Origin of the sequence: Microbacterium pullorum, from assembly GCF_014836535.1 — a bacterium.
In the GTDB taxonomy this organism is placed as follows: Bacteria; Actinomycetota; Actinomycetes; order Actinomycetales; family Microbacteriaceae; genus Microbacterium; species Microbacterium pullorum.
The window spans coordinates 112,302-337,333 of the sequence record NZ_JACSQP010000002.1 but is presented as its reverse complement, the minus strand read 5'-3'; the positions used below and the strand labels follow the sequence as shown (position 1 = coordinate 337,333).

At 70.3% G+C, this 225,032-nt stretch carries 221 protein-coding genes, 5 tRNA genes, 1 other RNA gene, 3 pseudogenes and 1 riboswitch (2 of these 231 cut by a window edge); of the genes and pseudogenes, 141 read left to right on the top strand and 89 right to left on the bottom strand.

Going from position 1 to position 225,032, the window contains the following annotated elements; all coding sequences use genetic code 11:
• Positions 1-339, top strand: partial view of a histidine phosphatase family protein gene (locus H9651_RS04260; RefSeq protein WP_191717847.1) — the 3' portion only. Its footprint begins 222 nt before the window's first position; 339 of the gene's 561 nt are visible here — the last part of the coding sequence; its start codon lies off the left edge, out of view; its stop codon occupies positions 337-339.
• Positions 340-407: 68 nt separating this feature from the next.
• Here the strand turns inward: H9651_RS04260 and H9651_RS15085 are convergent, their stop codons facing one another.
• On the bottom strand, positions 408-824 hold the full coding sequence (locus tag H9651_RS15085) for a DUF5956 family protein (RefSeq protein WP_404802991.1): 417 nt from the start codon (positions 822-824) through the stop codon (positions 408-410).
• Between the two features lie 195 nt (positions 825-1,019).
• Positions 1,020-1,328, bottom strand: coding sequence for a hypothetical protein (locus H9651_RS04255; RefSeq protein ID WP_191717846.1), 309 nt, complete (start codon positions 1,326-1,328; stop codon positions 1,020-1,022).
• Positions 1,329-1,480: 152 nt separating this feature from the next.
• On the opposite strand from H9651_RS04255, the gene H9651_RS04250 reads away from it, so the two are divergent.
• A complete protein-coding gene (locus H9651_RS04250) occupies positions 1,481-1,909 on the top strand; it encodes a hypothetical protein (RefSeq protein WP_191717845.1) in 429 nt (142 codons plus the stop codon).
• Positions 1,910-2,052: 143 nt separating this feature from the next.
• On the top strand, positions 2,053-2,187 hold the full coding sequence (locus H9651_RS15115; RefSeq protein ID WP_225216325.1) for a recombinase family protein: 135 nt from the start codon (positions 2,053-2,055) through the stop codon (positions 2,185-2,187).
• Here H9651_RS15115 and H9651_RS15110 read toward each other — a convergent pair.
• The 5 genes from H9651_RS15110 to H9651_RS04225 all read right to left on the bottom strand — a co-directional run bounded on the left by H9651_RS15110 (position 2,140) and on the right by H9651_RS04225 (position 5,887).
• Positions 2,140-2,544, bottom strand: a complete 405-nt coding sequence (locus H9651_RS15110) for a hypothetical protein (protein WP_449843647.1) — start codon at positions 2,542-2,544, stop codon at positions 2,140-2,142. The two genes, H9651_RS15115 and H9651_RS15110, sit on opposite strands and share 48 nt — an antisense overlap.
• A gap of 23 nt (positions 2,545-2,567) precedes the next feature.
• Positions 2,568-3,035, bottom strand: a complete 468-nt coding sequence (locus H9651_RS04240) for a DUF1294 domain-containing protein (RefSeq protein WP_191717844.1) — start codon at positions 3,033-3,035, stop codon at positions 2,568-2,570.
• Positions 3,032-3,973, bottom strand: coding sequence for an oxygenase MpaB family protein (locus H9651_RS04235; RefSeq protein ID WP_318244752.1), 942 nt, complete (start codon positions 3,971-3,973; stop codon positions 3,032-3,034). The genes H9651_RS04240 and H9651_RS04235 overlap by 4 nt, the downstream gene beginning before the upstream one ends.
• A gap of 158 nt (positions 3,974-4,131) precedes the next feature.
• Positions 4,132-4,761 (bottom strand): isochorismatase family protein, encoded by a 630-nt coding sequence (locus tag H9651_RS04230; protein WP_191717843.1) that lies wholly within the window; start codon positions 4,759-4,761, stop codon positions 4,132-4,134.
• 58 nt (positions 4,762-4,819) lie between these two features.
• Positions 4,820-5,887 carry an LLM class flavin-dependent oxidoreductase gene (locus H9651_RS04225; protein WP_191717842.1) on the bottom strand — a complete coding sequence of 356 codons (1,068 nt, stop codon included), beginning with the start codon at positions 5,885-5,887 and terminating at the stop codon, positions 4,820-4,822.
• 93 nt (positions 5,888-5,980) lie between these two features.
• On the opposite strand from H9651_RS04225, the gene H9651_RS04220 reads away from it, so the two are divergent.
• Complete coding sequence (locus H9651_RS04220; protein WP_191717841.1) at positions 5,981-6,577, top strand: CGNR zinc finger domain-containing protein; 597 nt, start codon at positions 5,981-5,983, stop codon at positions 6,575-6,577.
• Between the two features lie 43 nt (positions 6,578-6,620).
• Here H9651_RS04220 and H9651_RS04215 read toward each other — a convergent pair whose 3' ends face one another.
• Entirely contained in the window at positions 6,621-7,997 is a 1,377-nt protein-coding gene (locus tag H9651_RS04215; protein ID WP_191717840.1) for a glutamate decarboxylase, read from the bottom strand.
• A 198-nt stretch (positions 7,998-8,195) separates the two neighbouring features.
• Between H9651_RS04215 and H9651_RS04210 the strand changes: the two genes are divergently transcribed.
• From H9651_RS04210 to H9651_RS04200, 3 genes are read left to right on the top strand one after another with little or no spacing between them, the layout of a single operon-like run.
• On the top strand, positions 8,196-8,753 hold the full coding sequence (locus H9651_RS04210; protein WP_191717839.1) for a dihydrofolate reductase family protein: 558 nt from the start codon (positions 8,196-8,198) through the stop codon (positions 8,751-8,753).
• A 34-nt stretch (positions 8,754-8,787) separates the two neighbouring features.
• Positions 8,788-8,985, top strand: coding sequence for an amidohydrolase family protein (locus H9651_RS04205; RefSeq protein ID WP_318244762.1), 198 nt, complete (start codon positions 8,788-8,790; stop codon positions 8,983-8,985).
• Complete coding sequence (locus tag H9651_RS04200) at positions 8,982-9,533, top strand: pyridoxine/pyridoxamine 5'-phosphate oxidase (RefSeq protein ID WP_191717837.1); 552 nt, start codon at positions 8,982-8,984, stop codon at positions 9,531-9,533. The genes H9651_RS04205 and H9651_RS04200 overlap by 4 nt, the downstream gene beginning before the upstream one ends.
• Positions 9,534-9,601: 68 nt before the next feature.
• On the opposite strand, the gene H9651_RS04195 is transcribed toward H9651_RS04200, so the two are convergent.
• Complete coding sequence (locus H9651_RS04195) at positions 9,602-9,949, bottom strand: cupin domain-containing protein (RefSeq protein WP_191717836.1); 348 nt, start codon at positions 9,947-9,949, stop codon at positions 9,602-9,604.
• 88 nt (positions 9,950-10,037) lie between these two features.
• Between H9651_RS04195 and H9651_RS04190 the strand changes: the two genes are divergently transcribed.
• The 4 genes from H9651_RS04190 (at position 10,038) to H9651_RS04175 (ending at position 12,291) form a co-directional block, all read left to right on the top strand.
• Positions 10,038-10,727 (top strand): SDR family oxidoreductase, encoded by a 690-nt coding sequence (locus tag H9651_RS04190; RefSeq protein WP_191717835.1) that lies wholly within the window; start codon positions 10,038-10,040, stop codon positions 10,725-10,727.
• A 12-nt stretch (positions 10,728-10,739) separates the two neighbouring features.
• Positions 10,740-11,330, top strand: a complete 591-nt coding sequence (locus H9651_RS04185; protein WP_191717834.1) for an IMPACT family protein — start codon at positions 10,740-10,742, stop codon at positions 11,328-11,330.
• 77 nt (positions 11,331-11,407) lie between these two features.
• Positions 11,408-11,638: a PLDc N-terminal domain-containing protein gene (locus H9651_RS04180; RefSeq protein ID WP_191717833.1), complete on the top strand. Its 231-nt coding sequence runs from the start codon at positions 11,408-11,410 to the stop codon at positions 11,636-11,638.
• Positions 11,639-11,682: 44 nt separating this feature from the next.
• On the top strand, positions 11,683-12,291 hold the full coding sequence (locus H9651_RS04175) for a hypothetical protein (RefSeq protein WP_191717832.1): 609 nt from the start codon (positions 11,683-11,685) through the stop codon (positions 12,289-12,291).
• A 21-nt stretch (positions 12,292-12,312) separates the two neighbouring features.
• Here the strand turns inward: H9651_RS04175 and H9651_RS04170 are convergent, their stop codons facing one another.
• The 4 genes from H9651_RS04170 to H9651_RS04155 all read right to left on the bottom strand — a co-directional run bounded on the left by H9651_RS04170 (position 12,313) and on the right by H9651_RS04155 (position 15,696).
• Positions 12,313-13,281, bottom strand: a complete 969-nt coding sequence (locus H9651_RS04170) for a squalene cyclase (protein WP_191717831.1) — start codon at positions 13,279-13,281, stop codon at positions 12,313-12,315.
• 104 nt (positions 13,282-13,385) lie between these two features.
• On the bottom strand, positions 13,386-13,808 hold the full coding sequence (locus H9651_RS04165; protein ID WP_191717830.1) for a GIY-YIG nuclease family protein: 423 nt from the start codon (positions 13,806-13,808) through the stop codon (positions 13,386-13,388).
• A gap of 80 nt (positions 13,809-13,888) precedes the next feature.
• The gene (locus tag H9651_RS04160) at positions 13,889-15,256 is read right to left on the bottom strand and encodes an APC family permease (RefSeq protein WP_191717829.1); all 1,368 of its coding nucleotides are present in this window, start codon (positions 15,254-15,256) and stop codon (positions 13,889-13,891) included.
• Positions 15,257-15,318: 62 nt separating this feature from the next.
• Positions 15,319-15,696, bottom strand: a complete 378-nt coding sequence (locus tag H9651_RS04155) for a hypothetical protein (RefSeq protein WP_191717828.1) — start codon at positions 15,694-15,696, stop codon at positions 15,319-15,321.
• Positions 15,697-16,101: 405 nt separating this feature from the next.
• Between H9651_RS04155 and H9651_RS04150 the strand changes: the two genes are divergently transcribed.
• Positions 16,102-17,766, top strand: coding sequence for an ABC-F family ATP-binding cassette domain-containing protein (locus tag H9651_RS04150; protein WP_191717827.1), 1,665 nt, complete (start codon positions 16,102-16,104; stop codon positions 17,764-17,766).
• A 21-nt stretch (positions 17,767-17,787) separates the two neighbouring features.
• Here the strand turns inward: H9651_RS04150 and H9651_RS04145 are convergent, their stop codons facing one another.
• Complete coding sequence (locus H9651_RS04145) at positions 17,788-18,135, bottom strand: LysR family transcriptional regulator (protein WP_191717826.1); 348 nt, start codon at positions 18,133-18,135, stop codon at positions 17,788-17,790.
• Between the two features lie 126 nt (positions 18,136-18,261).
• Positions 18,262-19,956 carry an aa3-type cytochrome oxidase subunit I gene (gene ctaD / locus H9651_RS04140; protein WP_225216323.1) on the bottom strand — a complete coding sequence of 565 codons (1,695 nt, stop codon included), beginning with the start codon at positions 19,954-19,956 and terminating at the stop codon, positions 18,262-18,264.
• A 241-nt stretch (positions 19,957-20,197) separates the two neighbouring features.
• On the opposite strand from ctaD, the gene H9651_RS04135 reads away from it, so the two are divergent.
• The 4 genes from H9651_RS04135 to H9651_RS04120 all read left to right on the top strand — a co-directional run bounded on the left by H9651_RS04135 (position 20,198) and on the right by H9651_RS04120 (position 24,963).
• On the top strand, positions 20,198-21,907 hold the full coding sequence (locus H9651_RS04135; protein WP_191717824.1) for a long-chain-fatty-acid--CoA ligase: 1,710 nt from the start codon (positions 20,198-20,200) through the stop codon (positions 21,905-21,907).
• 212 nt (positions 21,908-22,119) lie between these two features.
• Complete coding sequence (locus H9651_RS04130; protein WP_191717823.1) at positions 22,120-22,329, top strand: heavy-metal-associated domain-containing protein; 210 nt, start codon at positions 22,120-22,122, stop codon at positions 22,327-22,329.
• A gap of 13 nt (positions 22,330-22,342) precedes the next feature.
• On the top strand, positions 22,343-24,637 hold the full coding sequence (locus tag H9651_RS04125; protein ID WP_191717822.1) for a heavy metal translocating P-type ATPase: 2,295 nt from the start codon (positions 22,343-22,345) through the stop codon (positions 24,635-24,637).
• Positions 24,634-24,963, top strand: coding sequence for a metal-sensitive transcriptional regulator (locus H9651_RS04120; RefSeq protein ID WP_191717821.1), 330 nt, complete (start codon positions 24,634-24,636; stop codon positions 24,961-24,963). The genes H9651_RS04125 and H9651_RS04120 overlap by 4 nt, the downstream gene beginning before the upstream one ends.
• 6 nt (positions 24,964-24,969) lie before the next feature.
• Here the strand turns inward: H9651_RS04120 and H9651_RS04115 are convergent, their stop codons facing one another.
• The gene (locus tag H9651_RS04115; protein ID WP_191717820.1) at positions 24,970-25,455 is read right to left on the bottom strand and encodes an Lrp/AsnC family transcriptional regulator; all 486 of its coding nucleotides are present in this window, start codon (positions 25,453-25,455) and stop codon (positions 24,970-24,972) included.
• A 112-nt stretch (positions 25,456-25,567) separates the two neighbouring features.
• On the opposite strand from H9651_RS04115, the gene H9651_RS04110 reads away from it, so the two are divergent.
• Positions 25,568-26,785 (top strand): trans-sulfuration enzyme family protein, encoded by a 1,218-nt coding sequence (locus H9651_RS04110; RefSeq protein ID WP_191717819.1) that lies wholly within the window; start codon positions 25,568-25,570, stop codon positions 26,783-26,785.
• Positions 26,786-26,826: 41 nt separating this feature from the next.
• Here the strand turns inward: H9651_RS04110 and adhP are convergent, their stop codons facing one another.
• The 4 genes from adhP to H9651_RS04090 all read right to left on the bottom strand — a co-directional run bounded on the left by adhP (position 26,827) and on the right by H9651_RS04090 (position 30,553).
• Positions 26,827-27,846 (bottom strand): alcohol dehydrogenase AdhP, encoded by a 1,020-nt coding sequence (adhP, locus tag H9651_RS04105; RefSeq protein ID WP_191717981.1) that lies wholly within the window; start codon positions 27,844-27,846, stop codon positions 26,827-26,829.
• Positions 27,847-28,039: 193 nt separating this feature from the next.
• Positions 28,040-28,588: a type 1 glutamine amidotransferase domain-containing protein gene (locus tag H9651_RS04100; RefSeq protein ID WP_191717818.1), complete on the bottom strand. Its 549-nt coding sequence runs from the start codon at positions 28,586-28,588 to the stop codon at positions 28,040-28,042.
• A 251-nt stretch (positions 28,589-28,839) separates the two neighbouring features.
• Positions 28,840-30,333 carry an MDR family MFS transporter gene (locus H9651_RS04095; RefSeq protein WP_191717817.1) on the bottom strand — a complete coding sequence of 498 codons (1,494 nt, stop codon included), beginning with the start codon at positions 30,331-30,333 and terminating at the stop codon, positions 28,840-28,842.
• A 37-nt stretch (positions 30,334-30,370) separates the two neighbouring features.
• The gene (locus tag H9651_RS04090) at positions 30,371-30,553 is read right to left on the bottom strand and encodes a hypothetical protein (RefSeq protein ID WP_191717816.1); all 183 of its coding nucleotides are present in this window, start codon (positions 30,551-30,553) and stop codon (positions 30,371-30,373) included.
• 48 nt (positions 30,554-30,601) lie between these two features.
• On the opposite strand from H9651_RS04090, the gene H9651_RS04085 reads away from it, so the two are divergent.
• Positions 30,602-32,539, top strand: coding sequence for an ABC transporter ATP-binding protein (locus H9651_RS04085; RefSeq protein ID WP_191717980.1), 1,938 nt, complete (start codon positions 30,602-30,604; stop codon positions 32,537-32,539).
• Here the strand turns inward: H9651_RS04085 and H9651_RS04080 are convergent.
• The 6 genes from H9651_RS04080 to H9651_RS04055 are packed head-to-tail and all read right to left on the bottom strand — an operon-like array spanning position 32,504 to position 39,079.
• Complete coding sequence (locus tag H9651_RS04080) at positions 32,504-33,460, bottom strand: glycosyltransferase family 2 protein (protein ID WP_191717815.1); 957 nt, start codon at positions 33,458-33,460, stop codon at positions 32,504-32,506. The two genes, H9651_RS04085 and H9651_RS04080, sit on opposite strands and share 36 nt — an antisense overlap.
• Entirely contained in the window at positions 33,457-34,599 is a 1,143-nt protein-coding gene (locus H9651_RS04075) for a cysteine desulfurase family protein (RefSeq protein WP_191717979.1), read from the bottom strand. The genes H9651_RS04080 and H9651_RS04075 overlap by 4 nt, the downstream gene beginning before the upstream one ends.
• 7 nt (positions 34,600-34,606) lie before the next feature.
• Entirely contained in the window at positions 34,607-35,461 is an 855-nt protein-coding gene (gene nadC, locus H9651_RS04070; RefSeq protein WP_191717814.1) for a carboxylating nicotinate-nucleotide diphosphorylase, read from the bottom strand.
• The gene (gene nadB / locus H9651_RS04065; RefSeq protein ID WP_191717813.1) at positions 35,461-37,053 is read right to left on the bottom strand and encodes an L-aspartate oxidase; all 1,593 of its coding nucleotides are present in this window, start codon (positions 37,051-37,053) and stop codon (positions 35,461-35,463) included. Before nadB ends, nadC begins: the two co-directional genes overlap by 1 nt.
• The gene (gene nadA, locus H9651_RS04060) at positions 37,050-38,390 is read right to left on the bottom strand and encodes a quinolinate synthase NadA (RefSeq protein ID WP_191717812.1); all 1,341 of its coding nucleotides are present in this window, start codon (positions 38,388-38,390) and stop codon (positions 37,050-37,052) included. Before nadA ends, nadB begins: the two co-directional genes overlap by 4 nt.
• Positions 38,391-38,401: 11 nt before the next feature.
• On the bottom strand, positions 38,402-39,079 hold the full coding sequence (locus tag H9651_RS04055; protein WP_191717811.1) for an NUDIX hydrolase: 678 nt from the start codon (positions 39,077-39,079) through the stop codon (positions 38,402-38,404).
• A gap of 120 nt (positions 39,080-39,199) precedes the next feature.
• Here H9651_RS04055 and H9651_RS04050 point away from each other — a divergent pair, with 120 nt between their 5' ends.
• From H9651_RS04050 to gcvP, 4 genes are all read left to right on the top strand, one after another.
• Positions 39,200-40,393, top strand: a complete 1,194-nt coding sequence (locus H9651_RS04050; protein ID WP_191717810.1) for a MarP family serine protease — start codon at positions 39,200-39,202, stop codon at positions 40,391-40,393.
• Between the two features lie 39 nt (positions 40,394-40,432).
• Positions 40,433-40,529, top strand: a riboswitch (glycine riboswitch).
• Positions 40,530-40,693: 164 nt separating this feature from the next.
• Positions 40,694-41,803 (top strand): glycine cleavage system aminomethyltransferase GcvT, encoded by a 1,110-nt coding sequence (gcvT, locus tag H9651_RS04045; RefSeq protein WP_191717809.1) that lies wholly within the window; start codon positions 40,694-40,696, stop codon positions 41,801-41,803.
• Positions 41,804-41,827: 24 nt separating this feature from the next.
• A complete protein-coding gene (gene gcvH / locus H9651_RS04040) occupies positions 41,828-42,211 on the top strand; it encodes a glycine cleavage system protein GcvH (RefSeq protein WP_191717808.1) in 384 nt (127 codons plus the stop codon).
• Positions 42,212-42,264: 53 nt separating this feature from the next.
• Entirely contained in the window at positions 42,265-45,078 is a 2,814-nt protein-coding gene (gcvP, locus tag H9651_RS04035) for an aminomethyl-transferring glycine dehydrogenase (protein ID WP_225216386.1), read from the top strand.
• Positions 45,079-45,160: 82 nt separating this feature from the next.
• On the opposite strand, the gene H9651_RS04030 is transcribed toward gcvP, so the two are convergent.
• On the bottom strand, positions 45,161-46,165 hold the full coding sequence (locus H9651_RS04030) for a type IV toxin-antitoxin system AbiEi family antitoxin domain-containing protein (RefSeq protein WP_191717806.1): 1,005 nt from the start codon (positions 46,163-46,165) through the stop codon (positions 45,161-45,163).
• Between the two features lie 230 nt (positions 46,166-46,395).
• Positions 46,396-47,193 (bottom strand): CPBP family intramembrane glutamic endopeptidase, encoded by a 798-nt coding sequence (locus H9651_RS04025; protein WP_404802988.1) that lies wholly within the window; start codon positions 47,191-47,193, stop codon positions 46,396-46,398.
• A gap of 164 nt (positions 47,194-47,357) precedes the next feature.
• On the opposite strand from H9651_RS04025, the gene H9651_RS04020 reads away from it, so the two are divergent.
• The 17 genes from H9651_RS04020 to H9651_RS03940 all read left to right on the top strand — a co-directional run bounded on the left by H9651_RS04020 (position 47,358) and on the right by H9651_RS03940 (position 67,392).
• Positions 47,358-48,986: a peptide ABC transporter substrate-binding protein gene (locus H9651_RS04020; RefSeq protein WP_191717804.1), complete on the top strand. Its 1,629-nt coding sequence runs from the start codon at positions 47,358-47,360 to the stop codon at positions 48,984-48,986.
• 159 nt (positions 48,987-49,145) lie between these two features.
• Complete coding sequence (locus tag H9651_RS04015; RefSeq protein WP_191717803.1) at positions 49,146-50,075, top strand: ABC transporter permease; 930 nt, start codon at positions 49,146-49,148, stop codon at positions 50,073-50,075.
• Positions 50,065-51,012 (top strand): ABC transporter permease, encoded by a 948-nt coding sequence (locus H9651_RS04010; protein ID WP_191717802.1) that lies wholly within the window; start codon positions 50,065-50,067, stop codon positions 51,010-51,012. Before H9651_RS04015 ends, H9651_RS04010 begins: the two co-directional genes overlap by 11 nt.
• Positions 51,009-52,694: a dipeptide ABC transporter ATP-binding protein gene (locus H9651_RS04005; RefSeq protein WP_191717801.1), complete on the top strand. Its 1,686-nt coding sequence runs from the start codon at positions 51,009-51,011 to the stop codon at positions 52,692-52,694. The genes H9651_RS04010 and H9651_RS04005 overlap by 4 nt, the downstream gene beginning before the upstream one ends.
• An 11-nt stretch (positions 52,695-52,705) precedes the next feature.
• Positions 52,706-53,263 (top strand): PH domain-containing protein, encoded by a 558-nt coding sequence (locus tag H9651_RS04000; protein WP_191717800.1) that lies wholly within the window; start codon positions 52,706-52,708, stop codon positions 53,261-53,263.
• 225 nt (positions 53,264-53,488) lie between these two features.
• Entirely contained in the window at positions 53,489-54,472 is a 984-nt protein-coding gene (locus H9651_RS03995) for an ABC transporter permease (RefSeq protein ID WP_191717799.1), read from the top strand.
• 2 nt (positions 54,473-54,474) lie between these two features.
• Positions 54,475-55,407, top strand: coding sequence for an ABC transporter permease (locus tag H9651_RS03990; protein ID WP_225216322.1), 933 nt, complete (start codon positions 54,475-54,477; stop codon positions 55,405-55,407).
• Positions 55,370-57,532: an ABC transporter ATP-binding protein gene (locus H9651_RS03985; RefSeq protein WP_191717798.1), complete on the top strand. Its 2,163-nt coding sequence runs from the start codon at positions 55,370-55,372 to the stop codon at positions 57,530-57,532. The genes H9651_RS03990 and H9651_RS03985 overlap by 38 nt, the downstream gene beginning before the upstream one ends.
• A 70-nt stretch (positions 57,533-57,602) precedes the next feature.
• Entirely contained in the window at positions 57,603-59,276 is a 1,674-nt protein-coding gene (locus H9651_RS03980; RefSeq protein WP_191717797.1) for an ABC transporter family substrate-binding protein, read from the top strand.
• Between the two features lie 151 nt (positions 59,277-59,427).
• Positions 59,428-61,338, top strand: coding sequence for a translational GTPase TypA (typA, locus tag H9651_RS03975; protein WP_191717796.1), 1,911 nt, complete (start codon positions 59,428-59,430; stop codon positions 61,336-61,338).
• Positions 61,339-61,354: 16 nt separating this feature from the next.
• On the top strand, positions 61,355-62,122 hold the full coding sequence (locus H9651_RS03970; RefSeq protein WP_191717795.1) for an AzlC family ABC transporter permease: 768 nt from the start codon (positions 61,355-61,357) through the stop codon (positions 62,120-62,122).
• Positions 62,119-62,433 (top strand): AzlD domain-containing protein, encoded by a 315-nt coding sequence (locus H9651_RS03965; protein WP_191717794.1) that lies wholly within the window; start codon positions 62,119-62,121, stop codon positions 62,431-62,433. Before H9651_RS03970 ends, H9651_RS03965 begins: the two co-directional genes overlap by 4 nt.
• 21 nt (positions 62,434-62,454) lie before the next feature.
• Positions 62,455-62,856, top strand: a complete 402-nt coding sequence (locus tag H9651_RS03960) for a histidinol dehydrogenase (protein WP_191717793.1) — start codon at positions 62,455-62,457, stop codon at positions 62,854-62,856.
• Positions 62,853-63,170 (top strand): ferredoxin, encoded by a 318-nt coding sequence (gene fdxA, locus H9651_RS03955; RefSeq protein ID WP_191717792.1) that lies wholly within the window; start codon positions 62,853-62,855, stop codon positions 63,168-63,170. Before H9651_RS03960 ends, fdxA begins: the two co-directional genes overlap by 4 nt.
• Position 63,171: 1 nt before the next feature.
• Complete coding sequence (dapC, locus tag H9651_RS03950; RefSeq protein ID WP_191717791.1) at positions 63,172-64,278, top strand: succinyldiaminopimelate transaminase; 1,107 nt, start codon at positions 63,172-63,174, stop codon at positions 64,276-64,278.
• Positions 64,279-64,379: 101 nt separating this feature from the next.
• Positions 64,380-65,687 (top strand): citrate synthase, encoded by a 1,308-nt coding sequence (locus H9651_RS03945; RefSeq protein ID WP_191717790.1) that lies wholly within the window; start codon positions 64,380-64,382, stop codon positions 65,685-65,687.
• A 100-nt stretch (positions 65,688-65,787) separates the two neighbouring features.
• Positions 65,788-67,392 carry an L-lactate permease gene (locus tag H9651_RS03940; protein WP_191717789.1) on the top strand — a complete coding sequence of 535 codons (1,605 nt, stop codon included), beginning with the start codon at positions 65,788-65,790 and terminating at the stop codon, positions 67,390-67,392.
• 3 nt (positions 67,393-67,395) lie between these two features.
• Here the strand turns inward: H9651_RS03940 and dapD are convergent, their stop codons facing one another.
• A complete protein-coding gene (gene dapD, locus H9651_RS03935) occupies positions 67,396-68,343 on the bottom strand; it encodes a 2,3,4,5-tetrahydropyridine-2,6-dicarboxylate N-succinyltransferase (RefSeq protein ID WP_191717788.1) in 948 nt (315 codons plus the stop codon).
• A 43-nt stretch (positions 68,344-68,386) separates the two neighbouring features.
• Here dapD and dapE point away from each other — a divergent pair, with 43 nt between their 5' ends.
• The 3 genes from dapE to H9651_RS03920 all read left to right on the top strand — a co-directional run bounded on the left by dapE (position 68,387) and on the right by H9651_RS03920 (position 70,928).
• The gene (gene dapE / locus H9651_RS03930; protein ID WP_191717787.1) at positions 68,387-69,463 is read left to right on the top strand and encodes a succinyl-diaminopimelate desuccinylase; all 1,077 of its coding nucleotides are present in this window, start codon (positions 68,387-68,389) and stop codon (positions 69,461-69,463) included.
• Positions 69,445-70,668, top strand: coding sequence for a mannosyltransferase family protein (locus H9651_RS03925; protein WP_318244751.1), 1,224 nt, complete (start codon positions 69,445-69,447; stop codon positions 70,666-70,668). Before dapE ends, H9651_RS03925 begins: the two co-directional genes overlap by 19 nt.
• Positions 70,669-70,754: 86 nt before the next feature.
• Positions 70,755-70,928: a DUF3117 domain-containing protein gene (locus tag H9651_RS03920; RefSeq protein ID WP_191717786.1), complete on the top strand. Its 174-nt coding sequence runs from the start codon at positions 70,755-70,757 to the stop codon at positions 70,926-70,928.
• Positions 70,929-70,985: 57 nt separating this feature from the next.
• On the opposite strand, the gene H9651_RS03915 is transcribed toward H9651_RS03920, so the two are convergent.
• Positions 70,986-71,621 (bottom strand): O-methyltransferase, encoded by a 636-nt coding sequence (locus H9651_RS03915; protein ID WP_191717785.1) that lies wholly within the window; start codon positions 71,619-71,621, stop codon positions 70,986-70,988.
• Between the two features lie 71 nt (positions 71,622-71,692).
• On the opposite strand from H9651_RS03915, the gene H9651_RS03910 reads away from it, so the two are divergent.
• Positions 71,693-72,073, top strand: a complete 381-nt coding sequence (locus H9651_RS03910) for a Sec-independent protein translocase family protein (RefSeq protein ID WP_191717784.1) — start codon at positions 71,693-71,695, stop codon at positions 72,071-72,073.
• Between the two features lie 3 nt (positions 72,074-72,076).
• Here H9651_RS03910 and H9651_RS03905 read toward each other — a convergent pair whose 3' ends face one another.
• The 3 genes from H9651_RS03905 to H9651_RS03895 are packed head-to-tail and all read right to left on the bottom strand — an operon-like array spanning position 72,077 to position 75,095.
• Complete coding sequence (locus tag H9651_RS03905; RefSeq protein WP_191717783.1) at positions 72,077-73,222, bottom strand: Mrp/NBP35 family ATP-binding protein; 1,146 nt, start codon at positions 73,220-73,222, stop codon at positions 72,077-72,079.
• The gene (locus tag H9651_RS03900; RefSeq protein ID WP_191717782.1) at positions 73,219-73,806 is read right to left on the bottom strand and encodes a DUF1003 domain-containing protein; all 588 of its coding nucleotides are present in this window, start codon (positions 73,804-73,806) and stop codon (positions 73,219-73,221) included. The genes H9651_RS03905 and H9651_RS03900 overlap by 4 nt, the downstream gene beginning before the upstream one ends.
• Positions 73,806-75,095 carry a magnesium transporter MgtE N-terminal domain-containing protein gene (locus H9651_RS03895; RefSeq protein ID WP_191717781.1) on the bottom strand — a complete coding sequence of 430 codons (1,290 nt, stop codon included), beginning with the start codon at positions 75,093-75,095 and terminating at the stop codon, positions 73,806-73,808. Before H9651_RS03895 ends, H9651_RS03900 begins: the two co-directional genes overlap by 1 nt.
• A gap of 73 nt (positions 75,096-75,168) precedes the next feature.
• On the opposite strand from H9651_RS03895, the gene H9651_RS03890 reads away from it, so the two are divergent.
• The gene (locus H9651_RS03890; RefSeq protein ID WP_191717780.1) at positions 75,169-75,876 is read left to right on the top strand and encodes a general stress protein; all 708 of its coding nucleotides are present in this window, start codon (positions 75,169-75,171) and stop codon (positions 75,874-75,876) included.
• Entirely contained in the window at positions 75,873-76,538 is a 666-nt protein-coding gene (locus H9651_RS03885) for an alpha/beta hydrolase family protein (protein WP_191717779.1), read from the top strand. The genes H9651_RS03890 and H9651_RS03885 overlap by 4 nt, the downstream gene beginning before the upstream one ends.
• A gap of 78 nt (positions 76,539-76,616) precedes the next feature.
• Here H9651_RS03885 and H9651_RS03880 read toward each other — a convergent pair whose 3' ends face one another.
• The 3 genes from H9651_RS03880 to H9651_RS03870 are packed head-to-tail and all read right to left on the bottom strand — an operon-like array spanning position 76,617 to position 80,906.
• Positions 76,617-78,410 carry a gamma-glutamyltransferase family protein gene (locus tag H9651_RS03880; RefSeq protein ID WP_318244750.1) on the bottom strand — a complete coding sequence of 598 codons (1,794 nt, stop codon included), beginning with the start codon at positions 78,408-78,410 and terminating at the stop codon, positions 76,617-76,619.
• A 16-nt stretch (positions 78,411-78,426) separates the two neighbouring features.
• Positions 78,427-79,854, bottom strand: coding sequence for an aminopeptidase P family protein (locus H9651_RS03875; protein ID WP_191717778.1), 1,428 nt, complete (start codon positions 79,852-79,854; stop codon positions 78,427-78,429).
• A 35-nt stretch (positions 79,855-79,889) separates the two neighbouring features.
• Complete coding sequence (locus H9651_RS03870) at positions 79,890-80,906, bottom strand: endonuclease/exonuclease/phosphatase family protein (protein ID WP_191717777.1); 1,017 nt, start codon at positions 80,904-80,906, stop codon at positions 79,890-79,892.
• A gap of 100 nt (positions 80,907-81,006) precedes the next feature.
• Between H9651_RS03870 and H9651_RS03865 the strand changes: the two genes are divergently transcribed.
• Together H9651_RS03865 and H9651_RS03860 are read left to right on the top strand one after the other, a co-directional pair.
• Positions 81,007-81,861, top strand: coding sequence for a PHP domain-containing protein (locus H9651_RS03865; protein ID WP_191717975.1), 855 nt, complete (start codon positions 81,007-81,009; stop codon positions 81,859-81,861).
• Positions 81,862-81,872: 11 nt separating this feature from the next.
• A complete protein-coding gene (locus tag H9651_RS03860) occupies positions 81,873-82,781 on the top strand; it encodes a carbohydrate kinase family protein (protein WP_191717776.1) in 909 nt (302 codons plus the stop codon).
• An 18-nt stretch (positions 82,782-82,799) separates the two neighbouring features.
• Here the strand turns inward: H9651_RS03860 and H9651_RS03855 are convergent, their stop codons facing one another.
• Both H9651_RS03855 and H9651_RS03850 read right to left on the bottom strand, forming a co-directional pair.
• Complete coding sequence (locus tag H9651_RS03855; protein WP_191717974.1) at positions 82,800-83,219, bottom strand: SHOCT domain-containing protein; 420 nt, start codon at positions 83,217-83,219, stop codon at positions 82,800-82,802.
• A 117-nt stretch (positions 83,220-83,336) separates the two neighbouring features.
• A complete protein-coding gene (locus H9651_RS03850; RefSeq protein WP_191717775.1) occupies positions 83,337-84,806 on the bottom strand; it encodes a DEAD/DEAH box helicase in 1,470 nt (489 codons plus the stop codon).
• A gap of 153 nt (positions 84,807-84,959) precedes the next feature.
• Between H9651_RS03850 and H9651_RS03845 the strand changes: the two genes are divergently transcribed.
• Positions 84,960-85,676 (top strand): ferritin-like fold-containing protein, encoded by a 717-nt coding sequence (locus H9651_RS03845; RefSeq protein ID WP_191717774.1) that lies wholly within the window; start codon positions 84,960-84,962, stop codon positions 85,674-85,676.
• A 24-nt stretch (positions 85,677-85,700) separates the two neighbouring features.
• Here the strand turns inward: H9651_RS03845 and H9651_RS03840 are convergent, their stop codons facing one another.
• Complete coding sequence (locus tag H9651_RS03840; RefSeq protein WP_191717773.1) at positions 85,701-85,991, bottom strand: hypothetical protein; 291 nt, start codon at positions 85,989-85,991, stop codon at positions 85,701-85,703.
• A gap of 4 nt (positions 85,992-85,995) precedes the next feature.
• Positions 85,996-86,220: a DUF3107 domain-containing protein gene (locus H9651_RS03835; RefSeq protein WP_191717772.1), complete on the bottom strand. Its 225-nt coding sequence runs from the start codon at positions 86,218-86,220 to the stop codon at positions 85,996-85,998.
• 135 nt (positions 86,221-86,355) lie between these two features.
• Between H9651_RS03835 and H9651_RS03830 the strand changes: the two genes are divergently transcribed.
• Positions 86,356-89,502 carry an ATP-dependent helicase gene (locus H9651_RS03830; protein WP_191717771.1) on the top strand — a complete coding sequence of 1,049 codons (3,147 nt, stop codon included), beginning with the start codon at positions 86,356-86,358 and terminating at the stop codon, positions 89,500-89,502.
• On the top strand, positions 89,499-92,786 hold the full coding sequence (locus H9651_RS03825) for an ATP-dependent DNA helicase (RefSeq protein ID WP_191717770.1): 3,288 nt from the start codon (positions 89,499-89,501) through the stop codon (positions 92,784-92,786). The genes H9651_RS03830 and H9651_RS03825 overlap by 4 nt, the downstream gene beginning before the upstream one ends.
• Before the next feature lie 9 nt (positions 92,787-92,795).
• On the opposite strand, the gene H9651_RS03820 is transcribed toward H9651_RS03825, so the two are convergent.
• Positions 92,796-94,103, bottom strand: coding sequence for a phosphotransferase (locus H9651_RS03820; protein ID WP_191717769.1), 1,308 nt, complete (start codon positions 94,101-94,103; stop codon positions 92,796-92,798).
• 65 nt (positions 94,104-94,168) lie between these two features.
• Between H9651_RS03820 and nudC the strand changes: the two genes are divergently transcribed.
• Together nudC and H9651_RS03810 are read left to right on the top strand one after the other, a co-directional pair.
• Positions 94,169-95,080: an NAD(+) diphosphatase gene (nudC, locus tag H9651_RS03815; protein WP_191717768.1), complete on the top strand. Its 912-nt coding sequence runs from the start codon at positions 94,169-94,171 to the stop codon at positions 95,078-95,080.
• Complete coding sequence (locus H9651_RS03810) at positions 95,077-96,834, top strand: ATP-dependent helicase (RefSeq protein ID WP_191717767.1); 1,758 nt, start codon at positions 95,077-95,079, stop codon at positions 96,832-96,834. The genes nudC and H9651_RS03810 overlap by 4 nt, the downstream gene beginning before the upstream one ends.
• Before the next feature lie 770 nt (positions 96,835-97,604).
• On the opposite strand, the gene H9651_RS03805 is transcribed toward H9651_RS03810, so the two are convergent.
• Positions 97,605-99,053, bottom strand: a complete 1,449-nt coding sequence (locus tag H9651_RS03805) for a zinc-dependent metalloprotease (RefSeq protein ID WP_191717766.1) — start codon at positions 99,051-99,053, stop codon at positions 97,605-97,607.
• 117 nt (positions 99,054-99,170) lie between these two features.
• Between H9651_RS03805 and H9651_RS03800 the strand changes: the two genes are divergently transcribed.
• Complete coding sequence (locus tag H9651_RS03800) at positions 99,171-100,292, top strand: YlbL family protein (protein WP_191717765.1); 1,122 nt, start codon at positions 99,171-99,173, stop codon at positions 100,290-100,292.
• A 67-nt stretch (positions 100,293-100,359) separates the two neighbouring features.
• Complete coding sequence (locus H9651_RS03795) at positions 100,360-103,290, top strand: UPF0182 family membrane protein (RefSeq protein ID WP_191717764.1); 2,931 nt, start codon at positions 100,360-100,362, stop codon at positions 103,288-103,290.
• 76 nt (positions 103,291-103,366) lie between these two features.
• On the opposite strand, the gene H9651_RS03790 is transcribed toward H9651_RS03795, so the two are convergent.
• The 7 genes from H9651_RS03790 to idi are packed head-to-tail and all read right to left on the bottom strand — an operon-like array spanning position 103,367 to position 108,898.
• Positions 103,367-104,233: a prenyltransferase gene (locus H9651_RS03790; protein ID WP_191717763.1), complete on the bottom strand. Its 867-nt coding sequence runs from the start codon at positions 104,231-104,233 to the stop codon at positions 103,367-103,369.
• Positions 104,230-104,535, bottom strand: a complete 306-nt coding sequence (locus tag H9651_RS03785) for a lycopene cyclase domain-containing protein (RefSeq protein ID WP_191717762.1) — start codon at positions 104,533-104,535, stop codon at positions 104,230-104,232. Before H9651_RS03785 ends, H9651_RS03790 begins: the two co-directional genes overlap by 4 nt.
• On the bottom strand, positions 104,532-104,867 hold the full coding sequence (locus tag H9651_RS03780) for a lycopene cyclase domain-containing protein (protein WP_191717761.1): 336 nt from the start codon (positions 104,865-104,867) through the stop codon (positions 104,532-104,534). The genes H9651_RS03785 and H9651_RS03780 overlap by 4 nt, the downstream gene beginning before the upstream one ends.
• Entirely contained in the window at positions 104,867-106,426 is a 1,560-nt protein-coding gene (crtI, locus tag H9651_RS03775) for a phytoene desaturase family protein (protein ID WP_191717760.1), read from the bottom strand. Before crtI ends, H9651_RS03780 begins: the two co-directional genes overlap by 1 nt.
• Entirely contained in the window at positions 106,423-107,289 is an 867-nt protein-coding gene (locus H9651_RS03770) for a phytoene/squalene synthase family protein (protein WP_191717759.1), read from the bottom strand. Before H9651_RS03770 ends, crtI begins: the two co-directional genes overlap by 4 nt.
• Positions 107,286-108,347 (bottom strand): polyprenyl synthetase family protein, encoded by a 1,062-nt coding sequence (locus H9651_RS03765; RefSeq protein WP_318244749.1) that lies wholly within the window; start codon positions 108,345-108,347, stop codon positions 107,286-107,288. The genes H9651_RS03770 and H9651_RS03765 overlap by 4 nt, the downstream gene beginning before the upstream one ends.
• Positions 108,344-108,898: an isopentenyl-diphosphate Delta-isomerase gene (gene idi, locus H9651_RS03760; protein ID WP_191717758.1), complete on the bottom strand. Its 555-nt coding sequence runs from the start codon at positions 108,896-108,898 to the stop codon at positions 108,344-108,346. The genes H9651_RS03765 and idi overlap by 4 nt, the downstream gene beginning before the upstream one ends.
• A 112-nt stretch (positions 108,899-109,010) precedes the next feature.
• Here idi and H9651_RS03755 point away from each other — a divergent pair, with 112 nt between their 5' ends.
• Complete coding sequence (locus H9651_RS03755) at positions 109,011-109,439, top strand: MarR family winged helix-turn-helix transcriptional regulator (protein WP_318244748.1); 429 nt, start codon at positions 109,011-109,013, stop codon at positions 109,437-109,439.
• A 72-nt stretch (positions 109,440-109,511) separates the two neighbouring features.
• Here the strand turns inward: H9651_RS03755 and H9651_RS03750 are convergent.
• Positions 109,512-109,588: transfer RNA gene (locus H9651_RS03750), tRNA-Met, on the bottom strand.
• A 102-nt stretch (positions 109,589-109,690) separates the two neighbouring features.
• Between H9651_RS03750 and H9651_RS03745 the strand changes: the two genes are divergently transcribed.
• Both H9651_RS03745 and H9651_RS03740 read left to right on the top strand, forming a co-directional pair.
• The gene (locus H9651_RS03745) at positions 109,691-110,203 is read left to right on the top strand and encodes a DUF6328 family protein (RefSeq protein ID WP_191717757.1); all 513 of its coding nucleotides are present in this window, start codon (positions 109,691-109,693) and stop codon (positions 110,201-110,203) included.
• Positions 110,200-111,009 (top strand): carbon-nitrogen hydrolase family protein, encoded by an 810-nt coding sequence (locus H9651_RS03740; protein WP_191717756.1) that lies wholly within the window; start codon positions 110,200-110,202, stop codon positions 111,007-111,009. Before H9651_RS03745 ends, H9651_RS03740 begins: the two co-directional genes overlap by 4 nt.
• A 7-nt stretch (positions 111,010-111,016) precedes the next feature.
• Here H9651_RS03740 and H9651_RS03735 read toward each other — a convergent pair whose 3' ends face one another.
• Positions 111,017-112,219: a pyridoxal phosphate-dependent aminotransferase gene (locus H9651_RS03735; RefSeq protein WP_191717755.1), complete on the bottom strand. Its 1,203-nt coding sequence runs from the start codon at positions 112,217-112,219 to the stop codon at positions 111,017-111,019.
• Between the two features lie 98 nt (positions 112,220-112,317).
• On the opposite strand from H9651_RS03735, the gene H9651_RS03730 reads away from it, so the two are divergent.
• Genes H9651_RS03730 through H9651_RS03720 form a run of 3 tightly spaced genes read left to right on the top strand, consistent with a single transcriptional unit; the run spans position 112,318 to position 116,618 of the window.
• Positions 112,318-113,862, top strand: coding sequence for a S1C family serine protease (locus tag H9651_RS03730; protein WP_191717754.1), 1,545 nt, complete (start codon positions 112,318-112,320; stop codon positions 113,860-113,862).
• A 48-nt stretch (positions 113,863-113,910) separates the two neighbouring features.
• Positions 113,911-115,170 (top strand): CDP-glycerol glycerophosphotransferase family protein, encoded by a 1,260-nt coding sequence (locus tag H9651_RS03725; protein WP_191717753.1) that lies wholly within the window; start codon positions 113,911-113,913, stop codon positions 115,168-115,170.
• Positions 115,167-116,618 (top strand): CDP-glycerol glycerophosphotransferase family protein, encoded by a 1,452-nt coding sequence (locus tag H9651_RS03720; protein WP_191717752.1) that lies wholly within the window; start codon positions 115,167-115,169, stop codon positions 116,616-116,618. Before H9651_RS03725 ends, H9651_RS03720 begins: the two co-directional genes overlap by 4 nt.
• Positions 116,619-116,627: 9 nt before the next feature.
• On the opposite strand, the gene H9651_RS03715 is transcribed toward H9651_RS03720, so the two are convergent.
• Positions 116,628-117,728 carry a glycosyltransferase family 2 protein gene (locus H9651_RS03715; RefSeq protein ID WP_191717751.1) on the bottom strand — a complete coding sequence of 367 codons (1,101 nt, stop codon included), beginning with the start codon at positions 117,726-117,728 and terminating at the stop codon, positions 116,628-116,630.
• Positions 117,729-117,769: 41 nt separating this feature from the next.
• Here H9651_RS03715 and H9651_RS03710 point away from each other — a divergent pair, with 41 nt between their 5' ends.
• On the top strand, positions 117,770-119,047 hold the full coding sequence (locus tag H9651_RS03710) for a CDP-glycerol glycerophosphotransferase family protein (protein ID WP_191717750.1): 1,278 nt from the start codon (positions 117,770-117,772) through the stop codon (positions 119,045-119,047).
• 4 nt (positions 119,048-119,051) lie between these two features.
• Here the strand turns inward: H9651_RS03710 and H9651_RS14970 are convergent, their stop codons facing one another.
• From H9651_RS14970 to H9651_RS03690, 4 genes are read right to left on the bottom strand one after another with little or no spacing between them, the layout of a single operon-like run.
• Entirely contained in the window at positions 119,052-119,495 is a 444-nt protein-coding gene (locus tag H9651_RS14970) for a maltokinase N-terminal cap-like domain-containing protein (protein ID WP_191717749.1), read from the bottom strand.
• 55 nt (positions 119,496-119,550) lie between these two features.
• The gene (locus H9651_RS03700; protein WP_191717748.1) at positions 119,551-119,772 is read right to left on the bottom strand and encodes a hypothetical protein; all 222 of its coding nucleotides are present in this window, start codon (positions 119,770-119,772) and stop codon (positions 119,551-119,553) included.
• A 44-nt stretch (positions 119,773-119,816) separates the two neighbouring features.
• Positions 119,817-120,779, bottom strand: coding sequence for a hypothetical protein (locus H9651_RS03695; protein ID WP_225216319.1), 963 nt, complete (start codon positions 120,777-120,779; stop codon positions 119,817-119,819).
• Between the two features lie 49 nt (positions 120,780-120,828).
• On the bottom strand, positions 120,829-121,521 hold the full coding sequence (locus H9651_RS03690; RefSeq protein WP_191717747.1) for a phosphocholine cytidylyltransferase family protein: 693 nt from the start codon (positions 121,519-121,521) through the stop codon (positions 120,829-120,831).
• A gap of 494 nt (positions 121,522-122,015) precedes the next feature.
• On the opposite strand from H9651_RS03690, the gene H9651_RS03685 reads away from it, so the two are divergent.
• The 3 genes from H9651_RS03685 to H9651_RS03675 are packed head-to-tail and all read left to right on the top strand — an operon-like array spanning position 122,016 to position 124,960.
• On the top strand, positions 122,016-123,119 hold the full coding sequence (locus H9651_RS03685; protein ID WP_191717746.1) for an ABC transporter ATP-binding protein: 1,104 nt from the start codon (positions 122,016-122,018) through the stop codon (positions 123,117-123,119).
• A complete protein-coding gene (locus tag H9651_RS03680) occupies positions 123,095-124,654 on the top strand; it encodes a hypothetical protein (protein WP_191717745.1) in 1,560 nt (519 codons plus the stop codon). The genes H9651_RS03685 and H9651_RS03680 overlap by 25 nt, the downstream gene beginning before the upstream one ends.
• Before the next feature lie 39 nt (positions 124,655-124,693).
• Complete coding sequence (locus tag H9651_RS03675; RefSeq protein WP_191717744.1) at positions 124,694-124,960, top strand: DUF3039 domain-containing protein; 267 nt, start codon at positions 124,694-124,696, stop codon at positions 124,958-124,960.
• 15 nt (positions 124,961-124,975) lie between these two features.
• On the opposite strand, the gene H9651_RS03670 is transcribed toward H9651_RS03675, so the two are convergent.
• On the bottom strand, positions 124,976-126,328 hold the full coding sequence (locus H9651_RS03670; RefSeq protein WP_191717743.1) for a nicotinate phosphoribosyltransferase: 1,353 nt from the start codon (positions 126,326-126,328) through the stop codon (positions 124,976-124,978).
• A 39-nt stretch (positions 126,329-126,367) separates the two neighbouring features.
• Between H9651_RS03670 and murI the strand changes: the two genes are divergently transcribed.
• The 4 genes from murI to H9651_RS03650 all read left to right on the top strand — a co-directional run bounded on the left by murI (position 126,368) and on the right by H9651_RS03650 (position 129,571).
• Positions 126,368-127,186 (top strand): glutamate racemase, encoded by an 819-nt coding sequence (gene murI / locus H9651_RS03665; RefSeq protein ID WP_191717742.1) that lies wholly within the window; start codon positions 126,368-126,370, stop codon positions 127,184-127,186.
• 14 nt (positions 127,187-127,200) lie between these two features.
• Positions 127,201-127,947: a ribonuclease PH gene (gene rph / locus H9651_RS03660; RefSeq protein WP_191717741.1), complete on the top strand. Its 747-nt coding sequence runs from the start codon at positions 127,201-127,203 to the stop codon at positions 127,945-127,947.
• 11 nt (positions 127,948-127,958) lie between these two features.
• Positions 127,959-128,582 carry an RdgB/HAM1 family non-canonical purine NTP pyrophosphatase gene (gene rdgB / locus H9651_RS03655; protein ID WP_318244747.1) on the top strand — a complete coding sequence of 208 codons (624 nt, stop codon included), beginning with the start codon at positions 127,959-127,961 and terminating at the stop codon, positions 128,580-128,582.
• A 74-nt stretch (positions 128,583-128,656) separates the two neighbouring features.
• A complete protein-coding gene (locus H9651_RS03650; protein ID WP_191717740.1) occupies positions 128,657-129,571 on the top strand; it encodes a cation diffusion facilitator family transporter in 915 nt (304 codons plus the stop codon).
• A gap of 28 nt (positions 129,572-129,599) precedes the next feature.
• Here the strand turns inward: H9651_RS03650 and ligD are convergent, their stop codons facing one another.
• Entirely contained in the window at positions 129,600-132,320 is a 2,721-nt protein-coding gene (gene ligD / locus H9651_RS14635) for a non-homologous end-joining DNA ligase (RefSeq protein WP_225216318.1), read from the bottom strand.
• 60 nt (positions 132,321-132,380) lie between these two features.
• On the opposite strand from ligD, the gene ku reads away from it, so the two are divergent.
• Positions 132,381-133,316: a non-homologous end joining protein Ku gene (gene ku, locus H9651_RS03635; RefSeq protein WP_191717739.1), complete on the top strand. Its 936-nt coding sequence runs from the start codon at positions 132,381-132,383 to the stop codon at positions 133,314-133,316.
• Here ku and H9651_RS03630 read toward each other — a convergent pair.
• From H9651_RS03630 to H9651_RS03620, 3 genes are all read right to left on the bottom strand, one after another.
• Complete coding sequence (locus H9651_RS03630) at positions 133,313-134,092, bottom strand: DedA family protein (RefSeq protein WP_191717738.1); 780 nt, start codon at positions 134,090-134,092, stop codon at positions 133,313-133,315. The genes ku and H9651_RS03630 overlap by 4 nt on opposite strands.
• A 79-nt stretch (positions 134,093-134,171) precedes the next feature.
• A tRNA-Leu gene (locus H9651_RS03625) sits at positions 134,172-134,253 on the bottom strand.
• A 13-nt stretch (positions 134,254-134,266) separates the two neighbouring features.
• Positions 134,267-135,109 carry a formate/nitrite transporter family protein gene (locus H9651_RS03620; RefSeq protein WP_191717737.1) on the bottom strand — a complete coding sequence of 281 codons (843 nt, stop codon included), beginning with the start codon at positions 135,107-135,109 and terminating at the stop codon, positions 134,267-134,269.
• A gap of 165 nt (positions 135,110-135,274) precedes the next feature.
• On the opposite strand from H9651_RS03620, the gene H9651_RS03615 reads away from it, so the two are divergent.
• The 14 genes and pseudogenes from H9651_RS03615 (at position 135,275) to H9651_RS15075 (ending at position 142,976) form a co-directional block, all read left to right on the top strand.
• Positions 135,275-136,441 carry a CpaF family protein gene (locus H9651_RS03615; RefSeq protein WP_191717736.1) on the top strand — a complete coding sequence of 389 codons (1,167 nt, stop codon included), beginning with the start codon at positions 135,275-135,277 and terminating at the stop codon, positions 136,439-136,441.
• Complete coding sequence (locus H9651_RS03610) at positions 136,438-137,295, top strand: type II secretion system F family protein (RefSeq protein WP_191717735.1); 858 nt, start codon at positions 136,438-136,440, stop codon at positions 137,293-137,295. The genes H9651_RS03615 and H9651_RS03610 overlap by 4 nt, the downstream gene beginning before the upstream one ends.
• Positions 137,292-138,215 (top strand): type II secretion system F family protein, encoded by a 924-nt coding sequence (locus H9651_RS03605; RefSeq protein WP_191717734.1) that lies wholly within the window; start codon positions 137,292-137,294, stop codon positions 138,213-138,215. The genes H9651_RS03610 and H9651_RS03605 overlap by 4 nt, the downstream gene beginning before the upstream one ends.
• A gap of 26 nt (positions 138,216-138,241) precedes the next feature.
• Entirely contained in the window at positions 138,242-138,445 is a 204-nt protein-coding gene (locus H9651_RS14630; protein WP_225216317.1) for a hypothetical protein, read from the top strand.
• Positions 138,376-138,825: a TadE/TadG family type IV pilus assembly protein gene (locus H9651_RS03600; RefSeq protein WP_225216365.1), complete on the top strand. Its 450-nt coding sequence runs from the start codon at positions 138,376-138,378 to the stop codon at positions 138,823-138,825. Before H9651_RS14630 ends, H9651_RS03600 begins: the two co-directional genes overlap by 70 nt.
• Positions 138,800-139,270, top strand: a complete 471-nt coding sequence (locus H9651_RS03595; protein ID WP_191717732.1) for a TadE family protein — start codon at positions 138,800-138,802, stop codon at positions 139,268-139,270. Before H9651_RS03600 ends, H9651_RS03595 begins: the two co-directional genes overlap by 26 nt.
• The gene (locus H9651_RS03590; protein ID WP_191717731.1) at positions 139,267-139,707 is read left to right on the top strand and encodes a pilus assembly protein TadG-related protein; all 441 of its coding nucleotides are present in this window, start codon (positions 139,267-139,269) and stop codon (positions 139,705-139,707) included. The genes H9651_RS03595 and H9651_RS03590 overlap by 4 nt, the downstream gene beginning before the upstream one ends.
• A gap of 83 nt (positions 139,708-139,790) precedes the next feature.
• Positions 139,791-140,346: pseudogene (locus H9651_RS03585) on the top strand (ClpP family protease); the annotation flags it as partial.
• Positions 140,292-140,564, top strand: a pseudogene (locus H9651_RS14875) (ClpP family protease); the annotation flags it as partial. The pseudogenes H9651_RS03585 and H9651_RS14875, both read left to right, overlap by 55 nt.
• Before the next feature lie 115 nt (positions 140,565-140,679).
• Positions 140,680-140,814, top strand: coding sequence for an ATP-dependent Clp protease proteolytic subunit (locus H9651_RS14870; protein ID WP_263598638.1), 135 nt, complete (start codon positions 140,680-140,682; stop codon positions 140,812-140,814).
• A gap of 316 nt (positions 140,815-141,130) precedes the next feature.
• Complete coding sequence (locus H9651_RS03575) at positions 141,131-142,006, top strand: hypothetical protein (protein WP_191717730.1); 876 nt, start codon at positions 141,131-141,133, stop codon at positions 142,004-142,006.
• An 11-nt stretch (positions 142,007-142,017) separates the two neighbouring features.
• A complete protein-coding gene (locus H9651_RS03570) occupies positions 142,018-142,497 on the top strand; it encodes a hypothetical protein (RefSeq protein ID WP_191717729.1) in 480 nt (159 codons plus the stop codon).
• A gap of 115 nt (positions 142,498-142,612) precedes the next feature.
• Positions 142,613-142,726: pseudogene (locus H9651_RS15080) on the top strand (ATP-dependent Clp protease proteolytic subunit); the annotation flags it as partial.
• A gap of 94 nt (positions 142,727-142,820) precedes the next feature.
• The gene (locus tag H9651_RS15075) at positions 142,821-142,976 is read left to right on the top strand and encodes an ATP-dependent Clp protease proteolytic subunit (RefSeq protein ID WP_404802987.1); all 156 of its coding nucleotides are present in this window, start codon (positions 142,821-142,823) and stop codon (positions 142,974-142,976) included.
• A gap of 38 nt (positions 142,977-143,014) precedes the next feature.
• Here the strand turns inward: H9651_RS15075 and H9651_RS03560 are convergent, their stop codons facing one another.
• The 5 genes from H9651_RS03560 to H9651_RS03540 all read right to left on the bottom strand — a co-directional run bounded on the left by H9651_RS03560 (position 143,015) and on the right by H9651_RS03540 (position 148,305).
• Positions 143,015-143,263: a helix-turn-helix domain-containing protein gene (locus H9651_RS03560; RefSeq protein WP_225216364.1), complete on the bottom strand. Its 249-nt coding sequence runs from the start codon at positions 143,261-143,263 to the stop codon at positions 143,015-143,017.
• A gap of 56 nt (positions 143,264-143,319) precedes the next feature.
• Positions 143,320-144,129, bottom strand: coding sequence for a nucleotidyltransferase domain-containing protein (locus tag H9651_RS03555; protein ID WP_318244746.1), 810 nt, complete (start codon positions 144,127-144,129; stop codon positions 143,320-143,322).
• A gap of 34 nt (positions 144,130-144,163) precedes the next feature.
• Positions 144,164-145,831, bottom strand: coding sequence for an alpha-amylase family protein (locus tag H9651_RS03550; protein ID WP_191717728.1), 1,668 nt, complete (start codon positions 145,829-145,831; stop codon positions 144,164-144,166).
• The gene (locus tag H9651_RS03545; protein ID WP_191717727.1) at positions 145,828-146,793 is read right to left on the bottom strand and encodes a TIGR03885 family FMN-dependent LLM class oxidoreductase; all 966 of its coding nucleotides are present in this window, start codon (positions 146,791-146,793) and stop codon (positions 145,828-145,830) included. The genes H9651_RS03550 and H9651_RS03545 overlap by 4 nt, the downstream gene beginning before the upstream one ends.
• Before the next feature lie 114 nt (positions 146,794-146,907).
• A complete protein-coding gene (locus H9651_RS03540) occupies positions 146,908-148,305 on the bottom strand; it encodes an HNH endonuclease signature motif containing protein (RefSeq protein ID WP_191717726.1) in 1,398 nt (465 codons plus the stop codon).
• Between the two features lie 279 nt (positions 148,306-148,584).
• Here H9651_RS03540 and H9651_RS03535 point away from each other — a divergent pair, with 279 nt between their 5' ends.
• Positions 148,585-148,917, top strand: a complete 333-nt coding sequence (locus tag H9651_RS03535; RefSeq protein WP_191717725.1) for a putative quinol monooxygenase — start codon at positions 148,585-148,587, stop codon at positions 148,915-148,917.
• Positions 148,918-148,942: 25 nt separating this feature from the next.
• On the opposite strand, the gene H9651_RS03530 is transcribed toward H9651_RS03535, so the two are convergent.
• Positions 148,943-150,217, bottom strand: a complete 1,275-nt coding sequence (locus H9651_RS03530) for an MFS transporter (RefSeq protein ID WP_191717967.1) — start codon at positions 150,215-150,217, stop codon at positions 148,943-148,945.
• Positions 150,218-150,243: 26 nt separating this feature from the next.
• Here H9651_RS03530 and prfB point away from each other — a divergent pair, with 26 nt between their 5' ends.
• The 8 genes from prfB (at position 150,244) to smpB (ending at position 157,015) form a co-directional block, all read left to right on the top strand.
• Complete coding sequence (gene prfB, locus H9651_RS03525; protein ID WP_191717724.1) at positions 150,244-151,353, top strand: peptide chain release factor 2; 1,110 nt, start codon at positions 150,244-150,246, stop codon at positions 151,351-151,353.
• Positions 151,354-151,462: 109 nt separating this feature from the next.
• The gene (locus tag H9651_RS03520) at positions 151,463-152,284 is read left to right on the top strand and encodes a DUF4397 domain-containing protein (RefSeq protein WP_191717723.1); all 822 of its coding nucleotides are present in this window, start codon (positions 151,463-151,465) and stop codon (positions 152,282-152,284) included.
• A 1-nt stretch (position 152,285) separates the two neighbouring features.
• Positions 152,286-152,927 carry a class F sortase gene (locus tag H9651_RS03515; RefSeq protein WP_191717722.1) on the top strand — a complete coding sequence of 214 codons (642 nt, stop codon included), beginning with the start codon at positions 152,286-152,288 and terminating at the stop codon, positions 152,925-152,927.
• Positions 152,924-153,517: a sigma-70 family RNA polymerase sigma factor gene (locus H9651_RS03510; protein WP_191717721.1), complete on the top strand. Its 594-nt coding sequence runs from the start codon at positions 152,924-152,926 to the stop codon at positions 153,515-153,517. Before H9651_RS03515 ends, H9651_RS03510 begins: the two co-directional genes overlap by 4 nt.
• Positions 153,504-154,301 carry an anti-sigma factor gene (locus H9651_RS03505; RefSeq protein ID WP_191717720.1) on the top strand — a complete coding sequence of 266 codons (798 nt, stop codon included), beginning with the start codon at positions 153,504-153,506 and terminating at the stop codon, positions 154,299-154,301. Before H9651_RS03510 ends, H9651_RS03505 begins: the two co-directional genes overlap by 14 nt.
• A gap of 80 nt (positions 154,302-154,381) precedes the next feature.
• The gene (gene ftsE / locus H9651_RS03500; protein WP_191717719.1) at positions 154,382-155,545 is read left to right on the top strand and encodes a cell division ATP-binding protein FtsE; all 1,164 of its coding nucleotides are present in this window, start codon (positions 154,382-154,384) and stop codon (positions 155,543-155,545) included.
• The gene (gene ftsX, locus H9651_RS03495; RefSeq protein WP_191717718.1) at positions 155,542-156,456 is read left to right on the top strand and encodes a permease-like cell division protein FtsX; all 915 of its coding nucleotides are present in this window, start codon (positions 155,542-155,544) and stop codon (positions 156,454-156,456) included. The genes ftsE and ftsX overlap by 4 nt, the downstream gene beginning before the upstream one ends.
• Before the next feature lie 82 nt (positions 156,457-156,538).
• A complete protein-coding gene (gene smpB / locus H9651_RS03490; RefSeq protein WP_191717717.1) occupies positions 156,539-157,015 on the top strand; it encodes an SsrA-binding protein SmpB in 477 nt (158 codons plus the stop codon).
• 3 nt (positions 157,016-157,018) lie between these two features.
• Here the strand turns inward: smpB and H9651_RS03485 are convergent, their stop codons facing one another.
• Complete coding sequence (locus H9651_RS03485; RefSeq protein ID WP_191717716.1) at positions 157,019-157,672, bottom strand: SIMPL domain-containing protein; 654 nt, start codon at positions 157,670-157,672, stop codon at positions 157,019-157,021.
• 152 nt (positions 157,673-157,824) lie between these two features.
• Between H9651_RS03485 and ssrA the strand changes: the two genes are divergently transcribed.
• Positions 157,825-158,195: a transfer-messenger RNA gene (ssrA, locus tag H9651_RS03480) on the top strand.
• 97 nt (positions 158,196-158,292) lie between these two features.
• Here the strand turns inward: ssrA and H9651_RS03475 are convergent.
• Positions 158,293-158,577 (bottom strand): winged helix-turn-helix transcriptional regulator, encoded by a 285-nt coding sequence (locus H9651_RS03475; protein ID WP_191717715.1) that lies wholly within the window; start codon positions 158,575-158,577, stop codon positions 158,293-158,295.
• Positions 158,574-158,978 carry a VOC family protein gene (locus tag H9651_RS03470; RefSeq protein WP_191717714.1) on the bottom strand — a complete coding sequence of 135 codons (405 nt, stop codon included), beginning with the start codon at positions 158,976-158,978 and terminating at the stop codon, positions 158,574-158,576. The genes H9651_RS03475 and H9651_RS03470 overlap by 4 nt, the downstream gene beginning before the upstream one ends.
• Positions 158,979-159,082: 104 nt before the next feature.
• Here H9651_RS03470 and H9651_RS03465 point away from each other — a divergent pair, with 104 nt between their 5' ends.
• Positions 159,083-159,310 (top strand): RNA-binding S4 domain-containing protein, encoded by a 228-nt coding sequence (locus H9651_RS03465; protein ID WP_191717713.1) that lies wholly within the window; start codon positions 159,083-159,085, stop codon positions 159,308-159,310.
• Between the two features lie 184 nt (positions 159,311-159,494).
• Positions 159,495-160,259 (top strand): HNH endonuclease family protein, encoded by a 765-nt coding sequence (locus tag H9651_RS03460; protein WP_318244745.1) that lies wholly within the window; start codon positions 159,495-159,497, stop codon positions 160,257-160,259.
• A gap of 14 nt (positions 160,260-160,273) precedes the next feature.
• Here H9651_RS03460 and H9651_RS03455 read toward each other — a convergent pair whose 3' ends face one another.
• Entirely contained in the window at positions 160,274-161,035 is a 762-nt protein-coding gene (locus tag H9651_RS03455; protein ID WP_225216316.1) for a DUF427 domain-containing protein, read from the bottom strand.
• A 281-nt stretch (positions 161,036-161,316) separates the two neighbouring features.
• Here H9651_RS03455 and H9651_RS03450 point away from each other — a divergent pair, with 281 nt between their 5' ends.
• The 3 genes from H9651_RS03450 to H9651_RS03440 all read left to right on the top strand — a co-directional run bounded on the left by H9651_RS03450 (position 161,317) and on the right by H9651_RS03440 (position 165,181).
• The gene (locus H9651_RS03450) at positions 161,317-161,844 is read left to right on the top strand and encodes a pyridoxamine 5'-phosphate oxidase family protein (protein ID WP_191717711.1); all 528 of its coding nucleotides are present in this window, start codon (positions 161,317-161,319) and stop codon (positions 161,842-161,844) included.
• Between the two features lie 129 nt (positions 161,845-161,973).
• Positions 161,974-164,352 carry a phosphoenolpyruvate synthase gene (gene ppsA / locus H9651_RS03445; RefSeq protein ID WP_318244744.1) on the top strand — a complete coding sequence of 793 codons (2,379 nt, stop codon included), beginning with the start codon at positions 161,974-161,976 and terminating at the stop codon, positions 164,350-164,352.
• Positions 164,353-164,428: 76 nt separating this feature from the next.
• Entirely contained in the window at positions 164,429-165,181 is a 753-nt protein-coding gene (locus tag H9651_RS03440) for a universal stress protein (RefSeq protein WP_191717709.1), read from the top strand.
• A 59-nt stretch (positions 165,182-165,240) separates the two neighbouring features.
• On the opposite strand, the gene H9651_RS03435 is transcribed toward H9651_RS03440, so the two are convergent.
• The 5 genes from H9651_RS03435 to H9651_RS03415 all read right to left on the bottom strand — a co-directional run bounded on the left by H9651_RS03435 (position 165,241) and on the right by H9651_RS03415 (position 170,976).
• Complete coding sequence (locus H9651_RS03435) at positions 165,241-165,897, bottom strand: response regulator (RefSeq protein ID WP_191717708.1); 657 nt, start codon at positions 165,895-165,897, stop codon at positions 165,241-165,243.
• Entirely contained in the window at positions 165,894-167,477 is a 1,584-nt protein-coding gene (locus H9651_RS03430) for a sensor histidine kinase (protein ID WP_318244743.1), read from the bottom strand. The genes H9651_RS03435 and H9651_RS03430 overlap by 4 nt, the downstream gene beginning before the upstream one ends.
• A 204-nt stretch (positions 167,478-167,681) precedes the next feature.
• Positions 167,682-170,225, bottom strand: a complete 2,544-nt coding sequence (locus tag H9651_RS03425; protein ID WP_191717706.1) for a cation-translocating P-type ATPase — start codon at positions 170,223-170,225, stop codon at positions 167,682-167,684.
• Positions 170,226-170,296: 71 nt separating this feature from the next.
• Entirely contained in the window at positions 170,297-170,743 is a 447-nt protein-coding gene (locus H9651_RS03420) for a pyridoxamine 5'-phosphate oxidase family protein (protein WP_191717705.1), read from the bottom strand.
• 50 nt (positions 170,744-170,793) lie between these two features.
• A complete protein-coding gene (locus H9651_RS03415) occupies positions 170,794-170,976 on the bottom strand; it encodes a hypothetical protein (protein WP_225216417.1) in 183 nt (60 codons plus the stop codon).
• Between the two features lie 166 nt (positions 170,977-171,142).
• On the opposite strand from H9651_RS03415, the gene H9651_RS03410 reads away from it, so the two are divergent.
• Positions 171,143-172,306 carry a polymer-forming cytoskeletal protein gene (locus tag H9651_RS03410; protein ID WP_191717703.1) on the top strand — a complete coding sequence of 388 codons (1,164 nt, stop codon included), beginning with the start codon at positions 171,143-171,145 and terminating at the stop codon, positions 172,304-172,306.
• 50 nt (positions 172,307-172,356) lie between these two features.
• Positions 172,357-173,574: a wax ester/triacylglycerol synthase domain-containing protein gene (locus tag H9651_RS03405; protein WP_191717702.1), complete on the top strand. Its 1,218-nt coding sequence runs from the start codon at positions 172,357-172,359 to the stop codon at positions 173,572-173,574.
• Positions 173,575-173,688: 114 nt separating this feature from the next.
• On the opposite strand, the gene H9651_RS03400 is transcribed toward H9651_RS03405, so the two are convergent.
• The 3 genes from H9651_RS03400 to H9651_RS03390 all read right to left on the bottom strand — a co-directional run bounded on the left by H9651_RS03400 (position 173,689) and on the right by H9651_RS03390 (position 175,394).
• Positions 173,689-173,856, bottom strand: coding sequence for a hypothetical protein (locus tag H9651_RS03400; protein ID WP_191717701.1), 168 nt, complete (start codon positions 173,854-173,856; stop codon positions 173,689-173,691).
• A gap of 94 nt (positions 173,857-173,950) precedes the next feature.
• Entirely contained in the window at positions 173,951-174,541 is a 591-nt protein-coding gene (locus tag H9651_RS03395) for a hypothetical protein (protein WP_191717700.1), read from the bottom strand.
• A gap of 25 nt (positions 174,542-174,566) precedes the next feature.
• Positions 174,567-175,394 (bottom strand): inositol monophosphatase family protein, encoded by an 828-nt coding sequence (locus H9651_RS03390; protein ID WP_318244742.1) that lies wholly within the window; start codon positions 175,392-175,394, stop codon positions 174,567-174,569.
• A 93-nt stretch (positions 175,395-175,487) separates the two neighbouring features.
• Here H9651_RS03390 and H9651_RS03385 point away from each other — a divergent pair.
• A tRNA-Lys gene (locus H9651_RS03385) sits at positions 175,488-175,560 on the top strand.
• A 57-nt stretch (positions 175,561-175,617) separates the two neighbouring features.
• On the opposite strand, the gene H9651_RS03380 is transcribed toward H9651_RS03385, so the two are convergent.
• Positions 175,618-176,409: an IclR family transcriptional regulator gene (locus H9651_RS03380; protein WP_191717698.1), complete on the bottom strand. Its 792-nt coding sequence runs from the start codon at positions 176,407-176,409 to the stop codon at positions 175,618-175,620.
• A 105-nt stretch (positions 176,410-176,514) separates the two neighbouring features.
• On the opposite strand from H9651_RS03380, the gene H9651_RS03375 reads away from it, so the two are divergent.
• From H9651_RS03375 to H9651_RS03365, 3 genes are read left to right on the top strand one after another with little or no spacing between them, the layout of a single operon-like run.
• Entirely contained in the window at positions 176,515-177,291 is a 777-nt protein-coding gene (locus tag H9651_RS03375; protein ID WP_191717697.1) for a CoA transferase subunit A, read from the top strand.
• Between the two features lie 4 nt (positions 177,292-177,295).
• Positions 177,296-177,949, top strand: a complete 654-nt coding sequence (locus H9651_RS03370) for a CoA transferase subunit B (protein WP_318244741.1) — start codon at positions 177,296-177,298, stop codon at positions 177,947-177,949.
• On the top strand, positions 177,946-179,130 hold the full coding sequence (locus tag H9651_RS03365) for an acetyl-CoA C-acetyltransferase (RefSeq protein WP_191717696.1): 1,185 nt from the start codon (positions 177,946-177,948) through the stop codon (positions 179,128-179,130). Before H9651_RS03370 ends, H9651_RS03365 begins: the two co-directional genes overlap by 4 nt.
• Positions 179,131-179,132: 2 nt before the next feature.
• On the opposite strand, the gene H9651_RS03360 is transcribed toward H9651_RS03365, so the two are convergent.
• Positions 179,133-179,396 carry a hypothetical protein gene (locus tag H9651_RS03360; RefSeq protein WP_191717695.1) on the bottom strand — a complete coding sequence of 88 codons (264 nt, stop codon included), beginning with the start codon at positions 179,394-179,396 and terminating at the stop codon, positions 179,133-179,135.
• Between the two features lie 131 nt (positions 179,397-179,527).
• Between H9651_RS03360 and otsA the strand changes: the two genes are divergently transcribed.
• From otsA to serA, 10 genes are all read left to right on the top strand, one after another.
• Positions 179,528-180,943 (top strand): alpha,alpha-trehalose-phosphate synthase (UDP-forming), encoded by a 1,416-nt coding sequence (gene otsA, locus H9651_RS03355; protein ID WP_191717694.1) that lies wholly within the window; start codon positions 179,528-179,530, stop codon positions 180,941-180,943.
• A complete protein-coding gene (gene otsB, locus H9651_RS03350) occupies positions 180,940-181,722 on the top strand; it encodes a trehalose-phosphatase (RefSeq protein ID WP_191717693.1) in 783 nt (260 codons plus the stop codon). The genes otsA and otsB overlap by 4 nt, the downstream gene beginning before the upstream one ends.
• Before the next feature lie 57 nt (positions 181,723-181,779).
• Positions 181,780-183,486, top strand: coding sequence for a dihydroxy-acid dehydratase (gene ilvD, locus H9651_RS03345; protein ID WP_191717692.1), 1,707 nt, complete (start codon positions 181,780-181,782; stop codon positions 183,484-183,486).
• Between the two features lie 35 nt (positions 183,487-183,521).
• A complete protein-coding gene (locus H9651_RS03340; protein ID WP_191717691.1) occupies positions 183,522-185,327 on the top strand; it encodes an acetolactate synthase large subunit in 1,806 nt (601 codons plus the stop codon).
• 2 nt (positions 185,328-185,329) lie between these two features.
• On the top strand, positions 185,330-185,839 hold the full coding sequence (gene ilvN, locus H9651_RS03335; protein ID WP_191717690.1) for an acetolactate synthase small subunit: 510 nt from the start codon (positions 185,330-185,332) through the stop codon (positions 185,837-185,839).
• A gap of 33 nt (positions 185,840-185,872) precedes the next feature.
• The gene (gene ilvC, locus H9651_RS03330) at positions 185,873-186,898 is read left to right on the top strand and encodes a ketol-acid reductoisomerase (RefSeq protein WP_191717689.1); all 1,026 of its coding nucleotides are present in this window, start codon (positions 185,873-185,875) and stop codon (positions 186,896-186,898) included.
• A gap of 165 nt (positions 186,899-187,063) precedes the next feature.
• Positions 187,064-189,805 carry a bifunctional acetaldehyde-CoA/alcohol dehydrogenase gene (adhE, locus tag H9651_RS03325; RefSeq protein WP_191717688.1) on the top strand — a complete coding sequence of 914 codons (2,742 nt, stop codon included), beginning with the start codon at positions 187,064-187,066 and terminating at the stop codon, positions 189,803-189,805.
• 58 nt (positions 189,806-189,863) lie between these two features.
• On the top strand, positions 189,864-190,349 hold the full coding sequence (locus H9651_RS03320; protein ID WP_191717687.1) for a DNA polymerase III subunit gamma/tau: 486 nt from the start codon (positions 189,864-189,866) through the stop codon (positions 190,347-190,349).
• Positions 190,346-190,693 (top strand): bacitracin resistance protein, encoded by a 348-nt coding sequence (locus tag H9651_RS03315; protein WP_191717686.1) that lies wholly within the window; start codon positions 190,346-190,348, stop codon positions 190,691-190,693. Before H9651_RS03320 ends, H9651_RS03315 begins: the two co-directional genes overlap by 4 nt.
• A 144-nt stretch (positions 190,694-190,837) precedes the next feature.
• A complete protein-coding gene (gene serA, locus H9651_RS03310; protein ID WP_191717685.1) occupies positions 190,838-192,442 on the top strand; it encodes a phosphoglycerate dehydrogenase in 1,605 nt (534 codons plus the stop codon).
• Here serA and H9651_RS03305 read toward each other — a convergent pair.
• Complete coding sequence (locus tag H9651_RS03305; RefSeq protein ID WP_191717684.1) at positions 192,429-192,980, bottom strand: TetR/AcrR family transcriptional regulator; 552 nt, start codon at positions 192,978-192,980, stop codon at positions 192,429-192,431. The two genes, serA and H9651_RS03305, sit on opposite strands and share 14 nt — an antisense overlap.
• 71 nt (positions 192,981-193,051) lie before the next feature.
• On the opposite strand from H9651_RS03305, the gene H9651_RS03300 reads away from it, so the two are divergent.
• From H9651_RS03300 to H9651_RS03250, 11 genes are all read left to right on the top strand, one after another.
• Complete coding sequence (locus H9651_RS03300) at positions 193,052-194,605, top strand: MFS transporter (protein WP_404802986.1); 1,554 nt, start codon at positions 193,052-193,054, stop codon at positions 194,603-194,605.
• Between the two features lie 29 nt (positions 194,606-194,634).
• Positions 194,635-195,684, top strand: coding sequence for a 3-isopropylmalate dehydrogenase (locus tag H9651_RS03295; protein ID WP_191717682.1), 1,050 nt, complete (start codon positions 194,635-194,637; stop codon positions 195,682-195,684).
• 55 nt (positions 195,685-195,739) lie between these two features.
• Entirely contained in the window at positions 195,740-196,840 is a 1,101-nt protein-coding gene (locus H9651_RS03290) for a branched-chain amino acid aminotransferase (RefSeq protein WP_191717681.1), read from the top strand.
• A gap of 44 nt (positions 196,841-196,884) precedes the next feature.
• Positions 196,885-197,652 carry a fumarylacetoacetate hydrolase family protein gene (locus H9651_RS03285; protein ID WP_191717680.1) on the top strand — a complete coding sequence of 256 codons (768 nt, stop codon included), beginning with the start codon at positions 196,885-196,887 and terminating at the stop codon, positions 197,650-197,652.
• A complete protein-coding gene (locus tag H9651_RS03280; RefSeq protein WP_191717679.1) occupies positions 197,645-198,868 on the top strand; it encodes an MFS transporter in 1,224 nt (407 codons plus the stop codon). Before H9651_RS03285 ends, H9651_RS03280 begins: the two co-directional genes overlap by 8 nt.
• A gap of 42 nt (positions 198,869-198,910) precedes the next feature.
• A complete protein-coding gene (gltX, locus tag H9651_RS03275; RefSeq protein WP_191717678.1) occupies positions 198,911-200,425 on the top strand; it encodes a glutamate--tRNA ligase in 1,515 nt (504 codons plus the stop codon).
• A 94-nt stretch (positions 200,426-200,519) separates the two neighbouring features.
• Positions 200,520-200,591 (top strand) — tRNA-Gln (locus H9651_RS03270).
• A gap of 184 nt (positions 200,592-200,775) precedes the next feature.
• A complete protein-coding gene (locus H9651_RS03265) occupies positions 200,776-201,561 on the top strand; it encodes a DeoR/GlpR family DNA-binding transcription regulator (protein WP_191717964.1) in 786 nt (261 codons plus the stop codon).
• Positions 201,558-202,511, top strand: coding sequence for a 1-phosphofructokinase (gene pfkB / locus H9651_RS03260; RefSeq protein ID WP_191717677.1), 954 nt, complete (start codon positions 201,558-201,560; stop codon positions 202,509-202,511). The genes H9651_RS03265 and pfkB overlap by 4 nt, the downstream gene beginning before the upstream one ends.
• A 27-nt stretch (positions 202,512-202,538) precedes the next feature.
• Positions 202,539-204,626 (top strand): PTS fructose transporter subunit IIABC, encoded by a 2,088-nt coding sequence (locus H9651_RS03255; RefSeq protein WP_191717676.1) that lies wholly within the window; start codon positions 202,539-202,541, stop codon positions 204,624-204,626.
• An 18-nt stretch (positions 204,627-204,644) separates the two neighbouring features.
• Positions 204,645-204,914 carry an HPr family phosphocarrier protein gene (locus tag H9651_RS03250; RefSeq protein ID WP_191717675.1) on the top strand — a complete coding sequence of 90 codons (270 nt, stop codon included), beginning with the start codon at positions 204,645-204,647 and terminating at the stop codon, positions 204,912-204,914.
• Positions 204,915-204,985: 71 nt separating this feature from the next.
• Here the strand turns inward: H9651_RS03250 and H9651_RS03245 are convergent, their stop codons facing one another.
• Positions 204,986-205,624, bottom strand: a complete 639-nt coding sequence (locus H9651_RS03245) for an MBL fold metallo-hydrolase (RefSeq protein ID WP_191717674.1) — start codon at positions 205,622-205,624, stop codon at positions 204,986-204,988.
• A gap of 98 nt (positions 205,625-205,722) precedes the next feature.
• Between H9651_RS03245 and H9651_RS03240 the strand changes: the two genes are divergently transcribed.
• A tRNA-Glu gene (locus H9651_RS03240) sits at positions 205,723-205,795 on the top strand.
• A gap of 174 nt (positions 205,796-205,969) precedes the next feature.
• On the opposite strand, the gene H9651_RS03235 is transcribed toward H9651_RS03240, so the two are convergent.
• Entirely contained in the window at positions 205,970-207,130 is a 1,161-nt protein-coding gene (locus H9651_RS03235; protein WP_191717673.1) for a DUF4349 domain-containing protein, read from the bottom strand.
• Entirely contained in the window at positions 207,127-207,690 is a 564-nt protein-coding gene (locus H9651_RS03230) for an RNA polymerase sigma factor (RefSeq protein ID WP_191717672.1), read from the bottom strand. Before H9651_RS03230 ends, H9651_RS03235 begins: the two co-directional genes overlap by 4 nt.
• A gap of 222 nt (positions 207,691-207,912) precedes the next feature.
• Between H9651_RS03230 and H9651_RS03225 the strand changes: the two genes are divergently transcribed.
• From H9651_RS03225 to H9651_RS03195, 7 genes are all read left to right on the top strand, one after another.
• Positions 207,913-209,025, top strand: coding sequence for a TerC/Alx family metal homeostasis membrane protein (locus H9651_RS03225; protein ID WP_191717671.1), 1,113 nt, complete (start codon positions 207,913-207,915; stop codon positions 209,023-209,025).
• A 154-nt stretch (positions 209,026-209,179) separates the two neighbouring features.
• On the top strand, positions 209,180-210,634 hold the full coding sequence (gene leuC, locus H9651_RS03220; RefSeq protein ID WP_191717670.1) for a 3-isopropylmalate dehydratase large subunit: 1,455 nt from the start codon (positions 209,180-209,182) through the stop codon (positions 210,632-210,634).
• Between the two features lies 1 nt (position 210,635).
• Positions 210,636-211,232: a 3-isopropylmalate dehydratase small subunit gene (gene leuD / locus H9651_RS03215; RefSeq protein ID WP_191717669.1), complete on the top strand. Its 597-nt coding sequence runs from the start codon at positions 210,636-210,638 to the stop codon at positions 211,230-211,232.
• A 21-nt stretch (positions 211,233-211,253) separates the two neighbouring features.
• Complete coding sequence (gene murA, locus H9651_RS03210) at positions 211,254-212,636, top strand: UDP-N-acetylglucosamine 1-carboxyvinyltransferase (protein WP_191717668.1); 1,383 nt, start codon at positions 211,254-211,256, stop codon at positions 212,634-212,636.
• Positions 212,637-212,638: 2 nt separating this feature from the next.
• Entirely contained in the window at positions 212,639-213,406 is a 768-nt protein-coding gene (locus tag H9651_RS03205; protein ID WP_404802985.1) for a lysophospholipid acyltransferase family protein, read from the top strand.
• Positions 213,396-214,532, top strand: coding sequence for an NAD(P)H-dependent glycerol-3-phosphate dehydrogenase (locus H9651_RS03200; protein ID WP_191717667.1), 1,137 nt, complete (start codon positions 213,396-213,398; stop codon positions 214,530-214,532). Before H9651_RS03205 ends, H9651_RS03200 begins: the two co-directional genes overlap by 11 nt.
• A complete protein-coding gene (locus tag H9651_RS03195; RefSeq protein ID WP_191717666.1) occupies positions 214,432-215,514 on the top strand; it encodes a D-alanine--D-alanine ligase family protein in 1,083 nt (360 codons plus the stop codon). Before H9651_RS03200 ends, H9651_RS03195 begins: the two co-directional genes overlap by 101 nt.
• Before the next feature lie 3 nt (positions 215,515-215,517).
• On the opposite strand, the gene H9651_RS03190 is transcribed toward H9651_RS03195, so the two are convergent.
• Entirely contained in the window at positions 215,518-215,994 is a 477-nt protein-coding gene (locus tag H9651_RS03190; protein ID WP_318244740.1) for a DUF3515 family protein, read from the bottom strand.
• Positions 215,995-216,052: 58 nt separating this feature from the next.
• On the opposite strand from H9651_RS03190, the gene thiL reads away from it, so the two are divergent.
• On the top strand, positions 216,053-217,048 hold the full coding sequence (gene thiL, locus H9651_RS03185) for a thiamine-phosphate kinase (protein ID WP_191717665.1): 996 nt from the start codon (positions 216,053-216,055) through the stop codon (positions 217,046-217,048).
• A 1-nt stretch (position 217,049) separates the two neighbouring features.
• Here thiL and rsmD read toward each other — a convergent pair whose 3' ends face one another.
• Positions 217,050-217,619 (bottom strand): 16S rRNA (guanine(966)-N(2))-methyltransferase RsmD, encoded by a 570-nt coding sequence (rsmD, locus tag H9651_RS03180; RefSeq protein WP_191717664.1) that lies wholly within the window; start codon positions 217,617-217,619, stop codon positions 217,050-217,052.
• Between the two features lie 100 nt (positions 217,620-217,719).
• On the opposite strand from rsmD, the gene H9651_RS03175 reads away from it, so the two are divergent.
• Genes H9651_RS03175 through mutM form a run of 6 tightly spaced genes read left to right on the top strand, consistent with a single transcriptional unit; the run spans position 217,720 to position 222,861 of the window.
• Positions 217,720-219,882: an ATP-dependent DNA helicase RecG gene (locus H9651_RS03175; protein ID WP_191717663.1), complete on the top strand. Its 2,163-nt coding sequence runs from the start codon at positions 217,720-217,722 to the stop codon at positions 219,880-219,882.
• A 49-nt stretch (positions 219,883-219,931) separates the two neighbouring features.
• Positions 219,932-220,429, top strand: a complete 498-nt coding sequence (gene coaD / locus H9651_RS03170) for a pantetheine-phosphate adenylyltransferase (protein ID WP_191717662.1) — start codon at positions 219,932-219,934, stop codon at positions 220,427-220,429.
• Between the two features lie 31 nt (positions 220,430-220,460).
• Positions 220,461-221,036, top strand: coding sequence for a YceD family protein (locus H9651_RS03165; RefSeq protein WP_225216314.1), 576 nt, complete (start codon positions 220,461-220,463; stop codon positions 221,034-221,036).
• Between the two features lie 2 nt (positions 221,037-221,038).
• Positions 221,039-221,248 carry a 50S ribosomal protein L32 gene (rpmF, locus tag H9651_RS03160; protein ID WP_191717661.1) on the top strand — a complete coding sequence of 70 codons (210 nt, stop codon included), beginning with the start codon at positions 221,039-221,041 and terminating at the stop codon, positions 221,246-221,248.
• A 22-nt stretch (positions 221,249-221,270) separates the two neighbouring features.
• Entirely contained in the window at positions 221,271-221,963 is a 693-nt protein-coding gene (gene rnc, locus H9651_RS03155; protein ID WP_191717660.1) for a ribonuclease III, read from the top strand.
• Positions 221,956-222,861, top strand: coding sequence for a bifunctional DNA-formamidopyrimidine glycosylase/DNA-(apurinic or apyrimidinic site) lyase (mutM, locus tag H9651_RS03150; RefSeq protein WP_191717659.1), 906 nt, complete (start codon positions 221,956-221,958; stop codon positions 222,859-222,861). The genes rnc and mutM overlap by 8 nt, the downstream gene beginning before the upstream one ends.
• 18 nt (positions 222,862-222,879) lie before the next feature.
• On the opposite strand, the gene H9651_RS03145 is transcribed toward mutM, so the two are convergent.
• Together H9651_RS03145 and H9651_RS03140 are read right to left on the bottom strand one after the other, a co-directional pair.
• Positions 222,880-223,965, bottom strand: coding sequence for a GNAT family N-acetyltransferase (locus tag H9651_RS03145; RefSeq protein WP_191717658.1), 1,086 nt, complete (start codon positions 223,963-223,965; stop codon positions 222,880-222,882).
• An 83-nt stretch (positions 223,966-224,048) separates the two neighbouring features.
• Positions 224,049-224,297, bottom strand: a complete 249-nt coding sequence (locus H9651_RS03140) for a hypothetical protein (protein ID WP_191717657.1) — start codon at positions 224,295-224,297, stop codon at positions 224,049-224,051.
• A gap of 404 nt (positions 224,298-224,701) precedes the next feature.
• Here H9651_RS03140 and smc point away from each other — a divergent pair, with 404 nt between their 5' ends.
• Positions 224,702-225,032, top strand: partial view of a chromosome segregation protein SMC gene (gene smc, locus H9651_RS03135; protein WP_191717656.1) — the beginning only. 3,158 nt of this gene lie beyond the right edge of the window; the window shows 331 of its 3,489 coding nt (coding positions 1-331); it begins with the start codon at positions 224,702-224,704; its stop codon lies beyond the right edge, outside the window.

Sequence of the window (225,032 nt, the reverse complement as noted above, 5' to 3'; positions counted from 1 at the left end):
TCAGAACTGCTGAACGACCGGACGCCGGTGCCATCCGACGAGAGGCGAGAGGGATACACAGACCTCCTGTTGCAGTGGCTGGAACAAGTGCCCGAAGCTGAACGAGATCCGGACGGGGTCGCGATCGAGGCGGCGCTCCGCGACCTGACGCAGATCGCGCGAAGGCGCGGAGCGATCATCGCCGTGACTCACAATTTCGTCATCGGCGCCATGGTTCAGCGCGTACTCCAATGCCCGCAGCCGCTGTGGACCAGGCTCAACTCTGACAACGCCGGGGTGACCCGGATCGACTGCTCGAAGCAGATTGTGCTTCGCTCATTCAACGGGCGGGGGCCATGAACGACTCACAGCGTAGGCGGCGACGCGGTGGAGTTCTGCTTCAGCGCCCACGATCCGGCGCGGAGGGCTCACTCCAATGGCCCGAGGGCTCGCGCAAGCTGGACGCGCAGATCCGCGCGGACTTCTGGGGCGCTCGCTTCTGACTTATGACGGACTTCTGGGCCGTTGACTGCTGCGCAGATGTCGCTCTCAGATACTCCGGGTGGCAGGTACAGCCGCCACTCGTCGCCCGCTGGGGGCGCGAGGATATCGAACTCAGCCAGGAAGCTCGCGAGGCTCTCCTGCATCTCGGCTATCTCGGTTTCGTTTGGACGCCGAGTGACCGGCGGCTCATTGTCGACCCATTCGACGACGTCTTGGAACTGGCGGGCACTCGCTGCACATGCTGAGGGCCGGCGATGTAGGCGATCAGAGAGTCTGGCAGGCGTGGGCCGAGCTCCATCGGAGTGCCCTCCCGGGGAGGGGTGCTCGGCATCTCTTCCCAGCGGCTGCCGTTCAGTGGATCGTGTTGACGATCCTTGTTCGTTTCATGATTCACGATCTTTGCCCTCTTCTTCACGTGGTGAACGCCATCGTTCTCCTGCTCGACCAGTCCGACAGGCTCGCATCTGCCTGAGCGTGATCATCCTGCGCACGTCGTCTCATCCAGATGCGCGATAGCGGATCGCACTGGCAGGCCGTCAGTCGTCGGCGAGGGCGTCAATGAACGTCCGCAACTCGAAAGTGAGTGCTTCCGTCGACTTGCCTGTGGGGACTCGAAGACGCTGCATTAGCCACTGAACCGCTACTCCCGACGCCAGCAGAAGGCGCGTGAAATCAAGCGTTAGCTCGCCGTCCTCCTCCATCGTCGCGATCAGCGCATCGCCCTCGTTCAGCGTCGCCAGTGAAGTCTCGAAGGCGGCACGTTGCTCCGCCTCGTCGTCGCTCGCCGCGAAGCCGGCGTAGAAGTCGATCAGGGTCTGGGCAGTTTGTCGAGTCGCAGCATCCATGTGCTCATCATCGTGTGCCGTGTACCACGTTGCGCGCTTTGCCCCGCTCGCGGGCGTTGCCCCTCTGCGCACGGCACGTCCCCTCAAAGCGGTCGGCAATGGCGCGCCGATGACAGTTCATCAATGTCGGTGCGCCCGTGGATGCTAAGGAGATGTCAAAATCGCAATCACAGTTGGTCTCATCGGCGGTGCCCTATGTGAACGATCGAGTGCTGTACGAGGCGAAACAGTACCTACCTCACGGGCCCGACGAAATGTTGACCGTTGACCGCATTGCCGCATTCGTCGAAGGCACCAAGGGATCTCCGAATGTGCGCCTCGCCGTACTCGGCACCCTCCGCGCACACAGCTTGAACGGTGCCGAGACCCCATCTGCTGTCGTCGCGGTGCTCCTCGCCGCGGTCGCAATTCTCGTCAGCTCCGTGACCACCCTGTCGGAGTTCGGAGTTGCGATCGCCTGGGCCTTCGCCATCGGCAGTGTCATCCTCGGAGGCTGGTTCGCGAAGCTCGCCTTCGCCGCTCACGCTCGCCGCATGACCTGTGGCGTGTGGCTGGCCGCGTATGAGGACGCGTTGCGCTAGCAACACAGAGGCCCGTGCAACACCGTTAGAACGGCGCAGGATCGTGTCGCGCGGCTTCGTTCTCAACCGTTCGTCGCCCGCTAGAAGAGCCAACCCGAGCGCGTGGGTCTGGTTCGATTGGGACGCTCGGCTGGATGAATTGAATGCAGATTGGCTACGCCAGAGTGTCCACCGCGGATCAAGGCCTCACATCGCAGCGGGATGCGCTGCTGCGACTGGGAGTCCTCGCTTCACACATCTGCGTCGATCACGGCCTCACCGGCACGAACCGGGCGTGACCCGGATTGCGCGAGGCGCTCGCCGCCGTCAGAGAACGCGACACCCTCGTCGTGGCGAAACTCTGCCGGCTTACCCAGCCAGTGCGGGGGGGGCGCGACATTGCCTAGGAATCGACGAAGAAAGGCGCCGCCCTCAGTCTCGGCGGGAGCAGAAGCTACCCAGCCGACCCTGTGGGTCGGCTGCGCTTTAACGTGCTCGCGCTGGTCGCGGGATTCGAGCGTGACCGGATCAGCATGCGCGCGAAAAAAGGGATGGCAGTCCGCCGCGCGAGGGCCACGTGGAGGGTAAGCAGCCGAAGCGATCGATGACGCAGCGAACTCGAGTTGCAGCGTCGCCGCGGGCTCGGCCAGCCGCATGACACATCGGTCGCTGGCGCGGGTCAGCCAACCAACTGCGACCACAGGGTCCCGAGCTGGAGCTCGAGGCTGACGTCGTTGAGTGTGGCATAGGTGACAAGTCCCGCGAGCGCGGCGACATTGATCACGACTGAGCCCCAGAACGCGCGGCGGAAGGAGCGTTTGCGGGTCTTGTGTCGGAACACCTGCTGCGCGATGAGTGCGCCCGGCCAGCCGCCGAAGAGCCCGAGCATGACCAGCGTCTGCTCCGAGATTCGTTGCCGGTTACGTCGCGCCGCAGCCCTATCGATCCCGTAGCACGCGAACGCGACGATGCTCAGGACGCTGTACAGCACCGGCATCCACATGGGGAGGTCGAGCACGACGAACGCGACCGAGAACACGACCACGAATGCGCACAACACAGTCCAGCTCACCGCCGACGGCAGAGGTCGCGAGAGATCGCGCGGGCGACCGTCGGCGGGGCGGGATGGATGGTATCCGGTGGTCACTCGCCGATCCTAGATGCCGACCCGTCGGCTGGAAGTCGAGGGCCATCGGCAATCCCGGTGTCCTGTAAGCGCTGGTGTCGTTGTCGGGCGAAGTCGTGGGCTCGTGGACCCGATCCGAGGGCCTTGGACGAGATGGCGAGCACGATCCGCGTTGCGGTGATGACGGGCAGCGGGGTTCGTCTCAGACCGAGCATCTTGCGGTACTGCCGGGGGAGGCTCGCGACGGCGGCGGCGAACAGCACGCGATAGGCGAGCCGCATTGATCCGGTGAAGGGGACGTCACGGAGGAACTGAACCACTTCCGCGACACGCTCATCGTGGACGAGCTCACCGCGCTCGATGTACGCGTCCATCCGCGACCTCAGGTCGGCCTCGGTCTCGGGGGGATCGGGGACGCGCATCAGCCGACCGGCCTGCGCCCATTCGCGCACGTAGGCGTCGGCTCCGCCCGGGATCGGGCCGCCCCACAGTTGGTGGGCGCCGAGGAATGCCTCGGTGAAGGCGAGATGCACCCACTCCACCAGCGAGGCGTCCGACGCCGAATACGTGCGGGGTCCGGCATCCGTCTTGTAGGTGCCGGAGACCCTTTGATGAAGACGACCCACGCGCGCCGTTTCGGCCTGCGCCTGCTCGGTCGAGCCGTAGGTCACGCAGATGATCCAGCGCACCGTGCCCGTGAGGCGTCCGATGGGATCCTCCCGATAGCGCGAGAAGTCATGGACACCGGCCATCGCGCCCGGGTGCAGTGCCTGGATGAGCAGAGCGCGGATGCCGGCGACGAACGTCGCCGTGCCGGCGTGCACCGTCCAGGCTGCGCCGCCGTCGGCGAAATAGCCGCGATCGTCGCCGTCAGCCAGAGCCCGCACCCAGGAGGGCGTGCCATCCGGATCGCCCGCCAGCGCCGAAAGGAGCCGCGCGCGCAAGGGAAGTCGAGTCACGGTTCCAGCGTGGCACGGCTCAGCGAGGGCAGGGCGCACGCCGTTGAAGGTCGCCTGAACGGCAGCGGCGCTCCGGCCTGCCGCAATGCGCGTGTCACGGCCGAAGGTGCCCGCCCGAATTCGGGACGGGCACCTTCGGTCGCTGGGCAAGCCTCGGGTCAGGCGCTCGCGCGTCCCTGTGCCGCGGAGGAGACCAGGTCGCTCTGGGGGAGCGCTTCACCGGACTGCAGAGCGGCCGTCCAGGTGGCGGTGTCGGCGACCGCGGCCCAGTTCGAGTGGAGCAGGGCCATGACGGTCTCGTGCACGTTACGAGCAGCGGCGCTGCCGGCCTCGTTCGCCAGGTCGATTGCTCCGGTGGCGTCGGAGAGGACCTCGACAGCGAAGCCGCGCGGCTCGGCGTCGGCGGCGGACGCGAGGATGCAGTTGTTGGTCATGTACCCGGCGAGGGTGACCGTGTCGATGCCCTGCTCTCGCAGCCAGGCATCGAGCTCCGTTCCTGCGAAGACGCTCGCGAACTGCTTGCCCACCAGCTTGGCTGCACGAGCCTCGCGGTCCGCGACCGCCGGGTGGTTCTGGTGGGTGGCGGATCCGACGGCGAAGACCGGCGCCTCGGCGGGCAGTTCGTGCTGAACCACCACGAGCGGGATGCCTGCTGCTTCGGCCGCGTCCATCGCGGTACGGATGCGTGCGATGGACTGCTCGCGGTCGGGGTACTGGATCGGCAGGAGTCCATCGAAGTACTCCTGCTGGGCGTCGATGATGATCAGGGCTCTGCGCGGTGCGGACATGGTGTGTCTCCGTTTCGGGGATGGGGATTCAGGGATTGGTGGGGGATATGCGAAAGCGTCAGGCCTGCGCCATGTCGTAGTGATCGGCGATGAGCTCGATGCCCCGCTCGTCGAGAGCCGAGGAGTGGCCCCCGACGACGAGCATCACCTCGTCGACGCCCGTGCGGGCGTGGAGGAGTTCGAGCCGGTCGGCGACGGTGGCGGCGGTGCCGTGGAAGTTGCGGTCGGTGTAGGAGTCGAGTATCTGCCGCTCCTGCATCGTGGCTGGGTAGGCGGCCACCTCGTCCGGTGGCAGCAGCTGATAGCCCTCGCGCTTGAACATCCGCAGCATCGCCATCGACATGGTCGACGCCTGGCGTCGCGCCTCAGCCGGATCATCGGCGATCGCCGCGGGCACGCTGACCAGCGTGTGGGGCTCGGCCAGCACGTCCGAAGGTTGGAAATTCTCTCGGTAGATGCGCAGGGCGGTGTCGACGTCGGCGTCGCCGAACTGCAACGCGAACGCGTACGGCCTGCCGAGGTGCGCGGCCAGCTGCGCAGAGTACGGCGATGAGCCCAGGATCCAGATCTCGGGTCCGGCCGATTGTGTGGTCACACGGTTCTGACCGGACTGCCAGGGCCCGGGGACGGCGTGGACATCGTGGTAGCGGTGTCCGGCAGGGAAGTCATCGTTGAGGAAGCCGAGCAGCTCGAGCACCTGTCGATGGAATCCGTCGTTGGCGTCCGCGCCGCGGCGCAGTGCGGCTGCCGTCTCGCCGTCGGTGCCCGGAGCGCGCCCCAGGCCCAGATCGATCCGCTGCGGGGCCATCGCCTCGAGCATCCCGAACTGCTCCGCAATGATGAGCGGCGCGTGATTGGGCAGCATCACGCCGCCGGCTCCGAGGTGGATGCGCGATGTCTCGGCGATGAGGCGGGCCACCATCAGCTGCGGCGAGGCCACCGAGGTTGCCGGCATCGCGTGGTGCTCCGACATCCAGAACCGACGGAATCCGTGGCGGTCCGCCGTGCGTGCTAGCGAGATCGTGCTCGCCAAGCCGTCCGCGGCGCTCACCCCGACACCGGTGCTCCCAGAGGCGAGAACGGACAGGGAGAAGGGTGCTGTACCCGAAGGTGCGTCAAACTGCATGTGATTCCTTCATGTCATGGCAAAAATGGACGTATGCCATGACTGACCGTAACAGGCGTCTCATGGAAAACGCGAACTGATAGCGTGAGGTGCATGACCATGACGATCCACAGCCCGGCACCGGGGGACGCCGAGCACCCCAGTCTCGCCCTGGCGAACAGTGCGGGAGCATCGTCCGGTGGGCGGCGCTTCGATGAGCTTGCGACACCTGAATCCGCGACCGGCTGGATCGTCGCGCACGACCTGGCCGCGCCCGACGTGCACCTGCGCGGTCAATGCCAGGGGAGGCTCACTGAGCTGCGCGATGCCGTGCGCGACATCATGACGGCGCACCTCGAGGGGGTCGAGCCGACGGGCGAGTCGGTGCGGGTCCTGAACGACGCGCTCACCAGCGCGCCCGGTGCGATGCGCCTGCACTTCCAGCCCGGCATCGGATTCATCCGCGTTCCGGAGCATCCGGCGACGCAGGTGGTCGAGCATGTCATGGCCGTGATCGCCGAGGACGCGGCTGCCCTCATGACGGGCGACGAAGCAGCCACGCTCGCCGTCTGCGAAGCGGATTCGTGCGACCGGTTCTTCCTTCGTGCGCACGCGCGCAGACGCTGGTGCTCAACGCGATGCGGTGACCGTGTGCGGGCAGCGCGGGCCCACGCGCGCAAGCGCGCTGCGCTCAGCGGTCAACCGGCCTGACCACCTACACCGACGCCCACAGCATCCGCTTGCAGCACGACTCCTAGTGATGGAACGCGGGATGCTGCGCCTCGACCGGCATGGGCGATTCGAGTCCGTCGAGATAGGCGGTCTCTGTCTCGATGTCGGCGAGGAGCTCGGCGGCCAGATCCCTGCTCAGCCCGTTGCGCACCACGATGCGCTGCACGGTGAGATCCGTCAGGTCGTCCGGCATGGGGTAGGCCGGCACGAGCCATCCCTTCATGCGCAGCCGATCCTGCAGGTGGTACAGGTTCCAGTTCTGGGTGTGACCGGCCTTGAGCCGCCACGCGAACACCGGAATGTCGCTTCCGTCGTTCCAGAGGTCGAAGGCACCGATCTTCGCGATGCCGCCGGACAGGAAGAGCGCGGTGTCCTGCGCTTCCTGCTGCACGGTCCGGAAGCCATCGAAACCGAGGCGCAGGAAGACGTAGTACTGCAGCAGCACCTGCGCGCCGGGGCGTGAGAAGTTGAGTGCGAACGTCGGCATCGATCCGCCGAGGTAGCTCACCTGGAAGACGAGGTCATCGGGCAACCACTTCTTGTCGCGCCACACGACCCAGCCCAGCCCCGGGTACACGAGCCCGTACTTGTGTCCGGACGTGCTGATGGAATGCACCCGTTCGAGGCGGAAGTCCCACTCGAGGTCGGGCTGCAAGAACGGCGCGATCATCGCACCGGATGCTCCATCGACGTGGATCGGAATGTCCAGCCCCGTCGCGGTCTGGATGTCGTCGAGCGCCTTCGCGATCTGCGCGACCGGCTCGTACATGCCGGTGTAGGTCACGCCCATGATGGCGACCACGCCGATCGTGTTCTCGTCGACGTAGCGCTGCAGGTCGTGACCGTCGAGAGTCTTGTGGTCCTCCGAGATCGGCACGAGTCGCGGCTCGACGTCGAAGTAGTTGCAGAACTTCTCCCAGCACACCTGCACCGCCGACGACATGACGAGGTTCGGCTTCGAGACGTCCTTGCCCTCGGCCCTGCGGGCGTGCTGCCAGCGCCGCTTGAAAGCGAGACCGGCCAGCATGCAGGCTTCCGACGACCCGATGGTCGACGTTCCGATCGACGCCTCCGCATCGGGGGCGTTCCAGAGATCCGCGAGCATGTGCCAGCATCTGTCCTCGATGGCGGCGGTCTGCGGGTACTCGTCCTTGTCGATCATGTTCTTGTCGAAGGCGGCCTCGTACACCTGGCGGGCCTGATCGTCCATCCAGGTGCCGACGAAGGTGGCGAGGTTCAGCCGCGAGTTGCCGTCGAGCATCGTCTCGTCATCGACGATCTGCTTGGCGGTTTCCGGCAGTGACTCGTGCTGCGGGAGCTTCGTCCTCGGCGCGACTGTCGCCTCTCCTGGCCGCGCGAACTCCGGCTCTCGATCGTCCTGAATCTCCTGTGCGCTCATGGTGCCCTCCGCTTGGGTCAACGATCTGGCGACAGCCGCTGCGATGCCGGTGATCGGCCGCGCAGCGTGCTCCGGGAAACATAAGCCATCGGGCCGGATTGCGGTAGATGGGTCGAGTCCCGCGGGAGCCTGCACCCGCGCGGACGCCGAGTGAGTAGGGGCATTGCACAGTGGCCCGATGCCCCCGAGAATCCCGGTGTGGGCACTCTGACTTTCAGCATCAACGTCACGCTCGACGGATGCGTCGATCACCTGGAGGGCATCGCCGACGAGGAGACGCACGCGTACTTCACCACCCTGCTGGATGAGGCCGGTGCCATGCTCTGGGGGCGCACCACGTACGAAATGATGGAGAGCGCCTGGCCGGCGGTCGCCCGCGGCGATGTCGATGCGTCGCCCGCGTTGCGTGAGTGGGCCACCACGCTCGAGGCCAAACCCAAGTACGTCGTGTCCTCGACACGGAGCGACTTCCCGTGGAACAACAGCCACCGTCTCGACGGTGACCTGCGCACCGTCGTGCAGGAGCTGAAGGACCGCACCCCGGACGGGGTGCTCGTCGGCAGCGGCAGACTGGCGGCCGGGCTTGACCGGCTGGACCTCATCGACGACTACAAGTTCCTCGTCCACCCGAGAATCGCGGGGCACGGCCCCACCCTGTTCCACGGTCTCATCGACCGCACGCGGCGTCTCGCACTGATCTCGGCGGTGCCGATGCGCAACGGTGTGCTCTGCGTGCACTACCGGCGAGCTGACTAGGGGACACCGCATGTGGCCGGGCGGGTTGATCGACGTGATCGGCATGTCCCAACTCGTCTTCGGCAGCGACTATCCCTACTCGGTGGGCATGGCGCCCAGTGCAGCGTGCGCCATTACCTCGGCCGGCTGTCTCTCCACCGAAGATCGGGATGCCATCGGCTGGGCGAACGCGCACCGACTGCTGCCGCGGCTGGCGGGCATGCACGGTCACGACGAGGCGGGCCCTGGATGACCGAGGCGACACGGTCGCTTCTGCGGTCGCTCCCTTCGCTGGCGGGGCGGGCGCCGTTGTCGGACTTCGGCGATCTGCCGTCAGACCCGGTGACGCTCTTCCTCGAATGGCTCGACCTGGCGCGAGCCTCCGACGTCGCGGAACCGCACGCGATGACGCTGTCGACGGTCGATGCGAGCGGCGTCCCCGATGCGCGGATCCTGCTGCTGAAAGACGTGGATGCCCGGGGCTGGGCGTTCGCGAGCACGCGGAACAGCGCCAAGGGCGCACAGCTCGAGAGTCAGCCGCACGCGGCGCTCACTTTCTGGTGGCAGCCACTCGCGCGTTCGGTGCGGGTGCGCGGCTCGGTGGTCGAGGCATCTCGGGAGGAGAGTCTGGCCGACCTGCGCGCCCGCAGCGCGGCGGCACAGGAGGGCGTCGCCCCCGATGACTGGACCCTCTGGCGCGTGGAGCCCACGCGTGTGGAGTTCTGGCAGGGCGCACCCGACCGGCATCACGTGCGGATCGTCTACCTGCGTGACGGTGACGGGTGGCGCATCGAGGACTGACGGCCGGCGGCCCAATACTGCCACGGCAGCGAGGTCATTCCGCCCGACGGGGGCGTGCGCTCGCGTGTCTAGCCGATGTCGGGGCCGACGGCGTGCGTGTCCACGACTCCGGCGCCTGGTCCCTTGAGCTCGACGAAGATCGTGTGTGTCGGAGTGCTCCCCGTGTTCTCTCCCGCGTGACGCTGCGCGGGAACCCACAGTGCCTGGTTCGCAGCCAGTTGCACGTCGCGGTCTCCATCGGCCATGGTCAACCGTCGGTGAAAGTCGGTGAGGGTGATCATGACGCTGTTGGGATGCCTGTGGGGAGTGGTCTTGTCGCCCGGGGAGTCGAGGTAGCTCAGCACGCGGACGTGTTCGTTCTCGAAGATCGTGCGGTAGTGCTCCGGGTTGGTCGTCACCGGGTCTTCGTCGACCATGGCCAGAGTGTACGCGCGCGCCGGCGCCCGGGGCAGGGGTCGACCGGTCGGGAGCGGCTCGTCGAGCCTGCCGTGGGACGATATCGGTATGGCTCTGCACATGCTCACCGGCGCCGGATCCGGCATCGGCGCCGCCCTCGCCGCCCGTCTGCAGGCGCGTGGCGACGACCTCATCCTGCTCGCGCGTAGCGACGCACGCGCGACGGAACTGCGCGAGCGCTTCCCGGGCGCACAGACCGTCGTGGCCGACCTCGCGGCGCCCGGCGATCTGGCCGCGGCGCTCGCCGCTCAGGCGCTTCCCGCTCGCCTCGACTCGCTGCTGCACGTCGCGGGCGTCGTGGACCTCGGCCCCGTGGCTGAGCTCCCGGTCGCGAAGTGGACGTCGCAGCTCGACGTGAACCTCGTCGCGCCGGCCGAGCTGACGCGCCTGCTTCTTCCCGCCCTGCGCGCGGCGAGGGGCCAGGTGCTGTTCGTCAACTCGGGGGCGGGCCTGCGTGCGGCACCTGAGTGGTCCGCCTATGCGGCATCCAAGCACGGGCTCAAAGCGCTCGCCGAGAGCCTGCGCGCCGAGGAGGCTCCCCACGGCGTGCGGGTGTCGTCGGTGTACCCCGGCCGCACGGCGACGGCGATGCAGGAGCGCGTGCACGAACAGGAGGGGCGGGCCTACGAGCCTGCGGACTTCATCGATCCCGCCTCGGTGGTCACGAGCATCCTCACCGTGCTGGATCTGCCCCGCGATGCGCAGATTCCCGACCTCACGATCCGACCGGGCGTCTGACCCCCCGCCGCGATGCCCTTCACCCTCGCCGCTCCCGTGCACAGCGAGCTCGTCATCAAGAAGAGTCGCTTCCTGGGGTGCGTCGAGCCGGTCGCGGGGCGCGAGGAGGCCGTCGCCCGCGTGCAGGAACTGTGGGCGCAGCATCCCGATGCCCGTCACATCTGCTGGGCACTGATGGCCGGCGGCCACTCTGCGGCCAACGACGACGGCGAGCCGAGCGGTACCGCAGGCAGGCCCATGCTCGACGTGCTGCGGCATCAGGAGCTCGAGGGCGTGCTCGCCACCGTCGTGCGGTACTTCGGCGGCATCAAACTGGGAGCGGGCGGACTCGTGCGCGCCTACACGGATTCGGTGGCGCAGGCGCTGCTCGGCGTCGAGCGCGTCCCGCTCATCCGCGTGCAGACGCTGCACGTGACCGTTCCGTATGCCTACGAAGGGATCGTGCGCCGTGAGTTCGACGCGCTCGGTGCCGAGCTGGGGGAGGTGCGGCACGGGGCCGACGTGGAGATGACGCTGCAGGTGGCCGAGGACCGGGTCGCGGCGCTCGTGCCGCGCATCGACGACGCCACGCAGGGTCGGGCGGTGTGGATGCCGGGTGCATGACGGTCTCGACGCCGCTGCGCCCAGCGGGCTAGCGTGGGATCGCCGACGCCGGCGCGAACACCGATGGGGGAATCGACATGACCAAAACGGACATCCGCCTGCCCGTGCAGGCTCCCGTAGCCGCCAAGATCGCGCTGGGGCTGCTGACCGTGGTGCAGGTGGCCTTCGCCTTCCTCGCCTTCTGGGATCTCGCGTGGCGCGACAAGGACGACGTGCGCGGACCCAAGCCGGTGTGGATCCCGGTGATCCTCATCAACTGGATCGGCCCGGCCTCTTACTTCCTCGCCGGCATCCGGCACAAGCCCTGAGTGCACATACGCCACGGATCGACGGCTCCCGGTAGCGTCGAACGATGACTCCCGACGAGCACCGCTTCAACGCGCTGATCCTGATGTTCGCCAACCTGCAGCGGCTGATGGTCTTCCACAACTCCCTCGCCATGCGCGATGGGCGCGAGATGGACCCGGCCCTGCGCGAGTCGCTCACTTCGCGGCTCGACGCCGTCGGACAGGTGATCGCGCGCGCCAATGATGCCAAGGCCGTGACCGAGGCCGATGCCGCTTCGGTGCTCCCGGTCGTGGCCTACCTGCAGCGCGAGGTGCGCGCCCTGCTGGACACCCCGCTCGACGCCGACGTCGCCACGCAGGCCGCCCTGGGCGCGGCGGAGGTCTACGCGTCGATGTGGATCGATGAGGGCACGATCCAGATGGGGACGGTGTTCGACCGCCCGCAGTGGGTCGACCGCTCGATGCAGAACAAGCCGATGTTCATCTCCCTGCGCAACCAGGCGAACGCCGCGGTGGTCGCCGCGTCGAAGGGCGAACTCTCCGACGAGGTGCGCGCCGACATCGCCCACTTCTCGCAAGCGGCGCGGGACAACCGCGCGCAGGCGCTCGCGCAGATCGATGGTCTGCCGATCATGCTCGACGGACGGGATGCACGCGACACCGCCCGCGCCTGAACGTCGCTGCAGCCCGGCTGATCAGGCGGCGGCATCCCACCAGTCGAGAACCCGCGTGCCGGTGAGGGTGAGCCATTTCGACGGCTCGCCCTCACCGGCATCCACGTCGAACCAGGTGCGACCGCGCAGCGGCGCGCCCTGCAGCCACGTGCCGTCAGGCCGGCGCGCATGCCGCACCACGGCCACCGCGTCGGCCAGACGCGGATCGGGCGCGCGACCCTCGTGCACGGCGACGTCGCGGAAGTGGTCCAGAGCGGTGAGGGCGCTGTAGCGATGGCGGGTCGGGGCGACGAAGCTGGTCGCGAATCCTCCCACCAGTTCGCCCGTGCTGAGCCGGTAGAGCAGACGCCGCTGGAGCAGGTACTCCTCGCCGCCGTGTCGGGCGTCGCGCGGCGAATCGTCGCCGGTGAGCATCTCGTAGGCGAGCAGCCCGCGGACGGCGTTGAGAGTGGAGTGGAACGAGGAGCGCACCGAGTCGCCCTCCTCGGCCTCGCAGTTCCACCCGCCGTCGGTCAGCCGGTGATCGACGAACCAGCGCGCGAGCGGTGTCACGTCCACGCCGAGCCACGCGCCGGATGCCAGCGTGTACGCGTTGATGCAGACGTCGACCTCGCCGCCCCAGTAGGGCAGGTCGTCGTACTCCCAGCGGCTGTTCGCCGCGAGGCGCTCGGCGGTGTCGCCGAGGTGGGCGGCATCGACGCCCCATTCGCGCAGGTCCTTCAGTGACCAGGTCGTCGCCGTCCACGGCTGGCCTGGCGCGTGCGCCTCGTCGCTGTCGAAGAACCCTGCGGGGAAGTAGGCGCCACCGGCCCACTGGCCGTCGGCATCCTGGTGCGACAGCAGTCGCGCCCCGAAGCCTTCGACGGGCACGCGGGCGCGTGTGCGCTGCCACACCTCGGGCGGCGCACCGACGAGGTCGCGTTCGACCTGCCATCGCAGGGCCGGGTCCGAGTCGAGCAGCCAGTCGAGCACGCCGGTGTCGGTAGCCATGAGGGCACGATAGACCCGCAGCGGATCCGCCGACACCGCCGGGCTGCACGAGGCCGCACGACGGTGCGCACGTGCCGGGCTGCGGTGTGGCGAGCTGCCGAGGCTCATCGCCGGAGTGCCTCGCTGAGCCACCGGGCGTACTGGGTCCACGGGTCCGTGGCGGAGCGCGTTGCTGCGATGTGCTCGGCGAGCGAGGGGTGAAGGGTGAACCACTCGCCGCCTTCGCGGATGCCGGCGAACTGTCGGTGCCGCTGCTGCTCGAGCGGTCGTCCGCCGCGCTCGAACGCGAGCAGCTCATCGTGCCGGATCGCGGCCAGTCGCTGCCGTGGGCGCCACGTCGTGCCGATCTTCACGCGCTCGCGATAGCGCAGGTAATAGACGACGTCGATGCGGGGGAGCGGCAGGTCGGGGTCGGGCGCGTCGCCGTACCGCCAGCCGCAGGCGGCGCAGCTCCAGGCGCCCGCCACGCGCACGCCCGCGCGACCCCCGCACAGTGCGCACGGCCCCGGCAGCGCGTCTTCGTCCACGCCGGCCACGCTAGACGCACCCGCCGACACCGGCAGCCGCTCTGCCGCCGTGCCGCGCGGCATCCATCAGCCCGGGATACTCAGGCGCGAGGCGCGGGTTTCTCGGCCTGCGCCCGCAGCTTCTTGTCGCCGCGCTTGCGGCCGTATCGGGCCACGAAGAACAGCACCGACCCCACGGCGACGTAGGCCGCGGCGCTGATCCAGACCGTCCACGACTGCTGAGCGAGCAGCACGATGCACGCGAGGATGCCGAGGACCGGGACGAAGCGGGGGACGCTGAAGTGAGAGTGGTCGACCTTGTCCTTCTTCAGCACGAGCACGCTGACGTTGGCGGAGAGGAACACCAGCAGCAGCAGCAACACGGTCGTCTCTGCCAGGGTCGCGATGTCGCCGACGATGGTGAGGCAGATCGTGATGCCGGCGATGACGACGATCGACACCCACGGCGTGCGGCGGTTGGGCAGCACCCGCGCGAACGCGTGGGGGAGGAGACCCGCTTCGGCGAGGCCATAGCCGACGCGGCTGGCCATGACCATGAACAGCAGCGCACCGTTCGCGATCGCGACGAGGGCGATGAGGCCGAACAGCCACGACGGGATGCCGACGCCGCTGGCGTCGACGACCTCGAGCAGCGGTCCGGTGGATTCGGCCAGCTCCGCCGGCGGCAGCACGATGACGGCGCCGATCGCGATCAGCAGGTAGACGACGGCCGCCGTGAAGATCGCGCCGAACAAGGCCCGCGGGTACGCCTTGGACGGGTTCTTCACCTCTTCGGCCATGTTCGCCGCGGCCTCGAAGCCGAGGAAGGAGAAGAAGGCGATGATCGATGCCGCGAACGCTCCCTGGAGTGGGGGCACATCGGGCGCGAACTCGAAGATGCGGGACGGATCGCCGCCGCCGCTGCCGAAGACGATCGCGCAGACGACGATCACGATCACCAGGCCCGTCACCTCGATGACCGAGGCGACGAGGTTGGCGGTGAGGGATTCGCGGACGCCGCGCAGGTTGATGAGGGTCAGCACCGCGATGAACACGATCGCCGTGGGGACGGGCGGCACGTCGATGAGGGCGGTCAGATAGTCGCCGGCGAACGCATTGGCCAGGGCGGCGGCGGTCGTGATGCCGGAGGCCATCATCAAGAACCCGACGAGGAACGACACGTACGGGATGCCGAAGGCGCGGTCGACGTATCGGGCGGCACCGCCGGCATGAGGGTATTTCGTGATGAGCTCGGCGTAGGTGCCGGCGGTGAGGAGCGCGACGACCAGCGCGAGCAGCAGTGGCAGCCAGATGACGCCGCCGACATCGTTGGCCATCGTGCCGACGAGGGTGTAGATGCCGGCGCCGAGAGTGTCGCCCACGATGAACGCGAACAGCAGCGGCGTGCCGACCGCGCGCTTCAGCCCGATCGGGGCGGTCGGCGTGATCGCCGCCATTTCTCTGCTCATCGCCCCACTTCAGCGCACGATGAGGCGCACGAACACCGGCTGTCGCGGCGGGCTCCGGTGATCTATTCTGTTGGCGGCGTGCCGCCGGCGGCGCTGTGATCGGGTGCCGTCATCGCCGCGCCGATGCGCATTTTTCCGCGTCCGAACGGCAGGACCGGTGCCCGGTACTCCAGAGCGGGAGCGTCGCCCGGGGCGAGGGTGTACCGCGCCTCACCGAATCGCCAGACCCGGTTGAACAGGAAGACACCGATGACGACGGCGCGGTCGGCGGGCACCTGCCATGTGCCGACGCCCCACTGCGTGGGCTGACCGCGCTCGCCGATGACGAGCGTCGGGCGGATGCGCGCATACAGCGCGAACCGCGGTTTACGGAAGGTCAACTCGATGCGGCGGGTGGCTGCTTCGGCGGCGAGCGGGTCGGCAGGTCGCGTTTCGGGCATCTGTCGACCGTAGCGCGGTGCGGGCGTCGCGGCCGACCCGCCCGGCGGCATCCGTCGCCCCGCCCGGGGCCTCGGGCTGTTGCGGCGCCCGGGCCCGCGCTGCGCCGCGCTCGCTCGTGGTGTGTGCCCGCGTGCCCGCGGTCACGCGCTGCTCCGGTGTCGCTCGTGGCGGGTGCGGGGGCCGCCGCACTGTGCGGTTGTGACACCCGAGCCGCGCCTGGCGCCGCGGGCGCGCGGCTCCGGGCTGCTCCGCGCGGCTCCGGTGTCGCGTTTGGCGGGTTGTCGGGGCGGGACACCGTGCGGAAGTGACACTCGAACGGCTCGGGATGCCGCGGGCGCGCGGGTCGGCGGGCACGCGGGCACGCGGCGGCGGGGACCGGCATCGGGCGGTGACAGGATTGAGGGATGACCGCTTCGCTCGTCGCCCGCAACCTCGCGGGCGGGTACGGCCACCGCACGCTGTTCGACGGGCTCGACCTCACCGTCGCGCCCGGCGACGTGATCGGCGTCGTCGGCGCGAACGGCGCCGGCAAATCCACGCTGCTGCGCCTGCTCGCCGGCATCGACCAGCCGCAGGCCGGCACCATCACCGTCTCGCCGTCCGACGCCTTCGTCGGCTGGCTGCCGCAGGAGCACGAGCGCGTCGAGGGTGAGACCGTCGCCGCCTACATCGCCCGCCGCACCGGGTGTGCCGCCGCCACGAGAGACATGGATGCCGCAGCGGCCGCGCTCGCAGACCCGACGCCGCCCGCGGGCACCGGTGTCGATCCCGCCGACGCGTACTCGACGGCGCTGGACCGCTGGCTCGCCAGCGGCGCCGCCGACCTCGACGAGCGGCTCCCGGTCGTGCTCGCCGACCTCGGCCTCGACCTCGGCGACGCCCCCGAAGACGCACTCATGACGGCGCTGTCGGGCGGGCAAGCCGCCCGCGTGGGGCTGGCGGCGCTGCTGCTGTCCCGCTTCGACATCGTGCTGCTCGACGAACCCACCAACGACCTCGACCTCGACGGGCTCGAGCGCCTCGAGGCATTCGTGCGGGGCCTGCGGGGCGGCGTCGTGCTCGTCAGCCACGACCGCGAGTTCCTGGCGCGGTGCGTCACCCGCGTGCTCGAACTCGACATCGCGCAGGGGACGAACCAGGTGTTCGGCGGCGGCTACGAGGCCTACCTCGAAGAGCGCGCGACGCTGCGCCGGCACCAGCGGGAGAAGTACGACGAGTTCGCCGACAAGAAGGCCGACCTCGTCGCCCGCGCCCGCACGCAGCGGGAGTGGTCGAGCCAGGGCGTGCGCAACGCCATGCGCAAGGCGCCCGACAACGACAAGATCCGCCGCAAGGCCGCCAGTGAGTCCAGCGAGAAGCAGGCGCAGAAGGTGCGGCAGATGGAGAGTCGCATCGCGCGGCTCGACGAGGTGGAGGAGCCGCGCAAGGAATGGCAGCTGCAGTTCACGATCGGGTCGGCACCACGGTCGAGCTCCGTCGTCTCGACCCTGAGTGGTGCGGTCATCCGTCAAGGGTCCTTCACGCTCGGTCCGGTGTCGCTGCAGGTGAACGCGGGGGAGCGCATCGGCATCACCGGTCCTAACGGTGCCGGCAAGACGACGCTGCTGCGTGCGCTGCTCGGCCGCCGGCAGCCCGACGAGGGCACCGCGAGCCTGGGTGCGAGCGTGCAGATCGGCGAGATCGACCAGGCGCGGTCCCTGCTGACCGGATCACAGGCGCTCGCCGACGCGTTCGAGGCACTCGTGCCCGAGATGGCATCCGGTGAGGTGCGCACGCTGCTGGCGAAGTTCGGGCTCAAAGCCGACCACGTCAGCCGCCCCGTCGACGAGCTCTCGCCGGGCGAGCGCACCCGCGCGGGCCTCGCGCTGCTGCAGGCCCGCGGGGTCAACCTGCTCGTGCTCGACGAGCCGACCAACCACCTCGACCTGCCCGCCATCGAGCAGCTCGAGGACGCGCTGGAGAGCTACGAGGGAACGCTGCTGCTGGTCACCCACGACCGCCGCATGCTCGACACCGTGGAGACCGACCGCCGCTGGCGGGTCGAGGCGGGACAGGTCACCGAGCTGTAGTCGGAAAAGGTCGGGCGCCGCTCAGCGACCCTGGCGCTTCTTGTACGGCTTCGGCTGACCCTTGACCACGGGCGCGCGGCCCTTGCCCTTGGACGCCTTCGCCTTGCCTCCCGCCGGAACGGTGGGCTTGGCGGCGGGTGCGGGGGCGGTGGCGATGCGTTCGCGCGCCTCGGCCAGCAGCAGCTCACCGGGCGGGGTCAGCCGGGTGCCGTTGCTGTCGCGGGCGAACAGGGCATGGCCCACCTCGGCCTCGAGCTTGTCGATCGTGGTGTACAGCGAGGCCAGCGGGATGCCGAGCGTCTCGGCTGCGCGAGGGAAATGCAGCTGCTCGGCCACCGCGACGAAGCGCTCGAGCTGGGTGATGTTCACGGGGAGCCTTTCACGGCGACGTCGGAAGTCCCCGTCCATTGTCGCAGGCGCCCCACAGCGCTCGGGACGACCGAAATCATCGCCGGCGTCCTGGTGCTCGCGGGCTTCGCGATCCAGGTGCCCCGCTCAGTCGGTCTTGACTTCGCCGGTCCCCACATCGACGACGGGAGCGTCGGGTGCATCCGTCGCGGGCCCGACCCCCACCGGGATGCCCACCTCGGGGTGGTTCAGGTCGAACGCGGGGCGCTCACTGCGGATGCGGGGGATGGTGGTGAAGTTGTGGCGAGGCGGCGGGCAGCTGGTCGCCCACTCCAGCGAGCCGCCGTACCCCCAGGGATCGTTGACGGTGATCGTCGGCGCACTCCGCGCGGTGATCCACACGTTGAACAGGAAGGGCAGCATGGACGCCCCGAGCAGCATGGCGCCCGCGGTGGAGATCTGGTTCTGCCACGTGAAGCCGTCGAGCGCCGAGTACTCCGCGTAGCGGCGAGGCATGCCCTCCACGCCCAGCCAGTGCTGCACGAGGAAGGTCATGTGGAACCCGATGAACAGCATCCAGAAGTGCACGTAGCCCAGGCGCTCGTTCAGCATCCGCCCGGTCCACTTGGGCCACCAGAAGTAGAACCCGGCGAACATCGCGAACACCACGGTGCCGAACACGACGTAGTGGAAGTGCGCGACCACGAAATAGGTGTCGGAGATCTGGAAGTCCAGCGGCGGCGAGGCGAGGATCACGCCCGTCAGTCCGCCGAAGACGAAGGTCACGAGAAAGCCGAGCGCCCACACCATGGGCGTTTCGAAGGTGATCGACCCGCGCCACATCGTGCCGATCCAGTTGAAGATCTTCACTCCCGTCGGCACTGCGATGAGCATCGTCATCAAGGCGAAGAAGGGCAGCAGCACGGCACCGGTGACGTACATGTGGTGCGCCCAGACGGCCACCGAGAGCGCCGCGATCGCGATGGTGGCGTAGACCAGTGTCTTGTAACCGAAGATCGGCTTGCGGCTGAACGCCGGGATGATCTCGGAGATGATGCCGAAGAACGGCAGCGCGATGATGTACACCTCGGGGTGGCCGAAGAACCAGAACAGGTGCTGCCACAGCAGCACGCCGCCGTTCTGCGGATCGAAGATGTGCGCCCCGAGGATCCGGTCGGCGCCGGCCGAGAACAGGGCGGCGGCCAGCACGGGGAACGCCATGATCACGAGGATGCTCGTGACGAGCGTGTTCCACGAGAAGATCGGCATGCGCCACATCGTCATTCCGGGCGCGCGCATCGTGATGATGGTGGTGATGAAGTTGACCGAGCCGAGGATCGTGCCGAAACCGCTCATGCCGAGGCCCAGCATCCAGAGATTCCCGCCCACGCCCGGCGAGAACGTCGCGCCGGCCAAGGGCTGATACGCGGTCCAGCCGAACGCGGCCGCACCCTGCGGGGTAAGAAAACCCGACAGCGCGATCAGCGACCCGAAGAGGAAGAGCCAGAAGGACAGGGCGTTCAGCCTGGGGAACGCGACATCGGGGGCACCGATCTGCAGCGGCATGATCGCATTGGCGAACCCCGCGAACAGCGGGGTCGCGAACAACAGCAGCATGATCGTGCCGTGCATCGTGAACAGCTGGTTGTACTGCTCCTTCGTCGGCACCACCTGCATGCCGGGCTCGAACAGCTCGGCGCGGATGACCAGCGCCATCACCCCGCCCAGGAGAAAGAACAGCATGGAGGCGATGATGTACATGTAGCCGATGGTCTTGTGGTCGGTGGAGGTCAGCCACCGCACCAGCAGATTGCCCTTCGCCTGCACGCGCGTCTGCGACATCAGCGCCGCCTGGCGCGGCGGAAGTTCGTTCGGCGGCCGGTTCCCGGTGACCGTGGAGGGAGCGGATTGCGACACCGTCATTCCTTCCCAGAAGCGACACTGCTCACGGTGCGAGAACCGTAGGCCAGGTTCGCCGTATCACAACACCCGATTGCATCGATGCGGATGCCGGAGTATAACCGGGGGTTTACCTGGCTGTCAGCCGAGCGTTCCGGCGGCACCTCGGGGGCAAGATAGACGTATGTCGACCAACCCCTTCCAGTCGCGCCCGTGGCTAGCCGCCTATGCGGAGGGGGTGCCCGCCGAGATCGAGTCGCCCACCCAGACGCTGCCCGAGATGATCACCGCGACCGTGAAGGCGTTCGGCCGCCGACCCGCGCTGGAATTCTTCGGCGCCACGACCACATACGCGCAGCTCGGCGACCAGATCCAACGCGCCGCCGAGGGACTGCGCCGACTCGGCGTCAGCAAGGGCGACCGAGTGGCGATCGTGCTGCCCAACTGCCCACAGCACGTCGTGGCGTTCTACGCGGTGCTGCGGCTCGGGGCGATCGTCATCGAGCACAATCCCCTCTACACCGCCCGTGAGCTGCGGCATCAGTTCGAGGACCATGGCGCGCAGGTCGCGATCGTGTGGGACAAGATGGTCGACACCGTCGCCGACTTCCCCTCCGACGTGCGCCCCGCGCGCATCATCAGCGTGGACATGACCGAGGCGCTGCCCACCGCGAAGCGCCTGGCGTTGCGCCTGCCCATTGCGAAGGCACGCGAATCGCGGGCAGCGCTCACCGGCACGCCGAAGCTGCGGCATCCCCTCGCGTGGCGGAAGCTGCTGGACCGCGGCCGACTCTCCTCGCGGGTGCCCGGGCCGACGCTGGAGGACATCGCGGTGCTGCAGTACACCAGCGGCACCACCGGCAGCCCCAAGGGCGCGATGCTGAGCCACAGCAATCTGCAGGCCAACGCGATGCAGGGCGCCGCGTGGGTGCCGGGCCTCGTCGAGGGCGAGGAGACCTTCTACGGGATCCTGCCGTTGTTCCACGCCTACGGGATGACGCTGTGCCTCACCACGGCGATGAGCCTGGGGGCGAAGCTCGTGCTGTTCCCGAAGTTCGACGTGGGCCTCGCGGCCGAGGCCGCCCGCAAGAGCCCGCCCACCTTCCTGCCGGCGGTGCCGCCGATCTACGAGCAGCTCGCCCGCGCCGCCGCCCGCAAGACGATGGATCTGTCGAAGGTGCGCTTCTCGATCTCCGGCGCCATGAGCCTGCCGGTAGGGACGGTGCGCCGGTGGGAGGAAGCGACGGGCGGACTGCTCGTCGAGGGCTACGGCATGACCGAAAGCTCCCCGATCGCCATCGGCAACCCCATGGGGCCGTCGCGGCGCCCGGGGACCGTGGGCGTCCCGTTCCCGAGCACCGAAATCCGGGTCGTCGACCCTGCCGACCCCACGGTCGACCGGCCGCTGGGGGAGACCGGCGAACTGCTCGTGCGCGGCCCGCAGGTCTTCCAGGGGTACTGGCGGCGACCGGCGGAGACGGCCGAGACGTTGCTCGCCGACGGCTGGCTGCGCACAGGTGACATCGCCTCGGTCTCACCCGACGGGTTCGTGACGATCGTCGACCGGCTGAAGGAGCTCATCATCACCGGCGGCTTCAACGTGTCGCCCACCGAAGTCGAGGACACCCTGCGCTCGCACCCCGACATCGACGATGCCGCCGTCGTCGCGCTGCCGCGCTCGCACGGCGGTGAGGACGTCGCCGCTGCCGTCGTGCTGCGCTCGGGCGCGACCCTCGAACCCGAGGGGCTGCGCGACTACTGCCGCAGCCGGCTCGCCGCGTACAAGGTGCCCAAGCGCATCGTGCAGATGGACGATCTGCCCCGCTCGCTCATCGGTAAGGTGATGCGCCGCGAGGTGCGCGAACAGATTCTCGCGACCACGTCGACGAAGTGAAGCCGGGAGGCGACGACGACCCGAACGTCGTCGCCTCAACCGGGGCCTTTTCACATCTGATTCCACCCTACGCAGGTGGTTTTCCGTCGAAAGAGCATTGACCGTACGGTCTCGTTCTGGTAGGTCCAGGAATACCCTGGGGTGGTATCCCGTTGCTACGATGAGTGTACCCCTCGGGGGTATTCGGGACAACGAAGAGCGAGGACATTCTCATGATGACGAATGAGTACCAGGTCACCGGCATGTCGTGCGGCCACTGCGAGGCCGCCGTGCGAGGCGAGGTGTCGAAGATCGCCGGGGTGGAGGGCGTGGAGGTCAGCGCCGCGGAAGGTCGCCTCGTCGTGACCTCGGCCGCGCCGCTGGCCGATGACGACGTCATCGCAGCCGTCGACGAGGCCGGCTACACCGCCGCCCGCGTCTGAATCGGGGAGAGCCATGAGCAGCATCGGCGCAGACCAGGCGCGCTTCGAATTCGAGATCGGCGGCATGACGTGCTCGTCGTGCGCCGCGCGCATCGAGAAGAAGCTCAATCGCATGGACGGCGTCTCGGCGACGGTGAACTACGCCACCGAGAAGGCGCAGGTCACCGTGCCCCGCGATCTCGACGCCGCCGCCGTCATCGCCGAGATCGAGGCGACCGGATACACCGCCGCGCTGCCCGTCCTGCCCGACGCCGAGTCGTCCGCGACGGACTCCGACGCCGAAGCCGACGACCCGGAGCTGCGTTCGCTGCGTCAGCGCCTGATCGGCTCCATCGTGCTGTCGGTGCCGGTGATCCTGATGTCGATGATCCCGGCGCTGCAGTTCCCGAACTGGCAGTGGCTCTCTCTCGCACTCGCCGCGCCCGTCGTGGTGTGGGGTGCGTGGCCGTTCCACCGCGCGGCGGCCATCAACCTGCGCCACGGCGCGGCCACGATGGACACCCTGGTGAGCATGGGCACCGGGGCGGCGCTGCTGTGGTCGTTGTATGCGTTGTTCTTCGGCACCGCCGGGATGACCGGCATGACCCACCCGTTCTCGTTCACGATCGGCACCGCCGACGCCAGTGGCCAGATCTACCTCGAGGTCGCGGCGGGCGTGACGATGTTCGTGCTTGCCGGCCGCTACGTCGAGAAGCGCGCCAAGCGGCGCGCGGGCGCGGCGCTGCGTGCGCTGCTGCACCTCGGCGCCAAGGACGTCGTCGTGCTGCGCGAGGGCATCGAGACCCGCGTGCCGGTCGCGGAACTTCGGGTGGGGGACGAGTTCGTCGTGCGCCCGGGCGAGAAGATCGCCACGGACGGCGTCGTGGTCTCCGGCGCCTCGGCGGTGGACGAGTCGCTGCTGACCGGTGAGTCGCTGCCGGTCGAGGTTGCGCCGGGGGATGCCGTCACGGGCGCGACCGTCAACGCCGGTGGCCGGCTCGTGGTGCGCGCCACCCGGGTGGGCGCCGACACCCAGCTCGCGCAGATGGCCAGGCTGGTCGAGCAGGCGCAGTCCGGCAAGGCCGAGGTGCAGCGTCTCGCCGACCGTATCTCCGGCGTCTTCGTCCCCATCGTCATCGTCATCGCGCTCGGCACGCTCGCCGGCTGGATCATCGCCGGAGCACCGCTGAGCGCGGCGTTCACCGCCACCGTCGCGGTGCTGATCATCGCCTGCCCGTGCGCGCTCGGGCTCGCCACGCCCACGGCGCTGCTGGTGGGCACCGGCCGCGGAGCGCAGCTGGGTGTGCTCATCAAAGGACCCGAGGTGCTCGAGTCCACGCGCCGCGTCGACACGATCGTGCTCGACAAGACCGGTACCGTCACGACCGGTCGTATGAGCGTGGTCGGCGTCTCCGCCGCCGAGGGTGAGGACCCCGACCGGGTGCTGCGGCTGGCAGGTGCGGTCGAGCACGCCAGCGAGCATCCGATCGGCACCGCGATCGCCCAGGCCGCCGTCGACCGCACCGGCCCGCTCGCGGCGGTCGCCGATTTCCGCAGCACTGCGGGCAAGGGCGTGAGCGGTGTCGTCGACGGGCACGCGGTGATCGTCGGCCGCGCCGCACATCTCGCCGACTGGGCGCTGCACCCGGACGAGGGTGTGCAGACGGCTCTGGAGGCCGCGGCGCAGCGCGGGCAGACCGCGGTGCTCGTGGCCTGGGATGGCAAGGCCCGCGGCGCGATCGTCGTGGCCGACCGCCCCAAGCCCACCAGCGTCGCCGCCGTCGCGCAGCTGCGCCGCCTCGGGCTCACGCCGGTGCTGCTCACCGGCGACAGCCAGGCCGTCGCCGCGCACATCGCCGCCGAGGTCGGCATCGACCAGGTGTTCGCCGAGGTCATGCCCGCCGACAAGGTCGCCGTCGTGGCCCGGCTGCAGTCCGAGGGCAGGGTCGTCGCGATGGTCGGCGACGGCGTCAACGACGCCGCGGCGCTGGCGCAGGCAGACCTCGGCATGGCGATGGGCACCGGCACGGATGCCGCGATCGAGGCGGCCGACATCACTCTCGTCCGCGGCGACCTGCGTGCCGCCGCCGACGCGGTGCGGCTGTCGCGCAAGACGCTGCGCACGATCAAGACGAACCTGTTCTGGGCCTTCGCCTACAATGTGGCTGCCATCCCGCTCGCAGCATTGGGTCTGCTGAACCCCATGATCGCCGGCGCCGCGATGGCCTTCTCGAGTGTCTTCGTCGTGGGCAACAGCCTGCGGCTGCGCCGCTTCCAACCTCTCGTGGCCACCACGAGCACCTCGCACCGAAGGGACCGGGTGTCATGACGACCGCAGACGACGCGCACGACGCGCACGACGCGCACGGACACACGCACGGCTACATCACCGACAAGGACAAGTACCTCAACCGTCTCAAGCGCATCGAGGGGCAGGCCAGGGGCGTGCACAAGATGATCGACGACGAGAAGTACTGCATCGACATCCTCACGCAGATCAGTGCGCTCACCAGCGCGCTGAACTCGGTGGCGGTGGGGCTCCTCGACGATCACCTGAAGCACTGCGTCGTGGACGCGGCGCGCCTCGGGGGCGACGAAGCGGATATCAAGATCGCCGAGGCCACGGCAGCCATCGCGCGTCTCGTGCGTTCCTGACGCGGGTCAGCCCGCAGGCAGCACCCCGACACCGTCGCGCCGGTCGAAGACGAGGTGCGTCTCGGTGGAGCGCACACTCGGGTGCACGGTGATGTGCTCGAGCACGAGGTCGCGCAGGGCATGAGCATCGGCGGCAGCCACGTGCAGCACGAAGTCGTCCTCGCCGGCCACGTGGAAGACCTCGATCACCCCGGGGATCTGGGTGAGCGCCTGGAACAGCTGCGTCACCCCGGCCTTGGTGTGGCTGCCCAGGCGCACGTTCACCACCGCGCGCAGCGGAAAGCCGAGGGCGGCGATGTCCACCCGGGCCCGCGTGTCGATGATGAGGCCGCGCCGGCGCAGCACCCGTACGCGGTGCGCGCACGTGGACTCCGCGAGGTGCAGTCGCTCGGCCAGCGCCTTGTTGGTGATGTCCGCGCGCGCGGTCAGCACCGCGAGGATCGCGAGATCGACGTCGTCGACCTCACCGACATCGGGTTGTGATCTGGCCAAGACAGTGCCTCCGAGAGGGGTGGATGCCGCACGAAACACGGCATCCAGGGCTGTGGTCAGCGTAGCGTGCGGACATCAGCCCAGAAGCCTGCGATTCGCGCATCATGGGGCCATGAACTCTGAGAACTGGCATCCCGATACGGTGGCGGTCCACGCCGGACGTGAGGACTTCGCCGCCCTGGGCGTGCATGCAGCCCCGATCGACCTGTCGACGACCAACCCCCTGCCCGACGTCGAGCGTGGCGGCGACAGCTACGAGACCCTCGCCACCGGCGGGCGCCCGACCGACGACGGCAGCATGGTCTACGCGCGACTGTGGAACCCGACCGTCGCGCGGTTCGAAGCGGCGCTCGCGCTGCTGGAAGGCGCCGAGGCGGCGGTCGCCTTCGCGTCGGGCATGGCCGCGACCACGGCGGCGATCCTCGCGCACACACAAGCGGTCGGCCGGCCCCACATCGTCGCGGTGCGTCCGCTGTACGGCGGCACCGACCACCTGCTGGCGAGCGGCCTGCTGGGCAACGAGGTGACGTTCTGCTCAGAGGCCGAGGTGGCGGGGTCGCTGCGCCCCGACACCGGCCTGGTCGTGCTCGAGACCCCCGCCAATCCCACCCTCGAACTCGTCGACATCGCGGCGGTCGTCGCAGACTCCGCCGGTGTGCCCGTGCTCGTGGACAACACCTTCGCCACGCCCGTGCTGCAGCGGCCGCTGGCGCTGGGTGCGGCGATGTCGCTGCACAGCGGCACGAAGTATCTGGGCGGACACGGCGATGCGATGGCCGGCGTCATCGCGTGCTCGGAGGAGACCGCCGAGGCGCTGCGGCGCGTGCGCGCCATCACCGGCGCGCTGCTGCATCCGCTCGGCGCCTACCTCATGCACCGGGGTCTCGCCACGCTGCCGGTGCGCATGCGCGCCCAGCAGCAGACGGCGGAGAAGCTGGCGGCGTGGCTCGACACGCATCCCGCGGTCTCGCGGATGCACTACCCGGGCCTGCACGGCGACCCGCGCGGGCTGCTGACGCGTCAGCTGAGCGGCGGCGGCGCGATGATCGCCGTCGAACTGCGCGGGGGCTATGCCGCGGCATCGGCCGTCGCGGGCGCGGTGCGGCTGTTCACGCACGCCGTGTCGCTCGGGGGCGTGGATTCGCTCATCCAGCATCCCGCCGCCCTCACCCACCGGCCGGTGGCGGCGCAGGCGCGGCCGTCCGCCGCGCTGCTGCGGCTGTCGGTGGGACTCGAGGATATCGATGACCTGCGGGCCGATCTCGATGCCGCGCTGTCTGCTGTCGTGGCCTCGAACCCTGAGACGCGTGAGATGCGACTGCCGGTGTGAGCGAGGCCCACACCGGCAGTCGGCGATGCTGATTCAGTTGATCAGGGCTGCGGGTAGCGCATGACGATGCGCCCCTCGATCTTGCCCTGCTCCATGCGCTCGAAGATGTCGTTGATGTCTTCGAGTCGCTCGACCGACACCGTCGGGTGGATCTCGCCGCGGGCGAAGAAGTCCAGCGCCTCGACCATGTCCTGACGGGTTCCGACGATCGAGCCGCGGATCGTGATGGCCCGCAGCACGGTGTCGAAGATGTCGGCGGGGAACTTCCCCGGGGGGAGGCCGACGAACACCACGGTGCCGCCGCGGCGGCTCATGCCGGTGCCCTGGGCGAACGCCTGCGGGTGCACGGCCGTGACCAGCACACCGTGCGCACCGCCGATGCGCTCCTGGATCTCGGCGATGGGGTCGGTCTTGGCCGCGTTGACGGTGATCTCGGCGCCGTGACGGCGGGCAAGGAACAGCTTGTCGTCGTCGATGTCGACGGCGGCGACGCGCATGCCCATGGCGCGGGCGTACTGCACGGCCACGTGGCCGAGCCCGCCGATGCCGGAGATGACGACCCACTCGCCCGGCTTCACCTCGGTCATCTTCAGGCCCTTGTAGACCGTGACGCCGGCGCACAGGATCGGCGCGACCTCATCGGGGTCCACCCCGTCGGGGATGCGGGCGGCGAACCGCTCGTCGACGAGCATGTACTCGCCGAAGCTGCCGTCGACCGAGTAGCCGCCGTTGTGCTGTTCGGGGCACAGGGTCTCCCAGCCGGTGCGGCAGAACTCGCACACGCCGCACGCGCTCCACAGCCACGCGTTGCCGACCTTGTCGCCGACGGCGAGCGTCGTGACGCCTTCGCCGAGGGCGACGACCTCACCGTAGCCCTCGTGGCCGGGGATGAGGTCGGACTTCGGGGGGACCGGCCAGTCGCCGCGGGCAGCGTGCAGGTCGGTGTGGCAGACGCCACTGGTGATCACCCGCACCAGGGCCTGACCAGGCCCGGGGGTGGGGATCGGGACTTCCTTCACCGCCAGCGGCTGGTCGGGGGCGGTGACGACGGCGGCGCGCATGACGCCGCCCGGGACGAGTCCGCGGTCCGTCTCGGCCGCGTTCGCCATCGTGTTCATGACAGGTCACTTCCTTGCGGACGGACGGGCGCCGTCCCTCGGAAGCCATGTTAGCGACGTGGTCAGACCACAGCAAGAGGCGCAACGACACCAGGCGACGCCCGCTCGGGTCGCCGCCTGGTGTCGTTGCCGGTGGTCACACCGTCTGGTCGGCGTGCGCCCCCTCGGCGATCTCCTCGACCACCTTCGCGTTGAATGCGGGCAGGTCGTCGGGCGTGCGGCTCGACACGAGGCCCGCATCGACCACGACCTCCTCGTCGACCCAGTTCGCTCCGGCGTTGCGCAGATCGGTCTTCAGGCTCGGGTAGCTCGTGATCGTGCGGTCATTGAGCACATCGGCGTCGGCGAGGATCCACGCGCCGTGGCAGATCACGCCCACGGGCTTGTGCTGCGCGAAGAAATCACGCGCGAACGACACCGCGGTGTCGTCCATGCGCAGGTTGTCGGCGTTCACGACGCCGCCGGGAAGGACCAGCGCGTCGAACTGAGAGGCGTCGGCCGAGGCAACGGCCAGGTCGACCGTCTGCTCGTGACCGTTCTTGCCGCTCACGCTCCCGTCCACGGGGGAGACCAGCACCGCCGTGGCGCCGGCGTCGGTCACCGCCTGCCAGGGGGAAGTCAGCTCGCTGTCTTCGAAACCGTCGGTCAGCAGGAACGCCACGCGCTTGCCGGTGATGTCGGTCATCTCGTCGTCCTCTCGTCGGTGGGGTCCGGGGGTGGCCCGGGTATGACCACGGTAGACAATCGCCGCGTGGGGCGGCGGGGGGTTGCGCGTCGCGGCCCGCTGACCTAACGCGCGGCTAGCATGGAGCCATGACCACCTCGAACCCGTCCGTCACCCAGCCCCTCCAGCCCGTCGGCGACGACAAGAACCTGCTCGCCGCCCCGCAGGACAACGCCTGCGCCTGTGGTGGCTGCGGCTGCAACTGACCTGACTCAGTGCCCCGCCGGCAGCTCCGCGGGAGCGTCGGCGGGTTTGCGGATCAGTGCCGCACCCACCAGCAGCGGCAGCGAGATGATCGCCGCCACGAGGAACGCCGCGCGTGTGCCTGCGGCGCCCGCAGCGGCCGCCCCCGCACCGGCATCCACCGCCGCCGTCGATGCCGACGACAGCGTCGTGATGAGAACGGCGATGCCCGCGGCCCCCGACACCTGCTGAATCGTCGTCACCACCGCGCTGCCGTGCGAGTACAGCCGCGGCGGGAGCGAGCCCAGTGACGAGGTGAGCAGCGGGGTGAACGACATCGCCAGTCCGAGCGAGAGCGCCGTCTGGGCGATGACCAGCAGCCACACCGGTGTGCTCTCGGTGAGGCCGGTGAACAGCCACAGGATGGCCACCACCAGGGTGCTGCCGGGGATGAGCAGCACCCGCGTGCCCCATCTGTCGTAGACGCGCCCGATGAGGGGGCCGGCCAGACCCATCGCGAGGGCCCCGGGCAGCACCACGAGGCCCGACTGCAGTGCGGTGAGGCCGAGCACACCCTGGGTGTACAGCGGCAGCACGGTGAGGGTGCCGAAGAAGGCCATCGACATGAAGGTGAGGTGGCCCACCGACAGCGAGAAGTTGCGGAAGCGGAAGACCCGCAGGTCCAACAGGGCGTCGTCGACGCGCTGCAGGCGCAGCTGCCGCCAGACGAAGAGGCCGAGCGAGACCGCGCCGATGCTGAGGGACACCACCAGCGTCGTGGTCGACAGCGCGGCCGCGGCGTCGCCGCCGTGGCCGCCACCGAGCTGACTGAGCCCGAACACCACGCCGCCGAACCCGAGGGCCGAGAGCACCACCGACAGCACGTCGAGCGGCGCGTGCCGTGGCTCGCCGAGATTGTGGATCCAGCGTGCCCCGACACCGAGGGCGATCAGCGCGATGGGCAGCACGATGGCGAAGATCCAGCGCCACGAGAGGGTGTCGAGGAGGAACCCCGACATGGTGGGTCCGATGGCGGGCGCGAGCGAGATCACGACCGACACGCGCCCCATCATGCGTCCCCGGTGCGCGGCGGGAACCACGGTCATCAGGGTCGTCATCAGCAGCGGCATCATGATGGCGGTGCCGGATGCCTGGATGACCCGGCCCGCCAGCAGCACCGGGAAGCCCGGTGCGACGAGGGCGACGGCGGTGCCGGCGGAGAACAGCCCCATCGCCGTGATGAACACCGCCCGCGTGGTGAGACGCTGCAGCAGGAAGCCCGTGGTGGGGATGACGACGGCCATGGTCAGCATGAACGCGGTCGTCAGCCATTGCGCAGCGACGGCGGTGATGCCGAGATCGACGATGAGGTGCGGGATCGCCACACCCATCGTGGTCTCGTTGAGGATGGCGACGAATGCGGCGGCGAGCAGCAGCCAGATGACACGCTCGGCCTCGGCGGAGACCCCGGAGGCACGCCGTGCGACCCGGCCGGTCCCGGTCGATGTGTGCGTTGCGGCCATGGTCACCTCGTTGCGGTTACGGCCGCCGGGTGGGCGGCTACTCGGTGTCGTTCCAGTCCTCGGAGCCGGGGGCGTCGGTGGGGGTCGGCTCGGGAGCGTCTTCGTCGAGCTGGGAAGGAGAGGGGTTCACGAGTTCCTCTTCGGGGATCTTCTGCAGCGCATCGATCTCCGCGCGCAGGTCGTCGAGGGCGGCCCGGTCGTCATCGGGGGTGCTGGTCATGCCGACACCCTAGTCCTCGCGCACGGGTCGTAGGCTGAAACGATGAGCATGGGCGGGGGAGGCGGCGGCGGTCCGCGCGGCGGCTTCCGTGGCGTCGACGAGACCGCCCAGCGCAAGCTCAACGCCCAGGCGCCGCGCATCCCCGGGCTCGGCCGCCGCGTCACGGCGCTGTTCCGTCCGTACCGCGCACGCATCGCCGTCACAGGGCTGCTCGTCATCGTCGGCGCGGCGCTCGGCGTCGTGCCGCCGCTGCTGGTGCAGCGGATCTTCGACGATGCCCTGTTCCCGCCCGGCGGTGCCCCCGACCTTGCGCTGCTGCTGCGGCTCGTGGCGCTCATGATCGGCCTGTTCCTCGCCTCCGCCGGCGTAGGTGTGGTGCAGACATGGCTCACGGCGACGGTGGGGAACAGGGTGACCGGCGACCTGCGGGTGCGGCTGTTCGACCATCTGCAGGCGATGGAACTGGCGTTCTTCACGCGCACCAAGACCGGTGTCATCCAGTCGCGCCTGCAGAACGACGTGGGTGGGGTCGCGGGGGTGCTCACCAACACCGTCACGAGCATCCTCGGCAATGCGGTCACCGTCGTCGCCTCGCTCGTGGCGATGATCATCATCGACTGGCGGCTCACGATCATCGCCGTCGTGCTCATGCCGGCGCTCGTTCTCGTGCAGCGCAGGATCGGCCAGCTGCGCGCCCGCATCGCCGCGGAGACCCAGGAGTCGCTCTCGGAACTCACCGCCATCACGCAGGAGACCCTGAGCGTGTCCGGCGTCCTGCTGTCGAAGTCGTTCAATCGGCAGCGCACCGAGTCCTCCCGCTACCGCGCCGAGAATGCCAACCAGGTCGTGCTGCAGGTGCGCCGCGCGATGAGCGGGCAGGGCTTCTTCGCCGTCGTGCAGGTGCTGATGGCGAGCGTCCCGGCCGTCATCTACCTCGTCGCCGGCTACCTCATCGTCGGTGGCAGTCCCGACATCACCGCCGGCACGATCGTGGCGTTCACCACCGTGCAGGCTCGACTGCTGATGCCGTTGACCTCGCTCATGCGCGTGGCGCTGGACCTGCAGACCTCCGCGGCGCTGTTCGCGCGCATCTTCGAGTACCTCGACCTCGTGCCCGCCATCAGCGACGCCCCCGACGCGATCGACGTCGCCGACGCGCCCGGCCCGCTCGGCCGGGTGGAGTTGCGCGACGTCGTCTTCCGCTACCCGGATGCCGCCCCCGACGCCCGCCCCACCCTCGACGGTGTCTCGTTCGTCGCCGAACCCGGCCAGCATGTCGCCTTCGTCGGCCCGTCCGGTGCGGGCAAGACCACCGTGCTCTACCTCGCCCCCCGGCTGTACGAGGCCTCCGGCGGCAGCGTGCTGTTCGCCGGGGAGGACGTGCGGGGGCTGCGGCACGCGTCGCTCATCGACCGGGTGGGGATCGTGTCACAGGAGACCTACCTCTTCCACGCCACGGTCCGCGAGAATCTGCGCTACGCCAAGCCCGACGCGACCGACGACGAGCTCGTCGCGGCGTGCGTCGCCGCCAACATCCACCACGTCGTGATGAGCTTCCGTGACGGCTACGACACGATCGTGGGCGAGCGCGGCTACCGGCTCTCCGGCGGCGAGAAGCAACGCATCGCGATCGCCCGCGTACTGCTGAAGGACCCGCCGGTGCTGCTGCTGGACGAGGCCACCTCGGCACTGGACACGGTGTCGGAGCGGGTGGTGCAGGAAGCCCTCGATGCCGCCTCCCACGGCCGCACGACGCTGTCGGTGGCGCACCGCCTGTCGACGGTGATCGGCGCCGATGTCATCCACGTCGTCGAGGCGGGGCGCATCGTGGAGTCGGGCACGCACACCGAGCTGCTCCTGGCCGACGGGTTGTACGCCAAGCTCGCCGAGGAGCAGGTGGCCGCGAGCCGGGTGCTCCAGACCGAGGCTGCCCTCGACGCCGGCGACGGGTCAGAACAGCAGCGCGGCGGCCACGGCACGCGCTGAGCGCTCATCGAGGTCGCTGTGCGCGCCGCCGCGGGCCCACACCTCGCGGGCGAAGGCCCCGAGTGCGCGCCGGTAGGCGTCGTCGGGGTGAATGCGGGCGAGGTCGACCAACGGCGGCAGGTCCATCGTCAGGATCAGCCGCACGCGGGAGCGCACTGCCGCGGCGTGGCCGGCGTGCTCGAGCACGTCGAGCCCACCCACCATCGCGGCGAGGTACTCCCGCAGTACCGGCAGCGCGCTCTTGCCCTGTGTGATCGACGAGCCGTCGGCCCGCTCGCGCCAGTGCACGACGACGTCGGGCACGACGTCGAAGCGGCGCGCGCGGCTGTACATCTGCTGCGCGACCACCTGGTCCTCGTAGAGGCGACCGTCGGGGAAGCGCAGCCCCGCGCGGCGCCAGAAATCGATGCGGCTGAGTTTGGACCACGCGACGATGTTGCCCGAGGCATCGGGGTGCTCATCGATCGTCGTGCGACGGCGGCCCGGCTCGGTGGCCGCCGCGACCCACGGCTGCACGTCGCCGACGGCGTACCCGCCGGTGGCATCCGGACGCAGCCGCACGTACGCGCCGACGGCGAAGTCGCTGCCGGTCTCATCCAGCGCCCCTGCGAGGCGTTCCAACGCCGTGGGGGTGAGCACGTCGTCGGCGTCGAGGAACCCGAGGTAGGGCGTCTCCACCAGGTCGAGGCCGGTGTTGCGAGCGCTGCTGAGGCCGCGCCGCTCGGCGTGGCGGACGACCCGGAACCGCGGGTCGCGTGCCGCAGCCGCGGTGAACAGCGCCCCGGTCGCATCGGTCGATGCATCGTCGACGAGGATCGCCATCCAATCGCCACGGGTCTGCGCGCGCAGCGAGTCGAGGGCTTCGGCAGCGTAGTCGGCCACGTCGAAGCCGGGCACGATGATCGTGATCGCTGCGTTCACGTGCCCGATCGTACCGCCGCGACGGCCGCGGCGACCGCCGCTGCCAGGGCGCCCGGGTCGACGGCGAGGGCATGGCCGAACGTGAAGCGCACGGCGGTGCGGGCGACGTCGGCGGGCACCCCCATCGCCACCAGCACATGCGACGGTTGGTCACTGCCGGCGGCGCACGCCGAACCGCTGGAGGTGACAACGCCGCGACGTTCGAGCTGCAGCAGCACCGCCTCGCCACTCGTTCCGGCGAAGGTGAAGCTCGCGGTGCCGGGAAGGCGCTGCACCCGGTGCCCGGTGAGGCGGGCGGTGGAAACGGCGCCGAGCACCGCGGCGACGAAGGCGTCGCGCATCGCGGTGACGCGCGTCGCGGCCGCCGCCCGTTCGGCTTCGGCGAGTTCGAGGGCGAGGGCGAGCCCCACCGCACCGGCGACGTTCTCGGTGCCGCTGCGGCGGCCACGCTCCTGCCCGCCGCCGTGCACGAGAGGCTCGAGCGGGATGCGGCCGCGCACCGCGAGCACGCCGATGCCCTTCGGAGCGCCGATCTTGTGGCCGGCGAGCGAGATCGCGTCGGCGCCGGTGCCCGACAGCGCCAGCCAGCCCGCGGTCTGCACGGCATCGAGGTGCAGCGGCACACGGTGCTCCGCGCACACGGCGGCGAGCGCGACGGCATCCTGCACGGTCCCCACCTCGTTGTTGGCGTGGCCGATCGAGACCACCGCGGTCTGCGGTCCGATCGCGGCGGCGAGCGCGCGCGGGTCGACACGGCCGGTGGCATCCACATCCACCAGCGTCACGTCGAAGCCGTGCAGGCGTCGCAGGTGGTCGCACGATGCGAGCACGGATTCGTGCTCGATCGGGGTGGTGATCACCTGGTTCTTCGCCGGCTCGGCGGCGCGCGCCGCCAAGGCGATGCCCTTGATCGCGAGGTTGTTCGCCTCGGTGCCGCCGGCAGTGAACACGACGTCGCCGGCGCGCATCCCCAGCACGCGCGCCACCCGCGTGCGGGCGTCGGAGAGCACACCCGCGGCCTGTTCGCCGATGGTGTGGTGACTCGACGGGTTGCCGTACGCCTCGGTGAGCAGCGGCAGCATCGCCGCCAGCACCTCCGGGCGCACCGGCGTCGTCGCGGCGTGGTCGAGGTACAGCAGCGCCATGTCAGCCCTCGACGCTGACGTCCAGGCCCAGGTCGAGAGCCCGTGCGGAGTGGGTGAGCGCGCCGACCGAGATCACATCCACGCCGGTCTCGGCGATCGCCCGCACCGTGTCGAGAGTCACCCCGCCGGATGCCTCGATCGTCGCGCGTCCGGCGACGGCCTCGACGCCGGCGCGCAACTGGTCGAGCGTGAAGTTGTCGAGCATGATCGTGCCGACGTCCGCCGCGAGGACCGCATCGATCTGATCGAGCCGGTCGACCTCGACCTCGACGTGCGTCGTATGGGGCAGCTGCGCGATCGCCCCCTGCAGTGCCGCCGTCACGGACACGCCCTTGCGGGTGAGCACGGCGAGGTGGTTGTCCTTGACCATGACGGCGTCCGACAGCGAGAAGCGGTGGTTGTGGCCGCCGCCGTTGCGCACCGCGTGGCGCTCGAAGGCGCGCAGCCCCGGCGTCGTCTTGCGGGTGTCGGCGATGCGGGCGCCGGTGTGGGCGACCTCGGCGACGTAGCGGGCGGTGAGGGTCGCGATGCCGCTCATGCGCTGCACGAAGTTGAGCCCCACGCGCTCGGCGGTGAGCACGGCGCGGGCGGGACCGCTGACGACGGCGAGCGTGTCGCCGGTGCGGAACATCTCGCCGTCGTCGACGAGCAGCACGACGTCGCAGCGCGGATCGGTGAGCCGGAATGCGGCCTCGAACACCTCTCCGCCCGAGAAGAGGCCGTCTTCGCGGGCGATGAGTTCGGCGCGGGCGGCGGCGGTGGGGACGATGAGGCTCTCGCTCGTGAGGTCGCCCCAGGGGGCATCCTCGTCGAGGGCCGCCTGCACGGTGCGGTCGATGGTGGTGCGGGTGAGCATCAGGCGGCTCCTTCGAAGGCGGGGTCCCGGGACGCGGGGGAGTCGGGCGCGGCGTCGCACCGGAAGCGCGCGGCGTCGCACCGGAAGTGCGCGCCGACCGATTCCTCGCGGGCGAGGGCGGCGGCGACGAGGCGCTCGGCGACGAGCAGCAGGTTCTGATCCTCACGCTCGGTGACGGTGACCGGCGCGGGGGCGGTGGCGTGCCATGCGGCGAGGGATGCCGCGGCGCGGGAGAGCCCGACGGCGTCGCGCTGCACCCCGGCATCCGCCCACATCGTCCGCTGCAGTGCGGCGCGCGAGAACGGCTCGCGCACGGCCACGGCCGCGGCGTCGGTCGCCGGCGCGCGGGTGGGCTGTGCGGGCGCCGCGGGCGCACTCGCAGGCCAGGAGCCACGCGCGTCGCCGGCGACGGCGTCGCCCGCACGGGCCCCGAACACAGCCCCCTCCAGCAGCGAGTTGGATGCCAGGCGGTTGGCACCGTGCACGCCGGTACGGGCGGCCTCGCCCACGGCGTAGAGTCCGGGCACACTCGTGCGGCCGTACAGGTCGGTGTCGACGCCGCCCATCAGGTAGTGCGCGGCGGGGGTCACCGCGATGCGCTCGCGCGCCCAGTCCCCGCCGCGGGCGCGCACGGCGGCGTCGATCGTGGGGAATCGCGCCGCGAGGAATGCGGCGGTGGCCTCCGGGGTGGGGCGCACCCCGGTGGCATCCAGGAAGACCGGCCGCCCGTCCTGCGCGGCCATTCGCGCCACGATCGCCCGGGCGACGACGTCGCGCGGGGCGAGTTCGCCGTCGGGGTGCGCGTCGAAGGCGAACCGGCGGCCGTTCTCATCGACGAGCGTCGCACCCTCGCCGCGGACCGCTTCGGATACCAGAAAGCCGTCGCCCCCGGCGAGCACCGTGGGATGGAACTGCACGAACTCGAGGTCGCTGACGGCCGCCCCGATGCGCAGTGCCGCGGCGATGCCGTCGCCGGTGGCGGCGGGCGGATTGGTGGTGTGCGCGTAGAGCCGGCCGATGCCGCCGGTGGCGAGCACGACCGCGTCGGCTTCGAGACGCACCGCGGTGGGCGTGAGGTGGTGATCGCGCACGAGGTCGACGCCCGTGACGCGCCGGGCGCTGCCCACGAGATCGGCGAGGAACGCGTGCTCGATCACCGCGATGTCGGCTGCGCGCACCCGGGCGACGAGGGCCCGCTCGATCTCGAGCCCGGTCGCGTCGCCACCGGCGTGCACGACGCGGGGGTACGAGTGCGCCGCCTCCAGGCCCTTCACGAACACCCCGTCGGCGTCGCGGTCGAAGCCGACCCCGAGCGCCACGAGCTCGCGGATACGCTCGGGGCCCTCGGTGGCGAGCACCCGCACCGCGGCGGGGTCGGCCAGCCCCGCACCGGCGGCGAGCGTGTCGCGCACGTGGGCGTCGACGCTGTCGTCGGCGAAGAGCACCCCGGCGATGCCACCCTGCGCGAAGCGGGTGTTGGCCAGGCCGAGGGTGTCTTTGGTGACCACCGTCACGCGGCAGCCGTCGGCGGCGGCGTGCAGGGCCGCGGCGAGCCCGGCGATGCCGGAGCCGACGACCACGACGCTGGTCACTTCTGCGCCCCGGCGGCGGGAGGCTTGGCAGCCAGCATGCGCTCGAGGGCGACCCGGCCGGGCTCGGCGACGTCCTGGGGCACCGTGATGCGGTTGACCACGCGGCCGGCGACGAGCTCCTCGAGCACCCACGCGAGGTAGCCCGGGTGGATGCGGTACATCGTCGAGCACGGGCAGACAACGGGGTCGAGGCAGAAGATCTCGTGCTGCGGATGCTGGGCGGCGAGGCGCCGCACGAGGTTGATCTCGGTGCCGATCGCGAACGTGGTGGGCTCGTCGGCCGCCTCGATCGCCTTGCGGATGTAGTCGGTCGAGCCCGATTCGTCGGCGGCGTCGACGACGGCCATGGGGCACTCCGGGTGCACGATGACGCGCACCCCGGGGTGCTCGGCGCGGGCCTTGTCGATCTGGTCGACCGTGAACCGGCGGTGCACCGAGCAGAAGCCGTGCCAGAGGATCACGCGGCTGTCCTCGAGCGTTGCGGCATCGGTCCCGCCCCACGCCTTGGTGGGGTTCCACATGGGCATGCGCTCGAGCGGCACGCCCATGGCCTTGGCGGTGTTGCGGCCGAGGTGCTGATCGGGGAAGAACAGCACGCGGCGCCCGCGCGCGAACGCCCACTCCAGCACCGTGCGGGCGTTGGAGGAGGTGCACACGATGCCGCCGTGGCGGCCGACGAACCCCTTGATCGCGGCGGAGGAGTTCATGTAGGTCACCGGCACGACGGGGACGAGGCCGTCGGCGTCGGGCGCGTCCATGTCGCCGAACAGCTCCGCCAGCTGCTCCCAGCACTCCTCGACCTGGTCGATGTCGGCCATGTCGGCCATGGAGCAGCCGGCGGCGAGGTTGGGGAGGATGACGGCCTGATCGGGCCCCGAGAGGAGGTCGGCGGTCTCGGCCATGAAGTGCACGCCGCAGAAGACGATCGCCTCCGCCTCGGGGCGGGACGCGGCCGCGCCGGCGAGCTGGAACGAGTCGCCGACATAGTCGGCATGGCGGACGACCTCTTCGCGCTGGTAGAAGTGGCCGAGCACGACGACGCGGTCGCCGAGGGTCGCCTTGGCTGCCCGGATGCGGTCGTGCAGCTCTTCGTCGGGCGCGTCACGGTAGCGCTGCGGCAATTCTCCCTGGCGGGGGGAGCCGGTGGGGATGACGTCGCCCATCGACGCGCCGGGGCCGTACCCGGGGCGGGTGTCGAACGTCCAGGGGCCGGCGGCGAGGTCGGTCGTGCAGGTGGACCCGGCGGCCGCGCCGGCGACGATCGCCTGGATCTCGTGGTCGACGCTGGGGTCTGCGGGCGGACGGCCGGGGCGGAGCGTCAGGGGTGTGGTGGTCATGGCTGTGTCCTTCAGCGCGAGAGCGGGCCGCGGTCGGCGAGCTCGACTTCGTGGTCGTACCGGTACAGCCGTGCCGGCCGGTGACTGCCGGTGCGGAACTGGTCGGTGGGGATGAGGGTGGCGGAGTTCTCCACCTGGCGACGGAAGTTGGCCGGGTCCAGGCGCTTGCCGAGGATCGCCTCGTAGACCTCGCGCAGCTCCGCGAGGGTGAACTCCGCCGGCAGCAGGCCGTGCGCGATACGGCTGTAACCCACCTTGTTGCGCAGGCGCCACAGTGCGTAGTCGACGATCTGGTTGTGGTCGAACGCGAGGGTGGGGAGGGATGCCGCATCGAACCAGGCGACGTTGTGCTGGGCGTGCGCGGCCTCGGCCTCGTCGGGACGCACGAGCGCCCAGTACACGATCGAGACCACGCGGCTGGGGGAGCGGTCCACCGCCCCGAACGCGTACAGCTGCTCGAGGTAGCTGGGCGCGAGTCCGGTGGTCTCGGCGAGGGTGCGGGCGGCCGCGGCATCGAGATTCTCGTCCGTGCCGAGCCAGCCTCCCGGCAGCGCCCAGAGTCCTTCGAAGGGGTCGCGGGTGCGCTTGACGAGCGGGAGCACGACCGCGGCGCCGTCGCCTGAGGCCAGGCGGCGCAGGCTGAAGATCACCGTGGAGACCGCCACGCGGATGTCGGATGTTCGTGTCATTGTGACCCTAACTCGTGCCGCGATCTTAATGTCACTCTGACCTGAAGTGCAAGCGATCTGCCGCGCCGGGGGGATCACAGGCGGGTCGCCTACGCTGTCGCGCACAGGGAGGTCGTGCCGATGATCGTCGACATCGTGGTGATCGCGGTGCTGCTGCTGGCGTTGCTGCTGGGGCTGCGCAGCGGGCTGCTGGCCGCGCTCGGCGCGCTCATCGGACTGACTCTGGGCGCTCTCGTGGCGTACTGGGTGGTGCCGATGGTGCTGCCGGTGCTCGGCGACGTGTTCCCCTCGCCGGCGTGGCGCGGCATCGCGGTGGTGATCGGCTCGATCGTGCTCGTGGCCGGGGCGGCGGTCGCCGGTTCTGCCGTCGGTTCGGCCGGACGACGCGGCGTCGTGCGCATCCGCCTGGGATGGCTCGAACGCCTCCTCGGCGGCGCGCTCAGCGTCGCCGTCGCGGGGCTCGCGATCTCGCTCGTCGCGCAGACCGTCGTCGTCGCCGGCATCCCTCACCTGTCGGCCGCCGTGGCATCATCGCGCGTGGTGCGCGCCATCGACGCCCTCACACCCCCGCCGGTGGATGCCGCCCTCGCACAGGTGCGCGGCGCCTTTCTGGAGGAAGGCCTGCCGTCGCTCGGCAATCTGTTCGGGCCGGGCATGGTCGTGGACCCCGGCGCCCCCGCCCCTGAGGTGGCGCTGGACGATCCCGTGCTCAACGAGGCCGCCCAGTCGGTGGCCCGTATCTCGGGCGTCGCGTACGCCTGCGGCACGAGTTCGACCGGTTCGGGTTTCGTCGCGGCCGATGACCGCATCATGACGAACGCGCACGTGGTGGCGGGAGTGACCGACCCCGTGGTGGAGCTGCCCGGCGGTATGTCGCGACAGGGCCGCATCGTGTACTTCGACCCCGTCGACGACCTCGCCGTCATCGCGGTGGACGACCTCGACGTCGCCCCGCTGACCGTGGCCGCCGCGCTCGCGACGGGGGAGGACGCCGTCGTGCAGGGCTACCCCTACGGCGGCCCGTTCACGATGACCGGTGCCCGCGTGCTGTCGGTGGGGGTCGTGGACGTGCCCGACATCACCGACACCACCTCGGCGCCCCGCGACATCTACGCGCTCGCCGCCGCCGTGCGCCCCGGCAACTCCGGCGGACCGCTGCTCAACGCCGCCGGCGACGTGGCGGGTGTCGTGTTCGCTCGCGCGCAGTCGGGGGAGGACGTGGGGTACGCGGTGACTCCGGCCGAGTTCGCGCCGGTCGTCGCGCAGGCTCCCGCTCTGACCGCACGGGTGTCATCGGGTTCCTGCGCGGACTGACGCGCGGCTATGCTTGCCGGACAAGTCGATATCGGCCCGACGACCCTCGCGGGAGAGCTCCGACACCTCGTGTGCCGGACACCGAAGGAGCAAGCCTCCCCGCCAATCTCTCAGGTACGCGTACCGCGCAGGTCTGGGCCACTCTGGAAAGCGATCCGTGCGCGCCTTGGCACCCGGGTCCGCCGACGGTGAAAGCGGCGGCATCCCACGGGTGCCGGCGTGAAACTCTCAGGCCCATGACAGAGGGGGAGTTCTCAGACGTCGGTCCCGGCGTCTGCCCGTTCGATCTCGGGAGAACTCATGACCGCACCCCGCTCCACGACTCTGCACGACCGCCACGAAGCCCTCGGCGCGGCGTTCACCGACTTCGGCGGCTGGCTCATGCCGGTGCGCTACTCGTCAGACCTCGCCGAGCACCGTGCGGTGCGCGAGGCGGCGGGCCTGTTCGACATCTCGCACATGGCGGAATTCACCGTCGACGGCGCCGACGCCGGTGCGTTCCTGGACTACGCGCTCGCCGGGCGGCTGTCGACCATGGCTCTGGGCAAGGCGAAGTACTCGCTCGTGCTCGCCGAAGCGGGCGGGATCATCGACGACGTCATCGTCTACCGCCTCGAGGAGACCGGCTACCTCGTCATCGCCAACGCCGGCAACCGCGATGCCGTCGCGCAGGCGTTCGCCGAGCGCGCCGACGGCTTCGACGTCGCCGTCGTCGACGTCACCGACGACTACGCGCTCGTCGCCGTGCAGGGCCCCGCCGCCCGCGGCATCCTCGAAGCCACCTCCGGCATCACGGGCCTGCACCGCCCGCTCGCGGAACTGCCCTACTACGCCGCGACGCGGGGCGAGTTCGAGGGCGCGCCGCTGCTGGTCGCCCGCACCGGTTACACCGGCGAGGACGGCTTCGAACTGCTCGTGCCGCACCCCGTCGCCGGGGCGCTCTGGGACGCGCTGCTGGCGGCAGGCACGCCGCTCGGGCTCGTGCCCGCCGGGCTCGCCGCCCGCGACACGCTGCGCCTCGAGGCGGGCATGCCGCTGTACGGCCACGAACTCTCGCTCGACATCGTGCCCGCGCAGGCGGGACTGGGCCGCGTCGTCGCCGTCGACAAAGACGACTTCGTCGGCAAGTCGGGCCTGGGGACCGTGGTCGCCGGCTCCGCCCCCGTCCTCGTGGGCCTCGTGGGCGACGGCAAGCGCGCCGGACGCGCGGGCTACGCCGTCTACGACGGCGACACCGCGGTGGGGGAGATCACCAGCGGCGCGCTCAGTCCCACCCTCGGGCATCCGATCGCCCTGGCGTTCGTGTCCCCGGCGGTCGCTTCCGCCGGCACCCCCCTGACCATCGACGTGCGCGGCACCCGCCTGCCCGTCACCGTGACCGCGCTGCCGTTCTACCGGCGCGCCCAGTAACACAGACCCTCGGGAGCAGACATCATGGCCGACCTCACCAGCCTTCTCTACACCGCCGAGCACGAGTGGATCGCCGTCGACGGCGACACCGTGACGATCGGCATCACCGACTACGCCGCCGAGCAGCTGGGCGATGTCGTGTTCGTCGATCTGCCCGCCGTCGGCGCCACCGTCACCGCCGGGCAGGTGTGCGGCGAGATCGAGTCGACCAAGTCGGTCGGCGAGCTCTACGCCCCGCTCACCGGCGAGGTGATCGAGATCAACGACGCCGTCGTCGAGGACCCCTCCGCCGTCAACGCCGATGCGTTCGGCGACGGCTGGCTGATCAAGGTGCGCGTCGAGTCGGCATCGGTCGAGGGCGCCTTCGCCCGCGACGGATACCTCGCGCTCACCGGCGGCGAGGCGTGAGCGCGCCCTTCACCGCGCGGCACATCGGCACCGATGCCGCCGCCCAGCGGCAGATGCTCGACACCCTCGGCTACGACTCGGTCGCCGCCCTCGTCGAGCGCGCGGTGCCGGCGTCGATCCACGCGCAGCCGCGGACGACGAGCGACATCCCGGCCGCGGCCAGTGAGGACGAGGCACTGCGGGAACTGCGCGAGCTCGCCGGCGCCAACCGCACCGCGAAGCCCATGATCGGACTGGGCTACTACGACACCCACACCCCGGCGGTCATCCAGCGCAACGTCTTCGAGAACCCGTCGTGGTATACCGCCTACACGCCGTACCAGCCGGAGATCTCGCAGGGGCGCCTGGAGGCGCTCATCAACTTCCAGACGATGGTCACCGACCTCACCGGGCTCGCCACCGCGAACGCGTCGATGCTCGACGAGTCGACCGCGGTCGTGGAGGGCATGCTCGTCGCGCGTCGCGCCTGCAAGGGGGCGTCGAACGTGTTCGTCGTCGACGCCGACGCGCTGCCGCAGACCAAGGCGCTGCTGCGTCACCGCGCCGAGGCGCTGGGCATCCGCATCGTCGAGACCGACTACGCCGCGGGCCTGCCCGACGGCGACGAGGTGTTCGGCGCCTTCGTGCAGTACCCCGGTGCCACGGGGCGCGTGTGGGATCCGAGCGAGGTCATCACCGCCGTGCACGCACAGGGCGGACTCGTCGTCGTCGCGGCCGACCTGCTGGCGCTCACGCTGCTGCGTTCGCCCGGGTCGCTCGGCGCCGACATCGCGGTGGGCACGACCCAGCGCTTCGGCGTGCCGCTGGGCTTCGGTGGTCCGCACGCCGGATACATGGCCGTGCGTACGGGCCTCGAGCGTCAACTTCCCGGGCGACTCGTCGGCGTCTCGCAGGATGCCGCCGGGCACCCCGCCTACCGCCTGGCGCTGCAGACCCGCGAGCAGCACATCCGCCGCGAGAAGGCGACGTCGAACATCTGCACCGCGCAGGTGCTGCTGGCCGTGATGGCCTCGATGTACGCCGTCTACCACGGTCCCGGGGGCCTGCGCCGCATCGCGACCGAGGTCGCGCAGAAGACCGAGGCGCTCGCGACCGAACTGCGCGGATACGGGCTGACACTGGCATCCGACGCGGTCTTCGACACCCTTCGCGTGCACGTGCCCGGCGACGCCGGCCGTATCGTCGAGCGGGCGCGCTCGCGCGGCTACCAGCTGTTCTGGGCCGACGACGCCTCGGTCGGGGTGTCGGTGGACGAGACCACGACCGCTGCCGACCTCGCTGCCGTGGCGTGGGCGTTCGGTGCGGTCGAAGAACCGGGCGCCGAGCTCGCCGTCGCCGACGCGCAGCCGCTGGCCGCCGTGGCGGACTCGCTGCACCGCACCGAGGGTTACCTCGAGCACCCCGTGTTCAACACGCACCACTCCGAGACGGCGATGATGCGCTACCTCAAGCAGCTCGCCGACCGCGACTATGCGCTGGATCGGGGCATGATCCCGCTCGGCTCCTGCACGATGAAGCTCAACGCCGCGACCGAGATGGCGGCGGTGTCGTGGCCCGAGTTCTCGCGCGTGCACCCGTTCGCCCCGGCCGACGACGTCGCCGGGTACCTCGCGATGATCGAGCAGCTCGAGACGTGGCTGGCGGAGGTCACCGGGTACGACGCCGTGTCGCTGCAACCCAACGCCGGTTCGCAGGGGGAGCTCGCGGGACTCCTCGCGATCCGCGGCTTCCACCGCGCCAACGGCGACCACGAACGCACGGTGTGCCTCATCCCGTCGTCGGCACACGGCACCAACGCGGCATCCGCCGTGCTCGCCGGCATGTCGGTCGTCGTGGTCGCCTGCGACGAGGCGGGGAACGTGGAGCTCGCCGACCTGCGGGCGAAGATCGCCGCGCACGCCGACCGGCTCGCGGCGCTCATGATCACCTACCCCTCGACCCACGGCGTCTACGAGCACGATGTGCTGGAGATCACGCAGGCCGTGCACGACGCCGGCGGCCAGGTGTACGTCGACGGCGCGAACCTCAACGCGCTGCTCGGCTTCGCCCGTTTCGGGGACCTGGGCGGCGACGTGTCGCACCTGAACCTGCACAAGACGTTCGCGATCCCGCACGGTGGGGGCGGCCCCGGTGTGGGTCCGGTGGCGGCGAAGGCGCACCTCGCGCCGTATCTGCCCTCGCACCCGCTGTCGCAGCGCGCCGACCACGCCGGCGGGTTCGTCTTCGACGGCGGACCGGTCTCGGCAGCGCCGTACGGGTCGGCATCCATTCTGCCGATCTCGTGGGCTTATGTGCGGATGATGGGCGCGGAGGGTCTGCGCGAGGCGACCGGCGCCGCGGTGCTGGCAGCGAACTACATCGCCGCGCGGCTGCGCGCGCACTACCCCGTGCTGTACGCGGGGGAGGGCGGGCTCGTGGCGCACGAGTGCATCCTGGATCTGCGGCCCCTGCGCGAGGCCACCGGGATCACGGTCGACGACGTCGCCAAGCGGCTCATCGACTACGGCTTCCACGCCCCGACGATGTCGTTCCCGGTCGCGGGAACGCTGATGGTGGAGCCGACCGAGTCGGAGGACCTGGCCGAGATCGAGCGGTTCATCGAGGCGATGATCGCGATCCACGCCGAGGCGCACGCCGTGGCGGCCGGGAAGTGGCCGGCATCCGACAACCCGCTCGTGAACGCGCCGCACACCGCCCAGTCGGTGGTCGCGGGCGAGTGGTCGCACCCGTACTCGCGCGAGGAGGCGGTCTACCCCGTGCCATCGCAGGTGCGCACGAAGTACTGGCCCCCCGTGCGCCGGATCGACAACGCCTACGGCGACCGCAACCTCGTCTGCGCCTGCCCCCCGCCCGAGGCCTTCGCCTAGCCGCGCGCGCCGCGCCGCGCCGCGCCGCCGCCGCGCCGCGATCTCTCGCTGAGACGAATACTGACGGCCGAGACAGTGGGTATCACCCGCGGTCTCGGCCGTCGGCATTCGTCTCGCCGGTGGGCGGGAGGGTCGGGGCGAGGGCCCGGCGGAGCGAGAACAGTGCGGCGGTGTCCTCGCGAGCGGTGGGGCGCAAGCCCGCGCCGGTCAGGATGTCGCGCAGCGGCGTGGCGAGCACCGTGTCGCGCCAACCCCAGTGAACGACCGTCCGCACGTGGCGACGCAGCCGCGCATCCCGCTCCCTCTGCCGGGCTTGGACGACCTCGGCGTGGCCGAAACGACCGTCGTACTTCAGCCCGCCGTCGCATTCGCCGGCCACCGATGCCTGCTCCCACACCAGGTCGCTTCGATCGTGACCGCCGTCGGTGGTGGGGAAGCGCATCTGCAGCACGGGCCCCGGAAACCCGAGCCATTCCGCGACAGCACGGCTGACGCTCTCGAGCGGCGACTCGGCCAGACCGTTCGGGCGTGCCAGCGACCAGCGCGCGATGGCACGACCGCGCTTGCTGACACGCCGCTCGTTGCCCGCCTGCAGTGCGGCCGCGCTGAGCGACGGGTCGGCACGCAAGGCGGCATCCGCCATCGAGAGGCCGATCGCGCGATGCCGCGACCGTGCCGTGTCCACGGCGGTGTCCAGGATCCCGGTGATGAGCAGCCCGCCGACCGCGAGGATCTCGCGGTCGCCGGTGTGGGTGTGGACGCGAATGCCGCCGGCAAGTCGCGAGCGACCGAGCGGGTCCTCCAGAAGGTGGACGACCACAGGATCCCCGAAGACAGGCAGCCCCAGCAGCGCTGCTGCCGAGTCGTGGGAAAAGACGGCATTCGGATACTTCAGCGCGACGGCGTGCACGCGTGCGAGGTATCTGTCCCACGGCGCGAGGCTCCGCCATAGGTCGGTGGGCGCATACACACCTTGCCGAACGCGCACGAGTTCGCCGCGAGCCATCGCGCGTTCAGGGTGCGGGACTTCGGCGGTCCGGAGCAGCGGGGTGGGGGTCGGCAGCAGGCCGGTGAGCAAGAGCGGCATCCGCCCACCCTGCCGGGATCCCGGCCCCCGCGTGCCGCACACATCCCGATTCGTGGACGATCGCCGCCGTCCGCCGCCTGTGCAGTAGTCGCCGCCGCCCTCCCCGCGCACAACGTCACCCCCCTCCCCGCCGGTGAGACGAATGTGGACGGACGAGAACCTGGGCCGCACCCGCCGTCTCGTCCGTCGGTATTCGTCTCAGCGGGGGAGGGCGCGGCGCGGGAAAGGGGTCAGGCGACGGGGGCGAAGACGGTGGGCCAGAGGGCGGCGGCGAGGGGGTAGCCGAGGAACGACACGATGTCGAGGATCGTGTGGGCCACCACCAGCGGCATCACCCGGCCCCACCGGCGGTAGCACCAGCCGAAGACGATCCCCATCACGAAGTTTCCGAGCATGCCGCCGAACCCCTGATACGCGTGGTAAGCCCCGCGCAGCGCGGCCGATGACAGGATGATCGGCCACCACCCCCACCCAAGGCGGCGCAGCCGGTCGTACAGCCACCCGAGCATGATGACCTCCTCCAGCAGCGCCGCGCGCACCGCGGCGAACAGGAGGATCGGAACGGTCCACCACGCGGCATCCAGAGGGGAGGCGACGACCGCGACCGAGAACCCGAGCATGCGCCCGACGGCGTACAGCGCCAGACCCGGGATGCCGATGACGGCGGTGACGGCGACGCCGAGCCCCACGTCGCGCCCGAACCTCGTGAAGTCGAGCCCGATGCGCCGGAGGGCGTTGACCCCCGGCTCCCACAGCAGGTAGACCACGAGCGCCACGAGAGCGAGGTCGAACACGATGTCCAGGAGTTGGTAGAGCGCATCCCACGCCGCCGCAGCGTCGCGGGACGGGTTCAGCTGTGTCTGCTGCTGTCCGAGGGGAGTGGGGGAGAGCACCCGTCGGATGAGCGACAGCACTGAATACAGGGCCGATTGGCCCAGCGTGATCGCCAGCACGATGGTGATCTCCCAGCGCAGTCGCGCGCGGTTCGCGCAGAATGCATCACCGGGAGCCGGACTGGGAGCGGTCACGTTGTCAGATTGCCACATTTCGACCCCGTTGAGTAAAGAGCATGTAACGCTTTGGCCACCAGTTGTGATCAGGGCGTCGACGTTGCCTATCGTTACCTCCATCCCGTGTGACCGGCCACGCCTCGTGTTGCCCCGGTCGCATCTACCCCTGCACAGGAGGAAAAGTGAAGCGCAACAAGACTGCCTTCGCCGGCCTGGCGCTGCTGACGGTGGGCGCGTTCGCGCTCTCCGGCTGCGCCGGTGGCGACAGCGGCAACGCCGATGAAACCGGCGACGCCGGCGCCTCGGCGGCCATCATCACCACCAACGGCACCGAGCCCGAGAACCCGCTGGTTCCCACCATGACCAACGAGGTCGGCGGTGGCCAGATCCTCGACGCGATCTTCGCCGGTCTGGTGTCGTACGAGGCCGACGGCACCCCGGTCAACGACATGGCGGAGTCGATCACGATCGACGACCCGCAGAACCTCACGATCAAGATCAAGGAAGGCCAGACCTTCACCGACGGTGAAGAAGTCACCGCCGACAACTTCATCGACGCGTGGAACTACGGCGCGCTGCTGTCCAACGCCCACGCCAACAGCTACTTCTTCGAAGACATCGAAGGCTTCAGCTGGGACGAGGACTCGGAGCTGACCGGCCTGGAGATGGTGGACGACTACACGTTCACCATCGCGCTCAACAAGCCGGCGTCTGACTTCGCCGTGCGCCTGGGCTACTCGGCGTTCTACCCGCTGCCCGAGGTCGCGTTCGAGGACATCGAGGCGTTCGGCCAGAACCCCGTCGGCAACGGCCCCTACATGTTCGCCGGTGAAGACGCGTGGCAGCACGACGTGCAGATCGACCTCGTCAAGAACGAGGACTACCAGGGCGTGCGTCAGGCACAGAACGGTGGCCTCACGGTCAAGATCTACTCGACCGCGGATGCCGCATACGCGGACCTGCTCGGCAACGAGGTCGACGTGATCGACGTCATCCCGCCGTCGGCCATGGCTTCCTTCGAGTCGGACCTCGGCGACCGCGCCGTGAACCAGGCGGCTGCCATCTTCCAGTCGTTCACCATCCCGCAGAACCTCCCGCACTTCAGCGGCGAGGAGGGCACGCTCCGCCGTCAGGCGATCTCGATGGCCATCAACCGTGACGAGATCACCGAGACGATCTTCCAGGGCAGCCGCACCCCCGCGAGCGACTTCACCTCTCCCGTCATCGACGGCTGGTCGGACTCGCTCGAGGGCGCCGAGGTGCTGGAGTACAACCCCGAGGCCGCAGCCGAGCTGTGGGCCGAGGCCGACGCGATCGCGCCGTGGGAAGGTACCTTCCAGATCGGCTACAACTCCGACGGCGGCCACGACCAGTGGGTCGACGCGGTTTCCAACTCGCTGAAGAACACGCTCGGTATCGAGGCGTCGGGTGCTCCGTACGCCACGTTCGCCGAACTGCGTGAGCTCGTGAACAACCGCACGATCACCACCGCGTTCCGCTCCGGCTGGCAGGCGGACTACCCGGGGCTGTACAACTTCCTGGGCCCGCTGTACGCGACCAACGCCGGCTCGAACGATGGCGACTACTCCAGCGCCGAGTTCGACCAGCTGCTGACCGACGGCATCTCCGCCACCGACGCCGAGGAAGCCAACGCGCTGTTCTCCGAGGCCCAGTCGGTGCTGCTGAAGGACCTGCCGGCCGTGCCGCTGTGGTACTCCAACGTGACCGGTGGCTACTCCGAGAACGTGCAGAACGTCGAGTTCGGCTGGAACTCGGTGCCGCTGTTCCACCTGATCACCAAGGCCGAGTAACCTCGAGTGATCTCACTCGCGAGGCGGTGACGAAATGTCACCGCCTCGCGGGCTGTTCCCACACCGGCCGCGCCCCACCCGAGACCGCGGCCGCCCACGCAGCAGCCCCCGCCGCCACTCGCGGCGACGTGGCTCCCCAAACTCAGAGGGAGAGCGTTCGTGCTCGGTTACATCCTCAGACGTGTGTTGCAGGTCATCCCGGTGTTCTTCGGCGCCACCCTGCTCATCTACTTCATGGTCTTCGCCATGCCCGGCGACCCGATCCTCGCCCTCTTCGGCGACCGCACGCCCAACCCGGCGCTGCTGAAGGAGATCCGCGACCAGTACCACCTGAACGACCCGTTCATCGTGCAGTACTTCTACTACATCACCGGCGTCTTCCAGGGCGACTTCGGCGTCTCGTTCTCCGGCCAGCCGGTCAACGAAGTCCTCGCCCGCACCTTCCCGGTGACCCTGCGCCTGGCTGTCATGGCCATCGCCATCGAGCTCGTGCTCGCGATCATCATCGGCACCGTCTCGGGCCTGCGCAAGGGCAAGTTCTTCGACAACGCCTCGCTCGTGATCGCGCTGGTGTTCATCGCCATCCCGGTGTTCGTGCTCGCCTTCCTCGCGCAGTACTTCCTCGGGGTGCAACTGGGCTGGTTCAAACCCACCGTCGGCGCGCAGAACGGCTGGATGGACCTGTGGCTGCCGGCCATCGTGCTCGGCCTCAGCCTCTATGCGACGAGCATGCGCCTCACCCGCGCGTCGGTGATCGAGACGCTCAACCAGGACTGGGTGCGCACGGCCTACAGCAAGGGCCTCCCGCGTCGCCGCGTGATCCCCGTGCACGTCCTGCGCAACTCGCTCATCCCCGTCATCACCAACTCCGCCACCAACTTCGGTGTGCTGATGGTGGGAGCGACCGTCACCGAGGGCATCTTCAACGTGCCCGGCGTCGGCAACACGCTCTACCAGGCCGTCATCCGCCAGGAAGGTCCCACGGTCGTCTCGTTCGTGACCGTGTTCGTCATCGTCTACGTCTTGGTCAACCTGTTCGTGGACCTGCTCTACGGCCTGCTCGACCCGAGGATCCGCTATGCCCAGTGATCAGCTCTCCGCGACGCACTACGTCGCCCCCATCAAGTCCACTGAGATCACCGTCGACGCCGTGCGCGTCGACGCGAAGCCCAGCAACCTGTGGCGGGATGCCTGGCGCGACATCCGTCGTCGCCCCACTTTCTGGGTGACCGCGGTCGTCGTCTTCGTCATCGTCCTGATGGCGGTGTGGCCGACCCTGTTCACGCCCGTCCCGCCCAACTCCCAGTGCTTCCTCGCGAACAGCAACGGCGGTCCGACCGCCGGGCACCCGCTCGGCTTCACGTTCCAGGGCTGCGACATCTGGTCGCGCCTGGTGTGGGGGGCGCGCACGTCGCTGCTCGTCGGGTTCCTCGCGATGCTCATCGGCACCGTGATCGGCGTCATCATGGGCGCGCTGGCCGGCTTCTACGGCGGCTGGCTCGACTCGGTGCTCTCACGCGTCGGTGACATCTTCTTCGCGATCCCCTACATCCTCGCGGCCATCGTCATCATGAGCGTGTTCTCGCAGAACCGCACCCCGCTCGTGCTCGCCTTCGCGATCGGCGGCTTCGCGTGGGCTTCCACCGCCCGCGTCATCCGTGCCGAGGTGCTGCGGGTGCGGCAGGCGGACTTCGTCACCGCATCCCGTGCCATCGGGCTCTCCCGGTTCCGCACGCTGCTCACCCACGTCATGCCCAACGCGATGGCTCCCGTCATCGTCGTGGCGACGATCACCCTGGGCGCCGCCATCTCGGCCGAAGCAACGCTGTCGTTCCTGGGTGTCGGGCTCGGCAGCGACACGATGTCGTGGGGTCTGGACATCAGCCAGGCCCAGTCGTCGCTGCGGGTCGCGCCCATGGCGCTCATCTACCCATCGATCGCGTTGACCATCACGGTGCTCGCGTTCATCATCCTGGGCGAGTTGCTCCGCGACGCCCTCGACCCGAAGGCGAGGGCACGGCGATGACCACCGAGAACCGTACGCCACTGCTGTCGATCCGCGATCTGAAGGTCGCGTTCGACTCCGGCAAGACCTCGAATGAGGTGCTGCACGGCATCGACCTCGACATCCACCGCGGCGAGACCGTCGCGATCGTCGGCGAATCCGGCTCGGGAAAGTCCACGACCGCCTCGGCGATCGTGAACCTGCTGCCGGGAACCGGACACGTCACCGGCGGCTCGATCGTGCTCGAGGGGACCGACCTCACCTCGCTCACGAAGGCGCAGATGGAGCGCATCCGCGGCCGCGACATCGGCTTCGTGCCGCAGGACCCGATGTCCAACCTCAACCCGGTGTGGAGCATCGGCTTCCAGGTGAAGGAGGCGATCCGCGCCAACGGCATCGCCACCGGTCGCAAGGAGGTCGAGCGTCGCGCCATCGAGGTGCTGCAGCAAGCGGGCCTGGCCGACGCCGAGCGGCGCCTGCACCAGTTCCCGCACCAGTTCTCGGGCGGTATGCGCCAGCGCGCGCTCATCAGCATCGGCCTCGCCGCCGACCCCAAGCTGCTGATCGCCGACGAGCCGACCTCGGCGCTGGATGTCACGGTGCAGCGCGTGATCCTCGACCACATGGCCTCGCTCACGGCTGAGAAGGGCACCTCGGTGCTCCTCATCACGCATGACCTGGGGTTGGCCGCCGAGCGCGCCGACACGATCGTGGTGATGAACCAGGGCGAGATCGTCGAGTCCGGTCCGAGCCGGGAGATCCTCGAGAACCCGCAGCACCCGTACACGCAGCGTCTGGTGGCGGCGGCCCCGAGCCTCGCCTCGCAGCGCATTCAGGCCAGCGCCGTGGACCGAGGCATCAAGCACGAGGCGGACCTGGCGACGGCAGAGGATGCCGTGGTCGTCACCGACCTCGTCAAGGAGTACAAGATCCGTCAGGGCTCGTTCCGCAGCGAGCGGTTCCGGGCCGTCGACGGTGTCTCGTTCCAGATCCCGCGCGGGCGCACCATGGCGCTGGTGGGGGAGTCGGGGTCGGGCAAGTCGACGATCGCGAAGATGGTGCTGGGACTCGAGCCCGCCACCTCCGGCTCGATCCTCATCGACGGCATGGATGTCGGTCGCCTGAGCGGTCGCGAGGCGTTCGCGCTCCGCCGCCGCATGCAGCCGGTCTTCCAGGACCCCTACGGATCGCTCGATCCGCTGCGCAGCATCGGCGGCACCATCTCGGAGCCGCTCGATGTGCACAAGGTCGGCGACGCGGCATCGCGTCGCGCCCGCGTGGCCGAGCTGCTCGACCAGGTGGCGCTGCCGCAGGAGCTGGCATCCCGCTACCCGAACGAGCTGTCCGGCGGGCAGCGTCAGCGCGTCGCCATCGCCCGTGCCCTCGCGCTCAAGCCAGACCTGGTCGTGCTCGACGAAGCGGTCTCGGCGCTGGACGTGCTGGTGCAGGATCAGATCCTGCAGCTGCTGGCCGACCTGCAGTCCGAGCTCGGACTCACCTACCTGTTCATCACGCATGACCTCGCGGTGGTGCGTGTCGTCGCCGACTTCGTGTCGGTCATGGAGCGGGGCAAGATCGTCGAGCAGGGCACCGTCGACGAGATCTTCGCCAACCCGGCCGAGGAGTACACCCGGCGCCTGCTCGACGCCATCCCCGGCGCCTCGATCCCGCTCGGCGCGGGCACGGCGGAACCGGCTGCGTGAGCTGGTCCGGCATGCCTGACAGGCGGATCTTCCGCTCGACGTCGGGGACGGTCAGCATGATCGTCGCCGGCGTCGTGGCGGTGTTCCTCCTGGGCGATGCCCTCGTGCGCGCGGGTCTCGGGGAGACCATGCTGCTGGCGCCGTGGGTGCTGCTCATCGTCTGGGTCGTGTACGCCGTGGTGTACGAGCCGCGGGTCGAGACGGATGCCGCAGGCATCACCGTCGTGAACATCCTGCGCCGCACGACGGTGCCGTGGGGTCGTGTCACAGACATCGGCACCCGCTGGCAGCTGACGGTGCACGTCGACGACGGTTCGCGGGTGAGGGCCTTCGGGGGGCCGAGCCTGCGTCCCCCGAGGCGGCGCCCCTTCGCACGCGACAACGGCGAGGCCGATGCCGCGCGCTTCAGCGACACCGAGCTGATCCGGCAGCAGTGGGAGGACTCCCGCGATTCCGGCAGCGCGGGCGCAGCGGTGCAGCACCAGTGGAACGGGGTGACGCTCGCCCTCCTGGCAGGGCTCGCGATCTGGGCAGGGACCGCGGTGTTCATCGTCGCGACGGCCGCATGATCGCGGCTGGGAGGCGGCGACGAGTCCGCTTAGCGAGTCATGTGAGAATTGTCACGTTGTTGCATAGTCCCGGCTTTCACGTCCAGGGCGGTGAGTCCTGCGGGTTAGGGTCTAAGAATCAAGGCCAGGGCGGCCACGGTGTGCCAGGTCCCTGCTTCCAGCTGTTGAGGGAGATCGAAATACGATGAGCGTGCGCGAAACACCTCGGATCAGGCGGTCGATGCCGTGACGCTGTACGTCTTGAGGCGATTCGTCAACTACGCCTTCCTGAGCCTGCTGGCGACGTGCCTCGTGTATGTGCTCGCCAGCGTGATCCTCGATCCCGCCCAGCGCTACTACGGGATGAACCCCCGCCCGCCGCAGGCGACGATCGACGCGAAGCTCGCCGAGATGGGCGTGAGCCCTGACGTGCCGGTGCTGCAGCGGTTGTGGGACTGGCTCGTGAACCTGTTCACGCAGGGGTCGCTGGGCGTCACCGTCGGCGGCCAGGATGTGGTCGCCGAGATCGGCGCGCGCGCCGGGACGAGCCTCCAGCTGCTGCTGCTCGGCTCGATCATCGGCGCCGTGGTCGGCGTGCTCGTGGGTGTGTGGGGCGCCGTGCGCCAGTACAAGGCGAGCGACCAGATCACGACCTACGCGTCGTACATCGTCTTCGCCACGCCGACCTTCGTCATCGGCGTGCTGCTGATGATCGCCGCCACCGCCTTCAACCAGCTCATCGGCACGCAGGCCATCCGGTTCACCGGCTCCTACTCGGCGGGCATCAACGGCTCGTGGTGGGATCTGGCGGCCGACCGGGCGATCCACCTGCTGCTGCCGACGATCGCGCTCGTGCTGATGGGAGCGGCGTCGTACTCGCGCTACCAGCGCAACGTCATGCTCGACGTGCTGGGTGCCGACTACATCCGCACCGCCCGCGCCAAGGGTCTGCCCCGTTCCCAGGCACTGTTCCGTCACGGCGTGCGCATCGCGCTCATCCCGATGTCGACGTTCTTCGCGTACTCGTTCGGCACGCTGATCGCCGGCTCCGCGATGCTCGAGATCGTCTTCAGCTGGCGCGGCATGGGCGAGTTCCAACTGCAGGCGGTGACGCAGAACGACATCAATGCCGCCGCGGGAGGCACGCTCTTCCTCGCGATCCTGGTGTTGTTCTCGTCCACCCTGTCGGAGATCCTCTACGCCGCCCTCGACCCGAGAGTCCGGAGCTGATCATGGCGATGCAACAGGAAGCACTCGAAGCGCCGCTGACCGGTGAGAGCGTCGCCGAGGAACCGGGACTGGCCCGCAAGCCACTCTCACGCCCCGCGCTGGTGTGGCAGCGGCTGCGGCGCATGCCGCGGTTCTGGGTGGGGTTCGGCATCTTCGTCGCCCTCGTGCTGATGGCCTTCGTGGCGCCGCTGGTCTACCCGTTCGGTCCCACCGACCGCGATCCCTACAACATGAACATGGGCCCGACCACGCTGCACTGGTTCGGGACGAACGCGATCGGGCAGGACATCTACGCCCAGACGCTGTCGGGCCTGCAGAAGTCGCTCATCATCGGCATGATCGCCGGTCCCGCCGCGACCCTCATCGCCGCGTTCATCGGCGCGGCCGCCGGCTACATCGGCGGCTGGACCGACCGCACCCTCAGCTGGATGATCCACCTGCTGCTGGTGATCCCGTCGTTCTACATCTTCGTGCTGCTGAGCCCGCTGGTGAAGGGACTGTCGTGGCTCGCGCTGACGATCTTCCTCGCCGCGTTCAGCTGGATGATCATGGCGCAGGTCGTGCGCAACCAGACCAGGTCGCTGCGCAACCGCGACTTCGTGCGTGCGGCGCGCTACATGGGCATGTCCTCCGGTGGCATCCTGCGCCGCCACATCATCCCCAACATCGCCTCGCTGCTGATCATCGACGCCACGCTGGGCGTGGTCGCCGCGATCATGGCGGAGACGTCGCTGAGCTACTTCGGCTTCGGCGTGCAGAAGCCCGAGATCTCGCTCGGCAACCTGCTCGCCGACGGCGCCTCGGCTGCGGTCACCCGCCCGTGGCTGTTCGTGTTCCCCGCGGGCGTGCTCATCATCCTGCTCTTCGCCATCAGCCTCGTCGGTGACGCCCTGCGCGATGCCATCGATCCGACTTCAGGAAACAACCGTGACTGACGCGTCCCTGTCCCTGCCCGCCTCCGCCCGTCGTTCCTCGCCGCTGCTGTCGGTGCGGGACTTGACGGTCACGTTCCCGCAGCGAAACGGCAACCCCGTGCAGGCCGTGCGCGGCATCTCGTACGACGTGCACCCGGGGGAGTTCCTCGGCATCGTCGGCGAGTCGGGCTCGGGCAAGTCGGTGTCGTCGCTGGCTGTCATGGGCCTGCTCCCGTCGACGGCGCAGATCACCGGCGAGATCGAGCTCGAGGGGCAGTCGCTCCTCGGCATGAAGGATGCCGAGCTGTCGCGGCTGCGCGGCAAGAAGCTCGCCATGGTGTTCCAGGATCCGCTGTCGGCGCTCACCCCGGTGTACTCCGTCGGCGACCAGATCGCCGAGGCGCTGCGCGTGCACGACGGCAAGCTCTCCGAGAACGCCGCCCGCGCCCGTGCCGTCGAGCTGCTGACACTCGTCGGCATCCCCGATCCCGACCGCCGTGCCCGCGCCTTCCCGCACGAGTACTCCGGCGGCATGCGCCAGCGCGCCATGATTGCGATGGCCATCGCCAACGACCCGCAGGTGATCATCGCCGACGAGCCGACGACGGCGCTGGACGTGACGATCCAGGCGCAGATCCTCGAGGTGCTCGAGAAGGCGCAGGAGGTCACCGGCGCCGCCGTCGTGCTGATCACACACGACCTCGGGGTCGTCGCAGGTCATGCCGACCGGGTCGCGGTCATGTACGCCGGCAAGCTCGTCGAACTCGGCGAGACCGACCGCGTCTTCCACGAGCCGCAGATGCCGTACACGATCGGTCTGCTGCGCTCGGTGCCCAACATGATCACCGCCGGCCAGGAGCGCCTCGTGCCGCTCGAGGGGCGCCCGCCGTCGCTGGCGGACCTGCCGACCGGCTGCCCGTTCGCGGCACGCTGCCCCATCGCGATCGACGCGTGCCGCGAGATCGAGCCGTCGCTGGTCACGCACGATCCGGATGCCGTGACCCCGCACATGGCCGCCTGCATCCGCGCCGACGAGATCTCCTCGGGTGCCATCACGCGCGGCGAGATCTTCCCCCGGCCCGAGCCGCTGGCCGTTGAGAAGCTCGAGCAGGACTCGGCACCGATCATCGAGGTCACCGATCTCAAGCGCGCCTTCCCGCTGATGAAGGGCGGAATCTTCCCCCGGCGCGTGGGCACCGTGCGCGCCGTGGACGGTGTGTCGTTCTCGCTGCGTCCCGGGCGCACTCTGGGCCTCGTGGGGGAGTCGGGGTGCGGCAAGACCACGACGATCCTCGAGATCATGGAGATGACCGCGCCGCAGCACGGCACCATCTCGATCGCGGGCAAGGACGTCGCCACGGTCAGCAAGCGCGAGCGTCAGAAGCTGCGCCGCGACGTGCAGATCGTCTTCCAGGACCCGATGGGCGCCATCGACCCCCGTCTTCCCATCGGCGAGGTCATCACCGAGCCGCTCCTCGTGCAGAAGGCCCCCAAGGCGCAGCGCGACGCGCGGGCGCTGGAGCTGCTCGAACTGGTGGGGCTGGACCCGCGGATGATCGACCGCTACCCGCACGAGTTCTCCGGCGGCCAGCGGCAGCGCATCGGCATCGCGCGGGCGCTGGCGACCAACCCGTCGATCATCGTGCTCGACGAGCCGGTGTCGGCGCTGGACGTGTCGATCCAGGCGGGTGTCATCAACCTGCTCGAAGACCTCAAGGAGCGTCTCGGGCTGTCGTACATCTTCGTCGCCCACGACCTCGCGGTCGTCCGGCAGATCGCCGACGACGTCGCCGTGATGTACCTGGGCGCCGTCATCGAGCAGGGCCCGGTGGCCGAAGTGTTCGACAACCCGCGGCATCCGTACACGAAGGCCCTCATCTCGGCCGCGCCGATCCCCGACCCGAGGATCGAGAAGGGTCGCAACCGGATCCTGCTGCAGGGCGATCTGCCCAGCCCCACGCAGGAGATCACCGGGTGTCGCTTCCGCACCCGCTGCCCCCTGTACGCTCTGATCGACGAGAAGGATCGCGTGCTCTGCCGCGAGGAAGATCCCGCTCTCCGGCCGCACGGCCGGGCGCAGGTCGCCTGCCATCACGTCGACAAGTCGTCACTGGTGGACGACGCCGCACTGGCGAAGGCCGGTTGAGACCCCTTCGGCACAGCAGTCCCCCCTGCCGAAGAGCCCCAAGAAAACCGAGAGGAACGATCACATGCGCATGAAGAATGCAAAGGCGTTCGGCTCCCTGGCGATGCTCGGCGCGGCTGCGCTCATCGTCACGGGCTGTGCTGCCGGCAACACCGGTCCCAGCGACGCCGAGCCCACCGAGGCTGTCGAGCTTCCGGCCACGGCATGGGTCCGCGCGGACGCGGCAGAGGTCACCGATGGTGGCACCCTGACGCTCGGCGTCGGCCAGTTCCCGTCGAACTTCAACATCAACCAGATCGACGGCAACGAGGCGGACACCAACGACATCGTCGAGCCGACGACCGGTGGCCCCTTCAAGATCGATGAGGGCGGCACGCCGGTCCTCAACGAGGACTATGCCGTCTCGGCGGAGGTCACCAGCGAGGACCCGCAGATCGTCGAGCTCAAGCTGAACCCGGACGCGGTCTGGGAGGACGGCACGCCCATCACGGTCGCCGACTACCAGGCGGCATGGACCTCGCAGAACGGCACGAACGAGGCCTACCTGCCCGCGTCGACCGCCGGCTGGGAAGACATCTCCTCGGTCGAGCAGGGCGATGACGAGTTCCACGTCGTCGTCACGTTCGCCTCGGTCTACGCCGACTGGCAGGCGCTGTTCACCGGTGGTCTGCTGCCCGCAGCCATCGCGAACGACCCCGCCGCGTACAACGACGGCTACCGCACGCAGCCCGTGCCCTCCTCGGGCCCGTTCCGCATCGCCGAGGTCGACACGACCGGACAGGTGCTCACCCTCGAGCGCAACCCCGAGTGGTGGGGCGAGACGCCCAAGCTCGAGACCATCTACTTCCGCGTCGTCAGCCAGGACCAGCAGGGCTCGTCGTTCGCCAACGATGAGCTCGATGCGCTGTACATCTCGGCCAACGCCGACCTGTACTCCACGGCGCAGTCGCGCGAGGACGCAGCGATCCAGACGTCCGGTGGCGTCACCTGGACCCACGTCACGATGAACGCCAAGGAGGGCCCCCTCTCCGACGTCAACGTCCGCAAGGCCGTCGCCTCGGCCGTGAACCGCGAGCAGATCGCCGCGTCGGCGAACACGCCGGTCGGCGCGCCCGCGGTCACCTCCGGTGACTACATCTTCATGCCCGGCCAGGAGGGCTACGAGGACAAGGCGTACCCGTACGACCTCGACGCCGCCGCCGCGTTCCTCGAAGAGGCCGGCTACGAGAAGGTCGGCGACGGCTGGGAGAAGGACGGCGAGGCTCTCGAGCTGAGCGTCACGGTCCCCGCTGACACGGCCACCAACATCCAGCGCGCCGAGCAGGTGCAGGCCGACCTCGGTGACTTCGGCATTCCCGTCGAGCTGACCACGGTTCCCGCGAACAACTACTTCAGCGACTACGTCATCCCGGGTGACTTCGAGATGGTGTCGTTCTCGTGGGTGGGCACGGCGTTCCCGATCACCTCGACCGAGGCGCTGTTCTACCCGCTGGACTCCGAGTCGAACTTCACCGGTGTCACCGACGAGTCGCTCGGCGACCTGTGGGCGACCGCCAACGCCGAGCTCGACCCGGATGCACGCATCGAGACGGCCAAGGAGATCAACGACGTGATCTGGGAGTACGTGCCCATGTTCCCGATCGCTCCGCTGCCGAACGTCTACGCGGTCAAGGACGGCCTCGTCAACTGGGGTGCCACCCAGTTCGAGACCATCGACTGGACGCTCGTGGGCTGGGCTTCCTGAGCCACGGCACACAGTTGAGCGTCCTCTGACGCACCCTTCGCGGGGCGGGATCCACCGGGTCCCGCCCCGCTTCCGGTATCCTGGAGTGTCGGCCTCGTCATTTCGGGCGTGTGCCACACCTCTTTTTCCCCTCTCCCCGCAAGGATCACCGATGGCGCACGCCCTCCGTCCCGACCTCCGTAATGTCGCTATCGTCGCGCACGTCGACCACGGCAAGACGACGCTCGTCGACGCCATGCTGCGCCAGACCGGCTCCTTCGGCTCGCATGAGCACATGGAGGAGCGGGCGATGGACTCGAACGACCTCGAGCGCGAAAAGGGCATCACGATCCTCGCCAAGAACACGGCGATCACCTACAACGGACTGCACTCCGACGTCCCCGTGACGATCAACGTCATCGACACCCCCGGTCACGCCGACTTCGGTGGTGAGGTCGAGCGCGGCCTGTCGATGGTCGACGGTGTCGTGCTGCTGGTGGATGCCAGTGAGGGTCCGCTGCCGCAGACGCGCTTCGTGCTGCGCAAGGCGCTGGAGGCCAAGCTCCCGGTCATCCTGCTCGTCAACAAGACCGACCGACCCGACGCCCGCATCGCCGAGGTCGAGGAAGAAGCGCACGACCTGCTGCTGGGGCTCGCCTCCGACCTGCAGGACGACGTGCCCGACCTCGATGTCGACGCGCTGCTGGACGTCCCCGTGGTCTACGCCTCCGGTCGTGCCGGGGCCGCCTCGCGCAACCGCCCCGAGAACGGCAGCCTCCCCGACAACGACGACCTCGAGCCGCTGTTCGAGGCGATCCTGCAGCACGTCCCCGCGCCGTCGTACGACGACGAGGCGCCGCTGCAGGCCTGGGTCACGAACCTCGACTCCTCGCCGTTCCTCGGTCGCCTCGCTCTGCTGCGCATCTTCAACGGCACGTTGAAGAAGGGACAGACGGTCGCCTGGGTGCGCTCTGACGGCACCACCAGCAACGCTCGCATCACCGAGCTGATGAAGACCCGCGCCCTCGACCGCTACCCGGCCGAGTCCGCCGGCCCCGGCGACATCGTCGCCATCGCGGGCTTCGAGGACATCACGATCGGCGAGACGATCGCCGACCCCGATGACGTGCGGCCGCTGCCGCAGATCCACGTCGACGAGCCGGCCATCTCGATGACGATCGGCACCAACACCTCGCCGCTGGTCGGCAAGGTCAAGGGACACAAGCTCACCGCCCGCATGGTCAAGGACCGCCTCGACCGCGAGCTCATCGGCAACGTCTCGCTGAAGGTCGTCGACATCGGTCGTCCCGACGCGTGGGAGGTGCAGGGCCGCGGTGAGCTGGCGCTGGCCATCCTCGTGGAGAACATGCGCCGTGAGGGCTTCGAGCTGACCGTCGGCAAGCCCCAGGTGGTGACGAAGCAGATCGACGGCAAGACGCACGAGCCCTTCGAGCACCTGACCATCGACGCGCCCGAGGATTACCTCGGTGCGATCACACAGCTGCTGGCCGCCCGCAAGGGCCGCATGGAGAACATGACCAACCACGGCACCGGCTGGGTGCGTATGGAGTTCATCGTCCCCTCGCGCGGTCTCATCGGCTTCCGCACCGAGTTCCTCACCACCACCCGCGGCACCGGCATCGCCAACGCCATCTCGCACGGCTACGAGCCGTGGGCCGGACACATCCAGACGCGCCAGAACGGGTCGGTCGTGGCCGACCGCGCCGGTGTCGTCACGCCGTTCGCGATGATCGCCCTGCAGGAGCGGATGTCGTTCTTCGTCCAGCCCACCCAGGAGGTCTACGAGGGCATGGTCGTCGGCGAGAACTCGCGCGCCGATGACATGGACGTGAACATCACGAAGGAGAAGAAGCTCACGAACATGCGTGCCGCGAGCTCCGACACCTTCGAGTCGATGACGCCGCCGCGGATCCTGACGCTGGAGGAGAGCCTCGAGTTCGCCCGCGACGACGAATGCGTCGAGGTGACGCCCGAGATCGTGCGCATCCGCAAGGTCAACCTGGATGCCAACGAGCGCGCCCGTGCGACCGCTCGCCTCAAGCGCCAGGACGCCAACGCCTGACCGTTAGCATCGTCGGGTGAGCGCACCATCGCAGCCCGACGATGCAGACGCCTCGCGCGCAGCCCGTGGGGCGCCGCGCGAGGGCCTGGGTGTCGCGCTGGCGACGAGTGCGTACGGCGTGTCCTTCGGCGCTCTCGCGGTGGCGTCGGGGCTGGATGTCTGGCAGACGTGCGTGCTGAGCCTGGTGATGTTCACCGGCGGCTCGCAGTTCGCCTTCATCGGGGTGATCGCCGCCGGCGGCCTCGCCGCCGCGCCCGCCGCGATCGCGTCGGCGACGCTGCTGGGCGTGCGCAACCTGGCCTACGGAATCCGCATGGCGCCCGTCATCGGGGGGAGCCTCTGGCGACGCGCGGCGGCCGTGCAGTTCACGATCGACGAATCGACCGCCGTCTCTCTCGCCCAGCCGACGCCGCGCGCCCGCACCCTGGGGTTCTGGGTGACCGGCATCGGCATCTATGTCGGGTGGAACATCTCCTCGCTCCTCGGCGCGCTGCTGGGCGACCTCCTCGGGGATCCGAAGGCGTACGGGCTGGATGCCGCCGCGGCCGCCGCCTTCCTCGCGTTGCTGTGGCCGCGCCTGCGACAGCGCCAGGCGATCGCGGTGGGGGTGGCCGCGGCGATCGTCGCCACGGTGCTCACCCCGGCGCTCATGCCGGGTCTGCCGGTGCTCATCGCAGCACTCGTCGCGGTCGTGGTGGGCGTGTTCAACTGGTTCGCCCCGCCCGGCCCCGCGGCCGGGTTCGCCGAACCTGACGACGTGCCTGAGCGGGAGGGGCTGCCGTGACCCTGTGGAACGCGGTGCTGCTGGCATCCATCATCTGCGTCGCGCTCAAGGCGGTCGGCTACCTCATCCCGCCGAAGGTGCTCGACGCCCCCCGTCCCGCGCGGGTCGCCGACCTGCTCACCGTGGCGCTGCTGGCTGCCCTCGTCGCGGTGCAGGCTCTCGGTGTCGGCCAGGAGATCGTCGTCGACGCGCGGCTTCCCGCCCTCGCGGTCGCGGCGGGGCTGCTCATCGTGCGGGCGCCGTTCCTGGTGGTGGTCGCGGCGGCTGCGGCCACGGCGGCGCTGCTGCGTCTGTGGGGGTGGGCGGCATGACCGCCCGCCTAGACTGAACGCGTGGGAACGATCTGGGCACGCGTGCTGACGTGGATCATCGCCCTCGTCGTGGGGCTGGTCTACGGGGTGGCAGGTACCGTCGCGCACGCGTACATGCTCGGCTGGCTGCCGCTGGGGCTCATCCTCTCGGTGCTCGGCATCGGCGCGCTGCTGGTGGCGGTGCGGCTGCTGACGGGCGACCGGTGGGCCACACTCGCGGCGGGGCTGGGCGCCATGACGGCGACGCTCGTGTTCTCCGGAGCGGGTCCCGGCGGCTCGATCATCGTGCCGGCCCCCGCGGACGGGCAGTTCTCGGCCGGGATCGTCTGGACGATCGCGGTGCCGCTGCTGGTCGCCCTCGTCGTGGCCTGGCCCGACACGCACCAGCCGACACCGCGGAGGTCGCCTACACTGGGGGAGTGACGTATGTGATCGCCCTCCCGTGCGTCGATGTCAAGGATCGTGCCTGCATCGACGAGTGTCCTGTGGACTGCATCTACGAGGGTGAGAGGTCGCTGTACATCCACCCCGATGAATGCGTCGACTGCGGCGCCTGCGAACCGGTGTGCCCCGTCGAGGCGATCTACTACGAAGACGACCTCCCCGCGGAGTGGTCGGACTACTACACCGCCAACGTCGAGTTCTTCCAGGACATCGGGTCCCCGGGCGGTGCGGCCAAGACCGGCGTCATCAAGCACGACCACCCGATCATCGCCGCGCTGCCGCCCCAGGCCTGACGTGGGCGTCGCCGACCTCGCGGACTACCCGTGGGATGCCGTCGCTCCCTACGCCGCCACGGCGCGCGCGCACCCCGGCGGCATCGTCGACCTCTCCATCGGGTCGCCCGTCGACCCGACGCCGGCTGTCGTCGCGGCGGCGCTGGCTGAGGCCACCGACGCCCACTCCTACCCGCAGACCGCCGGTACGCCGCGGCTGCGCGAGGAGATCGTGAACTGGTTCGCGCGGCGCCGTCACGTGCCGGGCCTGAGCGTCGACGACGTGCTCCCCACGATCGGCTCCAAGGAGCTCGTGGCGCTCCTGCCGCTGCTGCTCGGCCTCGGGCCCGGCGACACCGTCGTGCACCCGCGCGCCGCGTACCCGACCTACGAGGTGGGTGCGCGGCTGGTGGGTGCCACCCCGCTCGCCGCCGACGATCCGGCCGCATGGCCCGACGGCACGCGGCTCATCTGGCTCAATTCGCCCGGCAACCCCGACGGGCGCGTGCTCGACCATGAGCAGTTGCGCGCTGCCGTGGCCCGTGCCCGTGAACTCGGCGCGGTGATCGCGGGCGACGAATGCTACGCCGAACTCGGCTGGGACGGCCGCTGGGCAGAGGAGCCGGTGCCCAGCATCCTCGACCCGCGGGTGACCGCGGGAGATCTGACGGGCGTGTTGGCGGTCTACTCGCTCAGCAAGCAGTCCAATCTCGCCGGCTACCGTGCGGCGTTCCTCGCCGGCGACCGCGACCTCGTGGCGCGGCTGCTGACGGCGCGCAAGCACGTGGGTCTCATGCTCCCCGCCCCGGTGCAGGCCGCCGCCGCCGCCGCCCTCGCCGACGACGCGCATGTCGCCGCGCAGAAGGAGCTGTACCGCACCCGACGCGCGATCCTGCGCCCCGCCGTCGAGGCGGCGGGCTTCCGCATCGACGGCAGCGAAGGCGGGCTGTACCTGTGGGCCACCGAGGGACGTGACGCGTGGGAAAGCCTCGGCTCGCTCGCCGAGCGCGGCATCCTGGCCGGCCCCGGTCACTTCTACGGCACGCACTTCCCGCAGCACGTGCGCTTCTCCCTGACCGCGACCGACGAACGCATCTCCGAGGCCGCCCGCCGACTGACCGGGTCGTAGGATTCCTCCACCGGAATGCGTGATCCGTTGGGGCGGATCGGAGTAGGCCGCCCCGCCCGTTAGGCTGTATTCACCGACGATCCATAGCGCAAGGAGGCTTCGTGAGCGACGCGAGCACCCAGCCCACCGCCCCCCAGCCCGTTGCCACGGTCACGGTCGGGGAGCGCACCGCAGAGCTTCCCATCCTGACGGGTGCCGACGGCGCCTCGAGTGTCGACCTGTCGACGTTCACGAAGCAGACCGGCCACACGACACTCGACTACGGGTTCGTCAACACCGCCGCGACCAAGTCCGCCATCACCTACATCGACGGCGATGAGGGGATTCTGCGCTACCGCGGGTACCCGATCGAGCAGCTCGCGACCAACAGCACCTACCTCGAGGTGGCCTGGCTGCTGCTGTACGGCGAACTGCCCACCGCCGACCAGCTCGGCGCGTTCGACGAGCGCATCCGCCGGCACACGCTGCTGCACGAGGACCTCAAGCGATTCTTCTCGTCGCTGCCGCACACCGCGCACCCCATGTCGGTGCTCTCCTCGGCGACAGCGGCGCTCTCGACCTACTACGAGGGCCAGTCCGACCCCAACAACCCCGAGCACGTCGAACTCAACACCATCCGTCTGCTCGCGAAGCTGCCGGTGATCGCCGCTTACGCGCACAAGAAGAGCGTCGGCCAGGCGTTCCTGTACCCCGACAACTCGCTGAGCTTCGTCGACAACTTCCTGCGACTGAACTTCGGCGTCATGAGCGAGCAGTACGAGATCAACCCCGTCATGTCGCGGGCCCTCGAGCGCCTGCTCATCCTGCACGAAGACCACGAGCAGAACGCCTCGACCTCCACGGTGCGGCTCGTCGGCTCCACCGGCGCCAACCAGTTCTCGTCGATCTCGGCCGGTATCAACGCGCTCTACGGGCCGTTGCACGGCGGCGCCAACGAGGCCGTGCTCGACATGCTCGCCCGCATCCGCGATTCCGGCGAGAGCGTGCAGCGCTTCGTCGAACGGGTCAAGAACAAGGAAGACGGCGTGAAGCTCATGGGCTTCGGGCACCGCGTCTACAAGAACTACGACCCGCGCGCCAAGCTCGTCAAGGAATCGGCGGACGAGGTGCTCACCGAGCTCGGCGTGCACGATCCGCTGCTGGATCTCGCGAAGGAGCTCGAGGACATCGCGCTCAACGACGACTACTTCCGCGAGCGTCGCCTGTACCCCAACGTCGACTTCTACACCGGCGTGATCTACAAGGCGATGGGCTTCCCGACGCGCATGTTCACCGTGCTGTTCGCCATCGGGCGCCTGCCCGGGTGGCTCGCGCACTGGCGTGAGATGCAGAACGACCCGCAGACGAAGATCGGTCGCCCGCAGCAGCTGTACACCGGCTCGCCGCGTCGCGACTACCCCGGGGTCTGATCCGGCGCCGAAAAGCTCCCGCAGCGCAATGGGGTGACGGCGACGACATCCCGCACTACCGTGTGTACGGCATGACCTGGCCGTACGAGCGGAGGTTGCTATGTGGGAACAATCGACTGACCCTTTCGGCAGCCTCTGGCTATCGGCGCTGGTCGCCGCGATCCCGATCGTGGTGTTCCTGGTGTGCCTGGTCGTCTTCAAGCTGCAGGGCATCCTCGCCGCGGCGATCGCGCTCGTGACGCAGATCATCGTGGCGATGTGGGCGTTCGGCATGCCGGTGGACGCCATGGCGGGGGCGGGGCTGCTCGGCATCCTGAACGCGATATGGCCGATCGCGTACATCATCGTGATGGCCCTGTGGCTCTATCGGCTGGCCGTCGCGAGCGGTCACTTCGACGTGATCCGCGCCTCCATCGGCGGGGTGTCCCGCGATCAGCGCATCCAGGTCCTGCTGATCGCATTCGCGTTCGGTGCGTTCCTCGAAGGTGCCGCGGGCTTCGGCGTGCCGATCGCCATCTGCGCGGCCCTTCTCATGCAGCTGGGTTTCCGCCCGGTGCGCGCCGCCATGATCTGCCTCGTCGCCAATGCCGCGGCAGGCGCCTACGGCGCCATCGGCATCCCGGTGATCGTCGGGGCTCAGGTGACGGGCATCGACGTGGCGGTGCTGTCGAAGGCCATGGTGATCGTGCTGCAGCCGCTCACGGTGCTCATCCCGTTCCTCCTCGTCGTGATCCTCGACGGGTGGCGGGGCCTGCGCGAGACGTGGCCGGCGGCCCTCGTCGCCACGGTCGTCTTCAGCGGTGTGCAGGGTGGCGTGCTGTGGTTCCTCGGGCCGGAGCTCGCCGACCTCGGTGCGGGCCTGGCCGCGATGGTCGCCTTGTTCGCCTTCGGGCGCGTGTGGCAGCCGGCGCACGAGTTCCGGGCGGACGGCGCCGCCCCGCCCGCGGCCCAGTCCCACTCGTTCGGTGAGATCGCGCGGGCGTGGAGCCCGTTCTACATCCTCACCGCCTTCATCCTGCTCTGGAGCCTGCCGTTCTTCAAAGACCTGTTCGCCGCGGGCGGTCCGTTGGCGGGAGCCGCGTTCGCGGTGCCGATCCCCGGGGTGACGGATGAGATCATCACCGCGTCAGGCAGTGTCGTGACGGCCACCTGGGCGTTCACGCCGCTCAACGCCACCGGCACCGCGATCCTGCTGGCGGTGATCGTGTCGTACCTCACCACTCCACGGGCGTCGCGCCCGAACCTCTGGAGCGAGCTGGCGGGGACGCTGCGCACCCTGTGGCAGGCGCTGGTACTCATCGCCCTGATCCTCGCGCTGGCGAACATCGCCAACTACGCCGGTGCATCGACCTCGATGGGGCAGGCCCTCGCGGCGATGGGCGTGCTGGTGCCGCTCGTCGCGCCCATCATCGGCTGGGTCGGGGTGTTCCTCACCGGCTCGGTGGTCAACAACAACACCCTCTTCGGTCCGTTGCAGGTGGCCAGCGCCGAGGGCATCGGCGCCGATCCGGCGCTGCTGGTGGCGGGCAACACCGCCGGCGGCAACACCGGCAAGGTGATCTCCCCCCAGTCGATCGCGATCGCCGCCGGGGCGGTGGGGCTGTCGGGTCGCGAGAGCGAGATCCTGCGGGCGTCGATCCTCTACAGCCTGGGGATGCTGGTCTTCATCTGCCTCTGGTGCTTCACCCTGTTCCTGGTGTTCTGACGCTCAGGCGTGCAGCGCCTCGTTGAGCGTCACCCCGACGCCGTCGCGACGCACCGCCTCGACGGCTCCGGTGACGGAGTTGCGTCGGAACAGCAGGCCGTTCTGACCGGACAGCTCGGCGGCCTTCACGACCGGACGCGAGCCGTCGTGACGCGCCGGTTCGGCCGCGAGGGTCACCTTGGTGCCCGCTGTGACGTACAGGCCCGCCTCGACCACGCAATCGTCGCCCAGAGAGATGCCGATGCCGGCGTTGGCGCCCAGCAGCGTGCGGGCGCCGATCGACACGCGGTGCGCGCCGCCGCCGGAGAGGGTGCCCATGATCGAGGCGCCGCCGCCGATGTCGCTGCCGTCGCCCACGACGACACCCTGCGAGATGCGGCCCTCGACCATCGAGGCGCCGAGGGTGCCGGCGTTGAAGTTCACGAACCCCTCGTGCATCACGGTCGTGCCGGGGGAGAGGTAGGCACCCAGACGCACGCGGGCGACATCGGCGATGCGCACACCGGCGGGGGCGACGTAGTCGGTCAGGCGCGGGAACTTGTCGAGGCTCTGCACCTGGATGCCGTGGCGCTGCAGCGACGGACGCAGGTGTGCCGCGTCCTCGGGGAGCATGGGGCCCGCAGTCGTCCAGGCGACGATCGGCAGATGGGCGAAGATGCCGTCGAGGTTGAGGTCGTTCGGGGTGACGAGGCGGTGCGACAGTGCGTGCAGGCGCAGGTAGGCGTCGGCGGTGGAGGTGGGCGCGGCATCCAGATCGATCTCGAGTGAGATGGGCTCGACCGTGACGTTGCGGCGCTCGTCGGCGCCGGTGAGGCCCTCGACGTCGGCGACCGCGTCGACGTCCACGGGGCGGGGGCCGCGTGCGGGCTGCGGGTACCAGGCATCCAGCACCGTCCCGTCGCCGGCGATGGTGGTCAGTCCCGTTGCCCAGATCAGTCGTGCGTCGCTCATCCCTCCAGATTATCCGGCCGCGGAGGCTGGCTAGACTCGGGGCATGCCACGGCTCGATCTGACCGCGTCCGCCGCCGATCTCACCCGGGCGATCTGCGACATACCCAGCGTCTCCGACGACGAGACAGCCCTGGCCGACGCGATCTTCGATGCCGTCTCGGCCCTGCCTCACCTCGAGGTGCATCGCGACGGCGACACGATCGTCGCCCGGACCAACCTCGGCCGCGCCCAGCGCGTGGCGATCGCCGGGCACCTCGACACGGTGCCGATCAACGACAACCTCCCCACGCGCGATATCGACGTCGACGGCGAGGCGTTCCTGTGGGGGCGTGGCACGGTGGACATGAAGGCCGGCGTCGCCGTGCAGCTGAAGCTCGCCGCCGAACTCGTCTCGCCCCGCGTCGACCTCACCTGGCTCTGGTACGACCACGAAGAGGTCGAAGCGTCCCGCAGCGGCCTCACGCGCCTCGCGCAGACGCGGCCGGACCTCTTCGCCGCCGACTTCGCCATCTTGGGGGAGCCCTCGGGGGGCGAGGTCGAAGGCGGCTGCAACGGCACGCTCCGCGCGATCGTGCGCACACGCGGCGCACGCGCCCACAGCGCCCGCTCGTGGATGGGGCAGAACGCCATCCACGCCGCCGCCCCGATCCTGGCCCGACTGGCGGACTACCGTGCCGCCGAGGTCCCCGTCGAGGGGCTCGTCTACCGCGAAGGGCTCAACGCCGTACGCATCAGCGGGGGCGTGGCGGGCAATGTCATCCCGGACCTCTGCGAGATCGAGGTGAACTACCGCTTCGCGCCGAGCCGCGATGCCGCGGAGGCCGAGCGCCATGTGCGCGAGGTGTTCGAGGGGTTCGAAGTGGAGATCACGGATCTGGCCGAGGGTGCGCGCCCGGGGCTGGATGCCGCGCTCGCGCAGGAGTTCGTCGCGGCGGTCGGCGCCGTCCCCCGGGCCAAGTACGGCTGGACCGACGTCGCCCGCTTCTCGGCGCTGGGCGTGCCGGCGGTCAACTACGGCCCCGGCGACCCGATGCTCGCCCACCACGACCAGGAGCGGGTGCCCGTCGCCGAGATCGTGGCGGTCGAGCGTGGCCTGCGCGCGTGGCTGACCAGCCACTGACCCACCGCGTCGTTCGCGGGTGGGCGGGGCTGCCGCTGTCGCTGCGCATCGGTGCGATGTACCTCGCGGCACGCCTGGTCACACACGGCTTCCTGGTGCTGGCCGCGGCCCTGGCGCCGGTCGGATCGCGCTTCGGAGCGGGAGCGGGCGTGGCGGATCTCCTGGCCGGCTGGGACGCGCAGTGGTACTGGCTCGTCGCCGTCGCGGGGTACCCGACCACCCTGCCGCTGACCCCCGACGGGCTCGTCGCCGAGAACCAGTGGGCGTTCCTGCCCCTGTACCCCATGATCGCGAACATCGTCGGGGCGCCGGCGAACTCATGGGTGGCGGGCGCGGTGGTGGTGTCGCTGGCCGCCGGGTACGGCGCGACGTATGTGCTGTGCCGCATGCTGGCCGAACGCATCGGGGCGGAGGCGGCCCAGTGGGCGGCGCTGATGTTCGCGTGCGCGCCGCTGGCGGCCCTCTTCCACGTCGGGTACGCGGAGTCCCTGTTCCTGCTGCTGCTGTTCCTGGCGCTGTGGGCCGTGCAGCGCCGGCGCTACGCCTGGCTGTACCTGCTCATCCCGGCCATGGGTTTCACCCGACCCGGTGTGCTCGCCTTCGCCCTGTTCCTCGCCCTGCACGCGATCGCCCGCTGGTTCGCACGCCGCACCGACCCGCTCCCGGCACGCGAGGTCGCGCACATCGTCGCGACGGGGCTGCTGGCCGCTGTCGTCGGATTCTCGTGGATCGTGATCGCCGCAGTGGTCACCGGGCAGCCCGATGCCTACCTCGCCACCGAACTGGCATGGCGGCGCAACTGGCTGACCGATGCCGAGGGCGCTTTCCTGCCCTTCGAGGGGTTCGTGCAGGCCGCGGCATTCTGGTTCACGCAGTGGGGGATGGGTGCCGTCATCGGCTACGTCGCGCTGGCGGCATCCATCGTGTCGGTCGCGCTGCTGCTCCTGCGCGAGCGGCATGTGGCCCGCCTCGGGCTCGATATCCGCCTCTGGTCGGGCAGTTATCTGCTCTATCTCCTGGCGGTGTTCTTTCCGCAATCCAGCATCATGCGGCTGCTGCTCCCACTGTCACCGCTGTGGGGTGCGCTGGCCGTGCCGCGTTCGGCGGTGTGGCGATGCAGCGTCATTGCGGCGTGTCTGGCGGGGCAGTGGTGGTGGATCCACGCCATGTACGCACTCGGCAACACCTTCTGGCGTATTCCCTGAAATGACCACTCGGCGAGCCCGGATTAACTGCTGCCGGTCGCACACGATAAACTCACAGGTAGATCTTCGACGAAAAGGAGCCCGCAATGGCAGCCATGAAGCCGCGAACCGGTGACGGACCGATGGAGGCCGTGAAGGAGGGGCGCCTGATCATCGTGCGTGTCCCCCTCGAAGGCGGCGGTCGCCTGGTGGTCTCGGTCAATGACGACGAGGCGAAAGAGCTCTACAGCGTCCTCGGCGGCGTCGTCAACGCAGCCTGACAGCCCACCCGTGCGAAGCGACCGGTCGACATCGACCGGTCGCTTCGTCGTTGCGGCTCAGGACGCGGCGACGGTGGTCAGCTGCAGCAGGCCCTCGCCGGTGATCGACAAAGCCCCGATGACGGCGGGGGAGGACTGGGTCTCCTGGATGAGGGAGCGGTAGGCGCTCGTGATCGGGTCGCGGCGCACCGGGTCGGCGACCGCACCACCGGCGAGCACGCGGGGCACGAGCACCGTGCCGCCGGCGCGCACGAGGCGCAGGCCGTGCTCGACGTACTCGATCACGCCCTCCGGGTCGGCGTCGATGAGGACGATGTCGTAGGACGCCTCGTTCATGCGCGGCAGCACGTCGGCGCCGCGGCCCGAGATGAAGCGGGCGCGTGCAGGGGCGACGCCGGCGGCACCGAATGCCTGCCGGGCGGCGCCCAGGTGCTCGCGTTCGACGTCGATCGTGGTGAGGGTGGCGCGCGGTGATCCGTGCAGCAGCCACAGGCCCGAGACGCCGGCGCCGGTGCCGATCTCGACGATGTTCAGCGCCTTGGATGCCGCGGCGATGACGGCGCACTGGGCTCCGACGGGCGCGCTGATGGGGTCGGCGCCCAGCTCCATCGCGTGCGCGCGTGCGCGTGCGATGGCGTCGGGTTCGACGGTGACTTCGGCTGCGAACCTGCGGTTCGCGTCGTGCTCGCCCATGGGGACCTCCGCATGCCAGCGTACGCGGGCGCGGTGCTCGAATGAGGCAGGCGCACGGGTAACCTGTTTGCATGGTGTTCGGGCTCACGTGGGAGAAGCTGCTGCTGATCGCCGTGATCGCCGGCATGCTCATCGGGCCCGAGCGGCTGCCCCGCTATGCGGAGGCCTTGGCGCGCTTCACCGTGCGCGCGCGCGAATGGGTGGCCGGTGCGAAGACGCGCGTGCAGGACGAGATGGGCGAGGGCATGGAAGACGTGGACTGGCGCAAGCTGGATCCCCGTCAGTACGACCCTCGCCGCATCATCCGGGAGGCGCTCCTGGATGATGCGCCCACCCCGACGGTGCGGGTCGCCGCCGCAGGTGCGGCGCTGACGGCGGCATCCGCCCCAGAGCCCCAGGCGCCGACCAAGCGGCCGGACGGACCGCCGCCCTTCGACGCCGAGGCGACCTGACCCTCAGCGGGCGAACGGCAACGAACGGCCGGCGAGACCGCGGCCCTGCGCGAGGATGTCGTCGGCGAGCCGGGTGATCGCCATGGCCGCGGCATCGTCGGGTGCACCGGCGACCACGGGCACGCCGGCGTCGCCGCTGGTGCGAAGCGCCGGGCTGAGCGGCACCGTCGCCAGCAGCGGGACCGGTGCGCCCTCGCCGCTCAACGCCTCGGCCACGGCCATACCGCCGCCGGAGCCGAACAGGTCGAGCGTCGTGCCGTCGGGCAAGGTCATCGCCGACATGTTCTCGACGACGCCGATGACGCGCTGTCCGGTCTGCCGGGCCAGCAGGCCGCTGCGCACGGCGACATCGGATGCCGCGGCTTGCGGCGTCGTGACCACCAGCACGTCGGCATGCGGCAGGAACTGGCCGACCGAGATGGCGACGTCGCCGGTGCCCGGCGGCATGTCCAGCAGCAGCACGTCGAGGTCGCCGAAGAAGACGTCGGTGAGGAACTGCTGCACGGTGCGGTGCAGCATGGGGCCGCGCCAGGCCACCGCCCCGCCGCCGGAGCCGGCATCGCGGGGGAGGAACATGCCGATCGAGATGGCCTTCACCCCGAACGCCACCGGCGGAAGCATGAGGTCGTCGATGCGGGTCGGCTGCGGCGGCAGGCCGTCGCGGCCGACGAGGCCCAGCAGTCCCGGAATGGAGAACCCGTGCACGTCGGCGTCGATGACCCCCACCGCGGCACCGCGCGCGGCGAGGGCCACGGCGAGGTTGGCCGTGAGAGTCGACTTGCCGACACCGCCCTTGCCGCTCGTGACGGCGATGACGCGGGTGAGGGAGTCGGGGCCGAACGGCATCTGGCGTGCCGCGCGGCCGCCCCGCAGGCGCTCGGTGAGGGCGGCCCGCTCGGCCGGTGTCATCACGCCCACGGTGACGTCGACGTCGGTGACCCCCGCGACCGAGGCGGCCGCCGCCCGCACATCGGACTCGATGCGCTGCGCCGCCGGACAGCCGACGATCGTCAGCACGATGTCGACGTGTGCGGTGCCGCCGTCGACGGTGACCTGCCGCACCATGTCCAGCTCGCCGATGGGGCGGCGCAATTCGGGGTCGGTGACGGCGGACACCGCGGCGCGCACCGACTGATCGATCGCCGTCACAGCGCCGCCGATCGGTCGTCGGGGTTGTTCCGGCGACGCGCATCGCGGCCGGCGGTCTCCTCGGCGGCGTCGAGCAGGCGTTCCCGTTGATCGTCGTGACGCTCGAGCGCGCGGGCGAGCTCCTGACGCAGCACGTCCTTCGTGACGACCTCGCTCGTGACGTCGGCCAGAGCCATGCGCAGCGCCACGATCTCGCGCGCCAGGTACTCGGTGTCGGCCAGGTTGCGTTCGGCGCGCTGGCGATCCTGCTCGATCTGCACGCGGTCACGGTCGTCCTGTCGGTTCTGCGCGAGCAGGATGAGCGGCGCGGCATAGGACGCCTGCAACGACAGCATGAGTGTGAGCGCGGTGAACCCGTTGGCGGCGGAGTCGAAGCGCAGGTGCTCGGGCATGGTCGTGTTCCAGGTGATCCACGCGACGCAGAACAGGCTCAGCAGCAGCAGGAACATCGGCGTGCCCATGGCGCGCGCGATCCACTCGGTGAAGCGGCCGAAGGTGTCGCGCGACGGCTGCGCGGGCCGCACGGTCAGCATGCCGGCACGCCCCCGGGGCGCGTCCAGCGCCGACTTGGGTGCCCGCGCCATCAGCGGCGGCCCATCCGCGTGGGCGGCGCGATCCGCGGCGCGGGGTGGGGCTGATCGGCGTCGTGCGAGCGCCAGTCGTCGGGGAGCAGGTAGTCGAGTACGTCGTCGACGCTGACGGCGCCGACGAGGCGGTGGGCCTGATCGATGACCGGCAGCGACACGAGGTTGTAGGTGGCGAGCAGGCGCGCCACCTCGGCGGCGGGCGCGGTGGCGGGCACGGGCTCGAGCGTGTCGTCGATGATGGCCCCCAGCCGCTCGTGCGGGGGGTAGCGCAGCATCCGCTGGAAATGCACGACGCCCAACAGTCGGCCGGTCGGGGTCTCGAACGGCGGCAGTGTGATGTACACCGCGGCGGCGAGGGCGGGGTGCAGTTCGTGCCGGCGGATGAGCGCGAGCGCCTCGGCGACGGTGTTCTCCGCCGACAGCACGATGGGCTCGTTGGTCATGAGGCCACCGGCGGTGTCGGGGCCGTACTCCAGCAGCGCCCGCACATCCTCTGCCTCGTCGGGCTCCATGAGCCCGAGCAGCTGGGCGATGCGACCCTCCGGCAGCTGCCCGAGCAGGTCTGCGGCGTCGTCGGGCTCCATGTGGTCGAGGATGTCGGCGGCCCGCTCATCGCCCAGGCGCTCGAGGATGTGCATCTGCTCGTCCTCGGGCATCTCCTCGAGGGCGTCCGCGAGGCGATTGTCGGGCAGCTCCTCGGCCACCTCGAACAGGCGGTCCTCGGGAAGGTCGAGCAGCGTGTTGGCGAGGTCGGCCGGTTTCAGCTCGGAATAGGTGGCCACCAGCTGCTCCGCGGACTGCGCTTCACCCGGCGTGGAATCCTCACGTACCTCGTTCCACGAGGCGAACGTCGTCGGACCCTTCGCGAACGGCGAGGCGCTCGTCTTCGGGCGGCGCAGGAACAGCTGAGACACGTCCCAGTCGCCGATGCGGTTGCGGTCGATGGCGACGTCCTCGATGACGGCGGTGCCGCTGCCGTCGCGCAGGTAGACCTTGCGACCGAGCAGCTCGGCCATCACCCGCACCTCGCCGCCGCGCTGCTGGAACCGGCGCACGTTGATGAGCCCGGTCGTGATGACCTGGCCGGTCGCGATGGAGGTGACGCGGCCGATGGAGAGGAAGACGTGCCGACGTCCCGGGATCTCCACGACCAGGCCGATCACACGCGGCGGATCATCTTTGCGGAAGATGACGACGACATCCCGGACCTTGCCCAGGCGGTCGCCGGCGGGGTCGAAGACCGTGCAGCCGGCCAGCCGCGCGACGAAAACCCTCTGCGTGCTCACCCGTCCAGCGTAGTGCGCGGGCCGTGTCGGCGGTCGCGGAGCACGGCCGAACGGTGCATGCGAAGATGGGGGGATGAGCATGATGGGCGGATTCGGTTCGGGGCGCACCGCTGTGGGCGACACCATCGCGTCGTTCACGAGCTATGAAGCCGCACAGAAGGCGGTGTCGGCGCTCATCGCGGCCGACGTGCCGGCGCGCGACATCGCGATCGTGGGATCTGACCTGCGCTCGATCGAGAAGGTCACCGGCCGCCTCGGTTACGCGACCGCGGCCCGCCAGGGCGCGATGAACGGCGTGCTGCTGGGTCTGCTGTTCGCCGCGATCTTCGTGCTCGGCACGCCCGATGTCGCGATCCAGCTGTTCGTCGGGGTGCTGTTCGTGGGCATCGCGGTCGGCATGCTGATGAGCATCATCACGTACTCCCTCATCCGCCGCCGCCGTGACTACGCCTCGATCACACAGGTCGTCGCGGCCCGCTACGACCTGACGGTGCTCCCGGGCAGCGTGCACAAGGCACGCCAGGCGATCGGCCGCGCCGACGCTCCGCCGGCCCCGGTGGTCGCCGGCTCCGCCGTTCCCGGTACCGCGGTGCCGGGCGCGGGCGTTCCCGGCCCGGGTGCCCCGGGAGCCGTCCCGGCCCCCCGTCCGCCGGTCGACGACCCGAACGAACCGCCGCGGTACGGCGAGCGCATCCTGCCCCCGACACCGGGGGCCGCGACCCCCGGCACTGCCGGGCCGGCCGGCGACGGCGACGCGGGCGAGGGCTCGTCGCGCGCATGATCGACGGCCTCACGGTGGCACTGCCCACCGCGGAGGTGACCGTCTCGGCCGTGCTCGAGCAGCCGGAGCGCCCGTGGGCGGTCATGGCGGTGGCCCACGGCGCGGGCGCCGGGTACGGGCATCCGTTCCTCGTCGGCTTCGCCCGCGGCATGCGCGACGCCGGCGTCGCGACGCTGCGGTTCAACTTCCCGTACGTCGAGGCCGGTCGCCGCATGCCGGGGCCGGCAGCGCACGCCGTGGCGGCCTGGCGCGCCGCCGACGCCGCGCTGCAGGAGGCGGTGCCGACGCTGCCGGTGTGGGCGGCGGGGAAGTCCTACGGCGGCCGCATGGCCTCGATGGCCGCCGCGGAGGGCGCGATCGCCCCCGCGGGCCTGGTGTACCTCGGGTACCCGTTGCATCCGCCCGGACGCCCCGACAAGCCGCGCGTCGCGCACCTACCCGACGTGGTGCCCCCGCAGCTGTTCGTCGAGGGGACGAACGACCCGTTCGTCGACCCCCACACACAGCTCGACGAGGCGGTGGCCTCGTGCCGGGATGCCGCGGTGCACTGGGTCGACGGCGGCAACCACTCCTTCGAGGTCAAGGGCCGCAAGCTCCCCGCCGACGAGATCGGCGAAGGGCTCGCCGGCCTCGTCGCCGAGTGGATGCGCGCCCGGTCCTGAGCCGGCGAGGGAGTGTCGACCCCGCCTCCCTGTGGGGTTCGGGGCGCGTAGTGGGTAACGCGGGGCGCGATGGCCGGCTCAGCGCCCGGCGGCGTAGCCCTGCATGCCGCGGGGGTTCGCGGCGGCCCAGACGGTGCCGCGCTCCCGGTCGATGCCGACCGCGCTGAGACGGCCCAGGGTCCACGCGCCGGCGCGCGTGACATCGTGCCCGCGCGCGACGAGATCGTCGATCACGGTGTCGCCGAGGCGGTCTTCGACGACGACGCCGGCCGGGGTCCAGGTGCGGGGCCAGAAGGAGTCCACGAGAGCCGTGGTGTGCAGCGTGGGCGCGTCGATGGCCTGCTGGGCGCTGTAACCGCCGACGAGCATGCGCAGCAGCAGGGGCAGCTGCCACTGGTCCTGCTGATCACCGCCTGGGGTGCCCAGCGCCATCACCGGCATCCGGTCCCGGAGCACCAGGGTCGGGGTGAGGGTCGTGCGCGGGCGCGCGCCGGCACGCAGACCCGACGGCGCCGACTCGTCGAGCCACATCATCTGCAGCCGCGTCCCGAGGCAGAACCCGAGCTCGGGGATGGCAGGCGACGACTGCAGCCACCCTCCGGACGGCGTCACCGCGACGATGTTGCCCCAGCGGTCGACGACGTCGATGTGGCACGTGTCGCCGCGCGTGAGTCCCGACTTCGCCACCGTCGGCTCGCCGATGCCGGCGGGCGGCGCCTCGGCGGCCGGCTGCCGCAGCAGCGGGCGGAACGGGCGACGGCCCGACAGGTCGCCCGGCCGCCACTCGCGCGACGCGCGCTCACCGATCTCTCTCCGACGCGTCGCGATGTACGCATCGGAGAGGACATCCGCAGCGATCCCCGGTGCGGCGTCGTCGCCGAAGTAGGCGTCGCGGTCGGCGAGCACGAGCTTCAGGGTCTCGACGATCGTGTGCGCGCCCCGCGCCGTCGCAGGGTCCAGCGCGTCGTCATCGAAGCCGTCGAGGATGCGCAGCGCCTCCAACAGCGCCGGACCCTGCGACCAGGGGCCGGCCTTGGCCACCGTGTGTCCGCGGAACTCCGCCGACACCGCCGTTTCGTACCCGGCGTCGAACGCCGCGAAGTCGGCGGGCGCGATGACCCCGGCGTGCTCGGTGCCGGAGGAGTGCCGGTGCGGCCGGGCGAGGAACGCGGATGCCGCCTGCGCGACGAGCCCGTGCTTCCACTCCCGCCGTGCGGCGTCGATGCGCGCCCGCCGGTCCGGCAGGTGCGCCCCCGCGGCGACGAGCGCCTCGAGCACCGCCGCATACGCGGGGTTGCGCAGGAGCGACCCCGCCGCGGGCGCCTCGCCGTCCGGCATCCACAGGGCCGCCGATGTCGGCCACGAATCGCGGAAGAGTTCCGCCACCCGGTCGATGGTCGCTGACACCGACGCCAGCAGCGGATGCCCGTCGCGCGCGTACCCGATGGCGTACGCGAGCACGTCCCCGATTTCCCACGTCCCGTGGTCGCGCAGCAGCAGCAGCCACGCGTCGACCGCGCCCGGCACCGCCGCGGCGAGGCCTCCCGCCCCGGGCACGAGGTCGAGCCCTTCCGACCGGAAGTGTGCGACGCGCGCCCCCGCGGGGGCCGGTCCCTGGCCCATCAGCACGGTGGGCGCGTCGTCGCCCGCGGCCTGGAAGATCCCGACGAGGTCGCCGCCGGGGCCGTTCAGATGCGGCTCCACGATATGCAGCACGAAGCCGCCGGCGACGACCGCATCGAACGCGTTTCCCCCGCGCTCGAGCACCGCCTGCGCGACCGCGGTGGCGGTGGCGTGGGTCGAGGCGGTCATGCCGAACGTGCCCTCGAGGGTCGGGCGCGTGGTGAACGCCGGCGGCGGCGTGAAGCTCACCCGCGCAGCGCAGCCGTCATCGCGCCGGCTTCTCGCGGGCGATCCATGCCTCGACCTCGTCCGCGGTGCGGGGGATGCCGGCCGACAGGTTCACCGGGCCATCGGCGGTCATGAGGATGTCGTCCTCGATGCGCACGCCGATGCCGCGGTACTCCTCGGGAACGGTGAGGTCGTCGATCTGGAAGTACAGCCCCGGCTCGATCGTGAAGACCATGCCGGGCTCGAGGATGCCGTCGTAGTACATCTCGCGCCGCGCCTGTGCGCAGTCGTGCACGTCGATGCCCAGGTGATGGCTCGTGCCGTGCACCATGTAGCGACGGTGGTGTCCGCCCTGATCGGCGTCGAGCGCCTCTTCGGCGGTCACCGGCAGCAGCCCCCACTCGGCGGTGCGGGTGGCCAACACCTCCATGGCCGTCTCGTGCAGCGTGCGGAACGAGACGCCGGGTCGTGCGGCGGCGAAGGCGGCATCGGCTGCTTCGCGCACGGTTTCGTAGATGCGGCGCTGGATGTCGGTGAAGCGCCCCGAGACGGGCAGGGTGCGGGTGATGTCAGCGGTGTAGAGGCTGTCGACCTCGGCACCCGCGTCGACGAGGATGAGGTCGCCGGGCTTGACCGCGCCGTCGTTGCGGGTCCAGTGCAGGTAGCAGGCGTGCGGGCCGGAGGCGGCGATCGTGTCGTACCCCACGGCGTTGCCGTCGCTGCGGGCGCGCTGGTGGAACACGCCCTCGACGATGCGCTCGCCCCGCGGGTGCTCGATGATGCGCGGCAGGTTCGCGATGATGTCGTCGAAGCCCGCGGCGGTGACCTCGACGGCCAGGCGCATCTGGGCGATCTCGTACTCGTCCTTGATCAGGCGCAGCTCGGAGACGAAGCGGGTGAGGTCCTCGTCGGCATCGACGACCAGGTCGTCCTCGCCGGGCTCGAACGCATCGACGTGGTCGGTGGCGATGCCCAGGTCCGTGGCGACGGCGTCCAGCGCCGGACGCGGACCGATCCAGAACTCACCGATCGAGGCGTCGGAGTAGAACTCCGGCGTCGTGCGGTCGGCGCGCTCCCGGAAGTAGAGGGTGACGTCGTGGCCGTCGCCGGTCGGATCGAACACCAGCACCGAGTCGGGCTCGCTGTCGGCGCCCCACCCGGTGAGGTGCGAGAACGCCGAGTGCGCGCGGAACGGGTAGTCGGTGTCGTTGCTGCGCTGCTTGAGCGAGCCGGCGGGGATCACCAGGCGTCGGCCGGGGAACGCGGCCGACACGGCGGCGCGGCGCGCGGCGGCGTACGACGCCTGCTCGCGCGGAGTGGGGACGGACGCGGGGCGGTCGATCCAGCCGGTGGAGATCGTGTCGAGGAAGCCCTGGCCGTAGCGCTGGCGGCGGTTGGTCACGGTGCTCTCCTCCTGCGGTTCGGCCGTGACGGTGGTCGTGTCGCTGTCGCCTGAGGTGTTCATGCCACCAGTCTCGCACTCCGTAGCTGGGGCGTTGCTCAGCCGGCGGGCTCCAGCTGCACCACGAGAGGGCGATGGTCGCTGCCGGTGCCGTCCATCGAGGCGAGCACGACGGAGCCGACCGAGGTCCAGGCGTCGGTGGCCATCACGTGGTCGATGGGGGAGCCGGCGAAGATCGGCAGTTCGGTCGGCCACGTGCCGAGGGCGCCGGCGCCGCTGTGGGCGGCGGTGTCGTGGCAGCGCCCCAACTGCCCGCCATCGACGCCCAGTCGCATCATGTGGTCGATGGTGGCGTTGAAATCGCCCGCCATGATCACGTTGTCGGCGGCGCACTGGTCGGCGAGCCACTGCAGATCGTCTCGCCACTCCTGCATGGCCGACCGGCGCGGGGCGACGGCGTGCGCCGCGACGATGATGGGGCCGGTGCCGTCCACCGGCATGGCGACGGCGCTCGGTACCACCGACGTGTTGCTCGTGCCGTCGCGCGACGAGTCGATCACGGCATAGTCGCCCAGGTCGGGCGAGATGAGCAGGGTCGTGGAGTCGGCATCCCACAGCCCCTGTTCGGTGTGGTGGGCCCACATCGGATGCCCCATCTCGCGCATCGCGATGGCCACCGCCTCGCCGGTTTCGATGGTCGTCTCGGGGAGGGCGACGATGTCGGCCTCCATCGTGACCGCCGTCTGCGCGATCTTCTCGGCCGAGGTGGCCTCGCCACCGGCGGTGTTCCAGGTCATCACCCGCACGCTGTCGTCGCCCTTGACCGGGAGCGACTCGGCGCCGACACCGCGCTGCACGATGGTGAGGGCGCCGGCGACCGCGGCGATGACGCACACCGTGGCGATCGACAGCGCGAAGCCACGCACGGGGCGGGCGATCGCGAGCAGCATCGCCACGACGAAGAGCGCGACGAAAGCGAGCACCACGAGAGGGCGGAACGACACCACCTGCGCGATCGGGAAGAGCCGCTCGACGCGGAAGAACGAGGGCCACGTCACGATCGCGGCGCCGATGGCGAACAGGACCGTCACGAGGATCCCCAACAGGCGCAGCACGTCGCGACTCTATGCCCCCTGTCTGGGAGATCCACGGATGCCGCACCCGCGGGGCATGCCCGCCCGCCGGTACGCTCGAAGGGTGCGATCGGGACGGCAGATGTTCGAAGGACCCAGTGACCTTCATCTGCATTCCGTGCACTCCGACGGCACCGAGCCCCCCGCGCAGGTGATGCAGGCGGTGCACCGCCGGGGGCTGCGCACGGCCGCGCTGACCGACCACGATTCGACGGCGGGCTGGGCGGAGGCGGCGGAGGCGGCGACGTCGCTGGGCATGACCTTCCTCCCCGGCATGGAGTTCAGTGCGGTGCAGGGGTGGCGCAGCGTGCATGTGCTGGCGTACCTCTTCGATCCCGACGACACCGCGCTCCGGGCCGAAACCGAGCGCATCCGCGCCGCGCGCATCGGCCGCGCCGAGCAGATCGTCGCCGCGATCGGCCGCGACTACGACCTCACATGGGAGGACGTCGTCGCACAGACCGGGGACGGGGCCACGGTGGGCCGTCCGCACATCGCCGACGCCCTGGTCGCCCGCGGGCTCGCCCGCGACCGCAGCGAGGCGTTCGCCGGCATCCTGCATCCCAGCGCAGGCTATTACGTGCCCCACTATGCTCCGGATGCCGCTACCGCGGTGCGCCTCATCGCCGGCGCCGGCGGCGTGCCGATCATCGCGCACCCCACCCCTGCCGGGCGGGACCGGATGATGCCCATCGCGCAGCTGGAGGAGCTGATCGGGCTGGGGCTCGCCGGGTTCGAGCTCGGACACCGCGAGAACACCCCGGCGGGGATCGCGACGCTGCGCACGCTGGTGGACCGTCACGACCTCATCGTCACCGGGTCCAGCGACTACCACGGGCTCGGCAAACCCAACATCCCCGGTGAGCACACCACGAGCGACGAGATGGTCGCGCGCATCATCGACCGGGCGACGGGGACCACCCCCGTCCACCCCTGAGAGGACACCGCATGTCCGATGCATCCGACGTCACCGTCATCGGTGAGGCGCTTATGGACATCGTCCACGCGCCCGATGGCACCCGCGCCAGCCCCGGCGGCAGCCCCGCCAACGTCGCTCTCGCGCTCGGGCGCCGCGGGCTGCGGCCGGTGCTCGTGACGCAGCTCGCCGATGATGCCCACGGTCGTGACGTCACGGCGTGGCTGGAACGGTCGGGGGTCGCCGTGCACGTCGCCGGCCGGCCGCCCCGCACGTCCACCGCGGTCGCCCACCTCGATGCGGACGGCGCCGCGACCTACGACTTCGACATCGCCTGGGACCCGGCGCCGTGGGAGGCCCCCGCGGCGCCCGTCGTCCACACCGGCTCGATCGCGAGCATTCTGCGCCCCGGGGCCGACGCGGTCGAAGCCGCCCTGCGTGCGGTGCGGGCGGATGCGGTGGTCACATTCGATCCCAATGTGCGGCCCTCGCTCGTGACCGACGCCGATGACGCGCGGGCGCGGGTGGCACGCCTGGTGGCTCTCGCCGATGTCGTGAAGGTCAGCGGTGAGGATCTCGATTGGCTGCACCCGGGGCGCGACCACCGCGACATCGCGCGCGAGTGGCTCGCCGCAGGACCCTCGCTGGTCGTGGTCACCGAGGGCGGCGACGGGTCGTTCGCGGTGCACGCGGCAGGCCTGGTCGAGGTCGCGGCGCAACCGGTGACGGTGGTCGACACGGTGGGGGCGGGGGACACCTTCATGGCAGCCCTCATCGCAGGTCTCCACGCGCCGACGGCGGCGGAGGTGCGCGCGCGCATCGCGGGCTGGACCCCCGCCGATCTGGCCGCCCTGCTGGCGCACAGCGCCGCGGCGGCCGCCGTCACCGTGTCGCGTCCCGGAGCCGACCCGCCGTGGGTGGCGGAGCTGGCGTCCTCGTGACGCGACACGGTGCCGGGGTCAGGCGAGTGCCTTGGCCTTGAGTGCCTCGTACTCCGCCTGCGTGATGGTGCCGTCATCGAGCAGCTGCTTGGCCTTGGCGATCTCCTCGGTCGGGCTCGCGCCGGCGGCGACCGTCTTGATGTAGGCATCCTGCTGCTCGCGGAACTGCCGGGCCGCCTGCGCGCTGCGCTCGGCCATGCCGCCGCCGCGGGCGATCAGGTAGATGAGCGCCGTGATGATCGGGAAGAAGATGAGGAAGAAGATCCACACCGCCTTCCACCAGCCGCTGAGCGTGTGGTCACGGAAGAGGTCTCCGATGATCGAGAACAGCGCCATCAAGTAGGCGAAGAACACGAAAGCCCAGAGGAACCACCAGATCAGGTCCCAGAAGGACCCCCAGAAACCCTGATACTCCACGGCGGCGTCGATGAGTCGCATGTGCACGTCCCTTTCCTTAGGGGAGCGACGCAACCGCGTCGTCTGCGCTCACCATAGCGACGCAGTGCTCCCGTCGGAAAGGGACCCGTCCCGCGGGCGCGGGACGCGCCCTGACGCTCAGGATGCCGCGGGTGCGCCCGAGCCGGAGCCACGGCGACGCCGACGCCGACGCGGAGCCGACTTGCCGTCGTGGTGCTCCTTGCCGCCGCCGTCGTGGGTGCCGCCGCCGTCGGCAGCGCGCGGCGACTCGCCGGCAGGCTGCTCGGCCGTCACGGTCGCGCCGGTGGCGGCATTGCCGGACGCCGTGCCCTCGCCCGTGCGCCGGCGACGACGCGGACGGCGGGAGCCCTCTTCGCCCTCGGCTGCGGCGGGCTGCGTCTTGACCGTCTGCGTGCGGGGAGCCGTGACGATGCGGCCCTTGGTGCCGGCGGGGATGTCGAGGTCGGTGAACAGGTGGGGGCTGGAGGAGTAGGTCTCCACGGGCTCGGGCTGACCGAACTCGAGCGCGCGGTTGATGAGTGCCCACTTGTGCAGGTCGTCCCAGTCGACGAAGGTCACCGCGATGCCGGTCTTGCCGGCGCGGCCGGTGCGGCCCGCGCGGTGCAGGTAGGTCTTCTCGTCGTCGGGGATCGTGTGGTTGATCACGTGGGTGACATCGTCGACGTCGATGCCGCGCGCGGCGACGTCGGTGGCGATCAGGACGTCCTTCTTGCCCGCCTTGAACGAGGCCATCGAGCGCTCACGCGCCTCCTGGCTCATGTCGCCGTGCACCGAGGCGGTGTTGAAGCCGCGGTCGCTGAGCTCGTCCGACAGCTTCTGGGCGGCGCGCTTGGTGCGCGTGAAGATCACCGTCTTGCCGCGCCCCTCGGACTGCAGGATGCGCGCGATGATCTCGTCCTTGTCGAGCGAATGCGCCCGGTAGACGACGTGCTTGATGTTGGCCTGCGTGAGCCCCTCATCGGGGTCGGTCGCGCGGATGTGGATCGGGTTGGACATGAACCGGCGCGCCATTGCGACGATGGGACCGGGCATGGTCGCCGAGAACAGCTGCGTGTGCCGCACCGCCGGAACCTTGGAGAAGATCTTCTCGATGTCGGGGAGGAATCCGAGATCGAGCATCTTGTCGGCCTCGTCGAGCACCACCTCGGTCGCGTGCGACAGGTCGAGCAGACGCTGGTTGTTGAGGTCGATCAGACGCCCCGGGGTGCCCACGACGATCTGCGCGCCGGCCTTCAGCTGGTCGATCTGGCCCTCATAGGCCTTGCCGCCGTAGATCGCCACGACGCTGGTCGCCCGACCCGACGTGAGCATGTCCATGTCTTCGTAGACCTGCACGCACAGTTCACGGGTGGGGACGACGATGAGCGCCTTGACGCCCGGCTCCGGGTTCAGGCCGAGGCGCTGCACGACCGGGATGCCGAAGCCGAAGGTCTTGCCGGTGCCGGTCTTGGCCTGACCGATGATGTCCTGGCCGGGAAGGCCCAGCGGGATCGTCTGCTCCTGGATCGGGAAGGCATCCACGATGCCCTTTTTGGCGAGGACATCGACGATGTCCTGATCGACGCCGAGTTCGGCGAAAGTCGTCACGATACGAGCCTGTCTGGCGGTGAGAGCCGCCGGGGGGTAAGTGTTCCACGCCCTACACTCAGCCGCAGGCGCGGGGCCCCGATCCGATGCCGGGGCCCTTCCAGCCTACCGGAGATGCGTCAATAGCCCGGTGGGTGCGTATCGTGGGCTCTCATGGCCTGGTGGTTCTTCAAACGCAAGCGGCCCGCCGCGCGCACCCTGTCGCTGCGCTCGCGCGGTGACCACGGTGACGCCCATCGGGTCGACTTCGAGGCGCTCGCTCCCGATGTCGACACTTTCCTCGGGCAGGCGGCGTACCTGCAGCTGGGGTACTTCGAGACGCTCAGTCAGCTCATCGCCTCGACACCCGAGCTGACGCAGAAGGAGTCGCTGTCGCTGGCGGCCGGCGCGGCATTGCTCAAGCACCGCGGGCTCGTCTCCCTCATCCGCGAGCGGGGCGACGATGCGCTGGAGATCATGCTCCCCTTCCGGGAGCCGTTGGATGCCTTCCGGCGCGCGACGCATGGCGCCCGCCCGTTGGAGACCGTGCTGTCGGTGCACATCACGGCGGGCATGCTCGACGACTTCTACGTCGCGCTGGCCTCGAGCTACGGCGAGACCGGACGCACCGCCGCCGAGATCCTCGGCGCCGCCGATGATCGGCAGGCACTCGTGGACATGATCGTCGCGGCCATCGACACCGACGAGGAGTGGCGCTCGTTGCTGGCGCTGTGGGGGCGGCGGCTGGTGGGCGATACGCTGCTCATCGCCCGCGCGGCCCTGGGACCGGCGACGCTGGACGAAGTCGATGAGAAGAAGGTCGAGCCGGTGTTCACCCGCCTGCTCGCCGCGCACTCGCGGCGCATGGGGGCGATGGGCCTCGACGCCTGACGCCGGGCCGCTCGCGCGTCGCCGTCAGGCGATCTTCAGGCGCGCCCGCTCCCGCTCGTCATGCGCACGTCGCACGCGGGTGAGGGCGATGAGGGCGGGGAAGACCACCACGGCGGGGGCCGCGAACGACACGACCCAGATCCACGGGCTGTCGATGCCCAGGCCCGCCCAGGTGAAGGCCAGCCACACGGCGCCGCCCACGACGGCGCCGAGCATGGGGGCCAGCACCGCACCGCGCGTGTCGCGACCGGTGACGCTGAAGTGCGCGCCGATGCCGAGCACGGCGCCCACGATCAGGGCGAGCAGGATCTGCATCGGCTCAGCCGACGAAGCCGATGCGGCGCGACTCTTCGGTGCCGACCTCGACATAGGCGAGCGCGGCCGTGGGCACGATGTAGGAGTTGCCCTTGGCGTCGGTGAACGACACGTGGGTGGCGCCGGATTCGAGTGCCTGCGTGACCGAGGTCTTGACAGTGGCGGCGGACTCGTTGGTTTCGAAACCGAGCTCGCGGCCGGTGTTGACGATGCCGATGCGGATCTCCACGGGTGACTGCCTTTCCGGCCCCGGCTGTCGCCGCGGGCGCATCACGACTCTACGACACCGCGAACCCTCCCCGGCCGTCCGCGACGCCGCGCTCGCTGTCGGCGAACGTCGGCGGGGGCGGCTACCGTGGGCTCGATGCGACAGAGCCAGACTCGGGTGCCCGAACCCGTCTCGGACACCGCCTTCGTTCCGGATGCCGCGCAGCAGCGCGTGCTGCGCCTCGCGCCCGAAACATCGGCGGTGGTGGTCGGCGCGCCCGGAACCGGCAAGACCGCCACACTCATCGCCCGCGTGCACGCCCTGGTCGCGGCGGGGGTCGACCCCGACACGATCGTCGTGCTCACCTCCAGCCGCACCGCCGCCACGGAGCTGCGCGACCGACTCGCCCTCGCCGTCGGGCGGGCGACATCCGGGCCGCTGGCCCGATCGGTGGCGTCGCTGGCCTTCCAGCTGGTGCGCGCCGCCGAGGTGCACGCCGGGGGCGAGCCGCCGCAGCTGCTCACCGGCGCCGACGAGGACCAGCTCCTGCAGGAACTGCTCGCCGGCGACGCCGAAGACGAGGCATCCGCCCCCTCCCGCTGGCCGGACTGGCTGCCGGCACCCATCCGCGGTACCGCGGGGTTCCGCGCCGAAGTGCGCACGTTCCTCGCCGAGTGCACGACCCTGGGCATCACCCCCGCTCGTCTCGAAGAGATGGCCGCACGGCTCGATCTGCCGGCGTGGGCTTCGCTGGCATCGTTCGCGACCGAGTACGAACGCGTCCGCGCCGACATGCGCGGCGCCCACCGCGACGCCGCCGGGCTCGTGCGCGAGGCCGTCGGCATCCTCCGCTCCAGCACGCCCGGTGCGCCGGTGCTCGGTGCCTTCGCCGCGGTGCGGGTCGTGCTGGTCGACGACGCGCAGGAACTCACCCTCGGCGGTGTGGAGCTGCTGGAGGCGTGCCGGGCCCACGGCATCGCCGTCATGGCGTTCGGCGACCCCGATGTGGGCTCCGGCACCTTCCGCGGCGCCTCGCCGCGCAACTTCGCCCGACTGGCTGCCACCGCGCCGCCGCTCGTGCTCACCGGGGCGCACCGGGGGAGCCCCGCACAGCGCGCCCTCCTGGCGACGGTCACCGAGCGCATCGGCGCCGTCGGCATCGTGAGTCATCGCCTGCGCAGCCCCGAGCCGGACGACGCCGTGCGGGCGGATGCCACGGTGCGGGCATTCGCACTGCGCTCGCCCTCGGAGGAGTACGACGCCATCGCCCGGCTGCTGCGCGAGCGGCATCTGCGCGACGGCGTGCCGTGGGACCGGTGTGCGGTGATCGCGCACGACACCCGGCAGGTGGCGGCGCTGGAGGCGGAGCTGGCCGCTCGCGAGGTGCCGGCGCGGGCGAGCGGCCCCGGCCGGGCGCTCGGGGTGCTGCGGCCGGTGCGCGATCTGCTGCGCGTCGTGGAGCTGTCGGCGCGGCCGGGCGACCAGTGGACCTTCGACGACGTCACCGACGTGCTGCTGGGAGTCGCCGGCGGCATGGATCCCGTGGAGCTGCGGCGTCTGCGCACCACGCTGCGCCAGAGCGAACTGGCCACCGGCGGCGAACGCGGCGGGCAGGAGTTGCTCGTGTCGGGCATGGTGCGGCCGCTGGAGCTGGACCTCATCGACACCCGCGAGGCGCGGCGGGCGGTGCGGGTGGCCCGCACCCTCGAGCAGCTGTCGGTCGAGCATGCCGCCGGCGCCACGGTGCACGAACTCCTCTGGACCGCGTGGGAGCGCTCGGGACTGCAGTCGGGGTGGGCTGAGGCCGCGCGCGGGTACGGTCCGTTGGCCGAGCAGGCGAACCGCGACCTCGACGCCGTCGTCGCGCTGTTCCAAGCCGCCAAACGCGCCGTCGAGCGCGAAGACGGCGCGCCGCCGCTGGCGTTCGTGCGCGGCATCCTCGACAGTGACGTCGCCGAGGACCGCCTCACCGCGCCCCCGCCGGAGGCGTCGGTGCGGGTGCTCACTCCGGCCGGGTCGCTCGGGCTCGAATTCGACACCGTCGTGGTCGCGGGCGTGCAGGACGGCGTCTGGCCCAACACGCGACTGCGCGGGAGCCTGCTGGAGACGTGGCGGCTGGCCGACGCCGTCGAGGGCGAGCACACCGGCGACGTGCTCGACCGGCGCCGCCAGGCGATGCACGACGAGCTGCGGCTGTTCGCGCGGGCGGTGTCGCGAGCCACGGCGCGGCTCATCGTGACCGCCGTCGACGACGACGACACCGGGCCCAGCGTGCTGTTCGAACTGCTGCCCGACCCGGAGCCCGCGCCCCGAGAGGTCGAGCACCCGCTCACGCTGCGCGGGCTCGTCGCGCTGCACCGCCGCGCCCTCACCGATCCCCGTGCCCCGGCGGTCGCCCGCGCCGCCGCCCCCGGTCAACTCGCCCTGCTCGCCGAGGCCGGTGTGGCCGGCGCCGACCCCGCCCAGTGGTACGGGGTCGCCGGTCCCACCTCGACCGCGCCGCTGCGCGACCTCACACGTGAGGACGTGCGGGTGTCGCCGTCGCGTCTGCACACGCTGGAGGAATGCCAGCTCAACTGGGTGATCGGCGACCTCGGCGGCGATCCCGGCGGCTCGGTGGCGGGGCTCGGCACGCTCATCCACGCCGCGCTCGAGCACGGCGCGGGGCTCGACGAAGAGGGGCTGTGGCAGATCGTGGCGCAGCGCTGGGGCGAGCTGGAGTTCGACGCCGCCTGGCGCGGCCGGGCCGAGCTCATCCGGGCGCGTGACCTCGTGCGGCGCCTGCACCTGTACCTGCGCCACGCCGAACGCGACGGGGTGAGGCTGCTGAGCGCGGAGCCGCACTTCGAAGTGCCCATCGCCCTCCCCGATGCCGGAGAGCACGGTGCGCTGCTCAGCGGCTACATCGATCGTGTCGAACTGCGCCCCGACGGTGCCGTGGAGATCGTCGACCTCAAGACCGGCAAGAGCGAGCCCCAGACCGACAAGGCCGTGGCCGACAACCCGCAGCTGGCCGCCTACCAGCTCGCTTTCGAGGCGGGCCAGATCCCCGCCCCCGAAGGCGCGCGCCCCGGCGGGGCCAAACTGCTGGTGCTGCGGCCCTCCGCGGCATCCAAGGACTACGTCACCCCACGCCAGGTCCCCTTCGACGACGAGTCGCGCACGGCATTCGTCGAGCGCGTCGTCGCCGCCGTCGACGTCATGCGCGGGACCGCGTTCGTCGCCCCCTACGAGGAGCACTGCCGCGATGAGCATTCGTACGGCCTCTGCCGCATCCACACGATCGGGGCGGTGAGCTCATGACCTCGCTGATCTCGGCGCACGCCATCGCCGCCGCCCTCGGACAGTTCCCGCCCACCCCCGAGCAGGCCGCCGTCATCGAGTCCCCGCTCGAGCCCGGTCTCGTCGTCGCGGGCGCGGGCAGCGGCAAGACAGAGACGATGGCGGGACGCGTGGTCTGGCTCGTCGCCAACGGGCTGGTGCGTCGCGACCAGGTGCTGGGCCTCACCTTCACCCGCAAGGCCGCCGGCGAGCTGGCCGAACGCATCCACAAGCGCCTGCAGCGGCTGGCGGAGTTCGACCGCCGCGGTCTCGTGCCGCACCTGGCGGAGCTGCACGCCGACGGGCATCTCGACGTGTTCGCGACGACGACGACGGATGCCGCCCGTCGCGCCGCGCTCGCGGCGCTGGTGGCCCGCACCGGCGCCGAGCCCGCAGGCGGTGACGACGAGGCGCTGCTGCATCGGCCCACCGTGGCGACCTACAACAGCTTCGCCGACAGCATCGTGCGCGAGCACGCCGTGCGCATCGGCCGCGACGGCGAGGCCGCCGTGCTCAGCGACTCGGCCGCGTGGCTGCTGATGCGCCGCGTCGTGCTCTCCTCCGACGACCCGCGGCTCGAGGAACGAGGGGAGGCCGTGCGCACCCTCATCGACGCGGCGCTGCGCATCGCCCGCGACAGCGTCGACAACCTCGTGCCGCTCGATGACCTCGCCGCCTTCCCCGAGCGTTTCGCCGACGTGCTGGAGCGGCCGTCGGAGAACAAACGCACCGTCGTCTACGCCGACGTCGCCCGTGCCGCCGAGAAGGTGGCGGCCCTCGGGCTGCTCACCGACCTCGCGCGGGAGTACGCGCGAGAGAAGACGCGCCTGGGCGTCATCGACTTCTCCGACCAGGTCGCCGGCGCCCTCGAGGTCGTGCGCAGTCACGAGTCGGTGGCGGCGGAGCTGCGCGACCGGTACCGCGTGGTGCTGCTGGACGAGTACCAGGACACCTCGGTCGTGCAGACCGATCTGCTGGCGACACTGTTCCGTGGCACCGGTGTCATGGCCGTCGGCGACCCGCACCAGTCCATCTACGGCTGGCGCGGCGCGAGCGCCGGAAACCTCGGCGATTTCGCCCGGGCCTTCGCGCCCGACGGCGTCAGCGGTCGCTTCGCCCTGCGCACCAGCTGGCGCAACAGCACGCGCGTGCTCACCGCTGCCAACGCCGTGCTGGCGCCGCTGTCGGCGACCGCGCCGGTGCCCGTCGACGCGCTGCTCGCACGACCGGGCGCGACGACGGGCGAGGTCGACATCGCGTTCGAGGACGACCTCGACGCCGAGACCGAGCGGGTGTCCGCGTGGTTCGCGCAGGTGCGTGAGCAGCGCGCGGCGGCGGGAAAGGCCACCACGGGCGCCATCCTCTTCCGCAGCAAGAAGCACATGGTGCGCTTCGGCGACGCCCTGGCGCGCCGCGGCATCCCGCATCGCATCCTGGGCCTCGGTGGGCTGCTGTCCACCCCCGAGGTCGTCGACGTCGTCTCGGCCCTGCGGGTCATCGCCGACCCGACGGCCGGCTCCGCGCTCATCCGCCTGCTGTCGGGACCGCGCTGGGCCATCGGCCTGGCCGACCTCCGCGCTCTCGCGCAGCTGGCCCGCCGCATCGTGCGCCACGACCACGCCCTCAAGCCCCTCGCGCCCGAGGTCGCCGAGCGCATGCGCGGGTCGGCGGGGGAGGACCAGGGCTCGCTCGTCGACGCGCTGGACTTCGTGCTGCGCCACCCCGCCGACCACGGCTGGCTCGCGGAGTTCACCCCGGTGGCGCGGGAGCGCCTGCGGGAGGCGGGAGCGGTGTTCGCGGGTCTGCGCCGGGCGGCGCGCCTGCCGATCCCGGAACTCGTGCGACTCATCGAGCTGGAACTGCGCCTGGACGTCGAGCTCGCCGCCAACGAGGCACGGGGGCCTGCCCGCATCGCCTCCGAGCAGCTGCGCGCGTTCGTCGACGAGCTGCACGGCTTTCTCGCCGCCGACGAGACCGGATCGCTCACGAGCCTGCTGGCATGGCTCGACCACGCCGAGAAGCTCGACGAGTTCGCCCCTCGCACCGAACCGCCCGAGGACGACGTGGTGCAGCTGCTGACCATCCACGGTTCCAAGGGTCTCGAGTGGGATGCCGTCGCCGTGGTGCGCCTGGTCAAAGACGAGCTGCCCAGCGCCGCGAAGGACACCAAGGGGTGGCTCGCGTTCGGCGTGCTGCCCTACCAATTCCGCGGCGACGCGCCCTGGCTGCCGCAGCTGATGTGGGAGCGCGACGACGCGCCCACCCAGCAGGCGCTCAAGACGGCGCTGGAGGACTTCATCGCCGCGCAGCGGGCCCGCCAGCTCGAAGAGGACCGCCGTCTCGCCTACGTCGCCGTCACCCGTGCCCGCGACCACCTGCTGCTGAGCGGGTCGAGCTGGTCGGGCACCCGCAGTGCCCGGGAGCCCAGCGTGTTCCTCGTCGAGATGGCCGAAGCGCTGGGGGTGACGCCCCCGGCGCCGCAGACCGACGAGAATCCCTACCTGGGGGAGCGGCGGCTGCTCACGTGGCCGATCGACCCCCTCGGTGCCCGCGCCGCCACCGTGCACGCCGCTGCCGCGACCGTGGCGGCCGCGCAGCAGGCCGAGCCGGTGCCGCCGCACCCCGAGCTGGAGCTGCTGCTGGCCGAGCGCACCGCGCGCGCGGCGGATCGGGTGCGCTCGGCCCCCACCCGCATCCCGGCCTCGCGCTACAAGGACTTCGTCGCCGACTTCGCCGGCACCGTCGCCGCCATCGCCCGTCCGCTGCCGGAGCGGCCATACCGCCAGACACGGCTGGGGACGCTCTTCCACGCCTGGGTGGAGCACCGGTCGGGGCTGGTCGGCGCGGGGTCGTCGATGGACGATGCGCTGTGGGAGTCCGACGAAGAGATCGTCGACGGCACAGCGCCGCTGTCGGCCGACGACGCACAGGCGATGGCCGCTCTGAAGGACGCCTTCGCCCAGACCGAGTGGGCGCCGCTGCGCCCGATCGCGGTGGAGACCGAGATCGACTTCACCATGACCGGTCCCGACGGGCGCGAGCACGTGATCATCTGCAAGCTCGACGCCGTCTACCGCCGCGGGGAGCGCATCGAGATCGTGGATTGGAAGACGGGTCGCCCGCCCGCCACCGCCGCGGAGCGGGAGGAGCGCATGGTGCAGCTCGAGCTGTACCGCCGGGCGTACCACGAGAAGCACGGCGTGCCGCTCGAGCGCATCGACGTCGCGCTGGTCTACGTCGGCACCGGTACGGTGCTGCGCGGCTGACGCCCGGCGTCAGTCGGTCGTCGTCCAGCGACGCAGCGCATTGCGCGCGGCGTCGTCGCGCTCCTGCTCATCGGCGGCGGAGGCCTGTCGCAGGTCCTGGGGCACGGTCGTGTCGGCCGGAGCCGTTTCGGGCGTCGTGCGCCGTGCGGGGGACGCGGCGTCGGTCGCCGCATCGGCCGCTTCGTCATCGGAGAAAAGCGACAGTTCGATCGGCTGGGTGACCTCTGCGGCGGGATCGGCGTCGTCGTTCGCGGTGTCCTGCATGAACATCGACATCATCGACGGGTCGTAGGTGTCGGTCTGCATCGATGTGTCGACGATCTCGCCCGTGGCATCCGACATGCGGCCGACGCGCGCGAGTGCGTCGTCGACGTCGACGGCGTCGTATGACAGCAGCGGCGTCTCGCCGACGCCCTCGGCGAGCGACTCGAGCAGGGCGACGGCATCGGCCACGACGCTCTCGGTGCCCGCGGCGTGGCCGTGCACGAGCCACTTGGCGAACTCGAGCTCGGCGTAGAGGCGGGCGCGGTCGCGCAGCCGCGCGTCGGGCGCGCGGTGGGCGGTGGAGAGGTAGCCCTCGTACACCGCCTCCGCGGCGGTGGGCGCCGAAGCGAGCCACCGCAGATCCGCGGCGGGGTCGCCGACGCTCAGACCGTGCCAGTCGAGCAGGCCGGTCACGGTGGGGACGTCGTCGACGTCCTCCAGCAGGAACGCCGTCGGCTCGACGCCGCCGAGCGTGACGGCCGCCTCGAACCGCCACAGCTGTTCCGAGGCGAGGGCGGTGCTCCACCGGCGCAGGAGCGAAAAGGGCAGCAGGCCCGTGGCTTCGGCACGGTCGAGGAGCCGCTCGGCCTCGTCGCGCACCTGGGCGGGTGTGCGGGAGGGGAGCCCGGCATCGCGGACCACCGAGACGGGGAGGGCGTGCACGTTGGCGATGGCAGCCCCGAGCGAGGTGGCGACCCCGCGTCCGGGCGGCACGTGGCCGGCGTCGACGCGGTAGCCCGGCAGCAGGTCGGAGACGACGACGCGTGAAGACCCGAGGCCGGCCTCGCCGAGCACCTCGGGGGCGCGGAAGGGCAGCACACCGCGAACCCCGGCGGACAGTGCGCGCAGCACGTGCACCTGGGCGGCGAGCTCGTCGGCGGCCTCGGGGGAGTTGGCAACGCGCACGACGACACGGCGGCCGTCATCGAGGTCTGCCACGGCGCTGTCGAAGCGGCCCGCCGTCCCCTCGGTCAGCTCTCCCACCCCGACGACCGCGACCCGGGGAAGGGCCGAGGTGACGGACGCGGCTAGAGTGAGAGGTGAGCGTGCCATGCCCACAAGGGTAGGTCGCGCGCGCTCCGATCACCCCCGCGCCACGCCCGCAAGAGAGGTCCTGGATGACGGTGCACGACAGCCCGCACAGCCCCGCGACCGCCGCCGGCGGGTTCGACCGAGCGGCCGGTGAACGCACCGTCGTCACCCTCCTCGACGATGCGCGGGCCGATGCCGCCACGCGCGTGCTCGCGGTGCACGGCGACCGTGCGCCGCTGACAGACGGCGGCACCCTGCAGTACGTGCGCCCCGCCGATGTCTCCGGCGAGGCGCACTGGGCCTTCCTCGGACGCGATGAGCGGGGTGCGGCGCTGCTGCTGGCGGCCGCGGCCACCGACCGACCCGCACCGCTCACGCACGACCGCTGGGGGGCGCTGCGCGCGATCGCCGGTGATCTGTCTCCGCACGACGCCGATGTGCTCGCCGTCGCGGTCAGCCTCGGCCGCTGGCTCGCCGATGCGCCGTTCTGCCCCGCCTGCGGTGCGGCGACGCTCGTGCACGCCGCCGGCTGGGCGCGCACCTGCCAGGGCTGCGCCCGCCAGCATTTCCCCCGCACCGACCCGGCCGTCATCGTCGCCGTCTCCAGCGCCGACCGCGAGCGGCTGCTGCTGGGCTCCAACGCGATGTGGGCGCCGCAGAACCGCTATTCCACCTTCGCCGGCTTCGTCGAGGCCGGGGAGTCGCTCGAATCGGCCGTCGTCCGCGAAGTGCATGAGGAGTCGGGTGTGCAGGTGACGCAGCTGCGCTACCGCAGCTCGCAGGCCTGGCCCTACCCGCGCTCGCTCATGCTCGGGTTCCATGCCGTCGCGGAGGATGAAGCCACGGCCCGCGCCGACGGCGACGAGATCGTCGCGGTGCGCTGGTTCACCCGCCCCGAGATCGGCGCCGCACTCGCCGGCGGCGGAGACGTGCTGCTGCCCGGCACGGCGTCGATCGCCCACCGCCTCATCACCGACTGGTACGAGGAACGCGCATGACCGTGACACCGCTCGCGGGGCTCGACGACGCACAGCTGCAGGCGGCCACGACGCTGCGGGGGCCGCTGTGCGTGCTCGCCGGCGCCGGTACCGGAAAGACCCGCGTCATCACCCACCGCATCGCCCACGGTGTGGACACCGGGGCCTACTCGCCGTCGCGCGTCATGGCGGTCACCTTCACCACGAAGGCCGCGGGCGAACTGCGCGGCCGGCTGCGGGCACTGGGCGTCCCCGGCGTCGCCGCGCGCACCTTCCACGCCGCCGCCCTCGCGCAGCTGAACTTCTTCTGGCCCCAGCTGGCCGGGGGCAGTGCGCCGTCGATCGTCAACGGCAAGGTGCGGGCCCTGGCCCACGCGGTCGATGGGCTCGGGTTCGACCCCGGGCCGGCGGCGCTGCGCGACGTCGCCGCCGAGATCGAGTGGCGCAAGGTCACGATGCGCTCGATCGAGGAGTACGCCGTCGCCCGCCCGCGGGGCGTGGCCGGCCTCGACCTCGAGCAGGTCATCGACATCCAGCGCGCGTACGAGAAACTCAAGGACGAGCGGCATCAGCTCGATTTCGAGGACGTGCTGCTGGCGTGTGCGGGCATGATCGAGGCCGAGCCGCACGTGGCGGCCGCGGTGCGCGAGCAGTACCGCCACTTCACGGTGGACGAATTCCAGGACGTCTCGCCGGTGCAGAACCGGCTGCTGGAACTGTGGCTGGGGGAGCGTCGCGATCTGTGCGTCGTGGGTGACGCGAGCCAGACCATCTACTCGTTCGCCGGGGCCGACCCGCAGTTCCTGCTCGGCTTCGCCGACCGGCATCCCGACGCTCGGGTCGTGCGGCTGGACCGCAACTACCGGTCGGATGCCGCGGTGCTGGCCGTCGCCAACGATCTGATGCGCGATCGGCCGGGGGCGCTGTCCCTCGTCGCGGCCTCCGGCGCCGAGCCCGGTCCGCAACCCACCCTCACGACGTATCCGCACGACGGCGCCGAGGCCGCCGGCGTCGCCCGCGCGATCGCCGCGCAGATCGCCGCCGGCACCGATCCGCACGACATTGCGGTGCTGTATCGCACCAACTCGCAGTCGGCTCCGCTGCTGGCCGCCCTCGCGGAGCGCCAGATCGCGGCGACCGTGCTCGGCGGCAAGCGGTTCTTCGACCTGCCGGAGGTGCGTCAAGCACTGCTGGAGCTGCGCGCGGCGACCGTCGCGCCGCTGGAGACCTCGTTCCTGCCCACCGTGCGCGACATTCTGCGCCGCTCCGGGCTGACCGACGAGCCGCCGCCGGCGGGTGGGGCGGTGCGCGACGCGTGGGAGGCGCGGGCGGCGATCCTGCGGCTGGCCGAGGAGGCGCCCGCCGGCACCACGCTGCGCGCCTTCACCGACGATCTGCTCGCTCGCGCGAAGGACCAGCACGAGCCGTCGCTGCGCACCGTGACGCTGGCCACCCTGCACGCGGCGAAGGGCCTGGAATGGCACCACGTGCATCTCGTGGGGCTCGCGGAAGGACTGCTGCCCATCTCGTACGCCACGACCCCCGAGACGATCGACGAAGAGCGACGCCTGGCGTATGTGGGCATCACGCGCGCCGCGCGGTCGCTGTCGCTGTCGTGGGCGCGGGGAACGGGACAACGGGAGCGAGCGATGTCGCGTTTCGTGAGAGAGATCGGCAGCGGCAGTCTGCGTGCGGCCGATGCTCGTGCCATGTCGGGCGCCCGTGTCGCACGCGGATCGTCGCAGAGCGCGTCACCGGACCCGGCCGTGCGCTGACCATTCGGCGGGCGAGGACCGCCGCGTCGTACAGGATGCTGCGCGGTGTCGCCGGCGTCGGCAGCCGCATCAGTTGGATCGCGATCGCCGGCCACGCCGCATCGTCGTCGCGCCGGTGCGCGTCGATGCACGCGGGGCATGCCGTCCTGCCGGGGATCACGAGCGGTCCGACCTCCACCCGATCGTGCGAGAGCACGATCGGCAGGTGCCGCACGTCGTCGCGCATGAATCGCGCCGTCCGAGGAGGGTCGAGCACATGCGCGGCGACGGCGATGACGGGTGCCCCGGGCGGGACGGGCAGTGCCCCCAGATCCCACCACGGCGCCGATTCGGGAGCGGCACCGGTCTCGGTGAACGCATCGGTCAGCGTCTCGGCGAGGGAACGGTCGAGGTCGTGCGGCAGCTCCAGCCTCACGACAGGACGCGGCGGGTCCCGCTGTTCGCTCAGCACGGGCTGCAGCAGCTGCCGGAACGGGTCGATCGATGTTGCGGGGGCGCCGAACGCCCGGGCGTACGCGTCGAACGCGGGCGCGGGGATCCCCTCGACGAGCGCGCCGATGAGCCGCTCCTGCCACCGGACGAGCGGATCCACGACGGCGACGGCATCGACACCGAACTGCAGGCTCGTGGCGTCGCGGAACAACGGCGGGTGGCGGGGGTCGAGGCGCAGCATGCCCCGATTGTGCGCCGCACGCGGCACGCCGCGGTCGGTCTGTCCACAGTTCTGCCGTCGGCCGGCAGGTTCACGCGGTTGGGGAGGAGGTCCCTCCTCAGACCGGGCGGGGCCCGGCCGGTCCGTCGTCGGGCTGCTCGTCGTCGGGCTGCTCGTCGTCCGCCGCACCCGTCGCGGCGTCGCGCGCTTCGTCGGCGACATCGATCGCGGCATCCGCAGCCGCTTCGTCCAGCAGCGCCTCCAGCGCGGCATCCATCTCATCCCGGGGTGCCTCGTCGCCGCGGGCGCGAGCCTGCAGTCGCGCCACGAGCGCGGCCGGGTCGTCGATGTCTTCGGAGCCGGGCATGAGGTCGGGGTAGTCCCAGAGCGCGTCGCGGGCCGACATGCCGACGGCATCGGTCACCGCCCGCCACATCGCTGCGGCCTCGCGCAGACGCCGGGGACGCACCTCGAGACCGACGAGCGAGCCCAGCGCCTGCTCAGCGGGGCCCCCCACCGCACGGCGGCGGCGGACGACCTCGGTGATGCGGAACGCGTCGGGCAGCCGGGTCGTGGCGGTCTCGGTGACGACGTCCACCCAGCCCTCGATGAGCGCCAGCAGGTTCTCGAGCCGCGCGAGGGCGGCCGTCTGCGCCTCGGAGCGCTGCGGCAGCAGCACGCCGCTCTCGAGCGCCCGGCGCAGCTCGTCGGGCTGCGACGGGTCGAACCGCGACGCGAGGTCTTCGAGCGCTTCGGTGTCGACGTGGATGCCGCGGGCGAACTCGGTCACCTGCGACATGACGTGCAGGCGCAGCCACTTGGCGTGGCGGAACAGGCGCGCGTGCGCCAGCTCACGGGTGGCGAGGTACAGCGCCAGCTGGTCGTCGGCGATGCCGAGGTCGCGGCCGAAGTCCGCGAAGTTCTGCGGGAGGATCGCAGCGTCACCGGCGGGCATGACGGGAAGTCCCACGTCGCCGCCGCTGACCACCTCGGTCGACAGTCGTCCCACGACGGCGCCGAGCTGTGCCGCGAACAGCGAGCCGCCGACGGTGCGCATGAGGCGCCCCGCGCCCTGCACCATGGCGCGCATCTCCTCGGGGACCTGCTGATCGAGGGCCGCCGTCAGCGCGTCGGCGATGCTGAGGGCCACCGGCTCCGCCAGCTCCTGCCACACCGGCAGTGTCGCTTCGACCCATCCGCCGCGGGTGAGGGTACGAGGGGGCTGGGTGAGCTCGGGCACGGTCGTCGCCTCGCTCAGCCACAGCGCCGCGAGCGAGAACGCCTCGCCGAGATCGGCACGCTCCCCTGTGGTGATGCCGAGGCCGTCCTGGTTGGCGATGTGCAGCGCTTGACGCTTGGCCAGGTCCCACGAGACACCCTCGGCGGGGGCGTTGGTGAAGGCGCCCTGCAGATGCTGCATCACCTGCTGCATCATTGCGGGGTCGATGCCCATCCCCGACAGCCGCGACAGCTGCTCCGGGTCGATCGCGCCGGCTTGCCCGCCGAACAGTTGACGCATCAGCTCCTGGAACTCGTCCTCGGGTGAGCGGTCTTCGCCGTCGGCCATGTCAGACGCCTTTCAGCAGGTGGGGGTTGTCCCGTTCTACGCTAGTGGCACGTTTCCCTCGCACCACCCGGCACGTTTTCGCCGGTCGCGAACGACCTGGCACAGAAAGGCCCCCTGTTGGCCCTCTTCGACGAGAACGTCACCATCGTCCCCGCCCCGCGGCGCCACCTCCCCCGGGGCACGATCGCCGGCATCTGGGCGCTGGTGGTCGCCCTGGTGATCCTGCTGGTGCTCACCTTCCTCCCCACCGCTTACGTCATCCAGCAGCCGGGCCCGGTGTACGACACACTCGGCACCGCCCAGACCGCCGGCGGCGCCGAGGTGCCGCTCATCCAGGTGGAGGGAGCAGAGACCTATCCCACCGCCGGGACGCTGGACCTGCTCACGGTGCAGGTGGTCGGCAATCGGGAGCGCACGCCGTCGTGGATCGAGCTGGCGCAGGCGTGGTTCGACCGCACCCGCGCGGTCATCCCGCTGGAGGAGGTGTTCCCCGTGGGGCAGACCACCGAGCAGCGCAACGAGGAGAGCGCGGCGATGATGGTCGACTCGCAGCAGGAGGCCACCGCCGCGGCGCTGTCGGAGCTCGGCTACGACGTGGGGGCGCAACTCACCGTCTATTCGCTGACCGACGACTCCGCAGCCACCGGGCTGCTCGAGCAGGACGACGTCATCGTCGCCGTCGACGGGCAGCCCGTCACCGACGCCGAAGAGGTACGCGCCCTCGTCGGCGAGCAGGGCGGTGGGCCGGTCAGCCTCACGATCGAGCGCGACGGCGAGCAGCAGCAGGTCACCGTCACGCCCACCGAGAGCGACATCAACGGCGAACCGGCGTGGCTGCTGGGGGTCACCCTCATGCACGCCTACGACTTCCCCATCGACGTGACGATCCAGCTCGACAACGTCGGCGGACCCAGCGCCGGGATGATGTTCGCCCTCGGGATCATCGACACCCTCACCCCGGGCGAGCTCAACGGGGGAGCGGACGTCGCCGGCACGGGCACCATCACCGGCACCGGCGAGGTCGGGCCGATCGGCGGCATCCGCCAGAAGCTCTGGGGCGCTCAGCAAGCCGGGGCGGAGATCTTCCTCGCTCCGACGGCCAACTGCGGTGAAGTGGTCGGGCACGTGCCCGACGGGCTGCAGGTGTTCGCCGTGGAGACCCTCGACGACGCGCTCGAGGTGCTCGAAACGGTGCGTGACGAGGGCGATCTCGCGGCGCTTCCGACCTGCGCGTCGTGAGTTCGCTGGGGATGTCCCCGGGATTTCCTCGGCGTTTGCTCAGAGGAGGCACGCCTAGGATTGCAGGGTGACCACCTCCTCAGCGCCGACAACGGCCACGCCGAGTCCCTCTCGCCGCATCATCACGATCACCCTGGTGGTCATCGCGGCGCTCGTCGTCGGGTTCTTCGCGTTCTCCAACCTGTTCGCCGACTGGCTCTGGTACGAGCAGCTCGGGTTCGACAGCGTGCTGGTCACGCAGTGGACCGCCCGAGTGACGATGTTCGTCATCGGATTCCTCGCGATGGCCGTGCCGGTGTGGATCGCGATCCAGCTGGCCTATCGCCTGCGCCCCGTCTACGCGCGGCTGAGCTCGCAGCTTGACCGCTACCAGGAGGTCGTCGAGCCGCTGCGGCGACTCGCGATGTGGGGGATCCCCGTCTTCTTCGGCTTCTTCGCCGGTTTCGCCGCATCGTCGCAGTGGGAGACCACCTGGCTCTGGGTCAACGGCGTGGCGACCCAGGTCACCGACCCCGAGTTCGGGCTCGACACCGGCTTCTACCTGTTCGCCATGCCGTTCTACTCGGCCGTGCTCGGCTTCGCCTCGGCCGTGCTGCTGGTGTGCCTGCTGGTGACCGCGACCGTGTCCTACCTGTACGGATCGGTGCGGGTGGGACAGCGCGAGCTGCGCATCTCCAAGTCGGCCCGCATCCAGGTGGCCGTCCTCGCGGGGCTCTACCTGCTGGTGCAGGCGGGGAGCCTGTGGCTGGACCGCTACAAGAACCTCGTGCAGGACAGCGACCGCATCACCGGTGCCAGCTACATCGATGTGAACGCGATCATCCCCGGTCAGGCGATCCTCGCCGTCATCGCCGCGATCGTGGCCGTGCTCTTCTTCGTCACCGCCATCATCGGCCGCTGGCGCTACCCCCTCATCGCGACGGCGCTGCTGGTCGTCTCCTCGCTCGTGGTCGGCGTCGCCTACCCGTGGTTCGTGCAGAACGTGCAGGTGCGCCCCAACCAGCAGACGCTGGAGATGCCGTACTTCGAACGCAACCTCACCGCGACGCAGGCCGCCTACGGCATCGACGCGCTCGAGCGCACCGATTTCCAGGCGGTCACCGACGTCGAACCGGGTCAGTTGCGCGAGGACGCCGAGACGACGGCATCCATTCGCATCATGGATCCCGCCATCATCAACCCGACCGTGCGCCAGATCGAGCAGTACCGCTCGTACTACCAGTTCACCGACCCGCTCGACGTCGACCGCTACCAGCTCGACGGGCAGTCGCAGGACACCGTGGTCTCGGTGCGGGAGCTCAACATCGACCAGCTCGGCAACGCCGCTTCGTGGTACACCACGAGCCTGGTGTACACCCACGGCTACGGCATGGTCGCTGCCAAGGGCAACGAGCGCACCTCCGACGGCAACCCCGTGTTCGTCGAGCGCGGCATCCCCGTCAGCGGTGAACTGACCGACCTCGGCGACGGCTACGAGCCGCGCGTGTACTTCGGCGAGACTTCGCCCACGTACTCCATCGTCGGCGCGCCGGAGGGCCGTGCCGCGATCGAGCTGGACTACCCCAGCGGCGAGGACGGCGCGAGCGAGACGAAGACGACGTTCACCGGTGACGGTGGTCCGAGCGTCGGCAACATGTTCAACCGTCTGATCTACGCCCTGAAGTTCCAGGCGACCGACATGCTCTTCTCCGACGCGATCAACTCCGACTCGCAGATCCTCTACGACCGCGATCCGCTCACGCGTGTGCAGAAGGCCGCCCCCTACCTCGAGCTCGACAACGACCCGTACCCGAGCGTGGTGGACGGACGCATCGTCTGGATCGTCGATGGCTACACGCTGAGTGCGAACTACCCGTACTCCAGCACGGTGAGCCTCAGCGACGCGATCTCGGACTCGACCAACCCCACCCCGACGGTCGCGCTGGACAACATCAACTACATCCGCAACTCGGTCAAGGCCACGGTGGACGCCTACGACGGCTCGGTCACGCTGTACGCGTGGGACGACGAGGACCCGCTGCTGCAGGCCTGGCAGAACGTGTACCCGTCGACCCTCAAGCCCGTCTCGGAGATGTCGGGCGAGCTGATGAGCCACGTGCGCTACCCGACCGACCTGTTCAAGGTGCAGCGGGCGATGCTCGGCAACTATCACGTCGAGGACGCGCAGTCGCTGTACCAGCGCGACAACGCGTGGAAGACGCCGAACGACCCGCAGGAGGACACGCAGCTGCAGCCGCCGTATTACCTGACGATGCAGATGCCCGGTCAGGACAACCCGGCGTACTCGATGTTCACCACCTTCATCCCCGGTGGTGAGGACACCCGCAACGTGCTCATGGGCTACCTCGCGGTGGACTCCGATGCGGGCGCCGAGGACGGCAAGAAGGCCGAGGACTACGGCAAGCTGCGCATGCTCGTCGTGGATGCCGAGACGCCAGTTCCCGGACCCGGACAGGTGCAGAACACGTTCAACGCCGATCCCGCTGTGTCGTCGTTCGTGAACATCCTGCAGCAGGGCCAGTCGCAGGTGCTCAACGGCAACCTGCTGACCCTTCCGGTCGGTGGCGGTCTCCTGTACGTACAGCCGGTGTTCGTGCAGTCCTCCGGCGCCACGAAGCTCCCGACACTGCAGAAGGTGCTCGTCGGCTTCGGTGACGAGGTCGCCTTCGAGGACACGCTGCAGGACGCGCTCGACGCGCTGTTCGGCGGTGACTCCGGTGCTGTCACCGGTGACGAGGGTGTGACGCCCTCCGACCCGATCGACCCGGATGCCCCGGTGGATCCGAACGCCCCGGTCGTCCCCGTCGACGAGTACGAGACGGCTCTCGAGTCGGCCCGCCAGGCGATGCTCGACCGCCAGACCGCGCTGCAGTCCGGCGACCTCGCCGCCTTCGCCGAGGCGGACGAGCGACTCACCGCCGCAGTGGAGACGCTGCTGGAGCTGAGCGATCAGGGCACGTCCGGCACCACCGATGGGGGATCCACCGACGGCCAGTGAGCCGGTGCACCGCTGACGCGGTGCAACGAACGAAGGCCCCCGGGACACCCCGGGGGCCTTCGTCGTGGTGTGCGGGTCAGGGGTGGAGCAGCACCCACCAGATGAGCAGCATCGTCACACCGAACCCGGCGAACTGGTTGAGCCAGAGGAAGCGTCGCCAGCCGCGCGTGGCGTCCTCGGCGGTCTCGTCGGTGATCGACCGGTGGGGCCAGAGGGTCGCCAAATACGGCAGCACGAGCAACGCAGCCAGCGGTCCGGGCCACGCCGTGAACAGCATGACGACCCCGGCGAGGGCGTAGCAGACCAGAGCGAAGCGCACCGTCCAGCGGGCGCCGCGTGCGGTCGCGATGGACGAGATGCCGGCCTCGCGGTCGGCGACGACGTCCTGCACCGCGCCGAACGCGTGCGAGGCGACGCCCCAGAGGGCGAACGCGACGATGATCAGCACGAGCTGCCAGGTCCACACGGCATCCGCCAGCACGAGGGCGTACACCGCAGGTGAGAAGAAGTGGATGGAGCTGGTGATCGAGTCGGCGAACGGCCGTTCCTTCAGGCGCAGCGGGGGCGCACTGTAGAAGACGACGAAGAACAGGCTCACCGCCAGCACCGCCCACGACGCGGGGGAGCCGACCACGACGAGGTACACGACGAAGGGGAGGCACGTCAGCGCCGCCGCCCACAGCGTCGGGGCATGCAGGCTCCGCTCCAGCACCGCACCGTGCGCGCCGCCCTTGCGCGGGTTGCGCAGGTCCGACTCGTAGTCGAAGACGTCGTTGATGCCGTACATCGCGAGGTTGTAGGGCACGAGGAAGAAGAGGGTCCCCACGATCAGCACGACATCGATCTGCCGCGTGACGAGCAGGTACGCGGCAGCGAACGGGAATGCGGTGTTGATCCAGCTCACGGGGCGCGAGGACACCAGCAGCTGGGTGGCGGCGTTCATGCGCGGCTCCGTGGGCTCAGAAGCGTCCAGACGGCGGGGATGAGGAAGGCGGCGCACACCGGGTAGGAGAAGTCCTCGATGGGCGCCAAGCCGATGCGGATGCCGCTGATGTCGTCCTCCGGGTATGTGAACAGGTCTGCCGCGATCATCGCATTGTCGAACACGGCGGTGAGCACGACGAGCACGGCCGCCGCGATCGCCGACGAGACCATGCGCCGCCCGAAGTTCGGGCGGGAGGCGGTGGCGAGGGTGACCGCCAGGGTGAGCGCGGCGAAGGGCAGGATGATCCAGGCGTAGGTCATGCTGCCTCGCGGCGCCGGTGCGCCCCCTGGCGCACGCGCTCGGCGCCCTGGAAGGCGACGAGCGCCAGGTAGCAGAGGAACGCCAGGAACACCGGCTCTTCCAGCGGCAGGTGCGGGGCGAGGTCGATGCCCACGAGCGCCGTACTCCCGCCCTTGACGAACACACCCGTCACGATTCCCGCGGCATCCCACAGCAGGAAGAACGCCGTGCCGATCGCGACCACAGCGGCGCTGCGGCCGGGAGCCTGCCAGAACGCCAGGCGGAAGCGTGCGTCGAGGGCGGCGATCCCGGCGGCCGACAGCAGGATCGCCGCCAGGTACAGCCCCGGCATCACGCCCCCGCGGTGGCGGGAACGGGGAGGGGCCCCGGGGTGCGGTCGCCGCGCAGGCGCTTCACCACGAGTTCGGCGGAGATGAGGCACATGGGCAGGCCGATGCCGGGGAGCACCGATGTGCCGGCGTAATAGAGGCCGTCGACCTTCGTCGAAGCGTTGCGCGGTCGGAACATCGCGCTCTGGCCGAGGGTGTGCGCGAGCCCGAGCGAGTTGCCGCGCCACGCGTGCAGGTCGGCCTCGAAGTCGGCGGGGGCGACGGTGCGGCGCACGCGCACGCGTTCGGCGAGATCCGGGATGCCGCACCAAGCGGAGATCTGCGCGATCACCTCATCGGCGGCGCGTTCGATCAGCGCGTCGCCGGTACCGCCGACGCCGCCGTGGCCGAGGCCGGGGTCGGCGGGGATCGGCACCAGGACGAACAGGTTCTCGCTGCCGGCCGGCGCCACGGTGTCGTCGGTCGCGCTGGGGCGGCAGATGTACAGCGACGCGGGCTCGGGGATGCGGGTGTCGCTGCCGAAGATGTCCGAGAAGTTCTCGTGCCAGTCGTCGGAGAACAGCAGGGTGTGGTGCGCCAGCTGGGGCAGCTCACCCTCGACGCCGAGCATCAGCAGCAGCGCGCCGGGGCTCGGCGTGCGCTTGTGCCACCAGCGCTCGGACCGCTCGCGCAGCGACGGCGGCAGTAGTGCCGTCTCGGTGTGGTGGAGGTCGGCGGCGGAGACCACCACGTCGGCATCGATGATCGTGCCGTCGACCAGCGTCACGCCGGTCGCCTGGCGCCCGCTCGTGCGGATGCGGGCCACGCCGCTGCCGGTGCGGATCGTCACGCCGCGCTCACGCGCGAGACGCTCGATCGCCGCGATCACGGTGGTGAAGCCGCCGCGCGGGTAGAGCACGCCCTCATCGAGGTCGAGGTGGCTCATGAGGTGGTACAGGCTCGGCACGTCGAACGGCGAACTGCCGAGGAACACCGCGGGGTACCCGAGCACCTGGCGCAGCAGCGGGTCCTGGAACTCGCGTTCGACGAGCGTGGAGAGCTTGCGGGTCAGCAGCGGCAGCAGCTGCGGCAGGCGGCGCAGCAGCGCCGGATCGCGCAGACCGGCGGTGGTTTCGTAGGTGTCGTAGAGGAAGCGCGTGACCGCCAGGTCGTAGGCATCGCCCGCGGAGTCCAGATACGCCGCCAGTCGCGCGCCCGCACCCGGCTCGCGTGCCTCGAACAGCGCAGTGGCGGCATCCCTGCCCGACACGATGTCGAGGGTGTCGGCGGCGGCCCCCGCGACGGGCTCGCCGTACACCCGGTAGGCGGGGTTGAGCGGCACGAGGTCGAGCTCAGCGGCGGCGCTCGTGCCCAGGAGGGCGAAGAAGTGCTCGAAGACCTCCGGCATGAGATACCAGCTGGGGCCGGTGTCGAAGCGGAAACCCTCGCTCTCCCACGAGCCGGCGCGGCCGCCGAGCTCGTCGCGGGCCTCCACGAGGGTGACCTCGTGTCCTTCGTCGGCGAGCAGGGCCGCTGTTGCGAGCCCCGCGATTCCGCCGCCGATGACGACGGTGCGTGTCATGAACGTGTTCCTCTCGGGCCGAATCCCAGCATGGCACGAGCAGCCAGCGTGGCTTTCACAGGGTCGGGCACGCGCACCCGCAGATCGCCGCCGGCGCGGTCTTCCTCACGCAGTCGCCGGGAGAGCGACGCGAACAGATCGTGTGCGGCGGTGACGGCGCGGCGGCAGTCCGCCGGCAGCTGCGGAACGACCGCGGCCGCGGCAGCGAGGTCCGCGTCGATGCGGTCGAGCACCTGCGTGCGGGCGGGCCCGTCGGCGCTCACGCCCAGGTAGTCGCGGCCGAGCGCCGAGGCGTCGTGATCGAGGTCGCGGAGGAAGTTGACGTCTTGGAAGGCCGCGCCCAGCCGCCGGGCGCCGTCGGTCAGCTCCGGCGACGGGGCCAGGATGCCCGCCTCTCCGGCGTTGAGGAACACCTGCAGGCACATCAGCCCCACGACCTCTGCGGAGCCGTACACGTAGGCGTCGTGGCTCTGCGCGTCGTGCGCCGCGACGTCGAGGTCGGTGCGCATCGACGCGAAGAACGGCCTCACGAGGCTGCCGTCGATACCGGTCTCGCGGGCCGTGCGGCTGAAGGCATGCACGACCAGATTCGAGGAGAACCCCCGAGACAGCGCCGTCAGCGTCTCGGCCTCGAGCTCGTCGAGCACACGACGCAGCGTCTCCGGGGCGAGCCCCGCCTCTGCGGCGGGGCCGTCGACGATCTCGTCCGCGATGCGCACGAGGGCGTACACGTTGCGCACGTGCGGGCGCACGCGCGCGCCGAACAGGCGCGTGGCGAGCGAGAACGACGTGGAGTACGCGCCGATGACGGTGGCCGCGGCATCCTGCGCAGCACGGTCGTAGAGGTCGAGTCCGGTGCTCACGGGATGCGCTTCTGGATCGCGTCGCACAGTTGCGCGAGCAGGAGCGTCATCTCGCCGGGCAGCGCCTCGTCGGCCGCGGCGGCCCGTGCCTCGGAGAGGGTGTCTTCGATGAGCACGACCAGGCGGGCTCTGGCGCCGCTGGCATCGAGTGCGTTCTGCGCGTGGCGCACGGCCACCGGGCCCGTCCACGCCTGCGCGAGCGCGTCATCGACCTGCGCCCACGACGGGCTCTCACGGGCGAGGGCCACCAGCGGGGTGCGCTTGGCCGCGCGCAGGTCGGCTCCCTCGGCGCGACCGGCGTCACCGGCCGAGGCGAAGGCCCCGATCAGGTCGTCCACCAGCTGGAAGGCCAGGCCCGCCAGCGCACCGGCGCGACCGAGCGCCGCGTCGGTGGCGGTGTCCGCGCCCGCCAGCAGCGCCCCGGCACGCAGGGGAGCGGCGAAGGAGTACACCGCCGTCTTGTCGTGTGTCGCGGCCAGGAGGTCGGCGGCGTCGGGGCAGTCGCGCCGCACCGCGTGGGCGACGTCGGCCAGTTCACCGGCGGCCGACACCAGCACGGCGTCGTCGAGGAGGTCGAGCAACGCCGCGCGGGTCGCCGCGGGCAGATCGGCGAGCGCGATCGTGCGGGACGCCTCGTGCAGCAGCACGTCGCCGGCGAGGATGCCGGCGGCGTCGCCCAGAAGTGTCGCGCCGGCGTCGTCTGCACCCTTGTCGCGCGCGATCGCGGCGAACTCGCCGGTCACGTTCGGGGCGCCGCGGCGCTCGGTGTCGCGGTCGATCACGTCGTCGTGGATGACGAACGCGGTGTGGAGCAGCTCGAACGCCGTCGCGACGTCGTACACCCCTGCCGTCTCCGGCGATTCACCGCCGTTGGCGCGGTAGGCCGCCGCCACGAGGGCGGGGCGGAATCGCTTTCCGCCGGCCGCGGCGCGGCGCATGGCCTGGATCAGGGTGCGCACGTCACCCGCCAGCGGTGCGACGCGTGCATCCAGTCGATCGAACGCCGCATCGATGGCCGCGTCGATCGCGGCGCGGTCGCCCGGGGGGAGGGGGATCACGGGGTGGGCCGTCCGGCTGCGGCGAGGGAGTCGAACATGTGCAGCTGGCGGGCCTGCAGGACCAGCCACGGGCTGAACGCCCACGGGGTGGCCTCGAGCGCGCGTGCGAGTGCTGCCGGTTCCACCCAGCGCGCCTCGGCGACTTCGAGCGGGTTCAGCACGGGCTCCTCGGAGGTGCGCGCCGTGTACACGGGGCACAGCTCGTGCTCGACGATGCCGCTGGCGTCGACCGCGCGGTAACGGAACAGTGGCAGTGACAACTCGATGTCGACGAGGTTCAGTCCCACCTCGTAGTCCGCGCGACGGCGTACCGCCGCCAACAGCGGCTCGGCGGGGCGGGGGTGACCGCAGAAAGAATTGCTCCACACGCCCGGCCACGTCTTCTTGCTGAGGGCGCGGCGGGTCACCAGGACCTCGCCGGCGTCATTGAGGACATGGCAGGAAAATGCCAGGTGCAGGGCGGTATCGGTGCCGTGCACACTGGACTTCGCTGCGGTACCGATCTCGCGGCCGTCGTCGTCGAGGAGGACGACCAACTCTTCTTCGTTCATTAGCACTCCTGGTTGCTAGTTTATCTAGCGATCTGGCACGATGATACCGATGGTGAGCGGAGGTGTCCACATGACAGCGGATGACCAACGGTCCGCGGATCATGACCTGGCCGTGCGATCCGCCCTGGTGGCGATGCGGACGTTCAGCGACGCCATCGACCGCATGCACGGGGGCATGAAGGATGAGATGGACATGAACGCCACCGATGTCGCTGCGCTGCGCATGATGGTCATGCGCGAGGAGCAGGGCCAGGCGGTCAGTCCCCACGACGTGGCGCGGCATCTGCGCATCTCCACGGCATCGACCACGAAGCTGCTCGATCGCCTGAGCGAGTCGGGTCACGTGCAGCGTCGGCGGCATCCGCACGACCGACGCGCGCTCATCGTGGAGATCACCGACCTCACCCGCGAGGACCTGCGTCGACACTTCGGCCGGCGTATCGGCGAGATGCGCGCCGTCGCGTCGGAGTTCGATGACGACGAACTCGCGGCCATCTCGCGATTCCTCGAGCGTATGTCGGTCGTGCTCGACCCCGACTGACGCGGTTCAGCAAGCGGATGCCGGGGGAGCGAACGAAGAAGGCCCCCGCCGAAGCGAGGGCCTTCTTCATCTTGGTTGCGGGGGCAGGATTTGAACCTACGACCTCTGGGTTATGAGCCCAGCGAGCTACCGAACTGCTCCACCCCGCGGCACGTTTACTAGCCTAACACGGCTCTGGAGTGCTCTGCACCACGGGCGGGCATCGACGTCTTCTCCTTGCTCCGTGGCCGTGCTCTGGCGAGGATGAACGCATGCCCGCAGGTGCCGACGACGCGCTCACCGACGACCTCCCCGACGGTCGTGACGAGACCCCCGCTGAGCGCGCGGACCGCAACTGGAACGAGGTGCTGCAGGAGCTGCGGGTCTTGCAGACCGGCACGCAGATCCTCACCGGGTTCCTCCTCGCGCTCGCCTTCCAGCCGGCGTTCACCGATCTCTCTGCGGGGCAGCGCGCGCTCTACCTCGTCCTCATCGTGCTCGCCGCGCTCAGTGCGATCGTGGCGCTCGCGCCCGTGGCGCTGCACCGATTCCTCTTCCAGCATCGGGCCAAGCGCACCGTCGTGCGTTACGGGCACATCGCGCTGCTCACGTCGCTGCTGACGGTGTCGGTGCTGCTGGTGGGGGTCGTCGCCTTCGTGTTCGACGTGGTCGTCAGCGACACGGCATCATGGGTCGTGGGCATCGCCCTCGGCTCGCTGATCGCGGTGCTGTGGATCGTGGTGCCGGTGGTGGTGCGGGTGCGCCGAGAAGGAGAGAGCCGATGAGTGCGGATTCCGTCGCGGTCGCCGTCGCGCAGTTCGGACCGACCTCGGGCGTCGAGGCGAATCTGACCCTGATCGAGCGCCTCGTCGTGCGGGCGCACGACCGCGGCGCCCGCGTGGTGGTGTTCCCCGAGTACTCCAGCTACTTCGTCGACCCGTTCGACGAGTCGCTCGCCCGCAACGCGCAGGACATCGATGGGCCTTTCGTCCAGGGCCTCGTGCGGCTCGCGGCGCGGTATGACATGCACGTCGTGGCCGGACTGCTCGAGCGTGGCCACGACGCGCAGCGCGTACGCAACACCGTGGTGGCGGTGGACTGCTCCGGTGTGCTCGCCCGCTACCGCAAACTGCACCTGTACGACGCATTCGGGCAGCGCGAGTCCGACTGGGTGGAGCCGGGGGAGCTGGCGACGCCCGAGACCTTCGAGGTGGGCGGGCTGCGGTTCGCGCTCATGACGTGTTACGACCTGCGCTTCCCCGAGGTGGGACGGCTGCTGGCCGATGCCGGCGCGGACGTGATCCTCGTGGCGGCCGAATGGGTGCGCGGCGCGCTCAAGGAGCATCACTGGCGCACGCTCCTGACCGCGAGGGCGATCGAGAACACCCTCTTCGTCGCGGCCGCCGACCACCCGCCGCCGCTCGGTGTGGGCCACTCGATGATCATCGACCCGCAGGGCGTGCAGATCGCCGCCGTCGGCACGACCACCGACGTCGCGGTGGCCCATCTCGAGGTGGATGCCGTGGCGCGCGTGCGCCGCGTGAACCCGGCCCTCGCGCTGCGCCGGTTCCGTGTCGAACCTCGCCGCTGACCGCGTCTCAGCCGGCGAGCACAGCGAGTCGCGCGACCGCGTCCTCGATCACGTCGACCCGCTTGCACGCGGCGAACCTCACGAGGGTCGCGTAGTCGCCGCGGTGCTCGGGCGAGACGAACGCCGTCAGCGGGATGGCGACCACCCCCGCGCGCGCCGGCAGCGCGCGGCAGAACTCGGCGGCATCCGTCGCGCCCAGGGGGGCGGCATCGGCCACGGTGAAGTACGACCCGCGCGGCGTCGACACGCCGAATCCCGCGTGTCGGAGGCCCTCGCCGAGCAGATCGCGCTTGGCGCGCAGGGAGGCTGCCGCGTCGGTGAAGTAACCGTCGGGAAGGCGGAGCCCGGTGGCGATGGCGGGCTGGAACGGTCCGCCGCTGACGTAGGTGAGGAACTGCTTGACCGCGAGCACCGCATCGATGAGGTCGGCGGGACCGGAGATCCAGCCGATCTTCCACCCGGTCGTGGCGAAGGTCTTGCCCGCCGAGGAGATCGTGAGTGTGCGCTCCCATGCGCCCGGGAGGGTGGCGATGGGGGTGTGCACGGCCTCGAAGACGAGGTGCTCGTACACCTCGTCGGTGAGCACGATCGCATCATGGCGCTCCGCCAATCGCACCACTTCTTCGAGGGTCTCGCGCCCGAAGACGGTCCCCGTGGGGTTGTGCGGGTCGTTGACGAGGATGATGCGGGTGCGGTCGGTGACGGCCCGGCGGAGGTCGTCGAGATCGGGCTGGAAATCGGGCTGGCGCAGCGGCACGGTGACCAGGCGCGCACGGGCGAGGGCGACGCAGGCGGCGTAGCTGTCGTAGTAGGGCTCGAAGACGACCACTTCGTCGTCGGGCCCGTCGACGAGGGCGAGCAGCGCCGCCGCGAGGGCCTCGGTCGCCCCCGTGGTCACCAGCACGTGGCGCTGCGGATCGAGGTGCACGCCGTAGAACCGGTGCTGGTGTTCGGCGATCGCCTGCAGCAGGTCGGGCATGCCGCGACCCGGCGGGTACTGGTTGACCCCGTGCGCGATCGCCGAGCGTGCCGCCTCGAGCACCTCCTCGGGTCCGTCCTCGTCGGGGAACCCCTGCCCGAGGTTGACGGCGCCGGTGCGGGTCGCCAGGGCGCTCATCTCGGCGAAGATGGTGGGAACCGCGGTCCCGTCTCGGCCCAGCAGGCCTGCACCTTCAGCGGCACGGCGCCAGGCGCCGGGAATCTTTCGCATCCCGTTCACGCTACACGCATAGGGTGATCCCATTCGGGGCATAAGAAACCCACAGGTCCAAGCGGCAATCTGTATCTGCCTGTCAGAAGGAGATTTTCATGAGCGAGAACCAGGGCACCCGCCCCGAAGACCACACCGAGCCGGAGCGCGCCGAGCAGGCCGTGCCGGAGCGGCCGGCCGCGCCGTCGCAGCCGGCACCGTCGTCCGCCGCGCAGCCCGCCGCCGCGACGCCGTCGTACGCGGGCCAGCCGCCGCACCCGGGCGCACCTCAGCGTCCCGGCGCGCAGCCGCCGTACGGCCAGGCGCCGAGCCGTCCCTACGGGGCACCGCCGCAGGGCTACGGCGCCCCCCAGTACCCCTATGCCGCACCCGGTGCGCACGCCGCGTCGGCGACCCAGCCCACCCAGCCGCTCGGCGGCGAGCAGGCGTCCTCCGCCGCGTCGGGCAAGTCGGGCATCGGCGCCGGTAAGGTGGCCGCGCTGATGGTCGCCGCCGCACTCGTGGGCGGAGCCGCCGGTGTCGGCGGTGCATACGCGGGCGTCAGCATCTGGGGCAACTCCCAGACGGTCGCCGCCTCCGGCCCCGTCTCGGTGACGGTCAACGACAGCGAAGATGTCAACCAGATCACCGGCATCGCCGCGAAGGTCGTGCCGAGCACCGTCACGATCTCGGCCAGCGCCGGTGACTCCGCCGGCGGTACCGGTTCGGGGGTCATCCTGAGCGAAGACGGCTATGTCGTCACCAACACCCACGTCGTCACCCTCGACGGCGCGACCTCCGACCCGACGCTGTCGGTCACCACGGCCGACGGCCGGGTGTACGACGCCGAGATCGTGGGCCTGGACCCGCTGTACGACCTCGCCGTCATCAAGCTGGTCGACGCCGAGGGCCTCACCCCGATCGAGTTCGCCGACTCCGCCGACCTCAACGTCGGTGACGCGGCGATCGCCGTCGGTGCGCCGCTGGGCCTGTCCAACACCGTCACCAACGGCATCGTGAGCGCGCTGAACCGTTCGATCCAGATCGCCTCGTCCGCCGCCCCGGAGACCCCCGAGGACGGCTCGCCGCAGGCCCCCGACAACGGCCAGGACGGACCGTTCTACTTCGACTTCGGTCAGGGTGAGCCGCAGCAGGCCACCTCGACGATCTCGATCTCGGTGCTGCAGACCGACGCCGCCATCAACCCCGGCAACTCCGGTGGCGCGCTGGTCGATTCCGAGGGCAAGCTCATCGGCATCAACGTCGCGATCGCCACGGCCGGATCCTCCAGCGAGTCGGGTTCGATCGGCGTGGGATTCTCGATCCCGTCGGACATCGTCAAGCGCGTCACCGACGAACTGATCGAGACCGGTGAGGCCTCGCACGGCCTGCTGGGCGCCATGGTCGCGCCCGCCGCGAGCATCGAAGGTGCCACCACGACGGGTGCGTACATCAGCGAAGTGACCGAGGGCGGCGCCGCCGCCGAGGCGGGGCTGCAGCCCGGCGACATCGTCACCGGCTTCGACGGTCTGCCGATCACCGATGCCACCGACCTCACCGCGCAGGTGCGCGCGGTCGCCGGCGGCAGCGACGCGACGCTGACGGTCGTGCGCGACGGTGAGACCCGCACGGTCGAGGTCACGCTCGGCGAACTGACCGACTGACGTTCCCGCACGCCGACCCAGGACGCCACCCCGCGATAGGCTCGCGGGGTGGCGTCCTTCTCGTTCGGTGCGGGTAACGCCGGCAAGCTGGCCCGCATCCCGTTGTACGCGGCGGGCCGCCTCGCCGGCGCCGTGATCCCCCGCACCTCGGGGGAGTGGGTGTTCGGCTCCGCCGCGGGCCTCGCCGACGGCGGCTGGGCGCTGTGGACCGAAGCCGTCGAGACACATGGCGCGAACGGCACGTGGCTCACCGGCAACGCCGACCAGGCGCGGGAGGCGCAGCGGCGCGGTGTCCGCTGGGCGCCGAAGTCCTCGCTGCGCGGCTATTGGCGCACCGCCCGCGCGCGCGTCGTCGTCGTCACCCACGGGTTCGGCGATGTGAACCGGTATGCGGTGTCGGGTGCCTTCGTCGTGCAGCTCTGGCACGGCATCCCGCTCAAGCGCATCGGCCTGGACTCGCCCGAGACGCTCCGCAGCCGCTTTCTGCCGCGATCGCGATGGGTCAGGGCGCTGCTTCGCATCATGTATCGGCGGGCGGGTTCCGACATCGCCGTGCTGCCGGCCGCCTCCCAGCTGGTGCGGGGCCGTCTGGAGTCCGCGTTCGGGCTCCCCGTCGGGCGTGTCGCGGTGACGGGCGAACCGCGGGTGGACGTGCTGTCCAGCGGCACCGCCGACGAACGCCGCGCCGCGGGCCGCGCGATCGTCGAATCGGCGACCGGTGTCGTCGCTGCGGGCACCCGGTTCGTGCTGTACGCGCCCACGTGGCGTGACGGCGACGAGGACCCGTCCATTCCGGATACCGCCGAGTGGCGGCTCATCCTCGACGTGCTCGAGCGCCACGACGCCGTGCTGCTCGTGCGCCCGCACCACCTCGGTGCCGGCCGCTACGCACCGCCCGCGGGTAGCGACCGCGTGCGCCTCATGGGCAGTGACGTCGTCGCCGACGTCACGCCGGCGCTGGCGGGCATGGACGTGCTCATCACCGACTACTCCTCGCTCGCCTACGACGCAGGGCTCATCCCGCTGCCCGTGCTGTACCTCGCTCCCGACCTCGAGGCCTATGCCGCGCGCCGGGGGTTCTACGGCACGTACGCCGAGGTCGCGGGACCCGATCCGGCGTCGGATTGGCAGACGGCCTGTCGTCAGCTCGACGCGGTGCTGGGCGACCCCGATGCCCGTGACGAACGCATCGGGCGTTCCCGGCGGTTGAGCGATCGGGTACACGCGTTCCGCGACGGCGGCAACACCGCGCGGGTGTACCGCGTGATTCTGGCGGGTCTGGCCGCACGATCGAAAGGATCCGCATGATCCGAGCACGCCTCATCGCCGACGACGGCGCGGTCCTGGAGCTCTCCGGCACGGGCGCGCGCCCCGCCGACGCGCAGTTGATCGGCCCGCGGGCGCGGGTGAGCGCGAAGGTCACCGGCCGTGGCGCCTCGTGGCGGGCGGTCTTCGCGCTCCGCACGGCGCGCTGGGGCGGCGAGTCGCTGCCGCTGCCCACGGGCGCGTACGAGGTGCACATCACCGGCGCCGAGGGCGCGTCGGTGGAGGCGATCGACAGCGTCGCGCTCACGATGCTCGGCACCCTGCGCGCCGAACTCGACGGCGGTGTGCTGCACGTCGGACCTCCCGTGGACCCGGCCTATGACTCCGGCGACGGTCAGGCGGCGCTGGAACGGCGCTATGCGACGCGGCCGGAAGCGCTGGAGAACGCGGTCTTCTTCGAGAGCTTCTACGGTCGCAACGCCAGCTGCAACCCGTACGCGATCGACCGGGAGCTCGCCCGGGTGGCCCCGGGGGTCGCGCGCTACTGGAGCGTCGTGGACCTCTCGGTCGCCGTGCCCGACGGCGCCATCCCCGTCGTCGAGGGCTCTCCGCAGTGGTGGCGGGCACGCGGCGCCTCACGGCTGCTCGTGGTCAACGACTGGCTGCGCCGCCGGTTCGAGCGCCGCCGCGGCCAGGTCGTGCTGCAGACCTGGCACGGCACGCCGCTCAAGCGCCTCGCCCTGCACCGACCCGGGTTCGACCTCCGTCGCGCCGTCGCGGTCGTGCGGGAGGCGCGGCGATGGAACGTGCTGCTGGCGCAGAACGCGTACGGCGCCGGCATCATGAAGAAGGCCTACGCATTCCTCGGCCGCCCCATCTGGGTCGAGGGGTACCCGCGCAACGACGTGCTCGTCACCGGAGACGGCGCCCCCACTCGCGCCGCTCTCGGCATCGGAGCCGACGAGCGCGTGCTGCTGTACGCGCCGACCTGGCGGGAGGACCGCGAGCAGATGGTCGACTTCATCGACCCGGGCGCGCTGGCCGAGGCGGCGGATGCCGTCGTGCTCGTGCGCGGACACTCCCGGACCCTCATCCCGGGGCGCGATGCCTCGGGCCCGCGGGTCATCGACGTGACGGCTTTCCCCGACACGGCACGGCTGCTGCTGGCGGCGGATGCGCTCATCACCGACTACTCCTCGGTGATGTTCGACTTCAGCGTCACCGGAAAGCCCATGTACTTCCTCGTGCCCGACCTCGAGCACTACCGGGGAGAGCTGCGCGGCTTCTACTTCGACCTCGCGGCGCACGCACCGGGCGCCGTGGTGCACTCCGCCGATGCGCTCGTCGCGGCGCTGGCCGACGAGGGCGCGACCGAGCGTTTCGCCTCCCGCTATGCCACGTGGCGGGAGCGCTTCAACGCCCGCGACGACGGTCACGCCGCCGAGCGGGTCGTCGCCCGCATCCTGGACCAGGGCTTCGTCGAGCGCTGAGGGCCGGCGCTACGGCAGTGGCGTGTTGCGGGTGCCCAGACGCGACGTGTCCACGGTGTCCTGGGCGCCGCGCAGCACGCCGCGGATGAACCCGGCACCCCACGCGAGGTGCATCGAGGGGAGTACGGCGAGGGTCCACAGCTTGTCGCGCCAGCCGGTGCCGCCGCCCGGTCCGATCGCGACCGCCGCGATGAGCAGCACGTATGCCGCGATGGGTACATAGGCCAGGCTCGCCACGAGCGACCAGGGGCCTGACAGCACTCCGGCCAGCTGCAGCGCCGCGATGACGAGCGCGAACACGGTCAAGACGACCAGCGCGGGCGGGGCGAAGTAGCGCACCGAGTTGCGGCGTCCGTAGCGGCGCACCAGCTCGCCACGCCACGTGCCGGTGGCGAAGAACTGGCGAACGAGCCGGGTCCAGCTCTCTCGCGGCCAGTATGTCACGGCCAATCGCGGATCGAACCAGACGCGGTAACCCGCGCGCTGGATGCGCAGATTCAGTTCCCAGTCCTCCCCTCGGCGGATGGACTCATCGAACATGCCGACTTCTTCGAGCACGGCACGGCGCATGACGCCCAAGTACGCCGACTCGGCCGGGCCTTCGTGCGCACCGCCGTGGTAGGCGCCCCCGCCCAGGCCGATGGGGGAGTTGTAGGCTCGCGCGACGGCACGCTGGAAGGGCGTGCGGCCGTCGGCGCGCATGATGCCGCCGACGTTGGCCGCCCGCACCCGATCGAGCGTCTCGAGCGCGTCGCGGGTGTAGTCGGGGGCGAGGTCGGAGTGCGCGTCGACACGCACGATGGTGGGGTAGCGGCCCGCACGGATGGCGAGGTTGAGTCCCACCGGGATGTCGGCGGCCGGGTTGTCGACCAGCACGATGCGACTGTCCGCGTCGGCCAGGCGCCGGGCGAGCTCGGTGGTGCCGTCGGTCGACGGCCCGAGCGCGAGCACCAGCTCGACGGGGCGGGGTGCGACATCCTGCTGCAGCACGGCGCGGACGGCCCGGAGGAGATAGTCCCGCTCGTTGAGGACCGGCATGACGAAGGTGACACCGGCGTCTGCCGCGACCACGGGTGCGTCCGTGCCGGGGAGGGAATCGGCGTCGTGCATCAGTCGATCATGTCACGCGTCGGCGTCGGTAGGCTGAAGGGGTGGGTGTCGTATCGGATGGACGCAAGGCCGCCAAACTGCTGAGAAAGGCCCTCGTCAACCGCTCCGCGGTGGGGGAGGTGCGCCGGGCGCTCAACGCCCGGGGACCGCATCCTTCGATGCACTACCGCGTGGCGGTGTACTTCGCCGACGGCGCCGTGAACATGTACCAGATGCGGCAGTGGTACAAGCCGCTCGCCGAGCTCGCGCACCGCTGGCCGGTGGTGGTGCTCAGCCGCAACGCGACGGGAGCGCGGGCACTCGTGGACGACGGCGCGCTGCCGGTGGCGTTCGTGCCGACCGTGCGGGACCTGGAGCGCGTCATCGCCGACCAGGACATCCGCGTGGTGCTGTACGTCAACCAGAACACCCGGAACTTCCAGATGTTCCGGTACGGGCGGCGCTGGCACGTGTTCATCAACCACGGCGAGTCCGACAAGATGTACATGACCACGAACCAGTTCAAGGCGTACGACTACGCCCTGGTGGCGGGCGATGCCGCGCGTGAGCGGCTGGGCCGCGTGCTGTGGGACTACGACCTCGAGCGGCGCACCATCGAGATCGGCCGGCCGCAGGCCGACCACTACTCCGGCGCGCTGCCGTACGTGCCCGACCAGCGCACCGTCGTGCTGTACGCGCCGACGTGGGAGGGGGATCGCCCCTCTGCCCACTACGGCTCGATCGTGACGCACGGCGAAGCGCTGACGCGCGCTGTGCTGGCCAGCAGCACCCACCGCCTCATCTACCGGCCGCATCCGCGCTCCGGTGTCGTCGACGACGAGTACGGTGCCGCCAACGCGCGCATCATCGCGGCGATCGCCGCGGCGAACGCCGCCGATCCCACGGCGCAGCACGTCTTCGATCACGGCCCCGACCTCGGCTGGCAGCTGTCCGCAGCGGACGTCGCGATCGTCGACATCTCCGCCATGGTCTACGACCGGCTCGCCGCTGATCGACCGCTCATGATCACCCGGCCCACCGACGTGCGGGCGAGCATCGACACGCACGGCTACCTGTCGGCGTGCGAGTGGCTGTACGCGGAGCGTGCGGGGGACATCCTGGCCGAGACGGACCGCGTGCTGTCGGATCCCGAATCGGTGACCCGCCTGCAGGAGTGGGTGCGCCGCTACTTCGGCGACACGAGCCCCGGGGCGGCCACGGCGCGTTTCCATGCGGCGATCGAGCAACTGATGTCGGAGTGGGACCGCTGGCACGAACTCACGGCCGACGATCCGGTGGACGACGCCCAGGACGACGCCGAACTCGACGACGCCGAGTGACGCGCTACAGTGCCGGCGCCGCGACGATTCGTTCGATGGCCCGCAACGGAATGGCGATCCACGTCGGGCGGGAACGCGCCTCGTAGGCGGCCTCGTACACGGCCTTGTCCAGTTCCAGCGCGGCCAGCAGTTGCCCGACCCTCGGCACGCGCGCGCCGGCGCGCGCGCGGTACCCGGTGAGGAAACTCTCCCGGGCGGGTGTGCCGATGACGTGAGTGCTCAGCGCGTCGGGCACGGTGCTCGTCGCCCGCGCCACGAGCGGCAACTGGTACACGGCCGTGGGCAGCGTGCCTTCGTCGGCGACGAGCAGCGTGCGCACGCGCACTCCCGGTTCGTCGACGGGCATGTCCCACGAGGCGACATAGCGCAGGTGCAGTGCGCGGCCCTTGGCGGCGTACCAGCGCTGGCGCGGCATCCAGGCGGCCAGGCACGCCAGCGTACTGTCCATGCTCGTGAGCGTATTGCCGCGCGCGCACACTGTCGAGGCGCCGCCCGGCGCGCGGTCACCGACGCGGCGGCTCCTCCGCAGATGTCGGCTCGTCCGGCGCATGCTCGGGCAGCGACACGGGGATCGACACCGATGCGACGTCGCCCGCAACGAGCGCGAGTGCATCCGGTGCGGCGCCGGCGCCGAGGGTCCCCGCAGGCGGGCCCGGTTCCCACGGTTCCGACGGCAGGCCGGCCCACTCGGTCGGTTCCTCCGGACGGTTCATGAACATTCCCACCCGACCATTGTGCGCCTTGCGCGGGACGGTGTCGCCGCGCAGGTTCAGTCGGGGGTGGGGCCGTCGTCGGTGCGTTCGGGGTCGTGGGCCTTCGCCGCGATCTCGCGTCGGCGCGGTCGCACCGTGCCGCCGACCTTCTTCGCCGCGCGTTGCACGCCGAAGGCGGCGCCCATGCTCGCCGACGCGAGGGCGGTACCGGCGCGGCGGACGCCCCGCACGGCACCGTGCTCGAGGCGTACCGACCCTTCCTTCGGCTCGAGCTCGGGAGGGTAGGTCGACGGGGGCGCACCGAAGCCCTGCCGTGCGGTGATGAGCACGCGGCGGCCCAAGATGTGGTTGCCCGTGCCGCCGACGGCGGCGCCCACGCCGAACGGGAGCGCCTTGCCCACCATCGATGCGCCGCCCTTGGCGGCGAAGCGGCGGACGAACGATGACTTCAACCGATCGACGAGCGGGCCCACCGCCGCGCGGGGGAGGGTCTTGGTGATGAGTTCGCCCCAATACTTGTCGCGCGGTATTCCCTTGCCCGCGACCTGTCCCGCGAGTTGCGAGACGAGGTCCACGCCCTCCTTGCCGAGGAGCAGAGTGAGTACGAGCGCCCGGGCGCGGTCGGGGTTGTCCACCGGGATCCCGTGGAGCTCCGACATCGACTGTGCGAACAGCGCGGTCGCCTCGAGGAAGCCCACCGTCTCCACGCCGCTGAGCGCGAGAGTGACGCCGGTGCCGACGCCCGGCACCACAGCGGTGGCGCCGACCGCCGCACCGCCCGTGGTCACGGCGGCGAGATAGCGGCGTTCGAGCATGCCCGCGATCTGCGCGTTGGTGGCCTGCGGATGCCGGAGGCGGATGCTGCGCAGATGCGCGACCACGGCCGGCCGCTGGATCGCCAGCACGCGGTCGAGAACGCGCACCAGACGCGGATGCTCCTCGGAGCCCACCGGCGGCAACCCACCGTCCCACGGGGCGTCTTCCGAGAGGGTGTGGATGCGGTACACCTTGTCGGCCATGGGCAGATCCTATGCACGCCGTGCTGGGCGCCCGCTGGGGCGCACCGGTTCAGACGTAGAGGTTGGCGCGCTCGAGGTCCTCGGCGAAGTCGACCTCGACGGCGTACAGGTCGGAGATGTCCAGAGGCTGCAGGCGCACGCCGTCTTCGGCGATCGCGAGCTCGAGGCCGCGCTCGAAGTAGTCCTGGTCGTCGACACGCGAGAGCTGGCGCATGAACGCGCGCTTGTCGGCAGCGGAGATGTAGTTGATGCCGACAGCCTCGCCGATGCCGCCGATGACCGTCTTGGACAGCTCGTTGATGTACCCGGCGGCATCCACCGTGTACTTCACCTCTTCGTCGCTCACCTTCGCGGTGTTCACGGTGACGAACGAGCGCTCAGCGTCGATGAGGGCGATCGCACGGCCCAGCACGCGCGGGTCGAACACGACGTCGCCGTTCATCCACAGCACGCCGTGCTTGCCGGTGGCGGCGAGCGCCCGCAGCAGCGACTTGGACGTGTTGGTCTGGTCGTAGCGGTCGTTGTAGACGTAGTCGGCGTCGGGGAACGCTTCGACGACGGTTTCGGCACGGTAGCCGACGACGGTGGTGATACGGGCGGCCTTGCCGAAGGCGGCACGGATGTTGTCGTGCTGCTGCTGCATGATGCTGCGGCCGTCGCTGAGTTCGGTCAGCGGCTTGGGCAGGCTGCGCCCCAGACGCGAGCCCATGCCCGCGGCGAGGATGACGGTCTGAAGAGTCAAGGGGTTACTCCTGAAGTCTGAGTTCATGGTCGGTTCACCGAGAAGACACCCCGTTGTGCCTGGTCAATGGTAGCGAAGACACCTGAGAAGCCTCAGAATCCCCCCGGTCTGTTGTCGTTTCGTGACAAATGAACGCTGTGTGACGTCGCGCCGGATGCGGCGGCTGCGCGGTGCGATCTCCTTGATACCGTGGACGGGTGACAGCGTCGCTGCCTTTGCCCCACGACTCTGATTCGGACGACGTTCCGGAGCAGCAGTTCGTGGCGCAATCGGGGCCCCGGGCTCTGCCGGCGCCGCGGAAGCCCCGCCCGCGCAAGCCCGCGAAGAAGGCCGAACCGAAGCGTGCGGCATCATCCACCGCGGCGCTCGTCCCCCCGCCGTTGCCCTCCATCCCGGCGGAACAGGCCGCCGCGGCGCGCTCCATCAGCCCCGTTCCGCCCAAGCCCCCCGAGCCGGCCGGGGAGGTCGCTGCGCGGCTTGCCGCGGCACCCGCGATGGCTGCGGATCCCGTCGACACCGTGCCGCCCGAGCCCGCCGCAGGTCCCGCACCGGAGGTCGTGGCAGAAGCGGACAGCGAACCGTCGCCGGCCCCCGACACCCCCGTCGACGCGACCGGACAGCTGGGAATCGCCCCGGAATCTGCCGCCGAGGACACCGCCGCCGACGACACCGAGACCGTCACCGCGGCCGAACCGGTCGTCGCGGCCGAACCCGTCATCGACGTCGAGCCGATCGAGGTCGAATCCCTGCCGGAGACCGAGGTCTTCGCCGACGTCGAGGCCGTGACCGCGGTCGTTTCCGCGATGGACGAGCACCCCCTCGAGGATCACACCACGCAACTGCCCGCGCTGGCGCTCCGAGGGGTCACGAAGCTCTTCGGCGGCACCGCCGCCGTCGACGGCATCGACCTCACCGTGCCCGCCGGATCGTTCTACGGCCTGGTGGGGCCGAACGGTGCGGGCAAGACCACGACTCTGTCGATGATCGCGGGCCTGCTGCGACCCGATCGCGGCAGCATCCGCATCAACGGTGTCGATGCGGCATCCGACCCGGCGGGCGCGAAGCGACTGATGGGCGTGCTGCCCGACCGGCTGCGCACCTTCGACCGGCTCACCGGTCGCCAGCTGCTGCACTACTACGGGCTGCTGCGCGGCCTGCCCGCCGGCGTCGCCGACAGCCGCGCCGCCGACCTCGCCCGCGCCTTCGACCTCACCGATGCGCTGTCGCGCCCCGTGTCGGACTACTCCGGCGGCATGACGAAGAAGATCATGCTCGCCGGCGCCCTCATCCATTCGCCGCGGGTGCTGGTGCTCGACGAGCCGTTCGAAGCCGTCGACCCGGTCTCCAGCGCCGTCATCCTCGACATCCTCGGTGCCTACGTCTCGCACGGCGGCACCGTGATCCTCTCGAGCCACGGCATGGACCTCGTCGAGCGCGTCTGCTCGCGCGTCGCGGTGATCGTCGCCGGGCAGGTGCTGGCCGAGGGCACCGTCGACGACGTGCGCGGCGAGCTGACCCTCGAGCAGCGCTTCGTCGAGCTGGCAGGCGGGCTCAGCGACGTGGAGGGCCTCGAGTGGCTGCACACGTTCTCCGGCTGAGGCTCGCGCTGCTCACCGGCGCCCTGCGCGGCGACACCGGGCACGTCATGCGGATGGCGGCGGGAGCGGTGGTACTCGCCGTCGCCGTCGCCGCGGCCTGCGGGGCGCTGCTGGGCCTCACCGACGCCTCGGCGGAGATCACTCTCACCGTCACGGTGCTGTGCGGCTCCGCCGTCACCCTCGCGTTCGCCGCCGCGCCCCTGGTGACCGGCATCGAGGACCCGCTGGATCCACGCCGGTTCGCGGTGTTCGCGATCGCTCCGGGGCCGCTGGCCGCGGTGCTGGTGGGTGCCGGTCTGCTCAGCGTCCCGGTGTTCGCGCTCGTGCCGCTCGCCGTGTGCCTCGTGATCGTCTGGGCGGCGCACGGCGTCGCCTGGGGCGTGGCCGTGCTGGCGGTCGTGTTGGGCCTGCTCACCTGCGTGCTCCTCGGGCGCGTCGCGTACGCGGTGGCTGCGCTGGTGTTCAACGAGCGGCGATCGCGCGAGTTGACCGGGATCTTCCTGCTCGCCGTGCTCGTGGTCGCCGTGCCCATCGTCGTCTTCTTCGCCTCGCTGGAGTGGGGTCGGCGCGTGCCGTCGCAGCTCGTCGAGGTCGCCGGCCTTCTCACGCTCACCCCGCTCGGGGCCTCGCTCGGGGTCGCTGCCCGCACCGATACCGACGGCTCGTCGTGGATTCCGCTTGCGGTTGCCCTCGCGACCCTCGTGGTGCTCGCGGGGCTGTGGGTCCTGCTCGTGCGGCGGATGCTCACCACCACCCCCCGCCCGATCGCGGCGCGCGGGCGCGGGGGTCTCGGCTGGTTCGCGATCCTGCCGGGCACCCCGGGCGGTGCCGTGGCCGCGCGCAGCCTCGTGTACTGGATGCGTGACCGGCGGTATCTCGTGAACATCGTCGTCATTCCGGTGGCCGCCGCCCTCACCATCGCGCCGCTGGCGATCGTGGGCGTGCCGGCAGGGGCCATCGCCCTGGTCCCGGTGCCGCTCATGGCGCTGTTCCTCGGCTGGCTGCCGCACAACGACCTCGCCTACGACCACACCGCCATCTGGATGCACATCGCCAGTGCCATGCGCGGCGTGTCCGACCGCATCGGCAGGCTCGTGCCGGTGCTGCTGGTGGGGGTGCCGCTGCTGGCGGTCACGATGCCGCTGGCGATCTGGGTGCACGGTCGCTGGGCGGTGCTGCCGGCTCTGGTCGGCGTGTGCGCGGCGCTCTTCTTCTCGGGTCTGGGCCTGTCCTCCATCGCCTCCGCCCTCGCCCCGTACGCCGTCTCGCGGCCGGGGGACAGTCCGTTCCAGCAGCCAGAGCGCACCGGGGGAGCGATGTCGCAGGCACTCGTGCTCGTCGGTGCCCTCGTCGCCGCGTTTCCCGCGCTGTGGTGGGGCTGGCTCGCGCTCACCGGCGACGCGAGCGAGGCGTGGGTCGCATTCTGGGTGGGGGCGGTGAGCGGGGTGGTCGTGCTCGTCGCCGGTGTCCTGATCGGTGGCCGTATCTTCGAGCGGGGCAGCACCCGGCTCATGGAGTTCGCCGAGGCGACATGACCGCCGCAGGCGTCGCCACCGCGGATAGACTGACTGACCATGAGCACGCCGATCGACAGCCCCGACCAGGGCGGCCTTGCGACCCTTGACCGCGAACTCGAGGAGCTCATTCGCGAAGAGAGCATCGAACCAGGCGATCATGAGCGCTTCTCCCACTATGTGAAGAAGGAGAAGATCCTCGAATCCGCGATCACCGGCAAACCGGTGCGGGCACTGTGCGGGAAGAAGTGGACACCGGGGCGCGACCCCGAGAAGTTCCCCGTCTGCCCGTCGTGCAAAGAGATCTACGAGTCGCTGAACAAGTAAGCGCCCCGGCGAGCGTCAGGCCACATCGACGAACCGGGTCGGCAGCGCCGGCTCGGAGCGGCTGAGGGCGAGCGCGCGCACCGGCAGCTCCTCGCGCACCCGCAGGTGGTGCTCGCGCGCGGCGGTGACGCCGGCAGGACCGAGATGGGCGGCATCCGTCTCGCCAGCGTCGACGAGCGTGACCTGCAGTGCCCGTGCCTGGGGGTGATCGGCGGCCGTCGGCATCGACTCGAAGCCGTCGGCGACCGCGATGAGTTCGCTCGTGGCAACACCGCGCTCGAGGGTGCGGAAGGCGGCCTTGCGGCCACCTTTCGACGCCTTGTCGGTGGATGCCTTGGCGACGCTGACCCACGAGCCCGCGGCATCCTGGCGGGCCACGAGCTTGAAGACCATGCCCGCCGTCGGAGTGCCGGAGCCCGTGACGACCGACGTGCCCACGCCGTAGGCGTCGACGGGGGATGCCGCCAGCGCGGCGATCGCGAACTCGTCGAGGTCGCTGGTCACCGTGATCCTGGTCGTGGTCGCCCCCAGCGCGTCCAACTGGGCACGCACCTCTGCGGCGACCGTGGGCAGGTCGCCGGAGTCGATGCGCACACCCCCGAGAGCGGTGCCGGCGACGCGGATCGCCCTCTCGACGCCCGTGCGGATGTCGTAGGTGTCGACGAGGAGCGTCGTGTCGCCTCCGAGGGCGGCGATCTGCGCGCGGAAGGCTTCTTCCTCGGTGTCGTGCAGCAGCGTCCACGCGTGCGCGGCTGTGCCCATGGTGGGGATCCCCCACGTGCGACCGGCCTCGAGGTTGCTCGTGGCGCCGAACCCGGCGATGTAGGCCGCGCGGGCGGCGGCGACGGCGCCGTGCTCGGAGGCGCGGCGCGAGCCCATCTCGGCGAGCGGGCGGTCGCCGGCGGCGATGCTCATGCGGGCGGCGGCATTGGCGACCGCGGAGTCGTGGTTGAGCACGCTCAGGGCGATGGTCTCGAGCACCACGGCCTCGGCGAACGATCCTTCGACGGTCAGCACGGGCGAACCGGGGAAGTACAGCTCGCCCTCGCGGTAGCCGGTGATCGTGCCGGTGAAGCGGTAGTCCTCGAGGAACCGGACGGTCTCGGCATCGACCACCTTGTTGTCGCGCAGGAAGCGCAGTTCGTCCTCGCCGAAGTGGAAGTCCTGCAGCTGTTGCAGCAGCCGACCGGTGCCGGCCACGACACCGAAGCGGCGGGCGCCGGGCAGGCGCCGGCCGAACAGCTCGAAGACGCAGCGCCGCCGGGCGGAGCCGTCGTGCAGCGCCGCGTCGAGCATCGTCAGCTCATACCGGTCGGTGAACAGCGCGGTGCTGGGCACACGGGCAGGACCGGAGGACGCGTCGTTCATGGGGGCCAGCCTATCCAGGCGCTCGCGTAGGCTGGGAACGTGAACGACGCCCCCATCGGAATCTTCGACTCCGGCGTCGGCGGACTCACTGTGGCCCGCGCCGTGTCGGCGCTGCTGCCCCGCGAGTCGACCCTGTACCTCGGAGACACCGCGCACTCCCCGTACGGACCCAAGCCGATCGCCGACGTGCGCCGCTACTCGCTCGAGGTGCTGGACACCCTTGTCGACGAAGGCGTGAAGATGCTCGTGATCGCGTGCAACACCGCGTCGTCGGCGATGCTGCGCGACGCCCGCGAGCGGTACGACGTGCCCGTGGTCGAGGTCATCAACCCGGCCGTCCGCACCGCGATGTCCACGACCCGCAACGGCCGCATCGGCGTGATCGGCACGGAGGGCACCATCGCCTCGCGTGCCTACCAGGACATGCTCGAAGTGAACGTGAACCTGCGCGTCTGGGCGCAGGCCTGCCCTCGCTTCGTCGATTTCGTCGAGGCGGGCGTCACGGATTCGCCCGAGGTGCTGGCCGTCGCGGAGGAGTACCTCGCGCCGCTGCGGCACGCCGGCGTCGACACCCTCGTGCTCGGCTGCACCCACTACCCGTTCCTGGAGGGTGCCATCAGCTACGTGATGGGACCCGATGTGTCGCTGGTCTCCAGCGACACCGAGACCGCCAAGGACGTGTACCGTCAGCTGGTGTCCCGCGATCTGCTCGCGGGCCCGGATGCCGTAGCGCACCACGACTACCAGGCCACCGGATCGTCCGCCGACGACTTCCTGCGGCTGGCGCACCGACTGATGGGGCGCGAGGTCAGCACCGTGCGCCTCGTGCAGACCGGCGCGATCGACCTTCCCCGCTGAACTTCAGGAGAGACATGACCGACATCACCCGAGCCGACGGTCGCGCAGTCGACCAGCTGCGCCCGATCACGATCGAACGCGGCTGGAGCGCGCACGCCGAGGGGTCGGCGCTGATCTCGTTCGGCGGTACCAAGGTGCTGTGCACCGCATCGTTCACCAACGGCGTGCCGCGCTGGCTCACCGGCAAGGGCAAGGGCTGGGTCACCGCCGAGTACGCGATGCTGCCGCGGGCGACGAACTCGCGCAACGACCGCGAGTCGATCAAGGGCCGCGTCGGCGGTCGCACGCACGAGATCTCCCGCCTCATCGGCCGGGCGCTGCGCGCCGTGGTCGACACCAAGGCGCTGGGCGAGAACACGATCGTCATCGACTGCGACGTGCTGCAGGCCGACGGCGGCACGCGCACCGCCGCGATCACCGGTGCCTATGTCGCCCTCGCTGACGCGATCGCCTGGGGGAAGCAGAAGAAGTTCATCGCGCAGCGCTCCGAGGTGCTGATCGACTCGGTCGCCGCGGTATCGGTCGGCATCATCGACGGCGAGCCGATGCTCGACCTCGCCTACGTCGAGGATGTCCGCGCCGAGACCGACATGAACGTCGTCGTCACCGGGCGGGGCCTGTTCGTCGAGGTGCAGGGCACCGCCGAGGGCGCGCCGTTCGACAAGCGCGAGCTGGATGCGCTGCTCGAATTGGGTGTCAACGGCTGCGGCGAGCTGCGCGAACTGCAGGCCGCGGCGCTGGCCGTGACCGACGCGGTCTGAGGCGGGCGCACGTGAGTGAGCAGAGCGTGACGAGTCGCCCCGACCGGGTGGTGCTGGCGACCCACAACCCGCACAAGGTCGAGGAGTTCCAGTCGATCGTGCGGGCCACGCGACCCGATCTGGACGTCGTCGGCTACGACGGCCCGGAGCCGATCGAGGACGGCGTGACGTTCGCCGAGAACGCGCTGATCAAGGCGCGCGCGGCGGCCGCGCACACCGGGCTGCCTTCGCTCGCCGACGACTCCGGCATCTGTGTCGATGTGCTCGGCGGTTCGCCCGGGGTGTTCTCGGCGTACTGGGCGGGGCACACGAAGGATGCCACGGCCAATCTCGAGCTGCTGCTCGACCAGCTCAGCGACGTCGCCGATCCCCACCGCACGGCGCGGTTCGTCTCGACGATCGCCCTGGTCATCCCGGGCGGTGCCGAGCACGTCGTCGAGGGCAGCTGGCCCGGTCGTCTGGCCACCGCGCCGCGGGGTGAGGGCGGCTTCGGCTACGACCCGATCTTCATCCCCGACGACCAGCCGCAGGGCGCGGAGCGCACCGTAGGTGAATGGTCGGCGGGAGAGAAGAACGCCGCCTCGCACCGCGCCCGCGCGTTCGCCGCGCTGACACCGCTGCTGGCCGACCTCTGAGGCTGAGAATCACGATCATTCCCGTCTAGGGCTCTCGGGCGGCGCGGGCCGCCGGCGCGTCGTAGCGTGGAAGCATGCACGACCACGCACCCGCACGCGGCATCCGCGGCGCCGGCGACCGGCGCCTGCTGGCGGTGTCGCTGACGATCACCTCGGTGGTGCTCATCGTGCAGGTCGTGGGTGCGATCCTGTCGGGTTCGCTCGCGCTGCTGGCCGATGCCGGCCACATGTTCACCGATGCCGCGGCGCTCGTGATCGCCCTCGTCGCGAGCACGATCGCGGCGCGTCCGGCCGACGACCGCTCCACGTTCGGCTACCAGCGGGCCGAGGTCCTGGGTGCGCTCGTGAACGGCGTGATCCTGTTGGCACTGGCGGGGTGGATCGTCGTCGAGGCGGTGGGGCGCCTGATACGACCGGAGGTCGTGGAGGTGGCCGGCGGCCTCATGCTCCTCGTCGCGATCGCGGGGCTGGTCGCCAATGCGGTGGCACTGTGGCTGCTGAGCGCGGCGCAGAAGCACAGCATCAACGTGCGCGGCGCGTACCTCGAGGTGCTCGGCGACCTGCTCGGGTCGGCAGCGGTCATCGTCGCGGCCATCGTCATCCTGGTGACCGGCTGGACGCAGGCGGATGCCGTGGTGTCGCTGGTCATCGCGGCGCTCATCGTGCCGCGGGCCGTGACGCTGCTGCGTGAAGTGGCTTCGGTGCTCGGCGAGGGGGTGCCGAGGGGCATGCAGGTCGCCCGGATCCGCGAGCACATCCTGGAGACACCCGGGGTCGTCGACGTGCATGACGTGCACGTCTGGCAGCTGACGCGCGGCGCTCCGGTGTTCATGGCGCACGTCGTGGTCGACGAGGCGTGCCTCGCCGATGGCCGCGCCGCCGGCATCCTCACGCGGTTGCAGGAGTGCCTCGCGGACCACTTCGACGTCGCACACTCGACCTTCCAGCTGGAGCCCGCGGGACACGTCGAGAACGAGGCGCACGCCTGAGGCGCGTACGGGGCAGCCTCGGATCGCGTCAGGAGTCCTCGCGGGTGACCTCGTCGGGGGTCTTGTCGGGCCGCAGACCGCGCCAGCGGGCGTGACGCAGGGTGCCGCCGGGGGTGAACTCGGCGTGCTCGACCTCCGCGACCGTCTCGGGCCGCACCCAGAGGGCGTCGGAGGCGTCGGCACGGGGGATCCCGACGAACGGATTCTCGTCGGTGCGCAGCGGCGTGAGCACCTGGTCGAGGCGGGCCAGGGTGCGGTCGCTGAACCCCGAGCCGACGCGCCCGACGTACTGCAGGCCCTCGGGCCCCGGGATGCCCAGCAGCAGTGAGCCGATCTCGCCGGTGCGCCCGCCCTTGCCGGGCCGGATCGCTCCGATGACGACCTCCTGGGTGTGGGTGATCTTCACCTTGAGCCACTGCTCGGAGCGCTGTCCACCGCGGTAGGTCGACGCGGGGTCCTTCACGACGAGCCCTTCGAGGCGGTGGCGCCGCGCGGTGGCGAGCGCGACGTCGATGTCGTCGAGCACCGGAGGCACGTCGATGTGCGGTGGCGCAGTCGGCAGCGTTTCGAGCAGGGCGCGGCGCTCGCGCAGGGGAAGTGGTGCGAGGTCGAGGCCGTCGTACCCGAGCGCGTCGAACAGGTACCACGAGGTGGGGATGCGTGCGGCCTCGCGGGCGATGTCGCGGTGGCCCGTGAGGTGCATGCGGTTCTGCAGCAGCGCGAAGCTGGGGCGGCCGGTGTCGTCGAGGGCGACGATCTCGCCGTCGACCGTGACCGGTGTGGTCCCGAAGGCGGCCGCCGCCGCTGCGGTGAGTTCGGGATACCGATCGGTGATGTCGGTGCCGTTGCGGCCGCGCAGGTGCAGCGTCGCGCCGTCCCAGACCCCGAGCGCCCGGATGCCGTCCCATTTCAGCTCCGCCCATGCGCGGTCGCTCCAGCGCCTGGCCGCGTCGTGCGCGTGTGCCGGCGAGGCCGTCGTGGCGAGCATGGGCCGGAGGCCGCGCGGCTCGTCCGCGGTGGATCCGCGGCCGGCATCGCTCGCGCCGCCCCCGGATTCTGACGTTTCACGCCTTCTCTCAGCCGTATGCAACTTCCCGCTCACACGACGACTGTGGTCCGTGTCCGTGTCCGTGTCCGTGTCCGTGTCCGTGTCCGTGCCCGCAGCCGCATCCCCATCTGCGTGCGCGGGACTGCCGTGGATGTCGTCGTCGGTGGGAGCCGACGTGTCGTCCGCGAGCGGCTCAGCAGCACGGTGTGAGCGGGAACTCACATGCGAAATCGAGCGACTATCCGAGGTTTCGGCGATATCGGGTTGGGTATCACGGCCTGCGTCGGCATCGGCGGTGCCCGCGGTGCCCGCGGTGCCCGCGGTGCCCGTCTTCATGCGGTGCAGCAGCCAGGTCGACTTCTCGCCCGAACCGTCGGTGCGGATGAGAGCCAGCCGCACGTCACCGAGCGGCCCGCCGGGCCGGCCGTGCACCGTGAAGATGATCTCGTCGTCGCGCCACTTCTCCAGGTCGTACACGCCTTCGTCCCAGATCGTCACGGTGCCGGCGCCGTACTCACCGCGCGGGATCTCGCCCTCGAACGTGCCGTACTCCATCGGGTGATCCTCGGTCATGACCGCGAGGTGGTTGCGCGCGGGCGTCTCCGGCACGCCCTTGGGCACCGCCCAACTCACCAGCACCCCGTCGCGCTCGAGCCGGAAGTCCCAGTGCAGCCGTGAGGCGTGGTGCTCCTGGATCACGAACCGGGGGAGCCCGGATGCCGCGCGGGCACCGAGTGCGTTGCCGGGCACGGGCTCCGGGGTCGCCCCAGCGGTGCGCTTGGCGATGTACGCCGCGAGCGGCCCATCGGCCGAGGTGCGACCGGCGGCGTGGAACCCGAGGGGGGCGAGCGGATCGCCCAGGCGCTCGGCGCGCTCGAGGACCTCGCCGAACAGCATATTCGCGAGCTCGGGATCGTCCAGCTCTTCCCACGTGCGGGGCGCGGCGACCGTGGGCTGCTCCCGTCCACGCAGCGAGTACGGCGCGATCGTCGTCTTCGACCCGTTGTTCTGGCTCCAGTCGATGAACACCTTGCCCGCGCGCTGGGCCTTGGCCATCTGGCTGACGACGAGGTCGGGATGGTCGGCCTCCACCGCGCGCGCGAGTTCGCGCGCCACGGCCGTCACCTGCTCGCTGGTCTGGGTGCCTGCCAGCGCCGCATACAGGTGGATGCCCTTGCTCCCGCTGGTCACCGGGTACGGTTCGAGCCCCATGCCCACCAGGATGTCGCGCAGCAACCGCGCCACCTCCGCGCACTCGCGCAGCCCCGTACCGGGTCCGGGATCGAGATCCAGCACGAGACGGTCCGGCGCTGAGCGCCCCCCGTCGGCGGCGACGCGCCACTGCGGCACGTGCAGCTCGAGGCTGGCGACCTGCGCGAGGTAGACCAGCGTCGGCCGGTCGCCGACGAGCGGATAGTCCTTCGCTCCTGTGGAATGGTCGATCGGGATGCGGGGCACCCAGTCGGGGGCGCCGCGCTCGAGGTCCTTCGCGAAGAAGGACGGCTGATCCACCCCCTCTGGCCAGCGCTTGCGCGTGACCGGCCGGCCGGCGACATGGGGGATCATCAGCGGCGCGATGCCGGTGACGTAGTCGATGACCTCGCCCTTGGTGGTGCCGGTGGCGGGGTAGAGCACCTTGTCGAGGTTGGTCAGCCGCAGCCGCCGCCCGTCGACGCGCACCAGCTGTCCCTCACGTGCCATGTCAGCAGGTTAGTGCGCAACCTCTAGGCGTGACGGGTGCGACAGGTGTTCACTGGTGGGATGAGGGCGATCTGGAAGGGTGCGCTGACCTTCGGACTGGTGAACGTGCCGGTCAAGGTCTACTCCGCGACCGAGGACCACGACCTGCCGCTGCACCAGGTGCACAACGCCGACGGCGGGCGCATCAGATACCAGCGCAAGTGCGAGGTGTGCGGCGAGGTCGTCCCGTACGCCGACATCGACAAGGCGTACGACGACGGCGAGCAGACGGTGGTGCTGACCGCAGACGACGTGGCGTCGCTCCCCGCCGAGCGCAGCCGCGAGATCGACGTGGTGGAGTTCGTGCCGAGCGAGCAGATCGATCTGCTGACGATCGACAAGGCGTACTACCTCGAACCCGACTCCGCGTCACCGAAGGCGTACGTGCTGCTGCGCAAGACGCTGGAGCAGACCGACCGTACGGCGATCGTGCGGTTCTCCCTACGGCAGAAGACGCGCCTGGCGGCGCTGCGGGTGCGCGGCGACGTGCTGGTGCTGCAGACACTGCTCTGGGCCGACGAAGTGCGCGAGGCGGCGTTCCCGTCGCTGGACGAATCGGTGCGCATCTCGGCGAAGGAGCTGGAGCTCTCGGCCAGCCTCGTCGAGAGCTTCGCGTCCGACTTCGCGCCCGAGGACTTCACCGACGAGTACCAGCAGGAGCTGCGCACCCTGATCGACGCGAAGCTCGAACAGGGCGACGCGCTGGACACCTCGGAGACGTTCGGCGAGAAGGAAGAAGCAGAGACGGGCGGCGAGGTCATCGACCTCATGGCCGCGCTGCGCGCCAGCGTCGAGCGGTCGAGGGCGGCACGCGGTGGCAGCAAGACTGCTGACGCAGCCACCGCGAAGCCGGCCGCCGCCTCGTCCAAGCCCACCGCCAAGAAGGCGCCGGCCAAGAAGGCGCCGGCCAAGAAGGCACCGGCCAAGAAGGCACCGGCGAAGAAGAAGGCGAGTTAGCGGCGCGGGTCGTCGTCGTCGAACTCGGGGCCGCGCTCGAAGATCTCCGGGTCGAGCACGAGATCTTCCGCCTCGTCGGCATCGGTCACGACGTCTTCACCGGCGGCGGCAGCCTGCTTGGCCTTGCGGCGTTCGGAGATGTAGTGCCAGAGCGTGATGATCGCGGTGCCGCCGACGGCGGTGAGGAGGATGAGGTCGATGTACTCCTGCACGAACCACGCGACCGGCGGGATGAAGCCGATCACGTAGCCGAACATCGTCAGGCCGAAGCCCCAGAGGACGGCGCCGATCAGGTTGTACAGCGTGTACTTGCCCTTGTGCATGTGCCCGACGCCCGCGGCGACGGGGGCGAAGGTGCGCACGATCGGTACGAAGCGCGCCAGGATGATCGTCAGTCCGCCGAAGCGCTCGAAGAACGCGTTGGTGCGCTCGACGTTCTTGCGGCTGAACAGGCCTGATTCTTTGCGTTCGAAGATCGCCGGCCCGCCTTTGTGGCCGATGTAGAACCCGACTTCGCCGCCGACGAAGGCGGAGAGGCCGATGAGCAGAGCCACCCACCAGACGCTGATGCCGAAGACACCCTCCGGCGCGTACGGCTGAGCGTGGGAGAGCAGGCCGGAGATGACCAGCAGCGTGTCGCCGGGCAGCAGGAAGCCGACCAGCAGCCCGGTTTCAGCGAAGACGATGAAGCAGACCACCAGCAGCGCCCAGGGCCCGGCCGCCGTGATGATCTGCTCCGGGTCCAGCCACGGGATCAGCGCGGTCGGTGCAGTCAATGCGATGTCGAACACAGGGATCCCGTCCGTTGTCCGCGTGGGCGGCCGTCACTGGCAGCGGATGCCGCAGCATCCGTCGTGCGGAAGGTGGGACTTGAACCCACACGCCCGAAAGCACAGGAACCTAAATCCTGCGTGTCTGCCGATTCCACCACTCCCGCGGGTCGCCCCAGTCTAATGGGGACGGCGGACCACTCCGGGAGCGGAATCGGCTTCTTCGGCGCTCTCCCGGGGACGTTCTGCGCGAGGCGAGCCGCCGACGAACCAGTAGGCCATCCCCACGAGCAGGGCGCCGCCGACGAGGTTTCCCAGTCCCACCCACAGCATGTTCGATCCGAAGTGCGCCCACGTCGCGTCGCCGACACCGAGCATCATGCCGAGGGCATAGGTGGTCATGTTCGCCACGACGTGTTCGAACCCCGAGGCGATGAACGCGAGGATCGCCAGCAGGATGACCGCGATCTTGGGCCCGTCGGTGGTGAGGCGGGCGCACATCCAGATCGCCAGGCACACCAGGACGTTGCAGAGGATGCCGCGCAGGAACAGTTCGCCGGGGGACTCGTGGGCCTTCGCGGCGAGCATGTCGGTGAGCATCGCGGCAGCGCCGGGGTTGCTGTGCATCACGCCTGCCCCGGCGACGAGGGCCGAGAAGGCGACGGCCCCCAGCAGGTTCGCCACGACCGTGACGCCGAGTGCCAGCGCCGCGCGGCCGGCATGCACACGCCGCATCAGAGCGCCCTGCGTGAGGGTCATCATGCTGGAGGTGGCGAGCTCCCCGCCGGCGAAGACGACGAGCGTGAGAGCAGCCCCGAAGACGGCGCCGCTGACGAGCTTGCCCGCGCCCGAACCCGCGGCGGTGATCGGACCCGCGGTGCTGAGCATGAGCACGACACCGATGCCGAGGTAGGCGCCGGCGAGCATTCCCGACACGACGAAACGGGCAGGGGTGCTGAGTCCGTGGGCCTTGTGGGCGGCGGCGTCGTTCTGCACGGCGAGTGCCTGTTCGATGCTCAGCATGTCTTCTCGTCCGGTGCGCACGATGCGCGGAGGCGGCTCATGCCCCGATCCTGCCGTGTCCTGGATCGCGTGGACAGCGTGCGCGCCGGGGATAATCACGAGGGCCGGCGAGCGCACTGTGGATAAATCGTGACGCCGCGCTCGCCGGGTTGGGAGGATGCGCGGATGAGCCTCGCCTTCGCACCGACCGGTGCCGCGCAGGTGACCGCGGCGGTCACCGAGCGCGTGCGCGACCGACTGCGCGCCGAGCAGATCGACCCGGCGCGCGTGGCGGAGGTCGCCGCCGACATCGCGCTGGCCGAGGTGCGCCGCCACAACGACTTCGCCCTGGCCCGCGGGCTCGTCACGGTCGACGACGAGGGTGCGTGCGTGCGCGACGTGCTCGCGGCGGTGTCGGGGTACGGTCCGCTGCAGCCCTACTTCGATGACCCCACCGTCGAGGAGATCTGGCTGAACGCCCCCGACCGCATCTTCATCGCGCGACAGGGTCGCACCGAGCGCGTGCCGCTGGCGCTGACCGACACCGCGGTGCGCGACCTCGTCGAGCGGATGCTGCAGGCCACGGGCCGCCGTGTGGATCTGAGCCAGCCGTTCGTCGACGCCTCGCTGCCGGACGGGTCACGACTTCACGTCGTCATCCCGGACATCACGCGCCGGCACTGGACGGTGAACATCCGCCGGTTCCTGCCGATGTTCCGCGACCTCGACCGGCTCGTCGCCGCCGGCTCCCTCACACCGCGGGCGGCGGACATGCTGCGCGGGGCGATGGCCGCGGGCAGGAGTGTGCTGGTGTCGGGAGCGACGCATACGGGTAAGACCACCCTGCTCGGTGCGTTGATCGCGGCGTGCCCGCCGGAGCATCGCATCGTGACGGTGGAGGAGACCTTCGAGCTGGCCGTCGAGGCGGAGGACATCGTCGGATTGCAGGGCCGGCAGCCGAGCCTCGAGGGCACCGGCGAGGTGACCCTCCGCCGGCTCGTGAAGGAGGCGCTGCGCATGCGTCCCGACCGCCTCATCGTCGGGGAGGTGCGCGACGCCGAGGCGCTGGACCTGCTGCTCGCGCTCAACACCGGCGTCCCCGGGGCGGCGAGCATCCACGCGAACTCGGCGCAGGAGGCGCTGACGAAGCTCGCCGCGCTGCCGCTGCTGGCGGGACGCAACATCGACCCCGGGTTCGTGCTGCCCGCGGTCGCCGCCTCCGTGCACCTCGTCGTGCACTGCGAGCGCGAGAGCACCGGGCGTCGGCGCATCGCCGAGATCTCGGCGCCGACGGGTCGCGTCGTCGACGGCGCGGTGCAGACGCAGCCGCTGTATCGGGCGGGTGACGGGTGAGCGTCGTCTGGGGTGGGTTGCTGGCGGCGGGTGTGCTCCTCACGCTCGCCCCCTGGCTGTGGCCGGCGGGGGTCGCCGAGCCGCGTCCGGCCACGACCGGGCGGGTGCAACGGCTGCTCGCGGCGGCCGGATTCCCCCGCACCCGGCCGCGCGTGCTGGGCGCGGCATCGGTGCTGCTGGGGTTGGTGGCGGCATCCCTCGTGTGGCTGATCACGGCGCTGCCGACCCTGGCGCTCCTCGCGGGGGTGGCCGGTGCCCTCGCCCCGTACGGCTGGCTGCGCGCCCGGGCCGCGCAGCGACTGCGCAGCCGCCGGGGACTCTGGCCCGATGTCTGCGACCTGCTCATCGCGTCGGTACGCGCGGGGATGTCGCTGCCCGATGCCGTCTCGAGCCTCGCCCACTCCGCTCCCGCCGACCTGCGCCCGGCGTTCGCGGTGTTCGCCCGTGACCTCAACGCGTCGGGGCACTTCGATTCGGCCGTGGTGCGGCTGAAGTACACGCTCGCCGACCCGGTGGGTGACCGCATCGTCGAGACGCTGCGCATGACCCGACAGGTCGGCGGCACGGAGCTCCCCACGGTGCTGCGGTCGCTGTCGGCATCGGTGCGTGCCGACGCGTCGCTGCGTGCCGAGGTCGAGGCGCGGCAGTCCTGGATCCGCGGTGCCGCGGTGCTGGGGGTCGTCGCGCCGTGGGTGATCCTGGGTCTGCTCGCCCTCCGCCCCGAGGGGGCACGGGCGTACAGCAGCGCAGAGGGGGTCGCGGTGGTGCTGGTGGGCGCGGCGGTGTCGCTCATCGCGTACCGGCTGATGGTGCGCATCGGCCGACTGCCCGAGCCGCGGCGGTGGTTCGGGTGAGCGGCGTCACGTCATTCGCTCTGGCCGTCGTCCTCGGCGGTGGATTCGCGGTCGGAATCGGGCTCGTCGTGATGCGGATGCCGCGATGGGGCGCGCCGCGCCTGGCCGACCGCATCGCGCCCTACCTGCGGGACGCCGCCGACCCACTCGGGCTCACGCCGCTCGCGGTGCCGGCCCTCCATCTGTCGGGAGCCTGGCGCGCATGGCGAGATCGAATCATCGCCGCCGCCGGCGGTTCGGCCGTGATCGAGCGACGGATCCGCCAGGCGGGGTCGGGCACCGATGCCGCGCGCTTCCGGGGTCGCCAGCTGGCATGGGCGCTGGGCGGCCTCCTCGTCGGCGCCCTGGCGGTCGTCGGGCTCGCCGTGGCCGGGCGCTTCTGGGCAGGCTCCGTGCTGCTGCCACCCATCGCCGCGGTCGCCGGCGCTGCCCTGTGCGATCTGCGCCTCACCCGGGCGGCGCGGGCACGGGTGACGCGGGTGCAGGAGGAGCTGCCCACCGTGCTGGAGTTCCTCTCGTTGTGCCTGGCTGCGGGGGAGAGCGTGCTCGATGCGCTGCGCCGCGTGGGAGACGTGGGTTCGGGCGAGCTGCCGGGGGAGCTGCGCCGCGTCGTGGTCGCGGTGGGCACGGGCGCTGCGCTGCCCGACGCGCTCACGACGTTGGCGCGCGAACTGGAGATCCCGGCGCTCACGCGCAGCATCGACCATCTCGTCGCGGCGCTGGATCGTGGCGCGCCCCTGGCACAGGTGCTGCAGGCGCAGGCGACCGACACCCGGGAAGACGCCAAGCGGCTGCTCATCGAGCAGGCCGGCCGCAAGGAGATCCTCATGCTCCTTCCGCTGGTGTTCCTCATCCTGCCGCTGTCGGTGCTGTTCGCGATCTTTCCCGGGGTGTTCATGCTGCGAATCGGATTCGGGTGACCGCGTGCGGTCGGAAGGAGGCGGCGATGTTCCGCGAACAGAACGGACGATGGGCCCTGAGGTTGCGCACCGCGTGGGGTGGCCTTGGCGACGACGAGCGTGGCGACGTGCCGGGCTGGGTGCTGGTCACGCTCATGACGGCGGGACTCGTCGTCGTGATCTGGGCGGTGGCCGGTCCCGCGCTCGCCGCTCTGTTCGAACAGGCGATCCAGAGCGTCTCCGGCCTGTAGTCCGCCTCGACGACGCGGGGTCGAGCCCGGTCGAGTTCGTGCTGGTGGGGGCGCTGCTGACCGTGCTCACGCTCGCGGTGCTGCAGTTCGGTCTTGCGGTGTACGTGCGCAACGTCGTGCACGACGCGGCTGTCGAAGGTGCCTTCCACGCGGCGCTCGCCGACACGAGTCTGGCCGAAGGGGCAGACCGCACCCGCACGATCATCGCGCGCACCGTCGGTGAGCAGTTCGCCGAGCAGGTGGATGTCGCCCGATCGACCCACCTCGGCCACGACGCCGTGCGGGTCACGGTGCGGGCGACGCTGCCGCTGGTCGGGCTCCTCGGTGCTGCGCAGGCGATGGAGGTGACGGCCCATGCTCCGGCGGAGAGCCTCGAGTGACGACGCGGCGCGCCCGGATGACGCGGGTTCGGCGGCGCTGGAGTTCATCCTCGTCGGGGTGATCCTGCTTGTGCCGCTGGTGTACCTCATCACCGCGCTCGGAGCCGTGCAGGGGCAGACGCTCGGCGCCGAGTCGGGTGCGCGCCACATCGCGCGGGCGATGGCGACGGCACCGGATGCCGCGACCGCCGCCGCGCGCGCCGACGCGATCCTCGCGTCGGTGGTGGACGAGTACGGCCTGGCATCCGACGCCGTCGAGATCGCGATCCGGTGCGAACCCGCCGGCGGTGCATGCCCGCGCGCCGGTGCGACCCTGCACGTCACGCTTGCGACCCGAGTGACGCTCCCGCTCGTGCCGACGGTGCTGGGTCTCGACCGTGTGGCGAGCATTCCGATCGAAGCGCGCTCGGTGCAGAAAGTCTCGCGATTCTGGGAGGCGGGATGAGCACCCGGACGCGACCACGACGCCTCGTCGAGCCTGCCGTCGACGACGAGGGCAGCATCCTGCTGCTGTCGCTCGGATACGCCGTGATCGCGATCGTGCTGATCCTCGTCTGCCTCGACGCGACGAGCCTGTACCTGGCGCACAAGCGCCTGGAATCGGTGGCGGATGCCGCGGCGCTCGCCGGGGCCGACGGGTTCACCCTCACTGTCGAGGCGGGGGAGCCCGTCGCCGACCTCACCGATGCCGGCGTGCACGCCCAGGCCGTCGACATCGTCGGGGCCGCCGGCACGGCGACCCTGGTGTCGGCCGGCACCCCCGACGGCGTCTCGGCGCGGGTGACGGTCGCGGATGTGTGGCATCCGCCGGTGCTGACCCTCTTCATCCCCGACGGCGTCGCGCTGGAGGCGACGGCCACGAGCCGCAACGCGTTGCGGTGAGGCGGCGCGACCCACCCGCTCAGCCGCTCTGCCCACGGCGGATCCGGCCCCACGGCACGGCGTCGCCCGGCAGGTTCGATGTCATGAGTGACTCACCGAAATCCCCCCTGTTCACCGAGAGCATCCGCCGGGAGTTCTACGAGCGGCGCGTGCTCGTGCTCGACGGCCCGCTCGACGACGACAACGGCACGCTGCTGACCACGCAGCTGATCGCGCTCGCCGCCGAGGACCCCCAACGCTGACATCTCGCTGTGGATCCACTCGCCGGGCGGGTCGGTGCCGGCGATGCTCGCGATCCGCGACGTCATGCGCACCATCCCGAACGACGTCTCGACCCTCGTGCTGGGCATGGCCTGCAGTGCGGGGCAGTTCCTGCTGTCCGCCGGCACGCGAGGCCAGCGCCGTGCCCTGCCCAACGCCCGCGTGCTGATGCACCAGGGCTCGGCCGGCATCGGCGGCAGCGCCGTCGACATCGAGCTGCAGGCCGACGACCTCCGGCGCACTCGCGACACCGTGCTCCCGCTCATCGCCGCCGATACCGGGCAGAGCGTCGACCGCATCTTCGAGGACTCGCTGCACGACCACTGGTACACCGCAGAGGAGGCCCGCGACTACGGGTTCATCGACACGATCGTGACCTCCTCGCCAACGCCCTCATCGCACAGCTGCTGCATCTGGAATCGGACAACCCGGGCGGCGACATCCAGCTCTACATCAACTGCGAAGGTGGCGACCCGAGCGCCATGCTCGCGATCTACGACACGATGCGGTTCATCCGCTGCCCGGTGGCGACCACGTGCGTCGGGCAGGCCGTGGCTGTGGGTGCGGTGCTGCTCGCGGCTGGCGCGGCGGGGAGGCGATCAGCGCTGCCGCACGCACGCGTCGTGCTGCACCAGCCGGCGGCGCAGGGACGGGGAAGCCATCCCCGACCTCATCCTGCAGGCCGACGAGGTGGTGCGCATCCGCGTCGACATGGAGGAGATCCTCGCGTGGCACACCGGGCAATCCCTGGAACGCCTGCGCGCGGACACCGATTACGACCGCGTGTTCACCGCCTCGACGGCGCGCGACTACGGCCTGGTCGACCGAGTGATCGAGCAGCGATGACCGGTGGATGCGGCGGCATCCGTCCGCCCAACATTGAATACGTATCTCCAACGCCCTCCGCGACGCGACTCACTATTGGCGGACGCGTTCGACAACTGCGCGACACCGCAGGGAGGTGCGCTCAGGTGCGCTGTTCATTGCGCCCGCTCTGCTAATTTCAGCACTACAGCTACGCGCTCGACGCGCATAAGAGGGGGATATTGCGTTGCCAAGAAAGAAGACCGTTCCGAGGACCGTCCAATACTGGAGACTTGTAGACGCTCGAACAGGCAAGCGTGTCAAAGAGTTCGATTGGGACACGGTAGTCCGCCGCTTCGTGGCGAACCGTGTCGACTATCAGATCGATGGTCGGAGCCACGCGGGCACCGCCTATGCACTCAACGTGACGCCCCCGTGGAAGGGCGCTCTGTCAATCGCAGACGTTCCCAAAGCCGTACAGTCGCAAAACGCAGCCGTGACACACGGTCTCGTCCTCGCATCTGCGAAGGACTACGTTCCCAATCAGGAGCACACGAAATCAGGTGCCCAGCAAGCGATGCAGCTGGCTGGCAACGATTGGGAACCAGTCGACAACCTTTTCGTGTGGTTCCTCCCATTCGGCAACATGTTTGGAGTTCTCGCGGAATCGGTCTCGGCGTCCCGAGCGGCTACGTTCGCGGATTGGCTCACTAAAGCCACGCGCCATATGTTCAAGGATCCGAATTTCGCGTGGGAAGCTCGCCCCGTGATCGATCAGGCTCGAGCGAAGATGCTCAAGAGCGCCAAGGGTCTCAAGGCTGTCGCCTACGCTGGCGAGTTTGGTACAGCGGTGCACGACGCTTCGGGCGTCAAGACGCTGTTCGGCGGGGGGGCGCAGAATGTGCCGGGCGCGCTGCGTATCGAGATCAAAGCGAGCCTGGTCCGAGGGAAGAGTACCCACGGCGACGAACAGATCATCCTGGACTGGTTCAACAAGAACTTCGGATCGCTCCAGGGCGACGTTGCGAAGGCGCAGGTGACGACGACCGGGAACCAATCAACACCGCCCACGGAGATCGACCTGCTGCATCATCGCTTGACCCGCAAGACCGAAGTTCAGATTGCGATGGGCGCGACCCGCGCTTTCACCCCTCTGTCGGCGGTAGGTTCTATCATCGACGCATTCGTCAAGGATCGTGACGATCTACTGAGACTCCGCAGCAGCAATGACTAGGAAGGCCTCTGATGGCGAACGGAAAGCGTGACCCATCGCTGTGGATCACGCTGGCCGTCTGCATCGCGTTCATCACGGCTGGGGGGTTCCTTCTCGAGATACCCCTCAGGCAGGTGAAGGCGGCGGACCTTTCCGCTGGACTCACGAACGTTGCCACGATTGGCGGAATCGTCAGCGGTCTGTCCTTGAGCGGAACCGCCGTCCTGACACTGAGCGGCAGATACACCCTGCGGATCTTGGAGCGCTTCGGGTCCGCCATCCGCTTCGTCCTTTTTGGCGGCTTTTCCGTTCTTGTCTCGGCATCCCTCGCCTGCGCGGTGTCGGTGATGTGGGTTGGTGAAGACTGGGTACGGTTCGTCCTCGCGTTCACCATCCCGGTGATGCTTGTGACGCTGATTGCAACGGCACTCCTCATCAATTCGGCGTTCGCGTGGGAGAGCCCGAGCGGTCAGGACGAAGAAGGGGAAGCCCCGTACAGAGCGGACATTTGAGCGTCTATCTGGAGTGGCGATTGCGGCGCAGCGCGGGATTGAAGTGGGCGGCCGGTGTGACCGGGCCGCCCACTTGGTGTCAGGCGACGGGGCAACGCCGACGAAGTCGAGCGCGATGCTCGCGATCTACGACACGATGCGGTTCATCCGCTGCCCGGTGGCGACCACGTGCGTCGGGCAGGCCGTGGCTGTGGGTGCGGTGCTGCTCGCGGCTGGCGCGGCGGGGAGGCGATCAGCGCTGCCGCACGCACGCGTCGTGCTGCACCAGCCGGCGGCGCAGGGACGGGGAAGCCATCCCCGACCTCATCCTGCAGGCCGACGAGGTGGTGCGCATCCGCGTCGACATGGAGGAGATCCTCGCGTGGCACACCGGGCAATCCCTGGAACGCCTGCGCGCGGACACCGATTACGACCGCGTGTTCACCGCCTCGACGGCGCGCGACTACGGCCTGGTCGACCGAGTGATCGAGCAGCGATGACCGGTGGATGCCGCGGCATCCGTCCGCCCCGGTTCGGATCAGGCGGCCAGGGCCAGCGCCGTGCGACCCGTCGACACGCGTGCCGGCGCGGGAGCCGATGTGGTGAGCAGCCGCTCCGCGATGTCGAGGGTCAGGTCGATGAGCGCCACCTCGAGTGCGCCGGTGATCGCCGCGATCATCTCGATCGAGGGCTCCTTGAGGCCGCGCTCGATCTCGGAGAGGTACTGCGGTGAGACTCCGGCCCGACGCGCGACGTCGCCCAGAGTCCTGCCCCGGTCATGGCGCAGGGCGCGCAGCCGGTACAGCGATTCTGCTGACAGCAGACGGCGGCGGCGGTACCGTCTCAGTCCGTCCCCGGGCGGGGGAGCGCCCGCACCCGTTCGATGGCGGCCACCAGGCTCTCCGGTGTCGTGCCGAGCGCCCCGAGGGCGGATGCCGCGCGGGCGCTGAAGTCGCCGGTCGCCACCGGGAGACGGGCGATACCCGGGAGCAGGCCCTTCTCGTTGGTGACCCATACGCCGGCGGCCGCATGCCACCCGTGGGCGACGAGCATCGCCGCCGTCGACGCGCACAGCGCGACGTAGCCGACGTCGGCCTGCTTCGCCCCCTTGACCGCGCCATCCAGCAGGAAGTCCACCTGCCACATGCCGTGGAGTATCGCGGCACGCAGGGCCGGCGGATACGGCGTGAGGTCGCCCCTCCAGCCCGCGAGCAGCCCATGGGGATCGTGGAGCGGGCGGCACGTCGCGACCTCGCCCGCGTACGCGACGTCGAGGAACCCGAGCGGATGCCCCGACTGCACGTGGAACGCGTACTCGCCATGCAGCGCGCGCCGGCACTGCTCGTCGACACGCGACACGTCGCGGAGGATGAGGTCCACCGGGATGCCGTCGACCACGAGCCACGCCCCGCTGTCGACCCACGGGCCCCAGCCGCCGCGCGGCGCGACCGTCACCTGCTCGCCCGTCCAGCGGTGCGCGACCGACGCCAGCGCCTCGCGGTCGACGTCGCCGTCGACGTAGACACCCAGGTCGACGTCGGAGTCGGGGCGATGAGTCCCCCGTGCGCGGCTGCCGCCCAGGGCGACGGCGCGCACCCCCGGCACGGCGCCGAGGTCGTCGGTCATGAGGCGAAGGCGGTCGTCATCGAGCACAGCCGGAGTTTAGCCAGCGGCATCCGGCCGGGTGTCAGGTCACCCGGCCGTCTCCGGGGCGCGACACCCGCAGCCAGCGATAGCCGTAGGCGGGGAGGGTGAACTCGATGCCGCCGCGGTCGTCCAGCGGGAGTCGCTCGGCCTCCAGCAGATCGACCAGCGTCGCGCCATCGGGCTCGTCGTCGAGGGTGAAGGTGAGCGCTGCGGGCACATCGGTGAAGTTGTGCACCGCGATCGTGCGGCCGACGTCCGCGCGCAGCGAGTGGACGAGCACGCCCGGCGCGTCGTGCTCGATGACCTCGAACTCGCCCCACCCGAGCTCGGGCGAGATGCGGTAGCGGGAGGTCAGGTCGCGGATGAAGTGCAGGAGCGACTCCTTGTCCTCGATCTGGTCGGCGACGTTGACGTGCACCGGGGCGTAGCCGTCGCCGGGAGGCGCCGCCGCCAGGCGCGACGGCGCGGCGGAGGAGAAACCGCCGTTGCGCTCCGCCGACCACTGCATGGGCGTGCGCACCGCGTGACGCTTGTCGAGATCGGCGTTCTCACCCATGCCGATCTCCTCGCCGTAGAAGAGCACGGGCGTGCCCGGCAGAGTGAACAGCAGGCTGTACGCCATGCGGATGCGGCGGGGGTCGCCCTCGAGCATCGGCGGCAGCCGCCGCGTGATCCCGCGCCCGTACACGCGCTGACCCTCATCGGGCGCCAGCGCCTCGAACACCTCCTGTCGCTCCTCATCGGTCAGCTGATCGAGGGTGAGCTCGTCGTGGTTGCGCAGGAAGTTCGCCCACTGCGCCTCGATGGGCAGGCTCGGGCGCGACGAGATCGCGGCGGCAAGGGGCGCAGGGTCGTGCCGCACGAGCGACAGGTAGAACGCCTGCATGCCGGCGAAGTCGAACTGCATCGTCAACTCCTGGCCGTCGTTGCCGGCGCCGAAGTATGCCGTCTGCTGCTCGTAGGGCAGGTTGACCTCGCCCAGCAGCACCGCTTCGCTCGAGCGTCGCTGCAGGAAGCTGCGGATGTCGCGCAGCATGTCGTGCGGGTTGGCCATGTCGGCACCCTCGGGAACTTCGAGCAGGAACGGCACGGCATCCACGCGGAATCCGGAGACGCCCAGCTGCAGCCAGAACCCGACGATCTTGGCGATCTCGTCGCGCACGGCCGGGTTCGCGATGTTCAGATCCGGCTGGTGGGGGTAGAAGCTGTGCATGTACCACTCGCCCGTGGTGTCATCCAGCGTCCAGATGCCGTCGGCCTCACCGGGGAACACCGGATTCTTCTGACCCTTCGGTGGCGCGTCGGAGCGCCAGATGTAGAAGTCGCGGTAGGGAGAGGTCTTGCTGCGCTTGGCGGCGCGGAACCAGGGGTGCCGGTCTGAGGTGTGGTTCACCACGAGATCGACGATGACGCGCATGCCGCGGTCGCGCGCCGTGCGGATGACCTCGACGAAGTCGCCGTGGTTTCCCAGGCGCGGGTCGACACCGTAGAAGTCGGTGACGTCGTAGCCGTCGTCGCGGTCGGGGGTCGGGTAGAACGGCATGAGCCACAGGCAGGTGACGCCCAACTGGGACAGATAGTCGATGCGGGATGCCAGGCCCTGCAGATCTCCGACGCCGTCACCGTCGGAGTCGAGGAACGTCTCGACGTCGAGGCAGTAGACGACGGCGGATTTCCACCACAGGTCGCTCGTGTCGGTGATTCTCACAGGATCTCCTTCAATCGAGGCAGCAGATGGTCGCGGGCCGCGGCCAGGAACGGCGCCTGGTCCTGGCCCACGTGGTGCAGATAGATGCGGTCGAAGCCGAGCCGCGCGTGGTCGGCGATGCGCTGGGCGAGTTCGTCGAGATCACTGGAGACGAGCAGTGCATCGCGCAGCTGCTGGTCGCCCGGGTGACCGGCGGCAGCGTCGAAGTCCTCGGGCTGCTCGAGGTCCCAGATGGTGGGCGGGCTGAGCATGGCGTGACTCCATTGATCCCGCGCGATCGCGAGGGCCTCGGCATCGGTCGGGGCCCAGCTGACGTGCACCTGCAGCGCCCGGGGGCCGGTGCCGCCCGCGGATTCGTAGGCGGCCAGCACCTTCGCGAGCGCCTGCGGCGGTTGCAGGGCCGTCACGAGACCATCGGCCCATCCGGCGGCCCACTCGGCGGTCTCCGCGCTGATCGCGGTGGCCAGCAACGGCGGTGGTACGTCGGGGAGCGACCACAGCCTGGCGCGGTGCACGCGCACCAGGCCATCGTGGTCGACCTCTTCGCCGGCCAGCAGCCGGCGGATCACAGAGACGGTTTCGGCAAGGCGCGCGTTGCGCTCGGGCTTGGGTGGCCACGGGTCGCCCGTGACGTGCTCGTTCATCGCCTCACCGCTGCCGAGCGCCGCCCAGAAGCGGCCGGGGAACATCTCCTCCAGCGTCGCGTACGCCTGGGCGGCGATGACCGGGTGATATCGCTGCCCGGGTGCGTTGACGAAGCCGATCGAGAAGTCGGTGCGGGCCAGTGCGGCACCGAGCCAGCTGGGCGCGAAGCCCGACTCGCCCTGGCGCACGCCCCATGGTGCGACGTGGTCGGAGCACATCGCGCCGTCGAAACCGGCGACTTGCGCCGCCTCGACGTCGCGGAGCAGCCGGCCGGGCGGGATCTGTTCATGGGAGGCGTGGAATCCGAGGAAGACCATGCCGGCGAGTCTGCCGGTGCGGCCCTGGCGGACGGAACCGTTTGCCAATGCCGTGCGCCGTTTGGTAGGGAACGGAGCCGGACAGCCCGCCGGCTCGTCCCAGGACCGCGGAGATCAGAACGGCGCGCGATCGCCGTCTCGGCCGTGCCCGCCGGCCGAATCGGCCGTGAACTCCAAGACCCGCCGCGGGATGTCGGGGTACACGCGCCCGGTCGGGCTCGTCCACTGGAGGATGCCGTGCGCGAGCTGGATCACCGTCCACGCGGTGGCGTGTTTGAGGGTGTGATGCCTGGTGCAGAGGTTCGCCAGATTGCACAGCGACGTCGGACCGCCGCACGCGGCGTCGATCGTATGGTCGTGATCGCAGAACCTCGCCGGCCGTCGACAGCCGAAGAAACGGCAGTGCTCGTCTCGGGCGTCGAGATGCCTTCGCTGCGCGGCGGATGGTCGGTAGGTGTCGACCTCGACGACCGCGCCGGTGATCGGGGAGGTGAAGACGCGCTCCCAGAGGTCGGCACCTGCGGCGAGTCGGCGGGCGGTCTCGGGGTCGATGGGGCCGTAGCCGATCAGTTCTGCCGGCTCGGTGCCGTCTCCGGTGAGCGTGTCGATCGGGATCACGATCTCCACGTGTGCGGTGATCGTCGCATCGGCCGGGATGGCGCCGGTGGCGAGCGGCGCGGCCGCCTGGCTGGTGAGCAGCATGTCGGCCAGCACGTCGGCGCGGATCTGATCGGTGCTGCGGGTGTCGGTCGCCACGGGATCGTCGGCCGGCTCGACCGCAGGCGCGGCGTCGCCCGCCACAGCCTCCGCCCCGTCGCCCGCCGCAGCCTCGTCACCCGCCGCCGCGGCTCGCGCTCGCCGAGCCCGCGTGATCTCGCGGGCGAACTGGGTGAGTCGATCGCGGATCGCATAGGCGAGCGTCGCGGGCAGCACCGCCGCCAGTTCGGCCATGCCGTCGTCGAGGTCGCGGATCCAGACCCGGCGACCGGTGGCGGCCTCGGCATGGCGCTCTGCCATCGGCACGGGGTGGATACGCTGCGCGAGCATCGCGATGATCGGCTTCGCGCGGCCCACCGTCTCCCGCTCGGCGACGGTGAGCGCTGCCTGCTCGAAACGGGCGCGTGCCGCCGGGTCGTCGATCACCCGGCCGGCATCTTGGATCGCCCGTACGTGGCCGACCTCGATCGCGCCGTCCGCGAGCGAGGCGACGGTCGCGGCGAACCCCGCCACGAGCGTCGCCGCCTCGTGCATGCGCTCCTGCACGACGCGATCGGAGCGGCGCAGCGCCCCGCCGATGTCGGCGGCGATCGCCCGCGCGGGCATCTCGCGCTCGCGCCCGGCCACGTACGGGATGCGCGCGGTCTGCTCGGCGGCGATCGCCTGTGCCCGCGCCAGCAGCCGCAGTTCGTCGGCCTGCGCGGCGGCGACGCGACGCCGCGCAGCCTCGAGCCCCGACACGACGGCGCCCAGCGACAGGTCGTCGCTCGAGGGGGCTGTGGGGGAGGTGCTCATACCCTCGATTGTGCTCGGGGGGTCCGACATCGAGGGCGCGGAAACAGCAGGTCAAAAGCAGATTGTGGATAACTCCGATAATGGCCCCTGTGGAGGAGACCGCGCACCCGACGGCGACGACCTCGGCGATGATCGCGACGGTGCGGCATCCGTCGCTTGCCCGTCATCGTGCCCGTCGGGATTCGACGGGGTGCGAGCCACCAGCCGCATGTCCTGCGCTGATCGCGCCGGGGGAGGATGATCTGCGCAGGAGCATCGCGAGAGAGAGCAGGCAGACGCATGAGCGTGACGGTCAACATCTACTACACGGGCGCCGACGGCAAGGCGAGGTCGTTCGCGGAGGAGATGGTGACCTCGGGCACGGTCGATGCGATCCGTGCCGCCGAGGGCAACCTGCGTTACGAGTACTTCTTTCCGATGGACGATGGCGAGACGCTGCTGCTGATCGACACCTGGACGGACCAGGCGGCGATCGACCGCCACCACGCCTCCCCGATGATGGCGAAGATCGCGCAGCTCAGAGACGCTTACGACCTGCACATGAAGGTCGAGCGCTATATCTCAGACGAGGGCGGCGCGCCTGCCGGAGACGAGCGCTTCATCAGACGCTGACGTCGGGCGCGCGGTGTCGGCGCGATCACGCGCCCTCGCGGCGCGGCACGAATCGCGGCACCCACCGCACGAACGCCGCGGCACCGACGAGGCCGAGCACACCCATCGCGCCGGCCGCCACCGACAGCGAGAACGCCGCGAGGGCCGAGACGATGAGCGGGGCCGCGGCACCACCGGCATCCGTCAGCGTCCGCCACGACCCCAGATACGGGGCCGGGTCATCTTTCGGCGCGGTGTCGGCGCCGAGGGTCAGCAGGATGCCGCTGGACAGGCCGTTGCCGACCCCCAGCACGGCGGCGAACATGGCGAACCACAGCGCGGCCTGATCGACGTCATGCGTGAACGACAGCGCGAGGAAGCCCGCGCCCATCAGCAGCATCGCCGGCAGCGCCGCCCACAGTCGTCCGAACCGGTCCATCACCTGACCGCTGGCGTAGAACAGCGCGAAGTCGATGGCCCCCGAGATGCCGACGACGAGGGCGATCGTCTGCGCGTCGAGCCCGATCGACACGCCCCACAGCGGCAGCACCACCTGGCGGGCCGAGCGCATCGCCGACAGCGATGCCGCGGCGACCCCCAGTCGCGACAGCACACCGCGATGGCGCCACATGGTGCGGAAGACACCGCCGCGCACGCCGACCGGAATGGCGCCGGTCACCGGCTCACCGGTGTCTTCCACCTCGCGTAGCGGCGCGCCGGGCATGGCGACGGCCGTCTCGGGATCGGGGCCGAACAGCACCAGCAGCACCGTCGAGACGAGACAGGCGGCGAAGAGCCAGACCGAGGCGTGCGGGTCGCCGAACAGGGCCAGGAGCGCCGCCGCGAGGAACGGCCCGATGAACATGCCGAGGCGGAACGTGCCACCCAGCAACGACAGCGCCCGCGCCCGGAAGGCCAGCGGCACACGGGTCGTCATGAACGAATGACGGGCGAGGCCGAATGCCGCAGCGCAGAATCCGATGAGGAACACCGACACCGCCAGCAGCGCGACGCTCGGCGCGAGCAGCAGGCCCGCCACGCCGCCGAGCGCGGCGGTGCCGGCGATGGTCATGGTGAGGCGCTCACCCAGGCGCGCAACGGCCCATCCGGCGGGGATGTTGCCGCACAGCTGACCGACGACGAGGGCGGATGCCACCAGAGCCGCCGTGGGCAGATCGGCTCCGAGGTCGGCGGCGATGATCGGCAGGAGCGGGATCACAGCGCCCTCGCCGACGGCGAACAGCACGGTGGGGCCGTAGATCATCGGGGCGAATCGCCAGAGCGTGCGGGCGATGGGCGCTTCATCATCGCCGATACTCATCGGCATCCACGTTAGTCTGAACTGTCATGCTTGAACTTGATCTTTCCGCCGACATCCAGGCGCTGCGCTCCACCTTCTCCGACATCGAATCGGTGGTGGACGTCGACGCACTCCGGAGCGAGATCGCGCGGCTCTCCGAAGAGGCGGGAGCGCCGAACCTCTGGGATGACGTCGACAAGGCGCAGCAGGTCACCAGCGCCCTGAGCCACCGCCAGAGTGAACTCAAGCGCATCACCGCGATCGAGCGGCGCCTGGACGACCTCGACGTGCTGGTCGAGCTCGCCGTGGAGATGGACGACGAGGACTCCGCCGAAGAGGCCCGCAAGGAGCTCGCCGAGCTCGAGGGCCTCATCGGCCAGCTCGAGGTGCAGACGCTGCTGGACGGCGAGTACGACGACCGCGGCGCCGTCGTGACGATCCGCTCGGGTGCGGGCGGCGACGACGCCACCGACTTCGCCGAGATGCTCATGCGCATGTACCTGCGCTGGGCCGAGCGTCACAAGTACCCCGTGAAGGTGCTCGACATCTCCTACGCCGAGGGTGCCGGCATCAAGTCGGCCACCTTCCAGGTCGACTCGCCCTACGCCTACGGCACGCTGTCGGTCGAAGCCGGCACGCACCGCCTCGCGCGCATCAGCCCGTTCGGCTCCGCCGACAAGCGTCAGACCAGCTTCGCCGCCGTGGAAGTCATCCCGGTCATGGAAGAGGCCAAGGAGGTGGATGTCCCCGAAGGCGACATCCGCGTCGACGTCTTCCGTTCGTCGGGACCCGGTGGGCAGTCGGTCAACACCACCGACTCCGCCGTGCGCATCACGCACATCCCGACCGGCATCGTCGTGTCGATGCAGAACGAGAAGAGCCAGATCCAGAACCGTGCCGTGGCCATGCGGGTGCTCCAGACGCGCCTGCTGCTGCTCAAGCGCGAAGAGGAGGCGGCCAAGAAGAAGGAACTCGCCGGCACCATCACCGCGAGTTGGGGCGATCAGATGCGCTCCTACTTCCTCTACGGCCAGCAGCTGGTGAAGGATCTGCGCACCGGTTACGAGGTGGGTAACCCCGCAGCCGTGTTCGACGGCGATCTCGACGGGCTCATCGCGGCCGGCATCCGCTGGCGCAAGCGCAAGATCGAGGACTGATCTCACCGCAGCCGAAAAAAGTTTCATTCGGCTGCATCCAAATCCACCGCCCGGGCGGAATACCTCTGTGAAGCGCGAAACGGTCGCGCAACACCTGAAGGAGTTCCTCGTGCGTAAGACAATCTCAGCGGGCGTGGTGGTCGGCGCCGTCGCCGCCTTCGCAGCGTTCTCGCCGGCATACGCCATCTCGGAGACCACAGCCGACCTGTCCGTGCTCCACGGCATCCCCGATACACCCGTCGACGTCTACGTCAACGGCGAGCTGACGCTCGACGACTTCCAGCCCGGCGACCTGGCCGGACCTCTCGACCTGCCTGCGGGCGACTACGAGGTCGCGCTGACGGCGACGGATGCCACCGACGATTCGGCCCCGGTGCTCGGACCCATCACCCTGACCCTCGAGGCGAACAAGAGCTACACCGCGGTGGCCCACCTCACCGACGCCGGTGAGCCGTCTGCGACCCTGTTCACCAACGACATCTCCCCGACCGCCGCCGGCGAAGGCCGACTCACGGTGCGTCACGTCGCCGCCGCCCCGGCGGTGGACATCCTCGCCAACGGCTCGGCAGTGGTGAACGGCCTGGTCAACCCCGAAGAGGCGACGTTGAACCTCCCCGCCGGCGTCATTTCGGCAGCAGTGGCGCTGGAAGGCACCACCGACCCCGTGATCGGCCCGGCCGACGTCGACGTGCAGGAAGGCGTGCTGACGATCGCCTACGCGTGGGGCAGCGCAGAAGACGGCAACCTCGCCCTCGCTGTGCAGACGATCACCGGCCTGCACTCCAACCCCGGCGGCGTGAACACCGGCTCTGCCGGCCTCGTCGCCGAGAACCAGCCCATGTGGACCCTCGCTCTCGGCGGTGGCCTGCTGCTGGTGCTGGCAGCCGGCTCCGTCGTGGCGGTGCGCACCGCGACCGCCAAGCGGCGCTGACATGACCGTGTCGCGAGGGCTCAGCGTGGTCGTGCTCGTCACGGCGATGCTGGCCCTCGCGGCCTGCACACCCCCCGGCGCGGAGGGCGGGTCTTCCCCGTCCTCCGCGGTGGTGAGCCCGACGGCACCTCCACCGACCCCCACGGTGGAGGTGCCCATCACCGCGGCCACCCCGCCGCCGGTGCAGGAGCGCGGGGCGGCCCCCACCGCGGTCGTCTCGACAGACCTCGGGATCGACATGCCGGTCGTCCCGGTGGGCGTGCAGGCCGACGGCTCGATGGAGATCCCCGTCGACCCCGCGGTCGCCGGGTGGTACCGCTACGGGCCTGCCCCCGCCGACACCGACGGCACCACGGTGCTCGCCGCCCACGTGGATTCGCGGGTCTACGGCGTCGGACCGCTCGCGCAGCTGCGCGAGGCTCAGCCCGGGCAGACGCTGCAGGTCGCCGACGCCGACGGCGTCATCACCGGTTACACCGTCGAGAGCGTCACCTACATCCCGCGCGCCGAGCTGCCCGTCGACCAATTGTTCGACCGTGAGGGCCCCCGCAGCCTCGTCCTCATCACGTGCGGCGGACAGTTCGACGAGCAGACCCGCACCTACAGCGATAACGTGGTGCTCATCGCCAGGGCGACATCATGACCATCACCCTGGATGCCGCCGACTCCCGAACGCGGAAGGAGAGCCTCATCGACGAGGACGACGCCGAACTCGCCCGACGACTCGCCTCCGGCGACCCCGACGCGCTGAAGACCATGTACGACCGCTGGTCGCGCCTGGTCTACACGCTCGCCGTGCGCTCGCTCGGCGACTTCGCCGAGGCGGAGGACGTCACCCAACGCACCTTCGTGTCGGCGTGGACATCGCGGGCGATGTTCGCCCCCGATCGGGGAAGTCTGGGCGGGTGGGTCGTCGGCATCGCCCGGCGCCGCATCGCGGATGCGCACGAGTCGAGATCACGGGCGGCACGGTTGGAAGAGGCCGTGATGTCCGAAGCGCTTGCGCCGATCGTCGATCCGGTCGACGTCGAAGACAGCCTCGTCATCGCCCACGAGATCGAAGGGCTCGACCCCGATGCCCAGACGGTCATGCGTCTGGCGTTCTACGACGACTTGACCCACGCGCAGATCGCGGAGCGATTGGCCATGCCGCTCGGTACGGTGAAGAGTCACATCCGAAGAAGCCTTGTCCGCCTGCGCACACGATTGGAGGCCGCAGATGTCGCACCTTGACCCCGATGTCGCCGCCCTGATCGCGATGGGAGAAACCGATGCCGGCGTGGCCGAGGACTTCGACCACCTGGCCGGCTGCGCCGAGTGCGCAGACGAGGTGGCCGCCTTCGCCGCCGCCGTCGGCGCCGCCCGCGGCGCCATGGCGCGCGGCCCGCTGCTGACGCCGCCGCCGCGGGTGTGGGATGCCATCAGCGCCGAGGTGAACGGCGCCGCCGCCGATTCGCCGGCACCGGCATCCGCCACGCACTCGGTCGCTCCCGCCACGCACTCCGTCACTCCCGCACCTGAAGTGCACGGCGCGCCGACCCACGTGGTGAGCGGTGCTCACCGCGCGCGTCGCGGTGGCCGCCGGCGGCGCATGCCTTTCGCCCTGGCCTTGGCCGGCGCGCTGGCCGTCGTCGCGGTCGTCGCGGGGGTGTGGATCGTGCGGGATGTCGGCGTGCAGCCGACGATCGTCGCCGAAGCGACCCTCGACCCGTTCCCCGATCACCAGGGCGCACAGGGTGAGGCGGTGCTGGAAGACGTGGACGGCCGCAGCCAGGTCGTGGTCACGCTCGATGCCGCCCTCGCCGACGAGGGGTACCGCGAGGTGTGGCTGATCGCCGAGGACGGTTCGGACCTCGTGAGCCTCGGCGTGCTCGACGGCGACCACGGCACGTTCGACGTGCCCGCGGGCGTCGATCTCGAGCGTTTCCGCCTGGTCGACGTGTCGCAAGAAGCCGACGACGGCGACGCCGCCCACTCGGGCGATTCGATCGTGCGCGGCGCGCTGCAGTCCGCGTGACGGGCGGCGCTGCGCCGATGCGGTGACGCGGGGGTGTCGCTCGCGTCGGGGAGCGGCGTGCCGCTTAGGCTCGACGGGTCATGATCCGGTTCGAGAACGTCACGAAGCGCTATCGCGGCACCAGCAAACCCGCACTCAGCGACGTGGACTTCGAGGTGCAACGCGGCGAGTTCGTGTTCCTCGTCGGCGCGTCGGGTTCGGGTAAGTCCTCGTGCCTGCGCTTGATCCTGCGCGAAGACAGCCCCAGCGAAGGGCGTGTGGTCGTACTCGGCCGCGACCTGCGCACGCTGTCGAACCGCAAGGTGCCCTACTTCCGCCGCCACATCGGCTCGGTGTTCCAGGACTTCCGGCTGCTGCCCAACAAGACGGTCTTCCAGAACGTCGCGTTCACCCTGCAGGTGATCGGCGCCTCCCGCGCGTTCATCCAGCAGGCCGTGCCCGAGGTTCTCGCGCTCGTGGGTCTGGAAGGCAAGCAGAAGCGTCTGCCGCACGAGCTCTCCGGCGGCGAGCAGCAGCGCGTCGCGATCGCCCGCGCGCTGGTGAACCGCCCGCAGATCCTGCTGGCCGATGAGCCCACCGGCAACCTCGATCCTGCGACGTCGGTCGACATCATGCAGCTTCTCGCGCGCATCAACGCCGGCGGCACCACGGTGGTCATGGCCACGCACGAAGCCGCGTTCGTGGACCAGATGCAGCGCCGGGTGATCGAGCTCAGTGGTGGCGTCATGATGCGCGACGAGCGCCACGGCGGCTACGGCGACATCTCGGCCATCCCGACCCTCATGCCCGTCGAGGAGAAGGGCGCGGCGGCCGTCGCCGCCCTTACTGCCGTGCTCGAGCTGCAACGCGAGATCATCGGCACCGCCGGCGGCGACGCGACGCCGCCGACCCAGGATGCCGCCGAGCGCCCGGTGCCGCTGACGGACCTTCTCGCCGCGCCGGCGGACGCGACGCCCTTTCCTGCTCCGGCCGCATCGCTCGCTCCGGCCGCCTCGGGCGAGCCCGCCACCCCGGCCGAGCCCGCCGAACGGCACGCCGCACCCGCCGCGCCGGTCGTTCCCGCGCCGCAGCCGCAGGCCGTGGCATCCGCTCCCGAGACGACGACCGACGGCGCCGAGCCGCCGACGCGCACCAACCCGGTGACGATCGAGCTTCCGCCGGTGGAACTGGACGAACTCGGCCTCGCCGACCGGCTGGGCCTGGGCGGACGATCCGCCGACGACGAAGTGGGGCCGACCTCGTGAGAATCGGACTCATCCTCGGCGAAGCGCTCTCGGGCCTTCGCCGCAACGTCTCGATGGTCATCTCCGTCGTGCTCGTCACCTTCGTCTCGCTCACCTTCGTCGGCGCTGCGATGCTCATGCAGATGCAGATCGGCAAGATGCAGGACTACTGGGTCGATCGGGCCCAGGTCGCCGTCTACATGTGCACGAGCAACTCGCCAGCCCCCACGTGTGTCGACGGAGTCGCCTCCGAGGAGCAGGTCGCCCTCGTGCAGGAGAAGCTCGACAGCGCGGCGCTGGCGCCGCTCATCCGCGATGCCCGATTCGAGACGCAGGACGAGGCCTACCAGAACGTCATCGACCTGCTCGGCGAGGACTACGCCAGCATCGTCACGGCTGACCAGCTCAACCAGACCTTCTGGATCAACCTCGTCGACCAGTCGCAGTCGGAGGTGATCATCGAAGCCTTCGGCGGGATGGCCGGCGTGGAGGAGGTCGCCGACCAGCTGCAGTATCTCGATCCGCTGTTCTCGGCGCTGACGGTGGCGACCTACCTCGCCGTCGGTATCGCCTCGCTCATGCTGGTCGCGGCGGTGCTGCTCATCGCCACCACCATCCGTCTGTCGGCATATGCCCGACGGCGAGAGCTCGGCATCATGCGCCTCGTGGGCGCGTCGAACCGGTTCATCCAAACGCCGTTCATCCTCGAGGGTGTGTTCGCGGCGTTCATCGGCTCGCTGCTCGCGTGCGGGGCGATCATCGCGGGCGTGCAGTTCGGTGTGAACGACTACCTGCGAGGTCGCGTGGAATTCGTCACGACCTGGGTCGATCTGGGAGACACCGCCGTGGTGCTGCCCATCGTGATTCTGATCGGCGTCGTGCTCGCAGCCGTGTCGGCCGGTTTCGCCATCCGTCGTTGGCTGCGCACGTAGCATCCACCGCCGGCGAGGCCATCGGACCCGCTATGCTGGTGGGCTGCCGTGCGCCCGTCGCGGCTGACCTAGAGGAGTGATCATGCCCAGGGAACGCGGGGAGAAGGTCATCGCGACCAATCGTCGCGCGCGCCACGACTACGCCATCGAGAAGACGTACGAGGCGGGCCTGGTGCTCACCGGTACCGAGGTGAAGTCGCTGCGCCAGGGGCGTGCGAACCTCACCGACGGTTACGCGTACATCGACGGGGGAGAGGCGTTCCTCGATTCCGTGCACATTCCGGAGTACTCGCAGGGTCACTGGACCAACCACGCCTCCAAGCGCACCCGCAAGCTGCTGCTGCACAAGGACGAGATCGTGAAGATCTCGCACGCCGTGTCGGCGGGCGGCTACACGCTGGTGCCGCTGCGGCTGTACTTCTCCGACGGCCGCGCCAAGGTCGAGATCGCCGTCGCGAAGGGTAAGCGCGAGTTCGAGAAGCGCCAGACCATCCGCGAGCGTGAGGACAAGCGCGAGGCCGAACGGGCGATGCGTTCGCGCAACCGTCTCGGCGACTGAGCCTCAGCGCGCGCTGAATCGGGCTTCGACGGCGGCACTCACCACGATGTCGTCGGGCTGGAACTGCAGTCCGGGGGCACCGGAGTCGGCCATGAACGCCGCAGGCATCATGCCGGCGGGCTGGCTCGGATCGGGGCGCGGCACCAGCAGCCCGACATCGGCGATTTCGAGCGGGGTGACTGCGGCCAGGCCCAGCGCCGTGGCGTACGCCGTGGCGCGCTCCACAGCGATGCCGACCGCTTCGGATGCCACCTCGCGCTCAACCGCGACGCGGGTGGCGGGGGTGAGATGCCATTGGACGTCGCCGATCTGCACGCCGTCGCGTTCCGCAGCGTCTGCGACCCACGAGGAGAGCGCGGCGATGTCGTCGAACGTGGCGCTGAGGTCGACGGTGGCGTGGTGGACGGGCGCGAGTCGGCGGCCGTCGCTCCACGGGCGTTCCGACCACACCGACACCCGCTTGCTCGACCACTCCACGACGCCGGCGCCCACGCGCGCGGCGAGGTCGCTCGAGACGGGGTCGGCCAGCACGGCGATGCGCTCCACGACCTCGGGGCGGTCGGGGCCCTCGGTGGTCACGCTGAGAGTGACCAGAGCCTGCTCGGGGGTGACGCGGCGTTCATGCTCGCCGCGGACGGTGATGATGACCTCGCTCATGCTGTGACTCTACGCGGCGGCACCGACGCGGCGGCGGAGCCCGCGGAATAGCGAGTCGATGGCATCCGTTGTAGGCTGTGATGCTCGGGTACCCCGGTACTCGATTGGCAACTCCACAGCGTGACGACGGTTCCTTCGAAAGAGGGGTTCACGGGGATGATCGGTTTCGACATCGCCTGAGTCTCTGCGAGAAGCGGGCCGAGGATGCAGGGTTATCTCGTTAACGATCCCCGCAAAACCAATAAGTGCCGAATCCAAGCGCACTGACTTCGCCCTCGCTGCGTAAGCGAGCCCGATAGTCCGTCAGACCGTGTGTGATTCCGACACGGACCCTGGCGTCATCTAGGAATCTTGCTGTGTGACGGCGTCTGGACGTCACGCGGGACTTTTCCCAGGCTGGGCTTGTCGACTTAGGTGTCTGTGACAAAGGTCGGAGCCGAGCAGAACGTCTTCACAGACTGCGCCCGGAGAAAACGCAGTATCCCAGCGATGGACGGGGGTTCGATTCCCCCCATCTCCACAACACCGTCGTCACGGAACGAAGAGGCTCAGGACCCGCGCAGATCTGCGGATCCTGAGCCTCTTTTCTGTGTTCCGGCATGGGTGGCATGTGCCGAGCGTCATGGCGGACTGTCGGCGCCCCAGCGTTCGAGAGCGACGATCGCCTCGCGCAGGGCGAATCCGCGATCGGTCAGTGCGTAGGCCCGGGTGTTGTGCTTGAGGGGGAGGCGGGTGAGCACGCCCGCTGACTCGAGTTCGCGAAGACGGGTGGCGAGCACGTTCGTGCCCACGTCGAGGTCGCGCTGCAGATCTCCGTAGCGCTGCGGCCCGTGGAGCAGGCGCTCCACGATGAGCAGCGCCCACCGTGCTCCGACGATGTCGAGGGCTGCGGCGAGGTCGTTCACGCGGATGGATCGGCATCCGGCTTCATCCAGAACGGCGAGTAGTGGTAGCCGTCGGGGTCGTCGAACTGGCGCTGATACATGAAGGGGTAGTCGTCGGTGTCGCCGATGCGGCCGCCGGCGGCCCCCGCGCGGTCGACGAGGTCGTCGACGGCCTCGCGGCTACCGAGGTCGAACGAGACCGTGACCTTCGAGGGGGTGTCGGGCCCGCCGATGAGATCGTCGACGCCGCCGACGGCGGCATACATCTCGCGGCTGCCGAGCATGACGTACTGCTCGGGCGCGATCGCGAAGCACGACACATTGTGGTCGGACATCTCAGCATTGAGCGTCCAGCCGAGCGCGGAGTAGAAGGCAGTCGCCCGGTCGACGCTCTCGACCGGGCAGGTGATGAAGAGGCTCATGCGGCAGATGCTTTCAAAATAGAAGTGCCGAGTCAAGACCCATGATGGTCACACCCGAGAAGCATCGACCTGCCGGCGCGTCGCCGGTCGCCTAACCTTGAGGAATGAGCAATCCGGGTGCGATCGAAGACGTCTCGATCGGTGGCGAGTCCATCAGGCTCGGTCAGTTCCTCAAGTTCGCCAGCGTCCTCGACAGTGGGGGCGATGTGAAAGAAGCCATCATCGACGGCTTCGTCACGGTCAACGGCGAGGTCGATCGCCGTCGTGGCCGGCAGCTGCAGATCGGCGACGTCGTCGGCTTCGAGGAGCGCCGCGTGCGGGTCGCACGCTAGCGGGGGATTAGGCATCGCGGGGCGTCCTCGCCTGACTCGTGGCGGGGCACGCTGCCGCTGTCTGGGCCGGCCGATAGGCTGAGCGTTCCGGCGGAGCCGCCCCCGCGAACCGAATCGCCGCTCGCCCGCCGTCCCGACGTCCGAGCCCCGTGCTCGCCCTCATCCGCCCGAAGGATGCCTCATCGTGTCTCAGCCCCCTCGCGCGCGCCTGCGCTCCACCGTCGTCTGGATGTGGGGTCTCGTCGCCGCCGTCGCTCTCGGCATCGGCGTGATGGTGGTGCCGACGCTCTCGGTCGCCGACGGGGACCTTTCGCTGACGCCGCCCATCGAGACCGTCCTCACCCCGTCAGATCCGGCGGATGTCGCCGGGCAGACAGCGCGGGAGGTGCTGGCGACCCTGCAGGTGAAGGGCCGTGCGCCGCAGACGGGATACGACCGTGACGAGTTCGGGCAGCGCTGGGCCGACGTCGACCGCAACGGCTGTGACACCCGCAACGACATCCTCGCCCGCGACCTCACCCAAGCGACGCTCGCGGGACCGTGCAAGGTCGTCAGCGGCACGCTGCTCGACCCGTTCACGGGGCAGACCATCCCGTTCGTGCGCGGCCAGGACACCTCGGCCGAGGTGCAGATCGACCACGTCGTGGCGCTGTCGGATGCCTGGCAGAAGGGAGCCCAGCAGCTCACCGCCGAACAGCGCACCTCGTTCGCGAACGATCCGCTGAACCTCCTCGCAGTCGAGGGCCGGGCCAACGCGGAGAAGGGCGACGGCGACGCGGCCACCTGGCTGCCGGTGAACACGACGTTCCGGTGCGCGTACGTCGCCCGGCAGGTCGCGGTCAAAGCGGTCTACGGGCTGTGGGTGACCCAGGCCGAGCACGACGCGATCGCGCGCATCCTCGAGGCCTGCCCCCACGAGCCGGTCCCCGCGCCCGTGGACGCGCACTGACCGCCGGCATCCGGTCAGCCCACCCGCACGCTCACGCGGTCGTCGTAGAAGCAGATCATCTCGCGCACCGGTCCACCGTCGTGGAGCGGATGACGGTAGGTCCACGCCGCATCCTGGATCACAGTGCCGTGGACCCGCGCCGAGAAGTAGGACGCCTGACCCTTGTACGCGCAGACGGTGGAGGTGGGCGAGGGCTCCAGACGTTCCAGGCGCACGTCGTCGGGCGGCAGGTACCACCGCGGCGGGAGATGTGTCTCGAGCAGCAGGATGGGATGCCGCGAGTCGGCGAGCACCACGTCTCCCACCGACACCACGACGTGACGGTCGGAGCGCAGGCAGTCGATCCGCTGGAACGGATCGTGCGGGTGTGCGACGACGACCTGCTGCTCCTCGATCCACTCCGCCATCGCGGCCCAATCGATGATGGCGAAGTCGGCGAGATCGGGATCGTCCAGCGTGAACGCGGCATCGACGAGAGGCCCGCCCGCAGTGAGCAGGGTCCACGCCGTGCCGGGCGTCGTGTGCATCGCGAAGGCGTCGTCGGGGTCGAGCCACGGCCGGGGCGGCGCGACCGGGCTGATCGCGCGCGGATCGGTCAGCGGCACCTGGAAGTGCGCGATCGGAACGGCGTAGGAGGGCACGACCCGGTGCGGCTCCCACACCAGCCGCGCCGACATCGAATCGGCGATCGTCTCTCCGGCCGCTCTCGCCCGCACCCGCCGACGTGCCTCCGCCCAGCGCAGCGACCCGAGCTGCGACATCGACCATTCGTCCATCCCCAGAGCCATCTGCCCATGGTCCACCCGGCGTCGTCACGGCGGAAGAGCAGAGCGCAACGGTCGGGCGAGACCGTCGCGCCGGAGTGCAGGATCGGCGGGACGTTCGTCCCGTGCATCTGCCCTGCGACACGCTGTGCTGAGAGTGCGCGCGCCAGAAGCAGCTTCGTCGACGAGCGCGTGAAGACTCGTCGAACGTCGACATCGAGACCGAGTGACGGTAAGACATGCCCAACGATGCCAACCCTCATCCACCGGGGGATGACCGCAGCCGACCGACCGTGGAGAAGCTGTCCATCGCGGAGTGCTGGCGGCTGCTCGAAGCCCAGAAGCTGGGCCGCATGGCCGTGGACGGAGTCGATGGGGCGCCAGACGTCTTCCCGGTGAACTTCCTCGTCCTCGACGGCTCGGTGTTCATCCGGTCCGGGCCCGGCTCGAAGCTCGATGACATCGCGGCGCACCCCGCTGCAGCGTTCGAGGTCGACGGGGAAAGCGTCACATTCCGGTGGAGCGTGGTCGTGCGCGGAACCGCCCAGCGGTGGGAAACAGGAACGGCGCTCGAAGATCTCGGACATCGCGTCCTCGTATCCTTTCACCCGACGCCCAAGCAGAGCATCATCCAACTGGTACCCGCGACCATCACCGGTCGCCGATTCCGCAGACGGCCCTCCGACGCCGACCCCGATTTCAGGCAGCCCCGGTACACCGAGCGCGCTCCCGTTTCGTCGGGGGAAGCACGCCCGGCATCTGCGGGCGCCAAACCCATCGCGATCCCGCATTTCCCGCCACGGCGTGCCGACCGGCCGTGAGGATCGCGGCTGTCATCGGCCCGTCGCAGGCGCGGGACTTTCGACCCGGCACGCAGCCTTCGGCCGCGCGAGGGTGGATGCGATGGTCGCTCGATGCCTGCGCGACATCTCATCGGTGAGAGGAACCCCGTGAACTTCGTGCTCGCTTTTCGTGACATCTCCATGACGGACCTCCCGAGAGTGGGGGGGAAGAACGCCTCGCTGGGGGAGATGGTGTCGCAGTTGGCGACTGCGGGAGTCCACGTGCCAGACGGATATGCCACCACAGCGGACGCCTATCGTGTGTTCTTGCAGCATGACCGGCTGCACATGCGTATCCGTGAACGGCTCGGGGGGCTGGACAGGGAGGATGTCGCCGCCCTCACCGAGGCGGGCGAGGAGATCCGGGGGTGGGTGCGGCGACAGCCCTTTCCGGCGGATCTGGCCGAACAGATTCGCATGGCGCATGTCGCGCTCGTCGCGGCGCAGCCCGATCCCGAGGTGACGTGGGCGGTGCGGTCGTCGGCGACCGCCGAAGACCTGCCTGATGCCTCCTTCGCCGGCCAGCAGGAAACGTACCTGCACATCGCCGGTGTCGACAGCATCCTCGATGCGATCCGCAACGTCTACGCGTCCCTGTTCACCGACAGGGCCATCGTCTACCGCGCTCAGCACGGCTTCGCGGACGAAGCGGTTGCCATCTCCGCCGGAATCCAACGGATGGTGCGCTCCGATGTGGGCTCTTCCGGCGTGATGTTCACCGTCGACACCGAATCGGGGTTCGACCAGGTCGTGCTGGTCACGAGTGCCTACGGCCTGGGGGAGACAGTCGTACAGGGCGCGGTGGATCCCGACGAGTTCTGCGTGTACAAGCCGGCTCTCCTGTGCGGACGCCCCGCCATCGTCAAACGGGAAGTCGGTGCGAAGAAGATCGCCCTGCGTTTCGGTGACACCACCGACGTCGGCTCCAGCACCATCACCGTCGATGTGCCGAACGCGGATCGAGCCCGGTTCAGTCTGAGCGATGCGGATGTGCAGGAGCTGGCGCGCCAGGGGCTCAAGATCGAGGCGCACTATGGCCGACAGATGGATATCGAATGGGCCAAGGACGGGGTCACCGGGGAGCTGTTCATCGTTCAGGCCAGACCCGAAACGACGGTCGCGCGTCGCACCGGCGGCGCGCTGAAGCACTTCACGCTCGACGACAGCGGTGAGCCGTTGGCGACGGGGCGTGCCGTCGGCAACGGAGTCGGCATCGGCACTGCTCGCGTCCTCCATGATCTGGCCGGCATGTCGTCCTTTCAGGAGGGCGACGTGCTGGTCGCGGAGAGAACCGATCCGGACTGGGAGCCGATCATGCGCAAGGCCTCGGCGATCGTCACCGATCACGGCGGCCGCACCTGCCACGCTGCGATCGTCGCTCGCGAGCTCGGCATTCCCGCGGTGGTCGGAGCGGGGAACGCGACCCTCGTCGTCGCCGACGGTGCGACGGTGACGGTGTCGTGCGCCGAAGGCGACGATGGCCACATCTACGAAGGAGCGCGACGCTTCGAGGTTGTCGAAACCGACGTGCAGTCCATGCCGGAGCCGCCCGCACAGCTCATGCTGAACGTCGCCATCCCCGACCAGGCTTACTCTCTCGCGCGTCTGCCGAACCACGGTGTGGGCTTGGCCCGTCTCGAGTTCATCATCAACACAATGATCGGGATCCACCCGCGCGCGCTCGCCGACGTCACGAGCCTGCCCGAAGAGGTGCGAGCCGAGGTGTTGGCGCGAACGGCGGCATATCCGTCGCCCCGGGACTTTTTCGTGCACCGCATCATCGAAGGCGTCGCAACGATCGCGGCCGCGTTCGGCCCGAAGCCGGTGATCGTCAGGCTCAGTGATTTCAAGAGCAACGAGTACGCCGGCCTGCTCGGGGGCGATCTCTTCGAGCCCGAGGAGGAGAACCCGATGCTCGGATGGCGTGGCGCGTCCCGCTACACCACCCCGAGCTTCGCCGAGTGCTTCGCCATGGAATGCGAGGCGCTTCGGTACGTGCGTGACGAGATGGGGTTGACGAACCTCGAGGTCATGGTGCCGTTCGTGCGCACCGTTTCGGAGGCGACGCAGACCATTGATGCGATGGCGGCGCACGGCCTGCGTCGGGGCGTCAACGGACTCGAGGTGATGATGATGTGCGAGATCCCGTCCAACGCGCTTCTCGCCGACCTGTTCCTCGAGCACTTCGACGGATTCTCGATCGGATCCAACGACCTCACACAGCTGACGCTCGGCGTCGACCGGGACAGCGAGTTGGTCGCGGCCTCCTTCGACGAACGCGACGGCGCGGTCCTCGCGCTCCTCGGGATGGCGATCGATGCCTGCAACCGGCTCGGCAAGTATGTGGGAATCTGCGGCCAGGGGCCGTCGGATCATCTCGATCTCGCCCGATGGCTGATCGACCGCGGCATCCAGTCGATGTCGCTCAACGCGGATGCCATCGTTCCCACCTGGCTGGAGCTCGCGGCGGTCACCGAGCGGGTGTGACCGCTCCGCCCGCACCGGCGCCAGCTGCACCTCGCACCGTGAGCCGCAGACGAGAGGGACCGCGTCAGGAGGCCTCATGGAGCGCGTGGTAGTGGGTTTCGACGGGAGTCCGGCGTCCGTCGCGGCGCTGCACTGGGCTACCGCGCGTGCCGCTCTCGTGCCCACCGCCGTCGACATCGTGGAAGTCGTCCAGCCGTCGGGGCGCAGCGGGGGAGGAGCGGTGGAGACCCTCGCGCACCTCGCGCAGGGAGCGGACCTCGTGGTCGCCGGACTCGACACCGGTCACCCTCTGCGTGCCGCCCTCGCCGGCTGGGTCCCCTGGCAGCTGGTCGCCGATGTGGAAGCAGCGGTGTGTCTGGTGCCCGCCGACTGGACAGAGGGGGGCGACCCGGTGACGGTGGGGATCGTCGATGACTCCCCTCGGCAACCGGCTCTCGAGTTCGCGTCGAGGCAAGCCCGACTCACCTCGACCGGGCTGCGTCTCGTGCACTCGTGGCTCATGCCGACACCCGTCGCCCGCGGCTCTGCGACAGCGCTGGGCACGACGAACGAGGAACCCGCGCGTCATCGGCGGATCCTCGACAACGCCGCCGAACGTCTTGCTCCCCAGGCGGTGACGATGGAGATACTCAGCGAGCTCGTCCGTGACACCCCGTCAGCCGCGCTGCTCTCGTTCTCGGGACACTCCTCCATGCTGGTGCTCGGAACGCACCGCCGGGGGCCGCTGTCGTTCGCTCTGCTCGGATCGATCGTGCAGGACATCCTGTGGCGCGCGGATTGTCCGGTGTGCGTCGTGCCGGCGGGCCCCGAGGACGCGACAACCCTCTGAGCGGGCCCGTCGCAGCGCGGCCAACCCGGTTCGCGCTCGCCGCCTGTCCGCACCCCCGCTCATGTGAGGCGGTCGCGCGCGTCAGACGGTGCGCCATGGGCCAGCTGGAACACCGCCGCCTGCGAGCGACGCTCGAGACCCAGCTTGGTCAACAGCGAGGACACGTAGTTCTTCACCGTCTTCTCGGCCAGCCCGAGGTGCTCGCCGATCTGGCGGTTCGTCAATCCGTCGGCGATGAGGCGCAGGATCTGCCGCTCCCGCAGCCCGAGCGATCCCAAACGCGGATCGTCGTCGATGCTCTGCCGCACGCGAAGCTTCGCGGCCGCGACGGTCCGGGAATCCAGAAGGCTCCGGCCGGCGGCGACGATGCGGATGGCGTCGACCAGCTTCGAACCGCCGACATCTTTCAGCACGTATCCGGCCGCGCCCGCCAGGACGGCTGCGGAGACGGCGGTGTCGTCGTCATAGGCCGTCAAGATGAGGCAGGCCACCTGAGGCAGAGACGACCGCACCCGGCGACACACATCGATGCCACTGCCATCCGGCAGCCGCACGTCGAGCACCGCGACGTGCGGTGTCGTCGCTTGGATCCGGCCCAGGGCCTGCCGAGCAGTCGCGGCTTCCCCGCACACGCGCATGTCGGGTTGCGCGTGGATGAGTCCTGCAAGACCACGTCGCACCACTTCGTGGTCGTCCACGAGGAACACCTCGATCATCCGCGGTCTCCGTGCCCACCTGCTGCGGGGCTCGTCGTCCGCGCGGTCCAGGTGGCTGTCGTGCCGGACCGGCTGCTCTGCACATCGAAGGCACCGCCGTGGCCCAGCGCGCGCTCCTCGAGGTTGACCAGGCCCCGCCGGTGGCCACCGGACCCCATCCCCGCCCCGTCGTCGGCCACCACGACGGAGACGACACCCTCCGCCACCGCCACCTCGATGGAGATGTGGGTGGCATCGGCATGCTTGATCGCGTTGCTCAGCAGCTCACGCGCGGCAGCGACGACGTCTGTACCCAGGTCGCCGCGCACGAGGTGGTCCACCGGCCCCGTGAAGCGGATCGCCGGTGGCCGCCTCGTCTCGGCGGAGAGTTCACCCAGTACGTCCAAGAGCTGATGGCGCAGCGAGGTCTCATCGCGCTGCGACAAAGCGAAGACGACGGTACGGATCTGAGTGATCGCCTCGTCGATCTGGTCGATGGCGTCGTGGATGGTGTTCGTCTCCGCGCCCGGGCCCAGTCGGCCGGACACGCTCTGCAGCCCGAGCCCGGCGCCGAAGAGCTGCTGGATGACGTGGTCGTGCAGGTCGCGCGCGATACGACGGCGGTCGTCCGCGAGGAGGGCTCGCTGCCCGTCCTCTCTGGCCCTGGCCAATTCGAGGGCGTAACTGGCTTGCGACGCGAGGTCTCCCGCCCCTTCCATCTCCGCCGCTGAGAACCGCGGCTGGTCGGGCCGACGCGCGAGGGTGAGCAGCCCCCACAGCCGGGTTTCGTGACGCAGGGGGATCACCGCAGAAGGACCGACGAAGCCGCCGTCGTCGACGAGCAGCCCGTCCGTATCCTCCGCCACGCGCCGCCCGAAGGCGTGCGGAGAGGCATCGTCCAGACGGCCGTCGAACACCGGCGACGTCGGGCTGACGACCGCGCCGAGTCGGGTGGCCTCTCCTGCGCCTCTGAACGCGGCGACCCGCAGATTCTCCCCATCGCCGCCCAAGAGCAGGACGGCGACGCTCGTCGCGTCCGCGACGTGGAAGACGCGCGTGGCGATGAGGTCGAACGATGTCGTGAGGGGCATCGATGCCAGCGCCGGCACCAGGTCGGCGGCCGCCGTCGCCCACCGCCGGCGCGCCTCGGTGTCGGCGAACAACCGCGCATTGTCGATAGCGAACCCCGACGTCGCCGCGAGCGCGCTCAAGAGCTGTTCGTCCTCGTCGGTGAACGCGTCATCGCGGCTGCTCGTCAGGTAGAAGGTGCCGAAGACCTCCCCCCGGATGCGGATCGGCACAGCCAACGCAGACGTCCTCGCGGGCAGCGGTGGGGAATCGCCTGAAACGTACGCATGACGGGACACGTCCGTCAGCCGAACGGGGCTCGGATCGGCGATGAGGGCGTGCAGCACCTCGTCGCACGCGGAGAGGTGCCCGACAGCGGCCGCCTCTTCGCTCGTCATGCCGACGGTGATGAACCGCTCGAGCCCGTCCCTTTCCGGGGCGAGGACACCCAGGGCGCCGTACTCCGCGTCAACCAGTTCGGTCGCGGCGAGGACTGCTCGTCGCAATACCTCGGACAGTTCGATCTGCTCCACGACCGTCTGATTCGCCTGTAACAGCGACCGCAACCGACCTTGGGTGCGCATGACGACGTCAGCTTGGGTCAGAAGTTTCGTGATGGCGTCATCCAGGCTGGTGCGGGGACTGTCGGGGAATGACAAGATGCCGTCGCCGGCCATGCGTCACCTCCGCTGATGCTCCGCTGTCAGGTTAGGTGCGAGGGCCCATCCACGCCAGGGTCAGCCTGCGCCGCGGGCGGCCCTGCGGCGAGCCAGATGCTTCGCGAGGCCGTCCACACCCACGATCGCGGGGACCGCCGTGAGGGCAATCCCCCAGCCGAGCGGCGGCGGCCAGGTGCCGCCCAGCAACTCGGCCATGAACGGCACGGCCAAGAAGATGAGCAGGAGGACGAGCTGGGCGAGAACGGCGTACGTCACGAGGGGATTGCCGCGCAGCGGAACCCGCCACACCGGCCGGCGCGCGCTGCGGCACGCGTAGGCGTTCGCGGCCTGGCCCAGCACGATCGCGGCAAAGGCGGTGCCGGATGCCGCTGACAGCAGCGCCGCATCGGGAAGTTCGCCCAGCGACCACCCACCAGCGATCAGGACGACGAGGAACCCGCTCATCGCGATGACCGCCTCCGTCGGCCCCAGAACGAGAAACGCGCGCAGGAGGAGCGGGCGGTCCACCACGCCGCGTCGTCGCCGCCCGCTCATGGCTTCGGCGCGTGCGGGCTCCGCGCCCAGCGCCAGTGCGGGAAGCATGTCGCTCGCGATGTCGAGGGCGAGCACCTGCAAGACCCCGATCGCGAGGGGCACAGCGCCGCCGGACAGCGCCCACACGGCGAACGGCGCGAGTTCGGCGACATTGTCGGTGAGGTGGTAGGTCAGGAAGCGCCGCACATTCTGAACCGTCGCGCGTCCCAACGCGATCGCCACCACGATGGTGGCGAAATGGTCATCGAGGAGCACAGCATCCGCTGCTTCCCTCGCGACGTCGCTGCCGTTGGCACCCATCGCTATGCCGACGTCGGCTTCGCGAAGGGCAGGCGCGTCGTTCACACCGTCGCCGGTCATCGCCACGACGTGTCCATGACCGCGCAGGGCGCGGGCGATGCGGAACTTGTCAGCCGGGGTGGCCCGCGCAACCACCACCCCGTCGTCATGATCGATGGCGTCGGCGAGAGCGGTGTCGTCGGCGGGGAGGCTGGGGCCGTCGAGGACGACACCCCGCGGGCCGAGCAGCCCGACTTGACGCGCGATCGCCGCTGCGGTGCGGGGATGGTCGCCGGTGAGCATCGCGATGCGGATTCCCGCCTCGCGGCAGGTGTGCAGCGCGGCTTCGACGCCGGGTCGCGGCGGATCCTGGATGGCGAGGAGACCGCGCAGCGCGAGTCCGTGTTCCCCCTCTGCGGCCATCGCCCCGTCCCACTCGCGCGACGCCACCGCGAGAATCCTGAGCCCCTCACCAGAGAGGCGACCCAGTTCGTCCCTCATCTCCTGCGATACCGATTCGCATCGGCTGAAGACGGATTCCGGGGCGCCGAGCACGGACACGATCGCGCCATCCAGCGAGGAGCTGATCATCCGGTCCGCAGTGTAGGGGGTGCGGTCTCCCGCCGGCTCCGCTGCGCCCCCGGTGCGCAGCACGAGGGCGTGGATCGCGGCGTCCAGGGGATCGCCCTGCGCGACCCACTGCGTGCCCTGTGCCACCGCGCGACCCGTCACGCATCGCAGCGCCGCCGCTGCGATGCCGCCCACGAGGTCCGTCGCCTCGGGGGGACCGATCACAGAGGCGACGGGATCGTAGCCATCTCCGGCGATATCGACCGTGCCCTGCACGGTGACGACCGAAACGACGTTCATCCGGTTCTGCGTCAACGTCCCGGTCTTGTCCGTGCAGATGAACGTCGTGGCGCCCAGCGTCTCCACGGCATCCAGACGACGCACGAGTGCGTTGCTCTCGGCCATCTGCTCCGCACCCCGCGCCAACGACAGGGTGACGGTGGGCAGCAGTCCTTCCGGCACCAGGGCGACGGCCACGCCGACGGCGAAGATGAACGCATCCGTCACGGGCAGGCCGAGCACGAGGGCCGCTGCGCCGAGCAGCACGCCGGTTGCGCCTGCGATGAGGGCGACGACGCGGACGACCCGGTTGAGCTGGAGTGTGAGGGGCGACGGGGGACGCGTCGCCGACGCGCTCAGCCGATCGATCGCAGCCAGTGCCGTCTGTGCGCCCGTGCTGGCGACGACCGCGCGTGCCTCGCCTTGAACGACGAATGTTCCGCCGAGCAGCGCGTCGCCGGCGACACGGGGCACGGGCATGCTCTCTCCGGTGACCATCGACTCGTCCAGTTCGAGGTCGTCGGCGTCGATGACCTCGAGATCAGCCGCGACGCGGTCACCCGCACTCAGGACGACGAGATCCTGCGGTACGAGGTCGGCCGCGGGGATCTCGCACTCGACACCGCCGCGGATCACGCGCGTCGACGCCGGCAGAAGGTCGCGCAGGCGCTCGGCCGAGCGGTCGGCCCGGAACTCCTGGGCGAAGGCGAAGGTGGCGTTCAGCACCACGATCACCACGATGGCGATGGCCAGCGGGACCGTTCCGGCAAGAAGCGCAAGCCCAGCCGCGACCCAGAGCAGGACGGCCAGCAGATGGGTGAGCTGGTGCAGGAACAGGCGCCAAGGCGGGACTTTCGCGCGCCGCGCGACGACGTTCGGTCCGAAGCGGCGCATTCGCTCGGAGACCTCGCCCGGGGAGAGCCCTGTCATCGTCGACATGGACGAAGCACTCCGCGGCGCAACGATCGGACCCTCGAGGCGCGCGATGTCGATGCCAACATCGAGGCCGTTCAGGAATCGTCTGCCGAGGCGACGTAACGGTCGGGTTCAGGTGACCGCGCGAAGCGCCGACCGCTGATCATCGTCGGCGAGATGCTGACCCATCGATACTTGAGCGTGGGGATCCACGACACCAGCATGAGGGCGTCTGCCTCGTCGATCTCCCGCTGCAACTCGATGCGACGCGCGTTGCCCTTCACCACGACGCTCGCGGCGAAGGAGTCGTCGTGCTCATCCACTTCGAATGCGACGCGCCTGTTGGCGGTGAGCTGACTGAGTTTCGAACCCGGTGCCGTTCTGAACAGGATCCGGGGACCGTCGACGACGTAATTGACCGGCAGGATCTCCGGTTGCCCCTGCGCGGAAACGGCGAGATGCCCGAGTTCACCGCGAGCGAGAAGATCCCAGCACTGATCCTCGCTGAGAACGGTGATGACATCGTCGTGCGAAGTCACCATGTCTTCCCCCCTTCACCCACCGGGATGATCCAGATGGCCAGTCAGCTCCGTCAGGCACCCAGCGCCTCGAGGACGAGGTACGTCAGGTAAACGGGCCACACGGCAGCCTGCAGCAACCCGAGCACCACCTGCCAGAACCCGCCGCCCGACCGCGAGACGAAGTAGATGGCGGCACCGATGTAGGCCAAGAGAAAGAACGACCCCCATACGCCGCTGCTGTCAGTGATCTGCACAGTCCTGCCGCGCTCGGTCATCTCGTCCTCCCCGGTGCCGCCTGGGACATACTGTGGGCGCTCGACGCGCCGCCCAGCGGGACGAAGGTCCCACGGTTCCTTGCGTGACGATCGCGCAGGGACTTAAGGCCCGCGCCCGCTCCCAGGCAGCGCGCAGACTGCGCCCATGCCTACTGCTGCGAAACCATCGATGAAGCGCGTGAAGCGCGTGAAGCGCGTCAGGGCGCTCATAGCCCTGGCGCTGGGGCTCGGCATCCTCGGTATCGCGTCGGGGGGCGCAGCGGTGGCCGCACCCGGGCCGGCCGTGATCGCCGATGACGGTGAAGGGCCACAGTTCTTCAGCGGCGTGCTCGTCGAGGTCTCAGACGACGTCGTGGGCGACGTCTACGCCGCGGGGCAGACGATCACGATCAGCGGGGACGTCACCGGCGACGTCATCGCCGCAGCCCAGACCATCACCATCACGGGGACGGTCGACGGAGACGTGCGCCTGGCGGGGCAGGACGTCACGATCAGTGGGCAGGTGACGCGAAGCGGCACCGTGTTCGCCGCGACCATCACGCTCTCCGATGCCGGCGCTCTGGGCGGTGACCTCGTCGGGGCGGCGGCCGACGTCTCGATCGGCGGGGACATCGGGCGGGACGTGTTCCTCAGCGTCAACAGGCTCTCCATCGACGGGTCGGTGGGCGGTGATGTGACCTACTACAGCGACAATGAGGCGGCCATCGCCGACGGCGCCGTGGCCGGGGCGTCCGAACGGATCGCCCCGCCCCAACGGGAGCGCGCCGAGCTGTCGCCCTGGCTGCTGTTCGCCGGGTGGCTGGTGGGCGTGCTCTACGCGCTGGTTGCGCTGAGCCTGGTCATGCTGCTGGCGGGCCTGCTGATTCCGCGTTGGTTGACGCGGGTGACCGATCACCTCGTGCCGGCGCCGTGGAAAGCCCTGCTGGTGGGGTTCGTGGCATCCATCACCGTCCCGCTCGTGCTGGTGATGCTGCTGATCACGGTGGTCGGCGCGCCGCTGGGGTTGGCCGGCCTGCTGGTGTGGCTCGTCCTGACGCTGGCGACGTTCATCTACAGCGCGTTCTACCTCGGCCGACTCATCTTCCGCGGCCCGGTGCACGCGGTGGTGAAGGCGCTCGTGGGCGGGCTCATCCTCATCGTGGCGCTGCAGATCCCCTGGCTCAACATCCTGGTCTGGCTCGCCATGGTCTTCTTCGGGTTGGGCGCGCAGCTGCTGGAGTTCGCCCGCCAACGGCCGTGGCGCCCCGACGGGGCGCCCGTGGCTGAGGGCACCGCCGTCGATCCGCCTGTCGTGGCGGGACACCCGTGAGGCCGGCGTCGATCGGCACTGTTCTTCCGGCGGTCGATGAGGCCAATCTGGTGCTGGACCATCCCGGCCAGGTGAACGTGTTCCTCGCCGCGGGGCTGCTGAGTGCGGGCGGCTTCCTCGGCGACGACGGCAAGCTGGACATCACCCGCCTGCGCGCCACGCTCGGACAGCGGATCGCGCAGATCCCGGCGCTGCGCCGGAGAGTCGTCTCGAGGAGGGGTCGTCGGCACGTCTGGGTCGCGGCCACGCCGGATCTGCGCGAGCATGTCCGATCCGCACCGCCACTGAGTGATCGCCGTGACCTCGAGACCTGGTGCGGTCATCTCATGGCCGTACCCCTTCCCCGGCAACGGCCGCTGTGGGAACTGCTCGTCGCACCCTTCGAAGCGGGACGGGCGGCTTTCGTGCTGCGTGTTCATCACTCGATCGCAGACGGCATCGCCGCGATCGACCTCGCACGCCGGCTCCTGGGCGATGACGATGCCGCGGCGGCCCCGCCGGTCTCACGTCGACCCCCGGACGAGAAACCTCGCCCGATCCGGGCGGGAAGAGGGTTCCTCGGGGGCGTGCGGCGTACCGTTCGCATGATCCATGCCGACTCGGTTCCGAAGACGGTGCTCGTCGGCCGCCGCAGCGTGTCGCACGGGGTGGCGTTCGTGCACACCGATCTGTCCGCGCTGCAGAAGGCTGCCCGGGAGAGTGGGGCGACCGTCAACGACGCGCTGCTGGCGGCGATGGCCTGCGGATTGCGGGCTGCGCTCGTCTCCGCCGGAGAACCCGTCCCCGCCGAGTTGCCGGTGTCGGTCCCCGTCGCCCTGCCGCGGCGTGGCGCGGCGGCCAATCAGGTCGGCGTGATGCTCGTTCGGGTGCCGTTGGGCTCGATGTCACCGGCGGAGCGACTGGAGCGGATCGCGGGTCAGACCCGGCGGGAGCTCACCCAGGCACGAACGCAGGGCACGCTGGAGTTGATGCGCGGGCCGCTGGCTGCCGGGCTGCTCGACCGACTCGCTCGTCATCAACACCTGGTCGCGGGATTCCTCACCAACGTCGTCGGGCCGACCGAGGCGCTCCGGCTTGCCGGCGCGCCGGTCGAGGCGGTGTGGCCGGTCGGGGTGATCGCCGGCAACGTGCGCGTCGGCGTCGCTGCGGTCTCCTACGCGGGGGGCGTGTTCTGCAGCGTGCATTTCGACGCCGCGGCGGTGTCCGGAAGCACCATCGCCTCGGCGATGCAGCGAGAACTCGCCGTGCTGGCGCGGGCTTCGTCCTGATCATCGCCGAACGCCGCCATGCACACAGCGGGCGAACGCGACGGAATCGCCGACCACGCACGAAGCCCCCGGCACGCGGCCGAGGGCTTCGTCATCTCCACCTCGCGGCGGTCGTCAGGCCTGTTCGTCCTCTTCGGGTTCGAAGGTCGATCCCTCATCGGTGACACCGGCGGCGACCCCGTCGGGGTCTGCGGGGATCGTCCCGTCCTGACCGAGCCCGCCGGGCTTGGTGGTGCCGTCTTCGCCTTCGGCGCTCTGCGCGCCCGATGCGTCGCGGTTCATGTGTGACTCCCTCGATCGGAAGAGCCAACGTACGCCGCGCGGCGGGACCGCCGCACCCGGGTTGACAAGCGCGCGCTCACGCGCGCCCTCGCGTTCAGCCGACGGGATTCTCGATCAGCAGCAGGCTCTGCTTGGTGTCGGCGAGCGTCACCCAGCCGTCGCCGAACAGGTAGGTCATGCCGTAGCCCTCGGCATCGGTCGCAAGCGCCATCTGCGGGCTCTCGCTGATGTAGACCCCGGCGTCGCCGTTCTCGCGCACCCACCCGGCCGAGAGCAGTTCCTCCTGGGCATCCTGGGCATCCTTGGCGTCGATCGGCGCCCAGCCGAAGATCTGCATCGGACCACCGGGAACGGCGAAGTCGGCCCACTGGCATTGGATGCCGTCGGGCACCGCGGCCGCCCCGATCGCGAACGGTTCTTCGCGGGAGGTCCATCCCAGTGACTCGAACCCCTCGACGGTGGCGGGGGAGATCAGGGCGGAGCAGTCGGGGGCCGCGACCGGCTCGGAGGTCTTCTCCGGCTCGGGTGTGGCGGTGGGGGACGACGTGTCCGCCGACCCCACCGTGGGAGCGGGGGTGCCGCTGGGGACCTCGGGTTCCGGCGTCGCGCACGCGGTGAACACGAGGGCGGCGGTGAAGAGGAGGGCGGTGGCGGCAGCGGGGCGGCGAAGGCGCGGCGAAGGCATCGGGGGGTTCCGTCGGGGTCGGGGGTCAGGCGGGGGAGTGGAGCAGGCGGAGGAAATCGTCGTGGAGGATGCCGTTGGTCGCAAGCGCGGACAGCTCGGAGATCGAGTCGTTGCCGTCGAACGACGTGAACCGCCCCCCGGCTTCGGTGATGATGGGCACGAGCGCGGCGATGTCGTACGGCTTCACGTCGAATTCGGCCACGAACTCCAACCGCCCCTCGGCCAGCAGCATGTACGGCCAGGCGTCGCCATAGCCGCGGTCACGCCAGACGGCGCGGGTGAGACGCAGCAGCGGGTCGATGTGGCCGGCGTCGTCCCACTGGGTGATGCTCTGGAAGCTGGCGCTGGCTTCGGCGATCGAGTCGACCCCCGACACAGCGAGGCGGCGGTGACCACCCGCGGGGGCGTTCGTCCACGCCCCGAGACCGGTGGCGGCCCACCAGCGCCGGCCGATCGCCGGCTGGCTGGCGACGCCGACGCGCGGCACCCCGTCGATCGCGAGCGCGATGAGGGTCGTCCACATCGGGATGCCCTTGAGATAGTTCGCCGTGCCGTCGATCGGATCGATGATCCACTGGCGGCGGGAGTCGCCGCTCGTTCCGAACTCCTCGCCGAGGATTCCGTCGTCGGGTCGCTCGCTCTCGAGCAGGCCGCGAATGACGCGTTCGGTGGCGAGGTCCGCCTCCGTCACGTGCGAGGAATCCGCCTTCACGTCGATCTCGAGATCGGCGGCATCGAATCTGGCCATCGAGACGGCATCCGCAGCATCGGCCAGGCGTCGGGCAAGGGCCAGGTCGGCGGCCAGATCCCCCTCGAACGGCGCAAGCCAGGGGGAGGGAGGGGTGAGGGGCACGTACCCAACGATACCGGCGTGCGTCTGCCTCGATTGGCGAATACCGGTGTCGTGATGGTAACGTTGTCCCTCGGTTCGGGTCATCCGAATTACGCACCTCTAGCTCAATCGGCAGAGCAACTGACTCTTAATCAGTGGGTTCTGGGTTCGAGTCCCAGGGGGTGCACGGATAGGCCCCGCACACTCTCGCCAGTGGTGCGGGGCCTTTCTCTTTTCCCCGTTCTCAGGGGCGGGAAGCCGCGATGCGCGACGACAGCTGATGGGCGTGGGCGAGGAGCGTGCGCCCGAGCGTCGGCAGCCGGTCGGGGGAGAAGCGGAACTGCACACCGGTGAGGCTGAGCGCCCATTCCGGGCGGCCGGCGCGGTCGAACACCGCTGCACCCATGCCCCAGGATCCCTCGACGATGAGCCCGGGGTTCACCGCGTACCCACGGTCGCGGGTGTCGGCCAGGCGTGTGCGCATGGCGGCGGCCGCGTGGCGCGAACCGAACCGCGCCGGCAGATCCGAGTGCCGTGACAGGTACGCCTCGACGTCGTCGTCGGGCAGGAACGCCAGAATCGCGAGCCCTGCGGATGCCACACCCAGCGGAAAGCGCACCCCCTCGCTCAGCACGAACGACCGGATGGGGAAGGCGCCCTCTTCACGCAGCAGGCACACCGTCTCGTCGCCGCGGCGCACCGAGAGGAACGCACTCTCTTCGGTCGTGATCGCGAGGGAGCGCACGATGTCGCGAGCGATGTCGGTGATGTCGTAGCGCGCTGCTGCCACCGAACCCATCAGGAACAGCTCCGGACCCGGCATCCACCTCGCCGAATCGGCGTCTTGATCGACCAGGCCCTCGGCCCGCAGCGCGCTGAGCAGGCGATGCGCCGTCGAACGCGAGAGGTCGGCGTCGTGGGCCAGCCGCTGCAGGGCGGCGCCGTCGGCTCCCGCAGAAGTGACGAGGCGCAGGAGCCGCGCCGCGCGTGCCACGGTCTGGGCGCCGGCGACCGCCGCGCGCGGTGATGTGTCCACATAGTGGACGCTATGGCGTCACGTGCCCACATGGCAATGGTGCGGTGGCCGCCGGCAGCGCACCCCCGCAGGCTGGGAGGACCCGTGGCCCACAAAGGAGTGCGCGTGATCGACAAGACCATCCCGTCGGCAGCTGAAGCCGTCGCCGACATCCCCGACGGAGCGTCGCTGGCGGTGGGGGGATTCGGGCTGTCCGGCAACCCGATCGCCCTCATCGACGCGCTGCTCGCGCAGGGCACCCGCGACCTCTCCGTCGTCTCCAACAACTGCGGCGTCGACGACTGGGGTCTCGGCGTGCTGCTGAACGCCCGGCGCATCCGCAAGATGACGTCGTCGTACGTGGGCGAGAACAAGGAGTTCGAGCGCCGGTTCCTCAGCGGCGAACTGGAACTCGAACTCACCCCGCAGGGCACGCTGGCCGAGAAACTGCGTGCCGGGGGCGCGGGCATCGCCGCGTTCTACACGCAGACCGGCGTCGGTACCCAGGTCGCCGAAGGCGGGCTGCCGCGCCGTTACGACGGCGCGGGCGGGGTCGCCGCAGCATCCCCCGCGAAGGACGTGCGCACGTTCGAGACCACCGGCACGGCGCTGCCGTACGTGCTGGAAGAGGCGATCATCACCGACTTCGCGCTCGTGCACGCCGCACGCGGTGACACCCACGGCAACCTGGTCTTCCACAAGGCTGCCCGCAATTTCAATCCGCTCGCCGCGATGGCCGGGCGTGTCTGCATCGCGCAGGTCGAAGAACTGGTGCAGCCGGGCGAAATCGATCCCGACGACGTGCACCTGCCGGGCATCTACGTGCACCGCATCGTGACGGTCGGCACCGGCATCACCAAGCGCATCGAGCGACGCACCGTGCGCACGGCAGAAGGGCAGTGAGGTCGTGGCGCTGACCCGCGATGAGATGGCCGCCCGCGCGGCCCGGGAACTGACCGACGGATCGTACGTGAACCTCGGCATCGGGCTGCCCACACTCGTGCCCAACCATGTGCCCGCAGACGTGACGGTCGTGCTGCAGTCCGAGAACGGCATCCTCGGGGTCGGTCCGTATCCGACCGAAGACGAGGTGGATGCCGATCTCATCAACGCCGGAAAGGAGACGGTCACGGTGCTGCCGGGGGCGGCGTACTTCGATTCCGCGCTGAGCTTCGGCATGATCCGCGGCGGCAAGATCGACGCCGCGATCCTGGGCGCCATGCAGGTGTCGCGCACCGGGGACCTGGCGAACTGGATGATCCCCGGAAAGATGGTGAAAGGGCCCGGCGGAGCCATGGACCTCGTGCACGGGGCCGCGCGGGTCATCGTGCTGATGGAGCACGTCGCCCGTGACGGCTCACCCAAGATCGTCGACGAATGCTCGCTGCCGCTGACCGGGCGAGGCGTCGTCGACCGCATCATCACCGACCTGGCCGTCATCGACGTGACCGACGCCGGCCTCGTGCTGGTCGAGACCGCGCCGGGCGTCACGGTCGCCGAGATCGTCGCCGCGACGCAGCCGCCGCTCATCGTCGCCTGCACTCCTAGGGTGGAAGCATGAACCACGAAGACGTCGTCATCGTCGCCGCCGCACGCACGCCGCAGGGTCGGCTGAAGGGGCAGCTCGCCACCCTCAGCGCCGCAGAACTCGGCGCCATCGCCATTCGCGGGGCGCTCGAGCGGGGAGGGATCGCGGCGGATGCCGTCGACGCCGTGGTCGTCGGGCAGGTGCTGCCCGCGGGCGCCGGTCAGAACCCCGCACGCCAGGCCGCGATCGGTGCCGGACTCGGCTGGGCCGTGCCGGCCGCCTCGGTCAACAAGGTGTGCCTGTCGGGTCTGTCGGCGATCATCGACGCGAAGCGCATGATCCTCACCGGCGATGCCCGCGTGGTCGTCGCCGCCGGCATGGAGTCGATGACGCAGGCGCCGCACCTGCTGATGGGCTCCCGCGACGGCTGGACCTACGGCAGCGTTGAGGTGCTCGATCACATGGCCCACGATGGACTGACCGACGCCTACGACCGCGAGAGCATGGGCGCATCGACCGAGCGGCACAACGGCCCGCTCGGCATCACGCGGGAGGCGCAGGACCACGTGGCCGCGCTCTCGCACCAGCGCGCCGCCGCGGCGCAACAGGCCGGCATCTTCGACGACGAGATCGTGCCGGTGCCCGTGCCTCAGCGCCGCGGTGAGCCGGTGCTGGTCACCCGCGACGAAGGCGTGCGCGCGGAGACGACGACCGAGACGCTCGCGAAGCTCCGCCCCGCGTTCGCGACCGACGGCACGATAACCGCGGGCAACGCGTCGCAGATCTCCGACGGCGCGTCGGCGGTGGTGCTCACCACGCGCAGCCACGCCGATGATCAGGGCTGGGAGGTGCTGGCGGTCGTCGGCGCCTCAGGTCAGGTCGCCGGCCCCGACAACTCGCTGCACTCCCAGCCCGCGCGCGCGATCGAGCAGGCACTCGGGAAGCAGGGCATCGCGGCATCCGCCCTCGACGTCGTCGAGATCAACGAGGCGTTCGGGGCGGTCGTGGCGCAGTCGCAGGCCGAACTCGGGCTGAGCGAAGACGTCGTCAACATCCACGGCGGCGGCATCGCGATCGGCCACCCGATCGGCGCCAGCGGCAACCGCCTCGTGGTGCACGCGGTGCACGAGCTGATGCGCCGCGGCAGTGGCACCGCCGCGGTGGCACTGTGCGGCGGCGGCGGTCAGGGTGACGCGCTGATCCTCACTCGCTGAGTTCAGGCGGACTTCTTCAGACGCTGCGTGAGCAGCTTCTGCTGCTGCTTTCCCGAGGCGGGGGAGTCCCCGGCGACGAGGTGACCGCGCTTGGCGCGGCGCGTGTCGACGACGGCGCCGATCGCCAGCGCCAGGGTGATGCCCCAGCTGAGCCAGGCCAGCGCCGTGCGCCACGTGAACGGTTCGTCGTTGCGGAGGCCTCGGAGCAGCGTGATGCCGCCGGTGATCGCGGTGAGCAGTCCGGAGCGGAGGAGGTAGGCGCGCATGTGGTCACGCTATCGCGCCGCCGGAGCGCCCGAGCGGGTATTGACAGACGAGCGCTGCGGGCGCAACCCCCGGAAGCCGGTGAAGCGGCGGGATAGCCTGGAAGCCCCGCCTGCAATACGGAGGAACACCCATGGGTACTGCTGATTTCATCGTCGTCGCCAACCGACTTCCCGTCGATCGTTCGGGGACGGAAGAGGGTGAGGAGCAGTGGCGCCCATCGCCGGGGGGCCTGGTGACGGCTCTCAACCCGGTGATGCGTCAGGCCGACGGCGCGTGGGTCGGCTGGCCGGGCCAGGCCGACCTCGAGGTCGAGCCGTTCGAATTCGACGGCATGCAGCTGGTGCCCGTCGCCCTCAGCGCCGAAGACGTGGAGCTGTACTACGAGGGCTTCTCCAACGACACCATCTGGCCGCTCTACCACGACGTCATCGCCGCGCCCCGCTACCGTCGCGAGTGGTGGCAGGCCTATGTGCGGGTCAACCGCCGCTTCGCCGAGGCCGCCGCCGACGCCGCGGCCGAAGGCGCCACGGTGTGGGTGCAGGACTACCAGCTGCAGCTCGTGCCCCGCATGCTGCGCGAGCTGCGCCCCGACCTCGTGATCGGGTACTTCCACCACATCCCGTTCCCGGCATACGGCCTCTACTCGCAGCTGCCCTGGCGTCGCCAGGTGCTGGAGGGCCTGCTGGGCGCCGACGTGATCGGATTCCAGCGGGTCGCCGACGCCAGCAACTTCGCCCGGGCGGTCCGGCGGCAGCTGCGCTATGACACCAAGGCCAGCGGCATCCGCGTGCCCACCGAAGACGGCGGTGCGCGCCTCGCGCTCGCCAAGGCGTTCCCGATCTCCATCGACGCGGAGGAATACATCCGCCTCGCGCAGCGCCCCGACATCGTCGCGCGCGCCGCGGAGATCCGTGAGAGCCTCGGCAACCCGAAGAAGGTGCTGCTGGGCGTCGATCGCCTGGACTACACCAAGGGCATCCGCCACCGGATGAAGGCGTTCGGCGAGCTGCTCCAAGACGGGCGTCTGGCCGTCGAAGACGTCACCATGGTGCAGGTGGCCAGCCCCAGCCGAGAGCGCGTCGCCGCCTACGTGCACCTGCGCGACGAGATCGAGCAGACGGTGGGCCGCATCAACGGCGACTTCGACACGATGGACCACACCGCGATCCGGTACCTGCACCAGGCGTTCCCCCGAGAAGAGATGGTCGCGCTGTACCTCGCGGCCGACGTCATGCTGGTCACCGCGCTCCGCGACGGCATGAACCTCGTCGCGAAGGAGTACGTCGCCTCTCGCGTCGACAACCGCGGCGTGCTCGTGCTGAGCGAGTTCGCCGGCGCCGCCGACGAACTCGGTACGGCGCTGCGCATCAACCCCCATGACATCGAGGGGGTCAAGGATGCCATCGTGCGGGCGGTGGAGATGCCCGCCGCCGAGCAGGGGCGCCGCATGCGGAGCCTGCGCAAGAAGGTGAGGGACCACGACGTGTCGGATTGGTCGAGCGAGTTCCTGGAGGCGCTGGACGCCGTGCGGCGGTCGCGCTCATGACCGACGCACTCGCGCAGAAGCTCGCCCCGCTCGCCCAGACGCCCCGGTTGCTGGTGGCCGTCGACTTCGACGGCACGCTGTCGCCCTTGGAGGACGACCCCCTGCGCTCGCGCATGCTGCCTGTCGCACGCGAGGCGGTCGAGGCCCTCGCGGCGCTGCCCGACACCGTCGTGGCGCTCGTGTCGGGGCGGAGCCTGGTGGACCTGCGTGTCATCGCCGAGCACGACGACGCGTCGCCGCTGTGGCTGGCGGGGTCGCACGGCGCGGAGTACTGGGAGCCCGGATCCGGCGCGCGGGAGCCCCAGGACGACCCCGGCGACGTGGAACTGCGCGACCGCCTGCGCAACCACGCGGAGCAGGCCACCGCGCACCTGGCCGGCGTCTGGATCGAGCCGAAGACGTTCGGGCTCGGCGTGCACACCCGGCGCTCCACCGCAGCGGATGCCGCGGAGGCGAACCGCATCGTCGACGACCTCGTGCACGCCGAGGCAGCGCACTGGCGGCGCCGCACCGGGCGCGACATCGTGGAGTACGCGTTCCGCCACGAAGGCAAAGACACCGCGGTCGCGGCGCTGCGCGAGCGCACCGGCGCGACCGCGGTGCTGTTCGCCGGCGACGACGTCACCGACGAGGACGCGCTGAAGAGCCTCGGCCCCGGCGATCTGGGCGTGCGGGTCGGCGAGGGCGAGACGGCGGCCGACGTGCGGGTCGCCGATATCGCCGCCTTCGCCGCGCTGCTGTCCCGCCTCGCAGAACTGCGGGCCGACCGGCACCGATAGCGCCCCGCCCCGTGTGCGGGGCGGTCGACCGCCTCGGGGCGGCAATAGAATGCAGCGGTGAGCCATCCCGACGAAACCATCGACATCAAGCCGCGCAGTCGCGTCGTCACCGACGGCATCGAGGCCACCACATCCCGAGGCATGCTGCGCGCCGTGGGCATGGGCGACGAAGACTGGGACAAGCCCCAGATCGGCATCGCGTCCAGCTGGAACGAGATCACCCCCTGCAATCTGAGCCTCGACCGGCTCGCGCAGGGCGCCAAGGAGGGGGTGCACGCCGGCGGCGGGTACCCGCTGCAGTTCGGCACCATCTCGGTCTCGGACGGCATCTCGATGGGCCACGAGGGCATGCACTTCTCGCTCGTGAGCCGCGAGGTCATCGCCGACTCCGTCGAGACCGTCATGATGGCCGAGCGTCTCGACGGCAGCGTGCTGCTGGCCGGCTGCGACAAGTCCATCCCCGGCATGCTCATGGCATCCGCGCGTCTGGACCTGTCCAGCGTCTTCCTCTACGCCGGCTCGATCGCGCCGGGCTGGGTCAAGCTCAGCGACGGCACCGAGAAGGACGTCACCATCATCGACTCGTTCGAGGCCGTGGGCGCGTGCCTGGCGGGCAAGATGAGCGAGGCGGACCTCAAGCGCATCGAATGCGCGATCGCCCCCGGGGAAGGCGCGTGCGGTGGCATGTACACCGCCAACACGATGGCCTCCGTCGCGGAGGCCCTCGGTCTCAGCCTGCCGGGTTCGGCGGCGCCGCCGTCGGCCGACCGTCGCCGCGACATGTTCGCCCACCGCTCCGGTGAGGCCGTGGTGAACCTGCTGAAGCTCGGCATCACGACCCGCGACATCCTGACGAAAGAGGCGTTCGAGAACGCCATCGCCCTGGCGATGGCCCTCGGCGGCTCGACCAACGTGGTGCTCCACCTCCTCGCGATCGCGAACGAGGCCGAGGTCGACCTCACGCTCCACGACTTCAACCGCATCGGCGACAAGGTGCCGCACGTGGCCGACATGAAGCCGTTCGGCAAGTACGTCATGAACGACGTCGACCGTCACGGCGGCATCCCGGTGATCATGAAGGCGATGCTCGACGAGGGCCTGCTGCACGGCGACGCGCTCACCGTCACCGGCAAGACGCTGGCCGAGAACCTGCGCGACCTCGACCCCGAGCCGATCGACGGCGAGGTCATCCACCGCTTCGACAACCCCATCCACGCCACCGGCGGCATCACGATCCTGCACGGCTCGCTCGCCCCCGAGGGGGCGGTCGTGAAGACCGCGGGCTTCGACGCCTCGGTGTTCGAGGGTCCCGCGCGGGTGTTCGAGCGCGAGCGCGGCGCGATGGACGCGCTGGAGGCGGGGGAGATCAACCCGGGCGACGTGATCGTCATCCGTTACGAGGGTCCCAAGGGCGGGCCCGGCATGCGCGAGATGCTCGCGATCACCGCCGCCATCAAGGGCGCTGGGCTCGGAAAAGATGTACTACTGTTGACGGACGGACGATTCTCAGGCGGCACAACCGGCCTGTGCATCGGCCACATAGCACCCGAAGCGGTGGACGCTGGTCCCATCGCCTTCGTGCGCGATGGTGATCTGATACGGGTCGATATCGCGGCTCGCACACTCGACCTACTCGTCGACGAGGCTGAGCTGAGTTCCCGCCGAGAAGGCTGGGAGCCCCTTCCCCCGCGCTATACCCGTGGCGTCTTGGCCAAGTACTCCAAACTCGTCCGCTCCGCCGCTGAAGGCGCGGTCACGGGTTAGGCCCGTCCGCCACCTGGATCTCGAGGTAGTTCACCATGTCCTCAGACACCGTCCCGGCCGTTCCGCGGCCACCCGCCCGCGCCGCCACGGCGGCGCCTGTCCTCACCGGGGCGCAGGCCGTCGTGCGCTCACTCGAGCTGCTGGGCGTCACCGACGTCTTCGGTCTGCCCGGCGGCGCGATCCTGCCCGTCTACGACCCGCTCATGGACACGTCGGAGATCCGGCACATCCTGGTGCGTCACGAGCAGGGCGCCGGCCACGCCGCCGAGGGCTACGCCTCGGCATCCAACAAGATCGGCGTTGCGATCGCCACGAGCGGCCCCGGCGCCACGAACCTCGTCACCGCGATCGCCGACGCCTACATGGACTCGGTGCCGATCGTGTGCATCACCGGGCAGGTGTTCTCGACCCTCATGGGCACCGACGCCTTCCAGGAGGCGGACATCGTCGGCATCACCATGCCGATCACGAAGCACTCGATCCTGGTGAAGCGGGCCGAGGAGATCCCCGGCGCCATCGCGGCGGCGTTCGAGATCGCCGGCACCGGCCGCCCGGGCCCCGTGCTCGTGGACATCACGAAGGACGCCCAGCAGGCGGAGGCGCCGTTCGTCTGGCCGCCGCGGGTCGACCTTCCCGGTTACCGGCCGGTGACGAAGGCCCACGGCAAGCAGATCCAGGCGGCGGCCCAGCTGCTGGCGACCGCCAAGAAGCCGGTGCTGTACGTCGGCGGCGGCGTGATCCGCTCGCAGGCGTCCGCCGAGCTGCTGCGCCTGGCCGAGGCCACCGGGGCGCCGGTGGTGACCACCCTCATGGCCCGCGGCGCCTTCCCCGACTCGCACCCGCAGCACCTCGGCATGCCGGGCATGCACGGCACGGTGCCGGCGGTGCTCGCGCTGCAGGAGGCCGACCTGCTGATCTCGCTCGGTGCGCGCTTCGACGACCGGGTCACCGGCAAGGCGTCGCTGTTCGCCCCGAACGCGCAGGTCGTGCACGTCGACATCGACCCGGCGGAGATCTCCAAGATCCGCACGGCCGACGTGCCGATCGTGGGCGACCTGAAGGACGTGCTCGTCGACCTCGACGGCGCGTTCGCCACCGCCACGTCGGGCGCTTCCCCCGACATCGACGAGTGGTGGTCGTACCTCGATGGCCTCCGCGACGAGTTCCCGCTCGGCTACACCGCGCCCACCGACGGTCACATGTCGCCGCAGTACGTCATCTCGCGCATCGGTGAGCTCACCGGCCCCGAGGGCGTGTTCGCAGCGGGCGTCGGCCAGCACCAGATGTGGGCGGCGCAGTTCATCAAGTACGAGCGTCCCAACTCGTGGCTCAACTCCGGCGGCGCGGGCACCATGGGCTACGCCGTGCCCGCAGCGATGGGCGCGAAGGTCGCCGAGCCCGACCGGGTGGTGTGGGCGATCGACGGCGACGGCTGCTTCCAGATGACCAATCAGGAACTGGCCACCTGCGTCATCAACAACATCCCGATCAAGGTCGCCATCATCAACAACTCCTCGCTCGGCATGGTGCGCCAGTGGCAGACGCTGTTCTACAACGGCCGCTACTCCAACACCGACCTGAACACCGGTCACGACACCGTGCGCATCCCCGACTTCGTCAAGCTCGCAGAGGCCTACGGCTGTCTCGCGCTGCGGGTGGAGAAGGAGCAAGACGTGGATGCCGCCATCAAGACGGCGCTGGAGACCAACGACCGTCCCGTCGTCATCGACTTCGTCGTGAGCGCCGACGCGATGGTGTGGCCGATGGTGCCGCAGGGCGTCAGCAACAGCTACGTCCAGTACGCCCGAGACCACGCTCCGTCGTTCGATCAGGAGGCATGAGCATGAGCAAGCATGTCCTGAGCCTCCTCGTGGAGGACAAGCCGGGTCTGCTGACCCGCGTGGCCGGGCTCTTCGCCCGCCGCGGCTTCAACATCGACTCCCTCGCCGTGGGTGTCACGGAGGTGCCGGGGCTGTCCCGCATCACCGTCGTCGTCGACGTCGAGGAGCTGCCGCTGGAGCAGGTGACCAAGCAGCTGAACAAGCTCGTGAACGTCATCAAGATCGTCGAGCTGGATGCCGCGGCCTCCGTGCAGCGCGAGCACATGCTCGTGAAGGTGCGCGCCGACAACCAGACCCGCTCGAACGTCATCGAGGTCGTGAACCTGTTCCGCGCCTCGGTGGTGGACTATGCCACCGACGCCCTCGTGATCGAAGTCACCGGCGACCGCGGCAAGGTCGACGCGTTCCTGCGCGCCGTCGAGCCGTTCGGCATCAAAGAACTCGCCCAGTCGGGCATGGTCGCGATCGGTCGCGGCGGCAAGAGCATCACCGAGCGCGTCCTGCGCGGCTGAACCCCAGAACCCCCATCCAAGGAGAAACACACCATGGCCGACATCTTCTACGACGCCGACGCCGACCTGTCGCTCATCCAGGGCAAGAAGGTCGCGATCGTCGGGTACGGCTCGCAGGGCCACGCCCACGCGCAGAACCTGCGCGACTCCGGCGTCGAGGTCGTCATCGCCCTCAAGGAGGGCTCCAAGTCCATCGCCAAGGCAGAGGAGGACGGCTTCGAGGTGAAGACCGTCGCCGACGCCGCCGAGTGGGCCGACCTCATCATGATCCTCGCGCCCGACCAGCACCAGCGCACCATCTACAACAACGAGATCGAGCCGCACCTCACCGCCGGCAAGACCCTCGCGTTCGCGCACGGGTTCAACATCCGCTTCGGCTACATCGAGGCTCCCGAGGGCGTCGACGTGATCCTCGTCGCCCCGAAGGCCCCCGGCCACACGGTGCGGCGCGAGTTCGTCGCCGGTCGCGGCATCCCCGACATCATCGCCGTCGAGAACGACGCCTCCGGCCACGCCTGGGACGTCGCGCTGTCGTACGCCAAGGCCATCGGCGGCACCCGCGCCGGCGTCATCAAGACGACGTTCACCGAAGAGACCGAGACCGACCTCTTCGGCGAGCAGGCCGTGCTCTGCGGCGGTGTGTCGCAGCTGGTGCAGTACGGCTTCGAGACGCTGACCGAGGCCGGCTACCAGCCGCAGATCGCCTACTTCGAGGTGCTGCACGAGCTCAAGCTCATCGTCGACCTCATGTGGGAGGGCGGCATCGCCAAGCAGCGCTGGTCGGTGTCGGACACCGCCGAGTACGGCGACTACGTCTCGGGCCCGCGGGTGATCGACGCGCACGTGAAGGAGAACATGCAGGCGGTCCTCGCCGACATCCGCTCCGGCGCGTTCGCGGAGCGCTTCATCAACGACCAGGACAACGGCGCGGTGGAGTTCAAGGAGCTGCGCGAGAAGGCCGCCGCGCACCCGATCGAAGCCGTCGGCAAGGACCTGCGCGCCCTGTTCTCGTGGAAGCAGCAGGACTCCGACTACGTCGAGGGCAGCGCCGCGCGCTGAGCCCGTTCGCCGGCCTGTGCGGCCGGCGCGAACCCGGCCGTCACACCCCGAACCAGGGGAGTGGCGGCCGGGTTCATCATTGCCTCTTCCTGTGGTCTGACCACAGCGCTATGCTGGGCCCAAGCAAGGGCGCGGGCATCGCGTCCGTTCCCGGGTTGGAGAGAGATGTCCCCCGAAATCGACGCACTGGTGGCCCGGGCGCAAGAGGCGCTGACCGCGTATGCGACATTCACGCAGGACCAGATCGACCACATCGTGCGCAAGGCCTCGGTGGCAGCACTCAGCCACCACGCCGACCTCGCCCTGATGGCCGTCGAAGAGACCGGGCGCGGCCTGTTCGAGGACAAGGCCGTGAAGAACATGTTCGCGTGCGAGCACGTGACCCACTCGATCATCAAGCAGCGCACGGTCGGGGTGATCTCCGTCGACGACATCACCGGCATCACCGAGATCGCCGAACCCGTCGGTGTCGTCTGCGGCATCACCCCGGTGACGAACCCCACGTCCACCACGATCTTCAAGTCGCTCATCGCGTTGAAGACCCGCAACCCCATCGTGTTCGCCTTCCACCCGTCGGCGCAGCGCTGCTCGGTGGCTGCGGCCACGGTCGTGCGCGACGCGGCGATCGCCGCCGGCGCACCCGCCGACTGCATCCAGTGGATCGCGGAGCCGTCGCTGGCGGCATCCGGTGAACTCATGAACCACCCCGGCGTCGCTCTCATCCTCGCCACCGGCGGCAACGCCATGGTGCGCGCCGCGTACTCCTGCGGCAAGCCCGCGCTCGGCGTCGGTGCGGGCAACGTCCCGGCCTTCATCGAACGCACGGCGAAGGTGGGGCGTGCGGTCAACGACGTCGTGCTGTCCAAGTCGTTCGACAACGGCATGGTCTGCGCCAGCGAGCAGGCCGTCATCCTCGACGCGCCGATCGTCGAAGAGGCGATGGCGGAGTTCGCGCGACTGCACGCCTACCTCGTGAACGCCGACGAGAAGCGGATGCTGGAAGAGCTCATCTTCGGCGTCTCGGCAGCCGATTCCTCGTGCGCCGAGGCCAAGCTCAACGCGGCGATCGTCGGCCAGCCGGCGGTGCGCATCGCGCAGATGGCCGGGTTCACGGTGCCCGAGGACACCTCGGTGCTGCTGGCCGAGGTCAGCGGCGTGGGTCCCCACGAACCGCTGACGCGGGAGAAGCTCGCCCCGGTGCTGGCTGTGCTCCACGCGGCCGACGCGCAGGAGGGCATCGACCTGTCGGAGCAGATGGTGGCCTTCGACGGCCTCGGTCACTCCGGCGCCGTCCACAGCAACGACCCCGCCGTGATCGCGGACTTCGCCGAGCGGGTGAAGGCCGTGCGCATCATCGAGAACGCCCCTTCGGCCCTGGGCGGCATCGGTGACATCTACAACGCGTTCATGCCGTCGCTGACCCTCGGCTGCGGTTCGTACGGCCGCAACTCGGTGTCGAACAACGTCTCGGCCGTGAACCTCCTCAACATCAAGCGGGTCGGGCGCCGCAACAACAACCTGCAGTGGTTCAAGGTGCCGGCCAAGACCTACTTCGAGCCCAACGCACTGCGCTACCTCATCGACATGAAGGGCATCGAACGGGTCACCGTCGTCACCGACGCCACCATGACCAAGCTCGGGTTCGTCGACCGGGTAATGGACGTGCTGGGCCGGCGGCCCAACCGGGTGCACCTGCAGATCATCGACGACGTCACCCCCGAACCCACCGTCGCGAGCGTGCAGCGGGGAGCGGCGCAGATGCGCGACTTCCAGCCCGACACGATCATCGCGCTCGGCGGCGGCTCGCCGATGGATGCCGCGAAGGTGATGTGGCTGCTCTACGAGAATCCCGACGTGCACTTCTCCGACATGCGGGAGAAGTTCTTCGACGTGCGCAAGCGTGCCTTCCGGTTCCCGGAGCTCGGGGAGAAGGCGCGGCTCGTCTGCGTGCCCACGACCTCGGGAACCGGGTCGGAGATGACGCCCTTCGCGGTGATCACCGACGACGAGACGGGCATGAAGTACCCGCTCGCCGACTACGCGCTGACCCCGTCGGTCGCAATCGTCGATCCGCTGCTGACGACGGCGCTGCCTGCATTTCTCGTCGCCGACGCCGGCTTCGACGCCCTGACCCACGCGACTGAGGCGTACGTGTCGGTCTACGCGAACGACTTCACCGACGGCCTGGCGCTGCACGCCATCAAGCTGATCTTCGAGAACATCGAGCGCAGCACCCAGGCCCCTCCCGGCAGCAGCGACGCCGCGGACATCCAGGCGCGCGAGAAGATGCACAACGCGGCATCCATCGCCGGCATGGCCTTCGGCAACGCCTTTCTCGGGATCGTGCACGCCATGGCCCACGTCACCGGATCGAAGTTCCACCTCGTGCACGGCCGCACCAACGCCATCTACCTGCCCCACGTGATCCGCTACAACGGACAGCGGCCGGCGAAGGTCACGGCATGGCCGAAGTACGAGCGCTACGTGGCACCGGAGCGCTTCCAGCAGATCGCGCAGCACCTCGGGCTCCCGGCGGCGACGCCGGAAGAGGGCGTCGAGTCGTACGCCCGGGCCGTGGAGCGGCTGCGCCGGGCCGTCGGCATCGAGGATTCGTTCCAGGCGCAGGGCGTGCCGGAGGACGCGTTCATCGGCCGACTCGAGGAGCTCGCGATGGCGGCGTACGGCGACCAGTGCGCGCCGGCGAACCCCCGCATGCCGCTGCTGGCCGACATGCGCACGCTCATGGAAGCCGCCTACTACGGCACGTCCTACGACGCGGTGCGCGCCGCACGCGCGACGGCCGCCGCAGCGGTCGACGCGGCCGAGGTGGTGCCGCTGCCGGTGGCAGCGGATGCCGCAACCGTCGAGCCCACGGTGACCCACGGTCGCAAGAAGGCCACCCGGTAACGCGCTTCCGAGCCGACAGCCCGGTCCCCGATCTCGGGGGCCGGGCTACGCTGGTGCCATGGCCCGACCAGACGACGACGCGCTCAGCTGGGACGGCGATGACGATCCCACCCTCGCCGCCGCACCCGCGGCCACGCCGCTGCCGACCGGGTATCGCGCCGTGGGCAGAGGCAGCGAGCGGCTGGGGGAGACCCGGCAGGCGGATGCCGCAGACGAGACGCCCGCGCTGAACGAGCCCACCGGCCCCGCGCCCATGGGCAACGCCGCGCTCGTGGGCGTCGGCGTGTTCACCGGCATCTACCTGCTGCTGTCACTGGGCTGGGTGCTCGGCGCCGGCCGCCTGCAGCTGGTCGCCCAGCTGTTCCTCGACCCCGTCGCCTACCAGGTCACGATGTGGCTGGCCGTGCTCGCGCCGCCCCTGTGGTTCGGCACCGTCTGGCTGCTCACCCGCCGATCCAAGCTGTGGCTGCGCCTGGTGCTGCTGGCCGCCGGCGCCGTGCTGCTCGTGCCGTGGCCCTTCGTCCTCTCTGGAGCGTCGCTGTGACCGCCGCCGCACCCACCACACGCCGCACGGCGCTGCCCACCTGGCTCGTCGCCGTCATCGCCGGGGCGTTCCTACTGCTGTACGCGTTCGTCTTCTGGACGGCGCTGGGCTTTCTGCTGCAGCAGGCGGGGGGAACGGCGGGCCTCACCGGCTATGGCTGGTTCGTGCTGCTGCTGCCGGTCGTCTTCCCACCCGCCGTGTTCGCCGCCGCCCTCGCGATCGGCTGGAAGCGACCCGCGCCGGCCTACCTTGCCGTCATGCTCACCGGACTCGCCTTCGTCGCGGTGTTCTGGCTCGACGTGCTGGCGTACGCCGCGGCATCCTCCGCGCTCTACGGCGTCTGACGAGGCGACACCCGGCGTCACGCGGTCACGGCCACTCGCGCCCGCGCGATAGGGTGAAACCGCCCCCGTCCGACGGTGTGACGGGGATTCCCCCTCAGTCGCGGCGCACGCGGTGACGTGCGCTGCCGCCCCGAAGGATCCCGCGTGCCTCAGCCCGTCGTGCTCATTGCCGAAGAACTCTCACCCGCCACGATCGACGCCCTCGGGCCCGAGTTCGACGTGCGTCACATCGACGGATCGGACCGGGAGGCCCTTCTTGCCGCGCTGGCCGACGCGCACGCCGTACTCATCCGCTCGGCGACGAAGATGGATGCCGAAGCCATCGCCGCCGCGCCCCGGCTGAAGGTCATCGCGCGCGCCGGCGTGGGCCTGGACAACGTCGACATCAAGACGGCCACCGCCGCCGGTGTCATGGTGGTCAACGCCCCGACGTCGAACATCGTCTCGGCCGCCGAGCTCACGATCGGCCACATCCTGAGTCTTGCCCGCCGCATCCCCGCCGCCCACGCCTCGCTCGCGGCCGGCCAGTGGAAGCGCAGCGCCTACACCGGTGTCGAGCTGTTCGAGAAGACCGTCGGCATCATCGGCCTCGGCCGCATCGGCGCGCTCATCGCGGCGCGCCTGCAGGCCTTCGGCATGAACGTCGTCGCCTACGACCCCTACGTCACGAGCGCGCGTGCTCAGCAGCTCGGTGTGCAGCTGCTGAGCCTGGACGAGCTGCTGCAGCAGTCGGACTTCATCACGATCCACATGCCGAAGACCCCCGAGACGACCGGCATGATCTCCACCGAGCAGTTCTCGCTCATGAAGCCCAGCGCCTACATCGTCAACGTCGCCCGGGGTGGTCTCATCGACGAGGACGCGCTGTACACGGCGCTGACCACGGGCGAGATCGCCGGTGCCGGTCTCGATGTCTTCACGAGCGAGCCCCCCGCCGACGGCGGCACGGCGCGTCGGCTGCTCGACCTCCCCAACATCATCGTCACCCCGCACCTGGGTGCCTCCACCGACGAGGCGCAGGAGAAGGCCGGGGTGTCGGTGGCCCGCTCGGTGCGTCTCGCGCTCGGTGGCGAGCTGGTGCCCGACGCCGTCAACGTCGCCGGCGGGGTCATCGATCCGTACGTGCGTCCCGGCATCCCTCTCGTGGAGAAGCTGGGCCAGATCTTCAGCGCACTGGCGCACTCGCCACTGACGAGCCTCGACATCGAGGTGCACGGCGAGCTGAGCCAGTACGACGTCAGCGTGCTCAAGCTGGCCGCGCTCAAGGGCGTGTTCACGAACATCGTCAGCGAGAGCGTGTCGTACGTCAACGCACCGCTGCTGGCCGAGCAGCGCGGCATCGAGTCGCGCCTGATCGTCGACGACCAGTCCGACGAGTACCGCAACGTCATCACGCTGCGCGGCGCTCTCTCCGACGGCTCGCAGCTGTCGGTGTCGGGCACCCTCACCGGCACGAAGCAGATCGAGAAGCTCGTCGGCATCAACGACTACGCCGTGGAGCTGCCCATCGAGCAGCACCACATCGTCATGCTCTACACCGACCGGCCCGGCATCGTCGCGGTCTACGGGCAGAAGTTCGGCGAGGCCGGCATCAACATCGCCGGCATGCAGATCGCCCGTCGCGCCGCCGGGGGACAGGCGCTGTCGGTGCTCACGGTCGACTCGCCCGTCGCCGACGAGGTGCTCGACGAGGTGCGCTCGGCGATCCAGGCCGACCTGTTCCGTCAGATCGAGATCACCGAGTCGTGAGCGTCGCGCCCTCCACGAGGGCGATGAGTGCGTCCATGGCCGCCCCGCGGGGCACGGGACCGGGGACGGAACCGCCGGCGAGGGCGTTGTTGAAGTAGAGCCCGTCGCTGACGAGCATCACCAGATCCAGCGCCGTCTCGTCGCGCACGTGCGGGCGCAGCACCGCGGTCCACTCCTCACGCACTCTGCGCAGCGCATCGCGGGCCGTGGTGTTGCCGCCCTGAGCGAGCCGCGACGTCGCCAGCAGCACGCGGTCCAGCGGATCGTTGTGCATGACCGACGAGCGCAGGAAGTACGACACCGGACCGTCCGGCGCGGCCGCGGTCGCCGCGACGTCGGCCTCGACGAGCGTGCGGAGGCGCTCCAGGAGCGCGGCTTCGAGTGCTTCCTTGGTGCCGAAGTGGTAGAGCAGTCCGCCCTTGGACACCCCCGCGGCGCGCGCGGTGGCCTCCAGCGTCGCTGCCCGCTCGCTCTCGTCGATGAGGATCGTCTCGAACGCGTCGAGGACCTTCTCGCGGGCCAGGGGAGGGCGACTCATGGGGTCGATCGTATCGACGGGCGGGTGGACATCCTGTTACTATACCGGCTGGACGGTATAGATTGATGATGATGACACTGACAGAAGAGATCCGCCTCGCCGACAGCCGAGGACAGCGCGTGGGCTGGCGCGGCTGGGCCGCGCTGGTAGTGCTCATGCTGCCCGTGCTGCTCGTCTCGGTCGACAACACGGTGCTGAGCTTCGCGCTGCCCGACATCGCGCAGCACCTCGCGCCCACGAGCGCCGAGCAGCTGTGGATCATCGACGCCTACCCGCTCGTGCTGGCGGGCCTGCTGGTGACCATGGGCACGCTCGGCGACCGTTTCGGCAGACGACGGATGCTGATGATCGGCGCCACCGGCTTCGCCGCCGTCTCGGTGGTCGCCGCCTTCGCGCCCACGGCGGGCCTGCTCATCGCGGCGCGCGCGGCGATGGGCGTCTTCGGCGCCATGCTCATGCCTTCGACGCTGTCGCTGCTGCGCAGCATCTTCACCGACCGCGACCAGCGGCGCTTCGCCATCGCGGTGTGGGCGGCGATGTTCTCCGCCGGCGCAGCCCTGGGCCCGATCGTCGGCGGCATCCTGCTGGAGCACTTCTCGTGGGGATCGGTCTTCCTCATGTCGGTACCGGTGCTCATCCCGCTCCTCGTCTTCGCACCGCTGCTCGTGCCCGAGAGTCGCGACCCGAAGCCGGGCCGCATCGATCCGCTCAGCATCGCGCTGTCGCTGGCGACGATGGTGCCGATCGTCTACGCGATCAAGGAGTTCGCCGTGCACGGCGCGGGTGCGACGCCGCTCGTGCTCGCGGCCGCCGGCATCGGCTTCGGCGTGCTGTTCGTGTGCCGTCAACTGCGGTCGGCGTCGCCCATGCTCGATATGCGTCTGTTCCGGCGGGGCACGTTCAGCGGGGCACTGCTGGTGAACCTGCTCAGCGTGGTGGCGCTCGTCGGCTTCCTCTTCTTCGTCTCCCAGCACCTGCAGCTGATCGTGGGGCTCTCGCCCATGCAGGCGGGTTTCGCGCTCGTGCCGGGCATGCTCGCGATGATCGCGGCAGGTCTGCTCATCGTGCCGGTGGCGCGGCGCGTCGATGCGCGCATCGTCGTGAGCGTCGCGCTGCTGTTCTCGGTCGCGGGGTACATCATGGTGGCCCTCACCGCCGCCGACGGGGCGCTGGGCATGCTGATCATGGCGTTCGCGCTGCTGGGCGTCGGCATCGGGGCGGCCGAGACCGTCTCGAACGACCTCATCCTCGCCAGCGTCCCGCCGGCCAAGGCGGGCGCCGCCAGTGCCGTGTCCGAGACCGCCTACGAGCTGGGCGCCGTGCTCGGCACGGCCGTGCTCGGGGGCATCCTCACCGCGATCTACCGCTCCGGCATCGTGCTGCCCCCGGGGCTTCCGGCCGACGTCGCCGCTGCCTCCCGCGAGACCCTCGCCGGTGCGGTCAGCGCCGCACAGGGACTGGATGCCGCCGCCGCCGAGGCCCTGCAGACCGCCGCGGCGCACGCGTTCGACGCGGGCGTGGGGGTGACCGCGCTCATCGGTGCCGGCCTCGTCGTCATAGCGGGCGTCATCGCGGCCACTACCCTGGGTACATCCCGCCCCGCGCCCGACCGCGTCGACCACTGACGCGGCGGCGCGCCCCGCAAAGGAGTGTCATGTCGCGCGTCGTCAAGCTCGCCGTCATCCCCGGTGACGGCATCGGTCCCGAGGTCATCGCGCAGGCCGAGAAGGTGCTCGACGCCGTGACGGCGCACTCCGACGTCACGTTCGAGCGGACGAGGTTCTCGCTCGGCGCCGACCGCTACCTCGCCACCGGCGACACCCTCACCGACGACGACCTCGCCGCGATCGCCGCCCACGACGCGATCCTGCTCGGAGCCGTCGGGGGAGTGCCGGGCGACCCGCGCCTGCGAGAGGCGAACATCGAGCGCGGCCTGCTGCTGAAGCTGCGCTTCGCGCTGGACCACTACGTCAATCTCCGGCCTTCGAAGCTCTACCCCGGTGCTGCCGGCCCCCTCGCCGATCCCGGCGACATCGACTTCGTCGTCGTGCGCGAAGGCACCGAGGGGCCGTACGTCGGCAACGGCGGCTCCATCCGCACCGGCACGCCGCACGAGGTGGCCAACGAGACGAGCGTCAACACCGCCTACGGCATCGAGCGCGTCGTGCGCTACGCCTTCGAGCTCGCCGAGCGCCGTCGTCGCCGGCTCACCCTCGTGCACAAGACCAACGTGCTGGTGCACGCGGGCGGCATGTGGAAGCGCATCGTCGACACCGTCGCGGCGGAGCATCCCGAGGTGGCCGTAGACTACCTGCACGTCGACGCGGCGACGATCTTTCTGGTCACGAACCCGGATCGCTTCGACGTGATCGTCACCGACAACCTCTTCGGTGACATCCTCACCGACCTGGCCGGCGCCGTCACCGGCGGCATCGGCCTCGCCGCCTCGGGGAACATCAACCCCGACGGCGTCTTCCCCTCGATGTTCGAGCCCGTGCACGGATCGGCGCCCGACATCGCCGGCCGGCAGCTGGCCGACCCCACGGCAGCGATCCTCTCCGTCGCCCTCATGCTCGATCACCTCGGGCTGCAGGACGAGGCCCAGCGCGTCACCCGCGCAGCCGAAGCGGACATCGCCGCCCGAGACGGCAACCCCCGCACCACGACGCAGATCGGCGACGCGATCGCCTCCCGCCTCGCCTGAGCACCGGCGTACCCTGGAATCTGCGCCGTCGGCGCCCCACGCGACAGGACCTGACATGACCCTTCTCGATTCCGACGCGGGGCTTGCGCCCCTCGAGTTCGCCCGCACCCGCAACCTGGCGGCCAAGACCCCGGCCGAGCGCGCCGAGATCCTGCGCGACCCGAGCTTCGGCACCGTCTTCACCGACCACATGGTCGACATCTGCTGGTCGGTGCGCGGCGGCTGGCACCGCCCGCGCGTGCAGCCGTACGGCCCGATCGCACTGGATCCCGCAGCCGCCGTGCTGCACTACGGGCAAGAGGTCTTCGAGGGCATCAAGGCCTACCGTCACGCCGACGGCTCCATCCACACCTTCCGTCCCGACCAGAACGCCCGGCGCCTGCAGCGCAGCGCCCGTCGCCTCGCGCTGCCGGAACTGCCCGTCGAGTACTTCCTGCAGTCGCTGCGCGAGCTCATCGCCATCGACGGCGACTGGGTGCCTGCAGGCGAGGACCAGAGCCTGTACCTGCGCCCGTTCATGTTCGCCAAAGAGGCCTTCCTCGGCGTCCGCCCCGCCAACAAGGTGGGCTACTACCTCATCGCGAGCCCCGTCGCGGCGTACTTCAAGGGCGGTGCGAAGCCGGTGTCGATCTGGCTCAGCGAGGACTACTCCCGCGCAGGCAAGGGCGGCACGGGGGCGGCCAAGACGGGCGGCAACTACGCCGCCAGCCTGCTGCCGCAGGCCCAGGCCTACGAGCAGGGCTGCGACCAGGTGGTCTTCCTCGACGCCGACCGCAACGTCGAGGAGCTCGGTGGTATGAACATCGTGTTCGTCTACAAGGACGGCACGATCGTGACCCCGCAGTCCGACTCGATCCTCGAGGGCATCACGCGCGACTCGCTGCTGCAGCTCGCCGCCGACCGCGGCCACCGCGTGGAGGGTCGCAACGTGTCGATCGATGAGTGGCGCGCGGGCGTGGCATCCGGAGACATCGTCGAGGTCTTCGCGTGCGGCACCGCCGCCGTCGTCGCCCCCATCGGTCAGCTCAAGGGCGCCGACTTCGTCGACGAGCAGCCCGTGGGCGAGCTGGCGCTGTCGCTGCGCCAAGAGCTCACCGACATCCAGTACGGGCGCGCCGACGACCGTCACGGCTGGCTGGTGCGTCTGGACGCGTGAGCGGCGCACGGGCGCTCAGGCGCCCGCGCGTCTAGGCTGGGCGGGTGAGAATCGCACGCTTCAGCCACCAGGACGTCATCACCTACGGCATCCTCGACGAAGGCGACCTGGTCGTCCTCGCGGGCGACCCGCTGTTCGCCGGTTTCGAGACGACGGGACAGCGCGTCCCGGTGTCGGAGGTGACGCTGCTCGCCCCGGTGATCCCGCGGTCCAAGATCGTCTGCGTGGGCAAGAACTATCGCGACCACGCGGCCGAGATGGGCGGTGAGGCGCCCGCAGCGCCGCTGCTGTTCTTCAAGCCGAACACCTCGGTCATCGGCCCGGGTGACACGATCGTGCGTCCCACGCAGTCCGAGCGCACCGACTACGAGGGCGAACTCGCCGTCGTCATCGGCCGCGTGGCCAAAAACGTACCCGCCGAGCGGGCGCTGGACTACGTCTTCGGGTACACGATCGCCAACGACGTCACCGCGCGGGATCTGCAGCAGAGCGACGGGCAGTGGGCCCGTGCCAAGGGCTTCGACACGTTCTGCCCGCTCGGCCCCGTGATCGAGACGGAGTTCGACCTCACCGGCCCTGCCCGAGTGGTCACCCGCGTCAACGGAGAGGTGCGTCAGGACGGTCCCCTCACCGACATGGTGCACTCCGTCGCCGATGTGATCGCGTACGCATCCGCCGCGTTCACGCTGCTGCCCGGTGACGTCATCCTCACCGGCACGCCGGCGGGGGTCGGCCCGTTCGTGGCAGGCGACGTGGTGGAGGTGGAGATCACCGGCCTCGGCATCCTGCGCAACACCGCGCGGGATGCCTGAGCACACCCGTCCCGACGGGCTCGATCTCACCCGCATCCGTCGCCGCACCGTCGCGGTGCTCGCCCTCGGGCAGGTGCTGGGCGGCATCGCGTTCGGCGCCACGATCTCGCTCGGCGCGGTGCTGGCGGCGGACATCTCCGGTGACGACACCCTCTCGGGGCTCGCGACGGCGGCGGTGACACTCGGGGCGGCGGCGCTGGCCGTGCCCCTGGCGGCGCTGGCGCGCCGACGCGGCCGACGCGTCTCGCTCGCCTCCGGCATGCTCATCGCGCTGGTCGGCGTCGCACTCGTCGTCGTGGCGGTGTCGCTTCACCAGTTCGCCCTGCTGCTGGTGGCCTTCGCGCTCATCGGCGCCGGCCAGGCCGCGAACCTGCAGTCGCGGTTCGCCGCGACCGACCTCGCCACCGATGCCTCGCGCGGGCGGGATCTCTCGCTCGTGGTCTGGGCGACCACGATCGGCGCCGTGCTCGGACCCAACCTCGTCGGACCGGGGGAGGCGCTCGGCGCCGTGGTGGGGATGCCGCCGCTGACCGGCCCCTATCTGTTCACGATCGCGGCGCAGCTGCTGGGCATCGCGCTGTACCTCACCGCGCTCCGACCCGACCCGCTGCTGCTCGCACACCGACTCGCGCGGGAGGCGTCGGCGAGCGCCCGCACGATCGCGAAGACCGACCGACCGCTCGCCGCCCGCTACGCGATCACGGCGATCGCCGCGAGTCACGGCGTCATGGTGGCCGTCATGGCGATGACACCGGTGCACCTCATCCACCACGGTGCGGAACTGTCGGTCGTGGGGCTCACGATCAGCCTGCACATCGCCGGCATGTACGCGCTGTCGCCGGTGTTCGGGCTGCTGGCCGACCGGCTGGGGCGCATCCCCACGATCCTCGTCGGGCAGGGGCTGCTCGCGGCATCCCTTCTGGTGGCCGCCGTCGGTCAAGACTCCACGGTCCTCGTCACGGTGGGTCTCGTGCTGCTGGGCCTCGGTTGGAGCGCGTCGACCGTGGCGGGAGCGGCGCTGCTGACCGAGACCTCCGATGACGCGCACCGCACCCGGCGCCAGGGTCGGAGCGACCTGGCCATGAACCTCGTGGGCGCTCTCGGCGCGATCGGCGCCGGCGCGGTGCTGGGGGTCATCGGCTACGGCGGGCTTGCCCTCGTGGCCCTCGTCGCGGTCGCCGTCGTGGTGGTGCTCGCCCCTGCCGGTCGCCGCTGACCGCCCGCGGCGAGGCGGGGTGCGCAACTAGACTGGACCGTGATGTCCTCTGCACCGCACCCCCTGACCACGACCGCCTCCGGTACCGACGTCCGCGTTCGGTTCTGCCCGTCGCCCACCGGACTGCCGCACGTCGGCATGGTGCGCACGGCCCTCTACAACTGGGGGTACGCGCGCCACACCGGCGGCAAGCTGATCTTCCGGGTGGAGGACACCGACGCCGCGCGGGACAGCGAGGAGAGCTACCGTCAGCTCGTCGACGCGCTCACGTGGCTCGAGATCGATTGGGACGAGGGCGTGGAGAAGGGCGGCCCGCACGCGCCGTACCGCCAGTCGCAGCGCGGGGACATCTACGCCGGCGTGCTGCAGCAGCTGATCGCCTCGGGCGCGGTGTACGAGTCCTACTCGACCGCCGAGGAGATCGACGCCCGCAACGAGGCCAACGGTCGGGCCAAGCAGCTGGGCTACGACAACTACGACCGCACGCTCACCGATGAGCAGAAGGCCGCCTTCCGCGCCGAGGGGCGCGAGCCCGCGTGGCGACTGCGCGTTCCCGACGAGGACCTCACCTACGTCGACCTCATCCGTGGCGAGGTCACCTTCCCCGCCGGATCCTTCCCCGACTTCGTGGTGGTGCGCGCGGGCGGTCAGCCGCTGTACACCTTCACCAACCCGGTGGACGACGCGCTGATGGGCATCACCCACGTCATCCGCGGCGAGGACCTCATGCCCTCCACGGCGCGCCAGCTGGCGCTGTACAGCGCGCTCATCGACGCCGGCGTCACCACCTTCGTGCCGCGCTTCGGTCACATGCCGCTCGTGCTGGGAGAAGTGGGCAACAAGAAGCTCTCCAAGCGCGACCCGAAGGCCGACCTGTTCCTGCAGCGCGACAAGGGCTTCATCCACGAGGGTCTGCTCAACTACCTCGCCCTCCTCGGGTGGTCGCTCTCGCACGACCGTGACGTGTTCTCCCTCGAGGAGTTCATCGCCGCCTTCGACATCGCCGACGTCAACCCGAACCCGGCGCGCTTCGACCAGAAGAAGGCCGAATCGATCAACGGCGACCACATCCGCATGCTGGATGCCGCCGACTTCGCGGCGCGCATCGTCCCGTACCTCGTGGCCGAGGGGATCGTCGCCGACCCGCCCACCGCCGCGCAGCAGCAGATGATCACCGCGGCAGCCCCCCTCGTGCAGGAGCGCGTGCAGCTGCTCGGCGAGGTGCCGGCGCTCCTCGGGTTCCTCTTCACCGACGAGATCGACTACCAGGACGACGCGCTCGCGTCGCTGCCCGCGAACGCGGGCGAGGTGATCGTGGCATCCGTCGGCGCACTCGAACTGGTTCCCGAGCAGTCCTTCACGGCCGCCGCGGTGCAGGAAGCCTTGGCCGGCGCCCTCATCGAAGGGTTGGGGCTCAAGCCCCGCGTCGCCTATGGTCCGCTGCGCGTGGCGCTCAGCGGCCGTCGCATCTCGCCGCCGCTGTTCGAGTCGATGGAGCTCCTCGGCAAAGCCGAGACGATCCGCCGACTCGGCGCGCTGGTGCAGCGCATCGGCTGATCGCGGCCGCGCCACGCCCGGCGCGCCGCCGGTTCGTGCCAGGGCTCAGGATCGGCTATGCTTGATCTTCGGTGCGAGGGCGACTTCGAACCGATGGGGTATGGTGTAATTGGCAACACGGCGGTTTCTGGTTCCGTTGTTCTTGGTTCGAGTCCAGGTACCCCAGCAAGACGAAAACCCCCGGGAAACCGGGGGTTTCGTCGTTTCCGGACGCGTTCGGTCACGCACTGCACCGAGGTCGCGGATCTCCCTTCGGTTTCGGGATGAAACCACGTAAACACAGATGACGGCCCTTGTGGGTGTCTTTGTTTGTGTTGTATCGTGTGGTCGAATCCGAAGAAAGGACGACCGTGTACGCGATGGAGCGCCACCAACTGATCGAGCGCCTGGTCACCCAGGACGGCCGGGTGGCCGTCGTCGACCTCGCCGACCGGTTCGGCGTCACGACCGAGACGGTGCGTCGCGACCTCGACCAGCTCGAGCGTGCCGGGGCCCTGCGCCGCGTGCACGGGGGCGCAGTGGCGCGCGATCGCACGAGCGTCGTGGAACCCTCGCTCGCAGAGCGCTCGACCCAGCGCGGGGCGGCGAAGCTCGCCATCGCACAGCGGGCTCTCGACGTGCTCGGCGACGGCTTCCGCGGCTCGATCTTCCTCGACGCCGGCACCACGACCGCCGCCGTCGCCTCCCTCCTTCCCACCCGCCTGGCTGAGACCGACGGCACCGCCGAGGTGGTCACGCATGCCATGCCGTTGGCCAACGTGCTCGCGGGGTCGCCGCGGCTCTCGCTCACCGTCATCGGTGGACGCGTGCGCGGGCTCACCGCCGCTGCCGTCGGCTCGCACACCGTGCGCGCGATCGAGGGACTGCGTCCCGACGTCGCCTTCATCGGCACCAACGGGCTGTCGCAGGGATTCGGGCTGAGCACGCCCGACCCCGACGAGGCGGCCGTCAAGCGTGCGATCGTGCGCAGCTCGCGCCGAGTGGTGGTCGTCAGCGACGCGGAGAAGTTCGACGTCGAGCTGCTGGTGACCTTCGCCGGCCTCGAGGACGTCGACGTCGTCGTGACCGACCGCGCCCCGGCGTCCGCGCTCGGCGCGGCACTGGAGGACGCAGGTACGGAGGTGTGGACCGCATGATCGTCACCGTGACCGCCAACCCGTCGCTCGATCGCACCGTCGCGCTCGAGGCGCCGCTCGAGGTCGGGAGCGTGCAGGCCGCGCGGGGCGCTCGTGAGGATGCCGGAGGCAAGGGGATCAACGTCTCCCGCGTCGCCGCGGCATCCGACGCGCCGACGCTCGCCGTGCTGCCGCTGGCCGCAGACGACCCGTTCGCGGTGTCGCTGCACGGCACCGGTGTGCCGCTGGTGACCGTACCCGTCGCCGGCCACGTGCGCGCGAACATCACGATCACCGACCCGGCCGGTGAGACCACCAAGCTCAACCTCCCCGGCGCCAGGCTCACCGACCCCGAGCGTGCCGCCGTGATCGCCGCGGTCGTCGACGCGTGCGCGCACGCCCACTGGCTCGTCCTCGCCGGCTCCCTCCCGCCGGGCGTGCCCGACGACTTCTACGTGGAGGTCATCGATGCCGTGCGCGAGCGGTGGGGCGATGCCGCGCCCCGCATCGCGGTGGACACGTCGGGTCCTGCGCTGTCTGCCGTCGTCGAGCGGGCCCACCCCGACCTCATCAAGCCGAATGAGCACGAGCTCGCCGACCTCGTCGGCATCGCGCTCGATGCCGCCGCCGCCGACCTCGTCGCTGCCGTGCTCCCGGTCGCCCGGCGCCTCGTGCCCGAGAGGGTCGGCGCGGCGCTGGTGACCCTCGGCGGTGATGGCGCGGTGCTCATCACGGCCGACGGAGCGTGGGCGGGCCGCCCGCCCCGCATCCGCGTGCAGAGCACGGTGGGGGCCGGTGACAGTTCGCTGGCGGGCTACCTCATCGCCGACACCCGCGGCGCCGCTCCCGCCGAGTGCCTGCGCACCGCCATCCGTTACGGCGCCGCCGCCACGACGCTGCCCGGCACGCAGGCACCCACCCCGCGTGACCTTCCCACCGGCGACGTGCCGGTGCGAGCCCTCGATGTCTGACCCGCTCCCGCCACACAGGAGGTCATCATGACCGAAACCATCACCACCGAACTCGTCAGCCTCGACGAGCCGCTCGGCGACGACAAGCAGGCGGTCATCCGCGCCCTGGCCGCGCGGGTGGCGGCACAGGGCCGCGCGACCGATGCCGATGCCCTCGCCGCCGACGCCTGGGCGCGCGAGCAGAAGGACGAGACGGGGCTGCCCGGCGGCATCGCCATTCCGCACGCGAAGAGCGCTGCGGTCACGGTGCCGTCGCTCGCCTTCGCGCGACTGTCGCCCGGGGTCGCCTTCGGCGCGCCCGACGGTCCCGCCGACCTCGTCTTCCTGATTGCGGCACCCGCCGATGCCGCGGAAGCGCACCTCGCGGTGCTCTCCAAGCTCGCCCGCTCGCTCATGCAGGAGGACTTCACCGCGGGGTTGCGGGCCGCCACGAGCGCTGACGACGTCGTGCACATCGTGCGGCGCGCGATCGGCGAGGAGGAGGCGACGCCCGCCGAGGCGACCCCCGACGCCGCCGCGGCGGCGACCACCCCCCAGGCGGAGGGCGCCGAGCCCGCCACTCGGCGGCGCCCCGCCGCCACCCCCGACCTCGAAGTGGCCGGCCGGCCGGCGCGCATCGTCGCGGTCACCGCGTGCGCCACCGGCATCGCGCACACCTTCATGGCCGCCGATGCACTGACGGCCGCGGGCAAGAAGGCCGGCATCGACCTCGTCGTGGAGCCGCAGGGTTCCAGCGGCTACAAGGCGCTGCCCAAGGACGTCATCGACCAGGCCGATGCCGTGATCTTCGCGACCGACGTGGACGTGCGCGAACCGCAGCGGTTCGCGGGCAAGCCGCTCGTGCGCTCCGGCGTGAAGCGCGGCATCGAAGAGCCGACGCAGATGATCGCCGAGGCGGTCGCAGCGGCGAAGGACCCGCACGCTCAGCGGGTGTCGGCCGCGGCGGCAGGGACGACGACCGAGTCGGCCGCAGAGACGCTGGGTGTGGGGGCCCGTATCCAGCGTTGGCTGCTCACCGGCGTCAGTTACATGATCCCCTTCGTCGCCGGTGGCGGACTGCTGATGGCGCTGGGCTTCCTGCTCGGCGGCTACGAGGTGAGTAACGATGCCGCCGCGGTGATCATCGAGAACTCGCTCTGGAACCTCCCCGCCGGCGGGCTCGGCCAGTACCTCGGGTCTGTCGCCTTCATGATCGGCAACACGTCGATGGGCTTCCTCGTCGCCGCGTTGGCCGGCTACATCGCCTTCGCGATCGCCGATCGTCCCGGCATCGCCCCCGGTTTCGTCGCCGGTGCGGTCGCCGTGCTCATGAGCGCCGGGTTCATCGGCGGCATCGTGGGCGGTCTGCTCGCCGGTGGTGTCGCGTGGTGGCTCGGCCGCCTCGACGCCCCGCGTTGGCTGCGCGGACTCATGCCCGTCGTGATCATTCCGCTCGTGGCCTCGATCGTGGCATCCGGACTCATGGTGCTCTTCCTCGGCCGGCCCATCGCCTGGCTCATGGAGCAGATGACCAACGGTCTCAACGACCTCGCCGCCACCGGCCTCATCGTCGTCGTCGGCATCATCGTCGGTCTCATGATGTGCTTCGACCTCGGCGGCCCCGTCAACAAGGTGGCGTACGCCTTCGCCGTCGCCGGCCTCGGCACCGCCTCGGCCACCAACACCTCGCCCTACCTCATCATGGCCGCCGTCATGTGTGCCGGCATGGTGCCGCCGCTGGCGATGGCACTGGCCTCCACGGTGCTCGGTCGGCAGCTGTTCACCCCGGTCGAGCGTGAGAACGGCAAGGCCGCGTGGCTGCTGGGTGCGTCGTTCATCTCTGAGGGCGCGATCCCGTTCGCGGCGGCAGACCCGCTGCGAGTCATCCCCGCCTCGATGGTCGGCGGAGCGGTCACCGGGGCGCTGAGCATGCTCTTCGCCGTCGAATCCCGCGCTCCCCACGGCGGCATCTTCGTCTTCTTCGCCATCGACCCCATCTGGGGGTTCCTGGTGGCGCTGGCGGCAGGTACCGTCGTGACTGCGCTCATCGTCGTAGCCCTGAAGAAGTGGGTTGCACCGAAAGAACTCGCCGAAGCCGAAGCGGCATCCGTCGCCCCGGTTCCGGCGACCGTCTGAGATCCCTAGGAGGACACCATGGCAGAACGTCAGGCCACCATCGCCAGCAGCTCCGGGCTGCACGCCCGCCCCGCGAAGCTCTTCGTGCAGGCGGTGCAGGAGAAGAGTGTCCCGGTGACCATCGCCGTCGAGGGCGGTCCCGACCTGAATGCCGGCAGCATCCTGTCGCTCATGGGCCTCGGTGCCTCGCACGGCACCGTCGTGACACTCAAGGCCGAGGGCGACGGCGCCGAGCAGGCGCTGGACGAGCTGGTGCAGCTGCTGGAGACGGATCTCGACGCGCAGTGACACCGGCGCACGCCGGCTGAACGGATGCCGCGGGGCGCTGCCCCGCGGCATCCGTCGTCTCTGCGGTCCGCTCAGAGGTCGAAGGCTTGTCCGGGTTCGAGTTCGAGGAACTCCCCGCCGCCCTGCTCCGTCGCCCACGTGAGTCGCGCGCGCCCCATCTGCAGGCCGATGCGCGAGAGGGTCATGTCGTGTGTCGCGAAGGCGCGGTGCGGCTTCACCGCGAGTACGAAGTCCATCGCCTCCCCGATCTTCAGCCACGGCGCACCGACGGGCGCGGCCAGCAGTCGCACGTCGGCGCCCTTCGGGACGGCGTAGCTGTCGCCCGGGTAGTAGAACTCATCGTCCACGAGCACGCCGACGTTGTCGATGGCGGGGATCGATTCGTGGATCACGCTGTGCCGTCCGCCGTGGAAGCTGAGTGTGAACGGATCCAGCGCCACGGTGTCGCCGGGTGACACGACGGTGATGTCGTACCCCGTCACCGCAGCCGCGACGCCCGCCGGTCCGTAGATCGGCACGTGCGGCTCGAGCGCGCGGAGGCGCTCGAGGTGGTCGGGCGTCCAGTGGTCGGGGTGCTCGTGGGTGAGGACGATCCCGACGAGCCCGCGCACGTCGGTGAGGGGGAGGGTGAAGCTCCCGGGGTCGATGATGAGCGTCTTGCCGTCGCGCTCCAGGCGCAGGCACGCGTGTTCGTGCTTGGTGACTCGCATGGGACGAGTCAACCCTCCGACACGCCCGGGGACAAGCGCGGGCACCTCGATTTGGCGCCGTCATGCGGGCCGTGGCATACTTTAACGGTTGTCGAAACGGCCCCATCGTATAGCGGCCTAGTACGCCGCCCTCTCACGGCGGTAACGCGGGTTCGAATCCCGCTGGGGTCACAACACCAGAAAACCCCCGGTCTCCGGCCCGGGGGTTTTCTGCATCCCCCCGCGGCCCCGCGCCGCGCCGCGCCGCGCCGCCCACAGTGAGACGACTACGGACGGCCGAGACAGTGGGTGATACCCATGGTCTCGGCCGTCCGTAGTCGTCTCAGCGGTGAGGGGGCGGCGGGGTCAGGCGGCGGGCGGCGGCGGCGCGGGGCGGCGGCGGCGGATGCCGCGGAGCACCAGCCACACCGCGAGCCACACCACCGCGGCGACGGCGAGCCAGGGGAGCAGGAACCCGAGCGCGATCACGATGCCGTTGAGCGTCGCGATCAGTCCGTTCCAGCCGGCGACGAGCCCGTCGCCGAACCCGGCGGGGTCGGCCTCGACGGCCTCGGTCGGGGTGACGATGCTCACCGTGAGCGAGGACAGCGCCACCTGATCGTCGAGGTACTCCAGCTGCTGCTGCCACGACTCGAGCTCTGCCTGGCGCTCGGCCAGCGCGCTCTCCGCCGCGATCAGGTCGGCCAGCGACCCCGCCTGAGCCATCAGCTCGGTGAGACGGGTGACGGATGCCTGTGCCGTCTCGACCCGTGCACGCAGATCCACGGCCTGCGTGGTGACGTCCTGGCGCGAGATCTGCGACGCCGTGACGTCGCCGAGCTCGTCGAGGTCGGACATCACCGTCTGCAGCTGCGCTGCGGGCACCCGCACCGATACCCACGTCCCGGTGGTACCCGGGTAGGGGAGGATCGTCATCATGTCGCCCTGCACGACCTCGGCGCCCGCGCCCGTCTCGGCGGCGGAGCCGTCGACGCTCAGCGACTCCACATAGCCTCCTGCGGCCTCGGCGGCCGCGGCGACGGCATCCGCCGCCTCCCCGGCGGCACCTGGCTCGCCTGCGACCTCAAGAGTGGCGGTCGCGGTCGCGATCACTTCGCGGCCCTGATCGCTCGTCGGCCCCGAGTCGGTGGCCACATCGCCCGCTGCTCCTTGGATGCTCTCGGGTGCCCGATCCACGGGACCGGAATCCATCCCGGTGAACGCGTCGGTCGTGACGAACCCGCCATCGCTCGCGGAATCGCTCGCCCCCGACGGTCCGCGCACGAGGCCGCCGACCGTCGGTGCGATCACCGCGGCGACGATCACGACGGCCGCCGCCGCACCGGCGGCGGCCCACCACCGACTGCGCCGCGCCCGACGGTGGCGCGCGGCGTCGAGGTCGTGGTGCCGCGTCGCGGCGATCTCGGAGAAGACAGCGCCCTCGATGCGCGTCACCGTCTCATCGCTCAGCGTGGGCAGGCCCGACGGTTCCCGGGGGTCCTGCGGTTCCTGCGGCTGTCGGGTCATGTCGTTCCTGTGCTCTCCGTTGTGACCTCGGTCCGCAACCGCGTTCGGATGCGGGAGAGGCGATTGCGCACGACGCCGTGACCGACGCCCAGCTGCTCGGCCGCGGCCTGGTAGGCGTAGCCCTCGGCGGCGCACAGTCGGAAGATCTGCTGGTCCAGCGGGGTGAGCTGCGCCACCGCCGCCACAATGCGCTCGGCGAGGTCGCGGTCGATCAGCTGCTGCTCCACATCCACCGTGTCCGGCAGGTGCTCCTCGGCGGCATCGGTGGTGTGCTCGCGCTCTCGCTGCAGCCGACGCACGCGATTGGCCGCCTGGAACCGGCAGATCGTCACGAGCCACGGCAGCAGCGAGCTGCCGACGAGCTCCAGCCCGGCAAGCTTCCGCCACGCGGCGAGGAACGTCTCCTGCGTGACGTCCTCGGCGTCCGCAGCCGTCCCCACGAGCCCATGGGCCACCCAGTACACCGGCCGCACGTAGGCGCGGTAGAGCGTGCGGAACGCCTGTTCCGATCCGCCCGCCGCGAGGGCCACGAGCATCGCATCACCCTGCTGGTCGGCCATGCGCTCCCTTTCGTCTCTCACCCTGAGAGTGTCGATCCGCGCCCGATCGTCTCACGACGGGCGGATGCCGATGGGCGCGGCTGTATCCTTGTCCGAGCGAGAGGGAGTATCCCGTTCTCGCGCGTCCGTCATCACGGGTCCCGATCGAGCGGCCCCGGGCGCGCGCCGCAGCCTGCGGGGGAGAGACTTTCGGCCATCCACCGCACCCTCCGAAAGGCTCCCATGGGCTTCGAGATCCCCGTCTGGTTCGAGATCGGCGCATACGTCGTGCTGCTCGCGATCCTCATCGCCGATCTGCTCCTGATCATCAAGCGGCCCCACATCCCCTCGGCCAAGGAGTCGACTCTGTGGGTCGTGTTCTATGTGGCCCTGGCGATCGTGTTCGCCTTCGTGCTGTTCGCCGTGACCGGCAGCGGTGACGTCACCGGCCAGTTCGTCGCCGGTTGGCTCACCGAATACAGTCTGTCGATCGACAACCTCTTCGTCTTCGTCCTGATCATGGGGCAGTTCGCGGTCCCGCGTCAGTACCAGCAGAAGGTGCTGATGGTCGGCATCATCATCGCGCTCATCCTGCGCGGCCTGTTCATCCTGCTGGGTGCGGTGATCATCGAGCAGTTCCTGCCGATCTTCTACCTGTTCGGCGCCTTCCTCATCTACACGGCGTGGAAGCAGGCCTTCCCCGGGGAGGACCACGATGACGAGGTGAAGAAGGAGAGCTTCGTCGTGCGGATGTTGCGGCGGCGCGTGGCCATCTCCGACGAGTACGACGGCGCCAACGTGCGCACCGTGGTCGACGGCAAGCGCATGTTCACCCCGATGATCATCGTCTTCGTCGCCATCGGCATGACCGACCTGCTCTTCGCGCTCGACTCGATCCCCGCGATCTTCGGGATCACGCAGGACCCGTTCATCGTCTTCACGGCGAACATCTTCGCCCTCATGGGCCTGCGCCAGCTCTACTTCCTGCTGGGAGGACTCCTCGACCGGCTGCGCTACCTGCACTACGGCATCGCGTTCATCCTCGCCTTCATCGGCGTGAAGCTGATCTTCCACGCCATGCACGAGAACGAGCTGCCCTTCATCAACGGTGGCGAGCACATCGAGTGGGTGCCCGACATCTCCACCTGGATGTCGCTGGGCGTCATCATCGCCTCGATGACCGTCGCGACCGTTGCGAGCCTCATCGCGTCGTCCCGCGAGCGCAAGGCCGGTACGCCGCAGGAAGCTGCGGCCGCCGTGGCCGAGGAGCACCTCACGCCGCCCACCGTCGAGACGCCCGACGAGCGTCGCGACCGTGCCGCCGCCGAGCGCGCCGACGACCGACCCGGCACCTGACGCGAACGGGGAGCGATGCGCACGGTGCTAATGTGGGCGCGTGCGGATCGCTCTCCTTCTCCTTAGCGGCCGCGGCGAGGCCTCGTTCTGAGCCCCTCCTCGTCGCGGAGTCCCTGGCGGGCTTGATCCGGTTCGCAAGGAGAGTTTCACAGTCATGAGCACAGTCGCTGCCCGCATCCCCGATCACCCGCGCACCCTCGCCGAGAAGGTGTGGGACGACCACGTCGTCGTCAAGGGCGAAGACGGTCGTCCCGACCTCATCTACATCGACCTGCACCTCGTGCACGAGGTGACCAGCCCCCAGGCCTTCGACGGCCTGCGTGCCGAGGGCCGCCCGGTGCGCCGCCTCGATCTCACGATCGCCACCGAGGATCACAACACCCCGACCCTGGCCATCGACCAGCCGATCGCCGACCTCACCAGTCGCACGCAGATCGAGACGCTGCGGCGCAACGCCGCCGAGTTCGGTGTGCGGCTGCACTCCCTCGGCGACAAGGAGCAGGGGATCGTGCACGTCGTCGGGCCGCAGCTCGGGCTCACGATGCCCGGTGTGACGGTCGTCTGCGGTGACTCCCACACCTCCACCCACGGTGCGTTCGGTGCCATGGCGTTCGGCATCGGCACGAGCGAGGTCGAGCATGTGCTGGCCACACAGACGCTGCCGCTGAAGCCCTTCAAGACCATGGCGATCACGGTGGAGGGCGAGCTGAAGCCCGGCGTCACGGCAAAGGACATCATCCTCGCCGTCATCGCGAAGATCGGCACGAACGGGGGACAGGGCTACGTGCTCGAGTTCCGCGGCAGCGCGATCCGTGCGCTGTCGATGGAGGGTCGCATGACGATCTGCAACATGTCGATCGAGGCCGGCGCGCGCGCGGGCATGGTCGCCCCCGACGAGACGACGTTCGCCTACCTGAAGGGTCGTCCGCACGCCCCCGAGGGGCAGGACTGGGAGGATGCCGTCGCCTACTGGCGCACGCTCCCCACCGACGAGGGCGCCGTGTTCGACGCCGAGGTCTTCGTCGCCGCCGACACGCTCGAGCCCTTCGTCACGTGGGGCACCAACCCCGGCCAGGGCGTGTCGCTCAGCGACGTCGTCCCCGCGCCCGAGGATTTCGAGGATCCCAACGAACAGACCGCCGCCCGCCGCGCGCTGGAGTACATGGACCTCGTCCCCGGCACGCCGCTCAAGGACGTCCCGGTCGATGCCGTGTTCATGGGTTCCTGCACCAACAGCCGCATCGAGGACCTGCGTGCCTTCGCGTCCATCGTGCAGGGTCGCACCAAGGCCGACGGCGTGCGCGTCATGGTCGTCCCCGGCTCCGCCCGCGTGCGGCTCGAGGCCGAGGCGGAGGGCCTGGACAAGGTGTTCGTCGACTTCGGCGCCGAATGGCGCTTCGCCGGCTGCTCCATGTGCCTGGGCATGAACCCCGACCAGCTCGCCCCGGGGGAGCGCTGCGCCTCGACGAGCAACCGCAACTTCGAGGGCCGCCAGGGCAAGGGCGGCCGCACCCACCTGGTCTCGCCGCTCGTCGCGGCGGCCACCGCCGTGCTCGGGCGTCTCGCGAGCCCCAGCGATCTGCCGGCGCACACCGCAGTGGAGGCCTGACATGGAGAAGTTCACCACCCACACCGGCGTCGTCGCCCCGCTGACGCGCTCGGCGGTCGACACCGACCAGATCATCCCCGCGGTCTACCTCAAGCGGGTCACCAAGACCGGCTTCGAGGACGCCCTGTTCGCCAGCTGGCGCCAGGACCCCGAGTTCGTGCTCAACCAGCCCGCGTACCGCGACGCCTCGATCCTCGTCGCCGGTCCCGACTTCGGCACCGGCTCCAGCCGTGAGCACGCCGTCTGGGCGCTGCGCGACTACGGATTCCGCGTCGTGCTCAGCCCGCGGTTCGCTGACATCTTCCGCGGCAACGCGGGCAAGCAGGGCCTGGTGACCGGCGTCATCTCCGAGAGCGACACCGAGAAGGTGTGGGCGATCATCGCCGCCCAGCCCGGGATCGAGATGACGGTCGACCTCGAGGCGCGCACCGCGCAGATCGGCGACCTCCGGCTGACGTTCGAGATCGATGATTACACTGGATGGCGCCTGCTCGAAGGTCTGGATGACATCGGGCTCACCCTGCGCGACGAAGCTGCGATCGCGCAGTTCGAAGCCCGTCGCGAGACATGGCGACCGCGGACCCTTCCGGTCCGATAGCAATCAAGTGAGGTTTACCGCATGAAGTCACTCCCCAGCGAGAACCGATCGGCGACGAAGGAGTCGGAAGGGCAAGCGGAGGGGCTGACAGGAGACACCATCGCGATCCGCGGTGGCCGACCCCTCGTCGGACGCGTCGACGTCAAGGGCGCGAAGAACCTCGCGACCAAGGCGATGGTCGCCGCCCTCCTCGGTGAGAGCGTCAGCGTGCTGCGCGACGTGCCGAACATCAGCGACGTGCAGGTCGTGCGCTCGCTCCTCGAGGTGCACGGTGTGCGCGTGGAGGACGGCGACGAACCCGGCAGCCTCGTGCTCGACCCGAGCGACGCGAAGTCGGCGCACTTCGAGGAGATCGACGCGCACGCCGGCTCCTCGCGCATCCCGATCCTCTTCTGCGGACCGCTGCTGCACCTGCTCGGCCAGGCGTTCATCCCCGACCTCGGTGGATGCCGCATCGGCGACCGTCCCATCAACTTCCACCTCGATGCGCTGCGTCGGTTCGGCGCCGTCGTCGAGAAGCAGCCCAGCGGCATCCGCCTGTCCGCCCCGGACGGGTTGCACGGCGCGAACATCGAGCTGCCCTACCCGAGCGTGGGTGCGACCGAGCAGGTGCTGCTCACCGCCGTGCGTGCGAAGGGGACGACGGAGCTTCGCAACGCCGCCATCGAGCCCGAGATCATGGATCTCATCGGCGTGCTGCAGAAGATGGGCGCGATCATCTCCTACGAGCCCAACCGCGTCATCTTCATCGAGGGTGTCGACACGCTCACCGGCTACGACCACCGCAGCATCTTCGACCGCAACGAAGCCGCCTCGTGGGCGTGCGCCGCACTGGCCACCGACGGCGACATCTTCGTCGGCGGCGCGCGCCAGCAGGACATGCTCACGTTCCTCAACGTCTTCCGCAAGGCCGGCGGTGCCTTCGACATCGAAGAGAGCGGCATCCGCTTCTACCGCGGGGGACCTCTCAAGCCCGTCGTCGTCGAGACCGACGTGCACCCCGGCTTCATGACCGACTGGCAGCAGCCGCTCATCGTGGCGCTGACGCAGGCGCACGGCACGTCCGTCGTGCACGAGACGGTCTACGAGAACCGCTTCGGGTTCACCGACGCGCTGGTGAAGATGGGCGCCGACATCGTCGTGCACCCGGACGGTCTGGAAGGCGAGTACCGGCGCGTGCCGCGTCGCGCGCTGGAGCAGGCCGCTGTCATCACCGGTCCCACGCCGCTCCACGGCGCCGACATCGTGGTGCCCGACCTGCGCGGCGGCTACTCGCACGTCATCGCGGCACTGGCTGCCGACGGCGAGTCGGTCGTGCGCAACGTCGGGATCATCCGTCGCGGGTACGAGAACCTCTTCGACAAGCTCCAGGCGCTCGGCGCCGACTTCGACGTCATCGGCTGACCGTGGCGCCGTCACGTAAGCGCCGTGCCTCGGCGGAGAAGCGCCGACCCAGCGTGTTCTGGCCGCTGGCCGCGATCGTCGTCCCCCTGGTGAGCCTCTTCGCCAAGATCGAGATCTCCGGCGGGGAGCACCTTCCCGAGGAGGGGCCGTACGTCCTCGCCCCCAGCCACTACAGCGAGATCGATCCGCTGGTCGTCGCGGTGGCGACGTGGCGGCTGGGGCGCGCCCCCAGCTTCATGGCGAAGGAGAGCCTGTTCCGCGTCCCCGTGCTCGGCTGGGCACTGCGGGCGACCGGCATGGTCCCCGTCGCGCGCGCCGGATCGGCGTCGAGTGCGAGGCAGACCATCCAGACGGCCGAAGGACTGCTCGCCTCGGGGCGCGGTGTGATCGTCTACCCCGAGGGCACGCTCACCCGTGACCCCGACCTGTGGCCGATGCGCGGCAAGACCGGGGCCGTGCGCGTGGCACTCGTGGGCGGTCTTCCCGTGATCCCGATGGCGACATGGGGGGTGCAGCAGATCATGCCGCGCTACGGCAAGCTGAGCCTCTGGCCGCTGCGCAAGCGCGTGAAGGTGCTGCTCGGTGCGCCCGTGGACCTGTCGGCGTATGCCGGACAGGCGGGGCACCAGTCGGCGCTGGTGCAGGCGACCGACGTCGTGATGGCACGCATCGCCGACCTCACGGGCGAGCTCCGCGGCGAGACGCCGCCGGCCGAGCGGTGGAATCCGCACGACCACGGGCAGAGGGAGACCGGACGCCTTGACTCGTAGACCCGACAGCGCAGCTCCTCGCGTCGCCGTGATCGGCGCCGGCAGCTGGGGCACCACGTTCGGCAAGATCCTCGCAGACGGCGGTGCCGACGTCGTCATGTGGGCGCGACGCCCCGAACTCTCCCACGAGATCAACGAGGCCAAGCGCAACAGCCAGTACCTGCCGGGCATCAACCTGCCCCGCACCATGTCGGCGACCCACCATCTGTCCGAGGCCCTCGACGGCGCCACCCAGGTGTACCTCTCGATCCCCAGCCAGACCGCGCGCCAGAACCTCAAGGCCGTGCGCCCGCTCGTCGCCGGCACCGACGTGCCGATCGTCTCGCTCATGAAGGGCGTCGAGAAGCGCAGCGGCCTGCGCATGAGCCAGGTGATCGAGCAGGAGCTGCGCTGCGACCCGGCGCGCATCGCCGTGGCGTCAGGACCGAACCTGGCGCTGGAGATCGCCCGAGAGCAGCCCACGGCCGCCGTCATCTCCTCGACCAGCCAGGAGACCGCCGACGCTGTCGCGCGCCGCGCACGCAACCGCTACTTCCGCACGTTCGTGAACACCGACGTGATCGGCACCGAATTCGGCGGCGTGTTGAAGAACCTCATCGCGGTGGCCATCGGCATCGTCGACGGTGTCGGGTACGGCGAGAACACCAAGGCATCGATCATCACCAGGGGCCTGGTGGAGATGACCGACTTCGCGGTGGCGCAGGGTGCCCAGCCCGAGACGCTGCAAGGTCTCGCCGGGCTCGGCGACCTCATCGCGACGTGCCAGTCGCCGCTCAGCCGCAACAACACCGCCGGGCGCCTGCTCGGCCAGGGCTACAGCTACCACGACGTCGTGAAGCAGATGGACCAGACCGCCGAGGGTCTCGGCTCCGTCGCGCCCATCCTGCAGCTCGCGCGCGAGGCGGGCATCGCCATGCCGATCGCCGAGCAGGTCAAGATGGTCCTCGACGGCACCATGCATCCGCGCGACATCGCCCCGCACCTGACCACAGACGACGACCAGCCCCAGGGCGAGAGGACGCAGAATGAACAAGCCGGCGGTGGCGGTGCTCTTTGGAGGTCGCTCCAGCGAGCACTCGATCAGCTCCGCAACGGCGGGAGGCGTGCTGCGGGCGATCGACCGTGACCGCTACCGGGTGATCCCGATCGGCATCACCCGCGACGGTGCGTTCGTGCTCGAAGACGACGACCCCGACAAGTTCACCCTCACCGACGGGCGCCTGCCCGAGGTCGTCGACAACGGCACCCGCGTGCGCTGGCCCGATTCGGTGCTCACGCGCGAGCTGCGTGTCGTCGACGCCGACGGCCGGGAACGCAGCCTCGGCGACGTGGACGTGGTCTTCCCGATCCTGCACGGCCGCTTCGGCGAGGACGGCACGATCCAGGGGATGCTGGAGCTGCTCGACCTGCCGTACGTGGGCGGGGGCGTGCTCATGTCGGCCATCGGCATGGACAAGCACATGACCAAGAGCATCCTGCGTTCGGCGGGGGTGCCGGTCGTGCCGTGGCACCGCGTGACGCGCGCCGAACTCGACCGTGATCGCGCGCTCTGGGAGGGCCGCATCCGTTCCCTCGGGCTGCCGGTGTTCGTCAAGCCCAACCGGGCAGGGTCGAGCGTCGGCGTCTCGAAGGTGGACAGCTGGGATGAGCTGGATGCCGCGCTCGAGGTGGCCTTCGCCGAGGACTCCGTCGCGCTGGTCGAGCAGGCCGTCGTCGGCCGCGAGATCGAGTGCGGTGTGCTGCCGGGCAGGGACGGCGCGCCCACGCGCGTGAGCCTGCCCGGCGAGATCGTCGTCACGGGACGGGCGTTCTACGACTTCGACGCGAAGTACCTCGATGCGGCGGGGGTCGAGCTCGTCTGCCCGACGACGCTGCACGAGGGGGAACTGGCCGAGATGCGCCGCGTCGCGGCGCGCGCCTTCGAAGCGCTCGGCGGCGAAGGGCTCTCGCGGGTGGACTTCTTCTTCACCGGCAGCGAGTTCTTCGTCAACGAGGTGAACACCATGCCGGGGTTCACGCCCATCTCGATGTTCCCGAAGTGCTGGATCGCGACGGGGATGAGCTACCCCGACCTCATCACCGAGCTCATCGAGCTCGCCCGCGCTTAGCGTTCAGCCGAGCAGTTCGGCGGTCTCGGTGCACTGCCGGTCGCGCGGCAGGGTGTCGACGATGTACGGCGCGAGGCGGTCGAGCACGTAGCTGGGGGAGACCGTCTCGTTGTCGACGTACATCTCCACGGCGGGTGTGCGCCCGTAGGTGGTGATGCGGTAGCGCGGCGGGTCGGTGTCGTCGACGATCCAGTCGACCCCGCCGATCGTGATGCACTTGGCCTCGGTGGGGCCGGGAGGGGTCACCCCGCAGCTGAAGATGATCGACGTGGGGTCGCCCCACGCCGCCGTGGCCTGCGCGTCGGTCCACCGGCGCTTCTCCCCGTCGATGGAATCGGGCAGGCGCACCGACACATCGGCGCAGAGCGGGTTGTTCGCGTCGGAGGCGGGGGTGAGGGCCACCGACGACGTGCATCCGGCGAGGGCGAGGGCCCCGAGGAGCGTGACGGCGACAGCGGTGATGGTGCGGGTGCGGGACACCCTTCCAGGGTAATCGGCCGCGCCGCTGCCGGCCGCCGCGGGCGGGTACGGTGGAGCGGTGACAGATGCGCCCGACCCGACCGTGGGCGAGATCGGCGAGCACCGCATCCTGCGGGAGATCTTCGCCGCCCTCGACGGCTCGTCCCGGGCGATCGTGGGACCGGGGGACGATGCCGCCGTGCTCGCGGCCCCCGGCGGCCGGGTCGTCCTCACCACCGACACCCTGGTGCAGGGGCCTGACTTCCGACTCGCGTGGTCGGGCCCTTCGGACCTCGGCTGGAAGTCCGCCGCGGTGAACCTCGCCGATGTCGCCGCGATGGGGGCGCGCCCGGTGGCGCTGCTCGTCGCGCTGGCCATGCCCGCCGACACCCGACTGAGCTTCGTGGGCGCGCTCGCCTCGGGACTGCGCGCGGCGTGCGACACACTCGCCCCCGGCTGCGCGGTGGAGGGCGGCGACCTCACGATCTCGCCGACCCTGACGATCGCGGTGACCGCCGTCGGCGTGCTCGACGGTGTGGACCCGGTGCTCCGCTCCGGCGCGCGCCCGGGCGATGTCGTGGCCCTCGCCGGTCGGGCCGGCCGCGCCGCCGCGGGCCTCGAGCTGCTGTTCTCGCGCTTCCGTGACGCGGCCGGTGAGGCGGTCGCGGTTGCACGGGGCACCCTCAGCGCCGCGGAGCGCGCCGACCTCGATGCGCAGCTGCGCCCCGAGCCTCCCATCGCCCTGGGCGCGGTGGCGGCGGCTGCGGGAGCGACCGCCATGATGGACGTCTCAGACGGCCTGGCGCTGGATGCGCGGCGGCTGGCCGCGGCATCCGGGGTCACCCTCGCGCTCTCCGCGGACGCCCTCGCACCTGACCCGGTCGGCGCGCTCGAGGGCGGCGAGGACCACGCGCTGCTCGCGACGTTCCCCTCCGCGGCGGCCGTACCCGAGGGGTTCCGGGTGCTCGGGGTCGTGCAGGCGCCGGGCGATGACGCCCTGCTCGTCGACGGCGTGGCCTACACCGGGCCCGGCGGCTGGGATCCCTACCGCGACTGGGACCGCCACACCGGCTGAGTCAGCCCTGCGTGGGCGCCACCCACCACAGCGAGGTGTCGCCGTAGCGCTTGTCGCGCAGGTGGTCCAGGCCCTCGGGCAGACGCGGCTGCGGCGAGCGGCGCGCGCGTTCGATGACGACCGTGGCGTCGGATGCCAGGTGCGGCACGAGGAGGGTGAGCGTGTCGTGCATCTCGGTCTCGCCGAAGTCGTACGGCGGGTCGAGGAAGACGAGGTCGAACTCAGCCGCTCCGGTGCGCAGCAGGAACGCGTCGGCGCTGGAACGGTGCACACGCCACGTCGGGGAGCCGCCCACGGCCTTGGCGACCGCGCGGGCGTTGCGCTCGGCGGTGGCGGCGGCGCGCGGCGCCTTCTCGACGAGGTCGACACCGGCCGCGCCCCGGCTGAGCGCCTCGAGCCCCAGAGCTGCGGACCCCGCGAACAGATCGAGCACGCGCGCGCCCCGCACGAGGTCGGCGGCGTCGAGCGAGCTGAACAGCGCTTCGCGCACCCGGTCGCTCGTCGGCCGCGTACCGGCGTCGGGGACGACGAGGGTGAGGGAGCCGGCGGCGCCCGAGATGATGCGTGTCACCCTCCCACGGTACCGGCGATGCGCCGGGGGGGTGTCGTCGGGCCGCGCGGCCTGTGCGCCGCACGGGGCGCTGTCGGGGGCGAGACCTAGACTCTGAGGCATGGTGTCGCTCGAATCGCGTCTGCAGGCTGCGGTCGGTGACAAGACCGCCGGTGCGCTCAAACGGGCGTTCGGCATGGAGACCGTGGGCGATCTGCTCGCGCATTATCCGCGGCGCTACGCCAAGCGCGGCGAGCTGACGCCCATCGACTCCCTGCCGCTGGGGGAGCAGGTGACGATCGTCGCCGAGGTGCGCTCGGCCACCGAGCGGCGCATGCGCAACCGCAAGGGGTCGATCCTCGAGGTCGTCATCAGCGACGGCCAGGGCGCGCTGGTGCTCACCTTCTTCAATCAGGCCTGGCGTGCGAACGAGCTGACCCCCGGCCGGCGCGGCATCTTCTCGGGCAAGGTCGGCGTCTACCGCGGTGCCCAGCAGTTCGCCCACCCCGACTACCAGCTGTTCGAAGACGAAGCGCTGGGGCGGATGCAGGCGCAGGCCCGCTCGACCGAGCCGGTTCCGATCTATCCGGCAACCAGCACCGTGGCCAGCTGGCAGATCAAGAAGACCGTCGACACCGTGCTGGACATGCTCGACGACGTGCCCGACCCGCTGCCGGAACCGTTTCGCCGCGCCCGGGGGCTGCTCGACGCGCGCAGCGCGCTGGAGCGCACCCACCGCCCCGAGACCTTCGAGCAGATCGAGCAGGCCCACGAGACACTGCGCACCCACGAGGCGTTCGTGCTGCAGGCGGCGCTGCTGCAGCAGCGGGAGCAGGTGAGGGCGCTGTCGGCGACGTCGCGCCCCGCCGCCGCCGATGGGCTGCTCGCGCGCTTCGACGCGGCGCTGCCCTTCGCGCTGACCCCCGACCAGCAGTCGGTGGGCCGGAGCATCGCCTCGGACCTCGAGGGCGCGTGGCCGATGAACCGGCTCGTGCAGGGCGAGGTCGGTTCGGGCAAGACGCTCGTGGCGCTGCGCGCCATGCTGCAGGTCGCCGAGACCGGTGGGCAGGCGGCCCTCATCGCCCCCACCGAGGTGCTCGCCGCGCAGCACGTGCGCTCCATGGCGCGCATGCTCGGCCCGCAGCTGGCGCCCGAGCTCATGCCCACCCTGCTCACCGGGCAGCTGTCGGCGGCCGAGCGCCGCAAGGCGTCGCTGCGCGCCGCGTCGGGCCAGGCGCGCATCGTCGTGGGCACCCACGCGCTGCTGAGCGCCTCCACGACGTTCGCGGACCTCGGGCTCGTCGTCGTCGACGAGCAGCACCGGTTCGGCGTCGAGCAGCGCGAGACGCTGCGGGCCAAGGGCACCGCGCCCCACGTCTTGGTGCTCACCGCCACGCCCATCCCGCGCACGGTCGCGATGACGGTGTTCGGCGATCTCGACGTGTCCACCATCCGCACCCTTCCCGCCGGACGCGCCGGGATCTCGTCGTTCGTGGCGCCGCTGGCGGAGAAACCCGGATGGTTCGCCCGGGTGTGGGAGCGCATCGCCGAGGAGGTCGCCGCCGGGCACCAGGCGTTCGTGGTGTGCGCGGCGATCGACGCCGAGGCGGCGGTGAAGGACGACACCGCCGATGAGCCCGCAGGACCTTCCGAGGGGGCGCCGGAGCGCACCCGCTGGGGCGTCGTGCAGGTGCAGGAGCTGCTGTCGCGGCATCCCGCGTTCGAGAACCTCCGCGTGGCGATCCTCCACGGGCGCATGCCGGGTGACGAGAAGGATGCCATCATGCAGTCCTTCGCCCGCGGCGACCTCGACGTGCTGATCGCCACCACCGTCATCGAGGTCGGAGTGGACGTGCCCAACGCCTCCACCATGGTGATCCTCGAGGCCGATCGCTTCGGCGTGTCGCAGCTGCACCAGCTGCGCGGCCGCGTGGGCCGCGGCGCGGTGCCCGGCCTCTGCCTCCTCGTCACCGAAGCGCCCGTGGGCACCCCCGCCCGGGAGCGGGTCGAGGCGGTCGCCGCGACCACCGATGGGTTCGAACTGGCCGAGGTCGACCTCGAGCTGCGCGGCGAGGGTGATGTGCTGGGCGATGCGCAGTCGGGCGCGAGGTCGTCCCTGCGGCTGCTGCGGGTGGTGAAGGATGCCGAACTGATCGCCATCGCCCGGCACGAGGCGGAACGGGTGATCCTCTCCGATCCGACCCTCGCCGACCACCCCGGTCTCGCCGCATCGATCGACCGCCGGCTGGATGTCGAAGAGCGCGCCGCCCTCGCCAAGAACTGACCGAGCGCGGCGTCGGAGCGCGGCCCGCGCCACCGATACGCTGGAGGACATGAACCCCCGGATCGCCGTTGTTCCCGGTTCGTTCGACCCGCCGACCCTCGGACACCTCGATGTGATCCGCCGCGCCGCCGCGCTGTACGACCAACTCCACGTGCTGGTGGTGCACAACCCCGGCAAAGAGGCGATGCTCCCCATCGCGCAGCGGCTGACGCTGCTGGAGCAGTCGATCGCCCAGGCTGAGATCACCGGCGACGTCGTCGTCGCCTCGTGGAGCATGGGACTGCTCGTGGACTACGCGACCGATGTGGGCGCGGGGGTGCTCGTGAAGGGCATCCGCTCGCAGGTCGACGTCGCATACGAGACGCCGATGGCGATCGTCAACCGCCACCTGGCTCACGTCGAGACGGTCTTCCTGCTCCCCGACCCCGCACACGCCCTCGTGTCGAGTTCGCTGGTACGGCAGGTCGCGTCGCTCGGCGGCGACGTGTCTCCGTTCGTGCCGGAACCCGTCGCGCGCTTCCTCGACACCGGCGCGCGGGACCTCTGAGCCGGCACCCGCTCCGGGGCGGGTACGATGGATGACCGTGGTGAGAAAGCGTGTCAGCGGTCCTTTCGTGTTTCCCGCGCGCGATATCGTGCACCGTTCCGGCGAGATGCGCGAGTTCGACGTCGACGCTCCCGCCGCGGAGCGCTGGGGCGAAGGCCTCGTCGCGGTGGAGCAGGGTGAGCCCATCCACCTCGATGTGCGGCTCGAGTCGGTGCACGAGGGCATCCTCGTCACCGGTGAGGCCGAGACGATCTACCGCGGCATCTGCGGCCGTTGCCTCACCGACATCGCCCAGCCCGTCGAAGTCGAGTTTCAGGAACTCTTCGGTTATCCTGGGGAGGAAGCGACTGACTTCGAACTCCAGGACGACCATGTCGACACGGGGCCTCTGGTCAGGGACACCATCGTTCTGTCGCTTCCGTTCCAGCCGGTATGTCAGCCGGATTGCCCCGGGCTCGACCCGAACACGGGCGAGAGGTTGACCTCGGAAGCGGCGCAAGAGCCCCGCGAACCCGTCGATCCGCGCTGGGCGTCCTTGAAGACCTTTACCAACGACGACGACGCCGTGGCCACCCGCCACGACGCCGAGACCAAAGAAGAGAGCTAGCCATGGCAGGCAACCCCCCGAAGCGCAAGGTTTCGCGTTCCAACACCCGCTCGCGCCGCGCGCAGTGGAAGGCGGCGCCCATCGCGCTGGTGAAGACCATCGAGAACGGCGAGGTCGTCTACAGCCGTCCGCACCAGGCCAAGGTCGTCACCGACTCGCAGGGCACTGAGCTGTTCCTGGAGTACAAGGGCCGCAAGGTCGCCGACGTCTGATCCGCGACAGGCGGATGACGGCGTGACAGACGTCTCGCACGAGCGGGCAACGCTCGTGGACAAGCTCGGGGTCGACATCGACCCCGAGCTTCTGTCGCTTGCCCTGACGCACCGCTCGTACGCGTACGAAGCAGGCGGCATCCCTCACAATGAGCGCCTGGAGTTCCTCGGCGACTCGGTGCTGGGCCAGGCGGTGACGGTGCGACTTTTCACCGTGCACCCCGACCTCGACGAGGGGGAACTGGCCAAACGCCGGGCGAGTGTCGTTTCCACCGTCGCCCTGGCCGAGGTCGCGCGCGGCATCGGCCTGGGGGAGTATCTGCTGCTCGGCCGCGGTGAGCAGCAGACCGGTGGCCGAGACAAGGATTCGATCCTCGCGGACACCATGGAAGCGGTGATCGGCGCGACCTACCTCTCGGCCGGTCCCGACGCCGCCACCTCCCTCGTGCTGCGGCTCGTCGAACCCCTTCTGCAGGACCCGGAGCGCTACGGCGCCGCGATGGACCCCAAGACCAGCCTGCAGGAGCTCGCAGCGCGCAATTCGTTGAGTCCGCCGGTGTACGCCATCGAGGCTGCCGGCCCCGACCATGACCGCGTGTTCACCGCGGCGGTCACCGTGGGCGAGTTCACCGCAGTCGGTTCGGGGTCGAGTAAGAAGCAGGCAGAGATGGCCGCGGCACTGACGGCGTGGCGCGAACTCAGCGCCCGTGCCTGAGCTGCCCGAAGTCGAGGTCGTCCGCGCCGGGCTCGCGCCGGCGGTCACCGGCGCCCGACTCGCGGGTGTCACGGTGCTCGACGATCGCGCCCTCACCCGTCACCACGGCGACGCGGCGTCGTTCGAGTCCGCCCTCACCGGACGCACCGTCACCGCGGCCGCCCGTAGAGGCAAGTTCCTGTGGCTCCCGCTCGAAGGCGGCGAAGAGGCGGTGGTCGCGCATCTCGGCATGAGCGGGCAGATGCTGCTTCGTCCGCCGGGGGCGCCGGCTGAGCGCCATGAGCGCGTGCGCATCGACCTCGAGCACCCCGACCACGGCGAGCTGGCCCTCGTCTTCGCCGACCAGCGCACCTTCGGTTCGCTCGCACTGGATCGGCTCGAAGCCACACCCGATCACGCGCCGGGCGGGTGGGGGACGGATGCCGCGACGGTGCCGAGCCAGGTCGCCCACATCGCGCGCGATCCGCTGGACCCCGCGTTCCGCGATGACGGCTTCCGCACGGTGCTCAGCCGCAAGGCGTCGGCGGTGAAGCGGGTGCTGCTGGACCAGACCGTGCTCAGCGGCGTCGGCAACATCTACGCCGACGAGGCGCTGTGGGCCGCGCGCATCCACCCGGAAACCCCCGCGACCGCCCTGTCGACGCGCGCGACGCGGAGCCTCCTCGCCGAGATCCGCGCGGTCCTGGAGAAGGCCCTCGCCGAGGGCGGCACGAGCTTCGACGCCCAGTACGTCAACGTCAACGGGCAGGCCGGCTACTTCGCCCACTCGCTCAACGCCTATGGGCGCACCGGTCAGCCGTGCCCGCGGTGCGGTGCGCCGATCGTGCGTGTGTCGTTCACCAACCGCTCGAGCCACTTCTGCCCGAAGTGTCAGAAGCCGGCCCGGCCGCGGCGCTGAGCCGCCGCCGGACCGGGCTCACCCGGCGAGCACCTTCTTCCACGCGCCCTCGTAGGCGACCGGCTCGAAGCCGAGGGCCTCGTTGATGTCGAGCATCGGACGGTTCTCCTCGGCGTTGTAGGTGACCACGCGCGGCGTCTGCGGCATGAGACGGCGCCAGGTGAGCAGCCCTTCGGCTTTCACGAGCGCGCCGAGCCGATGCCCCCGGTGCTCCTTGAGCACGAGCGTGTCCTCCTGCTGCGTGGCCGCGGTGGGGTCCGTCCCCAGCACCAGTTCGTTGAACGCGCACAGTTCGCCCGTGTCGATGTGCTGCGCCGCGGTGACGAGCAGGTGCCGTCCGCCTTCGACGTACAGGGCGTCGTGGCGGGCGACACGCGCGGCATCCCACGTCTCCTCGTCGAACTCCAAACCGGCGGCGGGAGCATCCGTCGACATGCGCGACTTCATCCACGCGTAGCCGTCGACGTACTCCGGAGGCGTGGGGGCCTGCCACTGCACGACGCGGTAGTGCGTCGACGCGGCCCGCGCCACGGCGAGCACCCGGTCGATGCGGTCCAGCGGCGCCGTCAGGTCCAGCGCGCTGTTGCGGGCGACCTGCTCCAGCGAATGCCCGTGGCGCAGGTAGAACCGCGCCGCGTGGTCCTCGGGGATCGTCCCGAAGCCGGTCGGCGGTGTGAGCTGCGGGCCGTCGGCAGCGGGATGCAGCGCCCACGACTGCAGGACGGTTCGTCCGTGGTCTCGCGCCGTCTGCTCGACGAGCCGGTACGCGGCGCTGCCGATACCGCCGCCCCAGACGTCCTTCAAGAGTTCGATGAGCCAGAACGCGCTGCGCGAGCCCTCCTCGAGGGGGATGTCCACGCCGACCCGCCCGACGATCTCCCCGCCGACGACGGCGAGCCACACGTGGCGCACCTCGTACGGGTCGGGCTGGTAGTGCGGCAGCAGTTCGGCGGCGGCGAGGGCGTCGTCGTCGTTGCCCGCGATTTCGCGATACACGATGTTGCGCACGCGCACCATCTCGATGAAGTCGGCGGCGTCGGGCGCGTCGATCGTGGCGGGGACGACGAGGGGTCGGAACTCGACGTCGAGTGCGGTGGTGGTCATGATGCGGGGTTCTTTCGGTTCGATGCGGTTCGGATTCGGGTGCGGTGTCCGGAGCCGGGAGGGCCCCGGACACCGCGCGGCGATCACAGTCGACGCGAGTTGTGCGCGAGCGACAGCCAGGCGGCTTCGCGCTCGCGCCGCTCGGCATCGGCCTGGCGCTTCAGCGCCCGAGCACCCTCATCGGTGCTGTGCGTCGGGCGGGTGCTCCACAGGAGCAGGGCGAGGGCGACGCGCATGGCGACGCGGTCGAGCAGGGAGGTGCGCGGGGTGCGTCCCCGAAGCAGCGGATCGGGCAAGGCCGATTGGCGCTGCGGCGCAGAGGTGGTGCGCATGAGCTTCTCTTCCAGCGAGAGGGATGCCGTCGATCGACGGCGGGATGCCGTGTCGCAGCACGGACGAGGGAATGCCCTGACGGGGCACGGCGCGCAGAGGCGGAGCGGGGCGGCGGCCTCAGTGGAGGCGGCCAGGAGTCGTCGTGCCCGCCGACGGGCAGAGTTCGCCTGTGCTCAGCTCAGCAGGCGGCGGGAACGAGAGCGTCCCCGGGCATAGCGAAGGAGACGGTCGCCGCAGCACGAGACGCGCGTACGCGGTACGCGATTTCAGTGGTGTTCATCAAAAACATCGGAGACCTCCTCTCGACTTCGGTTGCGAGAGCCGACCGTAGCGCGTGGCGAGGCGTGCCGTCAAGGGACATGCCGTAGCGTTTGTGCGACCACCCCCGACGGAGGACGTGCCCATGCACCTGAAGAGCGTGACGCTCAAAGGGTTCAAGTCGTTCGCGCAACCGACGACGTTCGCCCTCGAACCGGGCGTGACATGCATCGTCGGACCCAACGGATCGGGAAAGTCCAACGTCGTCGACGCCCTCGCATGGGTGATGGGGGAGCAGGGGGCGAAGACCCTCCGCGGCGGCAAGATGGAGGACGTCATCTTCGCCGGAACCGCCACGCGCGGCCCCCTCGGACGTGCCGAGGTGCAGCTGACGATCGACAACAGCGACGGTGTGCTGCCGATCGACTACAGCGAGGTGACGATCAGCCGCACCCTGTTCCGCAACGGCGCCAGCG

What these genes read in the sequence shown, in the direction of transcription:
- H9651_RS03440 (WP_191717709.1), top strand. Translation starts at nt 164,429, where the DNA reads ATGGAGCGCGTGGTAGTGGGTTTCGACGGGAGTCCGGCGTCCGTCGCG.
- H9651_RS04030 (WP_191717806.1), bottom strand. Translation starts at nt 46,165, where the DNA reads ATGCCGCTCTTGCTCACCGGCCTGCTGCCGACCCCCACCCCGCTGCTC.
- H9651_RS04100 (WP_191717818.1), bottom strand. Translation starts at nt 28,588, where the DNA reads ATGACCGACATCACCGGCAAGCGCGTGGCGTTCCTGCTGACCGACGGT.
- H9651_RS04160 (WP_191717829.1), bottom strand. Translation starts at nt 15,256, where the DNA reads ATGAGCAGAGAAATGGCGGCGATCACGCCGACCGCCCCGATCGGGCTG.
- H9651_RS03535 (WP_191717725.1), top strand. Translation starts at nt 148,585, where the DNA reads ATGAGCGTGACGGTCAACATCTACTACACGGGCGCCGACGGCAAGGCG.
- H9651_RS04250 (WP_191717845.1), top strand. Translation starts at nt 1,481, where the DNA reads ATGTCAAAATCGCAATCACAGTTGGTCTCATCGGCGGTGCCCTATGTG.
- H9651_RS03455 (WP_225216316.1), bottom strand. Translation starts at nt 161,035, where the DNA reads ATGGACGAATGGTCGATGTCGCAGCTCGGGTCGCTGCGCTGGGCGGAG.
- H9651_RS03540 (WP_191717726.1), bottom strand. Translation starts at nt 148,305, where the DNA reads ATGAGCACCTCCCCCACAGCCCCCTCGAGCGACGACCTGTCGCTGGGC.
- crtI (WP_191717760.1), bottom strand. Translation starts at nt 106,426, where the DNA reads ATGACACGCACCGTCGTCATCGGCGGCGGAATCGCGGGGCTCGCAACA.
- H9651_RS03225 (WP_191717671.1), top strand. Translation starts at nt 207,913, where the DNA reads ATGGGCTTCGAGATCCCCGTCTGGTTCGAGATCGGCGCATACGTCGTG.
- H9651_RS03860 (WP_191717776.1), top strand. Translation starts at nt 81,873, where the DNA reads ATGTCCGATGCATCCGACGTCACCGTCATCGGTGAGGCGCTTATGGAC.
- H9651_RS04200 (WP_191717837.1), top strand. Translation starts at nt 8,982, where the DNA reads ATGACCGAGGCGACACGGTCGCTTCTGCGGTCGCTCCCTTCGCTGGCG.
- H9651_RS03300 (WP_404802986.1), top strand. Translation starts at nt 193,052, where the DNA reads ATGACACTGACAGAAGAGATCCGCCTCGCCGACAGCCGAGGACAGCGC.
- H9651_RS03910 (WP_191717784.1), top strand. Translation starts at nt 71,693, where the DNA reads ATGGTGTTCGGGCTCACGTGGGAGAAGCTGCTGCTGATCGCCGTGATC.
- H9651_RS03900 (WP_191717782.1), bottom strand. Translation starts at nt 73,806, where the DNA reads ATGGCGCGGGCACCCAAGTCGGCGCTGGACGCGCCCCGGGGGCGTGCC.
- H9651_RS03505 (WP_191717720.1), top strand. Translation starts at nt 153,504, where the DNA reads ATGTCGCACCTTGACCCCGATGTCGCCGCCCTGATCGCGATGGGAGAA.
- H9651_RS03865 (WP_191717975.1), top strand. Translation starts at nt 81,007, where the DNA reads ATGTTCGAAGGACCCAGTGACCTTCATCTGCATTCCGTGCACTCCGAC.
- ligD (WP_225216318.1), bottom strand. Translation starts at nt 132,320, where the DNA reads ATGGCACGTGAGGGACAGCTGGTGCGCGTCGACGGGCGGCGGCTGCGG.
- H9651_RS04000 (WP_191717800.1), top strand. Translation starts at nt 52,706, where the DNA reads ATGCCTGACAGGCGGATCTTCCGCTCGACGTCGGGGACGGTCAGCATG.
- H9651_RS03510 (WP_191717721.1), top strand. Translation starts at nt 152,924, where the DNA reads ATGACCATCACCCTGGATGCCGCCGACTCCCGAACGCGGAAGGAGAGC.
- H9651_RS04230 (WP_191717843.1), bottom strand. Translation starts at nt 4,761, where the DNA reads ATGTCCGCACCGCGCAGAGCCCTGATCATCATCGACGCCCAGCAGGAG.
- H9651_RS03730 (WP_191717754.1), top strand. Translation starts at nt 112,318, where the DNA reads ATGAGCGAGAACCAGGGCACCCGCCCCGAAGACCACACCGAGCCGGAG.
- H9651_RS03515 (WP_191717722.1), top strand. Translation starts at nt 152,286, where the DNA reads ATGACCGTGTCGCGAGGGCTCAGCGTGGTCGTGCTCGTCACGGCGATG.
- H9651_RS04135 (WP_191717824.1), top strand. Translation starts at nt 20,198, where the DNA reads ATGTCGACCAACCCCTTCCAGTCGCGCCCGTGGCTAGCCGCCTATGCG.
- H9651_RS03235 (WP_191717673.1), bottom strand. Translation starts at nt 207,130, where the DNA reads ATGACCCGACAGCCGCAGGAACCGCAGGACCCCCGGGAACCGTCGGGC.
- H9651_RS03675 (WP_191717744.1), top strand. Translation starts at nt 124,694, where the DNA reads ATGAGCACGCCGATCGACAGCCCCGACCAGGGCGGCCTTGCGACCCTT.
- H9651_RS03920 (WP_191717786.1), top strand. Translation starts at nt 70,755, where the DNA reads ATGGCAGCCATGAAGCCGCGAACCGGTGACGGACCGATGGAGGCCGTG.
- H9651_RS03435 (WP_191717708.1), bottom strand. Translation starts at nt 165,897, where the DNA reads ATGATCGAGGTGTTCCTCGTGGACGACCACGAAGTGGTGCGACGTGGT.
- H9651_RS04120 (WP_191717821.1), top strand. Translation starts at nt 24,634, where the DNA reads ATGACGACCGCAGACGACGCGCACGACGCGCACGACGCGCACGGACAC.
- nudC (WP_191717768.1), top strand. Translation starts at nt 94,169, where the DNA reads ATGACGGTGCACGACAGCCCGCACAGCCCCGCGACCGCCGCCGGCGGG.
- idi (WP_191717758.1), bottom strand. Translation starts at nt 108,898, where the DNA reads ATGAACGAAGAAGAGTTGGTCGTCCTCCTCGACGACGACGGCCGCGAG.
- H9651_RS03360 (WP_191717695.1), bottom strand. Translation starts at nt 179,396, where the DNA reads ATGCGCGCCTACCTCCTCCGCTCCGGACTGCTCACCGCGATCACCGGC.
- H9651_RS04090 (WP_191717816.1), bottom strand. Translation starts at nt 30,553, where the DNA reads ATGACCAGCACCCCCGATGACGACCGGGCCGCCCTCGACGACCTGCGC.
- H9651_RS04050 (WP_191717810.1), top strand. Translation starts at nt 39,200, where the DNA reads ATGATCGTCGACATCGTGGTGATCGCGGTGCTGCTGCTGGCGTTGCTG.
- H9651_RS03940 (WP_191717789.1), top strand. Translation starts at nt 65,788, where the DNA reads ATGTGGGAACAATCGACTGACCCTTTCGGCAGCCTCTGGCTATCGGCG.
- dapD (WP_191717788.1), bottom strand. Translation starts at nt 68,343, where the DNA reads ATGAGCGACGCACGACTGATCTGGGCAACGGGACTGACCACCATCGCC.
- H9651_RS14630 (WP_225216317.1), top strand. Translation starts at nt 138,242, where the DNA reads ATGTTCCGCGAACAGAACGGACGATGGGCCCTGAGGTTGCGCACCGCG.
- H9651_RS03980 (WP_191717797.1), top strand. Translation starts at nt 57,603, where the DNA reads ATGAAGAATGCAAAGGCGTTCGGCTCCCTGGCGATGCTCGGCGCGGCT.
- H9651_RS03485 (WP_191717716.1), bottom strand. Translation starts at nt 157,672, where the DNA reads ATGAGCGAGGTCATCATCACCGTCCGCGGCGAGCATGAACGCCGCGTC.
- H9651_RS03985 (WP_191717798.1), top strand. Translation starts at nt 55,370, where the DNA reads ATGCCATCGATCCGACTTCAGGAAACAACCGTGACTGACGCGTCCCTG.
- H9651_RS03320 (WP_191717687.1), top strand. Translation starts at nt 189,864, where the DNA reads ATGGCCCGACCAGACGACGACGCGCTCAGCTGGGACGGCGATGACGAT.
- smpB (WP_191717717.1), top strand. Translation starts at nt 156,539, where the DNA reads ATGCCCAGGGAACGCGGGGAGAAGGTCATCGCGACCAATCGTCGCGCG.
- H9651_RS03530 (WP_191717967.1), bottom strand. Translation starts at nt 150,217, where the DNA reads ATGAGTATCGGCGATGATGAAGCGCCCATCGCCCGCACGCTCTGGCGA.
- H9651_RS04190 (WP_191717835.1), top strand. Translation starts at nt 10,038, where the DNA reads ATGGCTCTGCACATGCTCACCGGCGCCGGATCCGGCATCGGCGCCGCC.
- gcvT (WP_191717809.1), top strand. Translation starts at nt 40,694, where the DNA reads ATGACCGCACCCCGCTCCACGACTCTGCACGACCGCCACGAAGCCCTC.
- H9651_RS03295 (WP_191717682.1), top strand. Translation starts at nt 194,635, where the DNA reads ATGTCGCGCGTCGTCAAGCTCGCCGTCATCCCCGGTGACGGCATCGGT.
- H9651_RS03620 (WP_191717737.1), bottom strand. Translation starts at nt 135,109, where the DNA reads ATGCTGAGCATCGAACAGGCACTCGCCGTGCAGAACGACGCCGCCGCC.
- dapE (WP_191717787.1), top strand. Translation starts at nt 68,387, where the DNA reads ATGCCACGGCTCGATCTGACCGCGTCCGCCGCCGATCTCACCCGGGCG.
- nadA (WP_191717812.1), bottom strand. Translation starts at nt 38,390, where the DNA reads ATGACCACCACACCCCTGACGCTCCGCCCCGGCCGTCCGCCCGCAGAC.
- H9651_RS03290 (WP_191717681.1), top strand. Translation starts at nt 195,740, where the DNA reads ATGACCCTTCTCGATTCCGACGCGGGGCTTGCGCCCCTCGAGTTCGCC.
- H9651_RS03990 (WP_225216322.1), top strand. Translation starts at nt 54,475, where the DNA reads ATGGCGATGCAACAGGAAGCACTCGAAGCGCCGCTGACCGGTGAGAGC.
- ilvC (WP_191717689.1), top strand. Translation starts at nt 185,873, where the DNA reads ATGGCCGACATCTTCTACGACGCCGACGCCGACCTGTCGCTCATCCAG.
- ilvN (WP_191717690.1), top strand. Translation starts at nt 185,330, where the DNA reads ATGAGCAAGCATGTCCTGAGCCTCCTCGTGGAGGACAAGCCGGGTCTG.
- gltX (WP_191717678.1), top strand. Translation starts at nt 198,911, where the DNA reads ATGTCCTCTGCACCGCACCCCCTGACCACGACCGCCTCCGGTACCGAC.
- H9651_RS04010 (WP_191717802.1), top strand. Translation starts at nt 50,065, where the DNA reads ATGCCCAGTGATCAGCTCTCCGCGACGCACTACGTCGCCCCCATCAAG.
- H9651_RS04110 (WP_191717819.1), top strand. Translation starts at nt 25,568, where the DNA reads ATGAACTCTGAGAACTGGCATCCCGATACGGTGGCGGTCCACGCCGGA.
- H9651_RS04195 (WP_191717836.1), bottom strand. Translation starts at nt 9,949, where the DNA reads ATGGTCGACGAAGACCCGGTGACGACCAACCCGGAGCACTACCGCACG.
- H9651_RS03740 (WP_191717756.1), top strand. Translation starts at nt 110,200, where the DNA reads ATGAGTGCGGATTCCGTCGCGGTCGCCGTCGCGCAGTTCGGACCGACC.
- H9651_RS14870 (WP_263598638.1), top strand. Translation starts at nt 140,680, where the DNA reads ATGGAGGAGATCCTCGCGTGGCACACCGGGCAATCCCTGGAACGCCTG.
- H9651_RS03830 (WP_191717771.1), top strand. Translation starts at nt 86,356, where the DNA reads ATGCGACAGAGCCAGACTCGGGTGCCCGAACCCGTCTCGGACACCGCC.
- leuC (WP_191717670.1), top strand. Translation starts at nt 209,180, where the DNA reads ATGAGCACAGTCGCTGCCCGCATCCCCGATCACCCGCGCACCCTCGCC.
- H9651_RS03590 (WP_191717731.1), top strand. Translation starts at nt 139,267, where the DNA reads ATGAGCACCCGGACGCGACCACGACGCCTCGTCGAGCCTGCCGTCGAC.
- H9651_RS04055 (WP_191717811.1), bottom strand. Translation starts at nt 39,079, where the DNA reads ATGACACGAACATCCGACATCCGCGTGGCGGTCTCCACGGTGATCTTC.
- H9651_RS03410 (WP_191717703.1), top strand. Translation starts at nt 171,143, where the DNA reads ATGCCTACTGCTGCGAAACCATCGATGAAGCGCGTGAAGCGCGTGAAG.
- H9651_RS04085 (WP_191717980.1), top strand. Translation starts at nt 30,602, where the DNA reads ATGGGCGGGGGAGGCGGCGGCGGTCCGCGCGGCGGCTTCCGTGGCGTC.
- H9651_RS03280 (WP_191717679.1), top strand. Translation starts at nt 197,645, where the DNA reads ATGCCTGAGCACACCCGTCCCGACGGGCTCGATCTCACCCGCATCCGT.
- H9651_RS03745 (WP_191717757.1), top strand. Translation starts at nt 109,691, where the DNA reads ATGCCCGCAGGTGCCGACGACGCGCTCACCGACGACCTCCCCGACGGT.
- H9651_RS04180 (WP_191717833.1), top strand. Translation starts at nt 11,408, where the DNA reads ATGACCAAAACGGACATCCGCCTGCCCGTGCAGGCTCCCGTAGCCGCC.
- H9651_RS03595 (WP_191717732.1), top strand. Translation starts at nt 138,800, where the DNA reads ATGCTCCGGCGGAGAGCCTCGAGTGACGACGCGGCGCGCCCGGATGAC.
- coaD (WP_191717662.1), top strand. Translation starts at nt 219,932, where the DNA reads ATGAACCCCCGGATCGCCGTTGTTCCCGGTTCGTTCGACCCGCCGACC.
- H9651_RS04005 (WP_191717801.1), top strand. Translation starts at nt 51,009, where the DNA reads ATGACCACCGAGAACCGTACGCCACTGCTGTCGATCCGCGATCTGAAG.
- H9651_RS03820 (WP_191717769.1), bottom strand. Translation starts at nt 94,103, where the DNA reads ATGGCACGCTCACCTCTCACTCTAGCCGCGTCCGTCACCTCGGCCCTT.
- pfkB (WP_191717677.1), top strand. Translation starts at nt 201,558, where the DNA reads ATGATCGTCACCGTGACCGCCAACCCGTCGCTCGATCGCACCGTCGCG.
- H9651_RS03195 (WP_191717666.1), top strand. Translation starts at nt 214,432, where the DNA reads ATGAACAAGCCGGCGGTGGCGGTGCTCTTTGGAGGTCGCTCCAGCGAG.
- H9651_RS03715 (WP_191717751.1), bottom strand. Translation starts at nt 117,728, where the DNA reads ATGCACGACGCCGATTCCCTCCCCGGCACGGACGCACCCGTGGTCGCG.
- H9651_RS03670 (WP_191717743.1), bottom strand. Translation starts at nt 126,328, where the DNA reads ATGAACGACGCGTCCTCCGGTCCTGCCCGTGTGCCCAGCACCGCGCTG.
- H9651_RS04175 (WP_191717832.1), top strand. Translation starts at nt 11,683, where the DNA reads ATGACTCCCGACGAGCACCGCTTCAACGCGCTGATCCTGATGTTCGCC.
- H9651_RS03780 (WP_191717761.1), bottom strand. Translation starts at nt 104,867, where the DNA reads ATGCCGGGGCTGTACCTGGCGGCGATCCTGCTGTCGGCCGCCGGGATC.
- H9651_RS04130 (WP_191717823.1), top strand. Translation starts at nt 22,120, where the DNA reads ATGATGACGAATGAGTACCAGGTCACCGGCATGTCGTGCGGCCACTGC.
- H9651_RS03805 (WP_191717766.1), bottom strand. Translation starts at nt 99,053, where the DNA reads ATGGCCGACGGCGAAGACCGCTCACCCGAGGACGAGTTCCAGGAGCTG.
- H9651_RS03885 (WP_191717779.1), top strand. Translation starts at nt 75,873, where the DNA reads ATGATCGACGGCCTCACGGTGGCACTGCCCACCGCGGAGGTGACCGTC.
- H9651_RS03365 (WP_191717696.1), top strand. Translation starts at nt 177,946, where the DNA reads ATGAACCACGAAGACGTCGTCATCGTCGCCGCCGCACGCACGCCGCAG.
- H9651_RS03790 (WP_191717763.1), bottom strand. Translation starts at nt 104,233, where the DNA reads ATGAACGCCGCCACCCAGCTGCTGGTGTCCTCGCGCCCCGTGAGCTGG.
- H9651_RS03400 (WP_191717701.1), bottom strand. Translation starts at nt 173,856, where the DNA reads ATGAACCGCGACGCATCGGGCGCGCAGAGCGCCGAAGGCGAAGACGGC.
- H9651_RS04220 (WP_191717841.1), top strand. Translation starts at nt 5,981, where the DNA reads ATGACCATGACGATCCACAGCCCGGCACCGGGGGACGCCGAGCACCCC.
- H9651_RS03685 (WP_191717746.1), top strand. Translation starts at nt 122,016, where the DNA reads ATGGCTGCGGATCCCGTCGACACCGTGCCGCCCGAGCCCGCCGCAGGT.
- typA (WP_191717796.1), top strand. Translation starts at nt 59,428, where the DNA reads ATGGCGCACGCCCTCCGTCCCGACCTCCGTAATGTCGCTATCGTCGCG.
- H9651_RS03340 (WP_191717691.1), top strand. Translation starts at nt 183,522, where the DNA reads ATGTCCTCAGACACCGTCCCGGCCGTTCCGCGGCCACCCGCCCGCGCC.
- otsB (WP_191717693.1), top strand. Translation starts at nt 180,940, where the DNA reads ATGACCGACGCACTCGCGCAGAAGCTCGCCCCGCTCGCCCAGACGCCC.
- murA (WP_191717668.1), top strand. Translation starts at nt 211,254, where the DNA reads ATGAAGTCACTCCCCAGCGAGAACCGATCGGCGACGAAGGAGTCGGAA.
- H9651_RS03615 (WP_191717736.1), top strand. Translation starts at nt 135,275, where the DNA reads ATGAGCCTCGCCTTCGCACCGACCGGTGCCGCGCAGGTGACCGCGGCG.
- H9651_RS03785 (WP_191717762.1), bottom strand. Translation starts at nt 104,535, where the DNA reads ATGACCTACGCCTGGATCATCCTGCCCTTCGCCGCGCTCACCCTGGCG.
- adhP (WP_191717981.1), bottom strand. Translation starts at nt 27,846, where the DNA reads ATGCGCGCCGCCGTCGTCACCGCCCCCGACCAGCCGCTGGCGGTGAAG.
- H9651_RS03840 (WP_191717773.1), bottom strand. Translation starts at nt 85,991, where the DNA reads ATGCAGATCCTGCTCGCCCTGATCGTGGGCGCCGTGCTCGGCATCGGC.
- H9651_RS03420 (WP_191717705.1), bottom strand. Translation starts at nt 170,743, where the DNA reads ATGGTGACTTCGCACGACGATGTCATCACCGTTCTCAGCGAGGATCAG.
- H9651_RS03425 (WP_191717706.1), bottom strand. Translation starts at nt 170,225, where the DNA reads ATGTCGACGATGACAGGGCTCTCCCCGGGCGAGGTCTCCGAGCGAATG.
- otsA (WP_191717694.1), top strand. Translation starts at nt 179,528, where the DNA reads ATGGGTACTGCTGATTTCATCGTCGTCGCCAACCGACTTCCCGTCGAT.
- H9651_RS03305 (WP_191717684.1), bottom strand. Translation starts at nt 192,980, where the DNA reads ATGAGTCGCCCTCCCCTGGCCCGCGAGAAGGTCCTCGACGCGTTCGAG.
- prfB (WP_191717724.1), top strand. Translation starts at nt 150,244, where the DNA reads ATGCTTGAACTTGATCTTTCCGCCGACATCCAGGCGCTGCGCTCCACC.
- H9651_RS03145 (WP_191717658.1), bottom strand. Translation starts at nt 223,965, where the DNA reads ATGACCACCACCGCACTCGACGTCGAGTTCCGACCCCTCGTCGTCCCC.
- H9651_RS04225 (WP_191717842.1), bottom strand. Translation starts at nt 5,887, where the DNA reads ATGCAGTTTGACGCACCTTCGGGTACAGCACCCTTCTCCCTGTCCGTT.
- rph (WP_191717741.1), top strand. Translation starts at nt 127,201, where the DNA reads ATGACCGACATCACCCGAGCCGACGGTCGCGCAGTCGACCAGCTGCGC.
- H9651_RS03695 (WP_225216319.1), bottom strand. Translation starts at nt 120,779, where the DNA reads ATGGCCGACAAGGTGTACCGCATCCACACCCTCTCGGAAGACGCCCCG.
- H9651_RS04125 (WP_191717822.1), top strand. Translation starts at nt 22,343, where the DNA reads ATGAGCAGCATCGGCGCAGACCAGGCGCGCTTCGAATTCGAGATCGGC.
- ku (WP_191717739.1), top strand. Translation starts at nt 132,381, where the DNA reads ATGAGGGCGATCTGGAAGGGTGCGCTGACCTTCGGACTGGTGAACGTG.
- H9651_RS04170 (WP_191717831.1), bottom strand. Translation starts at nt 13,281, where the DNA reads ATGGCTACCGACACCGGCGTGCTCGACTGGCTGCTCGACTCGGACCCG.
- adhE (WP_191717688.1), top strand. Translation starts at nt 187,064, where the DNA reads ATGTCCCCCGAAATCGACGCACTGGTGGCCCGGGCGCAAGAGGCGCTG.
- H9651_RS03230 (WP_191717672.1), bottom strand. Translation starts at nt 207,690, where the DNA reads ATGGCCGACCAGCAGGGTGATGCGATGCTCGTGGCCCTCGCGGCGGGC.
- H9651_RS14970 (WP_191717749.1), bottom strand. Translation starts at nt 119,495, where the DNA reads ATGGACAGTACGCTGGCGTGCCTGGCCGCCTGGATGCCGCGCCAGCGC.
- H9651_RS03810 (WP_191717767.1), top strand. Translation starts at nt 95,077, where the DNA reads ATGACCGTGACACCGCTCGCGGGGCTCGACGACGCACAGCTGCAGGCG.
- H9651_RS03245 (WP_191717674.1), bottom strand. Translation starts at nt 205,624, where the DNA reads ATGCGAGTCACCAAGCACGAACACGCGTGCCTGCGCCTGGAGCGCGAC.
- ftsE (WP_191717719.1), top strand. Translation starts at nt 154,382, where the DNA reads ATGATCCGGTTCGAGAACGTCACGAAGCGCTATCGCGGCACCAGCAAA.
- H9651_RS03915 (WP_191717785.1), bottom strand. Translation starts at nt 71,621, where the DNA reads ATGGGCGAGCACGACGCGAACCGCAGGTTCGCAGCCGAAGTCACCGTC.
- leuD (WP_191717669.1), top strand. Translation starts at nt 210,636, where the DNA reads ATGGAGAAGTTCACCACCCACACCGGCGTCGTCGCCCCGCTGACGCGC.
- H9651_RS03720 (WP_191717752.1), top strand. Translation starts at nt 115,167, where the DNA reads ATGATCCGAGCACGCCTCATCGCCGACGACGGCGCGGTCCTGGAGCTC.
- H9651_RS15110 (WP_449843647.1), bottom strand. Translation starts at nt 2,544, where the DNA reads ATGCGGCTGGCCGAGCCCGCGGCGACGCTGCAACTCGAGTTCGCTGCG.
- ctaD (WP_225216323.1), bottom strand. Translation starts at nt 19,956, where the DNA reads ATGTCGCAGACGCGCGTGCAGGCGAAGGGCAATCTGCTGGTGCGGTGG.
- H9651_RS03735 (WP_191717755.1), bottom strand. Translation starts at nt 112,219, where the DNA reads ATGCGAAAGATTCCCGGCGCCTGGCGCCGTGCCGCTGAAGGTGCAGGC.
- nadC (WP_191717814.1), bottom strand. Translation starts at nt 35,461, where the DNA reads ATGCTCACCCGCACCACCATCGACCGCACCGTGCAGGCGGCCCTCGAC.
- H9651_RS04155 (WP_191717828.1), bottom strand. Translation starts at nt 15,696, where the DNA reads ATGCCCGAAACGCGACCTGCCGACCCGCTCGCCGCCGAAGCAGCCACC.
- H9651_RS04150 (WP_191717827.1), top strand. Translation starts at nt 16,102, where the DNA reads ATGACCGCTTCGCTCGTCGCCCGCAACCTCGCGGGCGGGTACGGCCAC.
- H9651_RS04095 (WP_191717817.1), bottom strand. Translation starts at nt 30,333, where the DNA reads ATGGCCGCAACGCACACATCGACCGGGACCGGCCGGGTCGCACGGCGT.
- H9651_RS03255 (WP_191717676.1), top strand. Translation starts at nt 202,539, where the DNA reads ATGACCGAAACCATCACCACCGAACTCGTCAGCCTCGACGAGCCGCTC.
- H9651_RS03470 (WP_191717714.1), bottom strand. Translation starts at nt 158,978, where the DNA reads ATGAGCCTCTTCATCACCTGCCCGGTCGAGAGCGTCGACCGGGCGACT.
- H9651_RS03465 (WP_191717713.1), top strand. Translation starts at nt 159,083, where the DNA reads ATGAGCAATCCGGGTGCGATCGAAGACGTCTCGATCGGTGGCGAGTCC.
- H9651_RS03825 (WP_191717770.1), top strand. Translation starts at nt 89,499, where the DNA reads ATGACCTCGCTGATCTCGGCGCACGCCATCGCCGCCGCCCTCGGACAG.
- H9651_RS03175 (WP_191717663.1), top strand. Translation starts at nt 217,720, where the DNA reads ATGGTGTCGCTCGAATCGCGTCTGCAGGCTGCGGTCGGTGACAAGACC.
- H9651_RS03875 (WP_191717778.1), bottom strand. Translation starts at nt 79,854, where the DNA reads ATGAACACCTCAGGCGACAGCGACACGACCACCGTCACGGCCGAACCG.
- H9651_RS04185 (WP_191717834.1), top strand. Translation starts at nt 10,740, where the DNA reads ATGCCCTTCACCCTCGCCGCTCCCGTGCACAGCGAGCTCGTCATCAAG.
- H9651_RS15115 (WP_225216325.1), top strand. Translation starts at nt 2,053, where the DNA reads ATGCAGATTGGCTACGCCAGAGTGTCCACCGCGGATCAAGGCCTCACA.
- H9651_RS03250 (WP_191717675.1), top strand. Translation starts at nt 204,645, where the DNA reads ATGGCAGAACGTCAGGCCACCATCGCCAGCAGCTCCGGGCTGCACGCC.
- rpmF (WP_191717661.1), top strand. Translation starts at nt 221,039, where the DNA reads ATGGCAGGCAACCCCCCGAAGCGCAAGGTTTCGCGTTCCAACACCCGC.
- H9651_RS03165 (WP_225216314.1), top strand. Translation starts at nt 220,461, where the DNA reads ATGACCGTGGTGAGAAAGCGTGTCAGCGGTCCTTTCGTGTTTCCCGCG.
- H9651_RS04215 (WP_191717840.1), bottom strand. Translation starts at nt 7,997, where the DNA reads ATGAGCGCACAGGAGATTCAGGACGATCGAGAGCCGGAGTTCGCGCGG.
- H9651_RS03890 (WP_191717780.1), top strand. Translation starts at nt 75,169, where the DNA reads ATGAGCATGATGGGCGGATTCGGTTCGGGGCGCACCGCTGTGGGCGAC.
- H9651_RS04255 (WP_191717846.1), bottom strand. Translation starts at nt 1,328, where the DNA reads ATGGATGCTGCGACTCGACAAACTGCCCAGACCCTGATCGACTTCTAC.
- H9651_RS03395 (WP_191717700.1), bottom strand. Translation starts at nt 174,541, where the DNA reads ATGCCTTCGCCGCGCCTTCGCCGCCCCGCTGCCGCCACCGCCCTCCTC.
- H9651_RS03845 (WP_191717774.1), top strand. Translation starts at nt 84,960, where the DNA reads ATGGCCTGGTGGTTCTTCAAACGCAAGCGGCCCGCCGCGCGCACCCTG.
- H9651_RS03855 (WP_191717974.1), bottom strand. Translation starts at nt 83,219, where the DNA reads ATGCGACTCATCGACGCCGCCGTGGAGTATCAGGGTTTCTGGGGGTCC.
- H9651_RS03650 (WP_191717740.1), top strand. Translation starts at nt 128,657, where the DNA reads ATGCACGACCACGCACCCGCACGCGGCATCCGCGGCGCCGGCGACCGG.
- H9651_RS03140 (WP_191717657.1), bottom strand. Translation starts at nt 224,297, where the DNA reads ATGCGCACCACCTCTGCGCCGCAGCGCCAATCGGCCTTGCCCGATCCG.
- gcvP (WP_225216386.1), top strand. Translation starts at nt 42,265, where the DNA reads ATGCTCGACACCCTCGGCTACGACTCGGTCGCCGCCCTCGTCGAGCGC.
- H9651_RS03545 (WP_191717727.1), bottom strand. Translation starts at nt 146,793, where the DNA reads ATGGTCTTCCTCGGATTCCACGCCTCCCATGAACAGATCCCGCCCGGC.
- H9651_RS03570 (WP_191717729.1), top strand. Translation starts at nt 142,018, where the DNA reads ATGGCGAACGGAAAGCGTGACCCATCGCTGTGGATCACGCTGGCCGTC.
- gcvH (WP_191717808.1), top strand. Translation starts at nt 41,828, where the DNA reads ATGGCCGACCTCACCAGCCTTCTCTACACCGCCGAGCACGAGTGGATC.